Source organism: Blastomonas aquatica (assembly GCF_014639875.1).
GTDB lineage: Bacteria > Pseudomonadota > Alphaproteobacteria > Sphingomonadales > Sphingomonadaceae > Blastomonas > Blastomonas aquatica.
In genome coordinates this window covers 1-225,935 of the sequence record NZ_BMGD01000001.1, presented here as the reverse complement: position 1 = coordinate 225,935, position 225,935 = coordinate 1, and the positions used below count along the sequence as shown (strand labels likewise).

Sequence of the window (225,935 nt, the reverse complement as noted above, 5' to 3'; positions counted from 1 at the left end):
CCTCGCCGCGCCAAGTCTCCCATGCCAGATACAGTAGGTACAGTCCCCCGGCCCAGCGCAGCGCGGTCCAGATCGTCGGGCTGGCCGCGACCAGGGCTGCCAGGCCAGCCGCCGCAGCCACGCCGATCAGCGCCAGGCCTATTGCGACCCCCGCAACCGCTGCCAGCCCAGCCCGGCGCCCCGCGCCCAGCGTCAAGGCTGCCAGATAGGCCATGTTCGGCCCCGGGGTCAGTTCAATCACGAACACCGTCATGACATAGCTTGCCAACATCGTGGCATAGCCTAGGCTGATGTCATGCAAGCGCAATGCGCTGTGTTAAGGGGTTGAACGGATCGATGTTGAAGCGGCAGGAACAGCATGAATTTGCAATACCGGTGGCGCTGGTCGTCGCCTGCTGGACCGACGAGGCGTTCCTGACCTCCATGATGCAGGCGCAGGGTTCACGCGATGTCGCCGTGACGGTTGAGCGGCCCGAGCCGGGGCAGATCCATGTCGCGATCACCCGGCAGGTTCCGGTGAAGGCGCCCGCGCTGATCCGGTCGGTCATCGGATCGTGGCTTGATCTGACCCAGCACGATATCTGGCAACAGCACGCCGATGGCAGCTGGACGGCCAACCGCAACGCCAAGCCCAAGGGGCTGGCAGCCGAGGGCGGGGCGCAGATCACGCTGACCCCGCTGGGTGACGACGCGACGCGGTGCGAGGCACAGATCAGCGTCTCGAGCCGTGCACCGATGGTCGCTGATATGGTCGAGAAGCTGATGCTGGAAGACAGCACCAAGCTGCTAATCGAGGAATTCGCCTGGATCGACACGCACGGTTGAGGCGCGCGGACAGGCTTGCTGGAGGGGAAGTTGCCATGACGATGACCGGGGGGTGCCTGTGCGGCGCGGTGCGCTACACGATCGAGGGTGATCCACTGCTGAGCGCGGTGTGCCACTGCCGCAACTGCCAGAAGCAGGCCGGCAGCGCGATGTCAGTGCTGATCGGGGTGCGCGACACGCAGATGACGATTGTTGGTACGCTCACCACCTATCAGGACTCCGGCGAGAGCGGCGATCCGGTCTATCGCCGGTTTTGTGGGATATGCGGCTCACCGATCCTGTCCGATCTGCCCAGCCAGCAGGGGATGCACTTCGTCAAGGCTGGGACGCTCGACGACGTCAGCGGGCTCGAGCCCAAGATGCACTTCTGGACGGCCAGCGCGCAGCCCTGGGTACGGTATACCGAAGACGCGGTGAAGTTCGACAAGACGCCGGGTTAGGGGAGAGGGCGGACGCCTATCGGCAAGTACGAAAAGTTCTTTCATACATCCGCTCAGCCTGAGGCTGTCTAACGCGTCGCGGCAACGGCAAGATTGAAGCAATGCCGTTCTCCGGCGGAAGCCGGAGGCCAGGAGCGAGGTTTGCGCTGCTGCCGCTCTGGATTCCGGCCTTCGCCGGAAAACGGTCTCTAATTTGAGGTCATTCAGCGTCAGCCCGGCTGCCAACCCGGCTCGGCCATCACGAACCCACTGAACTCAAATCCAGGCGACACCATGCAGCTCACCAGCGCCCAGCCGTCCGTGGCGCGCGCGGCCTGCCAGTGGTGCGGCGGAATGACCAACTGCGGCGATTGGCCAGCGGTAAAATCGGTGCCCAAGGCGTGCCAAGTCACCGGCCCTGTATCGGCAGGCGCGGTGCCCACCTCGAGCGGGTGGCCCGCATGCCAGCACCAGATTTCGGTGGCATCGACGGTGTGCCAGTGTGACGCTTGGCCTTGCTCGAGCAGAAAGTAGATCAGCGTCTCGCTTGCGCGGCCATCGCCATCCGCGCCGCCGCGCCATGTTTCGCGGTACCAGCCGCCTTCGGGATGCGGGCTGAGGTCTAGCCGTTCGATCAGCCGCTGCGGGGTTTCCATCATTCGGCCAGCGCCGCGTCGCGCTGTGCCGCCATCTGCCCGCCCATCGCTGCCAGCGTGTCGAACAGCTTGCGTGGATCGCTGAAGCGCAGTTGCGCGAGCATCTCCTCCATGCCCTCGGCCACCAGGATTTCAGCCTGACCCGCAGCAATTCCGGCCAGGATCTGCGCTGCGCATTCGGCAGGGTCCATGCCGTTGGCGATCGCGCTGTCGGTCTTGCCATGCGCGCTGCCATCGCCGGCGAGCGCATTGGCCGAAACCTGGGTGCGGATCGATCCGGGGAGCACGGTGTGTACCTTCAGGCCGTAATGCACCTCGGTCTCGGCGCGCAGCGCATCGAGATAGCCGATCAGCCCGTGCTTGGCGGCGCAGTACGCGGTGCGCAGCGGTACGCCTGCGCGGCCCGCAACCGATGAGATTCCGACGATCAGCCCCGATTTGCGCGCGGCCATATGCGGCAGCAGCAATTGCGTCAGCCAGATCGGCGCCAGCAGATCGACCGCGATGATCTGGTCATACACCGCCAGCGCACTGTCGATGGCGAGCGCGCGCTGGCTGATCCCGGCGTTGTTGACCAGACCGTCGACATGCCCCTGCCAGGCTATGGCCTGCTCGACTATCGCAGGAAGCGCATCCTTGTCGGTTGTCTCAAACGGGAGCACGAGGCTGGGTGTCGGCAACCGATCGGCGACCGCCTGTAACGCATCGGTGCGGCGTCCCGAAAGGATCAGCAACGCGCCTTGTGCGGCGAGCGCTTCTGCTAGCGCCTCGCCGATGCCCGACGATGCCCCGGTGATCCAGATGACCTTGCCTGTATATTCCATATGCTCGCCTCTCCCGTTCTGGTTGGCGGCCATCAAAGAGCGCACGCGCCCGCACGGCAAGCAAAAATGCGCGATCCGCCACGCCCCTTGCCATCGGCGTGTTGCGGACGTAAGACGCGCACCCGCTCCAGCTATAGCGCAGGACCCTACGGTTTCATGACTTCCGCCTATCCCAATGCCCGCCCGGTGATCTCCTCGACCGGTCTTTTCACGCCTGCAGACAGTATCAGCAACGACGAATTGGTCGTCAGTTTCAACCGCTATGTTGCGCAATATAATCTGCAGCATTCGGACGCGATCGAAGCTGGAGAGGTGACGGCATTGCAGCCATCTTCGGCCGAGTTCATCGAAAGGGCGAGCGGAATAAAGGCGCGAAAGGTGCTGTCCAAGGCATCGATCCTTGATATCGAGGTGATGTGCCCGCGCTTTCCCGAACGACCCGACGAGGAGCTATCGGTGCTCGCCGAAATCGGTGTCGCTGCGGCGCGTGATGCGCTGGCGCGTGCCGGGCGCGACGCCAGAGACGTCGATGCAGTGCTGGTCGCGTGCTCGAATCTGCAGCGCGCCTATCCCGCGATCGCGATTGAGGTGCAGGACGCGCTCGGCATCGAGGGCTTCGGCTTCGACATGAACGTCGCGTGCTCTTCGGCCACCTTCGGCATCCAGACTGCAGCCGATTTCATTCGCGCAGGCAATGCCCGGTCGGTGCTGGTGGTCAGCCCCGAGATCTGCTCGGGCCACCTGAACTGGCGCGATCGCGACAGCCACTTCATCTTTGGCGATGTGGCGACCGCTGTTCTCGTGGAAGACGCAGACCTCGCGCCGCCTTCGCATTGGGACATTCTGGGCACGCAGCTCAAAACTCGGTTTTCGAACAACATCCGCAACAATTTCGGCTTCCTCAACCGTGCCGCGCCCGAAACCCGCGACAGTGCGGATAAGCTGTTCGTCCAGGAAGGCCGCAAGGTGTTCAAGGAAGTCGTGCCGATGGTCGGTGAACTGATCAATGATCATATCGCCCGGCTGGGAATCGCGCCTGCGGACCTGCGCCGCCTTTGGCTGCACCAGGCCAATGCCGGGATGAACCGGCTGATCGCGCAGCGCGTGCTGGGGCATGAGGCGAGCGAGGATGAAAGCCCGACCGTGCTCGACAGCTATGCCAACACCTCGTCAGCCGGATCGATCATCGCATTTCATCTGCACAATGCAGATCTGAAGGCTGGCGACACGGGCCTGATCTGCTCGTTCGGCGCAGGCTATTCGGCAGGATCTGTGGTGGTGCGCAAGGTCGGGTGAGCGTCGCTCGCGCGCGAACGTCCTTCGATGCAAAAGTGGTTATTTCCCCGTCACCCCCGCGCACGCGGGGGTCCCGCTTTTGCGCTACCGTTGCGTCGAAGCGGGATTCCCGCGTTTGCGGGAATGACGGGTAAAGGCTCTTAGCTTTCCTTGGGCAGTTTCACCTTCGGCTTGGTCGCGAACGGCTTGATGCCGAATTCGGGATAGACCTCGCTGGGGTAATAGAAAACGCCATCCTTCGCGACCATGCGGATCGCCTTGATTGCCTTGAGGTCCTTGGTGGGGTCGCCCTGGATCAGGAAGAAGTCGGCATACTTGCCCTTTTCGATGCTGCCAAGCGACTGTTCCTGGTCAAGATATTCGGCCATGTCATAGGTTGCGCGGCGCAGGATCTGGGCAGGCGTCATACCTGCGTTCCGGTAGAGTTCAAGCTCGCGGTGATAGGTGAAGCTGCCGCCCATGTCGGTGCCGGGGATCAGGAAAATCCCAGCATCGTGCATCTTCTTGATGGTGGCGGCCACCTTGTCGAACGCGCCGCGATAATCCTTGTCATCCTGCGCATTGGCGATGTTCGACCACGCCTGCTTGGCGCTCCGCTGCACCCCTGTGGGCATGTGATCGACATAATCGACCATGCCCGGTGACACGGTGCCGTTGCGCGCCAGCAGCAGCGACTCATGGATTGCGAAGGTCGGGTCGATGGTCACCTTGTTGGCCACCATCGCGTTAATCGTCCTATTCACCTTCTCGCTCTCGAGATCGAGGCCCGGCAGCCGCTTGAGCGCAGTCAGACGCAGCAGCGTGCGGGTGTCTTCCTGGGGCTCGAGGACCCAGCCCAGCATCACCTGGTTGATGTGGGTCATCTCGTCATAGCCCGCCGCGATCATCGCATCGGCGTTGGTGAAGGCGGGTACGTGCCCCATCACGTGCAGCCCCAGCGCCTTGGCTTCCTTGACCAGCGCCGGAATCCATTCGGGGTTCATGCTGTTGTAGATCTTGATCGCCTGGAAATCGCGCGCAGCATAGAAGCGCGCGGCATCGATCGCCTCGCGCTCGCTGGTGACCAGCTTCCCGTTGTTCGAGCTGAACGGGCTCTTGCCCTCGATAAAGCCCGACTTGGTGATCCGCGGCCCTGCCAGCACGCCGGTGTCGATGCGCTCGATCAGCCCGTCAAGCACGTCGATCTCGTTGCCCATGTCACGCACCGAGGTGATCCCGGCGAGAATGTTGAGCATAGCGTCTTCCTGGCCGATATGGCCATGCATCTCGTACAGCCCAGGGACCAGGGTGCCGCCATTGCCGTCGATGATCACTTCGCCTTCGGTTGCGGGGCTGTTCACCGGCAGTACGGCCGAGATATGCTTGCCGCTGACGATGACCGTCTTGGGCTCGGTCAGCGCCATGGTGATCGGATCGAACAACCGCACATTGGTGATGCGCACGGGTGCCTTGTAGTTGTTGGCGCCCTTGGCCTGCATCTGGACGAACCGATCGGTGGAATATTTCACCGCCAGATCGCGCAAGCGGATGTCCTCTCCCTCGAAGCCCTTGCGCACGAACACCGCACGCGGAGAGATCGCGGCAAACAGCGCGCCGGTGTCATCGAGCAGGAAATAGCCGGGGTCGAGATCATTGCCCGAGAGTGCATAAGCGGTGACGGTCATTGCACCGCCGGTGCCGGTCACATTGACTTTCTCGAGCTCGGCCAGGCTCAGCGCGCCGCCAGGGAGCGCAGGCAGCGAGCGGTCGTCATCGGCGAGCAGCGCCCGCGCATACAAGCCCGCGGCCCAGGGGCTGCCTTCCTGCGCGACGTAGATCGCGGGGCCCTTGGGCTTGGCGGTGCCGCTGCCGGTCGAATCGGTCCAGCGCGCTGTGCCGCGCTGCATCGCGAAGCTCTCGTTGATCGCATTACCGAAGGTCGAGTTGCCGGTGATCTTCCACGCGACGGGCATGCCCTTGGCATCCAGCTTCAGCTCTTCCTTCATCGTCGGGCCGCGGCCGTTGTTCTTGTAATCGTAGTCGATCTTCACGGTGTCGCCGCTGCGCACGACATCAAGATGCCCAACATTGGTCCCGCCGATGATGACGGTAAAATTTTCTTGGCTATCAGTGCCTTGGGCCTGCGCGCCCAAGACTGGCGCAATCGCAAGCGCGAGCGCGATGGAGCCGTATCTGGTGAGTTTTGATGCACGAGCCGACATGGCTTGTCCTTCCCTGACGATTTTTTGTTGGGAAGACACTGGGCTAGGCAGATGCAGATGGCAAGCAGGCGAACGCGCTAAAATACCAATCAGTATCGGGGAGTTAGCAGCCGATGCGGGCTGGCGAGGGGAAACGGCCCGGCGATCCAGTGGACAACCGTGCAATCTCGCTTCCCCTCCCAACATTCGCTTGCGAACGGTCCCCTCCCCAAGCACGCTCGAAGAGGGGTTTTGAAGCGTTCAGCCGACCGGGTTCCCGGTGGCAATGTTCAACTCGGCCATCAGGGCATTGCGGTCTTCTGCCGCGACCGCGAGCACATGCGCGCGGACTTCGTCAGATTTGCGCGCGATGGCGCTGTTGACCTGCTGCTTGCCCTGCGCGCAACGACCGTTGGTCGAGCCTTCGATCATCTTGGTGGGGACCAAGGTACGAACGACATGACTGCCCTGCCCAGCGGGAGCCTGCAGATGGCGTTCGACCGAGACTTCGGCTTTCCATACGCAGCGAGCAGTGCTCGGACGGTTGGGGGTCATGTTGCCCACCTGGCGATAGCTCACCTGGGTCTTGGGCTGATACACTGCGGTAACCTGACGATCGCCATGGGGAATTTCCACCTGATGGCGGAAGTCCTGGCCATCAGCGGCGAGGGCGGGGGTGGTGAGTCCTGCGACGGACATTGCCGCAATGATTGCGGTCATTTTCGTTTTCATGCTCTTTTTCCTTTCCAATGGATGTGTGCATTGGTCGGGATACGCGGGGGGGTTAAGTAATCGATTGACCGGGCCGAAAGCCCGGGATGGTTGCGCATCCCGTTGCGGTCCGACATCACATGGGCGTAGCCTGCCTTAACATAGCTTGCCGCGCGGCATGTCAGAGGGGCCCGGCCCGCTGATTGCTAGATGATGTCAGTCCGGCGACTTGTCAACCACCGCTGCGGCAAGCCGAAAATGCTGCGCAGCATTTTTCGTCCTCGAACGTCAGATTGGCAGCTGAATAGCCGGTGTCATATCTGCCGGGCGAAGGCCGTGAGTTCGGCGCGCAGGCTTGGGTGGACATCGGCTACCTTGGCGCAGATCGTATCGTACAACGCGGCGTTGTCCTGATCCGTCTTGTCCTTGAAGCCCATCGACCAGTCACCGAACTCGCGACGCTCTATGGCTTTGCGCGCCAGCAAAACCTGGCCGCGATGCCGTGAATCGCGGCTGATCCGATCAAACGTTGCGCCAATAGCGTCGGCGGGGCCTTCGAGGACTTGCAAAAACCGCTTCCCGTTGAACATCAACAGCCCGGTAATGTTGTTGGCGCGGTTGTGGCGTCGCGCCGCTGTCAGGATCGAGCCCAGATCTATCTTTTCATTCGGCGCTACTGTACTGATGTACAGAATTTGCTCAATTGCGGGTCCGTCGCTCATGCTTACGACCCTGCCCGATGTCGGTTAACTGCTGGTAAACGCTGCGTTATACTTGCGACGAATGAAAAGCGAAAGACGTCTTTTCAAAATATCGGGTCGTTGGCACTGCTGTTGTCCTGGTTTCCGGGAAGCGGCGTGACATCGCTATGGATGCCGCATTCGGTCTTGTCCCAACCCTTCCAGCGGCCCGAGCGCGGGTCTTCTCCCGGCGCGACCTTGCTGGTGCACGGCGCGCAGCCGATCGAGGGATATCCTTGCGATTCGAGCGGATGTCGGGGCAGGTCGTGCTCGGCGAAATAGGCGTCGAGCACCGGCTTGGTCCAGCTTGCCAGGGGATTGATCTTGAACCGGCCCTGCGCATCAGAGGTGTCTATCTCGAACCGGGGCAGGCCCTGGCGGGTCGCCGACTGGAAGCCCTTGCGGCCGGTGATCGAGCCATCATAGTTCAAAAGCGCCTTGGCGAGCGGGCGCACCTTGCGGATTTCGCAGCAGCCATCTGGGTCGTACGACCAGCGCAAACCGTTGGAATCCTGCGCGGCAAGCTCATCGGCATCGGGCGAGAGCATGACGAGGTTGGTCAGTCCCAGCCGTTCGACGAGGGTATCGCGATACGCCACGGTCTCGGGAAAATGCTTTTGCGTGTCGAGGAACAGCACCGGAAGCGAAGGGTCGACCTGCGCCACCATATGCAGCAGCACCGCACTTTCCGCGCCGAACGACGAGACGATGGCCAGATCGCCCACCAGGCCGTCCTTGATCACGGTACGCATCATGTCGGCGGTGTCGGTTCCGCGGAACATGTTGTTCAGCCGGATCGCATCGCTTTCGCTGAAACGCGGCTTGGCGTCGATCCGGTCGCGCACACGCCCCGGGGCGGGACGGTCCTGAACCGGCTTCATGATGCCACCTGATGGCGCTTGGCCCAGATCGCGGCGACGCCGTCGCTGGTGTTCTGATAGAATTCGGGGAAGAAGCTCATCGCAGCCTCCACGTCGTCAAGGTTCAGCGGCTTGTCGGGCGCAAAGCTGTCGAAACCGCAACGGCGCAGGAAGACGAGTTGGTCGACCAGCACGTCGCCTGTCGCGCGCAGTTCGCCAGTATAGCCTGCCTCACGCAGGATCTGTGCCGATGAAAAGCCCCGGCCATCGCCGAACGCAGGGAAGTTCACCTCGACGAGGCTGATCTGGCCGAGATGCGACAACAGCGCGCGCACGTCCTCGCCCGGCTCGATGCGAACCGCAGCCGCGTTCGATCCGGCAACGAAATCGCCGAAGCTGGCGGTGGCATCGGTCACCGGGGCATCATCGCGATAGCAGATTTGCACATGTGTCATGATGCTGTCTCCGGCAATTTGGCGATGACCTTCAATTCGAAGTGAAAACCGTAAAGCCAGGTCACGCCGATCCCGGTGAGCGTTGGGTAAGGCGGCTCACCCCAAAACTCGTCGCGAACCTTGAACACAGTGTCGAGCATGTGTTCCGGGTCGACGATGTAGACGGTGAAATCGACGACGTCGTCGAACGTGCAGCCACCAGCAGCGAGAACGTCGTTAAGGTTTTCGAACGCACGCCGAAGTTGCTGTTCGGGATCAGGTTCGGGACTGCCGTCTTCACGGCTGCCAACCTGGCCGGAAACGAAAAGGAATCCGCCCGAGCTGATGGCAGCCGAATATTTGTTGGCCTCGTAAAGGTCTTGCCGACCTGCGGGAAAAATCGCCGTACGATTAGCCATAAAGCGCCTCCTTGAACGGTTCCATGCCGATGCGGCGATAGGTATCGACAAAACGTTCGCCATCCTGCCGTGCGTCAAGATACACATTGGTCACGGTCTCGACGGCGTTGACCACGCCATCCTCGTCGAAGCCGGGACCGACGATCTTGGCGATCGACACGTCTTCGGCCGCCGATCCGCCCAGCAGCAGCTGGAAGTTCTCGACCCCCTTCTTGTCGACGCCCAAGATGCCGATGTGTCCGGCATGGTGGTGGCCACAGGCGTTGATGCAGCCTGAAATCTTGAGTTTCAATTCGCCCAGATCGCGCTGGCGTCCGGTATCGGCAAACCGCTGCGATATCTTCTGCGCCACGGGGATCGAGCGGGCATTGGCGAGGCTGCAATAATCCAGGCCGGGGCAGGCGATCATGTCGCTGATCAGGTCCAGATTGGCGGTGGCCAGGCCAGCGGCGTCGAGCTGCTGCCAGATCGCATAAAGGTCGGCCTTGCGGACATGCGCCAGCACGATGTTCTGCGTGTGGGTGACGCGCAGCTCGTCGAACGCGAAGCGCTCGGCAAGGTCGGCCATCAGGTCGATCTGATCGGCTGTGGCATCACCGGGGATGCCGCCCGTGGGCTTGAGGCTGATGGTGACAGACGCATAGCCCGGCGTCTTGTGCGGGTGCGTGTTCTGGTCGACCCAGACCGCAAAATCGGGATCGGAACGGTCGATCTCGTCGCTCAGGCCCTGCTCGAAGCCGGGGTCGGCGAAATACCCGCTGATCCGCGCGAGCTCGGCGACCGGGGGGTTGAGCCCCAAAGTCTTCATGTGCGCGAATTCTTCCTCGACCTGACGCGTGTATTCTTCGGCACCGATCTCGTGGACCAGGATCTTGATCCGCGCCTTGTACTTGTTGTCGCGGCGGCCATAGCGGTTGTAGACGCGCAGGCAGGCTTCGGCATAGCTGATCAACTCCTCGGCGGGCACGAACTCGCGGATGCATGGCGCGATCATCGGGGTGCGGCCCATGCCGCCACCGACGAAGAACTTGGCGCCCAGCACGCCGTTTGCGTTCTTGACCAGCTCGATGCCGATATCGTGCAGCCGCATCGCGGCGCGATCGGTGGCAGAGGCGATTACCGCGATCTTGAACTTGCGCGGCAGCAGCTGGAACTCGGGGTGGAACGTCGACCATTGCCGCAGCAATTCGGCCCAGGGGCGCGGATCGGCGATCTCGTCGGCGGCGGCGCCCGCGAAATGGTCCGAACTGATGTTGCGGATGCAGTTGCCGCTGGTCTGGATCGCGTGCATCTCGACAGTCGCCAGCTCGGCGAGGATGTCGGGGGTCTGTTCCAGATTGATCCAGTTGTACTGGATGTTCTGCCGGGTGGTGAAATGGCCATAGCCCTTGTCATAGGTGCGCGCGATGTGCGCGAGCATGTGCATCTGCCTGGACGACAGCGTGCCATAGGGGATCGCAACGCGCAGCATGTACGCGTGAAGCTGCAAATACAGCCCGTTCTTCAAACGCAAGTGTTTGAACTCGTCCTCCGACAGGCTGCCATCGAGACGACGGCGGACCTGATCGCGGAACTCCGCAACGCGGGCATCGACCATCGCCTGATCATATTTGTCGTATTGATACATAAGTCAGGCCTTCAGGATCGGGATGCTGGTGTTGATGGCAAGGTCAGGGCGCACGGTGGGGCCGAAGGCGCGGACGCGTTCCTTGATGTGCAGCGGCATCGGGCCCCGATCGGTCAGCTTGCCATCGACGATATAGGGCACGTTGACTCGGCGAGCGGCTTCCTCGCGCGCCAGAATGGCGGCTGCGTCGGTACCGGCATCAACCGTGTCTGCGAGATGGCGCGACCAGCGCGTATCGCCCGCCCACCAGATGACGTCGCCGGTCTTCAGGTCGTTGCCGGTGAGGATTTTCATGCCAAAGACTCCGTCAAAGGTGTTGGCTCCAGATGCTGGGCGAAGAGGGTGGGCAGGCAATCCGTGGCGCGCGCGCGGGTGACGACATCGCCGATGACGATCAGTGCCGGGCTGACCACGGCTTCGCGTGCGATCATCGGGCCAAGGTCGGTGAGCCATGTGCGCAGCGTGCGCATGTCGGCGCGGGTGCCCTTTTCGAGCACCGCAACCGGGGTATCGGGCGACAGGCCGTCGGCGATCAGCTTTTCGGCGATCGCATCGCCGGTGGCGACGCCCATATAGATGACGAGAGTGCGGCCCTTGCCAGCAAGCCCCGACCAATCCTGCTCGGTCAGGCCCTTGCACTGGCCCGCAACGAAGGTGACCGCGCTCGACAGATCGCGGTGAGTCAGCGGAAGCTGCGCGGCTGCGGCGCTGCCGTTGGCGGCGCTGATCCCGGGGACGACCTCGACCGCGACACCGGCGGCCCGGCAGTCATCGACCTCTTCGCCGCCGCGACCGAAAATGAACGGATCGCCGCCCTTCAATCGCACGACATCCTGGCCTGCCTTCGCCTCGGCGATCAGCAGCGCGTTGATGTCGTCCTGTGGCAGGGTATGGCGGGCGCGCTTCTTGGCGACCGAGATCAAACGCGCATCGGGGCTGGCGAGCGCGAGAATGGCATCATCGACCAGACCGTCATGTACGATCAGCGATGCCCGCGCGATGATCCGCGCGGCCTTGACCGTCAGCAGGTCCGGATCTCCAGGACCAGCGCCAACCAGCCAGACGGTGCCGGGCCGAGGCGTGCCAGCAGGGCCTGGAGTGCTTGCGTGTCGATGCGTCATGCCGTTGGTCCTTTCCAACGGTGCATCTGGTCGTTTGGCCGCGTTCATGCAAAGCAGAACGGCTTTGAACGGGCTTAGTTTTGCTTTTGCTCAGGCGAAGAGCGTGAAAAATCAGTCCTGTTTCAAGCCGATACCGATGGTTGCGCGCGGCTGTTCCATCTCGTTGGAGACCACCGGATAGGCGCAATAGTCAGCGGCGTAATAGGCGCTGGCGCGGTGGTTGCCCGACAGCCCGACGCCGCCGAACGGGGCCTTGGATGATGCGCCGTTGGTCGGCCGGTTCCAGTTGACGATGCCAGCCTTGATGTTGGCCCAGAACTGTTTGTAATGCTGCGGACTGCCGCCGACCAACGCGGCAGACAGGCCGAAACGGGTGTTGTTCGCCTCGTTGATCGCCTCTTCGAACGTGCTGACCTTCACCACCTGAAGCAGCGGGCCGAACAGTTCGACATCGGGCCGGTCCTTGATCGCGGTCACATCGATGATCGCAGGGGAGAGCAGCGGTACCTTGTCGTCAAGCCGCACCAGATGCTTGATCACGCGTCCGCCGTTGCTCAGGAAATACAGGAAGCTTTCGGTCAGCCCGTCAGCGGTCTGGTTGTCGATCACCGGGCCCATGAACGGCTGGGGATCATCGAACGGCGCACCGACGATGATCCGGTCGGCGAGCTTCTTGGTTTCGGCGATCACCGCATCGTAGATGGTGTCGCGGATAATCAGGCGGCTGGCGGCCGAGCACCGCTGTCCGGCAGAGGTGAACGCCGACTGGATGATCAGCGTTGCGGCATCGCTGATGCACGGCGTGTCCCACACCACCATCGGGTTGTTGCCACCCATCTCTAGCGCGACGATCTTGTTCGGCTGGCTGGCCAGGCTGCGGTTGATCGCGATCCCGGTTGTGGCAGAGCCGGTAAACAGCACGCCGTCGACATCGTTATGAGCGACCAGCGCCTTGCCCTCGTCCACCGCACCGATCACCAGCCGAACGACCCCCTGGGGGATGCCCGCCTGATGCATGCATTCGACCAGCATTGCGCCTGTCGCAGGGGTCTTTTCCGATGGCTTGAACACCACGGTGTTGCCCGCGATCAGCGCGGGGATGATATGGCCATTGGGCAGATGCGCGGGGAAGTTATAGGGGCCCAGCACCGCCATCACACCGTGCGGCTTGTGGCGCAGCGCCATCGTGCCGCCGAGGGCGCTGTCCAGCTTGCGCTGCGCGGTACGCTCGGCATAGGCGGTGACCGAGATATCGATCTTTGCCACCACCGATTCGACTTCGGTGCGCGCTTCCCACAAAGGCTTGCCGGTCTCCCGCGCTATCAGTTCTGCAAATTCTTCTGACCGGGCACGGACCTGGTTAGCAAAGCGGCGGCACAGTTCGATTCGCTTGGTAACCGCCATCGCGACCCATTCGGGGAAGGCGGCGCGTGCCTTGGCCACTTCTGCATCGACATCGCCGTGCGCACCTGCCCACAGTCGGGCGCCAGTGGCGGGCTCAAAGGAAACAAGTTCAGGCAAAATCACGCTTTCTGGCGATCGTAGGCACCGGGGTATGATCGTCTCGCATCGGGATAGCAAGGATTGGCATCAACTGAAACTATCGAACGTGTTTGTGACAAAATAGAGGCTATTTCTGGGGCTTGATCATTGGCTATCGTCTGCTACCTTCCCACCCGGCTGGTTAATTACCACTCGGCGAGCAGGGTCGCATGAGTTGAAGTATAGCCGGGGGCAACACCCGCCTTGTCATTGAACAAGGAGCGGACCCATGAAAACCTTCCCCAACAACGCTAAAGCGTTGCGATCCACGCTTTTTCTGGCGTCGAGTGCTGCGGCCATTGCTATTGCAAGCCCTGCGCACGCCGATGCGACGGCTCCTTGCAATGTGAATGCTGGGCCGGACGGCATTCCGGGCAATGCGGATGACCCTGCTGAGTCGACCGAATGTGGCGTGGGTTCGGTTGCCAGCGCTCCCGGTTCGACTGCGGTCGGCAATCAAAGCACGGCGAGTGGCAGTTTCAGCACCGCGCTGGGTGCCAGGGCCGTATCGGCAGGCTTTCAGGCCACTGCGGTGGGGGCAGCAGCAAGTGCGTCGGGCAACAATGCGACCGCAGTCGGGAACTTTGCCGTCGCATCGGGTAGTCTCGCACACGCTTTTGGCGACAGTGCGAACGCATCTGGTGCCCAATCGCTGGCTTTGGGCAGCTTCGCCAACGCTTCTGGTGCCAACAGCGTCGCGATTGGAAGGCAGGCGGTATCCCCGACAGACGGCTCGATCGCCATTGGTTTGCAGGCAACCACGGTCACAGTGGGCATGACGCCTTCAGGCGCGGTATCGGAAGGCACTGCGGTCGCAATTGGCAACCTGGCACGAGCCACGCAAGAGGACGCGGTGGCGCTGGGCGACCGCGCCAACGCATCGGGTTTCCATGCGACGGCGATTGGCGGCGAATCGGTTGCCTCGGGTGTCGGCAGCCAGGCCTTTGGCTGGCAGGCCAGGGCATCGGGCCGCACTGCGGTTGCTGTCGGTCACCAGGCCGATGCCTCGGGACTGGAAGCCACTTCGATCGGCAAGAGCGCATTGGCGGGTGGTGCCAATTCGAGCGCGCTGGGCAGCCGCGCCACCGCAGCCGCCGATTTCAGCACCGCAATTGGCAACGCCGCTCAGGCAACCGGGCTTAACTCGGTCGCCTTGGGGTCGGGCTCGATCGCCGATCGCGGGGGCACGGTATCGGTCGGCACGGCGGGCGGTGAACGGCAGATCGTCAACGTTGCGGCCGGCACTTCGCTGACCGACGCGGTGAACCTTGCACAGCTCAATGCGGTCGCATCGACGACCACGGCCAATGCGACGCGGCTCAACTATCTTGCAGTCAACTCCACCCAGGCGGGGGCGACGGCCACCGGTGCCTCGGCGATCGCGTTAGGAGACAATGCAACCGCAGATGGCATCGACGCACTCGCGATCGGCGGTGACGATGCCGGTACCGGCGCGCGTGCGATCGGCAACTCGACCGTCGCCATCGGCGGCGAGGCCGATGCGATCGGTCCGGGGGCAACCTCGATCGGCTGGCGCGCCAACGCCAATGCCGAACGCGCGCACGCTCTGGGCCACCTTGCCAACGCCACCGGCGTCCGCTCGCTGGCGGTGGGTGAGGCAGCCAATGCCGCCGCGCTGACCGCGGTTGCCATCGGCAACCTGGCCAGTGCGACTGATGAAGATGCGGTCGCCGTCGGTGATCTTGCCCTGGCCTCGGGCTTCCACGCTACCGCGGTGGGCGGAGAATCGGTTGCCTCGGGGCGCGGCGCGCAAAGCTTCGGCTGGCAGGCGGTGGCCTCGGGCGAACTCTCGCTGGCATCGGGCCATCAGGCCCAGGCCACAGGCGTGCGCTCGACCGCTGTGGGCAAGAGCGCGGTGGCCTCGGCAATCAACTCGGTTGCGATCGGCAACCAGGCATCGACCAACAGCGCCAATACCACCTCGCTGGGGACTTCGGTCGCGGTTGGCAACCTTGCGGTTGCATCGGACGAAGATGCTGTCGCCGTCGGTGATCAGGCGCTGGCCTCGGGATTCCATGCCACGGCGGTGGGGGGCGAATCGGTTGCGTCGGGCCGGGGGTCGCAGACCTTCGGCTGGCAGGCGCGCGCCACCGGCGAGCTTTCGCTGGCAGTCGGCCATCAGGCGGTGGCAGGCGGGATCCGCTCGCTGGCGCTGGGCAAGAGCGCGATCGCCAGCGGCGATTTCTCGATCGCTATCGGCAACGCGGCATCTACCGGGATGTTCAGCAACTCGATCGTCATCGGCAGCGGATCGGTTGCCACCGCGAACAACCAGTTCGTGCTGGGCGCGGCCAACCACAGCTATCGCTTTGCGGGTCTGGCCGGAATTGTCCCGGCGGGATCGCAATTCTTCCTCACGATCGATTCGGCGGGCAACCTGATCGCGGTGGCGGCAGCGCCCCCGGGATCGGGAATCGGCACCGGGGTCGATAGCACCCAGATCGGCGTCGGCGCGAGCGCTTCTGCTGAAGACTCGACCGCGGTCGGCAACGGCGCGGTGGCCAGCTCTGTCGATGCGACCGCCGTCGGCGAAGGCGCGCAGGCGACCAGTCCGGGCGCCACCGCAGTGGGTGCAGGTGCGATCGCCTCGGGATCGACCGCCGTGGGAGCAGGCGCGCAGGCGACCGGCACCGGGTCGGCGGCTTACGGTTCGAATGCCCGCGCAACCGGCGCACAATCGATCGCGATTGGCGAGGATGGCGGTGATGCCGATGCGCTGGGAGCAGTCGCCTCGGGGGTCGGTTCGATCGCGATCGGCAACGATGCGCTTTCGACCGGGGTCGAATCGGTCGCGATGGGGCTCAGCGCGGTCGCCACGGCGCAATCGAGCACTGCGGTCGGTGGCCGCGCGTTCGCGACCGCCACGGCCGCCACCGCGTTTGGCTGGCGCGCAGAAGCGGTGGCCGAACGCGCCACGGCGCTGGGGCACCTTGCCAACGCCTCGGGCGTACGCTCGACTGCGGTGGGTGAGGCCGCCAACTCCTCGGGCGCATTGAGCGTTGCTGTCGGCAACCTCTCGGTCGCCAGCGGCACCAACGCGATCGCGATCGGCAACACTGCGGTGGCAAGCGGCGGCGACGCCATCGCGATCGGCGGCAACCGGGACGGCACCTCGGGACGCGCAACCCAGGCCACCGGTGCATCGACGACGGCGGTCGGCGGCCAGGCGCTGGCAACCGCCACTGCGGCGACCGCTTATGGCTGGCGTGCCGAAGCCACCGGAGAGCGGGCAACTGCGCTGGGCCACCTCGCGGTGGCATCGGGCGTGCGCTCGGTCTCGGTGGGCGAGGCGGCTGTCGCATCGGGCGCGGGCGCTATCGCGATCGGCAACCAGACGTCGGCGGCCTTCACCAACTCGGTCGCCATCGGCAACGGCGCGGTGGCCAACCGCGCCGGGCAGATCAAGCTCGGCGGCACCGGAAGCTCGGTGACGATCGGCGATCTGGCGGCAAGTACTGCGGCGCAGAGCGGCACAACCTCGATCGTCACAACCGACTCGAGCGGCACCATCGGTGTCGGGGCACCTGTGAACACCTTCGCCTCGAACGCGCAGGTCAACGCGCTGAGCGGACAGGTCAACACGCTGTTCGATCTCACCGACATCAATCGCCGGGCGATCGAGCGGGCGAACGAGGGCGTGGCGATGGCGCTGGCGATGGAATCGCCTGCGCTGCCGCCGGGCACCACCTTTGCGCTGTCGGGCGGTGTTGGCTACTATGAAGACCAGGCATCACTGACCACGGCTATTACCGCTCGTGTCGCCGAAAACGCGTCTGTGTCGGCCGGCATCGGTGTCGGCTTCAACAGCGGTTCGGTCGGCGCGCGCGGCGGTTTCCAAGTCGCCTGGTAAGCTCGGATTATCCGGTCAGGCCGGATCGCTTGGTAAGGAGCGTTATGCGATTACTGAACACTCGGCCGGGGCGTTTTGTCCCGGCCTTTTTGCTTGCCGCGCTGGCCTTTGGCCTGCCGGTGGCCGCCATGGCCCAGGGGCAGCCGCAGGCGGCACAACCGCCGATCTCGGTCGAGCCGGTACCCAGCGAGCTCGAACTCGCCAAGCTGCTCTGGTCGACCATGACTGCGGTGCACCACGCCAATCTGTCGGGCAATTATTCGGTGCTGCGGGACATTTCGTCACCCGGTTTCCAGGTGGTGAACAACGCGGCGCGGCTGGGCGAGGTGTTCGCGAGCATCCGCGAAAGCCGCGTTGATCTGTCGAGCGCGCTGCTGCTCGCGCCGACCTATACCGAGCCGCCATCGGTGGCGGAACCCGGCGTGATCCGGGTGCGGGGCTATTTCGGGCTGAGGCCCACTGCCTTGTTCTTCGATTTCTTCTTTCAGTGGGTCGAGGGTCGCTGGCGGTTGCACGGCGTCTCGATCAGCCCGCAGGCGATCGCATCGCAAGAAGCACCCGAACGCGGGCGCAACTCGACGCGATAGCTGCGTGCCGGCCTCATCGTTGATTCCCACTTTCCCCGCGCCGCACACACGCGCATATAGCGCCCGGTTTTCCATAGCAGCAAACAAGGCTCCCCAATGAAGCGTAACGCCGGACAAGACCCCGCCATCACCAGCCGCTGGCGCCCTGCCACCCGCGCGATCCGGGGCGGCACTGCACGAAGCGAGTTCGGCGAGACCTCCGAGGCGCTGTTCCTCACCTCAGGCTATGCCTATGACTGTGCCGAGGATGCCGCTGCGCGCTTCAACGGCGAGCAATCGGGGATGACCTACAGCCGCCTGCAGAACCCCACGGTCGAAATGCTCGAGAAGCGCATCTCGTTGATGGAAGGAGCCGAGGCGACGCGCTGCATGGCGAGCGGCATGGCCGCGATGACGGCAGCTTTGCTATGCCAGCTGCAGATGGGCGATCATGTCGTTGCCAGCCGCGCATTGTTCGGCTCGTGCCGCTGGCTGACCGACAGCCTGCTGCCCAAATTCGGGATCGAGACGACGATCATCGACGGGCGCGAGCTCGACCAGTGGGAGGCCGCGATCCGGCCCAACACGAAAGTCTTTTTCTTCGAGACCCCCGCCAATCCGACGATGGACATCATCGACATGCAGGCGGTGTGCGACATTGCGCGCGCGCATGGAATCACTTCGGTCGTCGATAACGCGTTTGCCACCAACGTGCTCCAGCGCCCGATGGAGTTCGGTGCGGACGTCGTCGCCTATAGCGCAACCAAGATGATGGACGGGCAGGGCCGCGTGCTGGCTGGCGCGGTGTGCGGCACCGACGATTTCGTCAACAACACATTGCTTCCGTTCATCCGTAACACCGGGCCAACGCTCAGCGCTTTCAACGCCTGGGTGGTGCTCAAGGGGCTCGAGACGCTCGACCTGCGCATCCGCCGTCAGAGCGAGAACGCGCTCAAGGTCGCCAGCTTCCTCGAAGGGCGGATCGAGCGTGTGAACTATCCGGGCCTTGCCAGCCACCCCCAGCACAACCTGGCGATGGCGCAGATGGAAGCGGCCGGACCGATCTTCTCGGTGTATCTAGGCGGTGGCAGGGAGCGGGCGCACGGCCTGCTCAACGGGCTCGAGCTGATCGATATCTCGAACAACATCGGCGATTCGCGCTCGCTGATGACCCATCCCAGCTCGACCACGCACCATGGCCTGGGCGAAGAGGCGCGGCTGGCGGTCGGCATCACTGAGGACATGCTGCGGTTGAATGTCGGGCTTGAGGATGTCGACGACGTGATCGAGGACCTCGACTGGGCGCTGGGCAAGATCGGCCTGTAATCCGCAAGGCCCCGGGCGACGCCTTTTTGCGGCGCTGCGATCTGTCTCACAGCACACACGCGTTCCCGGGTATAGATCGCTCGCATGACGAACCGTTCGACCCTGGCGAAGTTTCGCGATCATCTGGCAGCGCTGCTGGCGGCCCTGGCGTGTGGTCATGTGATCGGTTTGGTCGATGTCTTTGGCGTTCTGCCCGATGCCGTGATGGCGCTGGACCGGCTGTCCGGGCGGCTGATCGACGCTGCGCTGTGCGCTCTGGTGTATGGAATCGTTCTGACGGTGCTGCATCGGCAGCGGGTCGTGTCGGGCCCGCTGTATCGCTGCGGCGAGAGCCGGCCGGTGACCGACTATTCCAGGCGCTTCGAACCCGGTTCGGTCCGTCTGCTCGACGGCTGGCTGTATCGTTGACCGGAAGGCCTGTAGCAATTACCGCTGCTGGCCATGAAAACACCCCATATCCTGCTGATCGTCGGAGGCGGCATTGCGGCCTACAAGGCGTGCGAGCTGATCCGGCTGATCCGCAGGGCGGGGATGACCGTCCGGTGCGTCCTGACTGATGGCGGCGCGCAGTTCATCACCCCGATGACGCTGGCAGCCTTGAGCGAGAACGAGGTGTTCACCACTCTGTGGGATCTCAAGAACGAGACCGAGATGGGGCATATCCAGCTCAGTCGTGAAGCCGACCTGATCGTGGTGTGCCCGGCGACGGCCGATCTGCTCGCCAAGATGGCCGCGGGGATTTCCGACAGCCTGGCGACCACGGTGCTGCTCGCCACCGATACCCCGGTGCTTGCGGTCCCCGCGATGAACGTGCGGATGTGGCAGCACACCGCGACGCAGCGCAACGTCACGCAATTGCGCGCCGACGGGGTGCGCGTGATCGATCCCGATGATGGTGCGATGGCGTGTGGCGAATTCGGCCCGGGCCGGTTGCCCGAGCCTGCCGCGATCATGACGGAGATTCGCGCAGCGCTGTCTTTGCGCGCACGCGAACACCTTCCATTGCAGGGCAAGCGCGTACTGATCACTGCGGGGCCCACGCACGAACCGATCGATCCGGTGCGTTACATCGCCAACCGGTCGAGCGGGAAGCAGGGGTTTGCGATTGCGGCGGCGGCGGCGGAATTGGGCGCCGAGGTGCATCTGATCGCAGGGCCAGTGCAACTGCCGACCCCAACCGGGGTTCATCGCCACAACGTTGAAACCGCGCGCGAGATGGCGGCCGCCGTCGATGCGGCGCTGCCTGCCGATGTCGCAATTCTGGTTGCAGCGGTGGCCGACTGGCGGACGGCCGATTCGGCCCAGCAGAAGATCAAGAAGACCGGCGGAGTGCTGCCTGCGCTCCGGCTGACCGAGAACCCGGACATCCTCGCGGGGTTGGCGACCGATGCACGGCGGCCTGAACTGCTGATCGGCTTCGCTGCAGAAACCGAGAACGTCATCGCGCATGCACAGGCCAAACTGGCGCGAAAAGGCTGCGACTGGATCGTCGCCAACGATGTTTCGGGTCCCAATGGACAAAGCGTGATGGGTGGCAGCGACAACGCGGTGCACATCGTCACCCGTGATGGCGTGGAAAGCTGGGACAGCCTGCCCAAGGATCAGGTCGCGCGCAAACTCATGGAGAAAATCGCCGATGCCGTCCGCTGAACATCCGCTGCCGCCGATCACGATCCGGCTCAAGCGGCTCGAGCATGGTGCAGGATTGCCGGTACCCGCTTATGCGACCCAGGGTGCGGCGGGGATGGATGTGGTGGCTGCCGAAGAGCTCGACCTGATGCCGGGGCAGCGGCATGCGGTCGCCACCGGCTTTACGATGGCGATCCCCGATGGCTATGAAGTGCAGGTGCGCCCGCGCTCGGGCCTGGCGTTCAAGCATGGGATTACCGTGCCCAACACCCCCGGGACGATCGACAGCGATTATCGCGGTGAGCTCAAGGTGCTGCTGATCAACCACGGCGATGCGCCGTTTCCGATCCGGCGCGGAGACCGCATCGCGCAACTGGTGGCGGCCCCGGTGCAGCGCGCGGGCTTTGCCGAGGTCGATGACCTCGACGACACAGCGCGCGGGGCAGGGGGCTTCGGCTCGACGGGGGTGTAGTTCGCTTTTTCCCCTCCCGCAGGCGGGAGGGGAGAGAAGCGCGCCGTTACCGCCGCTGGCGAACCGGCCTGACGGTCTTTTCGCCTTCGGGCGCGATCGAAATGCGTACCGTTTCGCCCGACTGGCCCGGGAAGTCGGTGAAGATCGCCTCGACCAGGTTGGGCACCAGATACTGCAGGTTCTTGCTGCGCGACTGCGCCTCTGCCTTGCCTTCGAACAGGCGGCTGTTATCGGCGACGCGATCGATCTTCAGGTCGATCTCGCTGGTGTAGACGGTGTAGCTGCGCACATTGTTGTTCCAGCCGGGGCCAAAGATGAACGGGTCATAATAGCCGAAGCCGAAGGCACGGCGACCAAAGCCACCACCCCATGGGCCGAAGCCGGGGCCGAAGCCGCCCCAACCGCCGCCAAATCCACCACCGAAGCCATCGGATACGACGCGTTCGCGGCCGTTGTCGACCATATAGGCAAAGCTCACCACCATATCGGCACGCGAGGCATCACTGGCAGGAACATAGCCCAATTGCGTCATCTGGCGGGTAACAATCCCGGCATACTGGCCGAACTCAAGCCCGCCCTGCAGACGCGGATCGGATGCTGTCACGACGAAGCTCTGTCCCTGAGGAGCCGGAAGCGCCTGGAAGCGCGCCACGTCGGCCTTGAATGGGGTCGCACAGGCCGATAGCGCGAGCGCCAGCGCGGGCACTGCGATCAACGCGGCGCGGCGGGTAAAGCGGCTGCGAGCAGTCATGTATTATCTCCATCATGGACCGGCGCGATCCTGCGCGATCCATTTATGAATATAGGAATAACTGATCGCGAATGAACCCCGTTTGAACGTATAATGCGCTCAAACGATGAGTCAGCGCATCAGCCCCAATGCTTCATATGCCCCCTCGAGCGTCGGCTGCGCGACAGCGCGGGCCTTCTCCGCGCCCTTGACGAGGATTGCGTCGAGCGCGGTGTCGTCATCCTTGAGTTCGACAAAGCGTTCGCGAATCGGGCGAAGCGTTTCGACCAGCACGTCTGCCAGCGCAGGCTTGAAAGCACCAAAGCCCTGGCCTGCGAACTGCGCGCACACGGCATCGGGAGTCGTTTCGGTCAGCGTCGCATAGATGCCGACAAGGTTGAGCGCCTCGGGGCGGCCTTCGAGCGCGGATGCCAGCTCGGGCAGCGGCTCGGGGTCGGTCTTGGCCTTGCGGATCTTCTGCGCGATCGCATCGTCGTCATCGGTCAGGCTGATCCGGCTCATCTCGGATGGATCGGACTTGGACATCTTGGCGGTGCCGTCGCGCAAGGACATGATCCGCGCCGATTCCTTGGGGATGTACGGGTCGGGCAGGGTGAACAATTCGACCCCGAAATCGGTGTTGAACTTGGTGGCGATGTCGCGGGTCAGTTCCAGATGCTGCTTCTGGTCCTCGCCCACCGGCACGTGCGTTGCCTGGTACAGCAGAATGTCGGCGGCCTGAAGCACCGGATAGACGAACAGCCCGATGCTGGCGCCTTCGCGGTTCTTGCCCGCCTTGTCCTTGAACTGGGTCATGCGGTTCAGCCAGCCGATCCGCGCGGTGCCGTTGAGCAGCCACGCCATCTCGGCATGCGCGGGCACCCGCGCCTGGTTGAACAGCACGCTGCGATCGGCATCGATGCCGCAGGCGATGAGCGCGGCCGCCATCTCGCGCACGTTGCGGACGCGGGTTTCGCGCTCTTCGGTCACGGTGATCGAGTGCAGATCGGCGAGGAAGAAATAGCACGCGCTGCCTGAAGAATCTGTGGCCGCGTCCATCTCGTCCTGCATCTTCACCCAGTTGCGGATCGCGCCCAGATAGTTGCCCAGATGCAGATTGCCGGTCGGCTGGATACCGGAAAGGACGCGCATGATGTTGTTCTCTTTCGCTGAATGCGGGAAGGTATGTCGCTGCCTCACGCCTTGCGGCGCAGCATCGCCTTGATGTCGCCGAGCCGGTAGGTGCCCAGCGCCAGCGCTGCGAGGCCATACAACGCCGCGCCGCCGCCGCACAAGACGGCAAGTGTCGCGATCCGCTCGATCAGGCGGCCGTCCATGAAGCTGTCTGCCAATCGCGAACCCAGCCACAGCGCCACGCCCATCACGGCCGCTGCGACCAGAATACGCCAGAGCTTGGCGATCAGCCGCGCATCGGGCTTGATGTGGCCGCGCTTGTAGAGCACGCCGAACAGCAGGCCGACATTGACCCAGGCCGAGATCGCGGTCGCCACGCCTACCCCGACATGCCCCAGAGGCCAGATCAGGATAAGGTTGCCGACGAGGTTCACCACCATCGCGATCAACGCCAGCCGCACCGGGGTCTTGGTGTCGGCGCGGGCGTAGAAGCCCGGGGTCAGCACCTTGATCAGCACATAGGCCGGCACCCCGCACGAGAACGCGGCGAGCACGCGTGCGGTAGCAACCGTGTCGGCGGCGGTGAACGCGCCATACTGGAACACGCCATGGATGATCGGAACGGCGGCCACGACGAGCGCCACCGCGGCAGGCAGCGCGAGGAACAATGCGAGTTCGAGCGCGCGGTTCTGGGTGTTGTTGGCAGCCTTCGGGTCACCGCTGCCGATCTGGCGCGAAAGCATCGGCAGGATCGCGGTGCCCACTCCGATTCCGATCAGCCCCAAGGGCAGCTGGTTGAGCCGGTCGGCATAATAGATCCACGACACCGCGCCCTCGCTCAGGTAACGCGCGGCGAGCGAGGTCGAGATCAGCAGGTTGAACTGGATCGCGCCCTGACCGATCGCGGCAGGTGCGATCAGCACCAGCATCGCCTTGACGTCGGGCGAGAGCCGCGGGCGCGAAAGCTTGAGTACGATGCCGTTGGCGCGGCAGGCAAGGATCAGCCACGCCAGCTGCAACACGCCTGCGACCGTCACCGCAATCGCCTGGGTGATGGCGGTGTCGGCCTCGCTCTGCCCGCGAAACACCACCAGCGCTGTGATCATGCAGATGTTGAGCAGGATCGGGGCTGCCGCGTTGACCCAGAACTTATTGATCGAATTGAGGATGCCGCCGAGCAGCGAGACCAGCGAAATCAGCCCGAGATAGGGGAAGGTGATGATCGTCAGATGCCGGGCAAGCGCGAATTTCTCGGGCCCGCCATCGGGAAAGCCGCCGGTCATCGCATAGACGACGGGGCCGGCGGCCAGCATCATGATCGCGGTGAACACGATCAGGAACGGCACCAGCACCGAGAGCACCTGGCCTGCAAACGCGCGCGCGGTGTCCATTCCGGTGCCCGGCTCGGCGGTGTCAGCTTCGGCAAGCTTGCGGTTGAACATCGGCACGAACACCGCGGCAAACGCGCCTTCGGCAAACAGTGCTCGGAACAGGTTGGGCAGCCGCCACGCGATCAGGAAGGCATCGGCGGCCATGCCTGCGCCGACATAGCGCGCCATCAGCATGTCGCGCACCATACCCAGCACCCGGCTGACCAAGGTCAGCCCGCCGATGGTGGATACGGCGCGGAGCAGATTCATGCCAGGCCCGCCCTATCGCGTTTCTGGTTCAGGCGTTGCCTTCAGCCGGCGGCATCGGTGCACCGAAATTGGGGTCCTGGCTCTGCTGTTCGTACAAAGCGGCAAAATCGATCGGCTCGAGCACCAGCGGCGGGAAGCCCGCATCGCGGATGACGTTGCCCAGAATCAGGCGGATGGTCGGAAAGACCATGCGCGGGGTGTCGGCGAACAGGAACCGGCGGACCTGCTCCTCGTCCATCCCGCGGATGCCAACCAGCGCGCCATAAGCCAGCTCGACCAGATAGGCAGTGCCCTGCTCGGCCTTGGCAGCGATGATATAGGTGCAGATCATTTCATGCACTTCGTCGTTCAACTGGCGCGATTCGGCGCGGAACTGGACATCGAACGCGAGCTGGCCCGGCCATTGGAAACTGTCGGGAGCATTGGGGTTCTCGACCGAGAGATCCTTGACATACTGCGAAATCAGGCCTGCCTGCGGGCCGGATGCGCCATTCAGCAGCGGATTTTGCGAGCTTACGGTGCCGTCTTCGGCCATGGATAATCCCTTTCATTGAGTGGCGCAGCCAGCGCCTCTTGCGCGGCGCTCTAATCCCGCTTTCCGCGCGGTGCAAGGCTTCGCGAAAGCACAGGCGGATGCATGTTTTTGTCGGCCAAAGCAATTTGCATATTGGCCAACATTCCCTATGTTGTGCTTTCACGCTGACCTTTTGACAGTATCTTGGTTGAAGCGGGCGGGTATACGGGAAGAATTGTGACGGTAGAAATCATCATCTTGGCCATGGTTGCAGCGTTTTTGGGCCTTCGCCTGTATTCGGTCCTCGGCAAACGCACGGGACATGAGCAGGAACCGCTCACCCGCGGTATGGACAGCCCTGCAGCCAATCGTCCGGCCTCGATCGAGCGCCCGCAGCTCGACGACAAGCCCGCCGCGATGACACCCGGAACGTCGACTGTGTTCGATATCGCCGCTGAGCCTGGCATCCGCCAGATGCTGACCGCCGACCGCAGCTTTGATGTCGCGCGTTTCCGCGAAGGCGCCAAGGCGGCCTATGGCATGATCTTGGAAGCCTTCTGGGCGGGCAACCGCGAAGACCTTCGTAACCTGTGCGACGATGAAGTGTATGAAAGCTTCTCGAGCTCGATCGACCAGCGCACCGAGCGCGGAGAAACGCTCGAAAACCGCCTGGTTCGCATTGACGAAGCACGTATCGTCGATGCCGAATACGATACCCCGACGGCGCGTATCACAGTGCGGTTCGATGCCGATATCGCGGCAGTCGTGCGGGGCCCCGATGGCGAATTGGTTGCAGGTTCGCTGACCGACGCGGTAGAGACGCATGATCTGTGGACATTCGCTCGCGACCTGCGCAGCAATGATCCCAACTGGATTCTGGTCGAAACCGACCAGGCCTGATGCCTTCGCGCAGGGGGAGTGCGGTGCGGCAGCTTGCTGCGGGCCTGGCCCTGCTGAGTCTTACGGCATGCGCGGGCGTCGTCCCCGGCGGAACGGGCAGCGCTCCGCCACCGCGTGCCAATCTTCCCTACGAAAACGTGCCGCCATCGGCTGAGCCGCAGCGCTTGGGTCGGCCTGTGGTTCCATCGCCATCGGCTCCCGCCTCGACTTACACCATTCCCCGGGCCACGCCGCTGCCCGCGATGACCGGTGCCGGAGTGATCGCCAGCACCGATATCACCCAGGCGGCCGGACAGATGTTGCGGCGGGGCCCGGCGATCGCCAGCCTTCCGATCGCGGCTGAGGATGCGCGCACCGCGCTCGCTGCCTTCCGGCTGACCTGCCCGTCGGTGGTCAAGCGGGCCGATGCCAGCGGCCTGACGCGGCCCGAGGACTGGCGCGCACCGTGCGATGCCGCCGCGCGCTGGCCCGATAGCGATGCCGCGCGCTTTTTCGCTGACCAGTTCGAAGCGGTGCAGGTGGGCGAGGGGGCAGGCTTTGCCACCGGCTATTTCGAACCCGAGATCGCCGGATCGCGCACCCGCCGTCCCGGCTTCGAGGTGCCGGTCTATGGTCGTCCCTCTGATCTGATCGATGTCGACCTGTCGCAGTTTTCATCTGATTGGGTGGGCAAGCGCGTGCGCGGCAAGCTCAAGGGCACGGATCTGGTGCCCTATGACGACCGCACCCAGATCGAGCAGGGGTCGCTGGGCAACCGTGCTCCGATCATCGCCTGGGCGGCGGACGAGATCGATTTTTTCTTCTTGCAGGTACAAGGATCCGGCCGTCTTCGCGCGCCCGATGGTTCGGTGGTGCGTATCGGCTATGCCAGCCAAAACGGCCGCGATTACACCGGCATCGGTGCCTTGATGCGGACGCGCGGTCTGCTCGCTCCGGGACAGGCGAGCATGCAGGGCATCGTTGCCTATCTTCGCGCTAACCCCGAAGAGGGCCGCGCCATCATGCGCGAGAACAAGAGCTTCGTCTTCTTCCGCGAACTCACCGGACCCGGCCCGCTGGGTGCGCTGGGTTATCAGGTCGAGGCCGGCAGCAGCGTTGCTTCCGATCCCAAGTTCGTGCCTTTGGGCGCGCCGGTGTTCCTGGCGATGGACCGCGCCGAGCCCAACGGGTTGTGGGTAGCGCAGGATACCGGCGGCGCGATCAAGGGGGCCAACCGTTTCGACACCTTCTGGGGTGCAGGGGAGCAGGCGAAGGTCATCGCCGGCGGCATGTCTGCGCGCGGTCTGGCGCTGATCCTGCTGCCGCGCGGCAGCTATGACCGGCTGGCGCGGCAGGCGCGCTGAGATATGAGCAGGCGGCCGCTTTCTGATGCGGAAGCGGCTCTGTGGAAGCGGGTGATCGCAACCTGCGAGCCGTTCAAGGACAAGGTGCCGTCTTCTCCCCTGCCGCCTGCGGGAGGGGCAGGGATGTCCGGCAAGGCCGGGCAGCCCGGGGGTGGGCCTGTAAAGTCCGGCGTGCCGCTCAGGCCCACCCCCGCCGCAAAGCCTGCGGCTTTGGCCGACCCCTCCCGCCTGCGGGAGGGGAGAGTGATCAAACCCACCCCCTCCTGGACCTTCACCGAGGCGCCGCGACCCTCAGTTGCAGGCAATCTTGACGGGCACTGGGACCGGCGGTTGGCCAAGGGCGGGGTGCAGCCCGATGTCACGATCGATCTGCACGGCCACACCCTCGCCAGCGCCTATGCGCGGCTTGATATGGCGCTGGGGCAGGCCAAGGCGGCGGACATGCGGCTGATGCTGCTGATCACCGGCAAGGCGCGCTCTCCCGAGAGCGGTCGCGGCGCGATCCGCGGGGCGGTGTCCGACTGGCTGCAATCCTCGCGCCATGCAGCCGACATCGCGGCAGTGCGCAATGCCCACCCCCGGCATGGCGGGGATGGGGCGCTGTATATCGTGTTAAGGCGGCGGCGGGGTTAGATGGGGTGCCATCCTATCTAACCCGTTCTCCGGCGAAAGCCGGAGCCCAGAGCGGCTACAGCGTAATCTCGCCCCTGGATTCCGGCTTTCGCCGGAAAACGGGACGCGCGCGGAGCCTTCAATCCTTGTTAGGATCAAACTCTAACGAAGCGCTGTTCATGCAATAACGCAAACCTGCAGGTCCCGGACCATCGGGGAACACATGGCCCAGATGTCCTTCGCAGCGTGCGCAGCGCACCTCGGTGCGGATCATGCCGTGGCTCGAATCGACAATCTCGGTAACCGCCTCGCCTTCGACCGGCGCGGTGAAGCTCGGCCAACCCGATCCGCTGTTGTACTTGGCATCGGATTCGAACAACGGCGCGCCGCAGCCTGCGCAGCGGTACATGCCATCGCCCTTGTGATCGTTATACTTGCCGGTGAACGCCCGCTCGGTGCCGCCTTCACGCAGCACGTGATATTGTTCGGGGCTAAGCTTCGCGCGCCAATCGGCGTCACTTGAGGCGGGACTGATTTTGGTGTCTGCCATGTTTCTCTCCTGGGGAGCTTCAACATGGGCCGACTGGTGAAACAGTCAAGACGCGCGTGCGGCGACCCGGGCGATTTCGAGCAATTCCTGCTCGAGCAGCAGCGCGGGGCCGGGGGTGGCGCGCATCATCGTCTGTTGCAGCATCAGCAATCGTTCGATCAGCCGCGCCATCTGTTGAGGGCGGCCCCAGGCGCGCAGCTGACGGGTCCAGTCCTGCTGGCTGCCTCCGCCCCACAACCGCCTGCTTTGCGTTTCCTGCTTCACCCAGCCGGCGATATCGCGCGCATTGCCCATCCGCTGGGCTGCGGCGGCGAGCTGCATCACCTGCTTTTGCATGACGATCACCAGGCCAACCTCTGACACCGCCTGCTCCCGCATCCGTTTCAGTTCTTCGGGCAGGCGCTTGAGGTCTCCCGACAGCGCAGCCGAAATGATCGGCTGCATCGCATCGTCCTCGGCATCGGCGCGCAACGCGGTGATCGCCTCTCGGGTCACCGCCTTGGGTTCGGCGGGCGACGAATCGAGATAGAGTGAGAGCTTCTCGATCTCCTGCGCTGCAAGCCTGCGGTCGGCTGCGGTGAAGCCCGCGATGACGTGCGCCAGATCCGGCTCGATCGTCAGCCCGGCTTCGCGCCCGAGTTCGGCGACGATCCGGGCCATGTCGTCAGGGCCGGGCAGCTTGGTCTGTACCGCGAGCGCGTTGGATGCGGCGAGCGCCGCCTTGGCGATCCGTGACTTTTCGCTGATGCCGCTTGCCAGCATGATTACCGGGTTGATCGTCTTGGTTGCTGCAAGAAGCGATTCGACTGCGGGCAGGCTCTCCTCGCCGGTGGTGGTGACGCGGATATAGCGGGTGTCGCCGAACAGCGACATCGAGGCGGCTTCGGCAGCGAGCAGCGAGGGGTCCCGCGACAGCTGCGATCCGTCGAGATCGGTGCGCTCGATGCCCTTGCCGAAGCTTTCGGCGATCGTGGCCGCCAGCGCGGCGTTGCCGCCATCATCGGTGCCGAAAATCAGGTACAGACGGATTTCGGCGCGCGGTTTGCGCGCCAGCGCACGGACCGCTGCAGCGTCCGCTTTCATTGCACCGTGCCCGTCATTGGGCGGGAGCGAGCTCGCGCGCGAACAGAGACAGCCGGGTGACGATCTGGTCGGCGATCTCGAGCGACAGATTTTCCAGCGCGCGGTTTTCCCCGGCGATCGTCGCATATTCGCTGCTGACGATATCGATACCGGCGTCCGATGCTGCGGTGGCGTCAAACACGATCTCGCCGGTTGCGTTCTCGATCAATTGATAGCGCGCGCGCAAAGTGCGGCGTTCGCGCGTCACCTGATCGTTGGCGAGCAGGCCGAAGCCGGTGATCTGGTCGTCTAGCACCACCTGCAACTGGAACCGGCTGTTGCCGCCGCCCAGCGCATCGAGCCTGTCGTCGAGCGCGTTCTTGACCAGCCAGCCTGCACGGCCCTGGATCGGTGCGACGGTAACATCGCCCAAAGTGGTCGCGACCGCGCCTTGCGTTCCGGATGAGTACAGCGGTTGCATTCCGCAGGCAGAGAGGGTGAGGGCGAGCAGCGCGAGGGGGAGAAGGAGGCGGGGCATCAAAATCCTCCCCGGAACGGGGAGGGGGACCATCCGCAGGATGGTGGAGGGGAAGCGGTATTGCACATCGTCCCAGGACCATCGCCCAGACGTTTCCCCTCCACCACTTCGTGGTCCCCCTCCCCGTTCCGGGGAGGATTTGCAGAGAAAACGTTCATCACCATCACACCACCAGATTGACCAGCCGGTCAGGCACCACGATCACCTTGCGGATCTCTGCGCCGTCGAGGCTACGCTGCACCTTGTCCGACGCCAGCGCAAGCCGTTCGAGCTCTTCGTTGGGCAGGCCCTTGGCCACGGTCAGCGTATCGCGCAATTTGCCCTTGATCTGCACCGCGATGGTGACCTCGTCCTCGACCAGCAGGGCAGGATCGACCTCGGGCCAAGCGGCATCGGCGATCAGGCCGTGGCCTTCCATCAGCTCCCAGGCCTCTTCGGCCAGATGCGGCACCATCGGCGCGACCAGCCGGGCAAGCGCGCGGATGGCGATATTGCGGCTGGCGGATTTCTCCGCCTTCTCGATCGCGTTGGTCAGTTCGTACAGCCGCGCCACTGCCTTGTTGAAGGCCAGCGCCTCGATATCCTTGCCGATCAGATCGATCGTCTGGTGCAGCTTGCGCTCGAGCGGCTTGTCCTGCCCTTCGGCGGCCTCGACCGAGTTGAACACCCGCCACAGCCGCTGGACGAAACGCCAGCAGCCTTCGATGCCCGCTTCGCTCCACGGCAGATCGCGCTCGGGCGGGCTGTCGGACAGCATGAACCAGCGCACCGCATCGGCGCCGTACTGGTTCACGATCTCGTCGGGATCGACCACGTTCTTCTTGGACTTGGACATCTTCTCGACCCGGCCGGCAATCGCCGCCTCGCCGGTGTCGGTGATGATCCAGTCCTCACCGCGCTTTTCGACCTGGTCGGGGCCCAGCCATTTGCCATGGGTGTCCTGCCAGGTCTGGTGCGTCACCATGCCTTGCGTGAACAGGCTGGCGAACGGTTCGGCGACATCCAGCTTGTCGATCCGGGCCAGCGCACGCGTCCAGAAGCGGGCGTAGAGCAAATGCAGGATCGCATGCTCGACCCCGCCGATATACTGGCCCACGGGCAGCCATTTGGCGATCTCGGCGCGATCGAACGGCTTGTCGGTCGGCTGGCTGGCAAAGCGCAGGAAGTACCAGCTCGAATCGACGAAGGTGTCGAGCGTGTCGGTTTCACGCTGCGCAGGCTTGCCGCATTTCGGGCAATCGACATGCTTCCACGTCGGGTGACGCGCCAGCGGATTGCCGGGGATCTCGAAGCTGACATCCTCTGGCAGCACGACGGGCAGTTGGTCCTTGGGCACCGGAACGACGCCGCACGCTTCGCAATGGATGAACGGGATCGGCGTGCCCCAATAGCGCTGGCGCGAGACGCCCCAATCGCGCAGCCGCCATACGGTGGTGCCTTCGCCCCAGCCTTCGGCCTCGGCGCGTTCGATGACGGCCGCCTTGGCCTCATCGACGCCCATGCCATCAAGGAAGCTGGAATTGATGATCCGCCCGGGGCCGGTATAGGCCTCGGTCTGGATAGCGACGTCCTCGTCACCCTCGGCTGCAACGACACGCGGCACCGGCAGCATGTATTTGCGCGCGAAATCGAGATCGCGCTGATCATGTGCCGGCACGCCCATCACCGCGCCGGTGCCATAGTCCATCAGCACGAAATTGGCAATGAACACGGGCAGTTCCCAGCTGAGGTCGAACGGATGGATCGCACGCAACCCGGTATCGAAGCCCAATTTCTCGGCGGTCTCCAGCTCGGCTGCGGTGGTGCCGCCGGCCTTGCATCGCTCGATGAACGCGGCGGCTTGCGGATTGTCCGCCGCGATGGCTTGCGCAATGGGGTGGTCGGCGGCGATCGCGACAAAGCTCGCGCCAAAGATGGTGTCTGGCCGGGTGGAATAGACCGGGATCGTCTCAGAGCCCGTCACGTTGAAGCTGAACGTGAGCCCCTGCGACTTGCCGATCCAGTTCGCCTGCATCGAGCGGACCTTTTCGGGCCAGTCGCCCAAGGTATCCAGGCCCTCGAGCAGCTCGTCGGCGAAATCGGTAATCTTGAGGAACCACTGGCTAAGCTTGCGCCGTTCGACCTGCGCGCCCGAGCGCCAGCCCTTGCCGTCGATGACCTGTTCGTTGGCGAGCACGGTCTGGTCGACCGGGTCCCAGTTGACCGCGCTTTCCTTACGATAGACAAGGCCAGCGGCATACAGATCGAGGAACAGCGCCTGTTCGTGGCCGTAATATTCGGGCTCGCAGGTGGCCAGCTCTCGGCTCCAGTCTAGCGCGAAGCCCAGCCGTTTGAGCTGCTTGCGCATCGCGGCAATGTTGTCGCGGGTCCAGCCGCCGGGGTGGACGCCCTTTTCCATCGCGGCGTTTTCCGCAGGCATGCCAAAGGCGTCCCAGCCCATCGGGTGCAGCACTTCAAAGCCCTGCATCCGGCGATAGCGCGCGATGACATCGCCCATGGTGTAGTTGCGGACATGGCCGATATGGATGCGTCCCGATGGATAGGGAAACATCTCGAGCACGTACGCCTTTTTCTTGGCGCTGTTGCTGTCCGCCTTGAAGGACTGACGGTCGTCCCACACCGATTGCCAGCGGGAATCGGCGGCCAGCGGATTGAACCGCGTCTTCTCGTTCATTGTATCGCCTCTGGAGGGGTGAGGTTATTCGCGAATAGCAGATTGGCGCAAATCGCGGGCCTTGGTGAGGATGACTTCTTCCAGCTTCTGCACAGTGGCGGCGCGGACCGGGGCATCGACCCACTGGCCGGTCTGGTTAACCTGGCGGCTGGCAGCGACGCGCAGCGCATCGGCGCGCAGATCCTGGTCGAGGATCGAAACGGTGACCTTCATCCGTTCACCCGGGGTCTGCGGGTTGGCATACCAGTCGGTCACGATCACGCCGCCTGCGCTGTCTGCCTGCAACAGCGGCATGAACGACAGGGCGTCAAGCGATGCGCGCCACAGATAGCTGTTGACGCCGATGGTGGTCACCTGGCTGGCGGCAAGGTCTGCCTCAGGCCGTTCCTGGCCGCCGCCACATGCGGAAAGCAGCGTCAGCGTGCCGACAGCACCGATCGCGGCGCGGGCAAAAGGAAGAACAGGCATGACAAAATCCTTACACAACTGACGCGAGAAACAGCGGCCTTCTATAATTGCTTTATAGCCTTGGGCAAGCACAAGCGCACTGCCTCGCGCGTTCATGCACCAGCAAGTTATCGCCCGGTATTCTTGGGTGTAGCGGCTTGTCCGCAGCGTCTGGGGAGGTGGTCCAGAGCGTCGCTTGGCAGTGCCCGCAGGGGCAAGGTCGATCGACATTGTGGATTGTATGCAACGGTCTGAGATTAAATTTTGGTATGCCGGGCATTGGGCATTCAGGAACCTGATTTTGTGGTAACACGTTGATCAGGGACGAAGTGGGGTCGGAATTGAATCATGAACGCGGGTGTGTTTAAAAAATTGGCGATTTCGGGGCTTTTGCTCAGCTCCGCGGCGTTGGTGCCGTCGATTGCGCTGGCATTTTCGTCCGGCTTCGACTCGCGTCCCGTGTCGATTGATGTCCGTGGCGGCATCGGATCGTTCACCCCGGCATCGGTTGACCCCCGGCTTGCCGATAAGCTCAAGTTCTCGGCATTGCGCGGCGACAAGATGTTCCGCTTCACGCCAGCTGCCTCTGCCACCAATGGCACCCGCGCGCTGACCATTGCAGTCCGCGTCCGGCCCGACTCGGCCAAGGCGATCAATATCCGCCCTGACCTGGCCAGCGATGGCGGCCAGGGCACAGGTCTGGTCCAGATCACACCGACGGCCTTCAGCCTCGGCGTGGCCAAGGGCTTCACCAAGTTTGCGCTGCCTGCCAGCATCCGCCAGCAGGACGAGGCTCTGCCCGATATCGACCAGCTTGGCCGCAGCGATTCGGCGCGCAAGAGCCGTTTCACCCCGCGGATCGAACTGGACGACATCCAGGCGCCGACCACCCGTGCGGTTCGTCCGTTCAACGACCAGGGCAGCTACTCGCTTGACGTTGGCGGCGCGTACAAGGTCACCCGCAATCTCGATGTCACCGCTGGCATCCGCCTGCGCAGCGAGCGGGATCGCCTGACCGGCCTGACCAACGAACAGTATGACAGCCAAGCTGTGTACGTCGGAACCGAATTCCGCTTCTGATCCTTCGAGCGTTTCCTAAGCGCTCCATCTCGGTCTCCTGCGAAGGCAGGCGTTCAATCCCTTGCCGTCGCATCCGGTGCCAGTGGCAACAGCGCGGTTGGTCCTTGCGTATTTCAGGTCTTTACGCAAAAGCGGCCTCTCGGCGGGTGACACTATCGCTGGACTGGTCTCACCGACCCCGCTCATAGCTGTATCCAGTTCAAGCCAAGCTCTGAGATACGGAGCTTCAGCCCCAGGGCGTCGAAGCGCATGCAGCAAGGCCGACCCTATAGCGGGCCTTCGCCAAGGTCGGGGCGGCTCGATGGAACATGCCACGATCATCATCGTTCGTTTTTCGAACCCGATCACAAGACGCAAAGTGACTGCCTGCCAGTCTTCTGTCGTCAGTCGCATCCAAATTTGCGATATAATGGTTGCATTAACCTTGCTTTAGACCTGGCCTGATATCTCCATGCTTCGAAAGCAACTGGCATTGTCCGGTCGCTATCGATTTGCGAGCCTTCAGCCATGATGTCCCCCAATCTTGTGCGAAGAATGACGGAGTTGCTCCGTCATACCGACGGCAGTGTCGGGTTGATCGCTGGCCTCAGCCTGCCCGTCGTTCTGGGTGGATTGGGTCTTGCGGTGGACCTTGGCCGCGGCCTTGAGCAGCGCATGGTTACCCAGCGGGTCGCCGATTCAGCGGCGCTGGGCGCTGCCCTTGCTTACCAATCGAGCAACAATCCGGCTAATCTCAGCGCCATTGCGCGCGACCTTGCGGTTGGGAACGGACTACCCGACGCCAATGTAACTGCGCAGCTGGTCAACGACTTTCCCAATTCCGGCGATCTGTCGGTTAAAGTTACAGTGACGGCGCAGTTGCCATTTACTCTTGCACGGGTCGTGGGCGCGCCGGCTTCGTTCACGGTGGGGAGCGAGTCATTCGCCGTCGTTTCTGGCGAGCCACCCTTCGCCACGCCATGCTTTCTTGCATTAAGCAACGGCAGCAATGCCCTGCGCACAGAAGGAGGCGGCACAATCAATGCGCCAGATTGTTCAATCGCTGCGGTGGGGCAGGTGAACAATGCTGGCTCGCTGATGCGTGCGGCTGATATTATTTCGGGCGCAGGACAAATCCTGAATGAATGGGGCACGCTCAACGCAAACAGCCTGCGCTTCGCCACAAGCTTTTCAACCCCGGCGTGGAACAACAACGTTCCGTCTGCGGACAAACGGGTCAACACGTCGACCAGCCTGATCGACCCTTGGGCCGATAATGCCGAACTTGTTACAGCCCGATCGTTGCTCGGCACCTTCACCGCAATACCAAGCCTTGCTAACCCTGCAACGCCCAGCGGCAGCAACTGGGATTTTAACTGGTCGCCGGCCAGCAATGTCGCAGGATTTCGCGTCGGCACCAGCAACACATACAATGTGCCGGCCGGCAACTACACTATCGAACGCCTTACCGTTGCAGGCGGGATCAATGTCAATTTTGCCTCAGGTTCGACGATCACAATCAAGAATGGCTTTGCCAACGGCGGAAGCAGTGTGGTGTTTGGTGACGTCAACCTGTTCGTCAATGGCGGGTTCAACAGTGGTTCGAGCGGTGTTCGCATTGGCAATGGCGCACTCCACATCGGCAGCGGAACAGCTACTTTTACAGGCAGTAACCTGAAGGGCGACGGCGATGTGATCGTCAACGCACCGATCACCATCGGTGGAGGGGCGAGCTTGCAGATGGGGAATGGGCAACACCTGTTCCGCAGTTTCAACATATCCGGCGGCGGTTTCGTGGTCGCTGGCGATGGTGCCTTTCAGGCGAATGAAGGGATCGACATCGGGGGCAACTCCGAGCTTTCCATCGGGAATGGCAGCTTTCTGATCGGTCCGCGAAGCAACGGAACCGCGATCAATTTGCAAGGCAGCGGGCGCATGTTCATGGGCGATGGCCCATTCAGCACCAATGGCCACATTTCAACCGCAGGCGGCAGTCGTATCCGTTTTCCCATAACCGCCAATCACTTCATCAACGGCAACATGACCATTGCTGGATCAGCGTTGTTCGGAGCAGGGCGCTACACCATTGGCGGCAACTTCACCAACGGGACAGGCGGGACAACTTGGCCCTTCACCTCGCCCTACACTGGGATCACTTGGGGGCAGATGATCAATGGAGTATCAGTGAGCGGGTTCGACATGGCAGGGGTCGATGTCACATTCATCACAAGCGGCACGCTCAATTTGGCGGGAGGCGCACGCACAAAGCTGATCGCACCCGACGCGTCTGTACCCGGCGGCCAGATCCGAGACCTGCTGCTCCATTCATTGACGAGTGCCAACACAAACTGGGCCGCTGGCGCACAAAGCATCTTTGTGGGCACCGTACACTTGCCAAATTCCAGCCTCACCATGAGCGGAGGCAGCACCAATCTGTCGGAGGGCCAATGCTTCACTCTGATTGCCAAGACGATTGCAGCGACAGGTGGCGCTGCGGCAGGGTCTGCCTGCCGCACGATGACCGAAGCCTATGGCGGAGGAGGCAGCGGTGGCAAAACCATCCGCTTGGTGCGCTGATATGGCAAATCTATTAAAATCCCTGCGATCCGACAGCAAAGGCAGCGTTGCGGTTGAATTTGCGCTTTGGGTTATGCTGTTTTTCATCACTGCTCTTGGAGCGTTTGATCTGGGCGAGATGATTTTCAATCGCGCGCAAATGGGCTCAGCGGTCTCGGCCGCCAGCCTCCAGGCCTTTGATCAGCGTGACGATGTCAAATTTAATGAACTGACGAGCTACGTGCGAGCGCTCGCCAACGACGATGCGTTGGCGGTGACCATCAGCTGTAACGGCGTGGCGAACAGCTGCACCAACCTAAATCGCACGTGCGCCTGCCTTTCCCACGAAGGCACATTCGTGACCCGGCAATGTGGCGCCCCGTGTTCTGGATCGAACATGACTTCGGGGGTGAATGCTGGGTATTATCTCACGATCACCGCAAGTCAGCCGTTCAGTCCAGCATTGTTGCCCAAGGAAGGCGTTGAATCAAATTTGTCCCAGACCGCAACTGTGAGGCTGCAATGAACCTGCGCAGACTGATGCGTTCCTCCAGCGGAGCTGCTATACTCGAGTTTGCGCTGCTGGCTCCCTTGTTCATCGCGATGCTGTTTGGCCTGATAGAGTTCGGGCGCGCTTACTGGACCCGTCAGACATTGACTGAAGTTGCGTTTCATACCGCTCGCTGCATGGCGCTGGATGAAGCTTGTGGTACCCAGCAGCAGCGGGTCACCTTTGCGGTAGCGCGCGCCCGCGATTACGCCATCACAGTTGCACCAGGGGCGGTGGCGGCCACTTCGGGGGGGACTTGCCGCGGGCAGGTCAATTCGCATGAGGTTGCGATCTCCATCCCATTTTCATCGCCGATTGCCGGTTTTGGAGTCCTCCCGGAGCGACTTCAAGCGAATGCGTGCTTCCCGGTATTTTCTGGAGGCTGAATTTTGGGAGCCAGCATCCGTGCTTGATCAGCAAAGCCTGAGTCGAACGAAACCTTGCAGCGCAGCCGCGGGGTGTGAGGTGAGCGGCGGATTTAATCTGACAGACCGTCGATCGCAGCCCAGCCGTCGATGATCGCACCGACATGCCGCGCCCGTGCCCGCGTCATTCCGCCCAGTGCGATGACCCGGTGCCGCGAAAGCCGTGCGAGGGTGGCGAACCTCGGGACGCCAAGCGTTGCGCCGCCCGGGTGCGTGCGCGTGGCAAACACCGGAGAGATCAGCGCCAGCGACGGGCCGCGGTTCGTGTTGCCGCGCCGCAGCTCGGCCATATCATGCACCGTCACCAGCCGGAGCAATCCGCCAGCAGTGCCGTCACCTGGCGCGCCGTAGCAGCCGTCTGCGCGCCAGCGGCGCGCTGTTGGCCCGTCGCCCGCCAGCACGATCACCCCGCCCCGCGTGCGGATCAGCCGCGCCAGCCGATCGAAGCGCGCGCGGCGTTCATCTGGCGGAAGATGATAATGCCGAAAGATAAGCCCTGCGCCGAGCGGCAACCGCGCGATGGCGCGCTCGAGCCGGGCATCGTTGCGCGCGTCGGTGATCAGCCAAAGTCGGGGGACGACTGATTTTCCGGGCTGGCGGCGGGACATGACCCGGCTTATAGCCCCGGGTCATGACCATGGATAGCCCGTCCCCATCTGCCGCCCCCGCAACCCCGCTCGCCGGCATCCGTGCCGCCATCGCGCAATCGGAAAAGATCGCCAGGCGCCCGGCCGGATCGACGACGCTGATCGCGATCTCCAAGACCAAGCCTGTCGAAGCGATCGAGGAGCTGATCGCGCAAGGCCAGCTAGTGTTCGGCGAAAACCGGGTGCAGGAGGCGCAAGCCAAATTTCCTGCGCTGCGCGAACAGCACCCCGGGCTTGAGCTGCACATGGTCGGCCAGCTGCAATCGAACAAGGCCGATGATGCGGTCGCGCTGTTCGATTGCATCCACTCGGTCGATCGCCCGTCGCTCGCCAAGGCGCTCGCCGATGCAATGGACAAGGCGGGCAGGCGCGTTCCATGCTTCGTTCAGGTCAATATCGGCGAAGAAGATCAGAAGGGCGGCTGCGCGATCGCCGATCTGCCGCAGTTCCTCGACAAGGTCCATGCGCTCGGGCTGCCGATTGTCGGTCTGATGGCGGTCCCGCCTGCCGATGTCGAACCGGCGCCGTATTTCGCGCTGCTCGCCAAGCTGGCGCGCGATGCAGGGCTCGACCAGCTCAGCATCGGCATGTCGGGGGATTTCGAGACCGCTGTGCGGCTCGGCGCGACGCATGTCCGGATCGGCTCTGCATTGTTCGGTGCGCGCTGAGCTGCGGTTCGATATTCGGCGGGCGATGCCGAACAACTTCATCCAGATTGGAGCTATCGCGCGATAATAGCTGGTGCACCGCCCGCGGCCGGGACTATCGTCGTGCCTATTGCGGGGGGCACGCATGCGGACATCCATTTTTCACTTACTTGGCGCGTTTGCGATCCTGGCGCTTGCTGCCGGGCCGGTCTGCGCGCAGGAGCGATCCGCTACGCGGCAGGGGTTCAACCTCCCAGCCCAAAGCGGCAAGAAAATCCTGCTGCTGCGTCCGACGATGCGGGTGGGCGAGCAATCGACCGGCGGCCTGTTCGAACCCAATGCCGACTGGACCGAGCAGGCGCGTGCCAACATCGGTGAGGCGCTTGATGCCTCGCAGCGCAATCTGGGCAACGAGATCATCATCGCACCCGATGCCTATGGTGAGGACGCGCGCGCGCTGAACGAGCACATGGCGCTGTTTGCGGCAGTGTCGCAGGCGGTGATCCAGTACCAGTTCTTCGTCGGCAACCGGCTTCCCACCAAAAAGCGCGACAACAAGGCAGACGTGTTCGACTGGTCGCTTGGCAACAGTGTCGCCAGCCTGCCGGGCGCGGATGGTGCCGACTATGCGCTGTTTATCTACAATCGCGATGTCTACGGCTCGACCGGGCGCAAGATGCTCCAGGTGGTCGGGATGCTCGCAGGCGTAGGGGTCTCGTCCGGCGAGCATGTCGGCTATGCCGGGCTGGTGGACCTGAAGACCGGCGATCTGCTGTGGCTCAACGCCGATGCGCAGATGGGCGGGGATGTCCGCGAAAAGGATGGCGCTGCCAAGCGCGTGCGGCAATTGCTCGAGGATTTTCCCGGAAGCACGATTGCCAAAGCTGACGTCGTGGCCGCCAGCGGGGCTGGGAAATGAGCTTTCGTGCCCGTGGTCTTGCGCTTGGCGCGCTTGCCTTTCTGCTGGGGTCAGACCTTTTGGGGGTGGGCCTGTCGGGGGTGGACCTGTCGAGAATGGCGCATGCTTATGCGCAGCCATCACCGCTCCCACCCTATGCCGGCGCTTACCAGCCACAGGGCGTTGACGAGATCGGCCTGTGGCAGATGATGGACGAGGACGAGCGCGCGATCGCCCAGTCGCCACTGGTGGTCCGCGACGAGGCCCTGAACGCTTACGTCCGGCAGGTGCTGTGCGATACGGTCGGACAGCACCGCTGCAATTCGGTGCGCATTTACATCCTGCAAGTGCCGGTGTTCAACGCGACCATGGCACCCAACCGGACAATGCGGGTGTTTACCGGGCTGTTGCTGCGGGTCCGCAACGAGGCCGAGCTGGGTGCGGTCCTGGCACACGAGTTCGGTCATTTCGAAAGTCGGCATTCGCTCAACAAGTTCAAGGCCGCTCGTTCTGGCACGGACCTGCTCGCCTGGACCGCGGTGCTGGGCAGCCTGGCGCCCCGCTATCAGGTCGCGCGGACCTATCAGAACCTGCAGATATCGGTGCTGGGCAATCTCTTCCGGTTCGGCAGGGACCAGGAACGCGAGGCCGACAGGCTGGGGGTCGCCTATCTCAACGCCAGCCAGTTGCGGCCACAGGCGGCAGCGCAAGTGTGGCAGAACCTGATGCAGGAAATCGATGCCTCGGCGCTGCATCGCGGGCTGAAGAAGCCGAGGTTCGACACCATCGCCTTCACCGCTTCCCATCCCCCCGAGGCCGAGCGTGCAGGCTATCTCGCCGAACTCGCCGATCCCGATGGGCTGCGAAGGGACGATGGCGCGCAGCGCTATCGCGCTACGCTCGCTCCCTGGCTGGGTACGTTCCTCGACGACCAGATCAAGCTCAACGACTTCGGCGCGAGCGAGTACCTAATCCAGTCGCTCGCGCAGGAGGGCTGGACCGCGCAGCTGTGGCATTATCGCGGCGAGCTTTACCGGATGCGCGGCAACCCGCGCGATCTGGTCAACGCTGCGCAATTTTATGGTGAGGCGGTGGCGCTCGACGCGCAGATGGCAGATGCGCATCGCGGGCTGGGCCTGTCATTGCTCAAGACCGGCCAGCCTGGCGCTGGACAGGAGGCCTTGCGCCAGTACCTGGCGTTAAAACCCGATGCACCCGATGCCCGGCTCATCGGCATGATGATCCCCAATCAAGGACCTGGCCAATGACGCTTCCATCGTTGCGTGCGCTCGTCGCCCTGTGGCTGCTGGCGCTGGCCTGCCTCCCGCTCACCGCGCAGGCGCACAAGCTGCGCGAAAGTGGTGTGAGCGTTGCGGTCGACGATTCGCCGCTCACGGTAACGCCTTCGCGAGACTGGAACCGGCTCGACGGCAACATTGGCAAGCATACCGAAAGGTGGACGATCGATGGTGCACAGCTGAATGATGTCACCTTCTACGCCGGTATCGAGCCGGGCAAGCCGCTGGTACGTGAACGCAGCAAGAAACGCGAGCCACTGCCCAAATTCTCTACCGCCACGCTGCTGGTCGAGGTACCCGAACTGCTCGAGACCACCTATCGCACCTACAAGAACAGCGGATCGTTCAAGGTGACGACCATCGAACCGGGGCAGTTTCTAGGGCGCGAGGCGGTGCATTTTACCTATGAATTCGTCGATCAGGACGAGTTGACACGCCAGGGCGAAGCGCGCGCGGCAATCATCGCGGGCAGGCTGTACATGATCAGTTTCGAGGCACCGCGCTTGCATTATTTTGAAGCCGTTATCGCGCAATTCCGCAAACTCGCCGATAGTGCCACGCTGCCCTGAATTGCCGACAGCAAAAGCGCCATGCGCCCTGTTGCTTATCATTATGAGAATCACTTGCAATAGAGATTGGTTGGCCTTAGACCTTGATCCTGTTTCCGGCGCATGGGTTTGCAGCGGAACCGACCGAGGGAGCGAGCGCTGGTGGAGCCTGCGACACAGACACGAAGTTCGGGCGTCCGAAGCGGAATGCCCGCGCGCGACACCATGCTGCGCTGGATCATGGCCGGGCCGCTGGCGCTGGTCGCAGCTGTCGTCACCATGGCATCGATGCCGCTGTGGCTGCCCGTGGGCGCTGCGGGAATCGACAATCTGATCTTCCCGATCCTGCTGTTTCCGGCGCTTTGGGCCGTGTTCTTTCTCTACGCGCTGATCGAGGCGCGGCCGGTGCGCGGAACCGCGATCATCACCGCGATCATCCTGACCAACTCCGCGCTGATCTACAGCCGTTTCTGACAGACATGGACCGACAAGGATACTGCATGATGAGCCCGGCACGATGAGTATGGTCAACCAGGCGACCTCGAAGCGGCTGCTCGCGGTGCATGGCTGGTCGGGCGTGCTGCTCGGGCTGTTTCTCTATGTCGTGATCATCACCGGCACCGTGGCGGTGCTCTCACAGGAGATCGGCGCATGGTCGATCGGCGGCGCGCGGACGCAGGCGCCGTTCAGCCAGCCACTCGACGCAAAGATCAAGCAGCTCGCGCCCACCGTTGATCCCAAATACCGTGAAGACGTGACGATTTACCCCAACGCCTCGGGGACGATGCTGGTGTTTTTCCACACCCATGGCGTCAACGCGGCGGGCGATCCCGATGACGTGGGGGTACGCTTTCTGCTCGAACCCGGAACGCTCGATGTTGTCGCGCGCGATGAAGGCTTTGGCGCGGAACTCCCCGATGACCGCGACAGCGCACTCGATTACTTCATCTCCATCCTGCACATCAGCTTGCATGCACCCAACCCCGTGGGCTTGTATCTCACCGGCCTCGCCGGTTTCGTGATGCTGTTTGCGGTGCTCTCGGGAATCATTCTGCACCGGCACCTGATCAAGGACCTGTTTGTCGCGCCGCGGCTGTCGAGTCGGCTGCTCAACAAACGTGACCGGCATATTCTCGCGGGAAGCTGGAGCCTGCCGTTCGGCTTTCTGCTTGCGTTCACCGGAACATTCTTCAGCTTTGCCGGCGCGATCGGCCTGCCGATCGTCGCGATGGTGGCGTTTGGCGGCGACCAGATGAAGATGACTGAAACCCTGATCGGCGCGCCCGAAAAGGTGAGCGAGCGGCCCGCGGACATGGCCAATCTCGACAGCATGGTCGCCCGGTCGGTCGCGCGCACCGGGACGCAACCGACCTTCATCTCGATCGCGCATTGGGGAACCGCCGATGCCAAGGCGTATCTCTACCACCTTCCAACAGGCAAGGCGGTCGAGGCGAGCACGCATGTCTATGACATGGTCTCGGGCCGGTATCAGGGCGTGAAGCCCGATCTGGGCACCCGGCCTTCGTTGGGAAGCTCGATCTATGCCTGGATGGGCCCGCTGCATTTCGGCCATTTTGCCGGATTACTGTCCAAGCTGATCTGGGTCTCGCTGGGGCTCGCGGCCAGCTATGTCACGCTCACCGGGCTTCGCCTGTGGGTGGAGCGTCGGCCTGATATGGTTTCTGGCAAGTTGCTGGGCATCGCGATCCCGATGGTCGGCTATGGTGTGCCGATCGGTCTTGCAGGTTCGGCGCTGGGTTTCCTTTTGACCTATCGCACCGGTGGCTCCGTGTACGGGACAGCGTTCGGGTTCGTTGCCAGCTGTGCATTTGCCGTGCTGCTGGCCGGCGCGCTGGTCCGGCGAGGCGATGCGAGCGCGATTTTTCTCGCGATTCTGGGCGTTGCGATGGCAGTGCTGCCCATGGTGCGGCTGGCGACGGGCGGGCCAGGCTGGCCGTCATTGATCGACGCGGGTCAAGCAGTGGTGGTGATGATCGACCTGATGCTGCTTGCCGGAGGCGCATTTGCGCTGCACCAGTCGCGGCGCGGGGATAGCATAGGACGCCAGCTGCGCGCCGACCAGCCCGCTGGAACTACGGTACCTGCCGAATGAGCCCGGTTTTCCTGTTTCTGGCCGCTACTGCCGCCAGCCTGCTCGCGGTGGTCTATTTGCTTTACACCGATGCCAAGCGCGCCCGCGTGTTCCGTCTCGACCGCCGCATGGCACTGCCCCGTTCGGCGCGGGCAGGATGGGCGCTCACCTTCGCTCCGGGGGTGGCATTGCTGGCGCTGGGTGAGCTGAGCGCGTTCCTGGTCTGGTGCGGCGCGATCACCGTGCTGGCGTGGCTGGTTGCCGCACGCACACCGATCCGCGACTGATAGCCCGAGGCAAAGCGCGTATTCGGTCGCCGAACGCTGATTGCTGACACCATGAGCGTGTGCGATGGCTTGTTTGGCGAGGTTTCCAGCAAAACCTTCATCTCACCGGAGGATATATGACTGCCGCAATCACCAAGAACTTTCGGTTTGCTCTTGCGATATCGTTGGCTGCAATCGGCGGCTTCTGGTTCAGTATGGAAGGCTATCAGAAGGACCGGTTTGCGACGGTCGTTGTCAGGTCTGCGATAATCATGGTCGATCACGTCGCTGCGCCACACCGGCCAGACGCGTTGCAAGCCCGTTAGTGGCTCGCACCCCCTTAGGGGGTTTCACTATCTCGACGTGCTAGAAAGATCGAGGCTTCAGCATCGGCCTCGGTCCCCGCTGCGGCGCATTATCCAATCCGTCCAGAAGCCCGGTGCCGCGTCCACTTCCGATAGCCCGATCCCGCCCTATTCGGTCACGTCATCCAGCGTGAAATAGCCCTGCTTGAGCGCCCTGAGCACCAACTGGGCCCGGTTCGACACGGCCAGCCTTCGCCTTGCATCGGTGAGGTATTCGCTGACGGTCTGGTCGGAGATGCCCAGCACGCTGGCGATTTCCCAACTGGTCATGCCGCGCGCTACCAGCTTGATGCAGTCGACCTGGCGCGGTGACAGTCGCTCGGCAAGGTCGGCGGCCGCATCCGGGTGGCGCGATTGCCATATCGTGCGGGCCTGCTGCCCTGCTGCGGTGCCCAACAGGATCGCCAGCATGAACGTCTGCGAGGCCAGCGGACCATTGTCGCGGACAACGAAATGGGCAGACACCGTCGGCATGTCGGGCATATGGCTGGCCACCGTGCAACCGGAGGCCAGTCCCAGCCTGCGCGATTCGTCGAGATACTCGCGCTGGATGCGGGTGAGCGGGATGATCGATTCGAGTTCGGTCCAGCGGATCGCTCCACCCCTGCGCTGGCATGCTGCCAGGATCGGGCTTTGCAGGCCGTAGTCGCGCCGGTTGAACAGATCCTGCCAGGCTTGCGGATAGTTGCTCGCAACTTCGGGGCGCATCAGGCCAGATTGCACATGCACATGACGCGCGATAGCAGCGTAAGCGAAACCACACTCATGCGCAGCGTCGATTGTCACGGTCAACAGGTCGGGCAGTGTCGCTGCAGCTTCGATCGCTTTCCAGGCGCGCTCGATATGATCCATATCCGGCATAATATGTCCCGGCTCACCTTGCTGACAGAGGGGATGCGACAAAGGCAAGAGGGCCCTGCCAGTGAATGCTTAATGGCACGCAAGCCATTGAGAGGAAACTATTTGCTACCCGCCGATCAGGCAATCATTATACGGTTACATTGGTCCGGAACGGAGCCATCTGTCGGCTGCAGGCGCGTTTTGAGCCTCAGGCCCCGGGCACGCCCAGCGCCGATGCCGCCTCGCGAACGCGGCGCTGATCGGCAGCCTTGTTCTTGAGCGCTGCGGTCGCATCGCGCAACGCAGCCTGTGCCTTGCCGGTCTCGCCCAGCTGCATCCGGCTGCGCAGCAGCATGATCCAGCCATCGGTATCGCCGGGCTCGCGCTTGAGCCGATCGGCGAGGCCATCGACCATCTGCGCTATCATCATGTCCTGCTGGCCCTCGGGCAGCGCCGCAGCGGCCGCCATTTGATCAGGGCTGGGGCCGGGTATGCCTGCGGTCGCTGCTGCCGCGCCATCGGTCTTGAAGCCACCGGTGGCAGGCGCGAACTTGGCCGAGGCCAGCCGTTTCTCGACCTCGATCCCGCGCTCCTTTCCGACGTTGCGGATCACATCGCGGATGTCCTTGGCATAAGGCGCGTCGGCGGGTGTTTCGGCCAACAGCCCGAACCAGTCCTCGATCGCTGCGGCATGCTGGCCGTCGATATCTTTGGCCGCAGCCAGGAAATAGCGTGCGCGCGCATCCTTGGAGTCAAGTTCGGTGGCGCGCTCGAATGCGGCGCGGGCATCCGCGCTGATCGCCGCGTCGTTGCTGGCCATCACCAGAGCCTCGCCCAGCATCGAATGATATTCCGAGTTTCCGGGTGCAATCTGGATTGCGCGGCGCAGCGCCGTGGCGGATTCGGCAAAGCGTCCGGTCTCGAAATACGACCAGCCCAGCATCCGCCAGCCTTCGGCGTCATCGGGATCGTCCTGCAGCCGGGCCTCGAGCGCGGCAATGACCTGATCGACCGATGCGGGTTCGCCATCGGCATTGACCGGTGCGGCGGGCGCTGCCGTGGCTGGTGCCTGATCGGTGTAGATCTTGTACCCCACCGCGCTCGCCGCAATCAGCGCTGCCGCCAACAACGCGATCCGCGCGGCGCCGAACCCGCCCTGCGGCGTCTCTGCCGGGGCAGCCACCACAGGCTGCGGTGCAAGGTTGTCGGGGGTGGTCTCGGTCATCTGCTTGTCTCTTTGTCGGCGGGGGCTCGCATCGATGCTAGCCGATCGGCCAAGTTTTCCAATTTCTAAGTGGTAAAGATCACATTCTTTGCTAGAAATATCGGCATAGGGTTCGCAACCGAATTTTGGGCAAGTTCTTGCGGCTGCGGGGCAATCTGGCGACGGTGGTACCGATCAGGGAGATATCGGGCTACGCATAACCAGGCTGATCCACCACGGCGATGCAAGCGCAGGCGTTTATGCGTCTGCAAAAGGGGGCGCGAACCTGTGAGCGAGATATTCCGCGTTGCGATCATCGGCTCTGGCCCGGCGGGCAAAAGCGCCGCCGGGCGTGCAGCGAGCCTGGGGATGAGCCACATCCTGCTCGAAAAGACCGATCATCTTTCCGATACGATCTATAAATACCAGAAGGGCAAGCACGTGATGGCGACGCCATCGCAGCTCGTCCTGCGTTCCGACCAGGAGTTCGAGGCGGGCAAGCGCGAGGCGATCCTGGAGAAGTGGAACGCGCGGACCAAGGAGCTGGGCGTCAACGTCAAGTTCAACGCCGAGGCAAAGGCGATTCGCGGCACGGGGCCTGCGATCGAGGGCAGCGTCCATGTCATCGAGATGCGCGCGCGCGACGGCACTGTCACCAAGAAGGAAATCCAGCGCTACGCCCCGCCCTATGAGATCGAGCTGACCAACGGCGAGAAGATCATGGCGGAGAACGTCGTGTTCGCGATCGGCACGCAGGGCAATCCCAACCGCATGCGCTGCCCGGGCGGCGACCTGCCGCATGTGCAGTATCAGCTCGATGACCCCACCGAATATGTCGACGAGCACATCGTCGTAATCGGTGCGGGCGATGCGGGGATCGAGAACGCGCGCGGCCTGGCCGAGGATTCGGCGCAGGGCAATGTCGTCACCGTGGTCAGCCGCGGCCCCGAAGCGACCAGCCCCAAGGAATCGTTTCCGACCGCGAAAGAGGCAAATGCGCTGGCGCTGCTGGGCGATCGCAACGCGGGCAAGCTCAACATCCGCTTCGAGACCGATACCGCCAGCGTCGAGCCGGGCTGGATCACCTTCAGCACCCGCGATGGCGAGGAACGCGTGCGCTGCGACCGGATCATCGCGCGCATCGGCTCCGCCCCGCCGCGTGCGTTCATTGAGGAATGCGGTATCGCGTTTACCAGTGCCGACCGGCTGGCGTTTCCGCAGCTGTCGCCGGTGTTCGAATCGACAGCGCCGGGAATCTTCGTCATCGGCGCGCTGGCGGGCTATCCGCTGATCAAGCACTGCATGAACCAGGGCTATGACGTCATCGAGTTCATCAACGGCAACACCGAGCTCAAGCCGGCGGACGAACCGATCCTCGAAGCCAAGTTCAAGGATCTGCCGGGTCGCAAGTCCGTTGCCGAGTGGCTCGATCTGCTGCGCGAGAATGTGACCATCTTGAACGGCATGAACCCGCTGCAGATGCGCGAATTCATGCTCGATTCCGACGCGAAATTCTATCGCAAGGGCGATGTGATCTTCGAACGCGCGGCGCCTGGATCCTCGCTGTTTGCGATTGCGCAAGGCTCGGTCGCAGTGCAGATCGACCCCAATGATACAAGCAAGACCGTGCCGATCGGGCAGGGCTCGATCTTCGGCGAGGTCGGTCTGATTTCGGGTCGGCGGCGCGGCGCCACTATCGTCGCGGCCGAGGATACGATCTGCGTCGAAATCTCGCGCAACGCCGCATTGAAGCTGCAGAGCCAGGTGCCCACTGCCAAGAAGGCGATCGAGCGGATATCGACCGAGCGCCTGCTGCTCCAGATGTTCGGCTCGGGCCTCAAGCCCGACGACATTGCCGAAGTGGTCCAGACCAGCAAGATCCGTCAGGTCAAACCCGGCGAGGCGATCCTCAAGGAAGGCGACGAAGGAAACGAGATCTATGTGATCCGCGTCGGATCGATGATCGTGGAGAAGGAGATCGGCGGCAAGCCGGTGTTCCTGTCCTATCTGCCCGCAGGATCCTATGTCGGCGAAATGGCGCTGATCGCAGGCGGCCGGCGTACCGCGACGGTGAAGGCGGCGATCAAGTCCGAGGTCATCCAGATCGATGGCGATGCCTTCAAGAAGGTGCTCGAGGCCAACCCCGAGCTATTGAAGCGTGCCAAGCGCGACATGGCCAGCCGGCAGGACATCAACGCGTTCATCGAGGCCAAGAAGGACAGCTTTTCGGGCGTGGTCGACATGTATTCGGGCGTTGCCAACTTTCTTGTCGAAAACGGTATCGGCGAGGCGACAGACGTGCTGCTGATCGACGAAAGCCTGTGCGTCGGCTGTGACAATTGCGAAAAGGCCTGCGCCGACAGCCATGATGGCCTCTCGCGGCTCGATCGCGAGGCGGGGCGCTCCTATGCGCACCTCCACGTTCCGACGAGCTGCCGCCACTGCGAGCACCCGCACTGCATGGCCGATTGCCCGCCCAACGCGATCAACCGTGGTCCCGATGGCGAGGTGTATATCAATGACACCTGCATCGGCTGCGGCAACTGCCAGCGCAACTGCCCCTATGGCGTGATCCGCATGGACAAGGTTCCGCCCAAGAAGCCCAGCCTGCTGTCGTGGCTGTTCTTCGGCTTTGGCCCCGGACCGGGCGAGCCGAGCAAGAAATGGGCGTATGCCAACAGCGACCCCGGTGTCGAAAAGCCCAAAAAGGCGATCAAGTGCGACATGTGCGCCGGGATCGAAGGTGGCCCCAGCTGCGTGCGTGCCTGCCCGACCGGCGCTGCGATCCGTGTCGCTCCCGACGAGTTCCTGACCGTCGCGCGGCTCGAGCAGGAGGAGGCGTAGGCCATGGCCAGCCAAGCCCCTCCCGTCGCGCCTGCCGTCCGCAAGAAGACCATAGGCCGCCAGCGCAATTCGATGCACGACGGCTTTCTGCGGCATCGCAACTTCCGCTGGATGAAGATCGCCACGGTGCTGTCGATCGTCTGTCTGGTCAGCTATTTCCTCGTTGATGTGCAGCCGCGGCACAACGGCGGATCGTGGTACGGCTATACGCTCGGCACGATCGGTGCGCTGCAGATCCTGTGGTTGACCTGCCTGGGCCTACGCAAGCGCGCGATCACGCCAGGGGGCTGGTCGCTCAAGGCGTGGACCAGCGCGCATGTCTATCTGGGGCTCAGCCTGATCGTTATTGGCACATTGCACACGGGCTTCCAGCTTGGCTGGAACGTGCACACGCTTGCCTGGGCGTTGATGATGATTGTGATCATTTCCGGCATCGTCGGCATCTATTTCTACGCGACCTTGCCCGACAACCTGTCGAACAACCGCGCGGACAGCGATGGTGCGGTCACCGAAAAGATGATGATCGAGCAGCTCCGCTCGCTCGACCGGCAGCTGCACGATGCCGCGCAGCCGCTCGATCCCGCGCAGGCCGCTCTCGTGCAGGCCTCGCTCGAGCAGGATCCGTTCGACGGCAACTTCCTTCAGCGGATCGGCAACAGCTATCGCGGCTGCGAGACCCGCGCGGCGATAGCAGAACTGCGGCGGCTGCGCGCCTATCAGCCGCGCATGGGCGATGACCCGCTCGACAAGGTCGACGGGCTTTTGCAGCGCAAGGAATCGACGCTGGCGCGGTTGCGCAAGCATCTGCAGATCAAGTCGATGCTTCAGGTGTGGCTGTTCGTGCACGTGCCGATGACCTTCGCGCTGCTCGCAGCGCTCTCGGCACACATCTTCAGCGTGTTTTTCTACTGGTGACGGGCACACCGGGGGCAAAGTTATCGGGTTTGGGGGCAGTTGAATGATGTTTATCGTCCGCCAGGTTGCCTTGAAGGCAGACGGCAGCGAGATTGTCCGCCAGACCGAAGTGGCGGGCGACGAGATCTTCATCGGTCGCAACGCCGCCAATGGCGTCCATCTGCCCGATCTGGCGGTGAACCCGGTGCACGCGCGAATCGAACGCCGTGGCAACGACCTGGTCATCACCGCGCAATCGCAGCAGCCCTTCGATGTCGATGGTCGCAGTGTCGAATCGGCAACGATCGATCTGGTGCGTGGCGGCGAATTGCGTTTTGGCGGGCATATCATCGTGTTGGGGGTGGAGGGCGAAGCCGTCACGCTCACGGTGCGCCGGGTCGAGGCGGTGTCGGACAGCGCCGAGGACAAGGAAGAGGGCGCGATCTATTCGCTCAAGGGCTTGCTCCCCGGCAAGCGGATGAGCGCCTGGAGCTTTGCCTTGCTGGTGCTGATCGCGTGCCTGGCCTGGCCGATCTACACCTGGTCGAGCTACAAGGATCTGGCCTACAAGGAAAAAGTTTCGCGTCCTGCCGGTTTCCATGCCGATACCGTGTGGTCGTCAGGCAAGCTGAGCCAGGCGCACAAGACGCTCAAGAACGATTGCCAGGCCTGTCATGTCGATGCGTTCGTTTCGGTCCGCGACAATGCCTGCATGACCTGCCACGAAAAGGACGCCAGCCCCCACGCGCCGATGACCCGGCAGCTGACGGCGCGCGGCGACCCCACCGGATTTGCTGCTTTCACCCGATTCGTTGCCGCCAGTTTCAACAAACCAGCAGGACGCTGTGTCGAATGTCACACCGAGCATGAGGGTGCGGGTGCTATGCAGCCTACACAGCAGCGATTCTGTGCTGAATGCCACGACGGGATGGACACGCGCTTGACCAACACCAAGCTCGATAACGCGGCCGACTTCGGCAATGCGCATCCGCAGTTCCAGCCGGCCGTGCTGGTGCGCCCGTTGGCCGGTGACGACACCAAGGCACCGCGCAAGCGCATCTCGCTCGACAAGAAGCCGAAGGAAAACAACGGCCTCAAATTCCCGCACGACCTGCACCTCAACAAGACCGGCGGCGTCGCCCAGATGGGTCGGCGGCTGGCGGGCAAGCATGGTTTTGGCGATGCGCTCGAATGCGCCGATTGCCACGAGGCCGACAAGAACAATGTCGGCTTTGTCGCGGTGGACATGGAGAAGAGTTGTGCGATGTGCCACAGCCTGGCCTTCGACAAGATCGGCGATACCTTCCGCACGCTGCGTCATGGCGAGCCCGAGCAGGTGAAGGCCGATTTGCGCGCGTTCTATCGCTCGACCGCGCCGACCCGGCCGATCAACCTGGGCAGCCTTGCGCGCCAGCGCCCCGGTGTGGTCAATTCGAGGCGGACCGCTGCCGATTACGCCCGTGCGGTAAACTTCCGCGGCGGACGGGCCGACCAGGCGATCCGCCAGGTCTTCAGCCGCGGCGGTGCCTGTTATGATTGCCATGTCGTGGTGCCGCCGTCGTCATCGGGCGGAATGGACTACAAGATCGCCCCGGTCGCCCAGACCAGCCGTTATCTGCAAAAGGGCTGGTTCACGCACGATGCGCACGACAAGGAAGAGTGCACCAGCTGCCACCTTGCCGAAAAATCCAGCCAGGCCAGCGACTTGCTGCTGCCGGGGATCAAGGATTGCCGAACCTGCCATGTGGGTGAAACCGGCGAGTCGCTGATCAAGGTCAAGAAACCGGTCGAATCCACCTGTGCAATGTGCCACGATTACCACGCCGACAAGGGGGCCCCATGGCTGCTTCGCGAGCAAGACAAGAAGAAAAAGCGGCCCGAGATCACGGCGGCAATGGCGCATCCAGCGGGGGCAGCGGCCCGTTTGCGACGATAGCCACGGGAGCCGACCTGACCCACAACCGAGGACCTGCAGCCCGAATGCTGATTGCCCAGATCACCGATATTCATCTGGGGTTCGATCCGGACAATCCGGCCGAGTTCAACCGAAAACGGCTGGATCAGGTCATCGGCATGCTGTGCAATCTCGACCCGCAGCCCGACATGCTGCTGGCCACCGGCGATCTGATCGATCGGGGTGATGAAGACAGCTATCGCAGGCTCAGGAACGCGCTCTCGGTCTGTCCGTTCCCGGTGCACATGTGCGTGGGTAACCATGACCAACGCGATACCTTTCTGGCACAATTCCCTGATGTCCCGACCGTCGACGGATTTGTGCAATATGAGGTCGAAGCAGGGCCGCTACGGTTGCTGGTGCTCGATACGCTCGAGGAAGGCCGCCATGGCGGCGCCTTCTGCGAGGTGCGTGCCAGTTGGCTGCGCGACCGGTTGGCCGAGCAGACCGATCGCCCGACGCTGATCGTCCAGCATCATCCGCCGATCGAGGTGGGGATCGAGTGGATGAACACGCATCCCGAAGAGCCCTGGGTCGAGCGGCTGCGCGACTGTTTTACCGGACACCCCAACATCATCGGACTGGTATGCGGGCATATCCACCGTGCGATCGTCAGCAGCTGGTGCGGTTTTCCGGTCGCGATTTGCCCGTCGAGCGCGCCGCAGGTGGCGCTCGAGCTGGCGCCGATCGACCCCGACACCCCCGATGGCCGCAACATGATCATCGCCGACCCGCCCGCCTTTGCGCTGCACTGGTGGAACGGGCGCGAGTTGATCACCCATTATGAAACCGCCGATGAGCACGTGATGCTCGCCCGCTATGACGAAAAGATGCAGCCGCTGGTGCGCAGCCTGCTCGCGGAACGGCCCGTTTAGCGCATCCGCGCCGCAGCTGAGGCTGGAGTTCCGATCGCGAACGTGCGACCAGAGCGCATCAGCAAGGGTCGTCGCTCAAACGTCATGTCCCCTTGCGACCTTCGCCCGGCTGCCCACATGAGGGATCGAGCGCGGGGTTCGGAACAAAAGGAACATCATGGGTAAGACAATTCTGCTGATGGCAGCATCAGCATTTGCAATCGGCGGAGCGGTGCCCGCACTGGCGCAGCAGCCCGCAGCGGTCGCAACCGACGCGCAGGCCAAGCTGATCTATCAGGACTGGACTGGCCCCTATGAAGGCGTGCCGCCGTGGGACCAGGTTTCGACCGCCGCGTTCCCGATGGCGATCCAGGCCGCGATGGACGAGTTGAAGGCGCAGTACGAAGTGATCGCGACCGACACCAGCGAGCCTACCTTCCAGAACACCAACCTCGCGCTCGAAATGTCGGGTGACCGGATGAACCGCGTGTTCTCGATGTGGGGTGTCTATACCAGCAACCTTGCCGACAAGCAGGTTCGTGCAATGCAGGCCGAATGGGCGCCAAAAATCAGCAAGTTTTATAACGAGCTGACGCTGGACCCGCGCATCCTCAAGCGGATCAAGTCAGTCTATGACCGGCGCGAGACGCTGGGCCTCAACGCCCAGCAGATGCGGCTGGTCGAGCGCGACTATGACGGGCTGGTGCGCGGCGGCGCTCTGCTCGACGACGCCGCCAAGGCTCAGCTGATTACGATCAACGGCGAGCTTGCCGGGCTGTATTCGACCTTCAACGAAAAGCTTCAGGCGGATGAGGAGAAGTACCTCGTCGTGACCGACCAGGCAGAGCTTGCCGGACTTCCCGACAGCTTCGTCGCCTCGCTCAAGTCCGCGGCAGAAGAGCGCAAGGTCGATGGCTGGGTGCTGGTCAACACCCGCTCGGTGATGCAGCCGGTGCTCGAGAACGCCACCGATCGCGCACTGCGTGAGAAGGTGTACCGCTCGTACGTGATGCGCGGCGACAACAACGATGCCAACGACACCAACGCCACGATCGCGCAGATCCTCAAGCTGCGCCAGCAGCGCGCGGAACTGCTGGGTTTCAAGACCCATGCGCATCTGCGGATGGACGACACCATGGCCAAGGACCCCGCAGCCGCGATGGACCTGATGATGAAGGTCTGGCCCGCTGCGGTGGCTCGCGTCAACCAGGAGGTCGCCGACATGCAGGCGGTCGCCGATAGCGAGGGTGCCGGTCTCAAGATCGAGCCCTGGGACTATCGCTTCTATTCCGAGAAGGTCCGCAAGGCGAAGTATGATCTCGATCAGAACGAGATCAAGCCGTACTTCCAGCTGACCAAGATGATCGACGGCATGTTCGATGCCGCAGGCAAGCTGTATGATCTGGAGTTCAAGGAAAACACCGGCGAGGTTCCGGTCTTCCACCCCGATATCACCACTTATGTGGTCACCAACAAGCTGACCGGCGAGAATGTCGGGCTGTTCTACATGGATGCCTATGCCCGCACCGGCAAGCGTTCGGGCGCGTGGGCGACATCGTATCGCGCGCAGCAGCGGCTGGGCGGGGATCGCAACGTGCTGGCGTCGAACAACAACAACTTCGTCAAGCCCGCGCCGGGCGAGCCTGCGCTGATCAGCCTGGACGATGCATCGACCTTGTTCCACGAATTCGGCCATGCGCTCCATTCGCTGCTGACTGATATCGAGTATCCCGGCCTGCGCGGCACGCCGCGCGACTTTGTCGAGTACCCCAGCCAGGTGAACGAGAACTGGCTGCTAACGCCGTACATCCTCGAAAATTACGCGACGCATTACAAGACGGGCGAGCCAATTCCGGCAGAGCTGGTCAAGAAGATCAATGCCAGCGAGACCTTCAACCAGGGCTTCTCTACGGTCGAATATCTGTCTTCGGCGATCGTCGACATGAAGCTGCACAACCGCACCGATCCGGTCACCGATCCGCGCGCGTTCGAAAAGGCGACATTGGCCGAGATCGGCATGCCCTCGGAACTGGTCATGCGTCACCGCCTGCCGCAGTTCGGCCATCTGTTCTCGTCGGACAGCTATTCGGCGGGCTATTACAGCTATCTGTGGTCGGAGACGATGGACGCCGACACCTGGGCCGCGTTCGAGGAATCGGGTGATGTCTGGAATCGCGAGATTGCCGACAAGTTCCGCAAGACGTTGCTTTCGACCGGCAACGAGACCGAACGGGTCGAGGCGTACCGCGCGTTCCGTGGTCGTGATCCCGATGTCAACGCGCTGCTCAAGCGTCGCGGCTTCCCGACCACTACGGCAGCGGCTGCAACCGCAGCACCAGTCGCCGCGGATCGCGATTGACCGAATTGCACCAGCACAAGGTTTGGCGGGGATAATTCCCGTCAAACCTTTGCTAGGGACCGGCCAATAGCAACTGGCTTGCCGCGTCGCGAGCACGCGCTTATCTAGCCAGCATGACAACGACACCCAGCACACTCGACTTGATCGGCAACACCCCGCTCGTCCGTCTTGCCGGCCCCAGCGAGGCTGCCGGCTGCGACATCTTCGGCAAATGCGAATATGCCAACCCCGGCGCGTCGGTGAAGGACCGCGCTGCGCTGTACATCGTGCGTGATGCCGAGGAACGCGGCACTTTGCTGCCCGGCGGGACGATCGTCGAAGGCACGGCGGGCAACACCGGCATCGGTATGGCGCTTGTCGCCAACGCGAAGGGCTACAAGACGATCATCGTCATGCCCGAGACCCAGTCCAAGGAAAAGATGGACACGCTGCGCGCGCTGGGGGCCGAGCTGGTGCTGGTTCCGGCAGCGCCCTATTCGAACCCCGGCCATTTCGTCCACACCTCGCGCCGGTTGGCAGAAGAAACCCCTGGCGCGGTCTGGGCGCAGCAGTTTGACAATATCGCCAACCGCCGCGCGCATATCGAAGGCACGGCAGAAGAAATCTGGGTGCAGATGGAAGGCCGCATCGATGGCTTTACCTGTGCAGCGGGCACTGGCGGTACGATCGCGGGGGTGGGCATGGGCCTCAAGGCGCATGACGAGAACGTGACCATCGCGCTGACCGATCCGCATGGCGCAGCCTTGTTCAATTATTATGCGACTGGCGAGTTGAAGGCCGAAGGCTCTTCGGTCGCAGAAGGCATCGGGCAGGGACGGATCACCGGCAACCTGGAAGATGCGCCGATCGACACCCAGTTCCGCATTTCCGACGAGGTTGGGATGTACTGGGTGCAGCGTCTGCTCAAGGAAGAGGGGCTGTGCCTGGGTCTGTCCTCGGGGATCAATGTCGCAGGCGCGGTCGAGTTGGGACGGACATTGGGCCCAGGTTCGCGGGTCGTGACGATCCTTTGCGACACTGGCTTCCGGTATCTGTCGACGTTGTACAATCCCGAATGGCTTCGGTCGAAGGGATTGCCGGTCTTCCCCTGGCTGGCAGATTGACCTATACCGTGCCTCATGGTCGCTGAGAAAGCCCGCAACATCGCTCGCAATCCAGCCCGCACGGCAGCAGGCAACCCGATCATGCATCGGTTGCAGATCGGCATTGCGGGAATCTTCGCCGTGCTGGTGATGGTTGCGCTTGCCGATATGCTTTTGCAGCGCGCGAGCGGCGAGCCTCCGTTCGATGACATGGTGGCAACTGTCCCCGGCACGCTCGAGCCTGCCGCACCGCCCGTGGTGCAAGCCCCAGCGGCGAGCGAGCCGCTGGTCGATCTGGGTGTGGTCCCCGATCTTCCCGCAGAGGGCAGGCAGCACAGCACGGGTGGGCAGACGCCCGTGGTCGGTGAACTCCAACCTGATCTGCAATCGGGCAATCCTCCCCCTCCCCAGCAATGATCCTTCGCCCGCTGGTTGCGGCTGGTGCCATGTTGCTGATGGTGGCATGTTCGCAGGTGCCGGCCGGTAACGCCGGGACCGAAGACCCCGCATCGCTTGTCCCTTCAACTCCTAGGATGCGGGTCGTGTTGATGAGCAGTCTGCCGCTGGTCCACGGCGATGGCGTCGACCTGACAGCGATGATCGCAGGCAAAAGCAATCCGCATCCGCTGCATGAAGACCTCAAGGCTGCGCACGATCTGGTGGTGGCCGATGCGCTGGACGGTGATGTGCTGGACGGGGCGGACCTAGCGGTCCTGGTGCAGCCGCGCGCCCTGCCTCCGCAAGACCTGGTGGCGCTGGACGATTATGTCCGCGGCGGGGGCAGGCTGTTGCTATTTGCCGATCCTGTGCTCGAATGGGCTGGTGGAAGGGGGCTGGGCGATCCGCAGGGGCCCTTGCGCAGTTCATTGATGTCGCCGCTGCTCAGGCATTGGGGGATCGAGCTGCTCGATCCTGAACTCGGTTCGGTTCGCCTGAAGCCTTCTGGGGCGTTGCTGGTTCATCCGGGGCGATTCGCCCCGCTATCGGGGAAAATCGGGGACGGAAATTGCGAGATCGAAAACCAGGGCCATGTCGCGCGCTGCCGTCGGGGGCGAGGGCGCGCAGTGCTGGTTGCCGATGCCGACCTGATGGATCCTGCCTTGATCAACGAATCTGCCGAGTCGGCGCCCGCCAACAGGCGCTTTGTCGCAACCCTAATTGCTGACCTGATAAGCAAGGATACATCATGACAGTCGGTCGCACGGTAACTTCAATCGGGCCCGAATTTGAAGTAATTGCCCCCTAGTTACCGGTTTCGCCCCAAAAAAACCCTTCCATCCCCAAATCTCCCCTGTTATGGTTAGGCATAATCGGGGTTCAATTCATTTGTCGTGCCTCATCGGCCTGCAGCGCGCGTGCGCGGTGGGCGGCTGATGCTGTTGTCCACGTCCGGGGTGCCGGAACGGTGGTGCAATCGTCAGGCACGTCAACTGAGCACCCCGAACCGATCAGGGAAACGCAACGGCGCGGCACAAGGGGTTCAATTCACAAGTGGCGGAAATCAGTGCCTTTCTCGGTTCTGCACTGACGACCATCGACCCCAAGGGCCGGATGGCCATTCCGGCTAACTTCCGAAACCCCCTGATCTATGCCAGCAAGGGCGAAAGTCTTGCGGTGCTCAGCTTCAATGCCGAAGGCCAGTGCCTGCAGGGCTGCGGCACCACCCGACTCGAATCGCTGCTTCAGCAGATGCAGCAGCGCGAGGAAGCCGCGAACGCACAGGGTGAGGAATTTCGCACCGAGGTTTTCGGCGGATCGCGCTTCAATACTACCTTCCGCATCGCGTTCGATGGCAGTGGCCGTCTGATCCTGCCTAAGCTGCTGGTCGCGATGGCGCGTATCGACAAGCATGTGTTCTTCAGCGGCAATGGCACCGATTTCAGCGTCTGGGGAGTCGAGCACCTGCTGTCGCTCGATGATCCGCGGCTTGCCTCGCAGCAATATGTCGCGCGGTTCATGATGGACGAACTGGGGGGCAAGGCCTGATGGCGCGCCGCGAAACCCCACCGGCTGATGCAGGCCAGGCCCCGCATGTCCCCGTGCTGCTCGCCGAAGTGCTCGACGGCCTCGCGATTGCGCAAGGCGAGGTGCACGTTGATGCGACCTTCGGCGCAGGCGGATACAGCCGCGCGATGCTGGCTGCAGGCGCACAGGTTCATGGGCTGGACCGCGACCCCGATGCCGCGCCCGCAGGCGCAGAGCTGGCGAGCGAAAGCGATGGCCGGTTCGTGTTTCATGCCGCGCGCTTCTCGCAACTCGCCAATGTACTTCGCGATGCAGGCGTGACTGAGGTCAACGGCATCGTCTTCGATATCGGCGTCTCGTCGATGCAGCTCGATCAGGCGGGACGCGGCTTCTCGTTCCAGTCCGATGGCCCGCTCGATATGCGCATGGGTCAGGACGGGCTCAGCGCAGCGGACTTCGTCAACACCGCCGATGAAGCCGATATCGCCGACATCCTCTATCTCTACGGCGAAGAGCGCCAGTCGCGCCGTATCGCCCGCGCGATCGTCGCGGCGCGTCCGCTCGAGCGCACGCTCGAGCTTGCCGCCGTGGTCCGCAAGGCGCTGGGCTATCGCCCCGGCGCGCCCAAGGACCCTGCAACGCGCACCTTCCAGGCGATCCGCATCCATGTGAACGGCGAACTCGACGAGCTGCGCGAGGGGCTGGTTGCGGCCGAGGCGATGCTCGCCCCTGGTGGTCGGCTCGCGGTGGTCAGCTTTCACAGCCTCGAGGACCGCATCGTCAAGCGCTTCATGAAGCTGCGCAGTGGCAGCGAAGGCGCCGGCTCGCGCCACCTGCCCGATGTTTCCAGCCAGCGCCGGACCCCCAGTTTCGAGAAACCCGCCAGGCCGACCCGGGCGGGCGAGGCCGAATGCGCGCGCAACCCCCGCGCGCGTTCGGCCACCTTGCGGGTCGCGGTCCGCAGCGACGCCCCGGCGTGGGGCGCTGCAGATGATGCGGAAAGGCGGGCAGCATGATTCTGGCAGTCAAACGCCTCAAGGCCATCGGCTGGATCGCGCTGATCTTTATCGTGGCGATCGCGTTGTATCCGCTGTCGCTCAGCGTCGCGACACTGCGTAGCGACCTGACCCGGACCGAGCGTGATATCCTGCGCACCCGCGCCGAAATCCGCTATCTTGAAACCGAATTCGCCACCCGCGCCAGCCTGACCCAGCTCGCGATGTGGAACGACCTCGAATATGGCTATGAAGCGCCCAGTGCGGCGCAGTATCTGGATGGCGAGCGCGAGCTTGCCAATCTCGGCGACGAGATGCGCGAACTCGACAAGCCAGTGCGCGTTGCCGCAATGACGATCAAGCCGCAGGCCGAGCCTGCCGCGATCAAGCCATCCGAGCTTGCCGCCACCACCGTCAAGACGCCTGCGCCGCTGTCGGTCGCGGCCAGCATTGCGATCATCAGCCCGGCACGCGCCGCCACCGCAGCGACGACATCGCCCAAGGCTGCGATCCGCGACGCAGCAACGCCCGAGACCAAGACCGAAGGGCGCCGTCTGCTCGATGACCGGCTGCTCGATCGGATCAACAAACAGGCGGATGCCGAATTGAAGAGTACGGGGGGCCAATGACCGCGCTCGCATCCGGCAGCCACAGGGTCCGCCTGGCCAGCAAGCGTCAGCACATGACGCTCACGGCCCAGGTGCGGCTGGTCGCTGTGCTCGCGCTGTTCGGCATCGGTGTCGGCGCGATCCTGCTCCGGCTGACCTTTATCGGCGTATTTGGTGAGCAGGCCCAGGCCGCGACACGCTCGGCGCTGGTCGATCCGGGTCGCGGCGATATCGTCGATCGCAACGGCGTGCCGCTGGCGCGGACGATCAACGGATATGCCATCCGTGTGGTGCCTGAAAGGCTGATCGGAGACCGCAAGGTGCTTGCTGGCAAGCTGGCGCAGATCTTTCCGGACACCAGCGAAGAGCGCTTTCTCAAGCTGCTAAGCCGCACCAAACCCACTTATCTGCGGCACCGCGCGGTGCCCGAAGAGGTCAACCGCGTCCATGCACTGGGCGAGGTCGGCATCGAGTTCCCGCGCGAGAAGGAACGCTTCTATCCGCAGCTGCAATTGGCGGCGCATGTGCTGGGCTATGTCCACCCCGATGGCCATGGCGTCTCGGGCATGGAACGCGCGATGGATGCCGAGCTGATCGATCCAAAGCTCCGCCTGACACCCTCGGCGCTGTCGATCGATATCCGCGTGCAGGCTGCGCTCGAGGACGAGCTTGGCCGTGCAATGAAATCCTATGATGCCAAGGCGGCTGCTGGCGTTGTGCTCGACGTCGAGACCGGCGAGGTCATGGCGATGACATCTTTGCCCAGCTTCAACCCCAACCAGTTCGATGCCAGCAGCGCAGCGTTCGAGGCCAACCAGGTCACCTACCGTTTCTTCGAGCTCGGCTCGACGTTCAAGCCGTTGACCGTGGCCGCCGCAATCGATGCAGGCACCGTCACCGATCTGTCACGGCGTTACGATGCCAGCCGTCCCTTACGCGTTGGCGGCTTCCAGATCCGCGATTCGCACTCGTCGGGCCGCTGGCTCAACGTACCCGAAACGCTGGTGCACAGCTCGAACATCGTCACCGCGCAGATCGCCGATGAACTTGGCCCCGAGCGGCTGCAGGCGGTGATGCGCAAGCTGCATTTCGACCGGCCTGCCGAGATCAACCTGCGCGAAACCGTCAAGCCCTTGTGGCCTGCGAGCTGGGGGCGCCTCACGAACATGACCGTGGGCTATGGCCATGGCATCGCGGTCAGCCCGCTGCATCTGGCCAGCGCCTATGCCGCGATGGTCAATGGCGGGGTGTATCGCCCCGCAACGCTGCTGAAGCTCGCTCCGCGCGATGTTCCGCGCGGCGAACGGGTGTTCAAGGCATCGACCAGTGCGCGGATGAACCAGCTGCTGCGGATGATCGTGCGCGATGGTACCGGCCGCAAGGCGGAAGCCCCGGGCTTCCGCGTCGGCGGCAAGACCGGGTCGGCGGAAAAGCCGGGTGCGGGCGGTTACAAGCGCAGCTCGGTTGTCGCGACCTTCGCTGCGGTTTTCCCGATGGACGCGCCGCGTTTCGTGGTGCTGATCATGATCGATGAACCCGCAGGCAACCAGGCCTCGTCCTTCCAGCGCACGGCAGGCTGGACCGCAGCGCCGGTGGTGGCGCGGCTGGTGCCTCGCATCGGGCCGATGCTCGGCATCATCCCCGACGACCGCCGCGATGTCGACGTGTCCGAATTGATGCCGCTGCTTTGGAAGGCTCCGGTCAAGGCGGCCGCCAAGACCAAGTCGGAGGACCCGGCATAGGTGAACATACATGGGTCCACGCGATGCAGGGGGTTGCATCTGTGAGGGCCAGACATAGAGGAGGCGGGGATTTTCAGGGTCGGTCAAAGGGTAAAGCAATGAAATTGGGTGAACTGGTTCCTGGAATGACGGGCAGTGATGCCGCGCTCACGGTGACCGGATTTGCCATCGATCATCGCAAGGTTGCTCCCGGCACCGTGTTCGGTGCCTTCGCCGGGGCGCGCTTCAACGGCGAAGATTTCATCGCCGATGCTGTCGCTGCAGGCGCGGTCGCCATCGTTGCCGCACCCGGTGCCACCGTTGCCGGTGCAGTCCACATCGCCGACGCCGAGCCCCGCCGTGCCTTTGCGCAGATCGCCGCGCGCTTCTTCACGCCTGTTCCCGCGCACGTTGCGGCCGTCACCGGCACCAACGGCAAGACCTCGACCGCCGAGATGACCCGCCAATTGTGGCGGATGGCGGGGCATAACGCCGCCTCGATCGGCACGCTGGGGGTGACCACATCGGTCGACCAGTCGTCCACCGGCCTCACCACGCCCGATATCGTGACGTTCCTGGGAAACATGTCCGGGCTGGCACGCGAAGGCGTCACCCATGCGATCTTCGAGGCATCGAGCCACGGATTGTCGCAGTTCCGTACCGAGGGCCTGCCAGTGCAGGTCGGGGCCTTCACCAACCTCAGCCGCGATCACCTCGATTACCACGGCACGATGGAGGCCTATTTCGAGGCCAAGATGCGGCTGATCGACGAGGTTGTCGTCGATGGCGGCAGCGTCGTCGTCTGGGCGGATGACGAATATTCGGACCAGGTGATCGACCGCGCCAAGACGCGCGGGCTGACCCTGCTGACCGTCGGTATGGCGGGCGAGGCGATCCGGCTGATCAGCCGCACGCCCACCCAGTTGGGCCAGCAGCTGCTGTTGGCGCATGATGGCAAAGAGGTGAAAGTCACCCTGCCGCTGATCGGCGCGTATCAGGCTGCCAATGCCCTGGTCTCTGCAGGGATCATCATTGCGGCTGGCGGAGACCCCAGGCAGGTGTTCGATCATCTGGGCCGCCTCCAGCCGGTGCGCGGACGGCTCGAGCGCGCGGTGATCACTCGCGCGGGCGCGCCGGTCTATGTGGATTATGCGCACACCCCCGATGGGCTGCAGGCCGCAATCGAGGCGCTGCGTCCGCATGTTACCGGAAGGCTGATCACCTTGTTCGGCGCAGGCGGCGATCGCGACATCGGCAAGCGCCCGCAAATGGGCAAGGTTGCCAGCGACCTGTCCGATGTGGTGATCGTCACCGACGACAATCCGCGGTCGGAAGACCCGGCGGCGATCCGCGCCGCGATTATGGCGGCGGCTGGAGATGCTACCGAGATTGGCGGACGCCGCGAGGCGATTGCCGCTGCGGTGGCTATGGCAGGCGCGAACGATATCGTGCTGCTCGCGGGCAAGGGGCACGAACAGGGCCAGATCGTTGGTGCCGGAGACACTTTGCGCGTGTTGCCGTTCGACGACGTCCAGGTCGCACGCGAGTGCGCAGCGTGAGGGGAGTGTCGCTTCTTTACCCCTCCCCCTTGACGGGGGAGGGCTGCGCAGACTTGGCAGCTTTGCTGCCTAGTCGAAGCCGGGAGAGGGTGAACGCGGCCGGGCGCAACCGTCGGTTCGCGCTCGCTTCCCCCTCTCCAAGACTTGCTAGGCAGCAAGCTGCCAAGCCAAGTCTTTCCTCTCCCGCAAGGGGAGAGGATAAATGAACCTCTGGACATCACAAGAGATCGCGCAAGCGACCGGCGGCTCGGCTAGCGCTGACTTCGCCGTCACCGGCGTCGCTTTCGACTCGCGCGAGATCGTGCCGGGTGATCTGTTCGTCGCGATGCGCGGCGAGGAGACCGACGGCCACCGGTTCATCGACAAGGCCATCGCGGCGGGCGCTGCAGGTGTGATCACCGAACAGCCTATCGATCATCCGCATGTTCGGGTGCCCGATAGCGCCGCTGCGCTAACCGCGCTGGGCCGTGCGGCGCGCGACCGCAGCGCTGCGAAGATCATTGGCGTTACCGGCTCTGCGGGCAAGACCGGAACGAAAGAGGCGCTGTTCCACGCGCTCGACCGGATGGCACCGGGCTGCGCGCACCGATCGGTGAAAAGCTACAACAACCACGTCGGCGTGCCCTTGAGCCTCGCCCGGATGCCGCGTGACGCGCGCTTCGGTGTGTTCGAGATGGGAATGAACCACACCGGCGAACTCGCTGAACTAACCCGCATCGTTCGTCCGCATATCGCGGTCATCACCACCATCGCGCCAGCGCATATCGGCAACTTCGCAAATGGCGAGGAGGGCATCGCCGATGCCAAGGCCGAAATTTTCCAGGGGCTGGAGCCAGGCGGAACCGCCATTCTGCCGCACGATAATCGTCATTTTCCGCGCCTTTACGCCGCATCAAAAGCGTGCACCGATGCCATCGTCCGCTTCGGCACGCAGGACGACAGCGAGGCGCGGCTGATCGACAGCATCGCTGCGATCGAGGGCGGTTCGCTGGTCACCGCGCAGATCGGTGAGGCACGGCTGTGCTTCCGCATTGCAGCCCCCGGCGACCACTGGGTGATGAACGCCCTTGCGGTGATGGCCGCGATCGAGGCTGCAGGCGGAGACCTTGCGGTCGCGGGCCTCGCGCTTGCCAACCTGCCCGGAATGGCCGGGCGCGGTGAGCGACTGACGATCGCGACCCCCGATGGTGGCAGTGCGCTGCTGATCGACGAGGCGTACAACGCCAACCCCGCCTCAATGGCCGCCACGCTCGCGCAACTGGGCCGCGAAACCGCGCCGCGCCGGATCGCGGTGCTTGGCGCGATGAAGGAGATGGGGGAGACCTCGGATCATTATCACGCCGCGCTTGCCGCGCCGGTGATCGCCGCCAACATCGCCTCGCTCGTTCTGGTCGGCGATGAAATGGCACCCCTTGCCGATGCGCTTGCCAAATCGCTTGAGTGGCACGGAACAATCGCGCATGTGCCCGCCGCCGATGCGGCGCTGGCCGCGCTGCAAGCAATATTGGCCGATGGCGACGCCGTGCTCGTCAAGGGGTCCAATTCCGTGGGATTATCTGCGCTGGTGCGCGGGCTGGCACAGATGCCGGCAGGCGGCGCTTTGGCGCAGGAGGGGGTTTGATGCTGTATCTTCTGGCGCAATACATGGATTTCGAGGGGCCGCTGAACCTCATCCGCTATCTGAGCTTCCGCTCGGGCGCGGCGATCATTACCGCACTGATCATCGGCATGCTGATTGGTCCGCGTTTCATCGTGATGTTGCGCACGCGCCAGGGCAAGGGTCAGCCGATCCGCACCGATGGTCCGCAGACCCATCTCGCCAAGCGCGGGACGCCGACCATGGGCGGGCTGATGATCCTGATCTCGCTGACAATCTCTGTATTGCTGTGGATGGACCTGTCGAGCAGCTTCGTCTGGGCCTGCCTCGCTGTGACATTGGGCTTCGGACTGATCGGGTTCCTCGATGATTATGACAAGGTGCGCAAGGCCAGCCACAAGGGCGTCCCGGGCCGGGTGCGGTTGCTGGGCGAGTTCATTATCGCAGGCGTTGCCAGCTGGATCATCCTGCGTGAGACCGGAACGTTGCTGTACGTGCCGTTCATCAACTATCCGCCATTCGACCTCGGACTGTTTTACATTCCCTTCGCCGCGTTCACCATTGTGGCGTTCGGCAACGCGGTGAACCTGACCGATGGCCTCGATGGTCTGGCGACTTTTCCGGTGATCATCGCCAGCCTTGCCTTCTTGGTGATCGTCTATCTGGCCGGCAACGCCAAGTTCGCTGCCTATCTCGGCATTCCCCACGTTCCCGGTGTTGGCGATCTCGCGATCTATTGCGGCTGCATCATCGGTGCTTGCTTGGCATTCCTGTGGTTCAACGCACCGCCAGCTGCAGTGTTCATGGGCGACACCGGATCACTGGCGCTGGGCGGCGCGCTGGGCGCCATCGCCGTGGCGGCGCATCACGAAATCGTGCTGGGGATCGTCGGCGGGCTGTTCGTGGTCGAAGCGATGTCGGTGATCATCCAGGTGTTCTTCTTCAAGCGCACCGGCAAGCGCGTGTTCCGCATGGCGCCGATCCACCACCACTTCGAGCAGCTTGGCTGGCCCGAATCGACCGTTGTCGTGCGCTTCTGGATCATCTCCCTCGTGCTCGCGCTGGCCGGTCTTGCGACGTTGAAGATCCGTTGATCGTTTCCCCCGCCTTTGCCGCGAAACGCTATTGCATCCTGGGGCTCGCACGCTCGGGCCTGGCGACGCTCGATGCTCTGATGGCATCAGGCGCGCAGTGCACGGCGTGGGACAACCGCGAAGAGGCGCGCGAGACCGCGATCGCCAATCACCCCGACGTGACCATCGGCGATCCGATGGAAATCGATCTGGCAGGCTTCGACGGCCTGATCGTCTCGCCAGGCGTGCCGCTGAACCGCCATCCGGTGGCAGACCGTGCGCGGGCCGCCAATGTGCCAATCATCGGCGATATCGAGCTGTTCGCGCTGGCCCGGCCAAGCCTGCCGCCACACCGTGTGGTCGGCATCACCGGGACCAACGGCAAGTCGACCACCACCGCGCTGATCCATCACATCCTGCGCGAGGCAGGCGTGCCGACGATCATGGGCGGCAACATCGGCCTGCCGATCCTGTCGCAGCCGCCGCTGTCACCCAATAGCATCGGCACCGGCGTCTATGTGCTCGAGCTGTCGAGTTACCAGATCGACCTGACCTTCAGCCTGGACTGCGACGTCGCGGTGCTGCTCAACATCACCCCCGACCATCTCGACCGCTATGATGGCTTTACCGGTTATTGCGCCTCCAAGGCGCGGCTGTTCGGCATGCAGAGCGACGCCCATGTTGCGGTGATCGCCACCGATGACGACCAGACCCGCGCCATCGCGGCCACGGTGTCCGCGCCGGTCGAGGTCCACGCCGCTGACATACCCGCAGCAGACCAGATCGCGTGGCCGACTTTGCAGGGGCCGCACAACGCGCAGAACGTCGCGATCGCGCTGGGTGTCGCAAGCGCGCTCGGGCTGGACGAAGCCCAGACCCGCCGCTCGCTGGCCACCTATGCAAGCCTTCCGCACCGGATGGAGCGCACCGCCGAACATCGCGGTGTGCTGTATGTCAACGACAGCAAGGCGACCAACCCCGCCTCGACCGCGCCTGCGCTGGGGGCCTTTGCGCGCATCCACTGGATCGTCGGCGGGTTGCCCAAGGGCGACAGCCTCGACGAATGTGCCCAGCATTTTGATCATGTCGTCCACGCCTATACCATTGGCGAGGCGGGGCCTGTCTTTGCCGATCAGCTCGAAAAGGTCATGCCGGTCACCCGCGCCGAAATGATGGCCAATGCGGTGCGCAGCGCGATGGACAATGCGCAAGCGGGCGATGTCGTTTTGCTGTCGCCGGCCTGCGCCTCGTTTGACCAGTTCCGCGATTTTGAAGCGCGCGGCGATTGCTTCCGCAAGATCGTCGACGCGCTGATCGCCAACGATGACCACCAGCAAGAGGAAGCCGCGCAATGAGCGATCTGGCCGCCCCAGCTCCCGCCGCTGCTCCCACAACAACACCCGGAGGGCCGCGCGCGTACACGCTGCCGCGCAACCTCAGCCGACGGCTGGGGCGCAGCGACCGGTCGCAGCTCGCGATCTGGTTCTGGGAGCTCGACCGCGTTCTACTGTCGCTGATCTTGATGCTGATTGCGATCGGGCTGATCGCGGTGCAGGCGGCATCGCCGGCGACTGCGCGGCGGCTGTCGACCGCGACCGAAATCCTAAGCCCGCTCTACTTCTTCTACCGCCAGCTCGGCTGGGTGATCGTCGGGCTGGGGTTCATGTTCGTCGTGTCGATGCTGCCCAAGCGCGAGGCGCGGCGGCTCGCGATCATCATGGCCAGCGTGTGCCTGGTGCTGTTGATGCTGGTGCCGATCTTTGGCAACACCGTAAACGGCGCCAAGCGCTGGATCGGCTATGGCATCGGCATCCAGCCGTCCGAGTTCCTCAAGCCCGCTTTTGCGGTCACGCTGGCGTGGATCATCTCGCTGCGGATCAAGGACCCGACCTTGCCGGTTCTGCGGCTGTCGGCGCTGCTAACCGGGGTCATTGCGTTTCTGCTGATGCGCCAGCCCGATCTGGGCCAGACGATCATGTTCATCGGCATCTGGTTCACGCTGATGCTGCTCGCGGGCCTGTCGATGCAGGTGGTGGCAGCGGGCGTCGGCGCGGGCGCGTTGGGGATGACCGCAGCGTATTTCTTCTATCCGGTCGCGACCCAGCGGATCAACGGCTGGCTGTTCGGCGGCGGCGAATATGACCAGGTGATGTTCGCGCACAAGACGCTGACCGGCGGCGGGCTGATCGGCACCGGGCCGGGGCTTGGGACCCACAAGTTCAACCTGCCAGAGGCGCATACCGATTACATCTTCTCGGTGATCGGTGAGGAATTCGGGCTGCTCGCGTGCGCGGCGATCGCGCTCGTCTATTTCGCGATCATCGTGCGGGTGTGCATGCGGCTGCTCGATGAGCGCGATCTGTTCACCATCCTGGCGGTCACCGGCCTTACCGCGCAACTGGGCGGGCAGGCGTTCATCAACATCGCGGTGAACCTGCAACTGTTCCCGTCCAAGGGCATGACGCTGCCGTTCATCAGCTATGGCGGATCGTCGATGATAGCGCTCAGCATCGGAGCGGGATTGCTGTTGTCGCTGACCCGGCGTAACCCGTTCGAAGACCGCACTTTGCTCGGTCAGGACTGGAGCCGAGGATGAATGTTTCACGCCATTATGTGCTGGCCGCTGGCGGCACCGGCGGACACCTGATCCCCGCATTCGCGCTCGCGCGCGAGCTGCAGCAGCGTGGGCATCACATCGCCTTGGTGACCGACGAGCGCGGCGCCAAAATCCCCGGGATCTTCGAAGGTGATCAGGTGCACATCCTCCCACCAGGACGGATCGCAGGCGGCCCAGTCGGCTGGGTACGCGGCCTCAAGGGCATCTGGGCCGGCCGCAAGATGGCGCTCAACCTGTTCGAGACCTTCCAGCCGAGTGCCGTGGTCGGCTTTGGCGGCTACCCTGCGCTTCCGACTCTGTTGGCGGCGCAAACCGCAGCGATCCCCACCGTGATCCACGAACAGAACGCTGTGCTGGGCCGGGTCAACCGCTTCATGGCAGGCCGGGTCAACGCGATTGCCACCGCGTACAAGCAGGTGGACCGGCTGAACCCCAAATATTCGGACCGGGTCCATATCGTGGGCAATCCGGTCCGTGCAGAAGTGCTTGAGCTGCGCGGGCAGAATTATCCGCCGCTGCTGGAAGATGGCGTTTTCCGCGTGCTTGTCACCGGGGGAAGCCAGGGCGCACGCGTGCTGTCCGATGTGGTGCCTGATGGCCTTGCGATGCTTCCGGTCAACCTGCGCCGCCGCCTGCAGGTCGTCCAGCAGTGCCGCGAGGAAGACATCGAGGGCGTCCGCGCGAAATATGCCGAGCACGGCATTCCGGCGGAGCTTGCCACCTATATGAATGACCTGCCCGAGAAACTCGGTTGGTCGCATCTGTTCATCGGTCGGGCGGGCGCTTCGACGATTGCCGAACTGACAGCCGCAGGCCGCCCTGCGATCCTGGTGCCGCTGCCCAGTGCGATGGATGATCACCAGACCGCCAATGCGCGCGAAATGGTCAAGGCGGGCGGTGCGCGCTCGATCCGGCAGGAGGCGTTCACCCCCAAGGAGCTGGCCAAACAGATCCAGAAGATGGCGCTGGACCCGCACGCTCTCGAAAACGCCGCGCTGGCTGCGCACAAATGCGGCTATCCGCATGCGGTGCGCGATCTGGCCGATCTGGTGGAAAGTTTTGGCGGTGCACCGCTGGTCGATGTGATCCGGGTGGCGCCTGCCACCAAGGGACACGCGATCGGCGGCGAGGCACTCGCGCGCGATACGGAAAGAGCAGAAGCATGAAGGGCGTCGGAGTCGACATCGGGACCATCCATTTCATCGGTATCGGCGGCATCGGCATGTCCGGTATCGCTGAGGTGATGCACAATCTGGGCTACAAGGTGCAGGGGTCGGACATCGCCGAGGGCTATGTCATCGAGGGTCTGCGCAAGCGCGGCATCAAGGTGATGATCGGCCACAAGGCGGAGAACTTGGGCGATGCCGCGGTGGTGGTCACCTCAACCGCGATCAAGCGCGGCAACCCCGAGGTCGATCTGGCGCTCGAGACCCGCGTTCCCGTGGTGCGCCGTGCCGAAATGCTCGCCGAACTGATGCGGCTGAAGTCCACTGTTGCCGTCGCCGGCACGCACGGCAAGACCACGACGACCTCTATGATTGCCGCGATGCTCGATGCAGGCGGCATCGACCCGACGGTGATCAACGGCGGCATCATCAACAGCTATGGCTCCAACGCTCGTCTGGGCGCCAGCGAGTGGATGGTGGTCGAGGCCGACGAGAGTGACGGCAGCTTCCTGCGGCTTGATGGCACGCTGGCGGTGGTCACCAACATCGATCCGGAACATCTCGACCATTATGGCAGCTTCGACGCGGTCAAGGATGCGTTCGTCGAGTTCGTGCAGAACGTGCCATTCTATGGCGCGGCGATCCTGTGCCTCGACCATCCCGAGGTTCAGGCGATCCTGCCGCGGGTCAAGGACCGCCGGATCGTCACTTATGGCTTCAGCGCGCAGGCCGATATTCGCGGTGACAATGTCGTCTCGATCCCCGGTGGCAACCGCTTCGATGTCACGGTGCGCGAGCGCGATGGATCGACCCGTCAGATCTCGGGAATCGAAATGCCGATGCCGGGCCGCCACAACGTGCAGAACGCCATCGCCGCGATCGCGGTCGGGTTGCAGATGGGGATGGAAGACAGCGACATCATCACCGGCTTTGCCCAGTTCGGCGGAGTCAAAAGGCGCTTCACCAATGTGGGCGTAGTGGATGGCGTGACCATCATCGACGATTACGGCCACCACCCGGTCGAAATCCGCGCGGTGCTGGCCGCCGCGCGTGAGGGCGTGCGCAGCCGCATCATCGCGGTGGTCCAGCCTCATCGCTATTCGCGGCTCGGCGATCTGATGGATGAATTCCAGCAGGCGTTCAACGATGCCGATATCGTCTATGTCGCGCCGGTCTATGCGGCGGGCGAGGATCCGGTCGAGGGTGTCGATGCCGATGCGCTGGCAAGCGGCCTCAAGGCGCGGGGCCACCGCCAGGCGCGCACGATCAGCGGTCCGGACGAGCTGGCCGACCTGCTTGCCGAAGAGGCGCAGGATGGCGACATGGTCGTGTGCCTCGGCGCAGGCGACATCACCAAATGGGCTGCGGGCCTTGCCGAGGCGATCGGCGCGCGGAGGGTGCCTACGTGAACGTCTCCGCGCCTTCTCCTTCTGTACCAGATGCCCCCCATCCGTTTGTCCCGAGCGAAGTCGAGGGACGTAGTGCGCACGTCCCTCGACTTCGCTCGGGACAAACGGGTGAAGGTGTGCGGGGCAAATTGACCCCCAACGCTCCGCTGGCCCCGCTCTTGTGGTTCAAGACCGGAGGCGCGGCCGAGTGGCTGTTTGAGCCCAAGGATGCCGACGATCTCGCTCAGTTCCTGGCAGCCCTCGACCCTTCCGTACCCGTCATGGCGTTGGGACTGGGGTCCAACCTGATCGTGCGCGACGGCGGCGTTCCTGGTGTCGTCGTGCGGCTGGGCAAGGCGTTTGCGCAGGTCGAGCGGACCGGCGACATGATCTTGCGCTGCGGGGCTGGGGCCTCGGGTATCCTCGTTTCGTCCACCGCGCGCGATGCCGGGATCGGCGGTCTCGAATTCCTGCGGTCGATCCCCGGCACGGTCGGCGGTTTCGTTCGGATGAACGGCGGCGCCTATGGCCGCGAGGTCAAGGATGTGCTGATCGACTGCGACGTGGTGTTGCGCGATGGTTCGCGGCGCACGCTGGCGCTGGCGGACCTGCACTACACCTATCGCCATTCCGAGCTGCCTGAAGGCGCGATCGTGATCGCGGCGACCTTTACCGGATCGCCCGCCGAACCCGCCGCGATCCAGGCCGAGATGGACCGCATCGCCGCGTCGCGCGAAGCCAGCCAGCCGCTGCGCAGCAAGACCGGCGGATCGACCTTCAAGAATCCCGAGGGCCACAAGGCCTGGGAGCTGGTCGATCAGGCGGGATGTCGTGGCCTGCAGATCGGCGGCGCGCAGGTCAGCGAAAAGCACACTAATTTCCTCATCAACACCGGCACCGCCACCAGCGCCGATATCGAGGTGCTGGGCGAAGAAGTCCGCGCGCGGGTCAAGGCGCAATCGGGCGTCGCGCTGGAATGGGAAATCCAGCGAATTGGGGACAATAAGCCCTCTCCCGTTGAGCTCCGCTCGCCTGCGGCTCAGGGGAGAGGGTTGGGAGAGGGGAATGTCACCGATGGTTGATCGGGTTACTCCCCCTCTCCCTTCGCCGCTGCGCGGCTCTTCCCTCTCCCCTAAAGGGGAGAGGGCGCGGTTGCACATCGCCGTCCTCATGGGCGGCTGGTCCGCCGAGCGCGAGGTCTCGCTGATGAGTGGCGAGGGTGTCGCCAGGGCGCTGGAATCGCGCGGGCATACCGTCACGCGGGTCGATATGGACCGCAATGTTGCCGCGGTGCTCGCCGGTATCTGCCCCGATGTCGTGTTCAACGCGCTGCACGGGACGCCGGGCGAGGATGGCAGCGTGCAGGGCATGCTCGATCTGATGCAGATTCCGTACACGCACTCGGGCATGGCGACCTCGGTGATCGCGATCGACAAGGTGCTTACCAAACAGGCGCTGCTGCCGCACGGTATCCCGATGCCGGGCGGGCATATCGTGCGCTCCGAAAGCCTGTACACAGGCGATCCGCTGCCGCGCCCCTATGTGCTCAAGCCGGTCAACGAAGGCTCGTCGGTCGGTGTCGCGATCGTCAAGGCCGAGAGCAATTATGGCGACCCGATCAGCCGCGATGCCACCGGCCCGTGGCAGAAGTTCGACGAACTGCTCGCCGAACCTTTCATCAAGGGGCGCGAGCTGACAACGGCAGTGCTCGGCGACCGCGCTTTGGGCGTCACCGAACTGCAGACCAAGTCGGGGTTTTACGACTACGACGCCAAATACACCGACGGCCTGACGCTGCACATTTGCCCGGCCGATATCCCCGAGGATATAGCCGCGATGTGCATGGACCTCGCCTTGCGCGCACATAATATCCTTGGCTGCAGGGGCGCGTCGCGCTCAGATTTCCGCTGGGACGACGAGCTGGGAGTCGACGGTCTTTATCTGCTTGAGGTCAACACCCAACCGGGGATGACACCGCTCAGCCTGGTACCCGAACAGGCAGCACATATCGGCATCAGCTATGCCGATCTGGTCGAGATCATCGTGGAAAGCGCATTGGGGGGCACCCGGCATGACGACACGGATTAAACGCGGATCACCGGGCAAGCGCGCGCCTTCGCGTGCGCGGCCTCGCACCGCGCAACGATCACGCGCCAACGCCGCGCTTGCCCGGCTGCCGTTTACCGAAGCGCAGTTGCAGAAGGCTGCGACCATCGGTGTGCTGGGAGTGCTTGCGCTGGCAGCTGTCATCACTGCGCAGTTCATGGGGTTGCCCGGAATGGTGCAGGAGGAAATGGCGCTCGCTGCTGGGCGTGCCGGGTTCGAGGTCAAGAAGGTCGAGGTGCGCAACGTCGACAAGATGAACGAGCTCAAGGTCTACGAGATCGTGCTGGCGCAGAAGGACCGCTCGATGCCACAGGTCGATCTGGAAGAGCTGCGGCGCGAACTGACCCGGTTCAGCTGGATCGCCGATGCGCGCATCTCGCGTCAGCTGCCCGACACGCTGATCGTCGACATCGTCGAGCGCGAGCCGCTCGCGGTGTGGGAAGATCGCGGCAAGGTGATGCTGGTCGACGCCGAGGGTATCGCACTCGAGCCCAGCCCGGGCCAGATCGATCCCAAGATGCTGCGCATCGTCGGCAAAAGCGCCAATGCCCGGATCGGTGATCTGACCAGCCTGCTCGATGCCGCACCCGCGCTCACGCCGCAGGTCAAAGAGGCCGAATGGGTCGGCAACCGCCGCTGGAACCTGACCTTCCACACCGGTGAGGTGCTGGCGCTGCCCGAGGGCGAGGACCTGTCCGAAGCGGCGCTGATCAACTTCGCGCGGATGGACGGGGTCAACCGGCTGCTGGGCAAGGGCGTGACCTATTTCGATTTGCGCGATCCCGAACGCGCCTACCTGCGCAAGCCGCGCAGTCCCGCTCTGCCCGAAGGCGATGCGATCGCATCGGTCGCGCAATGAGCGGCGGCAAGCCTCGCAAGGGCGGCCCCGCCGTCCCCCGGATCGAAAAGACCTTCGGCGCGCTCGATATCGGGTCGTCCAAGGTCTGCGCGATGATCGTCGGGCGGACCGAGACCGGCGAGCTGCTGGTGCTGGGCACCGGCCAGCGCGCGAGCGATGGCGTCAAGCGCGGCTATATCACCGACATGCAGGCGACCGAACTTGCGGTGCGCGAGGCGGTCGAGCAGGCCGAGCGGATCGCCGGGCTCAACATCGATCACGTCCATGTCAGCTGCACCTCGGGTGGCCTCACCAGCACCATCGCGCGGGTCGAGATCGATCTGGGGGGCGGCCGTATCGATGAGGATGACGTCGATCATCTGCTCGCTGCCGGACGCGAGACGATCCAGCCGGGCGGGCGCATGGTGCTGCACGCACAGCCCGCACTCTACACGCTCGATGGCGCGACCGGGGTCAAGAAGCCGATCGGGCTGCATGCCGAGCGGCTCGGGGTCGATATTCACGTGGTCTTTGCCGACGGCGCGCCGGTGCGCAACATCGACCAGACCGTCGCGGCCGCCTATCTTGGCGTCAGCGGCATCGTCGCCGCGCCGATCGCGGCCGGCACCGCATGTCTGGGCGAGGAAGAGCGCGAGCTTGGCGTCGCGTTGATCGAAATGGGCGCTGCGGTCACCAACATCTCGCTCTACGCTGGCGGCATGCTGGTGGGGCTGTTCACCATCCCCTTTGGCGGCGCGGACATCACCGATGCGATCGCGTCCGCCTTCGGCCTGCGCCGGGCCGAGGCCGAGCGAATCAAGTGCTTCCACGGCGCTGCGACATCCTCACCGCGCGACAACCACGACATGATCGACCTGCGCTTGCCCGAAGAGGACAGCAAGCTGGTCGGCGCAGGCGGACGCGCGCCCGATGACAAGCATTCGATCAGCCGCGCACAATTGGTCTCGGTGATCCGCCAGCCGCTCGATTACCTGATCGGCGAGATCACCAAGGGTTTGAAGGAACTGGGCTTCACCGGAGCGCAGGGCCAGCGCATCGTGCTGACCGGCGGTTGCGCAGAGTTGCGCGGGCTGGCCGATCACATGCAGGTGGCCTTGGGCCGCACGGTGCGGATCGGGCGACCTTCGGGGCTGGCGGGCCTGCCCGATGCACATGCCGGGCCGGCGTTTGCGACGCTGGCCGGGCTTGCGCTGTTCGCAGCGGACGAACCGGTCGATATCCGCAGCATCGCATCGAGCTATCAGCAGGTTCACCGCCATTCGGGCGCGGCCGTGTTGCAGCGCTTGTGGCGGGCATTGGTCGGCAATTTTTGATGATGAGCGGTAGATAGCACGCCGATACGCATGTAGCGGTGGAAAAACCCGATTTTTTACGTGAATTCGCGAATCAATCTGTGCAATGTGCACCCCGTAATTTGCTTCAAATTTATGAAGCGCAGGAGAATTAAGGCATGAGCATCACCATTGGACCGCCCACCGTCGATGAGCTGCGTCCGCGGATCGCTGTCATCGGGATCGGCGGGGCAGGCGGCAACGCCATTGCCAACATGATCGCAGCGCATGTCGAGGGTGTCGATTTCATTGTCGCCAACACCGATGCGCAGGCGCTGAACTCGTCAACCGCCGAACAGCGTATCCAGCTGGGCCCCGATGTGACCCAGGGTCTGGGCGCCGGATCGCGTCCCGAAGTCGGTCGTGCAGCAGCGGAAGAAACTGTCGGCGATATCGAGGCGATCCTCGAAGGCACGCATATGTGCTTCATCGCTGCCGGCATGGGCGGCGGCACCGGAACCGGCGCTGCACCTGTCGTCGCCAAGGCTGCGCGCGATCGCGGCATCCTGACCGTCGGTGTCGTCACCAAGCCGTTCACCTTCGAAGGCACGCGCCGTATGCGCGCTGCCGAAGCCGGCATCGCCGAGCTGCAGAAGAACGTCGACACGCTGATCGTCATTCCCAACCAGAACCTGTTCCTGGTCGCCAACCCCAACACCACCTTCAAGGAAGCCTTCCAGCTTGCCGACGAAGTGCTGCAGCAGGGCGTGCGCTCGATCACCGATCTGATCGTCAATCCCGGCCTGATCAACCTCGACTTTGCCGATATCCGTTCGGTGATGCGCGAGATGGGCAAGGCGATGATGGGCACTGGCGAGGCTGAAGGCGATGGCCGCGCACTCGAAGCTGCCGAGCGCGCGATTGCCAACCCGCTGCTCGACGGCGTGTCGATGAAGGGCGCCAAGGGCGTCATCGTCTCGATCACCGGCGGCGACGACATGCGCCTGATGGAAGTCGATGAAGCCGCCAACCACATCAAGGAACTGGTCGATCCGGATGCCAACATCATCTGGGGCAGCGCGTTCAACCCCGATCTGGAAGGCAAGATCCGCGTCTCGGTGGTCGCCACCGGCATCGACGGCGAAGCGCTGCAGAACACGCAGGACACACGCCCGTTCTCGCTCGCCCAAGGCGGCACGCGCGGCTTTTCTGCGCCCGCGCCCGCGCCGGCACCTGCGCCGGCTCCCTCGTTTGGCGCCGCACCCTCACCGGCGCCTGCTCCGTCTGCAAACTCCGGCGATACGCTTGATCTCGGCGTCGCTGCGCAATCGCTCGACGACAACGAAGATGCATCGGGCGCGGACGAACTGCTGCTGGACAGCTCAAGCGTCGAACAGGCCGCCGTTCCTGCCCCTGCGCCAACGCCGGCCCCTGCGCCTGCGCCCGCAGCCTCTGTAGCACCTGCGGCAGAGCCTGTTGTGACCGCGCCCAAGGCACCACGCGTGACCAGCGGTGGCGGAACGCTGTTCGAGAGGATGTCGAGCCTGTCGCGCGGTGGCGCACGGGGCGAAGAGGAAGATGGCGACGACAGTGCCGATGCTCCGCCGCTCAACATCCCGCGTTTCCTTGGACGGCAGAACAATCAGTGATCGTGCTGGCCCGCCGCTCTTCAAAGAGTGGCGGGCCATTGCGCTATTAAATGGGTTCCCGCAAGCTGTCGAATGGGCGCAACGTTCTGCCGTACGCAGCGTCGCCATGCGCTTGCATTCGGTGGAACAAGCGCCGACTGACGGGATTGACATGGTATTGACCCGTTATTCCCATTCGCGCCGCCTGACCTCCGCCACTGCTTTGCTGGTGGCGATGTCTGTGCTGGCCTTGGTTCCGGCGCAAGCGCAGGAAGAGGGGCCCGATGCCCCCGATACCGTGCAGCCCGGGTATTCCTCACTCAATGTCGCCCAGCCTCGGGGTACGCGCGAGTTGCAGAATGCGCTGCAACGGCTGGCGCTCAATCCCGCCGATATCGACGCATTGATCGATGGTGGCAACGCGGCGCTGCTGCTGGGCGATCCTCAGGCGGCGATCGGTTTCTTCGCACGTGCAGACGAGATGGCACCGGGCAATGGCCGGGTTAAGGCGGGGCTCGGATCGGGCCTATTGCTCAACGAAAACCCTTATGAGGCGCTGCGATTGTTCGAGGAGGCCAAGAGGCTTGGCGTTCCCGAGACCGTGTATGCGGCCGATCGCGGATTGGCTTACGATCTGGTTGGCAACTCCAACGCTGCGCAGGCCGATTATGAACTCGCGCTGCGCCGCGGCAGCGATGACGAGACCATACGCCGCTACGCACTGTCGCTGGGCATCTCGGGGGATCGCGCCGGTGCCGAAGCCCAGCTCGATCCGCTGCTGCGCAAGCGCGATGCCGCCGCGTGGCGCACCCGGGCGTTCGTGCTCGCGGTAACCGGAGACCCCCAGGGCGCGATCGCGATCGCTGATGCGACTATGCCCAAGCGCATGGCTGCCTCGATCGAACCGTTTTTCCGCTTCATGGGAAAGTTGACCCCGGCGCAACAGGCCGCAGCTGCGCATTTCGGACAGTTTCCGCAATCGGCCGCGATCGGCAAGGATGACCCGCGCAACCGCCAATATGCCTCGGCTGGTCCAGTGCGGCTGCGGTCCGGCCGGGCCGATTCCGGGCTGATCCCCGCTGGTGAACCGCTGGGGCCGACGGCAGACAGCAAGACCCGCAAGGTCGCCACGGTCGATAAATCAAACCGGCGCAGGCCCGGCAGGCTTTCGAAGAAGGAGCGCGACGCGATAGCCCTCGCGCAAGTCGAGGCCGCTGCACAGCCGGTGCCGGTGCAGGCGCGTGCGCCCGGTCCGGTGCCACCGTCCGACCTGTTGATTCCGGGCCGCGGCCTGCCGCCTGCCACGGTCCAGCCACTCCCTGGTCAGGTGCAGTCCGCGCGTGCGACGGTGCAGTCGCTTCCTGGGCAGACTCTCCCCAATCCGCAGCCAGCCAATCCTCTGATGGCCAATCAGACTCAGGCCGCTCCTGGAACCATCCAGCCGCTGCCCGGCCAGGGCTCTTCCGCGACGGCCGCCCCGGCGCGCATGGCGCGGGTCTCGAGGACCAGCGGCGGTCAGACCAACTCGGCTCCGCCGACGCAACGTGGGCAGGCCGAGCAAATGGCGTTGGCGAGCGCCGCCCCGGCCACCGCGGCCACCCCCGGCATTGGCGCAGCGGCCGGGGATACTGAACCGACAGCTCGGGAGCGCGAAGTGTCCGCGCCCTCCTCGTCTGCGCAGTTGCCACCCGTGCCCGATAATACCAAGCCGGTGTTGATGGCCGGAATGACGGAGCTTCCCAAACCGGGGTTCAACTCGGTACCGCAGGTGACATCAGCCCAGGCGGCGCCGCAAGCGACACCCCAGCCCCGACCCCAGGGCCAGCCCCAGCCACAAGGTGGACCGGCAGCGACGGGGCAGGCCGTGCAGTCCACCCCGGCATCGTCTGCGGCCACGCCAGGCCAGGGTGGCTTCGACCTTGCTCGGCTCGGTCCACAGGCGACTCCAGGGACCGCCGGAAGTCCGCCGCCTGCAGCAACGCCGGCTTCCGCTCCGGCTGCCGGAAGGAGTGACCTGCTCGATGTTGCCGCCGCGCGCAGCGGGGGCGGGCCTGCAATCGCCCGGATCACCCTGGCCGATGTTGTTGCCGGCATTACCGTGCCGCCGCAGGAGCTCGAGCCCGACGAGAACGCGGTCGACATCATGAAGCTTAAGCCAGCCCCACCCAAGCCTGTAGCGCCCGTTGTCGATCCCAAATTGGCAGAGGCCAAAAAGCTTGAGGCCAAGAAGGCCGAAGAGAAGAAGGCTGCGGCGAAGAAGGCAGCGGCCAAGCCTGCCCCGCCCAAGAATCCCAAGCGTTACTGGGTGCAGGTGGCGGGCGGTGCCAACCGTGCCGATCTGTCCAAGGAATGGAAGCGGCTGGTGGGCGAGGCACCTGCAGTGTTCAAGGGCAAGCAGGGCTGGTGGACCCCGCTCAATGCGACCAACCGGCTGCTGACCGGCCCGTTCTCGGGGCCCAACGAGGCGCAATCGTTCGTCAACACGCTCGCCAAGTCCAAGCTATCAGGCTTTGCCTTCACCAGCCCCGAGGGCCAGGAAGTCACCAAGTTGGGCGGCTGAAAGACGGACGGCTGAATACTGGACGGCTGAACACTGGGTGGCCTACAGCGCGCCGCGGATCAGGCGGTTGACGTTGATGTTGGCCTTTAAGCGGCTGCCCAGCAGGAACACTCCGCCGATTTTGCGCTGGATGAACAGCGTGTCGACCGGGGGGATCTGCCAGAACGTCCGTTCCTTGGCGAAGGCCATGCCCTCGTCACGCAATTCCATCGTGACTTCGTTGGAAGTGAAGTCGAACGGCCCGTCGAGCCGAAGCGGTTCAAAGGCCGTGTCGAACATGCCCAGGACCGCGACCTTGTGGTTCTCCGGTGCATCGGGATGCAGCATCCCCAGCGCCAAACCTGCCTCGCGCATCTGGGCGAGGTCGCGGCTCAGCCCGCCTTGCAGAAGGGTGCGGTAGCTATCGGACACCGCATCGCTCACCACCCGCGTTGCTCCGAAATCGAGCAGCACCAACTGTCCGGTGGCCGGATCGAAACGATAGTTGGCAAAATTGGGGTCGGTCTGCATCAACCGGTAATCGAACAACTCGCGCAGCAGCAGCTCGACCGCGAGCCGAACGATACGGTCGCGGACGTCGGCATCCATCGCGGCGGTGTCTTCGATCGCAATGCTCTCGATATAGTCCATCGCCAGAATGTCGGGCGTGGTGAGGTCAGCATGCAGCGAGGGCACGCGGAAATCGGCGCTGTCAGCGAGCAACTCGCCGAAGCGGGCAAGATGCGCGGCTTCGTGTGCATAGTCGGCCTCTTCGTGCAGTTGCGCCTTGGCATCGGTCAGCATTTGATCGATCTCGATCCCCGAGGGCAGCATGCCGGTAAGCTTGATCAGCGAGGCCACGTTGTCGACATCGCTGTCGATGCTCTGCCGCACGCCGGGATATTGGACCTTGATCGCAAGGTCGCGGCCATCGGTGGTGCGGGCACGGTGGACCTGGCCGATCGATGCGGCGGCGATCGGCTTGAAATCGAAGCTGGCAAAGCGCTTTTCCCAGCCGCGGCCCCAGTTCTGGTTGAGCACGTTGCGCAGCTGCCCTTGCGGCATGTGCTGCGCATCGGCACGCAACCGTCCCATGATGTCGGCAAGCTCGGGCGGAAGGAAGTCGCCGGTGTCCATCGACATCAGCTGCCCCAGCTTCATCGCCGCGCCCCGCATCGTGGCGAGCTTGTCGGCGATCTTGCGCGCATTGGCGGGGGTCAACAGCAGATCGCCGACGCTTGGCCGCTTGCCCTGCGCCCATTGCTTCGCACCATCGACCAGCATCGTGCCCGCGATGCCGCCTGCCATGCTGCTGAATCCGGCAAAACGGGCGATACGTCCGCTGGGAACCGCCTGTCCGGAGGATGGAGCTGGAGTTCGCGTTTTGGGGGGGAGCATGCGGGATAAAAACCTGTGCGTGCGGCGGCCTCGGGATAGAGACCGGTTCTTACTGCTATGTAGGTTCGCGGACCCCTAGCTGCAACTCGCGCCGCCCAGAACGCAGAAACGCGCGCAATGCGGGTGGTTGAGCGAAACGCTGCGCGACGCCTGTGCCAAGGTCGCTCCCAAGTCGAACCCCGGATCATAGGGCAGAAGGGTGCAGGCGGCTACCGTAGGCCGGTCGGCACCCTTGTGCTTCACCACCATCCGGCTGGTCGCGCACATCATCTCATCGGGGCTCTTGCCCAGAATGTCCCAGCATCCGGTGCTTATCTCGGCAATGTCGGCAGTGGCATCCATTTCGGGGAACATCACGAAGCTCTGCGGATCGGTGAGATCGATCGGCAGGCGATGCTGCGCGAACAATCCGGCGAACCCTGCGCGCGCCTCGGCATCGCTTTCATGCGCCAGATGCCGCCCCGCGACCGCAATCGCAAAACCGTTGCCAGCCAGCCATTGCAGCCCGCTGATCGCCCTGTCCCAGCTGTTGCCGCCGCGCTCGGCCTCGTGCACCGCTTGCGAATAATGGTCGAGGCTCACCCGGATCGTCAGTTGGCGGCCGTATTGCGCATTGAGCGCGAGCAGTGCGCCCTCGTGCCGTCGCATCGGGCGCATCGCATTGGAGAGCACCAGGGTGGGAAATCCGCGCGACAGGCTCAGTTCCAGGATCGCGATGATATCCGGGTTCATGAAGGGCTCGCCGCCGGTGAACGCGATCTCGCGGGTGGGCAGCTTGGCGTCGGTGATCTCGTCGAGATAGGCGGTGACCTCGGCGAGGGTCAGATACACCAATGCATCGTTGCGCGGCGAGCTTTCGATATAGCAGCTCTTGCAGGCCAGATTGCAAAGCGTGCCGGTGTTGAACCAGAGCGTCTCGAGCGCGGTCATCGCCACACTGGCGCGCGGCTCGCCCTTCGCGGTGACCTGCGGATCGCGGAACTTGGCGGGATCGAGCGGCGGAGCATCGGCGACCGCAAAGGGGCTGGTGGAATCCATCGGCTATCTATTGCCCTGACGTGGCCGCAGGCAAAGCAAAAACCGTCAGCGGTCCTGGCTTTTTGCCAGCCTGGATGCGAGCGGCGCCGATACGATCAGCTGCAGCTGGTGATAGAGCAAAGCAGGCAGGATCACGAGGCCCGCCTGCGGCCCGGCAAACAGGATCGCGGCGAGCGGTGCGCCGGTGGCGATGCTCTTGTGCGATCCCGCGAACAGCAGGCTGATCCGGTCGGCGCGGGGCAGGGACATCAGCCCGCCCAGAGCCCACGCCGCCAGCATTGCGACCGCCAGCATCCCTGCGATGATCGCGCTCAGCACGCCCAATATGCCCCAGTCGAGCGCCTGCATCTGACCACCGGCGACCGCCGAACTGAAGGCAACGTACACCGCCAGCGCTATCGCTGTGCGATCGAGCACGGTGAGCAGCGGCTTGTGACGGACGGCCCATGGGCCCAGCCATCCTTGCGCGAGCTGGCCCAGCGTGAACGGCAACAGCAGGATGGCGACAATGCGCAGGATCGTATCGCCGCCGATCGCCGCGCCACCATCCGCGCCGATGATCAGCGCAACCAGCAACGGGGTCATCAGGATTCCTGCAAGGTTGAGCAGCGCCGATGCCATCACCGATGCGGCGATGTTGCCGCCCGCCAGCGACGAATAGCTGATCGCCGACTGTACGGTCGATGGCAGGATCCCCAGAAACAGCAGGCCGACCACCAACCCGTCGGGCAGGATGCCCCCTTGAAGGCTGACGCCTGCCAGTCCGACCAGCGGCATGAAGGCGAAGACGAAGGCGAAAATCAGGCTCTGGAGCCGCCAGTTGCGCATGGCGACGAGCACCTCGGCGCGCGGCAGGCGCAGACCATGGAGAAAGAACAGCAGAAATATCGCCACCGAGACCGCATGACCGGCGTAGACCGCTGCTGCACCGGTCACCGGAAGCACCGCTGCGACCGCGACGGTCAGCAACAGCACGAGCACGAACTGGTCGGGAACAAGACGCGAAAAGATCGACATACTCTTGTCCCCTGCTATTTTTTGTGTGCCAGCGCAACGCCTTGCTTGGTGGGCGCTGCAGTGCGACACACGAGGCCGACATCATCATGGGGGCGAGCGATGGATTGGCAGGCGATCACGGCGCGGATCGAGGCAGCGGTGGCGCCGCATATCGGTTCCGGCAAGGTGGCCGATTACATTCCGGCGCTCGCGCGGGTCGATCCCGTCAAATTCGGAATGGCGATCGTCCAGGGCAATGGCGAGATGATCACGTTGGGCGACAGCCACGAGCCGTTCTCGATCCAGTCGATCTCCAAGGTGTTCACGCTGTCGATGGCGCTGCGGCTGTATGGTGAGCAAGTGTGGAGCCGCGTGGGTCGCGAGCCTTCGGGCAGTGCGTTCAACTCGATCGTCCAGCTTGAAAACGAGAAGGGCGTGCCGCGCAACCCGCTGATCAACGCCGGCGCCATCGCGGTGACCGACATGCTGGTCGCAGGCAGCAACCGCGATGCGATGGTCGAGGAACTGCTGACCCGGTTCCACCGGTTATCGGGCGACACCACGATCTGGATCGATGAAGAAGTTGCGCAATCGGAATCCGCCACCGGTTCGCGCAACCGGGCGTTGGCGCACTTCATGGCGGCGTTCGGCAATATGGCCAATCCGGTGGAAGACGCGCTTCACGCCTATTTTCGCCAGTGCGCGATCCGCATGAGCTGCCGCCAGCTGGCGCGCGCGGCGCTGTTCCTGGCGTATGACGGCTGCGACCCGATCAATCGCGATCGGCTCGTCACCCGCGAGGACTGCCGCCGGATCAACGCGGTGATGATGAGCTGCGGCCATTACGACAACAGCGGCGATTTTGCCTATCGCATCGGCCTGCCCGGCAAGAGCGGCGTCGGCGGCGGCATATTGTGCATCGCGCCAGGGCATGGCGCGATCGCGGTCTGGTCGCCGGGGCTGAACGCCTCGGGCACCTCGATGGTCGGCGCGATTGCGCTGGAGGAGCTCGTGGAAGCGACGGGCTGGAGTGTGTTCGGGTGAGGGGTGGTCATAGGCTCAGCAGGGCTTTGATCTTCGCCTGAACCTCTATCAGCGCAGAAACAGGAGCCGTGCCCTTCCGGCTTGCGTTGCGTGCGCGCCAGTCAACGCTCTTGATCTGGTCTGCCAGGACAACGCTGCCTGCCGCATCGCCGATAGCAACTTCAAACGGGTAACCTTTTTGGCGCGAGGTCATAGGGCAGCAGATCATCATGCCACGTTTTCCGTTATAACTCGCCGGTGACAGAACGAGGGCAGGGCGGTGCGCCGCCTGTTCATGTCCTGCCTGCGGGTCAAACTGCAACCACACAATATCACCTGTGTCCGGCACATAGCCAGGCATTACCAGATTTCCTCGCCAACTGGCGGGCCGAAGTCGATTTCGTCAGGAAAGTTCTCGGGTTTCATCGCGGCGAGCAGATCCTCAAGATCGTAGGAAGGAACAGCAACTGGCTCGATAATGATCCTGCCACCCTCTTCACGCATCTCGACCTCTTGATCGATATGCATGTCCGCAGCGGCTAGCACCCGTGCAGGTATGCGGACCGAAGCACTGTTGCCCCACTTCTTGACCTGACTGCGCATGGCGTGACTCCCGTCTAGGTGGGCAGATTTAAAGCGCCAGCCAAAATGTGTCAACATTTGTATATACGAGGAGCGGCGCAACTGCATCCATGACGCTGATGCGCGATCAGGGACTGGTCCGCCGGTCCACTAACCCATCCGCACCGGCGGCGCAGGCGTCTCGCTGAACCTCGGCGCGGGCGCAGGCTGCAACATCCCGTCGACCTCTAGAAACGTACCGCGCTGCTGGTTGTGCGGGTGCTGCGGCGCCTCGGTCAGGCTCAGTACGGGCGCGAAGCAGATGTCGGTGTGTTCCATGATCGCGCACCAGTCGTCGCGGGTCTTGGTCAGGAACAGCGCGGTAAGCTTTTCCTTGAGCGGGCCCCATTGGCGCGGATCCATCTGCGCGTCGAACGCTGGATCGGTGAGGCCTGCCTTCTCGCGGAGCAACGCATAGAATTGCGGTTCGATCGATCCGATCGAGATGTACTTGCCGTCGGCGCAAGCATAGGTGTCATAGAAATGCGCGCCAGTGTCGAGCAGGTTGACCCCGCGCTCGTCGCGCCACTGGCCGTTGGCGAGGAAGGTGTAGGTCATCGCCGAAAGCACCGCTGCGCCATCGGTCATCGCGCAGTCGATCACCTGGCCCTTGCCGGTGCTGCGCGCCGACAGGATGCCCGCCAGCATGCCGAACGCCATCATCATCCCGCCACCACCGAAATCGCCCACAGCGTTCACCGGGGGCGTGGGCTTCTCGCCCGCGCGGCCATAGCTGTGCAGCGCGCCCGACAGCGCGATATAGTTGATGTCGTGTCCTGCCAGCGGTGCATACGGCCCCGTCTGCCCCCAACCGGTCATACGGCCATACACCAGCGCCGGGTTGTCGGCGAGCAGCACATCAGGGCCCAGGCCCAGCCGCTCCATCACCCCGGGGCGGAAGCCTTCGATCAGGCCATCGGCGCTTCGCACCAGATCGCGCACCTGCGCGATGCCCTCGGCGCTCTTGAGATCGACAGCGATCACCTCGCGGTTGCGGTTGAGGATATCGCGGTTTCCGGCATTGCCCACCGCATTGCGGCCCGATGCGCGCTCGACGCGAACGACTCGGGCACCATGATCGGCCAGCATCATCGCTGCAAATGGACCGGGACCGATGCCGGCCAGTTCGATTATCGTTACCCCCGAAAGTGCTCCAGCCATATCACTCACCCGTTTAATTAATCGATTAAAACAGAGCACGCTAACGCCGATCTTGGGTATTGCAAGCGTCGATATGCGCGCATCGCTGCTGCACTGCCGAACGATTGAAGCGCCGCATGCGCCAATCCTCAACTTACCGTAACGTCAAGTGAATGCTGCAGTGCAAAAGCAGCAGAATGCGAGGATTTCTGCCAGTTCGATAGATGTGCAAAAATGACACCACCGCATTAAAAAATTGCAATCAGGCACGGGTTGTGACAATTTTCTGACCGTACCTGGCATCGCCCGAAGAGCGGTGGGGTGCAAAAAGCAAGATATACACATTGCTTGTGGGAGAAGAGGATGCGCACTTCGTGGAAGCCCGTTCTGGGCTTGCTTTGCACTGTCTCAATGACATCTATGGCTTATGCGCAGGACGCGCAGGACCGGGACGCGCCGGAACGGGAGGTGATCATCGTCACCGCCACGCTGCGTGCAGCGGATGTTCAAGACATTCCGATCGCGGTTACGGCGGTCAGTCCGGAACAGCTCGATCGGCAGAACGTCCAAGACATCAAGTCGCTGACATCGATCTCGCCAAGCTTCAACGTCCAGTCCTCGCAGACCGAAAGCCAGGGTACCTCGATCCGCATTCGCGGTGTCGGAACCACCGGCAACAACACGGGCCTTGAAAGCTCGGTCGGCGTCTTCATCGACGGTGTGTATCAGTCGCGCCCCGGTATTGCGCTGGGCGATCTGCTCGATCTCGAACGGCTTGAAATCCTTCGCGGGCCGCAGGGTACGCTGTTCGGACGCAACACATCGGCAGGTGCACTCAACCTGACCACCAAGCGCCCCAACCTCACCAGGGCAGAAGCATTCGGCAACTTCACCTACGGCAATTACGACTTCTTCAACGTGCAGGCCGGGGTCAGCGTTCCGCTGATCAGCGATCAGTTGGGCATGCGCATCTCGGGTGCGTATCGCAAACGCGACGGCTTTTTGAACAGTGTCGGTGTTCCGGGGGCCGAGAGCAGCAACCGCGATCGCTATGTCATTCGCGGCCAGCTGCTGTGGGAACCGTCCCCGGATATCAGCATCCGGTTGATCGGCGATTATGCCAAGGCGAACGAAAACTGCTGCGATGCGGTGATTGTCCGTGAAACCGAACTCCAGCCGTTCTTTGCGTTGAACGGCCTGCCAAACGACGGCGTAGTTGTCTCCGGGCCACAGGCGCTGAAGGATCTGCAGACCAACAGCCAGCAGTTCTTGAACAATACCGAGCAATACGGCTTTTCTGGCGAGCTGAAGTGGGATCTTGGTCCTGCCCAGATGACCTATATCGGATCGTTCCGGCGGTTTGAGGCTGAGTCCGCGCAGGAATCGGACTTTGTCAGCTTGAACCTTTTCAGCACAGGCAGGGGATCGACGGCTGCGCCAGGCTTTCCGAAAACTGGCGGCCCTATCGAGACCATGACGCATGAACTGCGCTTCCAGGGCAGCGCCTTCAATGATGCACTCGATTTCCTCATCGGCGCCTATTATTCCGACGAACAGATAGACGAAGTTCAGTCGATGACCTTGGGTACGGATTATCAGCGCGCGGTAAGCGCAGGCAATTTTGGCTTCATCCCAACACTGGGCCCCAATCCGGCTTTCTTGCTGACATCGTTTGGCAATGGTGGGATTCCGGTGGACGCGGCGGGTAACTTCGCTGTCAACCGCTTCCGGCAGGATGCGCAGAGCTTCTCGATTTTCACCCACAACGTGATCAACTTTACCGACAACCTCAGCTTAACGCTGGGTGCGCGGTATGTTGACGAAAAGAAGCGCGGCAGCTTCGAACAGCTCTCGGCCAACTCGCCGGCCTGCCAGGCGATAACCAATGCCCTGATAAGCGGTGCATTTACCAATGCAGGTATTCCTGCAGCATTGCAGCAAGGTGCGTTGGGTGTGACTTGCTTCCCGTTCGCGACCTCGGTCGGCCTGACGGTTCCGGGTACCGGCGGAACCGTGCTGGCAAGCTCAATCCCTGGACTGCCGTTGCCGCGCGAGTTCGACGAGGTCTTCAAGGATGACGAGCTGACCTATACCGCGCAGGTTGCCTATAACAGCAACAACGGATTTCTGGCCTATGCAGGGTTCAGCCGGGGTTTCAAGTCGGGTGGCTTCAACCTCGATCCGGCAGCGGCAGCCAACGGCAACGACCCCCGGTTCAATTCGGAAAAGGTCAACGCTTATGAGGCCGGGATCAAGACCGAGTTCGCCAATGGACGCATCCGCGCCAATCTCGCTTTGTTCCACATGGACATGTCCGACTTCCAGGTACTGGAATTTACTGGCGTGCAATTCCAGACGTTCAACGTGGCGTCCGCCAAATCGACGGGTGCAGAGCTTGAACTGTTCGGTCAGTTTGATTCTGGCATTTCGGTCAACGTCGCGGTCACCTATGCCGATGCACGTTATCCGGGCAATTGCGCCGATGGCGTGGTTGGCGATCCGCAAACCTTGCAGACCATACGCAGCCTGTGCGGTGCAGATCTGACCAACGCGCCCAAGTTCACGGGCGTGGCGGGCATCACCTATGACAATCAGATCACCGATTCCGGCTGGAAGATGCTCGCCAACTTCAACATCAACTATTCGGACGACCGGCGCACCAGCACATCGCCGCTGGACACCAATGGCCTGCCCATTCCGCTCGACATTCAGGAGAGCTACTTCAAGATGAACGCGCGGCTTGGTTTCACCACTCCCGATGACCGCTACTCGTTCGAATTGTGGGGTACCAACCTCAACAACGAGATCACCCGCGGCATCACCGCCAACACCCCGTTGCGCGGCGGTGCAGGGGCACGATCGCGCATCGGCTTTGTCGAAGAGCCCCGGATGTACGGCATCACCGTGCGTGCCAAGTATTGAATTGAAGAATTGATGGGGGACACTGCCTGACAGTCAGCCCGAAAGGGCGATCCTCTTAGGCGGTGTACATCAGTGAACTGGGGTGATTCCGCTCAGCGGGGTCACCCCTTTTTTCGGCATGCTGCTGGGATGTTTACTGCTTGCCGAACGCGTCCGCGATCGAACAGGCGGCAGGACCCAGGATGACGACGAACAGCGTCGGCAGAATGAACAGGATCAGCGGCACGGTCATGATCGCGGGCAGGCGGGCGGCCTTTTCCTCAGCGCGCATCATCCGCTCATTGCGGAATTCGGCAGACAGCACACGCAGCGCTGAGGCGAGCGGGGTCCCGTACTTCTCAGTCTGGATCATGGTTGTCACCACGCCTCGCACCGAATCGAGCGCAACACGATACGCCAGGTTCTCGAACGCCTGCCGCCTTTCGGTCAGGAACGCGAGTTCGATCGCGGTCAGTGCGAACTCGTCGCCAAGTTCGGGATAGGCGCGGCCCAGTTCCTTGGCGACGCGATTGAACGCGGCATCGACGGTGAGGCCTGCTTCGGCGCAGATCACCAGCAGATCGAGCGCGTCGGGCAACCCCTTGCGGATGGCATCGGTGCGCTTGGTGATCTTGTTCTGAATAAACAGATCAGGCGCTTTGTAGCTGAGCAGCAGAATGGTCGCGAACAAACCGAATTTCTTCATCGGTGTCCAGTCGGGCACCAGCACGCCAAACGCATAGATCAGCAGCGCAGCGCCGCCGCCTAAGACGATCGGCAATACCATCCGTCCGAAAATGATCGCGACCGCGACATCCTTTGACCGTATCCCCGCCTGCGCCAGCTTCTGCTGAGCAGCCTTGAGCTGTTCGTCCTGCAGCACGCGCAGCGATTGCAGCGTGCTGCGCATCTTGTCGGTGGTGTCGCTCTTGTGGACGATCCGCGTGCGCTTCTTGGCGGTGGACGCGGTGATCCCGGCCTTGAGCTGCTCGCGCCGTTCGCTGAGCGCCTTGACCCGCTTGGCCATCGGGTCGCGCACGGTGGTGGCAGCGTAGATCGCGATTAGCACTGCGAGCGTCGCAACCGCTGCGAGCAGCGTCGCGACGAAAATCACGTCGATCCCCATCAGGGTAGGATTGGCTGTGTCAGGCACGGTTTCCTCTTTCCCCGATCAGATTTCGAAGCTGACCATCTTGGCCATGATAAAGACGCCGATGCTCATCCAGACCAGCCCACCAATCCCTGCGATCATCAGGCGATCCTCGGTGAAGAACCCGGCCAAATACTCGGGGTTGACCCACCAGATCATGATGAAGACCAGGAACGGTAGCGAGCCGACGATGTACGCCGACGCCTTGGATTCGGACGACAGCGCACGGATCTTGAGCTTCATCTGGGCGCGTGAGCGCAGCACGGCACCCAGGTTGGACAGGGTTTCAGCCAAGTTGCCACCGGTTTCGCGCTGGATGGCAAGCGTGATGCAGAAGAAGTTGAACTCGGGAGTCTGCAGCCGGTTGGCACTTTCCTGCAGCGCGTCTTCCATCGAACGGCCGATCTTGATCCGCTCGGTGACCAACTTGAACTCCTCGCCTACGGGGCCGGGGATTTCCTTGGCGACCACTTGCAGCGTCTCGGTGACAGGCAGGCCTGAACGCAGGCCGCGTACCAGCAGATCGATCGCGTCAGGGAAATGCTGGGTGAATTTGTTGAGGCGGCGCTTGATGAAGTGGCTGACGACCATATGCGGCAGGCCAAAGCCCAGCGCAGATCCGATAAACACGCTCATCGCCAGCTGGCCCGAGCGCATGTAGACCAGCAATGCCACGGCAAGGCTGACACCGACGACCACCTGAATGAACTGCGCGACCGTCCAGTGCTTGCCGGTCATGGCCAGCCGCCGTCCCAGCATCTGAATCTTGGTCAGCGTCTCGTCGGTCTGGTTGAAGCGTGGCTTGCGGTTGGCGATGGCCTTGCGCATCTGCGCCTCGACCTTGGCAGTGGCGCTATCGCTATGGCGCTCGCGCACCACCAGCATGCGCCGTTGCAGCTCCTTGCGGGAGGATGGACCGGCAAACGCCATCGCGACAAGCGCGATCACGCTCATCAGGCCGCCGGCTACCAGCAATGTCTGCACCATGGTCATGCGCATTCCATCCGCATTTTGGGGCCGCAACTCCCTTTGGGATCAGCGGCGCCGGTTACTTCTTGCCGGGCTTGGCGGGGAGCAGCGACTTGAAGTCACCGAACTTTCCGAGCAGCGATTTCTTCGCACCGCCGGTGTCCTTTTCAGCCGCGACCTCTTCTTCGGCCATGCCCAGGCACCGGTCGGTGAGCGATTTCATCACGGCACCGGCCTTGGTCGATTTGCCCGCTTCGCAGAACGGCTGTCCAAGCTTCGCTGCCTGCGCTGCGGTCTTGGGGTCGGCAGGAATGAGAAAATCGATCTTGCGTTCGATCGTGGTTTCAAAATCGGCCCGGCTGATTTCCAGCGTGGCGGGCTGCACCTTGTTGGCGACCACCAGCACACGCGCGGCAGGCGCATTGCTCTTGAGCCAGGCGAGCAGGCGGATCGCGTCTCGTGCGGAAGCCAGCGTCAATTCGGTCACCAGCACCGCGATGTTGGTTTCAGCGACCAGGTGCGGATAATCGATCAGCATCTGGCGCGGCAGATCGACCACGGTGTTTTCGAATGCATGGCGGAATTCTTCCTGCAGCTGGAAGAAGGCGGAGCCATCAGTGATCAGCGGCGAGCTGATCGGTGCTTCGGCCGACAGGATCGACAATTTGTCGTTGGCCTTGATCATCGCGCGTTCGATGAACAGCCCGTCGATCCGGCTGGGGTTGTCGATGGCGTCGGTGAGGCCGCGTCCCGGCTCGAGATCCATCGTCAGTGCGCCGGTGCCAAAGTGCAGGTCGAGATCGAGCAGCGCCGTGGTGTGTCCGGCATTCTTGCTGAGCTGCCAGGCAAGCGAGGTTGCCACGGTCGATGCGCCGACGCCGCCGCGGGCGCCAATCACCATGATGCCGACATGCGAGCGTTCCGCGGCGGCCTCTCCGGCCTTGGGTGCGTTCAGCATCGCCTGCGCCTGTAAGATGGTATCGCGGATCTGATCGGGGCCGACCGGCTTGAGTAGATAGTCGTGCAGGCCGCTGGCGATCAGGTCGCGGTACAGCCGCACATCGTTGACCTGGCCCATGGCAATCACCACGGTGCCTGGCTCGCACACTTCTGCAAGCGCGTTGATGTCGTTCAGCGGATCACCCGATTCCGACAGATCGACCAGCAGGATGTTGGGACTCGCCGTGATCGAGAGCGATTGCACAGCATTGCGCAGCCCGCCCTTGTTACACTTTTCGGGCGGCCAACCCATGTTGATCGCCATCGCACGGACTATGTCCAGCGTGGGTTCGTCGCAGATATAGGCGGCAAACTGATCGCGGTTTGCGACCATGCCGGGCTTCCAAGGTGCGTTCACTGCGTTCCTCCCTGCTGGGTAGAGCCCTGCTTCAATCCCTGCGCGCCGGTCGGCGGCGCTTCGCGATACTGCTTGATGGCAGTGTCGGAGCGCTGGGTGGCAACTGTACCGCTGCCCGGTTCCCCGCGCACCAGATCTTCCTTGTTGGCGACCATCGCTGCCATGTTGGCATTGACCGCGCAGCCATAATTGCTGCTGGTCGCATTGCGATAGTTCATCTCCAGCTTGCTTTTCCAATCGGGGCAGCCGGGGACTTCCGCCGTCGTGCGGGTGACGACCACGCGTACCGTGCCGGGGGCGACCTCACCATTGGTCACCGGAGCGACATCACCGACCAGCAGCCCGTGGCGCGATGCGGCAGCTTCGACCGCCGACTTGACCACGACATTGCGCCCCGCCGGATCGTCCACCGCAACGCGGTCACCATAGCCCAGGTCCATCGCCTGGAACCATTCGGCCAGCCGCCGCTGTTCCTGCGTGGGCAGCGATCCGCCCTGCGCGTTGAGATCAAGCGTATAGTTGCTCCGCGAGACGACCGGTTGGTGAACGCTCTCCAGCGAACGGTTGCTGGCCATGTTGCCGCAACCCGACAAGGTCAGGACGGCCGCGGCTGCGATGGCTGCATGATAAGCGCGCATTGAAATTCTCCTCAGGGCGGTCGCTGGCCTTACTCGAATGAAAAACCGGGTGCGGCAGCGGCCATCGCGCCGTTCTTGCCATTGTTTGCTGTCGAACCCTTGCCAGACCGCGCATCACGCTGAGGCTTGGCAGGGGATGAAGGCAACGCACGTGGCCGATCGCCGAGCGCGCCAAATTCGGGAGCACCGCTTCCGCCTGCGGGTGGGGCCACGCTGGGCTTGGGACGATCGCCGCCGGAAATGCCGTCCGACTGTTGATGGTTGATCAGTCGCTGCGCCTCATCGGGTGTCTGGAAGGCATCAGTGGGCAGCTTGATATCGTTGGCGTTGACCGGCTTGACTAGATACGGGGTGACCACGATCACCAGTTCGGTCTCTCCCTTGCGGAAGTTCGTCGACTTGAACAGGTTGCCCAGCACCGGCACGTCGCCCAAGCCCGGAGCCTTGTCGACGAGGTTCTGCGAGTTGTTGCTCAACAGTCCTGCAATCATGAAGCTTTCACCCGATCCCAGTTCCACCGTCGTTTCGGCGCGGCGGATCGTGAGCGCAGGCACCTGGAAACCATTGAGCGTCACCGATCCGGCCGATGACAGCTCGGATACCTCGGGGCGCACGCGCATCGAGATCCGGCCGTTGGCAAGCACCGTGGGCGTATAGGCCAGGCTGACACCGAAATTCTTGTATTCGATGGTGGTGGTGCCCAGGCCCTGGTTGATCGGGATCGGGAACTCGCCGCCCGCCAGGAAGTCTGCGGTTTCGCCCGACAGCGCGGTCAGATTGGGCTGTGACAATGTTGTCACCAGACCGACCTGTTCGGCCAGATCGAAGGCGCTGGCAATATCGACACCAAAGAGGCGGCCAGCAGCCTGGATCGCGGTCTTGCCGTCGATCCCATTGATAAAGCCGGTGGTGGTGCCGCCGGTGACAAATTGTCCGGTGGCGGGGTTAAACGGCAGCGACAGCGTGCCAGCCGGTAGGCCGAACTGGCTCGAGGCGTCGATCCGGGGAAGGGTCGTTACATCGAGCGTATTGCCGATGGTCGCGAAGTTGCGACTGGCGCGTGAAACGCCAAACTGGAAGCCTCCGGTCAGATCGCGGGTCAGCAGGTTGGCACCAATTTCCTTGACCAACGAGCGGCTGACCTCGGCGATCCGCACCTGCAGGTTGACCTGCATCGGAGTCGCGGTTGCCAGGCGGCTGATAACCTTGACGCCATCACCGACGAACGCCTGCACCAGGCGCTCGGCCTCGGCGCTGTCGACCGGGGCTCCCACAGTTCCGGTCAGCAGGACCACGCCGTTGAGCGTGCTCACCCGGACCTTGGCGTCGGGCATCGCCAGCGTCAGCATCTGGTCGATCGAATCGAGGTTCGACCCAACCCGCACCGTGGCGGAATAAACCACCTGGCCGGCGGAATTGCTCGCGTACAACGTGGTTTCACCACCTGCCTTGCCGAAGACATACAGCTGGCGCGAGGATTTGACCTGAACGTCTGCCACGCCGGTATCGGCAACGAACAGATCGGTCATCGTCCCGGGAAGCTGGATCAGCTGACCCCGTCCGATCGAGAGCACCAGCGTTTCGGCCGGGCGCTGCATGGCGGACTGGGCATTCGCCGGGCTGGCGCTCATGGGGGTGAGGCCGCCGAGCGCTCCGCCTATCGCGACCACGCCGCACAGCAGTGCACCCTTGAGGATATTGGAAAAACGCATGGTCATTTCCCTCCGACCGGAACAACGGTCACTTCATTTCCACGCGAGACCCGCACCACAGGCCCCATGGGCACCGAAGAAGGGTTGGCGTTCATTGCAGGTGCACCGGCAGGCAACGGCTGGCCGGAATATTCGGGCTGACGGCGATTGCTGGAGCGCGGCGGGACGCTGCTACGCTGAAAGCGCGAGACATCTCCACCGGTGACATAGGTGACGTCGGTATCGACCGGGCGGGTAGCAAGCGCCTTGAGAATCTTGTTCTCGGTCTTGCGATCCGCGCCTTCGGGGAGCTGGACGTCACCTGCGGCCATCGAGCGTTCGAGCTCGGCCTCGTTGTCCGCGATCGAGCGCAGCGACAGGCTGAGCGTGCCGATGGTTTGCGCCACCGCGATCTTCTCGGCCAGCTTGGGGGTGGCTTCCACAGTGACGGTGCTGAAGGCGATGACCTCGGTCTTGCCCTCGGCATCTTCTGCGTTGACGCGCTGGTCGGTGGCGAGCACGCGCAGGTTGCGGATGATCGTTTCGGAAGTCTTGAGCGACGGACCGTCTTCGCCCTCGACCGACTGGGTCAGGACAAGATCGACCCGGTCACCGGGAAACACGAAACCGGCAACGCCGGTGCGGGCCGAAACAGGAACAGTGACCGCGCGCATGCCAGGACCGAGCGCAGCGGCAAGGAAGCCGCGATCGCCCGGCTTGACCAGCGAGCCCTGCGTGACCGGCTGGCCAGCGGTGATCGCGTTGCGCACCACGGTGCCCAGCAGCGTTTCAACCTTGGCACCGTCTTCCAGAAAATAGGCATTGCTGACCAGCTTGGCGGGCCATGGCTGGAAGGCGACGCTGTCAGGCGTGATGATGGTTCCGACGGGCAGCGAGCGATTCGCCACCAGCACGCGCGGGCCGTTGGGCTCGGTCTGCTGAACCGCAGCCGTAACCTGAGGTGCTGCCGAGCCGGTGAAGAGGCTTCGGGCCAGAAATGCGGTGGTGAGCGCGATCAGCAGCGCTCCTACCAGCAGGATGACTTTCCGTTTATCCATGACGTTGATGGCCCCCAAAGTCCTTCAGAATGCTGCTGTTTTCAGGCAAAATGGTTAAAAAACCGTTCGCCAACCGGCCAGAGCGCCGCGATCGCGATGGCAACGCCGTATGGGATCTCGGGCTGGCCCAGTTTGCGGTGCATCTTGTGCTCGGCAACGACGATGATGGTGAGGATGGCACCGACCAGCGACATCAGAATCGCGACCTGCGCCATCACCTGCCAGGGGAACCACAAGGCGAGCGCGCCAAGCAGCTTGACATCGCCGCCACCCATCGCGCCCAGCGCAAACATCAGCGCGAAGAAAACGAACACGCCAGCGCCCAGTGCGATCTGCAGCGCAATATCCGGCCACAGCGAAAGTCCGCATGCCCACCAGAACAACGGGGCGGTAAGCGCGATGCCGGCGTTGAGCCAATCCTCGATCTCTCGCCGTACAATATCAGTATACGCCGCATGCAACAGCGCGATTGCCAACATAGCCAGCAGACCGTAGACGAATGGGATGGTGTCCATGGGATCAGACGTATAGCGACGATGACTTACCAAAAAGTAACCATTGATCGGCGCGCAATTCCTGACGATGCGGTCGAAAGCCGGTGGCTGGCCACCGATGGCTGGCAGCTTCGGCGGATCGACATGATGGCGCAGGGCGCGCCGCGCGGATCGATCCTGTTCATGCCCGGACGCGGCGATATCTACGAGAAATACCTCGAAACGCTGGTCCATTGGCAGTCGCAGGGCTGGAACGTGACGTCTGCGGACTGGCGTGGACAGGGTGGTAGCGGCCGCATGTCCGATCACCAATATGTCGGGCATATTCAGGATTTCGCGCACTGGATCGACGACATCGGCGGTTTCTGGGATGAATGGGGGTCCTCGCGTCCAGGCCCGCACGTCGTGGTCGGCCACTCGATGGGGGGGCACCTGATCGCGCGCGCGATCCAGGAAAAGCGCATAGATCCGGTCGCTGCGGTTCTCAGCGCGCCGATGCTGGGGCTCAAGGGGCTCGGCCTGCCGATGTCGGTCGGGCATCTTGTTACCCGCATCATGCGGGGGCTGGGTGCGCCCGAGCGGCCCGCATGGAAAGTCAGCGAAAAGCCGGCATCGCCGCTTGCGATCCGCCAGACGCTGCTTACCCACGACAACGAGCGCTATGCCGACGAACTGTGGTGGTGGGGACAGCGCCCTGAGCTGGTGATGGGGCCTGCAAGCTGGCATTGGGTCGAGCGTGCGTATGAATCGAACATTCGCCTGAATGCCCCGGGGCAGTGGGAAAAGGTGCGCACCCCGATGCTGCTGATGGGGACCAGCGCGGATCAACTCGTCGACAACAAGGCGACGCTGGCCGCCGCAGCCCGCATTCCAGGGGCCGAACTGCTCGCCTTCGGGCGTGAGGCGCGGCACGAGCTGCTGCGCGAGGTCGACCCGATCCGCGACAAGGTGCTGCAGACGATTGACGATTTTCTGGCGCGCAAGGTGGCCGGAGCAGCGACCGAAAGGGTCGGAGCCGCCGCCTGATGTCAGATTATGACGTGGTCATCATTGGCGCCGGGATCGCCGGGGCAAGCCTGGCTGCGGAAATCGCGCCGCATTGCCGGGTGCTCATCGCCGAGGCCGAAGACCGCCCTGGGTACCATTCCACCGGACGTTCGGCAGCGTTCTGGGCGGAAACCTATGGTGGGCCGCAGGTGCAGCCTCTGACCACCGCATCGGGACCTTGGCTGCATTCACCACCACCCGGCTTTGGCGACCGCAGCTTTCTGGCTCCACGTGGATCGCTGACCCTCGCGGGCGCCGACGAGCTTGCACTGCTCGATGCGTTGGAGGCCGATTTCGCAGGGTCGGGTGTCCGGATGGAGCGCTGGGACCGTGCTGCCCTCGAGACCCTGCTGCCGGGATTGGCCGCCGATATCGTTGCGGGAACCTATGAGGCTGATTGCCAGGATATCGATGTCGGCGGGTTACACCAGGCCTATCTGGCGTTCGCGCGCCGTGCAGGCGCCGCCATCGCGCTGCGTTCTCCGTTGGTCAAAGCGGTGCACGGCACTGGCGGCTGGACGCTGACACTGGGAGACCAGCAGGTGACAGCAGCCCGGCTGGTCAATGCGGCCGGTGCATGGGCCGATCCGGTCGCAGAGCGTTCGGGCGTGCGGCCTTTGGGCGTCCAGCCTTTCCGCCGCACCGTGCTCCAGCTTCGGACCACGCCGGCACCCTTGCCCGATCTGCCACTGACATTGGGTGTGCGCGGCGATTATTACTTCAAGCCCGAGGCCGGGCGGCTGTGGTTGAGCCCGCATGACGAGACGCCGGAGGATCCATCGGACACAGCGCCCGACGAACTGGATATGGCGATCGCCATCGACCGCTTCGCGCACGTCGTCGACTGGAAAATTGATGCGGTCGAACACCGCTGGGCCGGGCAGCGCAGCTTTGCGCCCGACCGACTTCCACTGATCGGCTTTGCGGCGGACAGCGCGGATTTCTTCTGGTTCGCAGGTCAGGGCGGTTTCGGCATCCAGACCGCACCTGCTGCTGCCAAGCTCGCCGCCGCGACCCTGCTTGGAACCAGCCCCGATGTGATGCTGCATGGGGTGAACGGCCATTTGTATAGTCCTGCCCGGCTCGGTTGACCGGGATCGAACTGGTCAAGAAAAAGAGTCCGGCAGCGCTAATTGTGTATCGGGGCTGAGGTGGCCCGGCTGGGTGATTTTCGTTATCCCCGCGAACGCTAAAAAATCCCGCTTGAATCAGCGGCGGCGCAAAAGCGGGACCCAGCCTGCGCAGGGGTGACCTCGCATTTTGTGATGGACCAATCCTGGCTGGTCAGCGCCCGACCGCCATCGCCGCAGCGCTGGCCAACTGATCGGCGCGCTCGTTCTCGGGGTGCCCGGCATGGCCCTTGACCCAGCGCCAGTCGATCTGGTGGCGTGATACCGCTGCGATCAGTTCATGCCACAGATCGGCATTGCGCACCGGTTTCTTCGATGCCGTTTTCCAGCCATTGCGCTGCCAGCCATCGACCCATTTGGTGATGCCATCCTTCACATAGGTGCTGTCGGTATAGAGTACGACCATGCACGGCTCGATCAACATATCGAGCGCGCGGATCGCGGCGGTCATTTCCATCCGGTTGTTGGTCGTGTCCGGCTCCCCACCCGAAAGCTCCTTTTCGTGCTTGCCATAGCGGATGATCGCGCCCCAGCCGCCGGGGCCAGGGTTGCCCTTGCAGGCGCCATCAGTGAAGATTTCGACCGTTTTCATCGTATTTTCAAACCATCAATCACGTTTGTCCCGCAGCATGCCTGCTATGCCGGGCTTCAGGCAAACAGGCCTGCATTGGCAGGGTCGGCATAGAACAGCGCCCGCCGTGCAAACGCCATCGGATCCTTGCGGGTGACCATGGCGTCGGCTGGGGTGTTGATCCAGTCATATGCCCGGCTCAGCGTAAAACGCAACGCCGCGCCGCGTGCCAGCACGGGAAGCGCGGCCTGCTCATCGGGGGTCAGCACCAGACGGTCGCGATAGCCGCGCAGCAGCGCAGCTGACAGGCCTGGATCGAAGCTGGCGCCGTCGCTGCTGAAACACCACGCGCTGTGGGTGACGGCGAGGTCGTACGCGCGGGCATCGGTGCACGAAAAGTAGAAGTCGATCAGCCCACTGACGGTATCGCCCAGCATCAGCACGTTGTCCGGAAACAGATCGGCATGGATCACCGACTGTGGCAGATCGGTCGGCCATTGCGCCTGCAGATACGCAAGCTCGCCGGATACCAACTGCTCGAGCGCGGGGTCGATCTTCTGCCATTGCCCGGCGCAGCGGCTGGCCAGATCATGCCATGAGGCGAGCCCCATGCTGTTGGGCCGGCTACCGTCAAAATCGGCGACGGCAATATGCATTTCGGCCAGCGCCTCGCCCGCTGCAGTTGCCTGCGCCGGGTTGGGCGTACTCAAAGAAATACCTTCGAGAAACTCGATCAGACAGGCACGGCGTCCGGCAAGCTGCTTGATCTGCACGCCCGTTCGGTCGGCGATCGCGCGCGGAACGCGGCAGCCGCGCATCGCCAGATGATCGAGCAGCGCCATGAAGAACGGCAGGTCTGCCGGATCGACGCGCTTTTCGTACAATGTCAGGATAAAGCGATGCCCATCGGCCCCGCCACGGGTTTCGACCAGAAAATTGCTGTTCTCGACACCCTCGGCGATGCCTTTGAAGCTGATCAGTTCGCCGGTGTCATAGTCGTTCAGAAACCGCGCCATCATTTCGGCGCTGACATGGGTGTAGACAGCCATCAGGCGGCATCGGCCTCAGCCGAGAGCGCCCGCGGCAGCTTGAAGGTGATCCGCTCGTCGACGGTCTTCACCCGCTCCTCGGTGACATCGAAATGCCGTCCCAGCAGATCGACGACTTCGCGCACCAGGATTTCCGGTGCCGATGCGCCTGCGGTCAGCCCCAGGGTCTGGACCCCGTCGAACCAGCGCAGCTCGATTTCCTGAGCCCGCTGGATCAGCATGGCACGGGTACCCTCACGCTCGGCAACCTCGACCAGCCGCAGCGAATTCGAGCTGTTGGGCGCACCGATGACGAGCACCAGATCGCAATCGTCGGTCATCACCTTGACCGCCGCCTGGCGGTTGGATGTGGCATAGCAGATATCCTCACCCTTGGGCCCGACGATCGCGGGGAAGCGCTGATGCAATGCGGCGACAATCTCTGCGGTATCATCGACCGAAAGCGTCGTCTGGGTGAGGAACGCCAGCTTGGTCTCGTCGGCTACCTGCAAATTGGTGACATCCTCGACCGTCTCGACCAGCGTCATGTTGCCTTGTTCCACCTGGCCGAAGGTGCCGATCACTTCGGGGTGGCCCTTGTGGCCGACGAAGATGATGTGGCGGCCTGCCTCGACCTGACGCTCGGCCTGGCGATGAACCTTGGAGACCAACGGGCAGGTGGCGTCGAGATAGTTCAGCCCGCGTTCGGCGGCCTTGTGTGGCACCGATTTGGGAACGCCATGCGCGGAGAAGACCACCGGCACGCCATCGGGGACTTCGTCGAGCTCCTCGACGAAGATCGCGCCCTTGGCCTTGAGGCTGTCGACGACGAACTTGTTGTGGACGATCTCGTGCCGGACATACACCGGCGCGCCGTATTTGTGCAGCGAGAGCTCGACGATCTCGATCGCGCGGTCGACGCCGGCGCAAAAGCCTCGCGGAGAGGCGATCTTGATCAGCAGCGGCGGCTTGACCGCGGGCAGGGGGGTGGCGGTTTCTGTCATGTTCAGATTGGCTTTCGTAATTCCATTCCCGTCTTAGGCGAAGCGGGCCACCGTGTGAAGCATGTCCCTGAAGCCAAGGGCATGCCGAGAGCTGGTCCCGGCATTCTGGTGCCGGAATCTGGTCGTTGCGCTGAAACCCAACGCCCGATAAGGAGCGAAGCACTGTGGCCTCGAAGGATTTTTGTTTGAACATGCCCATTTTGCCCATGAAATCGTCTATCGCCGTTCTGGGCTCTGGGCTTGCTTTGCTCAGCCTTTCGGCTTGCGCGGAGAAAAATCAGCTGGTGGTCGATTCCGGTGTTGGTGTGTCATCAACGCTGAGTGCCTGCCCGAACACGGCGATTCCCGCGCACACCGGCGATGTCACGATCTTCAACCCCGCCAACAGCCGCGATGCCAGCGCTATCGATGTGGTCGCAACGATCACCAATGTGCGGCCCACCTGCGATGAAGCCGGCGAGGAAATCTATGCGACCGCCAGCTTCGACGTGTTCGGTCGCCGCAGTGACAACCGCGGCCAGCGCACCGTGACCTTGCCGTATTTCTCGACCGTCATGCGAGGTGGCAACACTGTGGTCGCCAAGCGGCTGGGATCGGTGACGCTCAACTTCGCCGATGGCTCGTATCGTGCCGAGGCCAAGGCATCGGGCGCAGGTTACATTAACAAGGCAGCAGCGACCTTGCCCGAAGATATTCGCGAGCGGATTACGCGTCGCCGTAAATCGGGCGATCCCGATGCGGCGATCGATCCGCTTTCGGTTCCCGAAGTGCGCACCGCGATGCAGCGGACGAGCTTCGAGCTGCTGGTTGGTTTTCAGCTGACCGCGGACCAATTGCAGTACAACGCGACGCGATGAAGCTGCCTTGCCCTTTCCCTTTACGGGAGAGGGACAGCTTCACGCCGTGAAGCAGGGAGAAGGCTGGGAGCACAATTGACTCCTCGGATTCCCCTCTCCAACTTCGACTAGGAGCTCCGCTCCAAGTCTTCGTATCCTCCCCCGCATAGGGGGGAGGAGTGATACGATCAGGGCCAAAATCATGACACTCTACCCCCGTTTCATCCAGCACCTGAACACTGCGCTTGATGCGCTCGAGGCGAGCGGCGTTCTGCCTGCCGGGCTTGATCGCGGCGCGCTGACGGTCGAGCCGCCGCGTGACGCATCGCATGGCGACCTCTCGACCAACGCTGCGATGGTGCTCGCCAAGCCCGCCGGTACCAACCCGCGCGCGCTGGCAGAGGCGATCGGCGCCGAGCTCGAGAAGGTCGATGAGGTGACCGCAGTCGAAATCGCCGGACCCGGTTTCCTCAACCTGCGCCTCGCGCCCTCGGCCTGGATCGACGAATTGCGCTCGATCGCCGCAATGGGCGCGGATTACGGCCGTTCGGACCTGGGCGAGGGTGTTACGGTCAACATCGAATATGTCTCGGCCAACCCGACCGGACCGATGCACATGGGCCATTGCCGCGGCGCGGTGGTCGGCGATGCGCTGGCGACGCTGCTCGAATATTCGGGCCACAAGGTCATCCGAGAATATTACATCAACGATGCAGGTGGCCAGGTCGATGTGCTCGCCCGCTCGGTCCACTGGCGCTATCGCGAGGCGCTGGGGCTTGAGAGCGGCGACATGCCCGAGGGCCTGTATCCCGGCGACTATCTGGTGCCCTTGGCCAAAGAACTGGCGCAGGAGCTGGGCGATGCACAGGCCAATGCTCCCGAAGGCGATTGGCTGGTGATGTTCCGCAAGCGCGCGGTTGCCGCAATGATGGACATGATCCGGGCCGATCTGGTGCTGCTCGGCATCCACCACGACGTGTTCTCGTCCGAGGCGGAGCTGCAGGCCGCAGGCAAGCCCGAAGCGGCCGAAGCCGTGCTGCGCGCGCGCGATCTGGTGTACGACGGCGAACTCGAAGCCCCCAAGGGCAAGGTGATCGAGGACTGGGAGCCGGTCGAGCTGCCGCTGTTCCGCTCGACGAAATTCGGCGACGACCAGGACCGCCCGATCCGCAAGTCGGATGGCAGCTGGACCTATTTCGGCGCGGACCTGGCCTATCACTATCAGAAGGCCGAAAGTGCCGACCAGCTGATCGACATCTGGGGCGCCGACCATGCAGGCACCGTCAAGCGGATAAAGGCGGCGGTGGCAGCGCTGACCGAAGATCGCGAAGGTGGTCCGGCGCGGTTCGATGTGCGGCTGGTGCAGATGGTCAAGCTGATGCGCGGCGGCGAGCCGCTCAAGATGTCCAAGCGCTCGGGCAATTTCGTGACATTGGCCGACGTCGTCAACGAGGTTGGCAAGGATGTCGTGCGCTTCACCATGCTCACCCGCAAGGCCGATGCACAGATGGAGTTCGACTTCGAGAAGGTGGTCGAAGCCTCCAAGGACAATCCGGTGTTCTATGTGCAATATGCGCACGCGCGGATCCATTCGATCATGCGCAAGGCCGAGGCGGAGGGCCTCGCCCCTTCAGCCGAGCATCTCGATCTGCTCGGCGTTGAAGAGCATGCGCTGATTGCGCTGGCGGCGCAGTTCCCGCGCATCGTCGAATCGGCAGCGCTGAACCGCGAGCCGCACCGGATCGCGTTCTACCTCGGCGATCTGGCGGCGGCCTTTCATGCGTTCTTCAACCTTGGCAACGATCGGCCCGACAAGCGTATCGTTATGACCCATGATGCGCAGACCAGCGCCGCGAGGCTTTTCATGGCCCGAAATATCGGGCAAGTCATCGCCAATGGTCTGGCGCTGATGGCGGTGGAGGCGGCTACGCAAATGTAGCCTGCCCGCCTGTCGCAGCAGTCATGGCCATATAAGCGTGTCTGATGGGGCGGAATGAATGAGCAATCGGCTGGATGATGGCGTGGACGATAACCTGAGGGACCACCCGTTGGGGCTGGATACCGATGATGACCGGCTGCCCTGGCTTGAATCGGCTGATGATGCACCTCAGGGGGAAAGCTCTGCAGGCAAGATCATCGGGTTCATGCTGCTGGGGCTGGTTGGCCTGTCGATCGTTCTCGCGGCGATCTATTGGATTGGTGGAAACGGCGGCGGCCCAGAGGGGGATGGCAGCCTGATCGCCGCGCCGCAGGGCGATTACAAGGTTCGCCCCAAGGACAAGCAGGAACAGAAGGTCGAAGGCACCGGCGATGCGAGCTTCGCGGTCAGCCAGGGTGAGGAGCCGCAGGGCCAGCTGGTCGATGCCGCAGGTGCGCCGCCGCCTCCGGGAAGCGCTCTGGTGCAATTGGGCGCTTATACCGATGAGACCAGCGCGCTGGCGGGATGGGCCACGCTCAGCCAGCGGCACGAGGTGCTCAGCGGGCTCAACCGCCGGATCGTTCAGGCGACCGTCGATGGCGGCACGGTATTCCGGTTGAGCGCGGTGCTCGGCAGCCCCGCCGGTGCGGCCTCGGTTTGCGACCAGCTCAAGAAAGCTGGGCAAAACTGCCTGGTGGTGCGTTGATTTCACCGCCGATTTTGGCGACACTGCGACCATGAAACCCGTAATTTTCGGCCTGGCCGGTCTGACGATCGCGCCCGATGAGCGCGCCTTCTTCAAGGACAGCGTTCCGGCAGGATACATCCTGTTCGGCCGCAACATCGACACCCGCGATCAGTTGCGCGCGCTGACTGATGACCTGCGCGCGTTGCACGGCGATGACCGGCTGCCGATCCTGATCGATCAGGAAGGCGGGCGCGTTTCGCGGATGAAGCCGCCGCACTGGCTGTCTTTTCCCGCCGGCGCCGCGTTCGACCGTTTGTATGACGTCGCCCCCGCGAGCGCGATCGAGGCCGCGCGGATCAATGCCGAGGCGCTGGCGCTCGATCTGGCCGAAGTCGGCATCACCGTCGACTGCGTGCCGTTGCTCGATGTCGCGATTCCCGGCGGCACGCCTGCGATCGGCGACCGCGCCCTGGGGCAGGAGCCGATGCGCGTGGCCGCGCTGGGCCGCGCGGTGCTCGACGGATTGAAGCGCGGCGGGGTGCTGGGGACGATCAAGCATATGCCGGGTCACGGCCGCGCGATGGTCGACAGCCATATGGAGCTGCCCCGCGTCACCGCGAACGATGCCGAGCTCGAGCAGGACATCGCCCCGTTCCGCGCGCTCAACAACGCCGAAATCGGGATGACCGGTCACATCCTGTTCGAGGCCTGGGACACCGAGCGCTGCGCGACGCATTCGCCGTGGATCATCGACAATATCATCCGCCAGCGGATCGGGTTTGATGGGCTGCTGCTCAGCGATGATCTCGATATGAAGGCGCTGGCCGGCGAGGTGCCCGACCGTGCCGCACGCGCGGTTGCGGCGGGTTGTGACATCGCGCTCAACTGCTGGGGCAGGATGGACGAGATGATCGGTATCGCCCATGCGCTGCCCGATATTTCGGACGCTTCGCAAGAGCGGCTCGACCGCGCTCGCGCCGCGATCAACCCTGCCACCGATTGGTCGCATCAGGCCGATCTGATCGCGAAACGCGACGCGCTTTTGGCACTCGCGTGATCGAGGGCGCAAGCGGGGGCGCGAGCGAACTCGATTCCGTCGCTAGCATTGCGCCTCCCGACGGCGACTATATCTTCTTCCGCGAGCCTGTATCGCCTGCCACTGCGGCGGCAGAAGCGCTGCTGATCGATGTCGATGGCTGGGAAGGCCCGCTTGACCTTTTGCTCGATCTGGCGCGGCGGCAGAAGGTCGATCTGCGGCAGATTTCGATCCTCGATCTCACCAATCAGTATCTTGGCTTTATCGAGAGCGCGACCAGCCTGAAGCTCGAGCTGGCAGCGGACTATCTGGTGATGGCTGCGTGGCTCGCCTATCTCAAGTCCGCACTGCTGTTGCCCGGCGACCCCGAGGTCGAGCCCTCGCCCGAGGAACTGGCGCTGCGGCTGCAACTGCGGCTGCAACGCTTGGCAGCGATGCGCGAGGCAGCAGCGCGTCTGCTTAGCCGCGACCGGCTGGGCCGCGATGTGTTCGCGCATGGGCAGGGCGAGGGGCTGCGGCTGCTCACCAAGACGCGGCATGATTGCAGTCTGTTCGATCTGCTCACCGCCTACGGCCGGGTAAAGCGACGCAGCGAGCCGGTGGTGCACATGGTCAAGTCGCGCCGCGTGATGACTCTGGAAGACGCGCTTGCACGGCTGTCGTACATGCTGGGCACCGCGCTCGACTGGACCGATCTGCGCAGCTTTCTGCCCGAGGGAGCGCCTGCCGATCTGACCCGATCGGCCACCGCATCGACCTTTCTTGCGCTGCTCGAGCTCGCCCGGCAGGGCCAGGTCGAACTTGCGCAGGAAGAAGCTTTTGCGCCGTTGAAGGTGCGCAGGGCGCGATGAGCGGTCAAGAACCGGACCCCGTGGTGCGCGCGGTCGAGGCGGCGTTGTTTGCGGCGCTCGAACCGCAAAGCGCCGAGGACCTGGCCGCACAGATCGGCAAAGACGCCGATATCGCAGCCGCGCTCGAGGCATTGCGGGCCGACTATGCAGGGCGCGGGGTCGAACTGGTTGAGCGCGGGGGGCGCTGGCATTTCCAGACCGCGCCCGACCTTGCCTGGCTGCTCCGCCGGGAGACCGAACAGACCCGCAAGCTGTCGCGTGCCGCGACCGAGACGCTGGCGATCATCGCCTATCACGAGCCGGTCAGCCGCGCCGAGATCGAGGCGATCCGCGGCGTGCAGGTCAGCAAGGGGACCATTGACGTGCTGATGGAGGAAGGCTGGGTCACCCCGGCGGGCCGCCGCGAGGTCCCCGGCAGGCCGCTGATCTATGCCACTACGCCCGGCTTCCTCACCCATTTCGGCCTCACCAGCCGGCGAGACCTTCCGGGAATTGAAGACTTGCGCGCAGCGGGGCTGCTCGACCCGGTTGATCTTGCCCTCGAAGGGGCTCTGGCGACTGACCAGTCTGGTGCCGAATCTGGCAACGATCCCGACAGCTCGTCCGATGAATCGGATTCATTGCTGGAAAACAGCGACGATCAGGCCTAGGTAGAGGGCGAATTTCAGGAGATTTGCTATGGGATCCTTCTCCCTGATGCACTGGGTTATTGTGCTGATCATCATCGTCCTGCTGTTTGGCGGCGGACGGATTTCTTCGATCATGGGTGATGTCGCCAAGGGCATCAAGAGCTTCAAAAAGGGCATGGCCGAAGATGAAGAGCCGGTGCAGCCCAAGCGACCCGTTGCGCAGATCGAGGCTCCACCTGCGCGCACGATCGATGGCACCGCCACCACCACACCGACCGAAGAGCGCAAGCCGGGTTGATTGCGGGCATTGGACCCTGGCGGGTGCAGTATCGGCCAAGGACGGACAGCGTGAAGGCGTGACCATGTCATGTTAGACATCGGATCAACCGAGCTGCTGATGATCATCATCGTGGCGATCGTCGTGATCGGCCCGAAAGATCTGCCGCGCGCGCTGTACAAGGTCGGCCAAGTTGTCGGCAAGGCCAAGGGCGTCGCCCGTCATTTCCGGACGGGGCTCGACGCCATGGTGCGCGAGGTTGAACTCGAGGAAATGGAAAAGAAGTGGAAGGCGGACAACGAGCGCATAATGCGCGAACACGCCGCGCCTTCGACCGTGGCGACGCCTGCCACAGCCGAGCCAGCAACCAACGCCGGGGATCCGGCGCCTGCCATGCAGCCATTGGCGCAGGCTGAAACCGGTCCAGCGGTGTCCGAAGGCTCGACTGCCGGCGCCGTCACCGTTGCGCCACCTGGCGTCCCGGTTGCGGAAGGCGAGCGATGAGCGAGCCCGAAGACGAGATCGACGCCTCGCGTGCGCCTCTGCTCGATCATCTGATCGAGCTGCGCCAGCGGCTGGTCCGCTGCGTTATCGCGCTGCTGCTGGCCTTTGGCGTGTGCTTCTATTTCTCCGAACAGATTTTCGCGTTCCTGGTCGTCCCGCTCAAGGAAGCGTTTGGCGATGGCAACGGACGTCTGGTGTACACCAAGTTGTACGAGGCGTTCTTCGTGCAGGTGAAGGTGGCGATTTTCGCCGCGTTCTGTCTCTCGTTTCCGATCATCGCCAACCAATTATGGGCGTTCGTTGCGCCGGGACTCTACCGCAAGGAAAAGCGCGCGCTGTTGCCCTTCATCCTGGCGACTCCGCTGCTGTTCACCATTGGTGCCGCGCTCGCTTATTATATCGTGATGCCGACCGCGTTTCATTTCTTCCTTCAGTTTCAGGGGGACTCGGGCGGGCTCGAGGTCGAGGCATTGCCCAGCACGGATGCGTATCTGTCGCTGGTGATGCAGTTCATTCTCGCCTTCGGGATCAGCTTCCTGCTGCCGGTGTTGCTGATGCTGCTCAATCGGGCGGGCATCGTCACGCGCGCGCAACTGGTCAGCTTGCGTCGCTATATGATCGTCGCAGCTTTCGTGGTCGCTGCGGTGTTGACCCCGCCCGATGTGGTGTCCCAGCTGATGCTCGCAATCCCGCTGGTGCTGTTGTACGAGATCAGCATCGTGGCGATCTGGTTTACCGATCGCAAGGCCGCCAAGGCACCGCCGGAAGAGGCGGAAGAGCCGTTGCCCGAAGCTCAGTCAGAGCCCGCAGAGTAATCAACGCTTACCTATTCGCCATGTCGTTCCCCGGACTTGATCCGGGGTCCAGGGGCGAGATTGCGCTGTAACCGCCCTGGATTCCGGCTTTCGCCGGAAAACGATGTGTGTCTCAGCCCTTCGCAGGCACCGGCGGGTCGTTGTCCGCGACCTCGGTCAGCGAACCGCCCATTTTTTCGCATTCGCCCGCTTCAGTGAACTTCCAGGCATTGCCCTGATAATCGACCGACGACGTTCCCGCGCAGCTGGTGCCGGGGCCTGCGGCGCAATCGTTCTGGTTGGCGAGCGCTACGCCATAGCACTTCTCCTGCGCGGCCAGTTCGGACGCTGCCTTATCGATCGCCTCGGCGCTGGTCTCTTCCGGCGGGGCAGGTTTGTCCGATGAGCACGCCGTCAGCGCAGCGGCGGCAATGAGGGCAGAGGCAAACGCGGTGAGCGTGGTTGTCTTGGGCATGAAACAAAGCTCCTGCAGGCCGGATGGTGCAGCTTATCGCTCGCATAGACGACGCGAATCGTCAAACCTTTGCCGATGCGGGCCAAAGCGGCTAGAGCGCGCGGCCATGACGCAAACCGCCCCCAGATTCGCCTTCTCAATCACCGCCCGCGACGGCAAGGCGCGCCAAGGCGAGCTTGCGATGCAGCGCGGTACTATCCGCACGCCTGCATTCATGCCGGTCGGCACCGCAGCGACGGTGAAGGGCATGAAACCCGCCGAGGTTCGCGCGCTCGGCGCGGACATCCTCCTTGGCAACACCTATCACCTGATGCTGCGTCCGGGTGCTGAGCGCATGGCGCGGCTGGGCGGATTGCACAGCTTCATGGACTGGTCCCGTCCGATCCTCACCGACAGCGGCGGCTATCAGGTGATGAGCCTGTCGGCACTGACCAAGACCACCGAAGAGGGTGTCGCCTTCCAGAGCCACCTCGATGGCTCGCGCCATATGCTCAGTCCTGAACGCTCGATGGAAATCCAGCGGCTGCTGGGGTCGGATATCGTGATGGCGTTCGACGAACTGGTTCCTGCGACCGCTAGCCGGGATGTTCAAGCCGCAGCGATGGAACGCTCGATGCGCTGGGCGCGGCGTTCGCGCGAGGGGTTCGACAGCGGTGCCGATCATGCGGAACGCGCTGCGTTGTTTGGTATCCAGCAGGGCTCACTCGACGAAGGGCTGCGCCGTCAGTCGGCCGATGCGCTGCGCGATATCGGTTTTGATGGCTATGCGATCGGCGGGCTTGCGGTGGGCGAGGGGCAGGAGGCAATGTTTGCCGTGCTCGACTACGCACCCGGTCAGTTGCCCGACGATCGTCCGCGCTATCTGATGGGGGTGGGCAAGCCCGATGATCTGGTCGGCGCGGTCGAGCGCGGGGTGGACATGTTCGATTGCGTGCTGCCGACGCGCTCGGGCCGCAACGGACAGGCGTTTACCTGGGACGGGCCGGTCAACATCCGCAACGCCAAGCATGCCGAGGATCTCGCCCCGCTCGATGAGGCTTGCGGTTGCACCGCGTGCACACGCTTCAGTCGCGCCTATCTGCACCATCTGGTCAAATCGGGTGAGATGCTGGGCGCGATGCTGATGACCGAGCACAATCTGCGATTTTATCAGGACCTGATGGCCGCGATGCGTCTGGCCATCGGCGAAGGACGGATGACGGCGTTCGGCCAGGATTTCAGGACGCGGTATTACGCCAAGGGCGCGTGACCGGTCCGCTTGCGCGCGTCACGCCTTGGTTGGTACGAACACCGGCACCGCGATTGCAATGCTCTCGAACGCCGTGTCGCGCTGCAGCGGCGCCCGCAACTGCCGGGCAAGACCGGTCATCACCCGGTCGATGCCATCGGCGAGCATGGCTTCAAGCACCGGGTTCGGTCCCAGCGCCGGAGAGGCGATGCGCAGCGTTATCCGGCTGGGATCATCCACCAGCCGCTTGGCCGAAATCCGCACCGGAGCCTCCGGACGGGTCAGGTGAATGAGCTCGAGGATTTCGGTCAGCAAAAACGCGATCGGAACCCCAACATCCTGGCTGACGTGCAGGTTGTCGATATCGACGATAATGTCAGGGCCAACGCTGGCAGGGCTGTTGCCCGCATGTTCGAAGCTGCCTGCGAGTTCGCCCACCAGCGCGCGCAGGTTGATGCCTTCATTATGCTCGGTGCCCGCAAAATGGTTGCGGTGAACGACCGCGAGCGCATCGACCCGCCGCTGGATCTTGCCATAAGCGAGCTTGGCCTGATCCGAATCGGCGGTGCGGGCATGGAGGTTGATGAGGCTGGCGATGATCTGCAGGTTGTTCTTGACCCTATGATGGACCTCGCGGGTGAGCATGATCTGCTGCTTCAACCCTTCGTCGAGCGCTTCGCGGTCGATCGAGACCTTGTGCGCCAGCGCGGCGAAACCCTGATCGAGTTCCTGTATCTCACTGGCGTTGAACGCGGTGCGTGCCATCGGGATCAGTCGCTCGCCGATCTCGTACTGGCGGACCTTACGCTGCAATTGGGTCAGCGGGGCGATCAGCATGAAATTGACCACCAGCCATCCGATCGCCGCTGCCGCAAGCAACGTGATGAACGGGATGATCTGCGCCAGAAACTCTGGTGGGGTTTGCTTGGGACGGACAAAGCGAAGGTCAAGGTTGAGACCGGCTACATCGCTCTGTGCGGTCATCACCGCGTTCAACCTTCGCTCCCAGTTCGAAGGGATACGGGTAAGCGAAATCGCCTCTGACGCCCCGCGCAGGTCGAACTGCGAAAGCGGCACATCGTCGACCGGATCGGCAAGAGTCAGGAGACTTTCGGCCGGGTAGAAGGCCAGCGCCCGGGCCATCGAAACCCGGCCCTGTGTCGCGAAGATCGCGCCGTTGGCATCCGGCACCAGCGCGCCAGCAGGCATGGCGGCTTCGGAGCCTGCCCGACGCAGGGCTTGGGGGATGGCACCGATCTGGCATGCCGGCGGACTGGTGGTGCTGGCGTACAACAACGCCGCAAACCGGGTTTGCTGGGGTCCCAGCTGTTCACGCAGGCTAAGGCATATCTTGGCCGGATCTTCGCCCAATGCGATCTGCGAGGCTGCGGAGCCCAAGATGGCGAGGTCATTCTGGATCGAGGCGCGAAGTCGCAGTGCGGCGTCATCGACGTTTTTCTGGAGCAGCCGGTTGCGCTCCTCGTTTGCGGTGTCCGCCAGGCTTCGGTTGGCAATCACCGATCCCAACGCCAGCGGCAGCAGGGCCACGGCAAGGATCAGAAACAGCCGGGTGCCGATCGACAGCCTCGCCAGAACGGGAAGGGTAGCCCTTTTGCTATTGGGCATTATTTGAGCTGCTTGAGCAAATCCAGGAAGTCGTCGGGAACGTCTTCTTCCAACGTGCGCTGGTACACGGATTTTAAAGCGTCACCGATCATATGGGTCTTGCCATCGTCACGGGTCGCGTCATCAACATGCGAGTCAGGCGCTGTGTCGCTTTCGTCAGCCAGCGGGCTTTCGGCAATCACGTGCGGCCTGCCGGGCTGGGCGGGCTGATCTTCGCTTGGCTTCTCGTCATTGTTACGATGCACAAGCATCCCATCCCGCCTGTTGAATGTCCGTCCCGAAATGGGGCTTAGCAAGCCGTCCCATACCTGCCAACCCCGCAAAATTCAGCAGGATCGTGCATAAACGTCTCAGAGGAGGAAACAAACTGGGGCGAGGATTGTTCCTTGTCCGAGCCTGTGTTTATCGCCTTGTCGTAAACCGGTGTCATTTTCGCCAGTGTCCCATGGGCTGGCGCCATCAGGTCTACCTGATTTTGACACCGGCCGCCAAAGGCCATAGACGTGGGGAGGATCCGATGAAGGAGTTTCAATACATGTCCCTGGGCCAGACGCTCGCACCCCACCTTCCCTTATTGCGGCGCTACAGCCGGGCACTCGCAGGCGACCAGCATCATGGTGATGCCTATGTAAAGGCGACACTGCAGGCGATCATTGCAGCGCCTGATCAGTTCCCCAGCGACGTTGACGCGCGCCTGGGTCTGTACCGGGTGTTCCAGGTGATCTGGAGCTCGACGCATGATGACCGGCACGAATCGGACAGTTTCGATGCGTATCCCGATGCCGACGACGATGCCCGCCGTTTGCTCGCCGAGCAGCGGCTTGGCCGCATTCCCCCGCTGTCGCGCCAGGCCTTGCTACTGACCGCGATGGAAGGCTTCTCCAACTCGGACACTGCCTATCTGATGGGCCTGGACGATCGCACCGTGTCGGGCTTGGTGTCCGAAGCGCTCAGCGAGATCGACAGCCAGATCAAAGCCAAGGTGCTGATCATCGAGGACGAGCCGATCATTGCTATGGATATCGAGACGATCGTGCGCGATCTGGGCCATGACGTCACAGGGATCGCAGTGACCCGCGATGAAGCGGTCGAACAGGCGCGGCTGCATAAGCCCGGCCTTGTGCTCGCCGACATCCAGCTTGCCGATGACAGCTCCGGAATTGATGCGGTCGCAGACATCCTGCGCGAGATCGAGGTCCCGGTGATCTTCATCACCGCGTTCCCCGAGCGGTTGCTGACCGGCGAGCGGCCTGAACCTGCCTTCCTGATTACCAAGCCGTTCCACCGCAACACGGTGCGCGCGGCTATCAGCCAGGCATTGTTCTTCTTCGATGCTGAAACGGTTTAATAGCGACCCCCTAAATTAGGGGGTATCGCTCTGGCGTATCTAAAAAGGCGGGCTGTCAGCCCGCCTTTTTTGTTGTCATCGGCTCGAAAAGCCTCAAAAACTCATCTGCGGATAAAAACTATACGGTTGCAGAAGGGCGGGGTGTAGCAATGGTATCTTGGGCGCGGAAGGTTTCTGGATCTGTTGCGGTGTTTGCCGCAGTATGTTTGTTGGGTTTGTCGGTCGATGGTTACAGCCAGCCTGCCGGGCCGGATCTGTCAAGGATCATGGGCTCTCGTCCAGAAGTTGAAGATGTCAGCCTTTCTCCCGATGGCACCAAGCTGGCTTATCTGACACCGACCAAGGGGCAGGGTTCGGTGCTGATGGTCGTCGATCTGGCCAACGAGGGTCGACCCTTGAAGGCGGTGTTCCAGGCGGATGGCGAGCCCAACCGGATCAACGCTTGCCACTGGACCGGTAACACCCGCCTGATTTGCACCATCATCGCCTCGATCAAGATTGACGGGCGGGCCGGTTATGCCTCGCGCATGGTTGCAGTGGATACCGCCGGGGGCGCGGCGAAAGTGATCAACGTGCGCCGCGGCACGGGTGAGCGTCTGGGGCTTGCCCTTTATGGCGGCGATGTCATCGACTGGAACCCGGCCGAGGAAGGGCATGTGTTGATGGTCCGCGATTACGTGCCTGAGGTAAGCGTCGGAACCCGGCTTGCTCAACAAAAAGAGGGGCTGGGGGTTGATCTTGTGAACACCCGGACGATGGCGGCCAAGACGGTTGAACAGCCCGACGCCGGAGCAAATGAGTTCATTTCCGATGGCTATGGCAAGGTACGGATAAAGGGCCTGCGTACCGTTCGCGATGGCTATGTGACCGGAAGCACTCGGTATTATTACCGGACAGCCGATAGCAACAGCTGGCTGCCGATGAGCGCAGGCGAATCGGAGCGCTCGGGATTTGATCCCCATGCCGTCGATGCCAAGCGCAACATCGCATATGGGCTCAAGCGGCTCGATGGGCGGTTGGCCGCCTACAGCATGGCCCTTGACGGATCGGGCAAGGAAGAACTGGTCTTCGCGCACCCGCAGGTCGATGTGTCGGGCTTTATCCGTGTGGGGCGTCGCGACCGGGTGATCGGCGTGCGGTATGTGACCGATATGGCGCAGGTGCATTATATCGATCCGGAAATCGCCGCGATGACCAAGGCGCTATCGGGTGCGGTGCCTGATCTGCCGCTGATCCGTGTAATTGATACCTCCGAGGATGAGCGCAAGATGGTGATCTGGGCCGGCAGCGATATCAACCCGGGCAGCTATTTCTTGTTTGACCGCGACGCCAAGACGCTGGGCAACCTGCTGGCGGTGCGAGCCGCGCTGGACAATACCACACTCGCAAAGATGGAACCCGCCCGCTATCAGGCGCGAGACGGCGTCGAAATTCCCGGATACCTGACGTTGCCGCCGGGTAAAACTGATATGAAAGGCCTGCCGGCGATCGTTATGCCGCATGGTGGTCCTGAAGCCCGCGACGAATGGGGCTTCGACTGGCTGGTCCAGTATTTCGCCAAGCGCGGTTATGCGGTGATGCAGCCCAATTTCCGCGGATCGACCGGCTATGGCTCGAACTGGTTTATGCAGAACGGGTATCAGAATTGGGAAACGGCTATCGGCGATGTGAACGATGCCGGGCGCTGGATGGTTGCGAACGGGGCCGACCCCAAGCGTCTGGCGATCTTTGGCTGGTCTTATGGTGGATATGCGGCGTTGCAGGCCAATGTGGTCGAGCCTGATCTGTTCAAGGCCATCATCGCGGTCGCTCCGGTGACAGATCTTGAAAAGCACAAGACGGATCGCCGCGACTGGTCAGATTACGTACTTGTCAGCCAACGCATCGGAGAGGGCCCCCACATCCAGCAAGGGTCACCCGCACGCAACGCCTCGGCCATCAAGGCGCCTGTGTTGATGTTCCACGGCGATATCGACCGCAATGTCGATGTGGGCCATGCACGATTGATGGACTCGCGGCTGCGCAGTGCGGGCAAGTCCTCTGAACTGCACATTTTCGAGGATCGGGACCATTATCTCGAGGACAGCGAAGTCCGCGCAGACATGCTTCGTGCCAGCGCGGCGTTCTTGGAAAAATCGTTCGCGAGCCAGTAGTCCATCCGGAATGGCCCAACCAAAAAAGGCGGACCGCAAGGCCCGCCTTTTTCGTAATGCGTTGGGTTTTTAAACCGATCAGCGCGAATAGAATTCGACGACCAGATTGGGTTCCATCTTCACCGGATACGGCACTTCATCGAGAGTGGGCACGCGGGTGAAGGTAATCTTGTCGGTGCCATCGGGCGCGACGTAATCGGGGATGTCACGCTCGGCGAGGCTCTGTGCTTCGATGACCAGAGCCATTTCCTGCGCCTTCTTGCCCAGCGACACGACGTCGCCCGGCTTGACCTTGCGCGATGCGATGTTGCACTTCACGCCGTTGACGCGGATGTGGCCGTGGCTGACGATCTGACGCGACGAGAAGATCGTCGGTGCGAACTTGGCGCGATAGACAACCATGTCGAGACGCTGTTCCAGCAGACCGATGAGGTTCTGGCTGGTATCGCCCTTCATGCGGCTGGCTTCGGTGTAATTCTTCTTGAACTGCTTTTCGGTGATTTCACCGTAATAGCCCTTGAGCTTCTGCTTGGCGCGCAGCTGCAGACCGAAGTCCGAAACCTTGCCCTTGCGACGCTGGCCGTGCTGGCCGGGGCCATATTCGCGCTTGTTGACGGGAGACTTGGGGCGGCCCCAAATGTTCTCGCCCATGCGGCGATCAAGTTTGTACTTTGAACTGTTACGCTTTGACACGCGTCTTTCTCCAATTTGCTGCCTGTGAAATCAGGCGGGTCCAGCCAGACTGAAGGCCGGATTACTGTCCCGGGTTCGCGCCACGATGCCGAACATGCATCGTGCGGCCGCTGCTTCACCGGGGGTGCAGGGCCAATTGCGAAGCGCGGCCTATGGCGACATGGGGGCAAAGAGTCAACCCGCCGCTCACTGCCTCGACAGGCCGGGCTGGGATGATTATGCGGGATGCATGTCAGACACCATCAAATCGCCCGACGACTGCGAGACCATGATCGACGTCCGCGCCGGCGTCGATGCGCTCGACCGCGAACTCATTGCGCTGCTCGAGACCCGATTCGGCTATATGCGCGCGGCGGCCCGGATCAAGCCCGATCGCGGCCATGTCCGCGACGAACCCCGCAAGGCGCAGGTCATCGCCCAGGCCAAGGCCGCTGCGTTCGAGGCAGGCGTGCCCGTGGGGCTGGTCGCCGATTTCTGGGAACGGCTGGTCGAAGCCTCGATCGCGTATGAGGGCGAGCATTGGGACCTGCTGCGGCGGTAGGGGGCGGGGGCGCACTATCGTCCGCCTCTCCCTTGATGGGAGAGGCAGCGAGACTTGGCAGCTTGCTGCCTTAGTCGCAGCGGTGAGGGTGATGGTGCGGCTGGGTGCTTGTGGCGCGTCAGGGAACCCTTGCGCAATCTGGAGAGATCACCCCCACTCAATAGCCCTCCCCCATCGAGGGGGAGGGCTATTGAGTGTCAGTCGACAGGCTTGCGCTTGTCCTTGGCCAGCGTGCTCAGCACGCCGCGGAAGGTGCGGACCTCGTTGCTGTTCCAGTGCGGCTTGGTCAGCAGGTTGCGCAAGGTGCGGCGTGTCATTGACGCGCGGCCTTCGGGGAAGAAGTAGTTCTTCGCCTCCAGCATGGCGCACAATTGCTCGAACATACCGTCCAATTCTTCCATCGGCGCGGGCGGATCGAGCTCGACCTCGGTGGGTGATGACACCGCATCGCCGCCGCCGGTCTTCGACCATTCATACGCGACCAGGATCACTGCCTGGGCAAGGTTCAAGGATCCGAATTGTGGGTTGATCGGCACGGTCAGGATGGCATGCGCAATCGCGACGTCTTCGGTCTCCAGCCCCGAGCGCTCGGGCCCGAACAGGATCGCGCTGCGTCCGGTTGCGCCGACGATCTGGCTGGCGGCAACCGCAGGCGTTACCACCGGCTTGGTCACGCCGCGCTTGCGCACTGTCGTTGCATAGACGTGGTTGCAGTCGGCGACCGCGTCGGCGACCGTCTCGAACACTTGCGCCTGTTCGAGCACGATGTCCGCGCCCGATGCTGCCGGGCCAGCAGATGGATTGGGCCAGCCATCGCGCGGGGCAACCAGCCGCATTTCGGTAAGCCCGAAGTTGAGCATCGCGCGCGCCGCCTTGCCGATGTTCTCGCCCAATTGCGGGCGCACGAGGATGACGATCGGTTTGCGCAGGTCGCCCGGCATTGCGTCCTTTGCGGACTGCAGGTTGCGCGCCGCCTTGGTCTTGCCCAGCAGCATCTTGCGCGCGCGTTCCGAAAGCGCCGCATAATCCTGCCGGATCAACGCCTCTTTCTTGGCGCGGCTCCAGCCCTTGATCTGCTTGTCGACCGCATTGGCGTTATCGCGCGTCGCGTAGTCCTCGCTCCACACCAGTTCGACCGGCTGGCGCGACTTGGTGTAGCCGGGGACGGTGCCTGTCTGGTGCGCGGCGACATCGGCTTCGAGATCCTCGCCATGGCCGACGAAATAGGATCCGTCGCCGCAGCGCAGGATATAGGTGTAGAAGGGCATCAGGCGGCGCCCCCGCCCCCGCCGACATCTTTCACGGTACTGGCGAATTCCTCGAAATCCTTGGCCTCGCTAAAATCGCGATAGACGGATGCGAAGCGGATATAGGCGACGCTGTCGAGAAGGCGCAGCCCGTCCATCACCATCCCGCCGATGTCGCGCGAATGCACTTCGTTCTCGCCCGAGGTTTCTATCTGGCGCTGGATGCCCGAGACGAGCTGGTCGATCCGGTCCTGATCGATCCCGCGCTTGCGACAGGCGACCGCGACCGATTTTTCTATCTTGGCGCGGTTGAAGGGTTCGCGGCGGTTCTCGCTCTTGACCACCATGATATCGCGCAGCTGGATGCGCTCGAACGTCGTGAAGCGTGCGCCGCAGCTTTCGCACTGGCGGCGACGACGGATAGCCGCCCCGTCTTCGGTGGGGCGGCTATCCTTGACCTGGCTGTTTTCGTGCGCGCAAAACGGACATCTCATCGGTCAGTCGATACGCTCAGGGACGCAGCCGCTTGTAGAGCATATAGCCTGCGCCTGCGAGCAGGCCGATCGGCCAGCTGACCACGGGGAGCACTGCGCCGGCAACCGCGCCGATCGCGCCTGCGGTCAGCACGGGCTTGGTCGAAGGGTGCGCCATGCCCTGCTTGGCCATGCCCACGATTTCTTCGCGCGCATCGCCGATCAGGTCGCCGCTATTCTTGGGATCATCAGGATTTTGCATGGTTCAAAGCTCCGGGTAGATGGGGAAACGGTCGCACAGGGCTTCGACGCGCACGCGCACCGCAGCCTCGACGTCCGGATCGCCATGTTCGCCCTTTTGACGCAAGCCGTCCAGCACATCAGCGATCATGTCGCCGATTTCACGAAATTCGGCGACGCCAAAGCCCCGTGTGGTGCCAGCAGGGCTGCCCACGCGGATGCCGCTGGTCTTGGTCGGTGGCAGCGGGTCGAACGGGATGCCGTTCTTGTTGCAGGTGATGCCAGCGCGCTCAAGCGCTTCATCGGCGTCCTTGCCGGTGACGCCCAAGGGCCGCAGATCGACGAGGGCCAGATGGGTGTCCGTGCCACCTGCAACCAGATCCGCGCCGCGTTCCTGCAGACGGCTGGCCAGCGCCTTGGCGTTGTCGATCACCGCGCGCGAATAGCTCTTGAACTCAGGGGTCAGTGCTTCGCCGAACGCCACCGCCTTGGCCGCGATCACGTGCATCAGCGGGCCGCCCTGGAGGCCGGGGAACACCGCCGAGTTGAACTTCTTGGCGAGTGCCTCGTCATTGGTCAGGATCATCCCGCCGCGTGGACCGCGCAGGGTCTTGTGTGTCGTCGTGGTGGCGACATGCGCGTGCGGGAACGGCGAGGGGTGCACGCCTGCAGCCACCAGGCCGGCAAAGTGCGCCATATCGACCTGGAAGAACGCACCGACCTCATCGGCAATCTCGCGGAACTTGGCGAAATCGATGTGGCGCGGATAGGCCGAGCCGCCCGCGAAGATCAGCTTGGGCTTGTGCTCGAGCGCCAGACGGCGGACCTCGTCATAGTCGATCAGATGGGTGTCGGGCTTCACGCCATACTGGATCGCGTTGAACCACTTGCCCGACATCGCGGCGCGCGCGCCATGAGTCAGATGGCCCCCGGCGTCGAGCGACATGCCCAGGATGGTATCGCCCGGCTTGATCAAGGCGAGCAGCACCGCGCCGTTGGCCTGTGCGCCCGAATGCGGCTGGACGTTGGCATAAGCGCAATCGAACAGCTTGCAGGCGCGCTCGATCGCGAGCTTCTCGACGTCGTCCGAAGGCTCGCAGCCCTGGTAATAGCGCTTGCCTGGATAGCCCTCGGCATATTTGTTGGTGAACACCGAACCCTGCGCCTCGAGCACTGCCTTGGAGACGATGTTTTCCGACGCGATCAGTTCGATCTGTTTCTTCTCGCGGCGCACTTCCTTGGAGATGGCGGCGGCCACCGCAGGATCGGTGACGGCAAGGCCTTCGCTGAAAAAGCCGGAGGATCGGATTTCGTTGGTCGCGGTGTTGGTCGACATTTTAGGCTCCATCGGGGCAGGCCCCATCGCGGGACGGTAAACGGGTGGCTTAGCGCAGGGCTATATCAGGCTGGCGTCAGTTTGGCGACGCGCCGTTCGTGGCGGCCACCTTCGAAGGGCGTGGCGAGGAAGGTCGCGAGGCAATCCTTGGCGGTATCGATCCCGATCAGCCGCGCGCCCATCGCAATGACGTTGGCGTTGTTGTGCTGGCGCGCCAGGCTGGCCGAGAGGTGATCCGATACCAGCGCGCAGCGGCATGCGGGGTTGCGGTTGACCGCAATCGAGATGCCGATGCCGGAGCCGCACAAGGCGACGCCGAACTCTGCTTCGCCTGCTGCAATGTGATCGGCCAGCTTGAAGCCATAATCAGGGTAATCGACGCTTTCGGCGGTGTCTGGCCCCAGATCGGTTACGGTGTGGCCCTGCTCGGTCAGCCATGCGGCCAGTTCGGCCTTCAGGCCGGTGGCCGCATGATCTGATGCGAGGGCGATTGTGTACGAAGAACTGGTCATCGGGCGGTGCGATCCATCGATGTTGGCACAAGCGGGTCGATTCCCGCGTCGCGCGCTATCTAGGCGACCGCGCGGCGCGATGCCACCAGTGATTGTGGTTCGGTGGCAGTTTTATGACGGGGGTGGGGGGCAAGTTCTCTCCACTCCCGCAACCTTTACCGGTCCCCTGCCTTCGCAGGGGAACAGGACGTTGGTGGCTGGCAAACCCTCAAAACAGCCCAGGCACCTCGCGCTGCGCAGGTGTCGGCGCATCAGGCACCAGAAGTTCGCGGTCGGCTGCGATCATGCCGCGTTGCGACTGCCCGGCAACCGTGCCCGAAGAACCGCTCCCCGAAGAACCACTTAGGGCTATCGCGGTGCAGCTTCGCCCGGCGAGGAAATCGAGCGCGCCGCGGATCGAGGCTTCCTGCGGATCGCCCAGGGGCCGGGTTAGGTCGTCGGGCGCTTGGCATGTGACATTGAGCGTGCTGGCAAGGCCATTGAAATAATCGCCCTGGCCACGCGCGTTCACCGAGCGGAAGGCGACCACCCGCACCCGGTCATCACAGGCGCTGCGGTCCAGCGCGATCTGTCCCACCGGCTTGCCAAAGGTGTTGCCGCCGATCAGGGCGAGGTTGCGATTGTAATACGGCGCGAGCCCGTTGATCACGAACTCGCTGGCGCTGGCGGTCGCGCTGGTACCGATAAAGGCGATCCTGACCGGGCTCACCGATTCGGCGCGCGGGTTGAAGAATGTCGATTCATCGTTCGAGGATTTCGATGCCCGGAAGCGCAAGCCCGAAAACAGATCGCCGGTACTGCGGTTGCCGCCGAGCAGGTCGCCCAGCAGTTCTGCGGTCGAAACCAGCCCGCCGCCATTGTAGCGGAAATCGATGACGAACTCGGTGACGCCCGCCGCGCGGAAGCTTCGGAACGCATCGCGCAACGGCGTATCCGCCGCCGAGATGAAGGTGCGCAGGTTGAGATAGCCAATCTGACGGCCGCCATCCTGGATGATCCGCGTGCCATAGCGGCTGGAGATGGCGGGCAGGTCGAAATCGGCCTTGGTCACGCTGACCTCACGCGGTGTGCCATCGCGCGATAGTCGCAGCAGCCGGGTGGTGCCCGCGGTGCTGGGGCCCAGCGCGTTGCTGATCCCGGCAGAGCCTTCCGTCGCGATGATGTCGCTGACGCTGCGCAGGTTCGCGCTGCTCGTGCCGATGGCGAGGATCTCGTCGCCCCGGTCGATCCCGGTGGCAAGCCCCGGCGCACCCTCGAAGCTCTCACTGATCAGCACGCGGCGGGCAGGGGTGTCGATGGCCAGGCGGATACCGATCCCCGCGCTTGCGCCGGTGGTGTTAAAGGCGTTTTCCTCAGCGATCGAGGTGATGAGGGTAAAGAAGCGGTCCTTGCCCTGCGCCCGCGCGGTCGCGGTGAGCGCATCGATATAGCCCTGCACGCTGGCGAAGCTGGCGGGGCTGGCGCTGGTCACCAGCAGTTCGGGGAACAGGTACCATTCATCGAGCACATCGCGCGCGAACGCCTGGCGGTTTTCCAGCGAGCAGGTCGGGCTGGGGGTGGGCGTAGGCGCGGAGCCGGCTTGGGTTACCCCTGGCGTTGGCGAACCGCCGTTGCCGCCGCCGCCGCACGCGCTGAGCAACAGGGCAGTACTGGCCAGCAGGCCGGTGATATGGCGCATGGTTTCCCTGTCTGCACGACCGTTGATCGCGCCGATCCTATGCCCAACCCCCCGATCACGCGACAGGTTTCTGCGCGCCTCGCTGGTTGAGCGCGATGTTTTCGGTCCGGATGCGGATGAACAGGATGCCGGCGTTGAGCGCCGTCCACACGACTGCAATCCAGACATGGCCGAAGATCAGCGGAATGGTGAGGATTTCGAGCGTCACCACCCAGTAATTGGGGTGCCTGACCAGCCGGTAGGGGCCACCCGAGATGCGGGGAAAGTCGGGCGACGAAATGATCCGCGTCGTCCAGTAAGGCCCAAGCGTCGCCAACACCCAGAGCCGCGCCAGCTGCAGGGCGGCGAACACCAGCAGCAGCGGCCACAGCATCGGCGCATCGGGCGCGGTGCTCAGCCACAGCGCCGCGAGAAAGCTGGCGTGGATCGCGACCATCAGCGGGTAATGCGACCTGCCATGTTCGACCGCGCCCCGCGCCATCAGTGCCTTTGTGTTGCGCTGGGCATAAACCAGTTCACCCAGGCGTTGGATCGTCAGCAGCGCCAGCACCACCCAGGCAGCGGCCCAGCCGGGGGTCCAGACATAGGGCGCAAGTTCGGCAGCCTGGATCACCGGTGGAGCACTCCCATTGCGCCGGTAAAGCCCGGACCCAGGGCCGTGAGCAGCAGCGGCCCGCTCTCGTCCTTGGCCAGGATGCGTTCGAGCACGAAGTGGACGGTGGGCGAGGACATGTTGCCATGATCGGCGAGCACATCGCGGGTCGCGGCGAGCCCGTCCGGCAAATGATCGAAATAGGCTTCGAGCGCGTCGATTACCTTGCGCCCGCCGGGGTGGCAGGCAGGCTCGGTCAGATCGGCCTTGGTGAGCCCGGCCTTGTCGAGAAACGTATCGACCACCGGCGCGAACTCGCTCGCCACAAAAGCTGGCAGGTCGCGCGACAGGATCAGCCCCAGCCCCAGGGTGTCGACATCCCACCCCATCATCGCGCGGCTGTCGCCCCAGGTATGCTGTGCGAAATGCCCCAACGCGGGGCCATCACCTTCCGCCGTCAGCACCACCGCGCTGGCCCCATCGGCAAACAGGGTCGAGGCGATGATCGCCTTCTTGGTGAGGTCGCCAAAGCGGAAGGCGAGCGAGCACAATTCCATCGTCAGCAGCAGCACACGGCGTTCAGGGTCGGCACGCACCAGATCGCCCGCAACCTGCAGCCCCAGCACTCCGCCCGCGCAGCCATAGCCGAACAACGGAACGCACATCACATCGGCGCGAAACCCCATGGGGCTCAGCATCTGGCTGGCAATCGATGGCGTCGCGATCCCGGTGGAGGAGACGCAGACGATCGCATCGATCTGCGCTGGTTCGAGGCCGACCTTGGCCAGCGCGGCGCTCGCTACATCCTCGAGCAGTTGCTGTCCGGCGGCGAGGTACAGCGCATTGCGCTCCCCGAAATCAGGTGTTCCCAGATAGGCCTGCGGTTCCTGAACAATCGCCCGGCGGTTGACCCCGGTGGTATCGTAAATCGCAGCGATCCGCGGCGGCAGACCAGCAGGCAGCGCGCTAGCGACAAAATCACGCACTTGATGCTGGGTGATGGCGATGGGCGGCACTGCGGTGGCAATGGTCTGAATGCGGGGAAACATCGGCTTTAGGTGGCCACGCGTCTGGGCCTTGGCAAGCAAATTGAACGGGGTGCATCACAATTGCGCCGGGGCCGAATAATCTTCCTTGGATTCCCCGCGACAAATTGCTTTAGCCTGCCGCCAACTTAATCTTGTGCCGCATGCCGGCCCCGCGCCCCTTGCGGGCGGTGTCGCAGCGTTCCACATCCCGCACTCGTGATTCATCAGAAAGCCAATGCCATGACCACCACCGTCCAGACCCGCATGCTGATCCTGGGATCGGGCCCCGCAGGCCTGTCTGCCGCGATCTATGGCGCGCGCGCTGGCCTCAAGCCGATCGTGGTTCAGGGGCTGCAGCCCGGCGGGCAGCTGACGATTACCACCGATGTCGAGAACTATCCCGGCTTCCGCGACGTCGTGCAGGGCCCCTGGCTGATGCAGGAAATGCAGGCGCAGGCCGAGCATGTCGGCACGCAGATGATCTACGACACCATCGTCTCGGTCGATCTGTCGCGCCGCCCGTTCCGGCTGACCGGCGATGGCGGCACGGTGTATGAGGCGGAGACATTGGTGATTGCCACCGGTGCGCAGGCGAAGTGGCTGGGCGTTCCGGGCGAGCAGGAACTTGGCGGCAAGGGGGTGTCCGCGTGCGCCACTTGCGACGGCTTCTTCTATCGCGGCAAGAAAGTCGCGGTGATCGGCGGCGGCAACACCGCGGTCGAAGAGGCGCTGTACCTCACCAACCATTCGGACAATGTGACGCTGATCCACCGCCGCGATTCGCTGCGCGCGGAAAAGATCCTGCAGGAACGGCTGTTCGCCAACCCCAAGATCAGCGTGCTGTGGAACAAGGGCGTCGAACGCTTCGTCGGCGGCGGCCAGCCGCACGGGTTGGTCGGCATCGATCTGAAGGACACCGTGACCGGCGAGACCTCGCACCTCGCGGTCGACGGCGGCTTCGTCGCGATCGGCCACGCGCCTGCGACCGAACTGTTCAAGGGCCATCTGCCGCTCGACCGCGACGGCTATATCGAAGTGACCCCGGGCACGCCGTTCACATCCGTCCCCGGCGTGTTCGCGTGCGGCGACGTAATGGACAAGGTCTACCGCCAGGCGGTGACCGCGGCCGGCACCGGCTGCATGGCGGCGCTGGATGTCGAGCGATTCCTGGCGGAAGCCGACTTCGAGGCGATTGCGGCGGAGTGATGGGGGCCTGTCAGATGACTGGAATTGGGTGGGAAGGCGAATGGCGGCCTCAGCTTGGGAATGCCTCAGCCACTAGAAGGATAGGCCCCCCAGTGTAGTGACAGTAACCCATTACCATCATTGCGCCGGGCCATTGCGTTTCGCATTGCCCTACACGTCCTACTAACATCGTACGAGTGGGCCGATCAGGTGGTTCGCCGATGCTTTCCCATTGCGCGTAAATTCCGATCCGCTTTCCTCTAAGTCGGGTAGTTGTGTTTGACAGCCGGGTCCTAGCTTCCCTGATTGAACCGAAGAGTGCCCGGCCTGACCAATGCCCTTCTACTGCCACGCACTCACCCAACATACCTTCAGCATCGGTGGCCAAAACCGAAAACGACACGCGCTTCGCAACGGTAAGATTGCAGTCGGCTGGGTTCGACCAGGCGTTTAGGATGAACTCGTCACGAGGCGCATCGTCAGCCGTTTGGGCGGTCGCGCTAGACGCGGCGACAACAACTCCGAAACTTGCAAATGTGGCGACAAATTGACGAAGCATGCTTGTTGCTACCACTGATCCCGGATGACTGAAATGGGGTCGTTTGTTGAAATGCAGCAGTTTTCCAGCAACGTTTGATATCCGTCATCCTGAACTTGTTTCAGGACCCATCATGCCCCAACAGCGGAAGGCGCGTGGTGAGAAATGGGCCCTGAAACGAGTTCAGGGTGACGAATTGGTATGCGGGTCGGCTGGCGCGAGGCCTTCGACAGGCTCGGGCTGAGCGGGGGTGGACACTGCTTTGCCCCGTTCATTCTGCTGTTTTCCGGCGAACGCCGGAATCCAGGGCGGCCAGAGCGCAACCTGACTCCTGGGCTCCGGCTTTCGCCGGAGAACGGATGCTATTTGAGCGCCTCCAAAATCCGCTCCCGCAACCAAGCCTTGTCGTCAGAGCTCGCAAAGCTGTGCGAGCCGCTGGCGAGGCGGGCCATCGTGAGGTTGGGGTTGGCGCGGGCGGGGGTGAAGGGTTCGCTGTCCCAGTGTTCGAGGAACCACATCGCGGTGCGGTCGTGCTCGGCGACGAGCAGTTTGGTCGGCAGCGGCATGCCCGCCAGCGCCTGGCCCAGTCGCGCCGCCAGCCCGGTGACCTCGGTCTTCGCGGTCGCCTGCTTCAGGCCGCGCACCAACTTGCCGATATTGACCCCGCCGCTCGCCAGCCGCGACAGTTCGCGCGGGTCTTTGAGCTTGGCGAGATAGCGGCTGCGGATTGCGCCCGCGGTCATCGTGGCGGCCGCTTCGTCCTCGTCGGCTTCGTCGCTCTCGCTCTCCAGCGTCCACATATTGGCGAGCACCAGCGCGTCGATCCCTGCCGCCGGGCCATAGAGCGCCAGCGAACTCGCCGCATCGCAATTGCCGAACGCGACCAGCCGGGTGAGCGTCGGCACTTCCGCCCGCATTGCTAGCACGGCAGCAGAAATGTCGTCGGCGCTGGAATCAAAACCGGCGTTCTCGCCGGTGCTGTCGCCGATGCCGCGCCGGTCATAACGCATCACAGGATGGCCTGCGACTGCGACCGCCGCTGCCAGCGCCGCCATCCCGGCATGCGCGCCCGAGCGGATTTCGTTGCCGCCGCTGACGATCAGCAGCCCGGTGGAGCCGTCGGCTTCGTCCAGTGTCGCGGCAAGTATCTCGCCTGCGCAAGCGAAGGTGAAATGCCGCCTCATCCGCGCATCCAGGCGGCGATATCCTGCGCCATCGCGGTCGCCATCGCGGGATTATGCGCGGGTTCGGCGCGCAGCCACAAGGGCGCGCCTTTTAGGCGGCCATCGGCGTCAAGCGGATCATCGGCAAAGCGCACCAGCCGGATCGCGCTTCCGTCCGATGGCACCGCGCTGTCGAGCTCGCGGATCATGCAGGGCGACAGGCTGTTGCCCGCCAGTTCTATGCCTTGCGCGCGCGCGGTTTCCATCAGCGCCTCGCTGGTGCTGGTGATACCTGCTTCACGGTCGCTGGCGATGCGGGTGCGCAGCATCGTTCGTAGCAATTGGCCGCCCTTGACCGGGGCCAACCGCCAGCGTTGGCGATCGCCCAGCGCACCGTCGAGCAGCGCGCCGCCGCGCATCGACGCGACATGGGTAACGGGGCCAAGCTGGTCGGAACATGTGATCAGCGCCGCCTGCCACAGGCTGAGGCTGGCGGTATCGAGCGAACGCACGCTTTCGTTGCAGCCGGGCAGATCGGGCAGCAGGCTGGACACGCCGAGTTCCGCCAGCGCCCGCGCGCACTCCACCACCAGATGGCGCACGCGGTTGGCCTCATCGAACAACGGCGGCAGGATCAGTAGCCTGAGCGTGTCATCCGGCCCGAAGCGCAGGCACAGTTCGTCGTTGCCGTCGAACTGATAGGTGATGATCACGCGGCGATCTTGGCCCGTGCAAAATCGACCAGATTGCCGAAATTCTCGAACAGCTCGCCATCGACCTCGTCATCCTCGATCAGGATATCGAGCCGGTCTTCCATCTCGGTGAGCAGCCCTGCGACCGCCATCGAATCCAGTTCGGGCAGCGATCCGAACAGCTCCGTGTCGCGATCGAACCCGGTGACCTGATCGTCTGTCAGGCCCAGTATGTCGCGCAGCACATTGCGTACCACGCGCTCTACGGCATCGTTTTGGCCGTTGGTCTGGATTTCGCTCACATGTCCCTCGCTGGCCGTGCAACCCACGGCTCCCCCAGCCGCTGGTGTGCGGCCTTAGTCCTTCCCAAAACGGGCGGCAAGTCCTGCCATGCGATGCCGCGCCATATAGGGCCAGGCCAAGGGCGCCTTGGGCCAAAGCAGTTCAAGCCGATAGCGCGGGCGGACATCTTCCATCCAGTCGCGCTTGTAGGGGTCGCTGCCGGTGCCGAAATCGACCAGATCGACATGATCGGTGTCGATGGCATGGGCAAACAGCGCATGGGTGAGCAGCGTGCCGGGCGAGGCCTGAAGGTGGCGCTCGTCATGCGCCAGCTTGTGAATATACGCGGTGGCGTTTTCCACCGTCCAGAATTGCGCCGCGACCGCTTGCCCTTCGATGCTCGCGATCCCCATGCGCAACCGCCCGGCTTCGGCCTCGCGCTGCGCCAGCCAGCGCAGGAAATCGGGGTTGCCCTCTTCGGGCTTCCAGCTGCGCGCATAGATCGCCTCGTAATCGGCCCAGCTGGCAGCGTTGAACGTCGTTTCGATCCGCAGATCGACCACGCCCTTGGCACCTTTGCGCTTCACGGTGGAGCGCAGTTGGCCGGGGCGGCTGGCCCAATATTGGGCAAAGCTGCGCCCACCAACATGCAGCACATGGTTCTCGTCGCAGGGTGTGCGGGTGACCAGCCAGCCTTTGGCGGCAAAGGTCTCTGCGATCAGGCTGGCAGAGCCGTCCTCGTCGGGCACCGGCGATACGATCACGCGGTGGGTGTCCTTGGCGAGCTTGCGCGCGGCGGTCTCCAGCAGCGCGCGCTTGGCGATCGCATCGGGGTTGCCGCCGAACACCGGACGCCAGATGAAGCTGTACCAGTTGGCCATGGCAAGCATGCCGGCGCGGCCATTGTCCACCAGATAGAGCTTGACCGCATCGCCCCCATCGGCGGCATAAGCGATGTGCGGCGCCTGCGCTGTCAGGCAATGCCGGTGCAGCCCGTCGAACCACAACGCTCGGTCGAACAGCCCTGTGCGATGGCCGCCATTTCGGGTATCGCCGCCATCAGAAAGCCGGTGCGCCACGCCGGGCTTCGGGTTATCATGATATTCATCATTCAAGGTCATGAACCCCATGATACAGCGTCTTTCTTTGCAACCAGGCCGTTCGTGATTTCTCTCGATCCCACTCCACAACCGCTTGATCATCTCGTGCTGCGCGGCGTCGGCCGGGCCGATGCGCTCGTGCTGCGCGAAGAGACACTTAACTACGACATCCTAAATTTGCGTATCGGTTTGCTTGCGCATTGGTTAACCGCGTTCCGGCTGGCGCATGGCGACCGGATCGCGACCTGGCTGCCCAAGAACGAGACCACCTGCCTGATGCCGCTGGCGGCTGCAAGAGCGGGCGTCGTCCACGTGCCGGTCAATCCTGTGCTCAAGCGTGCGCAGGTGGCGCACATTCTGGGCGATAGCGGCGCGCGGATGCTGATCACCAACCGCACGCGGATGAATTCGCTGCTGCCCGGCGACGTTCCGCAAGACTGCCTGGTGCTCGAGGACGAAGACGCGATGGAGCGCTGGAAGGCGGGCGAACTGAGCGCGCATCCCTCGCACCGCGACCCTGCCGACCTCGCTGCGATCCTCTATACCTCGGGCTCCACCGGCAAGCCCAAGGGGGTGATGCTCAGCCATGCCAACATGTGGCTGGGAGCGCTCAGCGTGGCGCATTATCTGAACCTCAAATTCTCCGACCGTACCTTGTGCGTGCTGCCATTGAGCTTCGATTACGGCCAGAATCAGTTGCTTTCGACCTGGGCGGCGGGCGGCGCTGCGGTGCCTCTCGATTATCTGATGGCGCGCGACGTGATCAAATCGTGCGCCAGGCACGGCATCACCACGCTGGCTGCGGTTCCGCCGCTGTGGACGCAGTTGATCGAGTTTGCATGGCCCGAAGAGGCCGTCGCCAACATGCGCCGCCTGACCAACAGCGGCGGTGCGTTGAGCCCGGCTCTGGTCAAGAGCCTGCGCGGCATTTTCCCGTCGAGCGATATCGTCGCGATGTACGGCCTGACCGAGGCCTTCCGCTCAACCTATCTCGATCCCGACCTGATCGACGACAATCCGACCTCGATCGGCAAGGCGATCCCGTTTGCCGAGATTCTGGTGGTGGGCGATGCAGGCCAGGACGCGGCCGATGGCGAGGAGGGCGAGCTTGTCCACGCCGGGCCGCTGGTCGCACGGGGCTATTGGCAGGACGAGACCCGCACCCGTGAGCGGTTCAAACGCGCACCGGCGTTTTCGACCTATGGCGGCATCGCGGTGTGGTCGGGCGACCGGGTCCGGCGTGATGCTGAAGGCCTGCTCTACTTCGTTGGGCGCCGCGACGCGATGATCAAGTCATCGGGCAACCGCATCAGCCCGGCCGAAATCGAGGACGCGGCGACATCGACCGGTCTGGTGGCAGAAGCCGTGGCTTTGGGCATCCCCGATGCGCAACTGGGTCAGGCGATCCTGCTGCTGGTGCGGCCCGCCGCAGTTCCGCGCCCCGAAACGCAGATCGATGACCTGCTGATTGCGCTGAAAAAGGAACTGCCCGCGTTCATGCTCCCCAAGATCATCGAGCCGCGCCGCACATTCCCCAAGAACCCCAATGGCAAGATCGACCGGGCGCAGCTTGTCGCCGAGATCGAGGAGCGGTTTGCATGAAACCACTGGGTCCCATCCCCGCCGGTTTTTCGAGCGTCAACGGCGAACTTGCGGTGCAGGGTATTGCGGCAAGCGATCTGGTGATGCGCGCAGGCGACACTCCGTGCTTTGTCTATTCCTCCGAGATGCTGCGCGCCCGCGTCGCATCCTTGCGCGCCGCGATGCCCTCGAGCCTGGCGATTCATTATGCGATGAAGGCCAATCCCTTCGCGCCGGTGCTGGCGCTGATGGCCTCGCTCGTCGATGGCATCGACATCGCCTCGGCCGGTGAACTGGTGCTGGCGCAGGCTGCAGGAATGGACCCGGCGCACGTCAGCTTCGCCGGCCCCGGCAAGCGCGACCGCGATCTGGAAGCCGCGATCGTGGCAGGCGTGACGCTCAACCTCGAATCCGAGGGCGAAGCCGATCGCGCATTCGGCATCGGCGACCGGATCGGCGTGCAGCCACGGCTGGCGGTGCGGGTGAACCCGGATTTCGATCTGCGCGGTTCAGGCATGCGTATGGGCGGCGGCGCCAAGCCGTTCGGGATCGATCAGGAACGCGTGCCCGATCTGGTGCGGCACATCATCAGCGCAGGCGCACACTGGCGCGGTTTCCACATTTTCGCCGGATCGCAGGCGCTCGATGCCGATTCGATCATCGAAACCCAGGGCAAGACGCTCGACCTGGCAGCCCAGCTCGCCGAGGCGGTGGGGCATAGCCCTGAGCATCTCAACCTCGGCGGCGGAATGGGCATTCCCTATTTTCCCGGCGACGTACCGGTCGATATCGCGCGGGTCGGCGCGGCGCTGGCCGAACGCTTTGCCAGCCTGCCTCCAGTGTTGGCCGATACGCATTTCGCGATGGAACTCGGGCGCTGGCTGGTGGGCGAGGCGGGCGTGTACCTGACCCGGATCGTCGACAAAAAGACCAGCCACGGCGAACTTTATCTGATCACCGATGGGGGGTTGCATCACCAGCTCGCCGCCAGCGGCAACTTCGGCACCGTTGTCCGCCGCAATTATCCGGTGGCGATCGCGAGCCGCTTCGATGATGCGCCGAAGCAGGAAGCCAACGTCGTCGGCTGCCTGTGCACCCCGCTCGACCGGCTGGCGGACAAGGCGATGCTGCCCGCCGCCGATGTCGGCGATCTGGTCGCGGTGTTCTGCGCCGGGGCCTATGGCGCGACAGCCAGTCCTTCGGATTTCCTGGGCCATGGCAAGGCCCCGGAGATCCTGGTTTAGCCGAGCGAATGCGCGGCTGACGCATTGCGCTGGATCGCGGCCGCGTCAAGCGGGCCTGACGGGATCATCCAACTGCCGCCGACGCACAGCACCGGATCGAGCGCCAGCCAGTTGCCCGCGGTCTCCAGCGTCACGCCGCCGGTGGGGCAGAATTTGCACTGGCCGAACGGAGCGCTGAGCGCCTTCAATGCGGGAATGCCGCCGGCCGCCATCGCCGGGAAGAACTTGAAGTGGGTCAGGCCCATGTCCAGCCCCAGCATGATGTCGCCCGCATTGGCGGTGCCGGGCAGGAACGGGATGCCGCTTGCGATCGCCGCCTTGCCCAGGTTCTGGGTCAGGCCGGGCGAGACGATGAACTCGGAACCGGCCTTCAGCGCGGCATCGAGCGTCTTGGGGTCGATCACCGTGCCAGCACCGACGATCGCGCCTTCGACCTGCTTCATCAGCGCGATGGCTTCGAGCGCGGCGGGGGTGCGCAACGTGACTTCGAGCACCTTCAATCCGCCTGCGACCAGCGCCTGCGCCATCGGAATGGCATCGGCGACATCGTTGATCACGATCACCGGGATGACCGGCGCAGTGCGCATGATGGTCTCGATATCGCGGGCAGCGGTCATGCGGCATTCTCCTGGGCAAAGGCAGCCGCGGCGCCATACAGGCCGGGCTGGGGATGGTCGATCAGCTTGACCGGGATCGTTTCCATCAGCCGCTGAAAGCGACCTTTGGCGAGAAAACGCTCCTCGAAACCCGATTGCGGCAGGCGCACGGCGATCCGGTGGCCAAGCCCGCCGGCGATTACCACCGCGCCTGCGCCCTGCGCCAGCGCAAAATCACCCGCTGCCGCGCCCAGGCTGAGGCAGAAGCGGTCGAACGCTGCGGCGGCGAGGCTATCCTCGCCCGAGAGCGCCAGCTGCCAGAGCGTTTTGTCGTCCATGCTGACGACCGCGCGGCCTTCGATGCTGGCCAGCGTCTCGTAGATGGCTGCAAGGCCGGGGCCCGAGCACACCCGCTCCACCGATACCCTGCGGTGCTGACGGCGCAGGCGGGCGAGGATGGCATCCTCGGTGCTGTCGAGCGGGGCAAAGTCGATGTGCCCACCTTCGGTCTCGACCGCGCGATAGCCATCCGCACCGCGCACGACATAGGCAACGCCCAGCCCGGTGCCGGGGCCGATCACGGTGATCACGCCGGAGTCCGGCAAGTCGCCCGGAGGTCCGCACAGGTGCGAGAAGCTGGCGGAACCGCAATGCTGCACCGCGTGCGCGACGGCGCCGAAATCATTGACCAGCGTGTAGCGATCGACGTGCAGCTTCTCGCAGATCAGCGCCGGACGGATGACCCACGGGTTGTTGGTCATCTTGAGCACGTCGCCGCGGATCGGGGTGGCCAGCGCGATCGCGGCGGCGCGGGGCAACGGCTGCCCGATCTGTGCCCCAAACGCCTCCCATGCGGTCTGCAGGCTGGCAAATTCGGCGCATTTCAGCGTAACCGGCTCGCCTAGGTCGGTGACGCGACCGTCCTCGATGGTCGCGAGCGCAAAGCGCGCATGGGTGCCGCCGATATCGGCGGTGACGATCTGCATTTTCGTTACCTCAGAGAGCCGTTTTCCGGCGAAAGCCGGAATCCAGGGCGGCTTCAGTGGAATTTCGCCCCTGGGCTCCGGCTTTCGCCGGAGAACGGACGAGCGACACCGCCATCATAACCCCGCCATCGCCAGCATCGCCGACGCACCCGCTTCGGCATTGTCGCTTCCGGCGCGCATCATCGCGAACATCTCGCGGCCGGTGCCCATTGGTTGCATAGGCTGGCTGGCAGTCGGGCGGGCTTCCCAGTCGGTGCTGTCCACCACGACGCTGATCGTGCCTGCGACTGCATCGAGCCGGACGATATCGCCATCCTGGATGCGCGCCAGCGGGCCGCCATCGCAGGCTTCGGGCCACAGATGGATCGCGGCGGGCACCTTGCCCGATGCGCCCGACATCCGGCCATCGGTGACCAATGCGACCTTGTGCCCGCGATCCTGAAGCACACCCAGCGATGGGGTGAGCTTGTGCAGCTCGGGCATGCCATTGGCGCGCGGGCCCTGGAAGCGGACCACGACCACGACATCGTGGTCGAGCTCGCCCGCCTTGAACGCGGCGATCACCGCGTCCTGATCATCGAACACGCGCGCAGTCGCTTCGATCACCCAGCGTGACGGATCGACCGCACTCGTTTTCACGACGCCGCGGCCCAGATTGCCTTCGACCAGCCGGATGCCGCCATCGGGCTGGAACGCCTGTGCGACCGGGCGCAACATCCCGTCGTCGCGCGTCTGTTGGGGAGCCGGGTCGAACCGCAGGTTCCCGCCATCGTCGAGCGAGGGCTCGACCGCATAATCGAGCAGCGACTGGCCCGAGACGGTCAGGATATCGGTGTGCAGCAGGCCCGCGCTCGCCAGCTCGCGGATGATGAAGCCGATGCCGCCTGCCGCATGGAAATGGTTCACATCGCCCGATCCGTTGGGATAGACCCGCGCCAGCATCGGCGTGATCGCAGACAGCTCGCTTAGGTCCTGCCAGTCAATATGGATCCCCGCCGCGCGCGCCATCGCAGGCAGGTGGATCGCGTGGTTGGTCGATCCGCCGGTCGCCAGCAGCCCGATGCAGGCGTTGACGATCGCCTTTTCATCGACGCAATGGCCGAACGGGCGGTAATCATCACCATTCCAGCCGATCTGCGTCACCCGGTGGGTCGCGGCTCGGGTCAGCTCCTGGCGCAATTTCGTGCCAGGGTTGACGAAGGCCGATGCGGGCACATGAAGGCCCATCATCTCCATCATCATCTGGTTGGAATTGGCGGTGCCATAGAAAGTGCAGGTGCCCGCGCCGTGGTAGCTCGCGGCTTCCGCCTCGAGCAGTTCCTCGCGGCCAACCTTGCCTTCCGCATACAGTTGGCGGACGCGCTGCTTTTCCTTGTTGGCAAGGCCCGACGGCATCGGCCCTGCGGGGACGAGGATCGTCGGCACATGGCCAAAACGCGCGGCGGCGATGAACAGCCCGGGGACGATCTTGTCGCAGATGCCCAGCAGCAGAGCGCCTTCGAACATCCCGTGGCTCATCGCGATGGCGCTGCCCATCGCGATTGTGTCGCGGCTGAACAGCGATAGCTCCATGCCGAGCTGACCCTGGGTAACGCCGTCGCACATCGCTGGCACGCCGCCCGCGACCTGCGCGGTCGCGCCGACCTCGCGCGCGAAAATCTTGATCTGCTCAGGGTAGCGGCCATAAGGCTGATGCGCCGAAAGCATATCGTTGTACGCGGTCACGATGCCGATGTTCATCGCGGTACCCGAACGGATCACGGGCTTGTCATCGCCCGCAGCGGCAAAGCCGTGCGCCAGGTTGCCGCACGACAGGGTCGGCCGGTGCACGCCCTTGTCGCGTTCGCGCGCGATGAAATCGAGATACGCCTGACGCTTGGGCCGCGACCTTTCGATGATCCGCTGGGTGATCCGTTCGAGCTCGGGGTGCAGGGTCGTCATGGGACTATCGCTTCCAATTGTGTCTTGCCGGCGTTCAGGGTGCCCAGTGGATATCGACGGGCAGTTCGACCGCACTCAGCACCTTGCCGATCGGGTATGCCGATGTGTCCGCTTGGTCGATTGCGGTTTCCAGCACCGTCTTCTTGTCCTCTCCGGTGATGGCGATGATCAACGCACGAGCAGACGCGATCGAGGGCAGCGACAGGGTGACCCGTGCAACGGGTGCGTCCTGCGGCATTGGATCGGGCATTACGCCCAACGCGCGACGATCAGCGGGGGCGTTAAGCGCGTCTTCAAGATCGGGCCCTGGGAAGATCGAGGCGGTGTGTCCGTCGCCTCCCATACCGAGCAGACACAGGTCGAGTGGCCAGTGGAAATCCGAAAGCCTGGCGTTGGCGGCATTGCCGCACGCCTTGTAGTCGCTGGCTGCCTCGCTGATGATCGGGATCACCCGCGCGCCCTTGGGCAGGAAGGTCTTGGCCAGCATCGTCACATTCGACAGCGCATCACCCATCGGCACGATACGGTCATCGGTGGGGATGATCGTGACCTTCTTCCAGTTGATCCTGGCTTCGGCGAGCTTGGCATAGGCCGCCAACGGCGTGCTGCCGCCAGCCAATGCGATCACGGCGCTGCCGCGCGCATCAATCGCGCTTTCGATGATGAAGCCGATGTCGCCAGCCAGCGCGCCCGCCATCTCGGCGGCATCGTCATATTCCCACCATTCAATCTCAGTCATTCCAGCTTACTCCGTCGCGTTCGGTCAGCGCGATGGCCGCACTCGGCCCCCAGCTGCCCGAACCATAGGGTTTGGGTTCGATGGCATTGTCCGCCCAGGTTTTGCGGATGGCATCCACCCAGCGCCACTGCGCTTCCACCTCGTCGCGGCGCACGAACAGGGTCGGCTCGCCATCAATCAGGTCTAGCAACAAACGCTCATAGGCGATGCGGCGTTGCGTCTTGGAGAACGCCGCGGTCAAGGACAGGTCGAGCGGCACCTCGCGCAGGGTGAGGCCACCGCGATCAAGGCCCGGCTCCTTGGCCATCACCAGCAACCGGACATATTCCTCGGGCTGCAGGCGGATCACCAGTCGGTTGGCTGACAATTTGCCGCCGCGCTGGGCAAAGATGTTGTGCGGCACCGGCTTGAACTGGATCACGATCTCGCTGCGCCGTTCGGCCAGCCTCTTGCCGGTGCGCAGATAGAAGGGCACGCCCTGCCAGCGCCAGTTGTCGACATGGGCCTTGATCGCGACGAAAGTCTCGGTGCCCGATGCCTCGCCCAGATCATCGGCGTAGGAATGGACCGCCTTGCCGCTGACCGCGCCTGCGCCATACTGGCCGCGCACCGTCTCAGCCGGCGTGACCGGACGCAGCGAGCGCAGCACCTTGACCTTCTCGTCGCGGATCGAGGTCGCGTCGAACTCGGCAGGGGGCTCCATCGCGATCAGAGCGAGCAGTTGCAGCATATGGTTTTGCACCATGTCGCGCAGTGCGCCGGTGCTGTCGTAGAAGCCGTGACGGCCTTCCAGCCCCACGGTTTCGGACACCGTGATCTGGATGTGCTCGATGCCGTTGGCGTTCCACAACGGCTCGAACATCATGTTGGCAAAGCGCAGCGCCATCAGGTTCTGCACGGTTTCCTTGCCCAGATAATGGTCGATGCGGAAGGTGCGGCTCTCGGGGAAGGCCTCGGCGACAGCGTCGTTGATCGCCTGAGACGAGGCCAGATCGTTGCCCAGCGGCTTTTCAAGGCCGATGCGCACCATCTCGCCTGCAAGCCCCGCCGACTTGAGCCCTCGGATGGTCGGTTTGAACAGAAAAGGCGCGGTCGACAGGAAGATCGACATGCCGCCCGATATATCGCCCAGCCGCTCGGCCAGCGCGTCAAAGCCTTCGACCGTCGAGGCATCGAGCGGCTGGTAGCTTATCCGCTCGAGGAAGCTGGCGATCAGCGCATCGTCCTTGCGCGGTTCAGGCAGAAACTCTGCCAGCGCTTCGCCGACCATCGTCCGGTACGCGCCGTCGTCGAGATCGCTGCGCGCAGTCCCCATGATCTGGACGTCATCTGCAATCAGACCGTCGGCGTGGAGCACGAACAGCGAGGGCAGCAGCATCCGCTTGGACAGATCGCCCGTCGCGCCGAAAAGCAGCAACGTCCGGGATTGCGCATTGGCCATCAGTGTTCCCTATCCTGTCCTATCGGCGGCTACCTTGTGCGGGCCCGTGTTAAGGTTGGCCTGCCTGCCTGTCCACCGCTGTTGCCGATGTCGGACTATGCATTTCAATGCAAACGATTGCAAGAACCGCCTGCGGACCAGTGCCGCTTGGGTTTCCTATGTGAAACCATGCTATCAGCCCAGTGCGCGTTCCAGCGCATCGGCCAGCCGAAGCCCGGCGCGCAGCACTTGCTGGCGGACGATGGGGATCATCGTGTCGATGTCGGCATCATCATGCTGCGCGCGTTCGCCGGGCTTGATCGCGGGGCCGCAGGCAGGCCCGTCCTGGGCGAGGGGATAGGCGGTTTCGCGCGCGATGCTCCAGCTTTCCAGCGCCCAGTCCTCGACCGATCCGGTGAGATACGGGCTGCGCTCTGCCGCGCTGTAGCGCCGTGCCATGGCCTCGCCTTGTGTGATCGCGCGCTCGGCGATCGGAGTGTCCCACAACCGGTGCAGGTTCATCCGGCCCTCGACGATGCCGTATGCCGCGCTGACCCGGTTGCCGCCCAGATCGCCGCGATCGCCGCCGTGCATCGGCTGGTGCATGTCGCCCATGGTGTGCACCAGCCAGGCCAGCGCTTCCAGCCGGATGTGCGCTGGCAGGGATTTGTCGGCGAGCAGCGTTTCGTTGCGTGTCACCTGCGCACCGACGCAGTTTCCGTTGGCGCAGTTGGACTTGATGTCGAACGGCTTGCAGATGTCCATGTTGATGTAATGCCAGGGCCCGGTGTAGCCCCAGCGCACATCGTCGCGGCGGACGCAATCGGCCCAGACGCTGGCATCGCCGATGTTGCGCAGCGGGCAATCAGGTGTCGCGATCAGCTTTTCCGCGGCGAACAGCGCGTTCATCCGGGCTTTTGCTTTGGGCGAGATGTTGGTCTCGGCAATCGACGCGATGGTTTTATGCCCGTATTCGCCCCAGGCCAAAGCGGGCGCGGGGAGGGCGAGAAGAGCAATCAGCAACAGTCTGGCAAGCATGGGGACGATACTCTGTAGCGGTGGGGTGGGGAGCGCACGTCCCTCGACTTCGCTCGGGAACGCAGAAAGGTTGGCACTAGGGTACTTCTAGGGAATTTAACGTATCTGGCACCCAGGTCCGTTTGTCGCGAGCCCTATGAACGGCTGGCAAGCCAGCCGCTCAGGATAAACTGCGTCGAGGGACGTATGCGCGACATCAGCCTTCCATCCAGTCGCGGAAAAATGCGAGATTGCGCTCGCGTAATTCGGAAAGGCTGACGGCCCCACCCTTGCCAAACACAATCGCATCACCGCCGGTCTGGCCGATGATCCGCGCGTTCACGTTCGCATCCTTCGCTGCCGCCAGCACCGCATCGCCATTCGCTGCGGTCACGACATAACGCCCCTGACCTTCACCAAACCAGAAACCTGCATTACGCACATGATCCAGAGCAGCGCCGATGTTCGATGCCAGCGCCATTTCGGCGACCGCAACGGCAAGTCCGCCATCGGCGCAATCGTGCACCGCGCTGACCGAACCATTGGCAATCAGCCCGGCGATGACGCCGCCTGCAGCCAGTTCGGCATCAAGATCGACCTGCGGCGGCGCGCCCTCGCGGCGACCGTGCATCACATCGAGCCACAGCGATTGGCCGAGTTCGTCGGAACCACTGCCACCGATGAGGATGATCGCCTCGCCCGCCGACTTGAACGCCAGCGTCGTCATGGTCGAGAGGTCTTCGATCAGTCCGATGGCACCGATCGCAGGGGTCGGCAGGATGGCGCGGGCGATGCCGTCCGGGCCGGTGGTTTCATTGTAAAGGCTGACATTGCCACTGACGATCGGCATATCGAGCGCCTTGCACGCTTCGCCCATGCCCTCGATGCAGCCGACGAACTGGCCCATGATCTCGGGCCGCTCGGGGTTGCCGAAGTTCATGCAGTCGGTGGTCGCCAATGGCCGCGCGCCGACGCTGATCAGGTTGCGATAGCATTCGGCGATCGCCTGCTTGCCGCCCTCGAACGGATCGGCAAAGCAATAACGCGGGGTGCAATCGGTGGTGATCGCAAGTCCCCGGTTGGTGCCGTGGATGCGAACGACGCCGGCGTCTCCGCCGGGGATCTGCACCGTATCGGCCATCACCATATGGTCGTATTGCTGCCAGATCCAGCTGCGGCTCGCCAGTGCGGGCGATGCCATCAGCGCAGTGAGGTCTGCTGCCAGATCGGCGCTTTCGGGAACATCGGTCAGCGGTGCGGGCAGCGGGGTGGTGACATAGGGTCGGTTGTACGCTGGCGCATCGTCGGCGAGCGGGCCGAGCGGGATGTCGCACACCGTCTCGCCCTTGTGCTTGAGCACCATGTGCCCGGACTCGGTGACATGGCCGATCACCGCGAAATCGAGCTCCCATTTGCGGAAAATGGCTTCGGCAAAATCCTCGCGGCCGGGCTTGAGCACCATCAGCATGCGCTCCTGCGATTCCGACAGCATCATCTCGTACGCGGTCATGTTGGTTTCACGCTGGGGAACGTTGTCGAGGTTCAGTTCGATACCGACCCCGCCCTTGCTCGCCATCTCGACGCTCGATGAGGTGAGGCCCGCAGCGCCCATGTCCTGGATCGCGACGATCGCGTCGGATGCCATCAGCTCGAGGCACGCCTCGATCAGCAGCTTTTCGGTGAACGGGTCGCCGACCTGCACGGTGGGGCGCTTTTCCTCGCTGTCCTCGCCAAATTCGGCCGATGCCATCGTCGCGCCGTGGATGCCGTCGCGGCCGGTTTTGGAGCCGACATAGACGATCGAATTGCCCGCGCCCGAGGCCGCGCTGTAGAAAATCTTGTCCTGCTCGGCGATGCCGACCGCCATCGCGTTGACCAGGATGTTGCCGTCATAGGCCGGGTCGAAATTGGTCTCGCCGCCCACGGTGGGCACACCGACGCAGTTGCCGTATCCGCCGATCCCTGCGACCACGCCCTGCACCAGATGCTTCATCTTGGGGTGATCGGGCCGCCCGAAGCGCAGCGCGTTCATCAGCGCCACGGGCCGGGCGCCCATGGTGAACACATCGCGCAAAATGCCGCCGACCCCGGTCGCCGCGCCCTGATAGGGCTCGATATAGCTGGGATGATTGTGGCTCTCCATCTTGAAGATGGCAGCCAGCGGCTTGCCGTCGGCGCCTGGGCCGATATCGACCACGCCCGCATTCTCGCCAGGGCCGCAGATCACCTGCGGCCCGGTGGTGGGCAGCGTCTTGAGGTGGATGCGCGAGCTTTTGTAGCTGCAATGCTCGGACCACATCACCGAGAAGATGCCGAGTTCCACCAGATTGGGCTCGCGGCCCAGTGCGGCGAGGATGCGCTCGTATTCGTCGGGCTTGAGGCCATGCTCGGCCACGATCTGCGGGGTGATGGTTGCCACGGGTGCTGTCTGGGTGTCGCTCATGGCCCCGCGCTTTACGCGCTGGTGGGCGCATGGGGAAGGGGGAGAATGCTCCTGATGTCACACGGCAGTTTGGGGGTGGCGCAGTGACCTGCACAGCAACCGCCTTGACCGGGCGCGGGCCAGCGGTCAAAGCTGTACCGATGAGTGAAACTGCAGCCATTTCCGCCGATCTGTCGTTCGAAGACGCCCTCAAGGAGCTAGAGGTGATCGTGCGTCAGCTCGAATCGGGTGATGTCCCGCTCGATGCATCGATCAGCCTGTACGAGCGCGGTGACCTGCTGCGCGGGCACTGCCAGAAGCGGCTTGATGTGGCGCAGGCACGGATCGAAAAGATCCGGGTCGGGGCCGATGGACAGGCTGCGGGTACCGTTCCGTTCGATGCAGACTGATATCGGCATCATCATACCAGAGGGTCAAGCCGGCGATACGACCGGGGCAGGGGATTGACGACGATGACGACCGCCACCAGCGACAGCGCGCTAGCCGATGCATTTCGCCAGATCTCCGACGATGTCGACGCGTGCTTCGATGCGCTGCTGACCGTGCCCGATGATCCGCGCGCGGTTTTGTACCAGGCGATGCGCCACGCCGCGATCGGCGGCGGTAAGCGGGTGCGCCCGCTGCTGCTGACCGCCACTGCAGCTATGTTCAATGTCGATCGTGCGCTGGCCGTCAGGGTCGCTTGCGCGGTCGAGGCGATCCATGTCTATTCGCTGATCCATGACGATCTGCCCTGCATGGATGACGACGACATGCGGCGCGGCAAACCCACCGTGCACAAGGCGTTCAACGATGCGGTCGCAGTGCTAGCCGGCGATTCGCTGCACGCGCTGGCGTTCGAGATCCTCGCCGGCAGCCAGTCTCACCCCGATCCGTTCATCCGCGCCGACCTGATCGTCACGCTGGCCGAAGCGAGCGGCCCCAACGGCATGGCCGGCGGCCAGATGATGGATCTTGAGGCGGAAAACGCGAAGTTCGACCTGCCGACGGTGACCAAGCTGCAGCGGCTGAAGACCGGCGCGCTGATCGCGGCCTCGGTCGAAATGGGCGCGATCCTCGCCAACGTTCCGGTCGAGGGGCGCACCGCCTTGCGCGGCTATGCCCGCGATATCGGCCTTGCCTTCCAGATCGCAGATGACATCATGGATGTCGAAGGCGACGAGGCGCTGGCCGGAAAGGCGCTCAACAAGGATGCGGCGGCGGGCAAGGAAACCTTCCTGTCGTTGCTCGGGCTAGAGCGGGCGCGCGAACAGGCGTTCTTCCTGGTCGATCAGGCGATCGGCCATCTGGCGAGCCATGGGCGCGAGGCGGATCTGCTTCGCGCGCTGGCGCGTTACATCGTCGAGCGAGATACCTGATCGCCTGACCTGCTGCCACGACCGGGCTGCTGTGCATCAGGAGTGCATCAGCGCCAATTCTGCAACAAGGAATTCCAGCATGCGTATCGGGGTCTATCCAGGAACATTCGATCCCATCACTTTGGGGCATATGGACATTCTGCGGCGCGGGGCAAAGCTGGTCGATCGGCTGGTGGTCGGCGTGACCACCAATCCGTCCAAGAACCCGATGTTCAGCGTCGACGAGCGCATGGCGATGGTCCGCCGCGAAACCGCCGATATGGGCGCTGCGATCCATGTCGTGTCGTTCAATTCGCTGCTGATGGATTTTGCCGAGCGCGAAGGTGCCAGCATGATTGTGCGCGGCCTGCGCGCGGTCGCCGATTTCGAGTACGAATACCAGATGGCGGGGATGAACCAGCAGCTCAACCACCGCATCGAGACGGTGTTCTTGATGGCCGACGTCTCGCTGCAGCCGATCGCCTCGCGACTGGTCAAGGAGATCGCGAGCTATGGCGGGCAGATCAACCGGTTCGTCACCGATGCGGTGCGGGTCGATGTCGAAAAGCGGGTGCGCGAAATCGGCCTCAAGGGTGATTGACCACACAGCCGCCTGCAACCACGCAGTTCATTCATGACAGGCTCAGATGCTTTGGCTATAGCCGGGCACTGATCGCCGCCGGGTTCCGTTTTATACCCCGCCTGACTGTAACAGGAATGCCTGCCTTTATGCCCAAGATGTTCAAATCGCTTGCTGCCTTGCTGTTCGTGCCGATGCTGCTTTCGCCGCTCGCGTTGCATGCCCAGGGCGCACCAGCCACCGAGCAATCGGCAGAACAGCAGCAGAGAGCCAGCGAAAAGGAAGCGGCGCGGCTGGAAAAGGCACGCCAGAAGGAAGAACGCGCTGCTGAAAAGGCCGCAGCGAAGCAGGCCAAGGCCGATGCAAAGGCTGTCGAGGAAGCCGAAGAGGCGGCAGAGGACGCTGCCGAAGACGCCAAGGATTCCGGGGCTGCAACGGACGCGACATCCGTTACCGCTGCGCTTCCCGTCATCCCTGCGCCCGACAAGGCCGAGCCTGACAACATCCTGTACCTCGATCTTTCGACCGGTGGCCGGGTGTCGATCCAGCTGTACCCTGAGATTGCGCCCAATCATGTCGAGCGGATCAAGACACTGACCCAGCAGGGTTTTTACGATGGCGTCATCTTCCATCGCGTCATCGAAGGGTTCATGGCGCAGACCGGTGACCCCACCGGTACCGGCACCGGCGGATCGGACCTTCCCGACGTTGCAGCCGAGTTTAACAAGTTCCCGCATCTGCGCGGCAGCCTTTCGATGGCCCGCGCACAGGATCCCAACAGCGCCAACAGCCAGTTCTTCATCGTCTTCTATCCCCGCTTCTCGCTCGACAACAGCTACACCAACCTGGGCCGGGTGTTTGCTGGAATGGAGTATGTCGACATCATCCCGCGCGGCGAACCGCCTGTGGCACCCGCCCGCATCTTGCAGGCTTCGCTCAAGACGCAGAACAAGCCCGAGCCGAATTATGCCGCCGCAGCGCAGCCTGCCGAGCGTGCGATCTCGGTTGATGATCTGAACGCGCCGATCAGCAACTGAGCGGCAGGGCTTCGTTGCATTCCATCGTCATTCACGCGAAAGCGGGAGTCCCGCTTGCATCGCAACCATAGTCGTTAAAGCGGGACCCCCGCGTACGCGGGGGCGGAGGGTAAGGCTAAGGCAAACGGCACAATGCGCGTTGATGATTTTGATTTCGAGCTTCCTCCCGAACGCATTGCCTTGCGCCCGGTGCGCCCGCGTGATTCCGCGCGAATGCTCTGCGTACGCGGCGATGGCATGACCGATGCGCATGTCCGCGATCTTCCCGGGCTGCTCAATCCCGGTGACTGCCTGGTGTTCAACGACACCCGCGTAATCCCGGCGCAGCTTGACGGCGTCAAACTGGGCGGGCGGGCGCGGATCGGTGCGACGCTGCACAAGCGGATCGATTTGCGCCGCTGGCAGGCGTTTGTCCGCAACGCGCGGCGGCTGCGGCTGGGCGATGTCATCGATTTCGGCGCGGACGTTTTCGCAGATGTCGAGGCGCGGGGCGCCGATGGCTCGATCACGCTAGCGTTTCAAGGCACCGATCCGGTCGAGCTGCTGCTCGAGCGGGCAGGCACCATGCCCCTGCCGCCTTACATCGCTGCCAAGCGCGCGATCGATGCTGCCGACCGCGAAGACTACCAGACCCGCTTTGCGCAGAAGGACGGCGCGGTCGCAGCGCCGACTGCCTCACTGCACTTCACAGATGACCTGATGGCCGGGCTGGCCGATGCGGGTATCGAACACGCGATGCTGACGCTCCATGTCGGCGCAGGGACGTTTCTTCCGGTCAAGGCCGACGACACCGCCGATCACCAGATGCATGCGGAATGGGGCCGGATCGATGCCGACACCGCAGCAAGGCTCAACGCGGTGCGGGGGCGTGGCAACCGGGTGATCGCGGTGGGCACCACGGTGCTCAGACTGATCGAAAGCGCTGCGCGCGAAAATGGCCAGATCGCGCCGTTCGAGGGCGACACTTCGATCTTCATCACCCCGGGCTATCGTTTTCGGGCGGTCGATGGCCTCATGACCAACTTCCACCTGCCGCGTTCGACACTGTTCATGCTGGTCTCGGCACTGATGGGGCTTGATGTGATGAAAGCGGCTTACGCTTATGCCGTTGAAAACGAATATCGTTTTTATTCCTACGGGGACTCGTCTCTGTTGCTTCCGTAAAAGCCTTTGGAACGTCGGCAGACCCCGGTTGATGCTACTTTGTTGCGTAATCCCCCGGGCGAGCGCCGAAATGCTCCTGCGCGAACGCACGCGCTGCAGTTGCAGTTTTGAACAGCTCTTCCTGCAACAGCGCAGTTACCAGCGGGTAACCCTGGGAGTTGTAACGGGTTGAGCGCACCGTAAGCCGGACATTACCATCGGCATCCTTATTGATAAGGAACGGACGACTGTTTGGATCGGTCATATTTTACCTCCAGTTAACTTAGCTCTGCAGGGAAACGAGGCAGCGGGACCGCATTGGCCACACTGCCTCGTACTCATCAGGCAGCCTGAAGATTCACTGCAGAGGTCTTGCCGCGCTGATCGGTTTCCAGTTCGTAAGAAACGACCTGATCCTTGTCGAGCGTACGCATTCCAGCGCGTTCGACGGCTGAAATGTGCACGAACGCATCATCGCCGCCATCATTTGGCGCAATGAAGCCATAGCCCTTGTCGGCGTTAAAAAATTTCACGGTTCCGGTAGTCATATGGATAATCCTTTATCCCAAGTATGACGGGCATGCACCAACAGCGGCGCATCCCGGCTTCAGTAGTGCTAGAAAGGGATAAGAGGTGGCATAAAGCTGCCGATTATCCGTCGCATGCGACGTAAGCTCATCTGCCTTATCAGATTGTTCAGATTATGAAAGAGAATTCTGAATTTGACGACACCGCGACCCTGAGGTGTTTTGAAACGCGACAAATGGTATCGTTTCGGTAGCCTTCGCGCCATGCCTTTGTTGCAGGCTGCGCGGGGCCGGCAGCTTTTGATCTGGATTTGGGCGCGGTGCCGATCATCGGCCCCTGCGGCGCTGGTCTCAGTTGGCAGCAAACCGCGCAAACGGCCAGCGCGATGCCTTGAGCGCTTCGGTCAGCCCGGTTGCCAGCGCCCGCGTGGTCGATCCTGTGGTTTCCTCCCATTTGGGTCGAAGCAGAGCCGCGATCTGCAGGTTGCGTACGATCAGCATGTCATGAATGAGCGCGCCGGGCTTCGCGCCCAGATCCTGCTTGTAGCCGCTATCGCCAGAGCCCCAGTCGATTTGGCGAACACCCCGCGCGATGCTGTCGTCGGCGGCATGGACCGTGATGATCTGGCCCGGGGAAAACGCGGCAAAGGCCAGATCGTAACTGCTGGCGATGCCGTACTGCAGCGGCCCTGTGGTCAGATCGAGTGAAAAGGCGATCGGCGTGTCACCGACATAAAGGATAGCTGCGGCCAGCATTTCGGCGATGGCCGGATCGGCGACCGCGCTTTGCCAATGTGCCATCATCGCAGGGTTGAGGAACTTTGCGCCGCTGCGGTCGGTGCGTGTGCCGACCCAGCTGTGCGCCTCGATCCGCGCAAGATCGGCAAACACCTGGCGCGACCAGTCGGCACCGCGCACGATGCGCATCGTCACCGGCCCATGGTCCGCCAGCTTTGTAGCAAACCTGCGCATTTTCCTGCGGCGCGAGGCACTGGGCCATGCGGTGGTGCCATCGGCGCTGACGATGTCCTGGATGAAGGTCTGCCCCATCTGACGGACAAGGACGCTCCAGCCCTTCGTCCGCGCCGCTTCGACCATCATCACCGCCAGCGGATCGCTGTCATAGATCGGTCCCAGCCTCAACAGCGGCCCCATTGCGCGCTGCGCAATGGGGTTTTCGAACACGCCAGCAATGTCGTCGACTGTCGTGTCTGTCGCCATGGCAATGCTTCGGAACGGCCAGTAGCTGCCGGCGATCGCGCGCGCGCGCAGCAGCTTGGGCCCGATGGACCGCAGCGGCAGCGCCAGCACCGGGCTGCCATCACACCGTCTTGCGACCAGTGTCGAAAGCGCTCCAGGATCCCCCCGGGAAAACCAGGCCTCGCGCAGGAAATGCAGCGCCTGTGGCGCTTCGGCCGCCAGCGTGTCGACCTCGGGGGGGATGCCGGTGACCAGACGGCAGTCCATGCTGCCCAGCGCCGCCGCGCCCGTCAGCATGTCGTGTCGTCCAATGTGCATCCTGGGCGCCTCCAAGGGTAAATCGAGACCAAGGTTATGCCACCCAGACGATAACCGAAGGTAAATCCGGGGCTTTTTGAAGTGTGCACTTTCTAAAGCAAAAGCGCCCCGTCGGTAAAGACGAAGCGCTCTTGCCGGATTGAAGTGGAGGGATGGCCCGGTCAGTCGTCGATATTGCGGCGGAAGGTTTCGGGCAGGAACAGCAGGCCGATGACCACGGTTGCGGCTGCCACCACCACCGGATACCACAGGCCGTAGTAGATGTTGCCGGTGGCAGCGACCATCGCGAAAGCCGTGGTGGGAAGGAAGCCGCCGAACCAGCCATTGCCGATATGATAGGGCAGCGACATCGAGGTATAGCGGATGCGGCTGGGGAACAGTTCCACCAGCAGCGCGGCGATGGGCCCGTAAACCATCGTCACCAGCATCGCCAAGGCCCACAGTATGGCGACGACCGCCACCTTGTCGATCCGGGCATTGTCGGCCTTGTCGGGATAGCCGACCGCAACCAAGCCAGCCTTCAACTCGCCCTGGAACGCCGCGATCGCGGCCCTCCTGTCGTCGCCCTGCAGGCTGGCAGGATTGGGCGCGGTGAACACCGTGCTACCCACGCTGACCGTGGCGATCGTGCCGGGAGCGGCCTCGACATTGGCATAGCTGACGCCCGCCTTGGCGAGATAGGTCTTGGCGATGTCGCAGCTGGTGCTTTCGAAGGTGTTCTTGCCCACCGGATCGAACTGGAATGAGCACTCGTCAGCGTGCGCAGTGATCGTCACCGGGGCTGCGGCCTGCGCTTCGGCGAGCGCGGGGTTGGCGGCCTGGGTCAGTGCGCCGAACAGCGGGAAGTACAATACCGCCGCCAGTGCGCAGCCGCCCAGGATGATCGGCTTGCGGCCGATCTTGTCCGATAGCCAGCCGAAGAAGACGAAGAACGGCGTGGCGAGGGCAAGCGCGATCGCGATCAGGATATTGGCCGTTGCGCCATCGACCCGCAGCGTCTTTTCGAGGAAGAACAGCGCATAGAACTGGCCAGCGTACCAGACCACCGCCTGGCCCATGACCGCGCCCAGCAGCGCGATGATCACCCAGCGCAGGTTGCCCCATTTGGCAAACGCTTCGGTGAGCGGCGCTTTTGAAGTGGTGCCTTCGTCCTTCATTTTCTGGAAGACCGGGCTTTCGTTGAGCTGCATCCGGATCCACATCGAGACACCCAGCAGCAGGATCGAGATCAGGAACGGTACGCGCCAGCCCCACGCGGCAAACGCCTCTTCGCCCAGCGCATAACGGATGCCGATGACCACCAGCAGCGCCGCGAACAGCCCGAAGGTCGCCGTGGTCTGGATCCAGCTGGTGTAAAGCCCGCGCTTGCCCTCGGGAGCGTGCTCGGCGACATAGGTCGCAGCGCCGCCGTACTCGCCGCCCAGCGCCAGGCCTTGGGCAAGCCGCAGCGCGACCAGGATGATGGGAGCGGCAACCCCGATCGAGGCATAGCTGGGGAGCAGGCCGACCGCGAAGGTCGACAGCCCCATGATCCCCATGGTCACCAGAAACGTGTTCTTGCGGCCGACCATATCGCCGATCCGCCCGAAGACGATCGCACCAAACGGTCGCACCGCAAAGCCTGCAGCGAAAGCTGCGAGCGCGAAGATGAATCCGGTGGTCTCGTTGACGCCCGAGAAGAACTGCACCGAGATATAGGTCGCAAGCAGCCCGTAAAGGTAGAAATCATACCATTCGAACACCGTGCCCAGGGACGAAGCGGCGATGACCATCTTCTCCCCCTGCGTTGCCTTGTGATGCTTTGGCAGTGCATCCACTGGTTGTGTCGCCATCATCCCCACTCCTTGGTTGTTGCTTTAGAAGGTGTATTTCGCTGCCATCTCGACCCGGTCCATCTGCCCTTTCAGGCCACTGACGACTTCCCGTTGAGCGTGGCGATACTCGATGCCGAAATCCAGATTCCTGACCGGAGACCAGAACAGGTTCCCCGCAAAGCTATAGGCTTCGAGGTTGCTCATCCCTGGTATGATGATGCCGGTGGGGTAATCGACATGCTGATACCCCACCATCAAGGTGGAGCGGATCGTCGGGGTCCAGCCGAGCTTGAGCGCGGCAAACCCGGCAAAATTGTTCACGACATGCAGCCGGTTATCGACGGCCGCGTCATAAATGGCGTCAGGAGCGAAACCTACGGTGAAATAGCGGCCCATGCCATGGCCATAAGTGGCCAGAAAGCGCAGGTCGTGCCGCCCCTTTGGCCCGAAGGGGATTTTGCCGCCCGTTGTCACGCCCCAGCCGAACGCGGTGTCGCCCACGCCATTGTTCTGAACCGACAGCTGGCGCACCAGTGCTGCGATATGCACGTCACCGAATGTGCCTTTGTACGCAAGCTTGGTGACGAGGTCGGGGATGCGGTCCTGGTCGTTATCGACCAGCGCGGGAGACAGTCTTGATTCGGTTTCGGTCTGCGGGTTCTCGGCCGCGAGATACAGATCAAGGCCATCGCCAAGCGGCTGCCTGTACTGGATCATCATCTGCCGCACGAAGATCGCGCCGTCCATCGGCCCCACGAAATCGGTGGTTTCAGGCAGGTGGGCCGGGTTCTGAAAGGTGGTCCATTCCTGGCCGATCAGCCAGTTGCCATAATGGATGAAGCCGCGGCGGAAGGTTGGCACATAGGGGTTCGTCGCCCGCTGCGCCCCCAGCGGCGCGGCCGCCAGGGCAAAGTCGAACTCGATCACGCTTTTCAGATCCTTGTCGCCAAGCGGCGTGGAGGCGCTGAATGCCAGCCGGGTCTGGCGGGCGTGGCCGATGATGTCGCGGCTGCTCTGGCCGCCGACCGGGATCTGCTGTGGGAGGTAGAATTCCTTGCCGAGCGATCCGCCGGGGACTTCGCCGTCATCATAACGGGTTGCTATGCCGACCACCTTGACGAACCCACCCAGCTTGAAGGTCGTGCTGCCGACGCGGAAGCCTTCTGCCGGACCGGCGGGCCTGCTTTCCAGCGTGGCGAGCTTGGTGGCGGTCTCTTCGCTGCGTACTGCGGCCTGGCTCGCCGCAACGGCGGTCTGCGCCTGCTCGCTGCGCGTGGCCCCCAGATCGGCGCGTAGCGCGGCCATCTCGGCCTCGAGCTTGAGTAATCGTTCCTCGAGCACCTTTTCGCGGGTGCTCTGGGTGCTCTGGTCCAGCGTGCTTTGGGCAAACGCGGTCTGCGGCGCGACCAGCACGCTGGTTCCCAGCAATATCAGCCATAGCGGGCGTCTGGCCTTTGGCATTGCACCTCTCCTGAAACGCAGGTCCGGGTTGTTCCCGGTTGTCGGTGCAGTGTTTGCTCAAAGCGGATCGCGCGCCATCTGGACCATGGTCTCATGCGTACGACCTTTGTCTAAGGTCCGGCCCTTGTCGCAGAAGGCTAGTATGGTAGCAGCAAAGCGCCCAAGACCTTGCCAACGACAAGCCAGGAGAGAGACGACATGGCCGACAGCATCTATCCCGTGCCCACAGATTGGGCGGACAACGCCCTTGTCACCGCAGCGGTGTATGACGAGCGTTACCGGATGTCGCTCGACGATCCCGATACCTTCTGGCGCGAGGAGGCTGCGCGGCTCGACTGGATCAAGCCGTTTTCCACCGTCAAGGAAACCAGCTTCAACGAGGCGGATTTCGGCATCCGCTGGTTTGGCGATGGCACGCTCAATCTCGCCGCCAACTGCCTCGACCGGCATCTGGCCGAACGTGGCGATACCGTCGCCATCCTGTGGGAGGCGGACGATCCAGCCGAAGCCGGTCGCGCGATCACCTATCGCGAACTCCACGAGCAGGTCTGCCGCTTTGCCAATCTGCTGAAAGCGCATGGCGTCAGGCGCGGCGAGCGGGTGACGCTGTATCTGCCGATGGTGCCAGAAGCCGCCGTGGCAATGCTGGCGTGTGCGCGAATCGGTGCGATCCATTCGGTGGTGTTCGCGGGCTTCTCGCCCGAGGCGCTCGCAGGGCGCATCCAGGATTGCGACAGCCGCATCGTCGTCACGGCAGATGAAGGCTTGCGCGCGGGCAAGCGCGTGCCGCTCAAGGCCAATGTCGATGCCGCGCTTGGCCATCATTGCGAGGCGGTGGACACCGTCATCGTTCTCAAGCGCACCGGCGCAGACGTGGCCATGGTGGAGGGGCGCGACATCGACTGGGCCACCGGCGTCGCTGCGCAATCGGCGGACTGCCCGGCAGAGGAAATGGGCGCGGAGGATCCGCTGTTCATCCTGTATACCTCGGGCTCGACCGGCAAGCCCAAGGGCGTGCTGCACACCACCGGCGGTTACAGCGTCTGGGCGGCGATGACCTTCCAATACGTGTTCGATTACCGCCCCGGCCAGATCTTCTGGTGCGCCGCCGATGTCGGCTGGGTCACCGGGCACAGCTATGTCGTCTATGCCCCGCTGATGATGGGCGCGACCACGGTGATGTTCGAAGGCGTGCCGACCTGGCCCGATCCCTCGCGCTTCTGGCAGGTTGTCGACAAATTCGGCGTCGAGATCTTCTACGGCGCGCCGACGGCGTTGCGCGCGCTGATGCGCGAGGGCGATGACTGGGTAACGAAGACCAGCCGCAAGACGCTGCGCCTGCTGGGATCGGTGGGCGAGCCGATCAATCCCGAGGCCTGGGAGTGGTATCACCGCGTCGTCGGCGAGGGCCGCTGCCCGATCGTGGATACCTGGTGGCAGACCGAGACCGGCGCCTGCATGATGACGCCATTGCCGGGCGCGCACGCGCTCAAGCCCGGCTCGGCCGCGATGCCGATGTTCGGGGTCAAGCCGCTGCTGCTGACCCCCGAAGGCCAGGTGATCGAAGGCGCTGGCGAGGGTTGCCTTGCCATCGCCGACAGTTGGCCCGGCCAGATGCGCACCGTGTGGGGCGATCACGATCGGTTCTTCCAGACCTATTTTACCACCTTCAAGGGGCTGTATTTCACAGGCGACGGCTGCAAGCGCGATACCGACGGCTATTATTGGATCACCGGGCGGATCGATGATGTCATCAACGTCTCGGGCCACCGCATGGGCACCGCCGAGATCGAGAGCGCGCTGGTCGCGCATCCCAAGGTGGCAGAGGCTGCCGTTGTCGGAATGCCGCACGATGTGAAGGGGCAGGGCATCTATGCCTTCGTCACCACCAATGTCGAGGTGGAGCCTGACGAGGCGCTGCGCCGCGAGCTGGTGCAATGGGTGCGCCGCGAAATCGGCCCGATTGCAACGCCCGATATCATCCAGTTCACCCCCGCGCTGCCCAAGACCCGCTCGGGCAAGATCATGCGCCGCATCCTGCGCAAGATCGGCGAGAACGACCTCACCAATCTGGGCGATACATCGACGCTTGCCGATCCTGCGGTTGTCGATCATCTTTTGAGCGAAAGACCGCAACCGGCAGACGCAAAATAGAAACGATCCTGATCGCGGATGACCACCCGCTGTTTCGGCAGGCGCTCGTGCTTGCCGTGACCCGGGTGGCACCGCAGGCCCAGATTCTGGAATGCGGCACGCTCGCTGCCGCTGCCCGCGCGGCGGCTGCAGCAGATGGGCTGCGCCTGATCCTGCTCGATCTCAAGATGCCCGGCGCGATCGGCTATTCCGGCATCGCGCTGCTGCATGCCGAAAGGCCCGAGGTGCCGATTCTGGTCGTCTCGAGCGCTGAAGGGGCAGGCGTCGCCGATGAAGCGCGGCAACTGGGGGCGATCGGGTTCCTTTCCAAGGACAGCGACCTCGACACCATCGAGCAGGCCATAGCGCGGGCACTCGGAGGACGTGCCACAAAGCCCGCGCCAAGCGGCCCGCACGAAGCGGTGCAGCAGGAGATCGCCTCGCTCACCCCGACTCAGCTCAGGGTGCTGCTCGAGGTGCTCGACGGCAAGCTCAACAAGCAGATCGCGCACGACCTGGGAATGAGCGAGGCGACGGTGAAGGCGCACATGACCGTGATCATGCGCAAGCTGGGGGTGCAAAACCGTACCCAGGCGGCCTTGGTCGCGCGCTCGCTGGGGCTAAACCTCAGGCATTGATGTCAGGGCGGGACCGCAGCTTCTGCCAGAAATCCCTCGATGTCGGCCGCCGCCGCCGGTTTTGCGATCACCGGCACCCTCAATGCACCGGCGCGCCGGACCAGTTCGGGCGAGCCTTGCGCGGTGACCAGCGCTGCAGGCAGGCCCGGGTGCTGCAGCCGCAGCGCCGCGATCAGCGCCAGCCCGTCGGTCGCGGTGCCGAGATGGAAATCGATCAGCGCCGCATCGAACGGCCCGGCAGCCGCCAGCGCCTGTACCGGATCGGCAGCGCCGGTCGTGCGATGGCCCAGGCTCGCCAGCATCGACAGCGTGCCCTCGACGATCATCGGGTCGTTGTCGACCACCAGCACATGCAGCGCGCGCGTGGGCGACGTTGTGGGGACCGCGCGGGCAAGCGCTGCTGCTGCGATCTGCGGCGCGCCCAGCGGCAGCGACAGGCTGAACCGGCTACCCTTTCCAGGTACCGATTGCACCGAGATCGCCCCGCCCAGCAGCCGCGCGATCCGTTCGGCGAGCGCGAGGCCCAGTCCCAGCCCATCGGCCTCGACCTCGCCCAGCCGGGTGAATTCGGTAAAGATGTCATGGATCTGCTCGGGCGCGATGCCGACGCCGGTGTCGTAGACATCGATCCGCACCCGGTCCCCGCGACGACGGCTGCCGATCAGCACGCCGCCGTGCTGCGTATAGCGCAGCGCATTGGAGAGGAAGTTCTGCACGACAGAGCGCAGTAGGCCGGGGTCGGTGTGAACATCGCCGGGCAGCGCGCCGATCCGCAAGGCCAAGCCCTTGGCATCGGCCATCGGCATGAAGCTTTGCGCCAGATCGGTCAGGAACGGCGCGAGTGCGACCGGCTCGGGGCTGGGTTCCACCCCGCCTGCATCCAGCCGGCTAATATCGAGCAGTGCGCGGATCAGGCCATCGGCGGCGCTGATCGCGCTGTCGACCCGGCCTGCGAGCATCTGGGTGTTCGGCTCGGCATCGCGCGACAATGCTGCGGTGAACAGCCGCGCGGCATGCAGTGGCTGCAGCAGATCGTGGCTGGCGGCGGCGAGGAACCGCGTCTTGTCACGCGTCGCCTCAGCCAGCTGGCGGTTGGCGGCGCTCAATTCGCCGGTGCGTTCGGCGACGCGCTGTTCGAGCTGCGCCAGCGTACGTTCGAGCTCGTCGCGGGTACGCGCCTCGTCGCTGATGTCGGTGAAGCTGGTGACATAGCCGCCGCCGGGCATCGGGCCACCGACGGTCTTGATCACCCGGCCGTCCTTGCGCTGCCGCTCGAAGCTGTGCGGCTGCCCGCGCCGCATGTGGTTCAAGCGCTTGCGGACATGATGCTCGACACCCTCCGACCCGAAATCGCCCAGCCGCGCATTGTAGCGGATCAGATCGGCGATCGGCGTACCGACGCGGACCAGCACGGCTGGATAGCCGAAGATGTTGAGATACTGGCTGTTCCACGCGACGAGGTTCATCTCGGAATCGACCACGCTGATCCCGGCATCGACATGCTCGAAGGTCGCAGCCAGCAGCTCGCGCGAGAAACGCAGCGACTGGCCGCGCTCGCCTAGCAATCTAGTCACATCGGCCAGGCTCATCTGGCTGCCTGCGAGTGCCGAGGCGACCAGTGCGCGCGCCGAGGAAGCCCCGACCACGCGCGCGATCAGGTCGCGCGCACGCTGCGCCGCCGCGCGGGTGATCGGAACACCGGGGGCGGCATCGGGAAACTCGGCATGCGCACGCTCCTGCCCGACAAAGCTTGCGGTGAGCCGGGCGAGGTCATCGAGATCGCTGATCTTTTGCTGCCCGCGCAGTGTCCACAGCAGTGGTGGTGTCTGCACCTTGCGCGCGGCGACGACGCTGTAGGCGAGCAGATTGCACCCCAGGCTCCACGCGACGCCGTGCACCAGGGGCGAGGCATTGCCGATACCGAACAGCCGCAGCGGATCGAGCAGGCTGCCCGCCAGCGCCTCGGCCCATGCGGGAGGCAATATCGGCGGAAGCGCCAGCGTGTAGAGCCACAGCGCGAACCCGATGCTCAGGCTGACTCGCGCCGCCAGCGCATCGCGCCCGTTGGCGCGCGTCGCCAGGATCAAGTGCGGGGTGAACTGCGCCATCGCGGCAAAGGCGACGAGGCCGATCGACGCCAGCGTGTTCTGCGCCGGGATCAGCAGCGCCCAGGCGAGCGCGGCGATCACGATGCCCAGGATCGACAGCCGCCGGACCTGCAGCATCCGCTTGCCCAGCGCGCCTTCGGCGCCATCGGGCTGGCGGGTGCGGAGCAGGGCGGGGAAGATCAGATCGTTGGAGACCATGGTCGCCAGCGCGGTCGAATCGACGATCACCATCGATGCCGCCGCGCTGATCCCTCCGATCAGCGCGAGTGCGAGCACCGCGCTGCTGCCGCCCAGCGCGGGCACCTGAAGCACATACAGGTCCGCGCCTGCGCCATCAGCGCCCGTCTGCATCAGGCTGGCCCCGGCGAGCGCGATCGGCAGTGCCATCAGCGCCATGACCGCCAGATACGCCGCGAGGCCAAAGCGCGCGCGGTCGAGCGATCCGGGCTCCTGCGCCTCGACCAGCCCCATATAGAACTGCCGCGGCAGCGCGATGATCGCCATGATCGAGATCAGGAAGATGACGCCGAAATCGACCGACAGCCGCTCGGGCTGGAAATTGGCGGCAAGCAGCGTCATGCCATCGCTGACTGCTGCTGCATCGGCCTTGATCAGCAGGCTTACCGCGACTCCTGCCACCGCGGTGAGCGCAACGATCTTGATCACCGATTCAAGCCCGATGGCATAGACCAGTCCCTCGCTGCGCCCGGCCAGCTCGTACCGGCGCGCGCCGAACAGGATTGCGAACAGCGCCAGCAGCGCCGCCGCGCCGATCATTGTCGCCTCGGAAATCGGGCGGCCCGAGGCAAAGGCCAGCGCCCCGCCGATCGAGCGGAACTGCAGCGCGACATAGGGAATGGTGCCAACCAGTGCGATCAGCGTGACCAGCCGCGCAACCCCGCCATCGTGGCCAAAGCGCGCGGCGATGAAATCGGACACCGTGGTCGCCTGCTCTTCGGCCACCGCATGCGCCAGCCGCCGCAAAAAGCGCGGCGCGCCCAGCAACAGGCAGATCGGGGCAAGATAGATCGGCAGATACTGCCAGCCATCGCGCACGATGCTGCCCACCGCGCCATAGAAGGTCCAGCTCGAGCAATAGACGCCCAGCGCCAGCGTATACGCGCCATGCCGCAGCCAGGGCCGCCGCACCGCCAGCCCCGCACGCCCCTCGACCACCGCCGCCACCGCAAACAGCAGCGCGATCATCGCAAGCCCGAACAATGCCGCCGACGGCAAGCTCATGCTGGTGTGTCCATCCCCCCAAAGGCGCGAGCGCCGTGGCTCAGAGGTTAGGGGAGGGGGCGGGAGAGGTGCAACTTATTCCTGTGGGGGGCGTCAGGCCACGAAGCGATTAGCTTATTGGGTATGACATGCATTGCAGCAATGATAACATCCATTTGACTGGTTGTAGGTCCTCTTGGCCTCCGTTACTGCACCATGACAACTCGTGTGAATCCCCAAATCCTTTTGGTTGGCTGCGGCTGGCATGTACGAACATCCTGTTGTCTTGTTGTGCACCTCGTGGTCGCCGTTCGACTGGACCTGCGTGTTGACGATAAACTGGGGCATTGATCACTCTCCTGTTGATTGGGCAGCCTAGCAAAGGGCGGCGGCACACTCAGAAAAGGCTGGTCCGAATCGGTCTTAAACGCGCGCGCGCGACGCATTTCCGGCAAGAATGAAACCGAAATGGTGCATGGGTCGGCGAGCTGAAAGTTTCAGGCCGCTGCTTGCTTTGGCCGGGTCTGGTCTCCGCGCCCAGCGAGCAGGCCAGCGATGGAAATGTCTTCGTCCAGTTCTTCCCAATGAAGGCCTGCGCGGCTGAGAAAACAATTCTCGCGCTGCTTTGGCGTTGCGTGCAGCAACCGAGGGAACCAGGCCAGCGGAATACCCAAAGTCCGGCCGTCTTCCAGATCGATCCACATCGAATCCTCATCGAAGCGCACGGCCAGCGGTTCAGGAGAAAAAGTCATTCCATGCCCTTTCGATCTGCCCGCGCCTGCCTTCGATGATCATCGACAGCTCGCGCAACGTAGCAGGAGAGAAGCCGAGATTATACGCCAGTGCGACTTCGGGCCAAAGCCAGAACTTCGCATTGTCGCGGCCTCTGCGAACATGGACATGCACTGGCTCGCGAGGATTGCCCTCGTTGGCGAAGAAGTGGAAGTGAAAGCCATTGTAGCGAAAGACGACTGGCATGGCGAGGCCCTTAAACGTTTATTGGACCGAGAACGCCAGTCGATTTCACTCTTCTACCAACCCCGGCTTTGCGCGCCGATGTACAGCAGAAGGCAATGTAAACGCATACCTCAAAAAATTCTCGATAAAATTTCGTAATTCTTCTGCTTCAGATATGGTGAAAGGCTCGTCATCATGCGCTGCATCGTTGCCACCTAAGCGTACTTCATGGGCCCATTTACCCATGTCTTCAGTCAGTGCGCCTTTAGCAACAAGAGCTTCTATACGACTGTATAATGACTTAGAGGTGGATTCAGGACTTAGCAACTTTGTTGCCGATTCTAAACATTTTCGAAACATCATAGCTGCAGCATCGAAGTGTCCGTTTATCAGGCTAGCGGTAGCTTGCTCAAAATATCTTGAGGTAGTTGGTGGTGTATCGGCAGGTGCGGCTCCAGAGGCCTCATCAGGCCATTGCCTCAACAAAGTTATGCGATGTGAGCTTATATGGCCATTGTACCCACAGGGGTCAGCACCCCCACTCCATTCCCAAATAACGCCTTCTGAACAAGCACCGCAGATAAAAAGTGCTCTGTTTCCATCATTCTCAGATTTCCAAGATGACTTTGCAGTGAACGCTACATCTTGCGTTCTACAATAAGGACAGTTTCTTTTAGCAACTACGCCCACAATGCCTCACTCCGCAGCGATCCCCGCCTGCTTGAACATGTCCTCGCTGTCGTCGATCACCGCGACCTCGTTGGCCGCGCCCTTCTTCTGGCGCTTGTCGAAGGCGCTCCAGACGTCGTTCCAGTTGCCGCGCGTGGCGCCCTTGGAATATTCGGTGGAGCGGGTCTCGAAGAAGTTGGCGTGCTCGACGCCATTGAGCAGCGGGGCGAGCCAGGGGAGCGGGTGGTCCTCGATCATGTACACCGGCTGGAAGCCCAGCTGGCCCAGGCGCCAGTCGGCGATGTAGCGGATGTAGCGCTTGATCTCCTTGGCGGTCATGCCGTGGACGGGGCCGTCCTGGAACGCCAGATCGATGAACGCATCTTCCAGCCGCACGGTCTTCTGGCAGCAGTCGATGATGTCCTCTTTCACCGCCTTGGTCAGGCATCCGCGCTCGGCGCAGAACGCGTGGAACAGCTTGGTGATGCCCTCGCAGTGCAGGCTTTCGTCGCGCACCGACCAGCTGACGATCTGCCCCATGCCCTTCATCTTGTTGAAGCGCGGGAAGTTCATCAGCATCGCGAACGAGGCGAACAGCTGCAGGCCTTCAGTGAAGCCGCCGAACATCGCGAGCGTGCGCGCGATGTCCTCGTCATTGTCGACGCCGAACTCGGCGAGGTAATCGTGCTTGGCCTTCATCTCCTCATATTCGAGGAACATGCCGTACTCGCTTTCGGGCATGCCGATGGTGTCGAGCAGATGGCTGTAGGCGGCGATGTGCACGGTTTCCATGTTCGAAAACGCGGTCAGCATCATCTTGACCTCGGTCGGCTTGAACACGCGGCCGTATTTGTCGTGATAGCAGTTCTGCACCTCGACATCGGCCTGGGTGAAGAAGCGGAAGATCTGCGTGAGCAAGGTGCGCTCATGCTCGGTCAGCTTCTGCGCCCAGTCGCGGCAATCCTCGCCCAGAGGCACTTCCTCGGGCATCCAGTGGATCTGCTGCTGGCGCTTCCAGAAATCATAGGCCCAGGGGTATTCGAAAGGCTTGTACTGGGTGCGGGCTTCGAGAAGGGACATGTGCGGTTACTCCTTGGTCCCTCTCGCGATGGGAGAGGGAGGGATGCGCGGCGGCATCCATTGTGCGTTAAAAACTCAAATCAGGTACGAAATGCGGATGCAGTGCAATCTCGCCCTGGACCCCGGATCACGTCCGGGGAACGGGGAGGGGATTGCGTCACTGACAGGCCAGGCATTCGTCGTAATCCGTCGTCTCGCCCAGTTCGAACTTGGGCGCCTCGATGGTGTTGTCGGCCTCGACGCCGCCGGCAAAGCCTGCGCGCTGGACGCTCTTGGAACGCAGGTAATAGAGCGACTTGATGCCCAGCTCCCATGCACGGAAGTGCAGCATCAGCAGGTCCCATTTGTCGACGTCGGCGGGGATGAACAGGTTCAGCGACTGCGCCTGGTCGATATAGGGCGTGCGGTCGGCTGCCAGTTCGAGCAGCCACCTTTGGTCGATCTCGAAGCTGGTCTTGAAAGTGTCCTTTTCTTCCTGGCTCAGGAAGTCGAGATGCTGGACGCTGCCGCCCTTCTCGAGGATCGTGTTCCACACATTGGTCGAATCCTTCGACTTTTCGCGCAGCACCTTTTCCAGATACGGGTTCTTGACCACGAAGCTGCCCGAGAGCGTCTTGTGGGTGTAGATGTTCGCCGGGATCGGCTCGATGCACGCCGAGGTGCCGCCGCAGATGATGCTGATCGACGCGGTCGGCGCGATCGCCATCTTGCAGCTGAAGCGTTCCATCACGCCCTGATCGGCGGCATCGGGGCAGGGGCCGCGTTCCTTGGCGAGCATCATCGAGGCTTCGGATGCCTTGGCGGCGATGTGCTTGAAGATCTTCATGTTCCACGACTTGGCGAGCGCGGATTCAAAGCCCAGACCGCGCGCCTGCAGGAACGAATGGAAGCCCATCACGCCCATGCCGACCGAGCGTTCGCGCATCGCGCTGTAGCGGGCGCGCGCCATTTCGGGCGGGGCGCGGTCGATATAATCTTGCAGCACGTTGTCGAGGAAACGCATGATGTCCTCGATGAACAATTTGTCGTCGTGCCACTGGTCCCAGGTCTCGATGTTGAGCGACGACAGGCAGCACACCGCGGTGCGGTCGTTGCCCAGGTGATCGCGGCCCGTGGGAAGCGTGATCTCGCTGCACAGGTTCGAGGTCGAGACCTTGAGGCCGAGCTCGCGGTGATGCCGGGGCATCATCCGGTTCACGGTGTCGTTGAACACGATGTACGGCTCGCCGGTGGCAAGGCGGGTTTCAACGAGCTTCTGGAACAGAGCGCGCGCGTTCACCGTGTTGCGAACGCTGCCGTCCTTGGGGCTGACCAAGTCGAAATCGGCGCCATCGCGCACCGCTTCCATGAACTTGTCGGTCAGCAATACGCCATGGTGCAGGTTCAGCGCCTTGCGGTTGAAGTCGCCGGAGGCCTTCCGGATTTCAAGGAACTCCTCGATCTCGGGGTGCGAGACATCGAGATAGCACGCCGCCGAACCACGCCGCAGCGAGCCCTGAGAGATCGCCAGCGTCAGCGAATCCATCACGCGGACGAACGGAATGATTCCGCTGGTCTTGCCGTTGAGGCCGACCGGTTCGCCGATGCCGCGGACATTGCCCCAATAGGTGCCGATGCCGCCGCCGCGCGAGGCCAGCCAGACGTTCTCGTTCCAGGTGTTGACGATGCCTTCGAGGCTGTCATCGACGCTGTTGAGATAGCACGAGATCGGAAGACCCCGGCCCGTGCCGCCGTTCGACAGCACCGGGGTCGCGGGCATGAACCACAGCTTGGAGATATAGTCATACAATCGCTGGGCATGCGCCTGATCGTCGGCATAGGCATCGGCGACGCGCGCGAACAGGTCCTGATAGTTCTCGCCGGGCAGCAGGTAGCGGTCTTCGAGCGTTTCCTTGCCGAAATCGGTGAGCAGCGCATCACGGCTGTTGTCGGTTTGAATCGTGAAGCGACGCTCTTCGACGGTCTTGCTGTCGCGCACATCGGCGGGCAGCGCGGCGGCAGCCTGAGTCGCGGCCATCGCGATCAGTGCCAGCTCGTCAGCGCTGGATTCGCCCGACGCAAGGCCTGCGCCTGAGGACGCGCCTGTCGCGGTTGCAATTCCTGCCTTTTCGGCTGCGTCCAGTACATCTGATTCACCCATATCGCCTGCGTTGCCTTTGACCGTATCTCTGAAATCCATGACGTCCCCGTAACCTGTTGGGCGGATGTTTGTTCCGCTAATGTTCGACTCGGAGCGCAAGCGTTCCGTATAGCATCTTGTAGGGTTGAGCGGGGGAAAACTTATCCCCAACAGTTAGCCGGAAAAGGGCCAAAACCCCCTTGACGCGCGATCACATCGCTGTGCCCGCGTTAACCGTTACCCACTGTTATTGGTATGCCCCGCCCTTATCTTCCACCACCTATAGTGGCCCATCCTGAATTTGGCGCAAGGGGGTAAATGATTAACCATGCCAACGCTTCGTCGTATCGGGGATTCGTTTCGTCGCTGACGACGCAGCGTGACAGGGCGCGACGCGCGCTCAAAAGCCGGGCCGCAAAAGCGCAAGTGGGCATTTGGTCATGACGCAAATATTTCCTGTCCACAGGTTGGTGCACAGGTGACCTTGCGATGACGGCGACGCGGATGAGAATCATCTGCCTGCCACCACCGCCACTTTCGTCAAACGCATTCCATCGGGGCCCACCTTGCGATAGCATCGATGCCGCAATAGAGACGGTCGCACTTTATCCGCTTGGCGCCATCGGCGCGCATCCAGTATCCGGGGGAAATGCCATGACCGTGACCATTCGCGCAGCCGATCTGATCGAGAGCGTCGCCGACGCGCTGCAGTTCATCAGCTACTATCACCCGATGGATTACATCCGCGCGCTGGGCGAGGCGTATGAGGCCGAGCAGTCGCCCGCCGCCAAGGATGCGATCGCGCAGATCCTCACCAACAGCCGGATGTGCGCCGAAGGCCACCGGCCGATCTGCCAGGACACCGGCATCGTCAACGTCTTCGTCAAATGGGGCATGGACTGCCGGATGGACGACACGGCCAGGTCGCTGCAGGAGATCGTCGATGAAGGCGTCCGCCGCGCCTATCTGCACCCGGATAACAAATTGCGCGCGTCGGTATTGGCAGACCCGGCGTTCACCCGCCGCAACACCAAGGACAACACCCCGTGCGTGCTGCACGTCGAGATGGTGCCGGGACACCATGTCCATGTCGATGTCGCGGCCAAGGGCGGCGGCAGCGAGAACAAGTCCAAGTTCAAGATGATGAACCCCAGCGACAACATCGTCGACTGGGTGCTGGAGATGATCCCGCAGATGGGCGCGGGCTGGTGCCCGCCCGGCATGCTGGGCATCGGCATCGGCGGCACGGCGGAACATGCGGTGCTGCTTGCCAAGAAGGCGTTGATGGACCCGATCGACATGGGGCCGTTGAAGGCGCGCGGGCCGCAGAGCGACATTGAGGCGATGCGGATCGAGATTTTCGACAAGGTCAATGCGCTGGGCATCGGCGCGCAGGGGCTGGGGGGCTTGTCGACCATCCTCGACGTCAAGATCATGGACGCGCCGTGCCATGCCGCGGGCAAGCCGGTGGCGATGATCCCCAACTGCGCCGCCACCCGCCACGCGCATTTCTCGTTGGACGGCTCGGGCCCCGCGTATCTCGAAGCGCCCAAGCTCAGCGAATGGCCCGACGTCAACTGGACCCCCGACAAGGCCGCGATCCGCGTCGATCTCGATAACCTGACGCCTGAGGTGGTGCAGAGCTGGAAGCAAGGCGACCGTCTGCTCTTGAACGGCAAGATGCTCACCGGGCGCGACGCGGCGCACAAGCGCATTCAGGATATGCTGGCCAAAGGCGAGCCGCTGCCCGTCGAGTTCCGTGGCCGCGTGATCTATTATGTCGGCCCGGTCGACCCGGTGGGCGAGGAAATCGTCGGTCCAGCCGGCCCCACCACCGCCACCCGGATGGACAAGTTCACCCGGATGATGCTCGAGCAGGGCCTGCTCGCGATGGTCGGCAAGGCCGAACGCGGCCCCGCCGCAGTCGAGGCGATCCGCGATCACAAGAGCGCCTACCTGATGGCGGTCGGCGGCGCGGCGTATCTGGTCGCCCGCGCGATCAAGGGCTCGGAGGTCGTCGGCTTCCACGATCTGGGGATGGAAGCGATCTACGAGTTCGAGGTCAGCGACTTCCCGGTCACCGTCGCGGTCGACAGCGAAGGCAACAACGTCCACAAGCTCGCACCTTTGGTGTGGAAGGAGCGGATTGCGAAGGAAGGGTTGTTGGCTGGGGTGTGAGGGTAGCCGGGGTCGAGAATCACGCCTTTGCGCGATGCACCCCACCTCCGCTGAGCCTAAGCCTGTCGAAGGCCACGCTCTAACCGATGGCAGGATAATGCTACGTCGTTCTCCGGCGAAAGCCGGAGCCCAGGGGCGGGATGGCACTGCGTGCGCTCTGGATTCCGGCTTTCGCCGGAAAACGGTGTTGCATTGAAGGGCACCAAAGGCGCGGAGCCTTCGACGGGCTCAGGCTGGGTGGACCTTTTGATGCCCGCCGCAGATCGCCTCAGTACGCACCCACCGGCATGCAGTTCACCCCCGGTGCCGCCGGCACGATCGGCGTCACCGGCACCACCACAGGTCCGCCCGTGCCTGGATTGACGAACGGCAGATCGCCATCGGGATAGGCGTTGCGACCGCGCAGCGCATCGATTTCCGCCTGGCGTCGCTTGAGATAGAAATCGCGCGCGTCGATGTACGGGTCGTTGCTCTGGTTGCGCAGCGCGTTCAATTGTTCGTCGATCTGGATACGCCCCTGCAGCGCGCTCAAGGTTGCGGCGGGCAGGGTGAATTTGATGTCGTTGAACGGCGCGCCGACCACGGTGGGCAGCAGCAGTCCATCGACCGTCCCGCCGACCAGGTCGCGGATTGTGGTCGGGCCGATTAGCGGCAGGAACAGATACGCGCCCGGCTCGACGCCGTAATAGCCCAATGTGTTGGCAAAGCCATTGCGCCGATAGGGCAGCTTGATCGGGTCGCGCTTGGCGACATCGAACAGTCCGCCAATACCAATGGTGGTATTGACCGCGAACCGTCCGACGGTCTCTGCCGCCTTGCCCGGCTTCAGCTGGAGCAGGAAATTGAGTGCGACGATCGGTTCGGTCAGATTGCGCAGGAAATTGCGCAGGCCATGGCGGATCGGCTTAGGAATCGCGTCCTTGTAGGCCATGGCGACCGGCCCGACGAGCGCCTCGTCGACATCTTGCACGACCTCGTAGGAGTCCGCGTTGAGCTGAAGCATGGGGTCGCCCGGCTCCGAATCTGGGCGCGCGGTGACGACGATCGCGTTCTGTTCTGCGGGTGCAGGGGCGGGCGCAGGCTCGCCTGGCGCAGGCGGCGTGGAGGGCAATGCGGCGCCTGCGGGGCATGGCGGCAGTGTGGCGGGCTGCAACGTGGCGGGCTGCGGCGCGGCGGGCGCAGTGGTGGGGCTGCCGGCCTGTTCGGCGGCAATGATGGTCTGTGGAAGGTCTGCGCTGGCAGCAACCAGCGGCGATCCTGAGAGGGCGAGCGCCAGCGAAAAACTCGCCAGACTCACAGGGGCATTCCGATCGGTGCAAGGAGAGGGTACGTCATCATGTTCGCGCAGTCATCCTTGGCACGTGTCGCCCCTATTTCGGCAGCTATGGGCGGATTGATGACAAGTCAATGACAACTACGTGGAATTCGTTTGACACCCCCGTTTCCTGATAACGGCGCTAGTGCCAAAAAGCAGTTCCCACCTGTGCCCTGTATGTTCTAAAGCAGCGGCCATGCTGCTGTCGCTTGCCATTCGTGACCTGGTGCTGATCGAGGCGCTCGACCTTGATTTTCACGGCGGGCTGGGCGTGCTGACCGGGGAGACCGGCGCGGGAAAATCCATTCTGCTCGATGCTTTGGGCCTTGCCATGGGCGCGCGCGCCGACAGCGGGCTGGTGCGGCAGGGGGCCGACCGCGCGTTGGTGATCGCCGGGTTCGATATGGCGGGCCATGCGGCGGTGACGGCGGTCTTGGCTGAAAACGATATCGCGCAGGAACCGGGCGAGCCGTTGCTGATCCGCCGCCAGGTGCGCGCCGACGGCGGCAGTCGCGCGTTCGTCAACGACCAGCCGGTCTCGGCCGGGCTGCTGCGCGACCTCGGCGTGCAACTGGTCGAGATCCACGGCCAGCACGATGATCGTGGGCTGATCAACCCCAGAGGCCATCGCGACTTGCTCGACAGCTTCGGGCGCTGCGATGTCGCAGGCGTGGCTGCGGCGTGGCGTAGCTGGCAGGCCGCCGAGCGGGCCTTTGCCGACGCCAACGCCGCGATCGACACCGCGCTGCGCGACCGCGATCTGCTCGAGCACAATCTTGCAGAACTCACCGCCTTCATGCCGCAGCCGGGCGAAGAGGCAGAACTCGCGGGCGATCGCGCCGCGATGCAGAAGGGCGAGCGGCTGTCGGGCGACATCGCCGATCTGTTCGCCACGTTCGAAGGATCGAAAGGCGCGCTGGCGCAGTTGCGCGGGGCGGCGCGCAAGCTCGACCGGATCGCCGAAGAGCATCCGTTGTTGAATGAGGCGCTGGAAGCGCTCGACCGCTCGGTGATCGAGGCCGACGATGCCGAGGCCAAGTTGCGCGCGGCGTCCGAGGCGCTGACCTATGATTCGGTACGGCTCGACGAGATGGAACGCCGCCTGTTCGATCTGCGCGCGCTCGCGCGCAAGCATAACGTCGCAGGCGATGCGCTGCCCGATCTGCTCGCGCAGATGCAGGCCGACTGGGCCGCGCTCGAATCGGGCGGGGCGAACCTGTCGGCGCTCGACAAGGCACGCCATGCCGCGAAGGCTGCGTACGTGTCCGCCGCCGAGGCGCTGAGCGCGGCGCGGGCCAAGGCGGGCAAGGCGCTGGATAGCGCTGTGCAGGGCGAACTGATCCCGCTCAAGCTCGATGCCGCGCGCTTCCGCACTTTGGTCGATCCCTTGGACGAGACGCGCTGGGGGCCATCGGGAATGGATCATGTCGAATTCCTGATCTCGACCAACCCCGGCAGCGATTTTGCGCCGCTGATGAAGATCGCCTCGGGCGGGGAACTCTCGCGCTTCATCCTCGCATTGAAGGTCGCGCTGGCCGAGCAGGGCGGCGCGGAGACGATGATCTTCGACGAGATCGACCGCGGCGTGGGCGGCGCGGTGGCCTCGGCGATCGGCGAGCGGCTGGCGCGGCTGGCGCGCACCACGCAATTGCTGGTCGTCACCCACTCGCCCCAGGTCGCCGCACGCGGCGCGCACCACTTGCTGATCGCCAAGACCAGTGACGGCACCGTCGCGCGCACCGGCGTCCGCCTGCTCGATGACGCCGACCGCAAGGAAGAGATCGCGCGGATGCTCTCGGGCGCAGAGATCACGCCCGAGGCCAGAGCGCAGGCGGACCGGTTGCTGGAGCGGGTGTGATGAAGGACGTATCGGCGCTCTCCGAAGCCGAAGTTGCGATCGAGTTGCAGCGGCTTGCGAAGAAGATCGCGCACCATAACCGGCGTTATCATGCCGAGGATTCGCCGGAGATTTCCGATGCGGATTACGACGCTCTGGTGCGGCGGAACAATGAGCTCGAGGCGGCCTTTCCGCATCTGATCCGCGCCGACAGCCCGAGCCGGATGGTGGGGGCGGCGGTGGAGACTTCTCCGCTGGCCAAGGTGCGGCACGAGCAAAGGATGATGAGCCTCGACAACGGTTTTTCGGACGAGGACATCGCCGAGTTCGTTGGCCGGGTGCGGCGCTATCTGGCACTGCCCGAAGGCGAGATGCTGGCGCTGACCGCCGAGGACAAGATCGATGGGCTGTCGCTCTCGCTGCGCTATGAGCAGGGCGTGCTGGTGCGCGCAGCGACGCGCGGCGATGGCGAAGTGGGCGAGGATGTCACCGCCAATGTTCGCATGATCGGGGATATTCCGGAAACGCTCACCGGAAACGCTCCCGAAATCTTGGAAGTCCGCGGCGAAGTCTACATGTCCAAGGCGGACTTCACCGCGCTCAATGCCGCGCAGGCAGAGCGCGGGGAGAAGCTGTTCGCCAATCCGCGCAATGCCGCCGCCGGGTCGCTGCGGCAGAAGGATGCCAAGGTCACTGCTGCGCGTCCCTTGCGCTTCCTGGCGCATGGCTGGGGCGTCGCGAGCGACGTTCCGGGCGATACGCAGCATGCAGTGATGCAGGCGATTGCCGCAATGGGCGTGCCGGTCTCGCCGCTGCTCCGCCGGATCGAGAGCTTGGAAGACCTGCTCGCGCATTATCGCGAGATCGAACGCATCCGCGCGGACCTGCCCTATGATATCGACGGCGTGGTCTACAAGGTCGACCGGCTCGACTGGCAGGCGCGGCTGGGCTTTGTCGCCAAGGCCCCGCGCTGGGCATTGGCGCACAAGTTCCCCGCCGAGCGCGCGGAAACGACCTTGCAGGCGATCGACATCCAGGTCGGGCGTACCGGCAAGCTGACCCCGGTGGGCAGGCTGACCCCGGTGACTGTCGGCGGCGTCGTCGTCTCCAACGTCACGCTGCACAACCGCGACGAGATCGCGCGGCTGGGGGTGCGTCCCGGTGACCGCGTCGTCGTCCAGCGCGCGGGCGATGTCATCCCGCAGGTGGTCGAGAATCTGACGCGCGAGGAACCGCGCGACCCCTATGCCTTCCCCGATCATTGCCCGGTATGCGCCAGTGAGGCGGTCGCCGAGGAGGGCGAGGTCGATGTGCGCTGCACCGGCGGGCTGGTCTGCGCCGCGCAGAAGCTTGAGCGGCTGCGCCATTTCGTCAGCCGCGCCGCGCTCGATATCGATGGCCTGGGCGAACGCACGATCGCCGAGTTTCTCGACGCCGGGCTGATCGACCGACCCGGCGACATCTTCCGGCTGAAGAAGCACCGCAGTGCGATCCTCGCGCGCGAGGGCTGGCAGGAACGGTCGGTCGACAACCTGCTCGCGAGCATAGAGGCGCGGCGCGGCTCGGACCCGGGACGCTTCCTGTTTGCGCTGGGCATCCGCCATGTCGGTTCAGTGACGGCGAAGGATCTGGTCAAGGCGTTCGGTAGCGTCGAGGCGGTGGGAGCCATCGGCCACCGGCTTGCGGCGGGCGATGCCGATGCGGTGGCCGAGGTCACCGGAATCGACGGCATCGGCCCGGCAGTCGCCGAGGCGCTGGGCGATTTCTTCCATGAGCCGCACAATGCGCAGGTGTTCGACGATCTGGTAACCGAGGGGCGCCCCGCTGCATTCGTCTCGACCGCGCGCGAGACCGAGTGGAGCGGCAAGACCATCGTGTTCACCGGCAAGCTCGAGACGATGAGCCGCGACGAGGCCAAGGCGCAGGCCGAACGCCTCGGGGCCAAGGCGGCAGGGTCGATTTCGGCCAAGACCGATCTGCTGGTTGCAGGGCCCGGCGCGGGATCGAAGCTCAAGAAAGCGGCGGAAATGGGCGTGCGCGTGGTCGATGAGGCCGAATGGGCCGAGATCATGCGCTTGGCTTAACGTTCCGCTTCAGGAAACCAGCGCATGACATGGTGCTCCGCCGGGGTCCACGCGCCGACCCGCACACCGATCGCGCGCAGGTGATCCCCGGTCCATACGTTGCAGCTGTTGAGCAGCGAATAGCGGCCGCGCCCCGGATAGAAGACATCATCGCCGCCATAGCCGTGGATCGGCTTGAGCTGTCCTGATTCGGGGAGCGCAACCGCCTGCATCAGCCGAGCAGCAAGCTTGCGATAGGCATCATGGCTGATCACCAGCCGCCGCGCGAAATAGCCCTCTTGCGGGCGGCGCATATGGTAGATGTGGATCAGCGTCGCATCGCTGCCGATCGCGGCGCGCGCCATGGTTGCCGGGTCGATGTCCTGCCAGCGCGGGGTGCCCAGATAGAATTCGCGCTCGCCCCAGCTGATCGCTACATGATCGGTCGCCCCGGTGGCGTGATAGCGCGGATCGGCAAGGTCGGTGGGCGGGAACAGCGCGTGCCAGTCGATCCCCTCGGCCTGTGCAGGCAGGATGAACCCGGTGTGGAAGCCGTTGGTCTCGACGTAGATCGTCACGCCATCGTCGGGCGCCCGCCAGTCGCGGTTGGTGCCGATGAGCCCGCCGGTCTCGCCGGCGAGGAAGGCGAGGCCCGCCAGCAGCATCAGCCAGCCGAGGATACGCGTCACTTGACGCCTCATACAGCCGTTTTCCGGCGCACGCCGGAATCCAGGGCGATGTCACGCAAGGCCGCCCCTGGACTCCGGCTTTCGCCGGAGAACGGGAATGGCCTCAGGCCTTGCCCGACCATCGCGCGCCCCGCTTGCGCAGGCGCAGCACGGTCCAATCGCCGAGGTCGAGCCGTTCGGCGAGGCGGAAGCCGACCATCCGATAGGCGCGGGCGACCGCGTCGGCCTGCGTGCCCAGCAGCCCGGACAGCACCGCCTGCCCCTGCGACGATGTCACCGCGGCGATGTCGCCTGCCAGATCGATCAAAGGGCCCGCCAGAATGTTGGCGATGACAAGATCATAGGGCGCGCGGCGCTGCAGATCGGCGTCCTCCAGCCCTTCGGCGATAAACATCGCAAGCTGGCCGGGGCGCTGGCCGAGCGCAATGCCGTTGGTTTCTGCATTTTCGGCAACCGCCGGGCCGCAGACGGGATCGATATCGCTCGCGGTCGCATAAGCGCGCGGCCACAGCTTCATCGCGGCAAAGGCGAGCAGCCCGGTGCCGGTGCCGATGTCGATATGGCTGCGCACCAGATTACCGCGGCGCTTCATCGCATCGAGCATCATCAGGCAGCCGCGCGTGGTGTTGTGGTGGCCGGTGCCGAACGCCAGGCTTGCCGGGATGCAGAAATTGGTGATGCCTGCTTCAGTCGCGGCGGGCATTTCAGGGGTGTGGACGCAAAACCGGCCCGCGCGGATCGGCTCGAGCCCGGACTGGCTCATCGTCACCCAATCGTCATCGGGCAGCCGCTCGGGCTTGAGCTTCAGGCCATCGGCGCTGGGCACCAGATCGCGCAGCCGGCGAACCCAGCGGGCATCGGGCTTCTGCGTGAAATAGCCATGGATCGCCCAGCTTCCGGGCTCTTGCGGGTCGGCATAGGCATCGACCTCGCTCGCTACCAGGCTGGGGCTGCCGAACGCGGCCTCGTCGATATCCTCTCGCTCGGTAACCGCCTGCGCCTCGGCCAATGTGCAGGGAATGGTGACTTTCCAGTTGTCCAACTTTAAGGTCCTTGTCGTCGCTTCGCGGTCTTTAGCCTAGGTGATTTGGTGACCTAAAGCGACTGACCAAAAAACACCACCTACGTCATTCCCGCGAACGCGGGAATCCCGCTATTGCGCTGATCTGGCAAGAAAGCGGGACCCCCGAGTGCGCGGGGGTGACGATAATGGATAGGCTAAGATGTGATCTAGGCGTTGATGAGGGGCGTCAGGTCCAGCCACTCCGGATTGGCTTCCTCAATCAGGTCGATTTTCTACTGACGCCGCCATTTCTTAATCGCCTTTTCCTGCTCGATCGCTGAAGTGATCTCGTCATACCACTCGGTATAGACGAGGCGCGAGAGCCCGTAACGCTTCACAAATCGCGATCCACCTTCGCTACGATGTTGCTCTATCCGGCGACCAATATTTGCAGTGACTCCGGTGTAGATGGTCCCACGATAGCGATCCGCCATCATGTAGACCCACCCACCCATCACCGCTTGCCCATCCTATCGCACGTAACTCGCGCCGTTCACATCGAGTACCGCGCCGGTCATCGAGGGCGGGGCGTCAAGGGCGCAGAAGGCGGCCATGGTGGCGATCTCGTCGGGCATCGCGACGCGGCCTAGCGGAATGTCGGCGAGCAATTTGTCACCGCCGCGGCTTTCGAGATAATCCTCCGCCATCCCGGTCATCGTGAAGCCCGGGCAGATCGCAAAGGCGTAGATGCCCTGCGCGGCATAGGCGCGGGCGATCGACTTGGTCATCGCGACCATGCCGCCCTTGGAGGCGGCGTAGTGCCAGTGCGCAGGGCTGTCGCCGCGATAGGCGGCGCGGCTGGCGATGTTGACGATTCGCCCTTCCTGTCCGTTCGCCTGGAAATGCTGCACCGCCAGCCTGCACAATTGGGCGCTCGCGGTGAGGTTGATCGTCATTGTCTCGTCCCAGGCCGCGAGCCATTCGGCATCGCCTACGTCGATCGGATTGGCAGCGAAGATCCCTGCGTTGTTGATCAGCACATCGATCCGCCCGTCGAGAAGCTCGAGCGCTTCGGACCACAGGCTGCCCGGCCCGCGAAAGTCGCCGAAATCGGCATCGACCATATCCCATGCCGGGGCATCCGGGCTGTCATCGGGGAACGGCTTGCTGGCGTGGCCGACGACGCGATGGCCAGCTTCGTGGAGCGTGTCGGCGATGGCGCGGCCAATGCCGCGGCTGGAGCCGGTGACGAGGATGTTCTGTTCGACCTGGATCATGGCCACCGGCATAGCCCGACCGAAGCGCGCGGTCCATATTGGGCCCGATCAATCTTTCGGGAGGCGTGAGGCCGGTCAGGCGCTCTTGGCCAAACCGATCTCGTCGGCAAAGGTGTTGGAGCGCTGCTTCAACTTGACAAGCTGCGACTGCAGATGGCTGAAGCCCGCTCCGACCTTGTCCATCTCGCTGGCGAGCCCCTCTGTATCCATGCGAATGGTGCCGATGGTGTTCGACATCGAATCGGCGGCCAGTGCGGTTTCGTCAACGGCCGCAGTGATGATGGTGACGGTCTGAGCCTGCACCTCCATCGCCTGCCGGATCCTGTCCGCCGACGTCTGAACCTCACTGACCGTGGCGCGGACCGAATCGTTCGATGAAACGGTGTCGCGGGTCGCCAGCTGGATTGCGGTAATCTTGTGCGCGATATCATCGGTGGCGCGCGCGGTCTGGTTGGCGAGGCTCTTCACTTCCTGCGCCACAACGGCAAAGCCGCGACCGGCATCGCCTGCGCGCGCAGCCTCGATCGTGGCATTGAGCGCGAGCAGGTTGGTTTGCCCTGCAATGTCGCGGATCAGGCTGAGGATCGATTCGATTGACTCTGCGTGAGTCGACAGCGTCTGGGTGCTGGCAACCGCGTGGCCCGCCTCGCGCGAGGCGCGTTCGGCGACGTCGGCGGCGACTTCCACTTCGCAGCGGGCTTCTTCGATCGCGCGGATCAGGCCGGCGGCGGTCTGCGCTGCTTCGCGCATCGCGATGGCCGATTGTTCGGCGGCGGCGGCAACTTCGGATGAGCGGCCCAGCATCTGCCGGGCGGATTCGGACGCAGCAACCACCTGGCTTTGCAGGCCGGTTCCCAGATGCGATGCTTGCTGGAGTTCACCATCGACGGTCTGTTTGAAGCTGGCCGTCTGGGCAATCCGGATCCCCTGGGCGTCCTGCTGAATGATCGCGTTCACCGCAAACGACATGATTTCGGCCTCGATGACCATCACCTGCGCGGTCGCTCGCGCGATCTGCTGAAACTGCTCATAATCGTCCGTGAGCTTGGCCGAAATCAGTTTCAGGGCGAAGTCGTGGGTGTAAGCCTGTGCTGCGAGAACCTGCCAAAGCGGAATGCCCAGCTTGCGGGCGTTCAGCGTGTTGTAGAAAGCCTGTTCGACCCAGACCTGGCTATCCAGGTTGCGGAATTTCTCTTCGGTATAGCTGCGCACGGAATCGATCGTGCGGTGCCGCACCGTTTCGATATCGTCGACCCTGGCGGCGATATCCGAGTTTGCGACGTAATGTTCCCAAAACGCTTCCGCGATGGCTTGTTCGTGCCCTTTGAGAAGCTCTATCCCCTTGCGGGTCAGCCGCGGAAGGCTCCCACTGGCGTCGAACGCTGCCAGCCGCTGGGTGATCGACAGCTCGTGCATGACCGCTTCGTACAGCGCCTTGGCTGCCGAGCGACCTGGTTGTTGGGTGCTGTTAAATGCCATGCCATCCTCGTGCGAACCAATCGTGCGTATGCACCGGCATAAGCGCCCATGGTTAACGCGGGGTTATTGTCACAGACGGTGTCGACACCCTGCGTGCGCGCGGCGAAACAACGGTCCCGCAATCAGCAATTGCATCAGCCGGGCAATCGGCTAAACAGGCGCGGGACGCATTTCAGGCGTTATTTAGATCGCATTCACGGGGGATACCATGGCGAAACCATCGGGCAGGCCGTTGTCGCCTCACCTGTCAATCTGGCGCTGGGGACCGGCTATGCTGATCTCCATCCTGCACCGCGCAACCGGCGACGGCATGGCCGTCCTCGGCGGTATTCTGCTGGTCGGCTGGCTTTTGGCACTGGCCAGCGGCCCCGAAGGCTATGCTTGGTATGTCGGCTGGGCCACCAGCCCGATCGGCTATCTGCTGATGATCGGCCTGAGCTGGGCATTCTTCCAGCACATGTGCTCGGGCCTTCGGCATTTCGTGCTGGATATCGGCGCGGGTTATGAAGTTGACGGAAACAATCGCTGGTCGGCACTTCTGCCGGTTGTAGCGATCGCTTTGACCGCCATATTGTGGTCGATCATCTTTTTCGTCTGATCGAATTTTATAGTTTTAACGCAGCGCCGGCCCTGGTTGCCCGCGCGGGGGAGCGACCATGGGAAGTGGCACCAGAATTGGCAAAGTACGCGGGCTGGGATCAGCCAAAACCGGGACCCATCACTGGGCCATGGTGCGCGTCACAGCTGTCAGCAACCTGATCCTGATGATCTGGTTCATCGCGTCTTTGGTCAGCCTTCCCGCGCTCGATCACGCCACGGTGACCGCGTGGTTGTCGACGCCGCTGACGGCGACCGCGATGATTTTGCTGCTCATCACCGTGTTCTATCACTTGCGGCTGGGGCTGCAGGTGCTGGTCGAAGATTATGTGCATGATCATGGCACCAAGTTCGGTGTGATCCTGCTGCTCAATTTCTATGCCATCGCCGGGGCTGCCCTCGGCATTTTCTCTGTTGCACGCATTGCTTTTGCCGGAGCCGCAAGCTGATGTCTGAAGCTTACAAGATCATCGACCATGTATACGACACGGTTGTCGTCGGCGCGGGCGGTTCGGGCCTGCGCGCCACCATGGGCAGCGCCGAAGCGGGCCTGAAAACCGCGTGCATCACCAAAGTTTTCCCCACCCGCAGCCACACGGTGGCAGCCCAAGGCGGTATTGCCGCTAGCCTGGGCAACAACTCGCCCGATCACTGGTCGTGGCACATGTACGATACCGTCAAGGGTTCGGACTGGCTGGGTGATCAGGACGCGATCGAATACATGGTGCGCGAGGCGCCAGCTGCGGTGTACGAGCTCGAGCACGCAGGCGTGCCGTTCAGCCGCAACGACAATGGCACCATCTATCAGCGACCGTTCGGCGGGCACATGCAGAACATGGGTGAAGGCCCGCCAGTACAGCGCACCGCTGCTGCTGCCGACCGCACCGGCCATGCCATGCTGCACGCATTGTATCAGCAGTCGCTGAAGTACGATTCGGACTTCTTTGTCGAATATTTTGCGATCGACCTGATCATGGAAGAGGGCGTGTGCCGCGGCGTGATCGCCCTGTGCATGGATGATGGATCGATTCACCGTTTCCGCAGCCATGCCGTGGTGCTGGCAACGGGCGGATCGGGCCGCTGCTATTTCTCTGCCACCTCGGCGCACACCTGCACCGGCGATGGCGGCGCGATGGTGCTGCGTGCAGGCCTGCCGCTGCAGGACATGGAATTTGTCCAGTTCCACCCGACCGGCATCTATGGTGCTGGTGTGCTGATCACCGAAGGCGCACGCGGCGAGGGCGGTTACCTCACCAACTCCGAGGGCGAGCGTTTTATGGAACGCTACGCCCCGTCGGCCAAGGATCTCGCCAGCCGCGACGTCGTCAGCCGCTCGATGGCGGCCGAAATCCGTGAAGGTCGCGGCGTCGGCAAGGAAAACGACCATATCTTCCTGCATCTCGATCACATCGACGAGAAGGTGCTGGCCGAGCGTCTTCCCGGGATCACCGAAACCGGCAAGATCTTCGCCAATGTCGACCTGACCCGTCAGCCTTTGCCGGTGGTGCCGACGGTGCACTACAACATGGGCGGAATTCCCTGCAATTATCACGGCCAGGTCGTCACCATCAAGGATGGCGATCCCGATACCGTGGTCCCTGGCCTGTATGCGGTGGGTGAAGCGGCCTGCGTTTCGGTGCATGGCGCCAACCGTCTGGGTTCGAACTCGCTGATCGATCTGGTCGTGTTCGGCCGGGCAACTGGCCATCACCTGCGCGATACCATCAAGCCGGGCAGTGCGCATAAGGAGCTGCCCAAGGATTCGGCAGACCTGTCGCTGGCGCGTCTCGACCATTTCCGCCACGCCAAGGGCGGATCGCCGACCGCGGAAATCCGCTCGAACATGCAAAAGACGATGCAGAAGCACGCCGCGGTGTTCCGCGACACGCAGCTGCTGTCCGAAGGAACCGCGCTTATGCAGGCAGTCAACCAGCGGATGCAGGACGTCCACGTTTCGGATCGCTCGCTGATCTGGAACACCGACCTCATCGAAACGCTCGAGCTCGACAACCTGCTCAGCCAGGCCGTGTGCACCATCGAAAGCGCAGCAAACCGCAAGGAAAGCCGCGGCGCGCACATGCACGAAGATTACCCAGAGCGCGACGATGCCAACTTCATGAAGCACACCGTCAGCTGGTTCGAAGGCTGGGGCGGCAAGGGCGGCAAGGTCACCCTCGACTATCGCCCGGTGCACGAATACACGCTGAGCGAGGACATCGAGTACATCAAGCCGAAGAAGCGGGTGTATTGATCGGCTGAAATTGCCATCTGGCAATGGTTTAAGGTCGGGGGCGGGATCATGCTGAAAAGGCGTTATCCCGCCCCCGGTTTGAATCGGCTTGCCGGATTAAAGGTGGCGGTCAACATCCATGCGTTCGTGCAGGACGCGGATGACCTGCACTGTGCGCTCGTCGATCGTGTAGAAAACCAGATGGTGCCCGCTCGATAGCTTGCGGAATTCATGCCCGTCGCTGCTGCGATAGAGTGCATGACGCGTCGGAAAACTAGCCAGTGACTCAATATCGATGCGGAGTGCAGCGACATAGCGCTTAGCCTGTCGCACGCCCCATTGTTGTTTCGTGTAGGTGGCTATGGCTTCCAAGTCGCCGGCGGCAGCTGGACGTATTACGACCTTATGCGTCACCATTACTGCCGAAATGCCGACCCATGAATTCATCCCAATCGAACGGTTGAGCTGGCCCGCTCTCCAGGCCTTCCTTCAAGGCTGCATTCAGCGCATTTCGCCGTTCATCCTCCGCAATGAAGCGCCGCATGGCTTCGCGCACAACTTCACTGGTTGAGCCGAATTCTCCGGATTCTACCTTGCGACGGGCGAAGTCCTGAAAGGGCGCACCAAGCGCTATTGATGTGTTCTTGCTCATGTCCGAACATTACCAGATTTTGGTAGCGCACTCCAGCATCGCATCCCCATAAAAAACCGGCCGGAAGCGTGATGCTTCCAGCCGGTCTTTGTCGCGCTACGGGCTAACCCGCAATGCTAGCAGCGAACTGTTAGTCTCAGTTGTCGCCGGTGATGAAGTCGGGCAGGCCGGCGTCACCACCGGTGTTGCCGCCTTCGCCGCCTTCTGCGCGGCCGCGACCACGGCCACCGCCGGTGCGCTCGCCACCGCGATCACCGCCGCCGGAACGTTCGCCGCCACGACCACCGTCGCGACCACGTCCGCCATCGCCATCACGGCGGGGGCGACGGTCGCCGCGATCACCACGGTCGCCACGATCACCGCGCTCGCGCGGTTCACGGGCAGGGCGGGTGTCTTCGAGCTCTTCACCGGTTTCCTGATCGACGACGCGCATCGACAGGCGAACCTTGCCGCGCGGATCGATCTCGAGCACCTTGACCTTGACTTCCTGACCTTCGGTGAGGACGTCGGCGACCTTTTCGACCCGCTCGTTGCGGATTTCCGAAACGTGGACCAGACCGTCCTTGCCGCCCATGAAGTTCACGAACGCGCCGAAATCGACCATGTTGACGACCTTGCCGTCATAGACCTTGCCGACTTCCGCTTCCTGGGTGATGCCCAGGATCCACTTGCGTGCGGCTTCAATCTGGCTGACGTCGGACGAGCTGATCTTGATCAGGCCTTCGTCGTCGATGTCGACCTTGGCGCCGGTTTCAGCGACGATCTCGCGGATCACCTTGCCGCCGGTGCCGATGACTTCACGGATCTTCGACTTGTCGATCTGCAGCGTCTCGATACGCGGAGCATGCGCCGATAGCTCGGTGCGGGTGCTGTCGAGCGCCTTGGCCATTTCGCCCAGGATGTGCGCACGGCCTTCCTTGGCCTGTTCCAGGGCCTTGGCCATGATCTCGCGGGTGATGCCGGCGATCTTGATGTCCATCTGCATCGTGGTGATGCCTTCGGATGTGCCAGCCACCTTGAAGTCCATGTCGCCGAGGTGATCTTCATCGCCCAGGATGTCCGACAGGACAGCGAACTCGCTGCCTTCGAGGATCAGGCCCATCGCGATGCCCGACACCGGACGCTTGAGCGGAACGCCTGCATCCATCATCGAGAGCGAACCGCCGCAGACCGTTGCCATCGACGAGGAGCCGTTGGATTCGGTGATGTCGGACAGAACGCGGATCGTATAGGGGAACTCGTCCTTGGTCGGCAGCACGGGGTGTAGCGCACGCCATGCCAGCTTGCCATGACCCACTTCACGACGGCCCGGCGCGCCGAAGCGGCCGACTTCACCGACCGAATAGGGCGGGAAGTTGTAGTGCAGCATGAAGTTTTCGTAACTAAGCCCGGTCAGGCCGTCGATCATCTGCTCGCTGTCCTTGGTGCCCAAGGTGGTGGTGCAGATCGACTGCGTTTCACCGCGCGTGAACAGCGCCGAACCATGGGTGCGGGGCAGGAAGCCGACCATCGCTTCGATCGGACGGATCTGCGTGGTGGTGCGACCATCGATGCGGCTGCCGTCCTTGAGGATGGCACCGCGGACGATTTCCGCTTCCAGCTTCTTCATCAGCTTGTTCGCGGCCATTTGGTCCTGCGGGCTTGCGTCGGCAAATGCTGCCTTGGCCTTGGCGCGGGCTTCGTTGAGCGCGTTCGAGCGGGCCGACTTGTCGGTCAGCTTGTAGGCAGCGGCAATGTCGTCACCGATCAGACCGCGCAGCTTTTGCTTGGCAGCCGAGAGATCGGCCTGAGCGGCCATTTCCCAAGGTTCCTTGGCAGCCTGCTCGGCCAGCTTGATGATCGCGCCGACGATGTCGCGGCATGCATCATGCGCGAACTCGACGGCGCCGAGCATGATTTCCTCGGAAAGCTCCTTGGCTTCCGATTCGACCATCATCACCGCATCGTTGGTGGCCGCGACGACGAGATCGAGCTCGCCCGCCTTGACCTGCTCCATCGACGGGTTGAGCTGGTACTCGCCTTCGGCATAGCCGACGCGGACCGCGCCGATCGGGCCCATGAACGGCACGCCCGACAGCGTCAGCGCAGCCGATGCTGCGACCATCGCCACCATATCGGGCTCGGATTCGCCGTCAAACGACAGAACCTGACAAATCACGTTGATTTCGTTGTAGAAACCTTCGGGGAACAGCGGGCGGACAGGGCGGTCGATCAGGCGGCTGGTCAGCGTTTCCTTTTCGGTCGCGCCGCGCTCACGCTTGAAGAAGCCACCGGGGATGCGGCCTGCTGCGGAGAATTTTTCCTGATAGTGAACGGTCAGCGGGAAGAAATCCTGGCCTTCCTTCACCGATTTTGCGGCGGTCACGGCGCACAGCACCACGGTTTCGCCATAGGTGGCCAGCACAGCGCCGTCCGCCTGACGGGCGATACGGCCCGTTTCGAGCTTGAGGGTCTTTCCGCCCAACTCGATTTCTACAGTCTTTACGTCAAACATGGTATTTCCTTATCGAACCCGGTGCGCCCTATTGCGGACCGGGGCCTCTTGGTGTTGCCAGGCTGACCGGCCTGGCGCGGTTCGGGGCGCGTTTCGTGCCCCGGCTGAACCTTCCTGCCTCATTGCGGGAAAGGTCCGTTTGCTGCGCCCGGTTTTGCAGGGCGCAGATAAACGAACGGCCCCGCTGGGGGGCCGTTCGAGAATGCTTACTTGCGCAAACCCAGCTTGGCGATCAGGTCGCTGTAGCGGGTTGTGTCCTTCTTCTTCAGATAGTCCAGCAGCGAGCGCCGCTTGTTCACCATCATCAGCAGGCCACGACGCGAATGGTTGTCCTTGTGGTGCGCCTTGAAGTGGTCGGTCAGGTTGTTGATGCGCTCGGTCAGGATTGCAACCTGTACCTCGGGCGAACCGGTATCACCGGCTTCGCGCGCATGTTCCTTGATCACTTCTTCTTTGCGCTCTGCACTAATCGTCATAAATTCATGTGTCCTTCGAACATCTATCCAAGGTTGAAGCCGCGCACCACCCGAACCTCATGGTCCGAAAGCGAAACAAGAGCGAGCGGAGTGCCATCACTCCCCCGCGCCCAATATCGCCCATCGTGTGCGGCTATCCCGGTCACGACCTGCCCCCTTTGGAGCCGCCTTGCCTGATCGGGGGTGAGGTCTAGAGCCGGGATGTCGTCCAGCCCTGCCTCGAATGGCAAGATTATGTCTTCTGGGGCCGCGCCATGGCGGATTTGCTCCAGATTGTCCAGCGAAATCGCCCCTGCGAGCGTGAACGGCCCGGCCTGTGTGCGGCGCAGCATGGTGACATGGCCGACGGTTCCCAGCGCCTGCGCGATGTCGCGCGCGAGGCTGCGGATGTATGTGCCTTTGGAGACGGAAGCGGTGAGGGTGATGGCATTCAAATCCTCCCCGGCACGGGGAGGGGGACCATCCGCAGGATGGTGGAGGGGCAGCGGGGTAGAGCCCAAGCTCAGCTCGTTTGCACCCGCTTCCCCTCCACCGCTTCGCGGTCCCCCTCCCCGTGCCGGGGAGGATTTAAGCGCATGGATCGTAACCGCCCTTGACGCCAGTTCCACCTCCTCGCCGGCCCGCGCCAGATCATACGCGCGCTTGCCGTCCACCTTGAGCGCCGAGAACGCGGGCGGCACCTGCTCGATTGGCCCGGTAAAGCGTCCTAGCACCGTCTCGATCTGCTCCAGCGTTGGCCGCACGTCGCTGTGCGCCACCGGCTTGCCCTCGACGTCGAGCGTGTCGGTCTGCACCCCAAACGCAATCGTGAAGTCATAGGTCTTGTCGCCGTTGAGCATCTGGCCGGTGAGCTTGGTCGCCTCGCCCAGCGCGATCGGCAGCACGCCGGTCGCCAGCGGATCGAGCGTACCGCCATGGCCGACCTTGACCTTGCCGTGGCCACCAGCGCGAAACGCGCGCTTGACCGCGGTCACCGCGTCGGTTGATCCCATGCCATAGGGCTTGTCCAAAATGATCCATCCGTGCATCGTCAGCGCCGTTAGCAGCCTTGTGCCGCTTAACCAAATGCCAACGCGGCTTTGCTAGTGCTGAGGCCATGACCAACCGTCAGATCCTGTCGCTCGAACTCAACGAACTGTGCGCGCCCTTGCTGGACCGCTGGATGGCGGATGGATCGCTGCCCAATTTCCGCAGGCTGCACGGACAATCCCATGTGTTCGAGACGCAGGCCGATACGTATAGCCCCGACCAGCTGGAGCCGTGGATTCAGTGGTATTCGATCCACACGGGGCTGGCGTTCGATCAGCATCACGTCTTCCGGCTGACCGATGGGCGCGGCGCGGAGCATCGCGATATCTGGCAGGTGGTCGGTGAGGCGGGCAGTCCGGTGATGAACTTCGCCAGCATGAACGCGCGGCCATTCGCCAAGCCCGGATCGCTCTATGTCGGCGATCCTTGGAGCGAGCAAGGTGATGCCTTTCCACCCGAGCTCAATATCTACAACCGGTTCGTCGGGCACAACGTGCGCGAATATTCGAACGCCGACAACCGGCTGTCGGCAAACGATTACGCCGCGTTCCTGCGCTTTGCGCTGACCCACGGTCTGTCGGCGGCGACGGCGATGCGCATTACCTCGCAGCTCGCGGGCGAAAAGCTCGGCAAGACCGGCAGCCATGCCCGAGTCGCGATACTCGACGCGCTGCAGTACGACGTGTTCGCGCATTATTACCGCCGCATCCGTCCGCGCTTTGCCAGCTTCTTTGCCAATTCGGTGGCGCACCTGCAGCACAGCTATTGGCGGCATATGGACCCGTCCGCCTTCACGGTGAAACCGGAGGCGGGCGAAACCGCGCGTTATGGCAGTGCGATCTATGACGGCTATGTCGCGATGGATGCGATGGTCGGGCGGTTCCTCGATCTGGCGGCAAAGCACGATGCGCTGATCGTGTTCCAGACCGCGCTCAGCCAGCAGCCGTTTGCGCGGTACGAGAACCAGGGCGGCCAGCACTTCTTGCGGCTGCGCGATCACAAGGCGTTTCTGGCACAATGCGGGATCGTTTGCCGTTCGGCTGATCCGACGATGACCCATCAGTACATGCTGCGGTTCAACAGCGCTGCCGATCGCGCCGCTGCAAAGGCCCGGCTTGAGGCATTCACGCTTGCTGATGGCTATCAGGTCTTCGCTACCCGCGATGATGGCGATGCAGATGCGCTCTATTTCGGCTGCCAGGTCAGCTGGCAGATCGATGATGATACGCCGATGACCGACACCGCGAAAGGCAGAACGCTGACCATCGGATCGCTGCTGTATGCGATGGAAGGCGTCAAAAGCGGCTGCCACAGCCCGTCGGGATCGCTGTGGATCGCGACCGGCGAGCATGTGAAACATGGTGCGCCGGTGTCGATTCTCGATATCTACCCCACGATGCTCGACCTGATGGGGCTGCCAGCACCCGAAGCCGACCATCGCGGGCACAGTCTGGCAGCGTTGCTGAGCACACGCGCGGCGGCCTAACCGCGCGCTTCGGGCCAATCTTCGCGTAGCAGGCCGAATACGCAGGTATCGCGGACATAGCCTGTCCAAGTGATGCGGTTGCGCCGCAGCGTGCCTTCATGCACAGCGCCGAGCTTGAGTACTGCGGCCTGGCTGCGCTGGTTGCGGGTGTCGACGCGGAACTCGATCCGGGTAAAGCCGCAGGCGAAGGCGCGGTTTATCATCAGCCGCTTGACCACGGTATTGACCCCCGCAGCGCCCCGCGCCGATGGCTCGATATAGGTGCCGCCGATCTCGACGACGTGGTTGCGTTCGTCGGGCGCGATGTAGCAGCTCATCCCGACAAGCGTGCCGTTATGGATGACGGCAAACCGAACCCAATTGCTAGTGGCGTGGAACTCTTCCATCGCGCGGTCGAAATGTTCACCCAGCATCGAGACCGGATATATCTCCCAGATATCCGGGTCGCGCGCGCACGCTGCACGCAGGGGCTCGATATGGAGGTCGGCCAGCGGTTCAAGCCTGACGTCGCCATCGACCATCTCGATGCCCAAGGCGCTCATGCCATCTTCGCCATGAAATGCTTGCGGCACAGCGCGATGTATCGATCATTGCCGCCGATTTCGGTCTGCGCGCCTGTCTTCACCGCTTGGCCGGTCTCATCGACGCGCAGGTTCATCGTCGCCTTGGCGCCACATTCGCACACCGCTTTGAGCTCGACCAGATGATCGGCGATCGCGAGCAATTGCGCGCTGCCGGGGAAGAGCTCGGCCTGGAAATCGGTGCGAAGGCCATAGCATAGGACCGGGATCTTGAGCTCGTCGCTGATCCGCGCGCACTGGAACACCTGCGCCTTGGTGAGGAACTGTGCCTCGTCCACCAGTACGCAATCAAGCGGCGCGGAGGCGAGATCGAGCGCGACGGCGGCAAAGATATCGGTCTGCGCCTCGAACAGATATGCTGGCGCATTGAGCCCGATCCGCGATGTGATCTGTCCGGTACCGAACCGATCGTCATGCGCCGCGGTCCACAGCATCGCGCGCATCCCCCGCTCTACGTAGTTGAACGCCGCCTGCAGCAGTGTCGAGGATTTACCCGCGTTCATCGAGGCGTAGTAGAAATAGAGCTTGGCCATCAGCGTGCCAGCTCGACTGTCACCGGTGCATGCGTTCCCGCCTGTGCCTCCAACTTTTTGTCAAATGTCGCAAACCGCTCAGCACCCATCGAATAAGCAAGGTGCAGCAGATCGGCCAGATCGGAGGCGGCTTCGGCATGCCGATTGAGAGCCCATCGAACCTCCGGTTCATTAGCGACACGTATGGTCTGAAGATCCAGCACCCCTGAAATCGCTTCTGAAATCGCACGCCGGTCGAGCCGGTAGATGGATTGAAGTGCCCAGGCTACTTCGACAAGCACAGTAGCAGGAATATAGGCGGGATGGTTCATCAACTCGCGGGCCACAGCAGCCTGATCGGGATCGTCTTCCATGATGGCCCGAAGAACTATATTCGTATCGAGGGCTCTCATTCAGCTTGCGGCTTACCGTATTTTTCTTTGATGGCACGTTCAATGCCCTCTCGAATTTCCTCGTCGGAAACATACGGACCATCATAGTGAACCGCCGCGCGAACGCGCGCCCAGGCTTCTTCCGCCGTTGCAGCCTTTTGTATTTTCGGGCGCTTCAACAATACGCCTTCAGGCGTCTCGACCATCTCCACCACCGCGCCGTTCACAAAGCGGTACCGTTCACGAACATCCTTGGGGATGACGATCTGACCTTTGGCCGAGAATTTGACGTTCGCGTTCATTGCATGAACATACGTCTTACCCGGTAAGACGTCAATCTGCGGCGTCGTCCTTGCCCAGATCCTGCGCCACTTTGGGTGCGCTCAGCAGCTTGTCGATATGGCTGCCGGTGTCGAAGCTGTCATCGGCGAGGAACTTGAGCTTGGCCGCATATTTGGTGCGGATCCGCGCTGCGACTTCCTTCTGGAAAAACGCGGTGTTGGTGCGCAACGCCTTGAGCACCGCCTCCTCGTCCCGCCCCAGCAGGGGTTTGACGAACACCGTGGCGTGGCGCAGGTCGGGTGACATGCGTACCTCGGTGATCGAGATGGTGGTCGCGGTCAGCACCTTGTCGTGCACTTCGTCGCGCGCGAGCAGCTCGGACAGCACGTGCCGCACCTGCTCGCCCACGCGGAGCACGCGGACCGAACGCCCTTCGGGGCTGATATCGTTATGCTTGGCCATAATGTCCTTTCACGACGCCCCACCATCCGTGATCGTAAAGATCAGCGGACGGCGGGGGTCACGAATTACAAGGTCCGGTCGCGCATTTCGACGTCGAACGTTTCCAGAATATCGCCCGGCTTGATGTCGTTCGTATCCTGCAACACCACGCCACATTCCAGACCGGTGCGCACTTCGGCGACATCGTCCTTGAACCGGCGCAGCGAGGCGATGACCGTCTTGCTGACGATGACATCGTCGCGCGTGATACGGGCATGCAGCCCCTTGCGCATGATGCCGTCGGTGACGAGCAGACCTGCTGCCTTGTCCTTCTTGCCCGCCGGGAAGATTTCCTTGATCTCGGCGCGGCCGACGATGGTTTCGATGCGCTCGGGGCCAAGGACCCCTGCCATCTCGCCGCGGATATCGTCGAGCAGATCGTAGATGATGTCGAAGTACTTGAACCGCACACCATCGCGCGTCGCCAGTGCCCGTGCCTGCGCGTTGGCGCGGACATTGAAGCCGATGATCGGCGCATTCGATGCCTTGGCCAAAGTCACGTCGGACTCGGTGATCGCACCCACGCCAGCGTGCAGCACGCGGGCCTTGATGTCATCGGTCGAGATCTTGTTGAGCGCGGTGACGATCGCTTCGACCGAACCCTGCACATCGCCCTTGACCAACACCGGATATTCCTTGGCGCGGTTGGCGGCGAGCGACGAGAACATCGTGTCGATGTTGGTCGGTGCCATCGTCGTGCGCTTTTCGAGCGCCTTCTGGCGGCGATAGTCGGCGACTTCACGCGCACGCTGCTCGTTCTCGACCACGGTGAGCTTGTCGCCCGCAGACGGCACGCCGGTGAGGCCCAGAACTTCGACAGGCTCGGAGGGACCAGCAGAGGGAACCTGCTTGCCCTTGTCGTTGATCAGCGCACGCACCTTGCCCGATTGCTCGCCCACGACGAAGATGTCGCCGCGCTTGAGCGTTCCGCGCTGCACCAGCACTGTTGCAACAGGGCCGCGGCCCTTGTCGAGCTTGGCCTCGATTACGACCGCCTCGGCGGCGCGATCGGGGTTAGCCTTCAATTCGAGAAGTTCAGCCTGCAGCAGGATCTTGTCGACCAGGCCTTCGAGGTTGATCTTCTTGAGCGCGGAGACTTCCACGTCCTGCACGTCGCCAGACATCGCTTCCACGATGACCTCGTGCTCGAGCAGGCGTTCGCGGATCTTCTGCGGGTTGGCCCCGTCCTTGTCGACCTTGTTGATCGCCACGATCATCGGCACGCCTGCTGCCTTGGTGTGGTTGATCGCCTCGATCGTCTGCGGCATCAGGCCGTCATCGGCCGCCACCACCAGGATGACGATATCGGTGACATTGGCACCACGTGCGCGCATTTCGGTAAAGGCCGAGTGGCCCGGGGTGTCGAGGAACGTGATCTTGTCACCCGATGCCACCTTCACCTGATAGGCTCCGATATGCTGGGTAATCCCGCCGGCTTCGCCCGCAACCACATCGGTGCCACGCAGGGCATCAAGCAGGCTGGTCTTGCCGTGATCGACATGGCCCATGATCGTCACCACCGGCGCGCGGGGCGACTGGGTTTCATCGGCATCGACATCAGCATCGTGATCGATTTCGATATCGGAATCGGACACGCGGGTGATCTTGTGGCCGAATTCCTCAACCAGCAGCTCTGCGGTATCCTGATCGATTGCCTCGTTGATGGTGACCATCATGCCCAGCTTGAACAGCGACTTGACCAGATCGGAACCCTTTTCGGCCATGCGATTGGCCAGTTCCTGGATCGTGATCACTTCCGGCACGACGACATCACGGACCTGCTTGGGCTGAGCCTCGCGGCTCTGGCCCGACATATGCGAACGACGTTCCTTGTCGCGCGCGCGTTTGAGCGCGGCGAGGCTGCGCGCACGCGCACCGCCATCACCTTCGTTGAGTGCCTTGCTGACGGTCAGCTTGCCCGACTGGCGACGGTTGTCGACAACCTTGGCGCCGGCGGTCTTCTTGGGCTTGATTTCGGGGCGCGGGGGCGATGCCACCGGCGTGAAGCGGCGCGGAGGAGGAACCACTGCAGGCTTGGCTTCTTCGGGGGCAGCGGCTTCAGTTGCAGCTGGCTCAGCCTTGGCTTCGACAGGTGCGCCTTCCGGCGGGGTGCTGGCAGCGACTGGCGCAGCAGGCGCGGCGTCGGCTGCTGGGGCAGGCGCAGGAGCTGGAACAGCAACTGGCTCGCTTTCGGCCTTCTTAACATCTTCGGCGCGACGGCGCGCCTCTTCGGCAGCGCGCTGCTTTTCCTCGGTTTCGCGGCGACGCGCTTCCTCGAGCGATGACAGGCGGGCTTCCTCGGCTTCGCGTAGGAGCTTTTCTTGCAGCTCGCGGCGGCTCAGCATCGATGACTGGGGCGGACGCGGGGGCGGCGGGGCTGCCGCCGGCGCAGGAGTGGGGGCAGGGGCCGGGGCGGGCGCGGGAGCAGGTGCGGCAACAGGCGCTTCGCCCGGCTTGCCGACCAGCTTGCGGCGCTTCACTTCGACCACGACCTTGTTGGTGCGACCGTGGCTGAAAGTCTGCTTGACTTCGCCAGCCTCGACAGAACGCTTTAGCCCCAGAGGCTTGCGACCCAGTGTCGGCTTGTTTTCGGTATCTTCACTCATCGAACAGACTCAATCCTCAATAAATACGTCACGTCGGGCGATGGGTTCAGCATCGCCGGTTCGCGTGGGGCGATCCACGCACGCCAATACGCGCTAGATCGTCATTCCGGGGGCAGGTTCGGCCCCCTCCCCTTTGAAATGCAGCAATCGGCCAAGAAACTGGTCAATGCGCGCGGCGGCGCGATGATCGGTCAGCGCAACGTGTACCGCGTTATCGCGCCCCAATGCCACAGACAGGCGGGTGCGGTCTACAGGCAATACTATGCCGCGTTCCCCGCTTCCCTCGGTTTCGTTGCCCACGCGCCAGGCTTGATCAAGCTTGCCGTTTCCGTCGGCTGCGGCATCGCTGGCGTGCAGCAGCATCATCACTTTGCCACGGCGTGCGGTCTCGGCAATCCGGTCGGATCCTGTCAAAAGCGTACCAGAACGTGCTTCGAGGCCCAGGCGATCGAGCAGCGCGCGAGTCAGCGCTTCCTCGATCGCTTGCGGAAGGTCGTCGGGGATGGTGATCGGTCCGGTCTTGAAAGCGCGGGCGAGGGCGCCTTTCAGCTTGCCCTTGACGATCGCCTCTTCAAGGCCGGTGCGGTCGACGCCAATCCAAGCGCCGCGCCCTGGTGCCTTGGCACGTACGTCGGGCGCGACTACGCCATCAGGGCTGATCGCCAGCCGTATCAGATGCGTGCGCTCATCCCGTTCGCCGCTGAGGATACAGCGGCGGATGGGACCTTCTGCGGTGTCGGCAGAGGGGGTAGGCGCGTCGGCTGCTAGATCAGCAACCGTGTCATTGGGAGGTTTCCGCATTCGCGTCCTCCCCAGCTTCTGGTGCAGCTTCAGCCGTGTCTTCGTCCTCGAACCAGTGCGCGCGCGCGGCCATGATGATCTCGTTGCCCTGCTCTTCGTTCAGACCATAGGTCGCCAGCACGCCGCCCTTGTCTTCGGGGCGCTTGTTCGACGGCGCCGAATTGTCACGGCGACGCTGCTCGACGCGCTTCTTGGCGATCAGCTCGTCGGTGGCCAGATCTGCCAGATCGTCGAGCGTTTTGATGCCGGCCTTGCCCAGCGTCACCAGCATAGCTTCGGTGAGGTGCGGCAGCTCGGCCAGCGCATCTTCGACACCCAGGCCGCGACGTTCCTCGCGCGACGCTTCTTCGCGACGATCGAGCGCTTCCTGCGCGCGGTTCTGCAGTTCGGCAGCCAACTCGTCGTCAAAGCCTTCGATGCTCGAAAGCTCGTCGGGCGACACATAAGCCACTTCCTCCAGCTCGCTGAAGCCTTCGGCGACCAGCAGCTGCGACAGCGTTTCATCGACGTCGAGTTCGTTCTGGAACAGCTCGGAGCGCTCGGTGAATTCCTTCTGGCGCTTCTCGCTGGATTCGGCCTCGGTCATGATGTCGATGGCCGAGCCGGTGAGCTGGCTGGCCAGACGCACGTTCTGGCCGCGACGACCGATGGCGAGCGACAACTGATCGTCGGGAACGACGACTTCGATGCGGCTTTCTTCCTCGTCGATCACCACGCGGCTGACGGTGGCGGGCTGGAGCGCGTTGACCACGAACGTCGCGGTGTCTTCGGACCAAGGGATGATGTCGATCTTTTCGCCCTGCATTTCCTGCACGACGGCCTGAACGCGGCTGCCCTTCATGCCGACGCAGGCGCCGACGGGGTCGATCGAGCTGTCATAGCTGATCACGCCGATCTTGGCGCGGCTGCCCGGATCGCGCGCAGCGGCCTTGATCTGGATGATGCCATCGTAGATTTCTGGCACTTCGAGTTCGAACAGCTTGCGCATGAAATCGGGGTGCGCGCGGCTGAGGAAAATCTGCGGCCCACGGTTTTCACGGCGGACGTTGAGGATGATCGCGCGGATGCGATCACCGACGCGGGCGACTTCGCGCGGGATCTGCTGTTCGCGGCGAATGACGCCTTCGGCGCGGCCCAGGTTGACGATGACATGGCCGAACTCGACCGACTTGACGACACCGGTGATGATCTCGCCGACGCGGTCCTTGAACTCTTCATGCTGGCGCTCGCGCTCGGCGTCGCGGACCTTCTGAAAGATCACCTGCTTGGCGGCCTGCGCATCGATGCGGCCCAGATCCACGGCAGGAAGCGGATCGACGATGAAATCGCCGACGACCGCGCCGTCCTGCAGCTTCTGCGCGGCCTTGACGTCGACCTGCTTGAAATAATCCTCGACCGTCTCGACCACCTCGACGACGCGCCACAGGCGAAGATCGCCGGTGTTGCCGTCAAGCTTGGCACGGATGTCGTTCTCGGCGCCATAACGGGCCCGGGCAGCGCGCTGGATCGCCTCTTCCATCGCTTCCAGCACGATGGATTTGTCGATCATCTTTTCGGTTGCCACCGAATTGGCGATGGCGAGAAGTTCAGCCTTGTTGGCGGAAATGGCGCTGGCCATGATCAGTCTTCCTGTTCTTCGAGAGATTCAGTTTCCGGGGTTTCGTCGAATTCTTCGATGTCATCCGCGCCGCTGGTATCGAGCGGGCGGGTCGCGGCAATCAATTTGTTGGTCAGCATCAATTTGGCGCTGATGACATTCGAATGCGGCACGGTGACCGCGCCGGTCTTCTTGTCCTGCACGGTGATCTGATCGCCTTCGAGGCTCAGCAGATCGCCGGTGAGTTGCTTGCGGCCCAGCGCGGGTTCATGCAGCACCAGCCGTGCTTCATGCCCCAGCCAGTTGCCGAAATCCTTGAGCCGGGTCAGAGGGCGGTCGATGCCGGGCGAGCTGACCTCGAGCCGGTAGGAACCGGGGACCGGGTCCTTGCCGGCTTCTTCGAGCGCATCGAACACTTCGGAGATGCGGCGCGACAGGCTGGCGCAATCGTCGATGTTGAGCTGGCCGGTGTCGGGCCGTTCGGCCATGATTTGCAGTGTCCGCTCGTCGCCCGCACCAAACAGATGCACGCGCACAAGATCAAAGCCGAGCGCGTTGGCTTCGGGTTCGATCAGGGCAGACACGGCAGGAAGGTCGGTCAAAAGCGAGGTCTCACAAATTGCTGGCACGGGTACAAATATCGTTCTGGCGGCAAAAGCGGTGTGGTGCCGGCCCCCAGCGGCGCCAGCCCGTCAAGCTTCAACAACCATGTCGGGATGGATCGCCATATAAGCGTGTGCACGTGCATTGGCAAGAATTATGTCGCCCGGCGCAGCACCCGCGCGGCATGGGCAATGGCGCCATCTGCCGCGTTAACCCGCCGGGCCTGCACCGTCCCGCCAGGGGACGGGCCCAAGCGGGCGCTGGCGATTCGGGGCCTTCGTGCGTAGGATCATTTCAACGCCGCACCCCTGCGGTGAATCGGCATCGACGAAGGACGCGACCATGGCAGCATACTGGCCCAAGGCAAGGCACCTCGCAGGCGCCGGGATGCTGGCATCGGCCGCATTGCTGGTCACCGCCGTGGTTACCAGCGCGCCGAGTGATGCGGCGATCAAGCCCGCCAGCGTGGCTGCGATCCCCGGTGCCGATGGCGCTGAAGGGCAGGTACCCGAAACCCGCACGCTGACCAAGGCAGAGGCTGCGGCGACCAGCCCCGAACAGATCGGCTATCCGATCAAAAGCGTGATGACCATCGATGGTCCGCTGGGCCATGGCAATTATTACTGGGACGAAAGCCGCGCGCCCGCCACCGGACCGATGCTGATCACGGTCGATCTGGAAGCGCAGACGCTCTCGGTGTTCCGCGACGGACACGAGATCGGCGTTGCGGTGATCCTGTATGGCACGCCGGAAAAGCCGACGCCGCTGGGCGCGTTCCCGATCACGCAAAAGAACGCCGATCACGTCTCGAACCTCTATGATGCGCCGATGCCATTCATGCTGCGGCTGACAAATGATGGCGTGGCGGTGCACGGTAGCGATGTCGAATGGGGCTATGGCACGCGCGGCTGCATCGGGGTTCCGACCGCATTCGCCCAGAAGCTGTTCGATCAGGTCAAGCTGGGCGATATCGTCATCATCACTGACGGTCAGCGCATCAACGTGGGCGATGCGGTGAGCGGTGTTTGAGCCTGATCCATCGGCATCTGTTCGCTGATGTTACCCCCGGGCGAATGCGCTTGACCTGACACGCTGTATTATGGCAGTGAGGCAGTGATGGCAGACAACAGCAAACCCGTATATCTCAAGTTGCGCGATATCATTGCAGCATCGATCCTTGATGGCGTTTATGCGGAGGGCGACATGCTTCCTTCGGTTCGCGCGTTCGCCGCCGAGCAGCAGGCCAACCCGCTGACCGTCGCTAAGGCCTATCAGATGTTTCAGGACCAGGGTCTGGTCGAAGTGCAGCGCGGGGTCGGCATGTATGTCGCCGATGGCGCGACCGAGAAACTGCGCACCATGGAGCGTGACGATTTCCTCGAGCACATCTGGCCCCCGGTGCTGCGGCAGATGCAGCGCATCGGCCTGTCACCAGCCACCTTGCTGGCTGACGAAAAGGCTTAAGGCCAAAGGCTTAGGGCCAGACGCTTAAGGCCAAACGCTTAGGGCCAAACGCTTAGGGCCAAACGCTTAGGGCCAAACGCTTAGGGATCGACCGCCCCTTCGGGCAGGTCCTCGACACGAGGCAGCAGACCTGCAAGCGCCGCATCGAACTGCTCCTTGTCGAGCCGTCCTTCCCATTTCGATACCACCACCGTCGCCACCGCATTGCCGATGAAGTTGGTCAGGCTGCGGCATTCGGACATGAACCGGTCGATCCCCAGGATCAGCGCCATTCCCGCCACCGGTACCGCAGGCACGATCGACAGCGTCGCGGCCAGCGTGATGAAGCCCGCGCCGGTCACGCCCGCCGCGCCCTTGGACGAGATCATCGCCACGCCCAGCAACAGCAATTGCTCGCCGAGCGACAACTCGACATTGCACGCCTGTGCGATGAACAGCGCCGCCAGCGTCATGTAGATGTTGGTGCCATCCAGGTTGAAGCTATAGCCGGTGGGAACGACAAGGCCCACGACCGTCTTGGGGCATCCGGCGCGCTCCATCTTCTCGATCAGCGAGGGCAATGCGCTTTCGGAGGACGACGTGCCCAGCACCAGCAGCAATTCGGCCTTGAGATAGCTGATCAGCTTGAGAATCGAAAAACCGCAGAACCGCGCGACAGCACCCAGCACCACCAGCACGAACAACAATGAGGTTGCATAGAAGGTCGCGACCAGTGCGGCGAGATTGGCGAGCGTGCCGATGCCATACTCGCCGATGGTGAACGCCATCGCGCCGAATGCGCCGATGGGCGCGGCCTTCATCACGATGCCGACCAGCTTGAAGAACGCGGTCGAGGCCTCTTCGAGCAGATCGAGCAATCGCGCGCCCTTTTCGCCGATCATCGCCAGCGAGACGCCGAACAGGATCGAGACAAACAGCACCTGGAGCAGGTTGCCCTCGCTGAGCGAAGACAGGAAGGTATCGGGAACGATCGATGTCAGAAACCCGGTAATGCTGGTGTCCTGCGCCTTGGCCGCAAATTCCTCGACCTTGCTGGTGTCGAGTGTGGCAGGGTCGATGTTCAGGCCATCCCCCGGGCGCACGACATTGGCGACGATCATCCCAATGAACAGGGCGAGCGTCGAAAAGAACAGGAAATAGGCAAACGCCTTGCCCGCCACGCGGCCGACGCTGGCGAGATCGCGCATCCCCGCAATCCCGGTGACGATGGTCAGGAAGATCACCGGCGCGATGACCATCTTGACGAGCTTGATGAACACATCGCCAAAGGGCTTCATCGCCGCGCCGGTCTCGGGCACGAAATGCCCCAAGGCCACGCCTGCGATGATTGCGACAAGCACCTGCAGGTAAAGCTGGGCATACCAGGCCTTGCGTGGAGGCGGCGATGTGGTGAGCGGTTCTGAGGGGTTGACTGAGATGATCATCGCGATGGCCTATCACCGTCGCGCGCCTGCTCCAACGGCGATAGTCCAAAAGCCCGCTTACCCAAAAGGCGCGTCGATCGCGACCTGCGGCTGGGTGAACCAGCGGGGGCCGTGTTCGGCCATGTAGAAGTGGTCCTCCAACCGTACGCCGAAGCGGTCGGGAATGACGATCATCGGTTCGTTGGAGAAGCACATTCCTGTGGCAAGCGGGGTCGTGTCACCACGCACTAGATAGCAAGGCTCGTGGATCGACAGGCCGATGCCATGCCCGGTGCGATGCGGCAGGCCGGGAAGGGCATAATCCGGGCCGAGGCCTGCGGCTTCGAGGGCATCACGGGCAGCCTGATCGACGGTTTCGCACGGGCGACCGGGCTGCGCGGCAGCAAAGGCTGCGGCCTGTGCTGCCTTTTCGAGGTCCCAGATCCGACGTTGCTCGTCGTTGGGCGTGCCAAAGACATAGCTGCGAGTGATATCCGAGTGATAGCCCTGCACCGTGGTTCCGGTGTCGATCAGCACCATGTCGCCCTCGCGCAGTTCGGGGTCACCGGGGACGCCATGTGGAAACGCGGTGCCGTGACCGAACTGGACCATGCAGAAGGTGCTGCCCGCGCCGCCGCCATTGATCGCGCGGTGCGCCTGGTCGATGAAGCGGATCACTTCGCTGGCGCGCATACCTTCGCGCAGCGTCAGCGCGGCGCGGCGGTGGACCTCGAGCGTCATCGATTTGGCCTGCTGCATCAGCGCGATTTCAGCAGGCGACTTAGTCATCCGGCAGCCATCGACCGCAGCTGCACCGCTGACCAGCGCAAGGCCGGGCGCATCAAGGGCAATCCGATCGACGAACAGGAAGGGCAGCGCCGGGTCGATCGCGAGCGTGGTTGCGCCCCGCGCCTTGCACGCATCGGCGACCAGCGCGGTGGGCGATTGATCCTCCTGCCACAGCCGGAATTCCGCCTTGATCTGCATTTCGGCCTCGAGCGAGCCCAGCTCGAAATACGGCGCGATGAGCACCGGGTCGCCGGTCACCGGGATCAGCAGCGCCACCAGCCGCTCGGTCGCCCCCCATGGTACGCCCGCGAAATAGCGCAGCGATGTGCCGGCACCGATGATCAGCGCATCGGCGCCACTGTCGCGGGTCAGCTGCCGCGCCTTTTCGATCCGCGCCAGACGTTCGTCGGTGCTGATCGGCGCGGCGATGTCGGTCCAGGGAGTGATCGCGGCCAATTGCTGCGCGGGGTTCGATCCGCCAATGCCTGTCATGTCGTGTCTCCAAATCGTGCCGGGTCGAAGGGGGTGAGATCGGCCACGGGTGGCCTGCCTGTGGCGAGCGCGGCAATCGCCTCGCCGGTGACTGCCGCCAATGTCATCCCCAGATGCTGATGTCCAAACGCGTATAGCAGATTGGCCGCGCGTCTGCTGCGTCCGATCGCAGGAAGGTAATCGGGCAGGGTGGGCCGCGCGCCGATCCATTCGCTTGCCGGTGCCTCGAATGGCAGGCCAAGCGCTGCGACATGCGCGCGCAACTTGCGCCATTTGCCCGGATCGGGCGGCGCATCGTGCGCGGAAAACTCGATGAAGCTTGCTGCGCGCAGGCCACCTGCAAAGCGGGTGACGATCATCGATCGGTCCTCGAACGCCACGGGGGGCATATCTTCGGGCCAACGACTATCCGGCGACTGGATGTGATAGCCGCGCTCGGCGATCAGCGGGATGCGTGCTCCCATCGGGCGCAAAAGGTCTGCCGACGCCGCGCCTGCGCTCAATACGATGTGGTCCGCGGTAAGCCGCTCGCTGCCGACCCTGCCGAATGCCGCGCCGCCCTCGATGTGCAGGCCTTCGATCTTCGCATGGCGAACCGTGCCGCCTGCATCCAACAGACCCTGGCGCATCGCTTGGGCAAGCGCGCCAAGGTCGGTGATCTGCCCTGATCCGCCAAAGCGCACCGCGCCGGCGATCCCGCTTTTGGGGGCAAGTGCGCGGATCGCGGCCAGTTCATCATAGGTCGCATCGCGAACAGTGGCGGTCCCGATGTCGGTCGACAGCCAGTGCGCACGGCCCTTGGCGGCGGTGGCCTCGCTTTCCCATGCGACGAAGTGTCCGTCCTGCCGCAACAGCAACGCTGTACCGGTCAGGTCGCACACCCGCTGCCACGCGGGCATGGCCTGGGCCAGCAGCGCGGACAGTGCCGTCGTCCCCGCGACAAAACGGGCAGGGGCACTCGCGCGCAGCAGCTTGAGCGCAAACGGGCCCCAGCTGCCGATCTGGCTGACTGGCAGCGCCAGCGCGCCATGCGGATACAACCGGCCGAGCGCACCTGCGATCATCGCCCGAGAGGCGAGCGGCTGAACCTGCTCGACCGCGATATGGCCCGCGTTGCCCCAGGATGCGCCTTGCGGCTTTTCTTGCGGCTCCAACACTGTCACACTCAACCCCGAACGTTGCAGGTGCAGCGCACACGAGAGGCCGACAAGGCCCCCGCCGATCACCAGTGCGGTCTGAGCAGAAGAGGATGAGCCGTTTTTCATCTTGTGAGCCAAATGATATACGGTATACGATATTGACCGCAACCGGAGTTTTCGTGTGACCAGCACTGCAACCAAGACACTGTGGCAGGGTGTCTATCCCGCCGCCACAACCCAGTTCACCGAATCGCTTGCGATCGATCACGATGCTACCCAGCGGGTGCAGACGGCTCTGGTCGACGATGGCGTCGATGGCCTGATCGTCCTGGGCACCTGCGGCGAGAACAACTCGCTCGAGGCTGATGAGAAGCTCGCGGTGCTGAAAGGCGCGGTCGAGGCGGTGGGCAACCGGGTGCCGCTGGTCGCAGGGGTATCCGAATTCACCACCGACCGCGCAATCAGATATGCGCAAGCTGCCGAAGCGATCGGCATCGACGCGCTGATGCTGCTGCCTGCGATGGTCTATGTGCCCAATCTCAACGAGCTCTACACCCATTTCCGCACGGTGGCAGAGGCGACCAGCCTGCCCATCATGCTCTACAACAACCCGCCGGCCTATCGCGTCAACGTCGATTTCGACACGCTGGCGCGGCTCGAGGAGGTGCCCAACATCGTCGCAATCAAGGAAAGCGCGCCCGATCCGCGCCGCTTCACCGATCTGTATAACCAGTTCGGCGATCGCTACACCTTGATGGCCGGGCTCGACGATGTCGCGCTGGAAGGCCTGATGCTGGGCGCGTCGGGCTGGGTTTCGGGGCTGACCAGCGCGTTTCCGCAGGAATCGGTGGCGCTAGTCGCGGCGCAGCGGCGCGGCGATTATGCCGAGGCGCTGCGGATCTATCGCTGGTTCATGCCGCTGCTCCACCTCGACGCCGAGCATGACCTGGTCCAGTCGATCAAGCTGGCCGAGCAGATCATGGGGCGCGGATCGGAGCGAGTGCGGATGCCGCGCATGCCGCTGTCGGGCCAGCGCCGCGCCGATGTCATTGCATGGGTGGAAGCATGCGCCGCCACCCGGCCGCTGACTGACATCGCCGACGCGGCCTGACGGCGCGCTCCCGCTGATGCGCCACACTTTCTTCTGCATCGACGGGCACACGGCGGGCAATCCGGTGCGCCTCGTGGTCGGCGGCGCGCCTCTGGTGCGCGGGTCTTCGATGGCCGAGCGGCGGATCGATTTCATCGAGCGGTTCGACTGGATCCGCACCGGACTGTGCTTCGAGCCGCGCGGGCACGACATGATGTCGGGCGGGTTCCTGTATCCGCCGACCAGACCCGAAAACGATATCGGCATATTGTTCATCGAGACATCGGGCTGTTTGCCGATGTGTGGCCATGGCACGATCGGCATCATCACCTTCGGGCTCGAGCATGGCTTGATCCAGCCGCAGGTCCCCGGACATTTGAAGGTCGAAGTACCCGCAGGCGAAATCGCCATAGATTACGAGCGCGAGGGCGACCGGGTGACATCGGTGCGAATCCGCAACGTTGCCTCGTTCGTCTCGGCGCAGGGCGTAGAGATCGACGTGCCAGGCCTGGGACCGCTCAGCATCGATATCGCCTATGGCGGCAATTTCTACGCGATCATCGAGCCGCAGCCGGGCTATCCGGGGCTCGACGCACTGGGCGCGGCGCGGTTGGTCGAGCTGTCGCGGACGATCCGCGCGCTGCTGCGCGAGCAGATAGAGCCGGTGCACCCGCTCGACGACCGCATCCGCGGTGTCAGCCACGTGCTCTGGGCCGATGTGCCCAAGGCCGCGGGTGTCGACGGGCGCAACGCGGTCTTCTACGGCGAGCGCGCGATCGACCGCTCTCCCTGCGGCACGGGAACGTCCGCACGGCTGGCGCATCTGGCGCACACCGGGCGCTTGCAGGTGGGCGAGAGCTTCGTCCACGAAAGCTATATCGGCAGCCGCTTCATCGGCCGCGTGGAAGAACGGATCGATCTGGGCGGGCATCCTGCGATCATTCCCTCGATCGAGGGCTCGGCGATCGCCACCGGATTCAACACCATCTGGATCGATGACAAAGACCCCTTCTGGCAGGGCTTCTGTGTGATATGAGGCTGTTATGACCATCATTATCCGCAATCTGTCCGAGCAATTGGTTGATCTTGTCCGCGAACGCATCCTCACCGGAGACGTATCCCCGGATCGCCCGATCCGGCAGGATGCGCTGGCGGCGGAATTCGGGGTCAGCAAAATCCCGCTGCGCGAGGCGCTGGCACGGCTTGAACAGGAAGGGCTGCTCGCCTCTCAGGCCAATCGCGGCTTTACCGTGCGCCCGCTCAACGCGCGCGAGGCCGAGGAGGTCTTCGCCTTGAGGCTGAAGCTCGAGCCCGACATGATCGCCCTGGCCGCCCGGACCGCCACTGCCGTCGATCAGCGCGCAGCTCTTGAGACGTTCGACAGGTTGCACCCGATGACGGATTCGCGCGGCGAAGGTGTCGGCGCATTCAACCGCGCGTTTCATCTCGCGCTGCTGCGGCCCGCCGCGCAGCCTGTGACGCTGACGATTCTGGAGCGATTGCATGTGCTGTCCGAGCGCTATGTCCGCAAGCACCTGGAACCTTTGGGCCGCGACGCGCGCGCCAAGGAAGAGCATCGCGAGATACTCGATGTCTGGATGGCGCGCGACGAACGTAGGATCGCGGCGTTGACCGTGGTGCACATCGGCAAGACGCTCGACGATCTGAGGGTTCAACTCAATGTCGAGCTGAACTGACTGCTGATGTCAGGGGCCAACGGGTTAAGCACCTGATAAAAAGCAACAAAGGGCGGGTGATATGGGGATATTGGGGCCGATAAAGCCTATCGTTCAGGCGGCCGACGCGCCTGCGGGTAGCAGGCTCAAGCCGACATTGTCGTGGCCGCATCTGATTGCGCTGGGTGTCGGCGCGATCGTCGGCACAGGGATTTATACGCTGACGGGTGTCGGGGCAGAGCGCGCGGGGCCTGCGGTGATCCTGGCGTTCGCGATTGCGGGCGCCGTCTGTGCCTGCGCGGCATTGGCCTATGCCGAACTCGCCACGATGATCCCGACAGCGGGCTCGGCCTACACCTACACCTATTCGGTCGTCGGCGAGACGCTCGCATGGATGGTCGGGTGGAGCCTGATCCTCGAATACTCGCTCGCGTGCTCGACCGTCGCGGTCGGCTGGTCGGGCTATCTGGTGGGATGGCTGCAATCGGCCGGCGTTTCGCTGCCCGAGATGCTGCTCGCCGGGCCGCATGCAGGCGGGATCATCAACCTGCCTGCGGTGATCGTCTCGCTGGCAATCGCCGGCATGCTGATGGCAGGCACCCGCGAAAGCGCGACGCTCAACATCATTCTGGTGATCATCAAGCTGGCCGCGCTAACCGCGTTCATCGCGCTGGCCGCGCCCGCGTTCGATGCCGACAACCTGACCCCGTTCATGCCATATGGCTTTGGAAGCACGGTGCAGGATGGGTCGACCCGCGGGGTGATGGCGGCCGCCGCGATCGTGTTCTTCGCCTTCTATGGTTTCGACGCGGTGGCGACATCGGCCGAAGAGGCGCGCAATCCGGGGCGCGATCTGACCATCGGGATCATCGGATCAATGGCGGTGTGCACGATCATCTACATGGCGGTGGCTCTCTCGGCGATCGGCGCGATGTCCTATCTCGATCTTGGTAATTCGCCCGAGCCGCTGGCGCTTGTGCTTAGAACGCTTGGGCACCCGACCGCATCGTATCTGGTCGCGCTGGCTGCGTTGATTGCGCTGCCGTCGGTGATCCTGGTGATGATGTACGGGCAGAGCCGCGTCTTCTTCGTGATGGCGCGCGACGGGCTGTTGCCGCCGGTGCTGTCGCGGGTGTCCGCCAAGACTGGCGCGCCGGTACTGGTGACGGGCATCACCGGCGTCTTCGTGGCCGCGGTCGCGGGCTTCTTCCGGCTCGACGAAATCGCTGAACTCGCCAATGCAGGCACGCTGCTCGCGTTCATCGCGGTGGGTGGTTGCCTGATGGTGCTGCGCAAGCGCGCGCCCGAACTCAAGCGCGTGTTCAGGTGTCCGCAGCCCTATCTTGTGGGCACGCTGGCGATACTGGGCTGCCTGTACCTGATGATCAGCCTGCCCTCGCAGACTTTGGTGCGCTTTGCTTTATGGAACGTTGCGGGCCTTACCTTCTACTTCCTTTACAGCCGTTCGCGTAGCCAGGCGCTGCAGGACCAGACGGCAGCAGGGGCCTGACATCGACATCAAGGGAATAAGGGGAGCAAGGATCATGCGGATTGGGCGGACACTTCTGGGCGTGGCATCGGGGTTGGCGTTGGCCAGCGGGGTATCGACGCCGCTGCAGGCTCAGGCCTTGGGGCAGGCGCAGGCGCGCGAGGTGGCGGATCCCATCCCGCCGCGCACACTGGGCGAGGGGCCATGGGCCCGCACCGTGCTGCGCAACGCGATCTATGTCGATGGCACCGGCGCGCCCGCCCAGGGGCCCGTGGACATCGTCATCGAGAACGACCGGATCACCCGAATCGTCGCGATCGGTTCGCCCGGCGCGATCGAGGAAGCCCGGCGTCCTCCGCGCGGCGATCACGAGATCGATCTCACCGGACATTACGTGCTCCCCGGCTTCGTTGACGCGCACGTCCATCTGCACACGCTGAGCGACGGGCAGGGCGTGCCGTCCGACTATGTGCTCAAGCTCTGGCTTGCGCATGGCATCACCACCGCGCGCAATGTCGGATCGTCGGAGATGTCGATCGAAGAACAGGTCGCGATCAAGGGACGGCTGGCGCGCAACGAGATCGTCGGCCCTCGGCTCGATATCTATCCGATGTTCCAGCAGATCGGCCTGCCGATCCGCACCGCCGAAGAGGGACGACTGGCGGTTCGCGACGCCAAGCGGCGCGGGGCGGACGGAATCAAGTTCATCGGTGGAAGCGAGGCGGCACTGATCGCCGCAATCGAAGAGACCAAGAAGCTGGGCATGCATTCGACGATGCATCATGCGCAGGGTGTCGTCGCTTATGCCAACGTGCTGCGCACCAGCGAGGCTGGCCTTGAATCGATGGAGCACTGGTACGGCCTGCCCGAGGCGATGTTCACCGGCCAGAAGTTGCAGGACTGGCCCGCTGATTTCATCAACACCGACGAGCAGATGCGCTTTGGCGAAGCGGGCAGGCTGTGGAAGCAGACCGCAAAGCCGGGTTCGGACAAATGGAACGAGGTGATGGAGACGCTGCTCGAGCGCGGTTTCACGCTCGATCCCACCTTCACCGCATATCTTGCCAGCCGCGATCTGATGCGGATGAACCGCGCCTTCTGGCACAATGAATACACGATGCCCGCGCTTTGGGACTGGTACCGCCCCAGCAGGATCAACCACGGATCGTACTGGTTCGACTGGACCACCGAGCGCGAGATGGACTGGAAGGAAAATTACCGGCTGTGGATGAGCTTCGTCAACGAATACAAGAATCGCGGCGGCCGGGTCACCGTAGGTTCAGACGCGGGCTATATTTATAACACCTACGGATTTGGTTATATCCAGGAGATGGAGCTGCTACGCGAGGCCGGGTTCAGCCCGCTCGAGGTGATCAACTCCGCCACGCAACAGGGTGCGCGGCTGCTGGGGCATGATGCCGATATCGGCACGATTGAACCCGGCAAGAAGGCCGATCTTGTGATCGTGAAGGGCAATCCGATCGCCAATCTCAAGCTGCTCTTCGCGACCGGAACGCTCAAGCTCGATGATGCGACGGGTAAGGCGCAGCGGGTCGGCGGCATCGCCTGGACGGTGAAAGACGGCATCTTCTACGATGGCAAGGCGTTGAGAGCAGATATCCGCGCCATAGTCGCGCGATCGAAGGCCGAGCGCGGACTGCCGCCTGGCTACATGACAATCGAACAGGAAGATTTGACGCAATGACCAACGCCGCAACCCTCACGGGCAAGTTTTTCATCGCAGGCGAACGGCGCGGCAGCGGCGAAGTGTTCCATGCCTATGATCCTGCCGCCGGCGCCAGCATCGACGACATCGGCTTTTTCAGCGCCAGCGACGAGCACCTCAATGAGGCCTGCGCGGCAGCCGAGGCTGCCGCCATCGCTTACGCTGATCTGCCGCTAGAGACCCGCGCAGCATTTCTCGACGCGATCGCCGCCAACATCGAGGGCCTGGGCGATACTGTGATCGAACGCGCAGCGCGCGAATCCGGGCTTCCTGTTGCGCGCATCACCGGCGAGCGCGGACGCACCTGCGGCCAGCTGCGGCTGTTTGCCAGCGAAGTGCGCGATGGCCAGTGGCTCAAGCTGCGCATCGACCATGCCGATCCTGCGCGGACCCCGCCCAAGCCCGACCTGCGGTTGCGTATGGTCCCGCTGGGCCCGGTCGCAGTGTTCGGCGCGTCCAATTTTCCGCTCGCATTCTCGACCGCAGGCGGCGACACCGCCTCAGCGCTCGCCGCCGGATGCCCGGTGGTCGTCAAGGGTCACCCCGCGCATCCCGGAACGTCCGAGCTTATCGCAGGCGCCATCATGCAAGCCGCATCTGATACTGGTGTTCCCGCAGGCGTTTTCAGCCTGCTGAGCGGCACCGGACACAGTATCGGCGCGGCTTTGGTTGCCGATCCCCGCATCCAGGCAGTGGGCTTCACCGGCTCGCGCACCGGCGGCGAGGCGCTGATGCGGATTGCTGCGGCGCGGATCCAGCCAATTCCGGTGTTTGCCGAAATGTCCGCGATCAACCCCGTCATCCTGTTACCAGCAGCACTTTCGGCGCGCGGCAAGGCCTTGGCGGCAGGCTTTATCGGATCGCTGACCGTGGGATCGGGGCAGTTCTGCACCAATCCGGGGCTGTTGCTCGCGATCGAAGGGCCCGAGCTCGATGCGTTTCTGGCCGAAGCGGGCCAGGCGGTCGAAGCCCAGGCACCTCAGACGATGCTGACCGCCGGAATCCATGCAGCCTACGAGAAGGGCAGCGCCGCGCTCGCCGCAACCGCAGAGGTCAAAACCATCGCGCGCGGCGTCCACCCAACCGGCCCGCACGAAGGCCGCGCGGTCCTGTTCAGCGTGGGCGCGCAGGACTGGCTCTCCAACGGGGAGCTTCGTCATGAAGTGTTCGGCGCGGCATCGATCGTGGTGCGCTGCGCAGATCGCGCCGAGATGCTCGACGTGCTTGCCCGGCTCGAAGGTCAGTTGACCGCGACGCTGCACATGGATGATGCCGATCTGGATGATGCCCGCGCTTTGCTGCCGGTGCTCGAGCGCCGGGTCGGACGCATTCTGGCCAATGGCTGGCCAACCGGGGTCGAGGTGGGCCATGCGATCAACCATGGCGGGCCGTACCCCGCGACCTCCGATGGCCGGACGACCTCTGTCGGCACGCTGGCGATCGATCGGTTCCTGCGCCCCGTCAGCTATCAGGATCTGCCGTCCGCGCTGTTGCCCGCAGTGCTGCGCGAAGGCGGCCAGACGGGCACCGTGACACGGATTGACGGAGTTTGGACGTCTTGATCCATCTGTCGCGCGAGATTGCCGATTACGTCCTGCAAGGTTGCTCGGTGCGGACCGAGGCGGCGGTGATGGATCGGTTTGGCATCAGCTACAACACGCTGCGCAAGATCGAGCGGGGCGAGCCGATTCGCGCCTCGGTGGCGCAGCGTCTGCTCGCCCGGATCGAGGACGAACGCGTCGCCTGATCGGGGCTTATGGCCGGTTCGGGCTGAAATTGGTTGCAATTTACAACGCTGTCAGCATGGTATAGCTTGCCCTTAACGTAAAAGAGCCGCGCATCAGCGGCCTGTCATTGGAGAGCATTGCCATGAAGCACGAAAAGCCATCCGACCTCAAAGCTGCAACCCATCTCGACGTGCTGATCATCGGCGCAGGGATTTCCGGCATCGGCATGGCGGTGCATCTCAAGGAAAAATGCCCCGGGCGCAGCTTTGCGATCCTCGATCAGCGCAGCGACATCGGCGGGACCTGGAACCTGTTCCAGTACCCTGGCATCCGATCGGACAGTGACATGCATACGCTGGGTTTCGAATTCGAGCCTTGGCGCGAGCAGAAGGCGATCGCCGATGGCCCGTCGATCCTCAATTATCTGCGCCGCATCAAGGACGAGCGCGGGCTCAATGACCATATCCGTCTGGGCCACAAGGTGCTGTCGGCAAGTTGGTCGAGCAGCGAGGCACGCTGGACGATCGCGGCCGAGGTCGAAGGGCAGGGCGTCTGCCACCTGACCGCCGGATACCTGTTCATGGGCACGGGCTATTATGATTACGATCAGGGCTATGACCCTGCATTCGAGGGCCGCGAGAGCTTTGGGGGGCAGATCATCCATCCGCAGTTCTGGCCCAAGGATTTCGATTATGCGGGCAAGCGCGTTGTCGTGATCGGATCGGGCGCGACTGCTGTGACGATCGTGCCCTCGATGACCGACAAGGCCGCGCACGTCACCATGCTCCAGCGCACGCCGACCTGGTACTGGAGCCGCCCGGCCAAGGACTGGCTGGCCAATTCGCTGCGCAGCATCATGCCCGACACCTGGGCCTATCGCTTCATCCGCTTCAAGAACGTGCGGATGCAGCAGATGTCGTTCAAGCGCGCGCGCGAAAACCCCAAAAAGGTCGGCGACTATCTGCTCAAGCGGATCCGCAAGATCATGGGCACCAAGATGAACGAGCCCGATTTCCAGCCGCCTTACGGCCCCTGGGAACAGCGGCTGTGTCTCGTCCCCGATGGTGACATGTTCAAGGCGATCCGCGATGGCAAGGCCGATATCGTCACCGATCATATTGCGAAGTTCACGCCCACCGGGATCGATCTGAAATCAGGTCGGCATCTTGACGCCGATGTCATCATCACCGCCACCGGGCTCAAGCTGGCGATGGCGGGCAAGGTCGATTTCTCGGTCGATGGCCAGCCGATCGATTTCACCCAGCATTTCTACTACAAGGGCTGCATGTTTAGCGACGTGCCGAACATGGCGATCGTGTTTGGCTACCTCAACGCATCGTGGACGCTCAAGGTCGATATCGTCGCCGATTTCGTCTGCCGCACGCTCAACCACATGGCTGAGACGGGCAGCGAAGTTGCGGTGCCCGTGCTGGGCAGCGATGGCCCAGTCAACGAGGAGAACATCTTCGATTTCTCCTCGGGCTATGTCCAGCGCGCGCTCGATATCCTTCCCAAGCAGGGCGACCGCATGCCCTGGCGGCTCAACCAGGATTACCTGTTCGATCGCAAGGTGCTGCGTGAGGACGCGGTGGCCGATGGTGTGCTCGCCTTCCGCAAGGCAGATGTCATAGTTCAAGATGAAACCGCGATCGCTGCCGAATGAACAGGTCTAGCGTTCGCTGGCGATGAACGCACTTCGGTATTCGGATTTAACCTTGTCCAGCGTCGCTGTGGGAATGGCAATGCTGTTCTCGTAGGCGCCCTCGACATAGGGGCCGGCCACATAGGGTGCGGCAATGAACATGATCCGGTCGAACCCGCTGTCACCGCCCGCATATGGCACCAGCACCAGGTCCGAAAATGGCGGGCAGGCGTTGAAGATGTCATCAGCCTCGGCGACAAACTCACCGCGCCGTTCGCGGCGATCGGCATTCAGTGCGTCGCAATAGTCCTGACGCATCGGTTCGAGCGCTGCTGCCAGATCGGTAAATATTGCCTCAAGTGCGACCCGGCGGTTGCCCAATTTGTCCCAGATCAGCGCCTCATAGCCGGTGTTGCCATGCGCGCCGCCCGAATAGCTGCTGATCTCCGCCACCATCGCCAGCAGGACGTCGTTCTCTCCGGTGACCCTCCAGGTCACCCCCAGCATATGCGGGTTGAACGGATAGCCGTTGTCCGAAGCATCCTTCTGCGCTTCTGCCGTCTGCGTATCGAGATCGGACAATGCCTTGTCCCGCTCGGCATCGAGCATTGCCGCAAGCCCGGGTAGCGCTGCTGCCTGCGCGGGATAGGCATAAGTAAACGCAAAGCTCTTGGTTTCGCGCTCGAAGCTGACCGGCGCAGGTTGTGCGACCTTAGGGGCGGCAGCATCGGCCGTGTCCGGCACTGGCGCGGCTTGCTGGCACGCAGCGATGCCAGGCAAGGCGAGCGCTGCTAGCGCAAGGACAAGCATTGGCGCTGGTGTGCGAACGACCATATTTCTAACTCGCCCCCTGGCTGAAAAATGCTCTATGCACCGACCATGATAGATTTGTCCCACCTCGTCCAGCCAGACATTGGCCAGCCTGCCCGCCTGCTCCATCTCATCGACAAGGCGGGGTTGGCAGAATGGTTGGGATCGGCACCGCCGCGCATCCGCAACCACCTCACCGCGATGCGCTTTACCGCACGTCCGCACGAACTGGTCGTGGTTCCAGGCGATAATGCTGATGACTGGGCGGTGGTGCTGGGGGTCGCGGATGTCGCCAACATCCGCCCATGGTGCCTCGCCAAGGCGCCCGAGGTTCTGGCAGGTGGCACGTACCGGCTCGCAGGCGATGCGCGCCCCGGTGATGCCATTATCGGCTGGGCGTTGGCGCAGCACCGGCTCACCGCCTACAAAAAGCCCGACGAAAATCCGCAAGGACCCCGTGTGCTGCTGACAGGTGATCCGGCACGCCTTCCCGACCGCATCGCCGAGGCGGAGGGCACCGCGTGGGTGCGCGATCTGGTCAACACGCCCGCCGAAGACATGGGCCCGGGAAATCTGGAAGCTGCAGCCGAGGCGCTGGCCAAGCGCTATGGCGCAACGATCGAGGTGACTCGCGGCGATGCGCTCGCCAGCGGCTATCCGATGATTCACGCGGTCGGCAGAGCTGCCGCGCGCAGCCATGCACCGCGGCTGATCGAGCTGCATTGGGGACGCGAGGAGCATCCCCGCGTGGCGATCGTCGGCAAGGGCGTATGCTTCGACAGCGGCGGGCTGGACATCAAGTCGTCGACCGGGATGCTGTTGATGAAGAAGGACATGGGCGGCGCGGCGCATGCGCTGGCACTGGCGCAGCTGATCATGCGGTCAGGCCTGCCGGTGCGGCTGCATATGCTGGTCGGCGCAGTGGAAAATGCGATTTCCGGGAATGCCTTTCGTCCCGGTGACGTGCTCAAGAGCCGCAAGGGCATCACCGTCGAAATCGGCAACACCGATGCCGAAGGGAGGCTGGTGCTGGGCGATTGCCTGACCAGAGCCAGCGAGACTTCGCCCGATGTGATGATCGATTTCGCCACGCTCACCGGTGCCGCGCGGGTCGCGGTGGGGCCCGATCTGCCCGCTGTCTTCGCCAACAGCGATCCACTCGCCGATGGCCTTCTTGCGAGTGGCCAGACGGTGGGCGATCCGTGTTGGCGGCTGCCGTTGTGGGCGGGGTATGAGGACATGTATGTCAGCGATATCGCCGATGTGGGCAATAGCGGAGGCTCTTTTGCCGGTGCGATCACCGCGGCGCTGTTCCTGCAGCGCTTCGTCGGTGAGGGCTTGTCCTGGGCGCATTTCGATACCTATGCGTGGCGACCCGCTGCCCGGCCCGGCCAGCCCAAGGGTGGCGAGGCATTGGGCCTGCGCGCATCGTGGCATTATCTTCGTGGCCGCTACGGCGCGGCTGTCTGATTGAGCCGGGTTTGCATGGCAGCTTTACCCATATTGCGCCGGATCACCGGCAGTTTGGACAAATGATCGCAACTCGGCTATCTGCGCCGCCAGCCCGATGCCATGGACGGGCGGCACATCATGTCGTGGCACAGCTTTACGCGGGGGACCGGGTTTTTTGACACATTCGACACGTTCTTCGGCTGACTTGCTGGCGGGCGAACCGGCGGCGGGCCTGGCGGGCGGACCCGATAGCGTGGCTGCGCCGGTGCGGCAGTTCGTGCTGACCGGGCCGGTGGCCGATTACGACCCGCGCGTTACCCCGATCCGGGGTGATCTGGCGGATATCGCGCTGGCCGGCCGGTTTTTTGCGCCGCATTACGTTGCACCGCAGAATCACCGTGCCGCTTTCAGCGGTGCGATGCTGCGCAAGGCTCCGTCTGGCGATGCCGAAGCTGTCAGCCAGCTGTTGCCGGGCGAAGCGTTCGCGCTGCTCGATAGCACCGGCGAATGGGGCTGGGGATACAGCCTGCATGATGGCTATTGCGGCTATGCGCTGCTGAGCGAGATCGCGCCCGAAGGCGCCGAGCCAACCCATGTCGTACAGGTCCGGCGCGCGCTGGTGTTCGCCGAGCCCTCGATCAAGACGCCGATGATCGCGGCCTATCCGATGGGCGCGCAGATTGTCGTCGATGCTGCGAGCGAATGCGGCAAGTTCCTGTCTGTCGCAGGAGGATGGATGTCGGTGCGCCACGCGGTCGCGCTGGCCGAGCGGACCTGCGACCCCGTCGGCCGCGCGCTTCAGCTTGTTGGTGCACCCTATCTTTGGGGCGGGCGTGGTGGCGATGCGCTCGATTGCTCGGGCCTTGTTCAGCTCGTCCTGGGACTGGCGGGCATATCCGTGCCGCGTGACAGTGACCAGCAGATGGCCGCACTTGGCCGGGTGCTGGCAGACAATGAATCGCTGCAGCGCGGCGATCTGGTGTTCTTCCCAGGCCATGTCGGTCTGATGGCCGATGCCGAGACCCTGGTGCACGCCAATGCGCACTGGATGCAGGTGGTCGCAGAGCCGCTTGCCGATGTCATCGCTCGCTTTCCCGAAACCACACCCCAGCCGGTGCTGGCCCGCAAACGGATAATCTGATGCCCACGCTTTTCATCGATGGCGCCGCCGGAACCACTGGCCTTGAAATTGCCGAGCGGATGGCGGGGCGCGAAGAGTTCCGGATGATCACGCTCAGCGATGCCGACCGCAAGCAGGTTGCTGCGCGCGCTGCTGCGATCTGTGATGCCGATTTCGTCATCCTGTGCCTGCCTGATGCCGCCTCGCGTGAGGCTGTCGCGCTGGGCGAGGGCGCATCCACCCGGTTCATCGATGCCTCGAGCGCGCACCGTGTCGCCGATGGCTGGACCTATGGCTTTGCCGAATTGCGTGCAGGCCAGCGTGACGCGATCCGCAGTGCACGCGCGGTGAGCAATCCGGGGTGCTATCCCACCGGCTTCCTCGCGCTTGTCGCGCCGCTGGTGGCCGAAGCACTGCTGCCTGCCGACCATGGCTTTATCGTCAATGCGGTCAGCGGCTATTCGGGTGGCGGCAAGGAATTGATCGCGCGGATGCAGGTCGATGCGCCCGATATCGGCTTTCGCGCTTATGGCCTGAACCTCGAACACAAGCATCTGCCCGAGATGCAGGTGCATGCAGGGCTCAGCCGGTCGCCGCTGTTCGCGCCCGCCGTTGTCCGCGCGTTTCGCGGCATGCTGGTCGATGTGCCCTTGTTCCTCGATCCCGAGCTGGGCTTTGCCGATGCCAAGGCGCTACACGCGGCGCTGGCCGATCAGTACGCAGGCGAGGCCTTGGTCAATGTTGCGCCGATCGGTACTGCGCCCGGCGAATTGCTGTTGTCCGAGGGCGATACGCCCAGCGACTGCCTGAAGCTTTACGTGCTCCCCAGCGCAGACGGGTCGCAGGTGCGGCTGATTGCGATGCTCGATAATCTGGGCAAGGGCGCAAGCGGTGCTGCGGTGCAGAACCTCAACATCATGGCCGGCCTCGACGAATTGGCGGGGCTGCGCGCCTGAGGGCGCCAGCGGCCTGGCGGGGTTGGCGCCCTCAGGCGACCTACTGACCCGTCAGCGCGCGCGCTTGGCGACATACAGCGCCTGATCAGCGCGCAGGAACATGTCTTCGGCGTCGTAGGAAATGGCGTTCGGTGCCAGCGCCACGCCATGGCTGGCACCGGCTTCGAGCAGATGGCCGTTCCACGCCACCGGCATCCGCAGCAGTGCGATGGTCCCGGTAATCCTGCTTGCGAGCTGCTGAAGGTTGCGGTTGCTGGGCAGCAGAACCGCAAATTCATCGCCGCCGATCCGCGCAACCAGCAGCGCATCCGGGAAGGATTGGCAGATGCGCTGGCCGAACTGCACCAGACAGGCATCGCCCGCCGCATGACCATAATGATCGTTGATCTGCTTGAAGCCATCGACATCGAACAGCACCAGCGCGCCCAGCGGTCGGAACCCCAAGGTCGAGTGCGAGGAATCGAGAAAACGGCTCTGGAACACCGCACGGTTGGCAAGGCCGGTCAGGCCATCCTGCTCGGCAGACTGTTGCAGTGCGTCGCGTTCGAGGCGCTGGCGGGTGATGTCGATCTTGGTGCCGATCAGCCGCGCCGCGCGGCCACGTTCGCTCTCGACCTTCGCGACGATCTGGACCCAGCGGTCCCCCCCATCTGGGCGGGTGATCCGCGCATCGAGCGTGAACCCAGACTTGTGCGCGATCGCACGGCTACGCAACCGTGTCAGCGTCTCGCGCGATTCCTCGTCGTAAAGCGTAACGATCTCCTCGCGATGCGGCACAGAGGTGCGATCGATCCCGAAGATGTCGTAAACGTTGCGCGTCCATAGCAATGCTTCAGACCGCAGATCGCACTCGAACACGCCGATCCCAGCATGCGCTACGGCGCGCGCGATGCACTGGGTATCCGGCTCGGTCCGTGCGCGAGCCGGACCGACGAGCACAGGAAGGTCTGGTAGATCGAAATCATGCAATGCGCCCCCCATGCCGTGTTCCCATGCTCCCCAAAAGTGACAGAAGGACACGCTATGGGAGCCCAGTTAACGGCCCGTTACATTTCGTCAGGAGCGATGTTAAAATATCAGAAACGTTCAGAAAAACGCCTGGATGCCCGTTTGCGCGCGGCCCAGGATCAGCGCATGGACATCGTGCGCGCCTTCATAGGTGTTCACCGTTTCCAGGTTCACCATGTGGCGCATCACCTGATATTCCTCGCTGATGCCGTTGCCGCCGTGCATGTCACGTGCGGCACGGGCGATATCGAGCGCCTTGCCGCAGTTGTTGCGCTTGACGATCGAGATCATCTCGGGCGCGAACCGGCCCTCGTCCATCAGCCGCCCGACGCGCAAGCTCGCCTGCAACCCGAGAGCGATCTCGGTCTGCATGTCGGCGAGCTTCTTCTGGAACAGCTGGGTTGCAGCCAGGGGCTTGCCGAACTGGACCCGGTCCAGGCCGTATTGGCGCGCGGCGTGCCAGCAGAACTCTGCAGCCCCCATCGCGCCCCATGAAATGCCATAGCGGGCGCGGTTGAGGCATCCAAACGGACCCTTGAGCCCTTCGACATTGGGGAGCAGGTTCTCTTCGGGAACCTCCACCTCATCCATCTGGATCATGCCGGTGGTCGAGGCGCGCAGGCTAAGCTTGCCCTTGATCTTGGGCGCGGCGAGGCCTTTCATCCCCTTTTCGAGGATGAAGCCACGGATGGCGCCATCATGCGCGTCGGACTTGGCCCAGATGACGAACACATCGGCAAACGGGCTGTTCGAGATCCACGTCTTTGCACCCGAGATCACGTAACCGCCATCGACCTTCTTCGCGCGAGTCTTCATGCCGGCAGGGTCCGATCCGGCGTCGGGCTCGGTAAGGCCAAAGCAGCCGATCAGCGTGCCTGCGGTGAGGCCGGGCAGGTACTTGCGGCGCTGCTCATCGCTGCCATAAGCGTTGATCGGGTGGATCACGAGCGAGCTTTGCACCGACATCATCGAGCGATAGCCGCTGTCGACCCGTTCGACCTCGCGCGCAATCAGGCCATAGGCGACATAGCTTGCTTCCGCGCCGCCGAAATCCTCAGGCAATGTCGCACCAAGCAGGCCGGCTTCGCCCATCATCGGAAACAGTTCGGGAGCGTCGATCTCCTCGCGGAACGCATCGATCACGCGGGGTTGCAATACGTCCTGCGCAAAGCCGCGCGCGCTGGTCTGGATCAGCCGTTCCTCTTCGGTCAGCTGCTCGTCGATCAGAAAGGGGTCGTCCCAGGTGAAGGGGATCGTTTCGGCTTTGCGGATGGTGTCATGCTTCATGGCTGGCAGGTCTAGCGCAGCTTGAGGTCCGATCAAAACCGAAATTCGCGCTTCGGCTCGACGTTTGCGACAGGCGCAACAAACCAGCCTATGTCCGGTTCTGGTACAGCAGCAGGTTAACCATCATTCGCCGTGTCCAATGGTTAAAAATCCGTTAACATCCTTGGCATGCAGCGATTGACCTCCCTTTCCGTGCCGGCCCGACCCAACAGCTTCCGGGGCAGCCTTCCACCGCGTATTCTGGCGGCAACCCCGGTCGACGAGCCCGAGGTGCTGGCCAAGCGCAAGAAGGCGCATCGCAACGAGGAAATCCGGCTGTTCCTGCTCAGTTTCTCCGCGTTCTTCGTCGCGATCACCTCGTTTATCTGGTGAGCGTTTCAAGGAAGCGGGCAGCATCCGCGCGGATCGCTGCCTTGTCCTTGTCATCGCGCTTCGACCAATTGCGATAGACCATCGACAGCCGCTGGTTCTTGCCCAGCACCGGCTCGTTGCGGTCGAGAAAGTCCCAATAGAGCAGGTTGAACGGACAGGCCTTGGACCCGGTCTTGGCGTTGACGTCGTACCGGCAATGGCCGCAATAATCCGACATCTTGTTGATGTAGTTGCCGCTCGACGCATAGGGCTTGCTGGCGAGCAATCCGCCGTCGGCAAACTGGCTCATCCCCAACGTGTTGGGCAATTCGACCCATTCATAGGCATCGGCGTACACCTCAAGATACCATTGATGCACCGCGTGGGGATCGATTCCGGCGACCAGCGCGAAGTTGCCGGTGATCATCAGCCGCTGGATGTGGTGGGCATAGGCGTGTTCCATCGTCTGGCCGATCGCCTGCGCCATGCAGTGCATGTCGGTCTGGCCATCATAATAGAAGCCGGGCAGCGGGCGCTTGGCGTCCAGCGCGTTGCGCTGCGCGTATTCGGGCCCTTCGCGCCAGTAGATGCCGCGCACATATTCCCGCCAGCCGATGATCTGGCGGATAAACCCTTCGGCGGCGTTGATCGGCACCTTGCCCTTGCGGAACATCGCCTCGACCTCCTGGCACAAGGCCAGCGGGTCGAGCAGGCCGCAGTTGAGATAGGGCGAGAGAATCGAATGCCATAGAAACGGCTGCCCGGTGAGCATCGCGTCCTGATAATCACCGAAGCGTGCGAGCGCGTGTTTGATGAAATGCGCCTGTTGCGCCAACGCATCGTCGGCTCGGGTCGCGAAGGCGAAGTTCTCCAGGCTGCCGGGGTGGTCGGCAAAGCGCTTGGCGACCAGATCGAGTACCTCGCGGGTGATCGCATCGGGCTTGAAGACGAGCGGTTGCGGAATCAATAGCGGCTCGTTCGGCGGCGGCTTGCGGTTTTCGCTGTCGAAGTTCCATTCGCCGCCCTCGGGCTTGCCGTGCTCGTCGAGCAACAGGGCGGTCTTGCGGCGCATGTCGCGGTAGAAGAACTCCATCCGCAACTGCTTGCGCCCTGCGGCCCAGGTGTCGAATTCGGCATGGGTGCACACGAACCGGCTGTCCTCGCGCAGATCGATGGGTACATCGAACTTGTCGGCCCAGCCCTGCATAGCCGAAAGAACCCGCCATTCGCCCGGCTCGGTTGCAACAATGCAATCGGGGCAGTGACGTTCGATCGCACGGGCGACCTCGCCGGTGAACGAGCCGCTGTTGTCGGGATCGTCCAGCGTGACGTAATCGACCGTCCAGCCTTTTGCGCGCAGATCCGCGGCATGGTGCCGCATCGCGGAAAGGATGAAGGCGATCTTGGCTTTGTGGTGACGGACGTAGGTGGTTTCCTCGTCCACCTCCATCATCAGCAGGATGCAGGCTTCGGGATCGGCGCCATCCAGAGCGGAAAGATCGTGGCTGAGCTGGTCGCCCAGTATCGGGATAAGGGTTTTCATGGGGGTATTGTGTCCTGGACGGTGCAAGCCCCTATGATGGGGTGCGATGTCGCGTGTTCAATGTGCGCCGGGCCATGCGGGCATTAAGCTATGACATTGTCGGCCCCGATGCCTATCTGGGATAGGTGAGGGCCCCATTGTCCTTGTTCCAGGAAAGACCTGCCATGCCCGACTCAGCCAGCCCCGCTCCGATAGCGCCCCAAGAGGGAAACCAGAGCGCCGTTCAGGTGGCACTGCGCGGCATGCGCAACCATTGCCCGCGCTGCGACCACAAGCCGCTGTTCGCACGGTATCTGAAGCCGGTCGAACGCTGCGCGTGTTGCGGGCAGGACTGGACTTTGCACCAGGCGGATGATTTTCCGGCGTACATCTCGATCTTCGTCAGCGGGCACCTGCTCGCCCCGGTGCTGATTGCCGTCGGCAGCCGCGAGTTGCTGCCGATGGGCGTGCTGGCCGTTATCGCGATCGTGGGAGCGCTGCTGCTGACGATCGCGCTGCTGCAACCGGCCAAGGGCGCGGTGATCGCGCTGCAGTATCACTGGGGGATGCACGGTTTTGCCCCGGTGGTCGCACCGCGTGGCGGCCAGCCGGACTGACCGGCTGGTTTAGACCTGTCAGAGCTTGCGCCATACCTGCGACTTGCACAGCAGTCCGCCCAGAATGCAGCCGCTGATCTTGATGCGGTTGGCATCGAGTTGCCGGATCGTCGAATAATAGGTTTCACCCAGATCGGGAACGAAGACGTTGCCTTTCCAGTGGCCGGGCTTGGTTTCGCGATAGTTCCGCAGCAGGCTAGTGCCGATGAGCTGCGGAGTGCCTCCATCGGCAGCATCTTTTTTGGCGAGGTCGCTCGCCCAGCTAACCTTACCGCACAATTCGGTGCCACACGACTGGGTGACGACGCGGACGTCGCCGGTGGGGTTTTCCCATGTGCCGTGGATCGGCTCTGACGTCGCTGCCACAGCCGCAAAGCCTGTTGGCCCCAGCAAGGCCAGCGCAAGTCCTAATCCACGTAATGCCCCCAGATGCATCTGCATAAACCTTTTGCGACCTCTTATTGGCTTACCCTTGCCCCCGTTGTTTCGTTCCCCGGGCCGTCCGATAGTGCATGATCACTGGCCCAAGTCGAGCGACATTCGCGCAGGCCCCACCCATTTTGTCGCAAAAAGGGTTCGAACGCGGTCGGTGCATTTCCTTCACCGCTTGCTCACAAATATCGGTTAAGGGTCAGCCACCATGCCCAGCCCGTCAGCCACTCCGCATGATCCTTGCCCGCCAAGCGCCGTCAGCCATGGCGCAGGGCTGATCGGGCTTGTCGGGCTGTTCGGCTGGGTGGTTCTGGCACGGCAGAACGGCTGGAGCGGTCCCAATGCGGCATTGGTGTGCTGCGTCGCCACCGGCCTGCCGATGGTGCTCTGGTCGCTGTTGGTCGACAAGGTTCATCTGAGACCCAGCACCGGCCTGAACTGGTCCAATCCGCGCCCGGTCAAGGATGTTATCGATACCAGCCTGATCAAGCTGACTGGGCTGTGGATGACGTGGGCCGTGATCGCGGCAATCTATGCGACCGCGCGCTGGTACTGGACGGGCAACTACCAGTTCGCGATGAACGTGTTCATCTATGCTGCTCCGTTCCTGTTCTTTCTGTCGATCCCCTATGTGATCTGGGTCGAGCGCTATCTGAAAGACCAGCACGATGGGGCCTGGCACTTGGGCGCGATGATCTCGGGCCAGCCCGGCTGGGAGCGCGAGGCTATCTATCACCATCTGCGCGCCTGGGCGGTGAAGGGTTTCTTTCTCGCCTTCATGCTGTCGATCGTTCCCGGCGGCTATGCGCAGATCATCAACGCCAACGTCGCCGAAATCGCGACCAACCCGGTGTGGATCGCCAACTGGCTGATCATCACGATGTTCCTGGTCGACGTACAGTTCGCCACAGTCGGCTATGCGCTGACCTTGAAGCCGCTCGATTCGCACATCCGCACCGCCAACCCCTATATGGCGGGCTGGGCTGCGGCGCTGATCTGCTACCCGCCGTTCATTTTGATGGGGGACAACGGCCCGCTGAATTATCACATCAACACCGCCGATTGGGTCTACTGGTTTGAGGGCAACACGCCGCTGCTGGTCGCATGGGGCGCGTGGTTGGTGGTGTTGACGGGGATCTACGCGTGGGCGACCGTTGCCTTCGGCATCCGCTTTTCCAACCTCACCCATCGCGGGATCCTGACCCACGGGCCATATCGATGGACCAAACACCCCGCCTATCTTTCCAAGAATATCTATTGGTGGTTCGCAACAATGCCATTTCTGGTCACCAGCGGATCGTGGGTGGATGGCGTGCGCAATGCGGCTATCCTCGCCTGCGTGTCGGGCGTGTATTATTGGCGCGCGCGCACCGAGGAGCGGCATCTGATGGCCGACCCTGATTACGCCGCCTACGCGGCCTGGATGGACCGCCATGGGCCGGTGCCGCGTCTGATCGCGCTGATCACCGGACGCCGCGCGCACACCGCGCCGGTTCCCACCCCGGCGGAGTAATGCTGGCACCCTCTGCGTGTCGCGCGCTCAAGCGCTTGTAGTTTAAAGCCGCCGCACCGACTGGAAAAGGCCGTTGCATGGTCCCATATCCGCGCAACGCACGACGTTGCCCCGTTGGGCTCTGGGAGATCATATAGGTGAAAAAGTTTGTGGACGACCGCACGCTGACGATGGCGATGACAGGTTCCTTGCTGGCCAGCGCGTTGCTGACAGCAATGCCGGCCATGGCACAGGGCACAGCGGCGGCTGCCGGCGATCCCGTGCGCGGCGCGAAGGTCTATGCCAGCAACTGCACCGGTTGCCATGCCGCGGACACCAACGGCGTCGGCCCCGCGCATCGCGGCGTGTTCGGTCGCAAGGCTGGGGCCGCGCCCGGTTTTGCCTATTCGCCCGGGCTCAAGGCAGCCAAGTTTGCCTGGGATGCCGACAGGCTCGACAAATGGCTGACCAACCCGCAAGCCTTCATTCCCGGAGCCAGGATGGGGTTCCGGCTGGGCGATGCCCAGCGCCGTGCCGATGTGATCGCGTACCTCAAGAAAGAAAGCGCAAAGTAGAATTCCGCAGCGGCGGGCAAGGTATTTATCCTATGCCCCCTTTCGCCGGACCGCTGGACAAGGCATATTGCGAGCATGGACCAATTTTCAGACAGCATGGACCGGTTCTTTTCCCACAGTGCCACCAGCCATGGCATCACGGTGCGAGTCGCGGTCAGCTTTCTCCCCGACAGGTCGCGCGCCGACAGCGCCCGCTGGTTCTGGTCATATCACATCCGGATCGAGAACAATTCGGAAAGCCCCGTACAGCTGCTGACCCGCCACTGGGTGATCACCGATGGCCGCGGCGGGGTGCATCAGGTCGATGGCGAGGGTGTGGTCGGCGAACAGCCGGTAATCCTGCCCGGCAAGGCGCATGATTATGTCTCGGGATGCCCGCTCGATACGCCCACCGGTCGGATGGAAGGGATGTACCGGATGATGCGCAACGATGACGAGCTGATCGCGGTGGAAATCCCGCGTTTTGCGCTGGTCGCACCGGCCGTTGCCGATTAATCAACGTTTCGTATGAAACGGACCCATCTCCCGCTCAATGGTCTGCGCGTGCTCGATGCAGCGGCGCGGCACCTCAGCTTCACCCGCGCTGCCGATGAGCTCGCGGTAACGCCTGCTGCCGTAGGCCAGCAGATCCGCGCATTGGAGGATATGCTGGGCGTGGTGCTGTTCCGCCGCACCCCCAAGGGGCTTGAGCTGACCGATGAGGCCGGCGCCGGGCTCGATGCGCTGCGCGGCGGGTTCCTGCAGTTCGAGGAAGCCGTGCGCGCGATGCAGCAGGGCCAGTCGAGCTTCCGCCTGACCATTGCGGTGCCGCGCGACTTTGCCGCCAAATGGTTGCACCACCGGCTGATCGGCTATGCCGCCGCCAACCCGGAAATTCGCTACACGCTGGTATCGGGCGACAACGATATCGATTTTACCGAAGCCAACCTCGATTGCGCGATCCGGCTCGCCGACGGCCCGGCAGAGCTAGAAGGCGCGGTGATCGGCCCGGCGCAGTTCGTCACCGTGGCGGCGCCGGGCTATCAGGGCGATCGCCGGATCGAATGGCCCGGTTGCACGCGCGGCAAGGACGACACCGTTGCCGATGATAGCACGGTGATGCAGGTCGCCGATGCCGGGTTGGGGCTGGATGCTGCGATCGCGGGCTTTGGCAGCGTGACCGTGCCCTATCTGCTCGCCGAACGGGACCTGACCGAGGGCAGGCTGGTCGCCATCGACGAGGTTCGTCCCTCTCGCCGTGCCTATTGGGTCGTCGCACCGACCCCGCAATGGCGGCAGAAGAAGGTCCGCGCACTGGTCGAGGCACTGACGGCGGCATGACCACCGCGCCGATGCCCTTGCTGAAGAGCGAGCGACTGGTGCTACGCCAGATCCGCACCGATGATGCCGAGGCGCTGTTTGAAGTCCTGTCCGATGATGGTCTGATGACCTGGTGGTCATCCGGCCCGCACCGGTCGATCGAGGAAACCCGCGCCTATCTTGAACCCGCAGCAGTCGGCGAGTGGCGCAGCTGGGCGATCACGCGCGCAGGCGATGACATGGCGCTGGGCTGGGTCAACGCGCATGACCGGCGCGAGAATGTGTGCGAGCTGGGCTATATCCTCGCGCGGTCGTGCTGGGGGCAGGGAATTGCGCGCGAAGCGGTGGCGATGGTGCTCGATCAGCTGCTGATCACCGAAGGCCAGCGGCGGGTGTTTGCCGATGCCGATCCGGAGAACCTGCATTCGATATCGCTGCTGACCTCGATGGGGTTCGTTCAGGAGGGCCATCTGCGCGCCGAATGGGAAACCCATATCGGTGTGCGCGACAGCCTGATCTTCGGGTTGCTCAAGGACGAGTGGACGGCGCGTCGCGCGCTGTCAGCAGATCCAGCAGCCGTGCCATCAGTTGGATGAACCCCGGCTGATCGATGTCAGCGGCGGGATTGTTGACCACGGCAGACACGATGTAACGGTCGTTCTGCCGAGAACGGGCGAGGAAGCTCATCGCCATGATCCCCGGCTCCGATCCGCCCTTGTAGCCAAGATAAGCCCAGCGCGCCGCGTTGACCGGCGCAATGCCCGGATTGATCTTGAGGATCGCGCGGGTGGCTGGGTCTCCGTCGTCCTCGAGCATTGCCAGCAGCCTCGCGATGTCCTGCGGGCTGGCGAACCATTCGACCGTATCGATCTGGTTGGGGCCGGCGGTGTAGACCGACAGGTCGAGCCGGGGCAGCGTCAGCGCGTCGCCGACGTCTGCCAAAATCCGCGTCTGCCCGGCATCGTCGGCTGCAAGGAAGCGATCGCGCAGCGCTGCGTTGGCGGGCATCTTCAGGCCGGTCACCGCTTGCGTCGAGAGCAGCGGGATCATGTCCGACGGGCGCGCATGGCCGCTCGCGCGGATGATGGCCTCTAGCTTCTCTTGGCCGATCGCAGCGATCAGCGTATCGGTGGCGCTGTTGTCGCTGATCGAGATCATCAGCGTTGCCAGCGTCTGCAGCGTCATCGGAGCATTGTCCGGCCAATCCTGGGTAATCCCAGAGGGATGCGATTTTTGAGCGAGCGGCAGTACGTCACTCCATGTGCGCTCGCCGGCGCGCACAGCGCGGTCGATCTCGGTAAGCACATAGAGCTTGAACACCGAGGCGATGGCAAAGCGCTGGTCGGCGTTGTGGCTCGCGATTGTTTCTGAACCTTTGCCGGTCAGCCGTTGGACGATCAGCCCGCTGCGCCCGGGCAGCGCGGCGATATCGGTAGTAACCTGCTCCAGCGTATCGCCTTGCGTGCGCGATCCGGTGACGAACAGCCCCGACAACTTGCCGTCGAGCACGCCGATTGTGAACGTCACCACCGCCTTGTCGAAGCGGACATCGACCTTCGCAGATCGCACGTCCATCGGCTGGATTGCATCGATCGCGAGCGGCGCGCCGAACTGGTCGCGCAAGCCGCTGATCACCGCCGCCAGTTGGTCGGGCGGGACGGCGGTGAGGAAAGAAGGGGTGAAGATGCTTGCGGGCTCGGCGGTGCTTTGCAGCAGGGCGAGTACATCAAGCGCGGGCTTGTCGAAGGTGTTTTGCATTGCGGGGGCGGGGGGCGGCGTATCAGTCTGTGCGATGGCCTGGCTGCCAAAAGCGATCAACAAGATTGCCATCGCCCGATGAACCGTTTTCCGGCGAACGCCGGAATCCAGGGCGATGTTACGCAATCCAGCCCGGGATTCCGGCTTTCGCCGGAAAACAATATGCTCCATGAGCTTTCCCAGGCGAGTCCACCAAACCATGCCATTTTCGTCACCCCCGCGCAGGCGGGGGTCCCGCTTTCCCTTCTGGCCTTCCCGCGGAAGCGGGATTCCCGCCTTCGCGGGAATGACGGGAGGGGAGAGCGCGGCGCTAAGCGTCGATCGCTTCACGATCGACCTGCGCGGCGTGGTTCTGGATGAAGTTGAAGCGGTGCTCGGGGTTCTTGCCCATCAGCTCGCCGACCAGTTCCTTGACCGCCGAATACTGCTCGTAATTGGGTGGAAGGGTGACGCGCAGCAGCGAGCGCGATGTCCGGCTCATCGTCGTTTCGCGCAGCTGTCCGGGGTTCATCTCGCCCAGCCCCTTGAAGCGGCTGACCTCGACCTTCTTGCCCTTGAGGATCGTCCTTTCGAGCTCGGCACGATGGGCGTCATCGCGCGCGTACCAGCTCTTGGCGCCAACCACGAGCCGGTAGAGTGGCGGCTGCGCGAGATACAGGTGCCCCGCCTTCACGATCTCGGTCATTTCCTGGAAGAAGAACGTCATCAGCAGCGTCGCGATATGCGCGCCGTCGACATCGGCGTCGGTCATGATGATGATCCGGTCGTAGCGCAGCTGGCCCGGATCGCAGTGCTTGCCGGTGCCGCAACCCAGCGCCAGCGCCAGATCGGCGATTTCCTGGTTGGCACCGATCTTGGCGGTGTTGGCCGAGGCGACATTCAAAATCTTGCCGCGGATCGGCAGGATCGCCTGGGTCTTGCGGTCACGCGCCTGCTTGGCGGAACCACCCGCGCTGTCGCCCTCGACGATGAAGATCTCGGTCTCTGCGCCCTCCACCCCGGTGCCGTCGTTGCTGCAATCGGTCAGCTTGCCCGGCAGCCGCAGCTTGCGCGCGCTGGTCGCGGTCTTGCGCTTGACCTCGCGTTCGGCCTTGCGCTTGAGCCGTTCGTCCAGCCGCTCGAGCACCAGCCCGAGCAGCGCCTTGCCGCGCTCCATGTTGTCGGTCAGGAAATGGTCGACGTGATCGCGCACGGCGTTCTCGACCAACCGCGCCGCTTCGGGCGAGGTCAGCCGGTCCTTGGTCTGGCTTTGAAACTGCGGATCGCGGATGAACACCGAGAGCATCAGTTCGCTGCCGGTCATCACGTCCTCTGCGGTCAGCCCCGCTGCCTTCTTGTTGCCGATCAGCTCGCCAAAGCCGCGCAGCCCCTTGAGGATCGCGGCGCGAAGGCCCGCCTCGTGCGTGCCGCCATCGGGGGTGGGGATGGTGTTGCAATAATAGCTATAGCTGCCGTCGCTCCACAGCGGCCAGGCGACCGCCCATTCAACCCGGCCCTTGCCATCAGGGAAGTCCTGCCGCCCCGCAAAGAAGTCGGATGTCGCGCATTCACGCCCGCCCAGCTGCTCGCGCAGATGATCGGCGAGGCCACCGGGGAACTGGAACACCGCCTCTTGCGGAACCTTGTCGTCGGACAGTTCGGCATCGCATTTCCAGCGGATTTCGACCCCGGCATAGAGATACGCCTTGGACCGGGCGAGCGCGAACAGCCGTGCGGGCTTGAACTTCGCGCCTGCGCCGAAGATCTCGTCATCGGGAACGAAGCTTATCGTAGTGCCGCGCCGGTTGGGGGCTGCGCCAACCTTCTCGAGCGGACCCAGCGGCGCGCCGCGCGAATAATGTTGCGCGTACAATTCCTTGTTGCGCGCCACTTCGACCAGCAGTTCGCTCGACAGCGCATTGACCACCGACACGCCGACGCCGTGCAGACCGCCGCTGGTGGCATAGGCCTTGTCGGAGAACTTGCCGCCCGAGTGCAGCGTGGTGAGGATCACCTCGAGCGCCGACTTGCCCGGAAACTTGGGGTGTGGATCGACCGGGATGCCACGGCCGTTGTCGCTGATCGTCAGGTGGTTGCCGGGGCGCAAGGTCACCTCGATCCGGCTGGCATGGCCGGCGACGGCCTCGTCCATGCTGTTGTCGAGCACTTCGGCGGCCAGATGATGCAGCGCGCGCTCGTCGGTGCCGCCGATATACATTCCCGGCCTGCGCCGCACCGGCTCAAGCCCCTCGAGCACCTCGATCGCCGAGGCATCATAGGTTTCAACAGGGGTTTGCGATTTTGCGAACAGATCGTCGGACATGCCGCCTGCTATAGGGCGCAAAGCACCCGTCCGGCAAGCATGCCGCCCGACTTATCCGCCGCTATCCTCGGCTATCAGCGGACGCGAGGTCCGCCAAACGGCATCGGCGGGGGAGGGCGACGCGTGCCGCGCGGCAGCTGCGCCTGATAGGCCCGGCCGCAATGCTCGACGCAATATGGGAAGCCCGGATTGACCTGCTGCCCGCAGAAGTGGAAATCAGGCTCGCCCGGGTGACCCATCGGCCAGCGGCAGATGCGGTCGGTCAGATCGAGCAGCGTGGTCTTGTCGGCGATCTCCGCGCTAGGGCGGGCAGGGACCAGACGCCGCGGCGGAGCCGGCGGGATCGGGGCCTGCTGATCGCCGGGGCCCTGGCGCAGGAAGCCGCCGGGACCGACCGATACGATCCGTGGCTGCGGTTTAAGCTCGGGTGCTGCAACGACATCTGCGCTGTCGGCTACATCATTATCGTCATCATCCGCCACTGCGGCGGCTTCAACCGGGCGGGGGGCAGGTTGCGGAGCGGGCGTGGGCGCAGGCGCAGCGCGCAAGGGCTTGGCAGGCGCATCGGCCTTGAACGGCGGTGCGTCGGCGTCAGATTCGGACTCAACCTCGGCCTCGGGTTTCCTGGCCGGTTTGGGAGCATCAGCCTTTTTGGCGACCTTGGGCTTGGCTTCGCCTGCCTTGACCGGAGACGGGCGCGACTTCAGGCCAAGGCGATGCGCCTTGCCGATGACCGCATTGCGGCTGACCCCGCCCAGCTCTTCAGCGATCTGGCTGGCGGTGAGGCCCTTTTCCCACATGGTTTTGAGCTGATCGATCCGCTCGTCGGTCCATGACATGAACAGCAATTCCTTCTTGACCAATTGGGGCTTGCCCGGTCTGGTGTCCGCCGATAGGCGCAACCACCATGAACGATCAAGCACCAAATCCCCCCGTAGCCGTCGCGGCGCCGGGCAATAGACCCGAAATCGGAACCGGCCCTGCCTTTGCAGAGCCCGGCACCGTCCGGATCGGTGCGATCAACTGGGGAGGGTTGAAAGCCCTCTATATGAAAGAGGTGCGCCGGTTCTTCAAGGTCCAGTTGCAAACCATCTGGGCGCCGGCAATCACCACGATGCTGTATCTGGTGATTTTCACCGTCGCCTTGGGGCGCTCGGGCCGCACCGTTCTCGACGTGCCGTTTGCCGATTTCCTCGCGCCAGGCCTCATTGTGATGGCGATGATGCAGAACAGCTTTGCCAATTCCAGCTTCTCGCTGCTGGTTGGCAAGATCCAGGGGACGATCATCGATTATCTGATGCCGCCGCTGTCCGAACTCGAGGTGCTGGTGTCGCTGACGATTGCCGCGGTCACCCGCTCGATTCTCGTCGGCGCTGCTGTCTGGTTGGCAATGCTGCTGTGGCCGGGGATCGACGTAACGCCGCGCCATCCGCTGGCGATCCTCTGGTTCGGGCTGATGGGCGCGATGATGCTGGCGTTCATGGGCGTGCTGACATCGGTCTGGGCGGAAAAGTTCGATCATGCCGCCGCGATCACCAACTTCGTCGTGGCACCGCTGGCGCTGCTGTCGGGCACGTTCTACTCGGTCCAGGCGATGGCGCCCGCGTTCCGCACGCTCAGCCACGCCAACCCGTTCTTCTACGTGATCTCGGGTTTCCGCTATGGGTTCATCGGTTCCACCGATTCGCCGCTGTTGCTGGGCGCAGGTCTGCTGCTCGCGATCAATGTCGCGCTCGGCTTTGCCTGCTACGCATTGCTGCGCTCGGGATGGAAACTGCGCTCCTGATAAAACCCTGCCCGCGCCGAGTCCCCGGCGCAGCGCTCAGTGCCCGCGCGCAGCGCTTAGTGCCCGCGCGCAGCGCTTAGTGCATCGTGCGCAGACGATAGCGCCCGTCGCTGAATGGTCCGAATAGCTGCGGCACGGCAGGGTGATCGACCGGCTCGCCACTGTCATCGCCAACCAGATTCTGCTGGCTGACATAAGCGATATAACTGTTTTCCGCGTTCTCGGCGAACAGGTGATAGAACGGCTGGTCCTTGGCCGGGCGCAGTTCCTCGGGGATCGATTCGTACCAGTCGTCGCTGTTGGCGAAAACGGGATCGATATCGAACACCACACCGCGGAAATCGAAGATGCGGTGCCGCACGATATCGCCAATCGTGTAGCGCGCGCGCGAAACCCGCGGCATGATAACGCTGCTGGTGGAATCGGTGCCGGCTGCCTGGGTGCTACCCGCCGCATCGTCGTTGCCGCGTCGGAAGGAATTGTTGCTCATTGAACCAACTTAGTGTGTTGCAACGCAGCATACAAGCTTTCCGCCAACTGGCCGCAGGTTTCTGCTTGGCAAGTCGCAAAGCCTGCGCTAATGGCCCGCCTTCCCGCAGATCGACCACATCTTTCTGCGCTGCGGGAACCAGTTTGGGTCGCCGGGCATCGCCCTGGCCCCGCTAGGCCGGAGAGGTGGCAGAGTGGTCGAATGTACCGCACTCGAAATGCGGCGTGGGCGCGAGCTCACCGTGGGTTCGAATCCCACCCTCTCCGCCAGGTACTAATCCCACAAAATCCCTGATCAGCTCCGAAAGTCCAGCTTCCCTGAGGGGTTCGCTGGTGATTCGGATCCCTGAGTGTCCCACGTCGTCCAGACCGACATTTTTGCAAATGTGGGAATAAATTTTATGATCAGCTCCATGGAAACGACTTCGAACACCGGCCCGAAGACCAAGCCTCAGTCCAGCCGTCGTATCAGTTTTGGCGACGGCCTTTTTCGCTATGAGAGACCGGGAGGAACCAGCAGCTGGGTCTGCCGGGTACAGCACAAAGGCAACCGGAGAGATTTCGGCCTGGGCAGCTGCAAGACAGTGGGCCTGGATGAGGCTCGCGAGCGGGCGCAGGTCGTGCGCCGTCAGGTAGAGCAAGGCTACGACCCGCAGTTCGAGCGGCGCAAGGTCGAAGCTGTGCCCAACTTCAAGGACGCGGCACAGAAGGTCTTCGACATTCACTCGAAGACATGGCGCAACGGCAAGCATCATGGCCAGTGGATGCGCACCATGGAGATGTACGCCTTCCCGCAGCTGGGCAAGATGCGGGTTGATCGGATCACCGGCCCGATGATCCGCGACGTGCTGATGGAAATCTGGCTGGCCAAGCCCGAGACTGCGCGCCGGGTGCGCCAGCGGATCGGGATGGTGCTCGATTGGGCCTATGCGTCTGGCTACCGCGAGAACGAAGCCCCGATGCGGGCGATCACCAAGGGCCTGCCGCGTCAGCCGCGCCGTGATGGTCACTACCCGGCTATGCCTTACGAAAAGGTGCCGAAGTTCATCCAGAGGCTGCGCGCGCGGGAATCCTTCAGTCGCCTTGCTCTCGAATTTGCCATTTACACCGCCGCCAGATCGGGCGAGGTGCGTGGCATGACCTGGGATGAGGTTGACCTTGAAAGCGGCCTCTGGACGCTTCCCAAGGCGCGTATGAAGGCATTTCGCGAGCATGTGGTCCCGCTCAGCCCGCGACCGCTGCGGATCATCCGTCGCTGTGCCCAGCTGCGCCTTCGGGAATCGCCCTACGTGTTTCCCGGCTTCAAGAACAACAGGCCTCTGTCCGACATGACGCTGTCCAAGCTGATGAAGGAGATGCTTCAGCCCTATACCCCGCACGGGTTCCGATCATCGTTCCGCGACTGGGTGAGCGAAGAGACGAACCACCCCAGCGATGTGGCGGAAGCTGCCCTCGCCCATATGGTCGCCAACAAAACCGAAGCGGCCTACCGGCGCGGCAATCTATTGGAGAAACGCCGGGTGATGATGGCCGAATGGGCCGCATATTGCGACCGGGACAGTTGAGGAGCCCAGCCTGTGGCGCGCAGAGCGCAGTTGCTTGGCCGATATTCTTTCATGGACTTGACTAAGCAAGGCATCGCCCTAGCCGCAGCTCTCGCGCCTGCATGATCCGTTCGACCCGATTCAGGTCGCAGGAGATCCCATCGGCGAGCTGCGGGCACTGTAGGTCCGGCTCCTACAACATGGCTAGTTATGATCCTGGCGTCGGTCACCTCTTCGTCCGGGAAGCGCTGCGACGACGCACGGGAAAGCAAGGTATAAAAACCGGTTCGCGAGACACCGCGCGCCCCGCACCTCAATGCCACCGGCCAGATCCTTCGATGCTTCGCGATGAAGGCGAACCTCATATCGGCTCGTTCGCGATTCAGGCGACGGCTTCCTAAGAAACAGCCATATCAGGCTCCCTTGGGATTTCGTGAAGGGTGAAGCCGAAAGCCT

211 protein-coding genes, 1 tRNA gene and 1 pseudogene (1 of these 213 running past the window's edge) are annotated in these 225,935 nt (G+C 63.4%); 105 read left to right on the top strand and 108 right to left on the bottom strand.

What is annotated here, in order from left to right; all coding sequences use genetic code 11:
* On the bottom strand, positions 1-301 hold the 5' end (the start) of the coding sequence (locus tag IEW00_RS01060; protein ID WP_229736738.1) for a LysE family translocator. It extends 350 nt beyond the left edge of the window; the window shows 301 of its 651 coding nt (coding positions 1-301); it begins with the start codon at positions 299-301; the stop codon falls past the left edge of the window.
* A gap of 5 nt (positions 302-306) precedes the next feature.
* On the opposite strand from IEW00_RS01060, the gene IEW00_RS01055 reads away from it, so the two are divergent.
* Together IEW00_RS01055 and IEW00_RS01050 are read left to right on the top strand one after the other, a co-directional pair.
* Entirely contained in the window at positions 307-825 is a 519-nt protein-coding gene (locus IEW00_RS01055) for a DUF2505 domain-containing protein (RefSeq protein WP_308419300.1), read from the top strand.
* Between the two features lie 35 nt (positions 826-860).
* Positions 861-1,265, top strand: coding sequence for a GFA family protein (locus IEW00_RS01050; protein ID WP_188512515.1), 405 nt, complete (start codon positions 861-863; stop codon positions 1,263-1,265).
* A 209-nt stretch (positions 1,266-1,474) separates the two neighbouring features.
* Here IEW00_RS01050 and IEW00_RS01045 read toward each other — a convergent pair whose 3' ends face one another.
* Positions 1,475-1,900, bottom strand: coding sequence for a cupin domain-containing protein (locus IEW00_RS01045; RefSeq protein WP_188513042.1), 426 nt, complete (start codon positions 1,898-1,900; stop codon positions 1,475-1,477).
* Positions 1,900-2,724, bottom strand: a complete 825-nt coding sequence (locus IEW00_RS01040; protein WP_188512514.1) for an SDR family NAD(P)-dependent oxidoreductase — start codon at positions 2,722-2,724, stop codon at positions 1,900-1,902. Before IEW00_RS01040 ends, IEW00_RS01045 begins: the two co-directional genes overlap by 1 nt.
* Before the next feature lie 156 nt (positions 2,725-2,880).
* Between IEW00_RS01040 and IEW00_RS01035 the strand changes: the two genes are divergently transcribed.
* Positions 2,881-4,020, top strand: coding sequence for a beta-ketoacyl-ACP synthase III (locus IEW00_RS01035; RefSeq protein WP_188512513.1), 1,140 nt, complete (start codon positions 2,881-2,883; stop codon positions 4,018-4,020).
* 140 nt (positions 4,021-4,160) lie between these two features.
* Here IEW00_RS01035 and IEW00_RS01030 read toward each other — a convergent pair whose 3' ends face one another.
* The 10 genes from IEW00_RS01030 to astD all read right to left on the bottom strand — a co-directional run bounded on the left by IEW00_RS01030 (position 4,161) and on the right by astD (position 13,636).
* Positions 4,161-6,221, bottom strand: a complete 2,061-nt coding sequence (locus tag IEW00_RS01030; RefSeq protein WP_188512512.1) for an amidohydrolase family protein — start codon at positions 6,219-6,221, stop codon at positions 4,161-4,163.
* Between the two features lie 240 nt (positions 6,222-6,461).
* Complete coding sequence (locus tag IEW00_RS01025) at positions 6,462-6,932, bottom strand: hypothetical protein (RefSeq protein WP_188512511.1); 471 nt, start codon at positions 6,930-6,932, stop codon at positions 6,462-6,464.
* Positions 6,933-7,225: 293 nt separating this feature from the next.
* Complete coding sequence (locus tag IEW00_RS01020; RefSeq protein WP_188512510.1) at positions 7,226-7,633, bottom strand: BLUF domain-containing protein; 408 nt, start codon at positions 7,631-7,633, stop codon at positions 7,226-7,228.
* A gap of 83 nt (positions 7,634-7,716) precedes the next feature.
* Positions 7,717-8,532, bottom strand: a complete 816-nt coding sequence (locus IEW00_RS01015) for a phosphoadenylyl-sulfate reductase (protein WP_188512509.1) — start codon at positions 8,530-8,532, stop codon at positions 7,717-7,719.
* Complete coding sequence (locus IEW00_RS01010; RefSeq protein ID WP_188512508.1) at positions 8,529-8,966, bottom strand: DUF934 domain-containing protein; 438 nt, start codon at positions 8,964-8,966, stop codon at positions 8,529-8,531. Before IEW00_RS01010 ends, IEW00_RS01015 begins: the two co-directional genes overlap by 4 nt.
* Positions 8,963-9,364, bottom strand: a complete 402-nt coding sequence (locus IEW00_RS01005; RefSeq protein WP_188512507.1) for a RidA family protein — start codon at positions 9,362-9,364, stop codon at positions 8,963-8,965. The genes IEW00_RS01010 and IEW00_RS01005 overlap by 4 nt, the downstream gene beginning before the upstream one ends.
* Positions 9,357-10,991, bottom strand: coding sequence for a nitrite/sulfite reductase (locus IEW00_RS01000; protein WP_188512506.1), 1,635 nt, complete (start codon positions 10,989-10,991; stop codon positions 9,357-9,359). The genes IEW00_RS01005 and IEW00_RS01000 overlap by 8 nt, the downstream gene beginning before the upstream one ends.
* A 3-nt stretch (positions 10,992-10,994) precedes the next feature.
* On the bottom strand, positions 10,995-11,285 hold the full coding sequence (locus IEW00_RS00995; protein WP_188512505.1) for a DUF2849 domain-containing protein: 291 nt from the start codon (positions 11,283-11,285) through the stop codon (positions 10,995-10,997).
* Positions 11,282-12,112 (bottom strand): uroporphyrinogen-III C-methyltransferase, encoded by an 831-nt coding sequence (cobA, locus tag IEW00_RS00990; RefSeq protein WP_188512504.1) that lies wholly within the window; start codon positions 12,110-12,112, stop codon positions 11,282-11,284. Before cobA ends, IEW00_RS00995 begins: the two co-directional genes overlap by 4 nt.
* Before the next feature lie 111 nt (positions 12,113-12,223).
* Positions 12,224-13,636 (bottom strand): succinylglutamate-semialdehyde dehydrogenase, encoded by a 1,413-nt coding sequence (gene astD, locus IEW00_RS00985; protein ID WP_188513041.1) that lies wholly within the window; start codon positions 13,634-13,636, stop codon positions 12,224-12,226.
* A gap of 247 nt (positions 13,637-13,883) precedes the next feature.
* On the opposite strand from astD, the gene IEW00_RS00980 reads away from it, so the two are divergent.
* The 6 genes from IEW00_RS00980 to dut all read left to right on the top strand — a co-directional run bounded on the left by IEW00_RS00980 (position 13,884) and on the right by dut (position 21,518).
* A complete protein-coding gene (locus IEW00_RS00980) occupies positions 13,884-17,525 on the top strand; it encodes a YadA-like family protein (protein WP_188512503.1) in 3,642 nt (1,213 codons plus the stop codon).
* 44 nt (positions 17,526-17,569) lie between these two features.
* Positions 17,570-18,112, top strand: a complete 543-nt coding sequence (locus IEW00_RS00975) for a hypothetical protein (RefSeq protein ID WP_188512502.1) — start codon at positions 17,570-17,572, stop codon at positions 18,110-18,112.
* 96 nt (positions 18,113-18,208) lie between these two features.
* A complete protein-coding gene (locus IEW00_RS00970) occupies positions 18,209-19,417 on the top strand; it encodes a trans-sulfuration enzyme family protein (protein ID WP_188512501.1) in 1,209 nt (402 codons plus the stop codon).
* 84 nt (positions 19,418-19,501) lie between these two features.
* Entirely contained in the window at positions 19,502-19,825 is a 324-nt protein-coding gene (locus IEW00_RS00965; RefSeq protein ID WP_188512500.1) for a hypothetical protein, read from the top strand.
* Positions 19,826-19,858: 33 nt separating this feature from the next.
* Positions 19,859-21,067, top strand: coding sequence for a bifunctional phosphopantothenoylcysteine decarboxylase/phosphopantothenate--cysteine ligase CoaBC (gene coaBC / locus IEW00_RS00960; RefSeq protein WP_188512499.1), 1,209 nt, complete (start codon positions 19,859-19,861; stop codon positions 21,065-21,067).
* A complete protein-coding gene (dut, locus tag IEW00_RS00955) occupies positions 21,054-21,518 on the top strand; it encodes a dUTP diphosphatase (protein ID WP_188512498.1) in 465 nt (154 codons plus the stop codon). The genes coaBC and dut overlap by 14 nt, the downstream gene beginning before the upstream one ends.
* A gap of 46 nt (positions 21,519-21,564) precedes the next feature.
* Here dut and IEW00_RS00950 read toward each other — a convergent pair whose 3' ends face one another.
* The 4 genes from IEW00_RS00950 to secB all read right to left on the bottom strand — a co-directional run bounded on the left by IEW00_RS00950 (position 21,565) and on the right by secB (position 25,557).
* The gene (locus IEW00_RS00950; protein WP_188512497.1) at positions 21,565-22,269 is read right to left on the bottom strand and encodes a DUF4136 domain-containing protein; all 705 of its coding nucleotides are present in this window, start codon (positions 22,267-22,269) and stop codon (positions 21,565-21,567) included.
* Positions 22,270-22,380: 111 nt separating this feature from the next.
* A complete protein-coding gene (gene trpS, locus IEW00_RS00945) occupies positions 22,381-23,400 on the bottom strand; it encodes a tryptophan--tRNA ligase (protein WP_188512496.1) in 1,020 nt (339 codons plus the stop codon).
* Positions 23,401-23,444: 44 nt separating this feature from the next.
* Entirely contained in the window at positions 23,445-25,022 is a 1,578-nt protein-coding gene (gene murJ, locus IEW00_RS00940) for a murein biosynthesis integral membrane protein MurJ (RefSeq protein ID WP_188512495.1), read from the bottom strand.
* A gap of 28 nt (positions 25,023-25,050) precedes the next feature.
* Positions 25,051-25,557 (bottom strand): protein-export chaperone SecB, encoded by a 507-nt coding sequence (secB, locus tag IEW00_RS00935; RefSeq protein ID WP_188512494.1) that lies wholly within the window; start codon positions 25,555-25,557, stop codon positions 25,051-25,053.
* Between the two features lie 216 nt (positions 25,558-25,773).
* On the opposite strand from secB, the gene IEW00_RS00930 reads away from it, so the two are divergent.
* From IEW00_RS00930 to IEW00_RS17620, 3 genes are all read left to right on the top strand, one after another.
* Positions 25,774-26,436 (top strand): Tim44/TimA family putative adaptor protein, encoded by a 663-nt coding sequence (locus IEW00_RS00930; protein ID WP_188512493.1) that lies wholly within the window; start codon positions 25,774-25,776, stop codon positions 26,434-26,436.
* Complete coding sequence (gene mltA, locus IEW00_RS00925) at positions 26,436-27,779, top strand: murein transglycosylase A (RefSeq protein WP_188512492.1); 1,344 nt, start codon at positions 26,436-26,438, stop codon at positions 27,777-27,779. Before IEW00_RS00930 ends, mltA begins: the two co-directional genes overlap by 1 nt.
* 243 nt (positions 27,780-28,022) lie before the next feature.
* Positions 28,023-28,412 carry a Smr/MutS family protein gene (locus tag IEW00_RS17620; RefSeq protein WP_308419299.1) on the top strand — a complete coding sequence of 130 codons (390 nt, stop codon included), beginning with the start codon at positions 28,023-28,025 and terminating at the stop codon, positions 28,410-28,412.
* A gap of 118 nt (positions 28,413-28,530) precedes the next feature.
* Here the strand turns inward: IEW00_RS17620 and msrB are convergent, their stop codons facing one another.
* From msrB to IEW00_RS00895, 5 genes are all read right to left on the bottom strand, one after another.
* Complete coding sequence (msrB, locus tag IEW00_RS00915; RefSeq protein ID WP_188512490.1) at positions 28,531-28,941, bottom strand: peptide-methionine (R)-S-oxide reductase MsrB; 411 nt, start codon at positions 28,939-28,941, stop codon at positions 28,531-28,533.
* 45 nt (positions 28,942-28,986) lie between these two features.
* Complete coding sequence (gene holA, locus IEW00_RS00910; RefSeq protein WP_188512489.1) at positions 28,987-30,024, bottom strand: DNA polymerase III subunit delta; 1,038 nt, start codon at positions 30,022-30,024, stop codon at positions 28,987-28,989.
* A 13-nt stretch (positions 30,025-30,037) separates the two neighbouring features.
* On the bottom strand, positions 30,038-30,541 hold the full coding sequence (gene lptE, locus IEW00_RS00905; protein WP_188512488.1) for an LPS assembly lipoprotein LptE: 504 nt from the start codon (positions 30,539-30,541) through the stop codon (positions 30,038-30,040).
* A 163-nt stretch (positions 30,542-30,704) separates the two neighbouring features.
* On the bottom strand, positions 30,705-33,215 hold the full coding sequence (gene leuS / locus IEW00_RS00900) for a leucine--tRNA ligase (RefSeq protein WP_188512487.1): 2,511 nt from the start codon (positions 33,213-33,215) through the stop codon (positions 30,705-30,707).
* Between the two features lie 24 nt (positions 33,216-33,239).
* Positions 33,240-33,683, bottom strand: a complete 444-nt coding sequence (locus tag IEW00_RS00895; RefSeq protein ID WP_188512486.1) for a DUF3576 domain-containing protein — start codon at positions 33,681-33,683, stop codon at positions 33,240-33,242.
* 327 nt (positions 33,684-34,010) lie between these two features.
* Here IEW00_RS00895 and IEW00_RS00890 point away from each other — a divergent pair, with 327 nt between their 5' ends.
* The 4 genes from IEW00_RS00890 (at position 34,011) to IEW00_RS00875 (ending at position 38,213) form a co-directional block, all read left to right on the top strand.
* Entirely contained in the window at positions 34,011-34,742 is a 732-nt protein-coding gene (locus IEW00_RS00890; RefSeq protein WP_229736735.1) for a hypothetical protein, read from the top strand.
* A gap of 507 nt (positions 34,743-35,249) precedes the next feature.
* Entirely contained in the window at positions 35,250-37,298 is a 2,049-nt protein-coding gene (locus IEW00_RS00885) for a Tad domain-containing protein (RefSeq protein ID WP_188512484.1), read from the top strand.
* Positions 37,270-37,803, top strand: a complete 534-nt coding sequence (locus IEW00_RS00880) for a TadE/TadG family type IV pilus assembly protein (protein ID WP_188512483.1) — start codon at positions 37,270-37,272, stop codon at positions 37,801-37,803. The genes IEW00_RS00885 and IEW00_RS00880 overlap by 29 nt, the downstream gene beginning before the upstream one ends.
* Positions 37,800-38,213 carry a TadE/TadG family type IV pilus assembly protein gene (locus tag IEW00_RS00875; RefSeq protein WP_188512482.1) on the top strand — a complete coding sequence of 138 codons (414 nt, stop codon included), beginning with the start codon at positions 37,800-37,802 and terminating at the stop codon, positions 38,211-38,213. The genes IEW00_RS00880 and IEW00_RS00875 overlap by 4 nt, the downstream gene beginning before the upstream one ends.
* Positions 38,214-38,305: 92 nt before the next feature.
* Here the strand turns inward: IEW00_RS00875 and IEW00_RS00870 are convergent, their stop codons facing one another.
* Positions 38,306-38,860, bottom strand: a complete 555-nt coding sequence (locus IEW00_RS00870; protein WP_188512481.1) for a thiamine phosphate synthase — start codon at positions 38,858-38,860, stop codon at positions 38,306-38,308.
* A gap of 23 nt (positions 38,861-38,883) precedes the next feature.
* Here IEW00_RS00870 and IEW00_RS00865 point away from each other — a divergent pair, with 23 nt between their 5' ends.
* The 7 genes from IEW00_RS00865 to IEW00_RS00835 all read left to right on the top strand — a co-directional run bounded on the left by IEW00_RS00865 (position 38,884) and on the right by IEW00_RS00835 (position 44,669).
* Positions 38,884-39,567 carry a YggS family pyridoxal phosphate-dependent enzyme gene (locus IEW00_RS00865; protein WP_188512480.1) on the top strand — a complete coding sequence of 228 codons (684 nt, stop codon included), beginning with the start codon at positions 38,884-38,886 and terminating at the stop codon, positions 39,565-39,567.
* A gap of 124 nt (positions 39,568-39,691) precedes the next feature.
* Positions 39,692-40,465 carry a hypothetical protein gene (locus IEW00_RS00860; protein ID WP_188512479.1) on the top strand — a complete coding sequence of 258 codons (774 nt, stop codon included), beginning with the start codon at positions 39,692-39,694 and terminating at the stop codon, positions 40,463-40,465.
* Positions 40,462-41,712, top strand: a complete 1,251-nt coding sequence (locus IEW00_RS00855) for a M48 family metallopeptidase (RefSeq protein ID WP_229736734.1) — start codon at positions 40,462-40,464, stop codon at positions 41,710-41,712. The genes IEW00_RS00860 and IEW00_RS00855 overlap by 4 nt, the downstream gene beginning before the upstream one ends.
* Positions 41,709-42,311, top strand: coding sequence for a hypothetical protein (locus tag IEW00_RS00850; RefSeq protein ID WP_188512478.1), 603 nt, complete (start codon positions 41,709-41,711; stop codon positions 42,309-42,311). The genes IEW00_RS00855 and IEW00_RS00850 overlap by 4 nt, the downstream gene beginning before the upstream one ends.
* Positions 42,312-42,497: 186 nt before the next feature.
* Positions 42,498-42,764, top strand: coding sequence for a hypothetical protein (locus tag IEW00_RS00845; RefSeq protein WP_188512477.1), 267 nt, complete (start codon positions 42,498-42,500; stop codon positions 42,762-42,764).
* Positions 42,765-42,807: 43 nt separating this feature from the next.
* Positions 42,808-44,403, top strand: a complete 1,596-nt coding sequence (locus tag IEW00_RS00840; protein WP_188512476.1) for a PepSY-associated TM helix domain-containing protein — start codon at positions 42,808-42,810, stop codon at positions 44,401-44,403.
* Positions 44,400-44,669 carry a hypothetical protein gene (locus tag IEW00_RS00835; RefSeq protein WP_188512475.1) on the top strand — a complete coding sequence of 90 codons (270 nt, stop codon included), beginning with the start codon at positions 44,400-44,402 and terminating at the stop codon, positions 44,667-44,669. Before IEW00_RS00840 ends, IEW00_RS00835 begins: the two co-directional genes overlap by 4 nt.
* Before the next feature lie 452 nt (positions 44,670-45,121).
* On the opposite strand, the gene IEW00_RS00830 is transcribed toward IEW00_RS00835, so the two are convergent.
* Both IEW00_RS00830 and IEW00_RS00825 read right to left on the bottom strand, forming a co-directional pair.
* A complete protein-coding gene (locus tag IEW00_RS00830) occupies positions 45,122-45,874 on the bottom strand; it encodes a helix-turn-helix transcriptional regulator (protein WP_188512474.1) in 753 nt (250 codons plus the stop codon).
* Positions 45,875-46,061: 187 nt separating this feature from the next.
* Positions 46,062-47,078 carry a tetratricopeptide repeat protein gene (locus IEW00_RS00825; RefSeq protein ID WP_188512473.1) on the bottom strand — a complete coding sequence of 339 codons (1,017 nt, stop codon included), beginning with the start codon at positions 47,076-47,078 and terminating at the stop codon, positions 46,062-46,064.
* A 267-nt stretch (positions 47,079-47,345) separates the two neighbouring features.
* Between IEW00_RS00825 and IEW00_RS00820 the strand changes: the two genes are divergently transcribed.
* The 25 genes from IEW00_RS00820 to IEW00_RS00700 all read left to right on the top strand — a co-directional run bounded on the left by IEW00_RS00820 (position 47,346) and on the right by IEW00_RS00700 (position 80,157).
* Positions 47,346-49,901 carry a cyclic nucleotide-binding domain-containing protein gene (locus tag IEW00_RS00820; protein ID WP_188512472.1) on the top strand — a complete coding sequence of 852 codons (2,556 nt, stop codon included), beginning with the start codon at positions 47,346-47,348 and terminating at the stop codon, positions 49,899-49,901.
* A 3-nt stretch (positions 49,902-49,904) separates the two neighbouring features.
* Positions 49,905-50,816 carry a hypothetical protein gene (locus IEW00_RS00815; RefSeq protein WP_229736733.1) on the top strand — a complete coding sequence of 304 codons (912 nt, stop codon included), beginning with the start codon at positions 49,905-49,907 and terminating at the stop codon, positions 50,814-50,816.
* A gap of 43 nt (positions 50,817-50,859) precedes the next feature.
* Positions 50,860-52,731, top strand: a complete 1,872-nt coding sequence (locus IEW00_RS00810; RefSeq protein WP_188512471.1) for a cytochrome c3 family protein — start codon at positions 50,860-50,862, stop codon at positions 52,729-52,731.
* A gap of 44 nt (positions 52,732-52,775) precedes the next feature.
* Positions 52,776-53,624 (top strand): phosphodiesterase, encoded by an 849-nt coding sequence (locus IEW00_RS00805; protein ID WP_188512470.1) that lies wholly within the window; start codon positions 52,776-52,778, stop codon positions 53,622-53,624.
* Between the two features lie 157 nt (positions 53,625-53,781).
* Complete coding sequence (locus IEW00_RS00800; RefSeq protein ID WP_188512469.1) at positions 53,782-55,962, top strand: M3 family metallopeptidase; 2,181 nt, start codon at positions 53,782-53,784, stop codon at positions 55,960-55,962.
* Positions 55,963-56,075: 113 nt separating this feature from the next.
* Complete coding sequence (locus IEW00_RS00795; protein ID WP_188512468.1) at positions 56,076-57,065, top strand: cysteine synthase A; 990 nt, start codon at positions 56,076-56,078, stop codon at positions 57,063-57,065.
* A gap of 15 nt (positions 57,066-57,080) precedes the next feature.
* Positions 57,081-57,461 carry a hypothetical protein gene (locus tag IEW00_RS00790; RefSeq protein ID WP_188512467.1) on the top strand — a complete coding sequence of 127 codons (381 nt, stop codon included), beginning with the start codon at positions 57,081-57,083 and terminating at the stop codon, positions 57,459-57,461.
* Between the two features lie 131 nt (positions 57,462-57,592).
* A complete protein-coding gene (locus IEW00_RS00785; RefSeq protein WP_188512466.1) occupies positions 57,593-58,234 on the top strand; it encodes a Gldg family protein in 642 nt (213 codons plus the stop codon).
* Positions 58,235-58,535: 301 nt separating this feature from the next.
* The gene (locus tag IEW00_RS00780) at positions 58,536-59,030 is read left to right on the top strand and encodes a division/cell wall cluster transcriptional repressor MraZ (RefSeq protein WP_188512465.1); all 495 of its coding nucleotides are present in this window, start codon (positions 58,536-58,538) and stop codon (positions 59,028-59,030) included.
* Positions 59,030-60,025 carry a 16S rRNA (cytosine(1402)-N(4))-methyltransferase RsmH gene (gene rsmH, locus IEW00_RS00775; protein WP_188512464.1) on the top strand — a complete coding sequence of 332 codons (996 nt, stop codon included), beginning with the start codon at positions 59,030-59,032 and terminating at the stop codon, positions 60,023-60,025. Before IEW00_RS00780 ends, rsmH begins: the two co-directional genes overlap by 1 nt.
* Positions 60,022-60,633, top strand: coding sequence for a hypothetical protein (locus IEW00_RS00770; protein ID WP_188512463.1), 612 nt, complete (start codon positions 60,022-60,024; stop codon positions 60,631-60,633). Before rsmH ends, IEW00_RS00770 begins: the two co-directional genes overlap by 4 nt.
* The gene (locus IEW00_RS00765; RefSeq protein ID WP_188512462.1) at positions 60,630-62,354 is read left to right on the top strand and encodes a peptidoglycan D,D-transpeptidase FtsI family protein; all 1,725 of its coding nucleotides are present in this window, start codon (positions 60,630-60,632) and stop codon (positions 62,352-62,354) included. The genes IEW00_RS00770 and IEW00_RS00765 overlap by 4 nt, the downstream gene beginning before the upstream one ends.
* Before the next feature lie 98 nt (positions 62,355-62,452).
* Entirely contained in the window at positions 62,453-63,892 is a 1,440-nt protein-coding gene (locus IEW00_RS00760; RefSeq protein ID WP_188512461.1) for a UDP-N-acetylmuramoyl-L-alanyl-D-glutamate--2,6-diaminopimelate ligase, read from the top strand.
* Between the two features lie 202 nt (positions 63,893-64,094).
* Complete coding sequence (locus IEW00_RS00755) at positions 64,095-65,513, top strand: UDP-N-acetylmuramoyl-tripeptide--D-alanyl-D-alanine ligase (protein ID WP_188512460.1); 1,419 nt, start codon at positions 64,095-64,097, stop codon at positions 65,511-65,513.
* The gene (mraY, locus tag IEW00_RS00750) at positions 65,513-66,583 is read left to right on the top strand and encodes a phospho-N-acetylmuramoyl-pentapeptide-transferase (protein WP_188512459.1); all 1,071 of its coding nucleotides are present in this window, start codon (positions 65,513-65,515) and stop codon (positions 66,581-66,583) included. Before IEW00_RS00755 ends, mraY begins: the two co-directional genes overlap by 1 nt.
* Complete coding sequence (gene murD / locus IEW00_RS00745; RefSeq protein WP_188512458.1) at positions 66,580-67,917, top strand: UDP-N-acetylmuramoyl-L-alanine--D-glutamate ligase; 1,338 nt, start codon at positions 66,580-66,582, stop codon at positions 67,915-67,917. Before mraY ends, murD begins: the two co-directional genes overlap by 4 nt.
* Positions 67,914-69,158 (top strand): FtsW/RodA/SpoVE family cell cycle protein, encoded by a 1,245-nt coding sequence (locus tag IEW00_RS00740; protein ID WP_188512457.1) that lies wholly within the window; start codon positions 67,914-67,916, stop codon positions 69,156-69,158. Before murD ends, IEW00_RS00740 begins: the two co-directional genes overlap by 4 nt.
* A complete protein-coding gene (gene murG / locus IEW00_RS00735) occupies positions 69,155-70,345 on the top strand; it encodes an undecaprenyldiphospho-muramoylpentapeptide beta-N-acetylglucosaminyltransferase (protein WP_188512456.1) in 1,191 nt (396 codons plus the stop codon). The genes IEW00_RS00740 and murG overlap by 4 nt, the downstream gene beginning before the upstream one ends.
* Positions 70,342-71,754, top strand: a complete 1,413-nt coding sequence (gene murC, locus IEW00_RS00730; protein WP_188512455.1) for a UDP-N-acetylmuramate--L-alanine ligase — start codon at positions 70,342-70,344, stop codon at positions 71,752-71,754. The genes murG and murC overlap by 4 nt, the downstream gene beginning before the upstream one ends.
* A 116-nt stretch (positions 71,755-71,870) precedes the next feature.
* The gene (murB, locus tag IEW00_RS00725; protein WP_268235773.1) at positions 71,871-72,815 is read left to right on the top strand and encodes a UDP-N-acetylmuramate dehydrogenase; all 945 of its coding nucleotides are present in this window, start codon (positions 71,871-71,873) and stop codon (positions 72,813-72,815) included.
* A 28-nt stretch (positions 72,816-72,843) separates the two neighbouring features.
* Positions 72,844-73,821 (top strand): D-alanine--D-alanine ligase, encoded by a 978-nt coding sequence (locus tag IEW00_RS00720; RefSeq protein WP_373282572.1) that lies wholly within the window; start codon positions 72,844-72,846, stop codon positions 73,819-73,821.
* Positions 73,805-74,698, top strand: a complete 894-nt coding sequence (locus IEW00_RS00715) for a cell division protein FtsQ/DivIB (RefSeq protein WP_188512453.1) — start codon at positions 73,805-73,807, stop codon at positions 74,696-74,698. Before IEW00_RS00720 ends, IEW00_RS00715 begins: the two co-directional genes overlap by 17 nt.
* Positions 74,695-76,011: a cell division protein FtsA gene (ftsA, locus tag IEW00_RS00710; RefSeq protein ID WP_188512452.1), complete on the top strand. Its 1,317-nt coding sequence runs from the start codon at positions 74,695-74,697 to the stop codon at positions 76,009-76,011. The genes IEW00_RS00715 and ftsA overlap by 4 nt, the downstream gene beginning before the upstream one ends.
* A 137-nt stretch (positions 76,012-76,148) precedes the next feature.
* Positions 76,149-77,618 carry a cell division protein FtsZ gene (gene ftsZ / locus IEW00_RS00705; protein WP_188512451.1) on the top strand — a complete coding sequence of 490 codons (1,470 nt, stop codon included), beginning with the start codon at positions 76,149-76,151 and terminating at the stop codon, positions 77,616-77,618.
* A gap of 157 nt (positions 77,619-77,775) precedes the next feature.
* Positions 77,776-80,157, top strand: a complete 2,382-nt coding sequence (locus IEW00_RS00700; RefSeq protein ID WP_188512450.1) for an SPOR domain-containing protein — start codon at positions 77,776-77,778, stop codon at positions 80,155-80,157.
* Between the two features lie 42 nt (positions 80,158-80,199).
* Here IEW00_RS00700 and IEW00_RS00695 read toward each other — a convergent pair whose 3' ends face one another.
* The 3 genes from IEW00_RS00695 to IEW00_RS00685 form a co-directional block, all read right to left on the bottom strand.
* A complete protein-coding gene (locus tag IEW00_RS00695; protein WP_229736731.1) occupies positions 80,200-81,444 on the bottom strand; it encodes an ABC1 kinase family protein in 1,245 nt (414 codons plus the stop codon).
* Between the two features lie 165 nt (positions 81,445-81,609).
* Positions 81,610-82,572: a radical SAM protein gene (locus IEW00_RS00690; protein ID WP_188512448.1), complete on the bottom strand. Its 963-nt coding sequence runs from the start codon at positions 82,570-82,572 to the stop codon at positions 81,610-81,612.
* A 45-nt stretch (positions 82,573-82,617) separates the two neighbouring features.
* Complete coding sequence (locus tag IEW00_RS00685) at positions 82,618-83,589, bottom strand: bile acid:sodium symporter family protein (RefSeq protein WP_188512447.1); 972 nt, start codon at positions 83,587-83,589, stop codon at positions 82,618-82,620.
* Positions 83,590-83,688: 99 nt separating this feature from the next.
* Between IEW00_RS00685 and IEW00_RS00680 the strand changes: the two genes are divergently transcribed.
* Entirely contained in the window at positions 83,689-84,612 is a 924-nt protein-coding gene (locus IEW00_RS00680; RefSeq protein WP_188512446.1) for a glutaminase, read from the top strand.
* Positions 84,613-84,619: 7 nt separating this feature from the next.
* Here IEW00_RS00680 and mazF read toward each other — a convergent pair whose 3' ends face one another.
* The 3 genes from mazF to IEW00_RS00665 form a co-directional block, all read right to left on the bottom strand.
* Positions 84,620-84,952 carry an endoribonuclease MazF gene (gene mazF, locus IEW00_RS00675; protein WP_188512445.1) on the bottom strand — a complete coding sequence of 111 codons (333 nt, stop codon included), beginning with the start codon at positions 84,950-84,952 and terminating at the stop codon, positions 84,620-84,622.
* Complete coding sequence (locus IEW00_RS00670; protein WP_188512444.1) at positions 84,952-85,194, bottom strand: AbrB/MazE/SpoVT family DNA-binding domain-containing protein; 243 nt, start codon at positions 85,192-85,194, stop codon at positions 84,952-84,954. The genes mazF and IEW00_RS00670 overlap by 1 nt, the downstream gene beginning before the upstream one ends.
* Positions 85,195-85,323: 129 nt before the next feature.
* Complete coding sequence (locus IEW00_RS00665; protein WP_188512443.1) at positions 85,324-86,373, bottom strand: CaiB/BaiF CoA transferase family protein; 1,050 nt, start codon at positions 86,371-86,373, stop codon at positions 85,324-85,326.
* A gap of 390 nt (positions 86,374-86,763) precedes the next feature.
* Between IEW00_RS00665 and IEW00_RS00660 the strand changes: the two genes are divergently transcribed.
* Positions 86,764-89,274 (top strand): TonB-dependent receptor, encoded by a 2,511-nt coding sequence (locus tag IEW00_RS00660; protein WP_188512442.1) that lies wholly within the window; start codon positions 86,764-86,766, stop codon positions 89,272-89,274.
* A gap of 133 nt (positions 89,275-89,407) precedes the next feature.
* Here the strand turns inward: IEW00_RS00660 and IEW00_RS00655 are convergent, their stop codons facing one another.
* The 7 genes from IEW00_RS00655 to IEW00_RS00625 are packed head-to-tail and all read right to left on the bottom strand — an operon-like array spanning position 89,408 to position 96,631.
* Positions 89,408-90,379: a type II secretion system F family protein gene (locus IEW00_RS00655; protein ID WP_188513038.1), complete on the bottom strand. Its 972-nt coding sequence runs from the start codon at positions 90,377-90,379 to the stop codon at positions 89,408-89,410.
* A gap of 45 nt (positions 90,380-90,424) precedes the next feature.
* Entirely contained in the window at positions 90,425-91,396 is a 972-nt protein-coding gene (locus IEW00_RS00650; RefSeq protein ID WP_188512441.1) for a type II secretion system F family protein, read from the bottom strand.
* Between the two features lie 55 nt (positions 91,397-91,451).
* Complete coding sequence (locus IEW00_RS00645) at positions 91,452-92,729, bottom strand: CpaE/TadZ family protein (protein WP_188512440.1); 1,278 nt, start codon at positions 92,727-92,729, stop codon at positions 91,452-91,454.
* Complete coding sequence (locus tag IEW00_RS00640; RefSeq protein WP_188512439.1) at positions 92,726-93,367, bottom strand: CpaD family pilus assembly protein; 642 nt, start codon at positions 93,365-93,367, stop codon at positions 92,726-92,728. Before IEW00_RS00640 ends, IEW00_RS00645 begins: the two co-directional genes overlap by 4 nt.
* Positions 93,368-93,396: 29 nt before the next feature.
* Positions 93,397-95,085 carry a type II and III secretion system protein family protein gene (locus IEW00_RS00635; protein ID WP_188512438.1) on the bottom strand — a complete coding sequence of 563 codons (1,689 nt, stop codon included), beginning with the start codon at positions 95,083-95,085 and terminating at the stop codon, positions 93,397-93,399.
* A complete protein-coding gene (gene cpaB / locus IEW00_RS00630) occupies positions 95,082-96,116 on the bottom strand; it encodes a Flp pilus assembly protein CpaB (RefSeq protein ID WP_188512437.1) in 1,035 nt (344 codons plus the stop codon). The genes IEW00_RS00635 and cpaB overlap by 4 nt, the downstream gene beginning before the upstream one ends.
* A 41-nt stretch (positions 96,117-96,157) precedes the next feature.
* Positions 96,158-96,631: an A24 family peptidase gene (locus tag IEW00_RS00625; protein WP_188512436.1), complete on the bottom strand. Its 474-nt coding sequence runs from the start codon at positions 96,629-96,631 to the stop codon at positions 96,158-96,160.
* A gap of 21 nt (positions 96,632-96,652) precedes the next feature.
* Between IEW00_RS00625 and IEW00_RS00620 the strand changes: the two genes are divergently transcribed.
* Positions 96,653-97,636: an alpha/beta fold hydrolase gene (locus IEW00_RS00620; RefSeq protein ID WP_188512435.1), complete on the top strand. Its 984-nt coding sequence runs from the start codon at positions 96,653-96,655 to the stop codon at positions 97,634-97,636.
* Complete coding sequence (locus IEW00_RS00615) at positions 97,636-98,748, top strand: NAD(P)/FAD-dependent oxidoreductase (RefSeq protein ID WP_188512434.1); 1,113 nt, start codon at positions 97,636-97,638, stop codon at positions 98,746-98,748. Before IEW00_RS00620 ends, IEW00_RS00615 begins: the two co-directional genes overlap by 1 nt.
* Before the next feature lie 193 nt (positions 98,749-98,941).
* Here IEW00_RS00615 and rnhA read toward each other — a convergent pair whose 3' ends face one another.
* Genes rnhA through ispH form a run of 3 tightly spaced genes read right to left on the bottom strand, consistent with a single transcriptional unit; the run spans position 98,942 to position 101,390 of the window.
* Positions 98,942-99,379, bottom strand: a complete 438-nt coding sequence (gene rnhA / locus IEW00_RS00610; protein WP_188512433.1) for a ribonuclease HI — start codon at positions 99,377-99,379, stop codon at positions 98,942-98,944.
* Between the two features lie 56 nt (positions 99,380-99,435).
* On the bottom strand, positions 99,436-100,407 hold the full coding sequence (gene thrB / locus IEW00_RS00605; RefSeq protein WP_188512432.1) for a homoserine kinase: 972 nt from the start codon (positions 100,405-100,407) through the stop codon (positions 99,436-99,438).
* Complete coding sequence (gene ispH, locus IEW00_RS00600; RefSeq protein ID WP_188512431.1) at positions 100,407-101,390, bottom strand: 4-hydroxy-3-methylbut-2-enyl diphosphate reductase; 984 nt, start codon at positions 101,388-101,390, stop codon at positions 100,407-100,409. The genes thrB and ispH overlap by 1 nt, the downstream gene beginning before the upstream one ends.
* A gap of 206 nt (positions 101,391-101,596) precedes the next feature.
* Here ispH and IEW00_RS00595 point away from each other — a divergent pair, with 206 nt between their 5' ends.
* The 9 genes from IEW00_RS00595 (at position 101,597) to tatC (ending at position 108,944) form a co-directional block, all read left to right on the top strand.
* The gene (locus tag IEW00_RS00595; RefSeq protein ID WP_229736730.1) at positions 101,597-102,247 is read left to right on the top strand and encodes a hypothetical protein; all 651 of its coding nucleotides are present in this window, start codon (positions 101,597-101,599) and stop codon (positions 102,245-102,247) included.
* A 181-nt stretch (positions 102,248-102,428) separates the two neighbouring features.
* A complete protein-coding gene (argS, locus tag IEW00_RS00590; RefSeq protein WP_188512429.1) occupies positions 102,429-104,165 on the top strand; it encodes an arginine--tRNA ligase in 1,737 nt (578 codons plus the stop codon).
* 58 nt (positions 104,166-104,223) lie between these two features.
* Complete coding sequence (locus IEW00_RS00585) at positions 104,224-104,850, top strand: SPOR domain-containing protein (protein WP_188512428.1); 627 nt, start codon at positions 104,224-104,226, stop codon at positions 104,848-104,850.
* Between the two features lie 31 nt (positions 104,851-104,881).
* Positions 104,882-105,889, top strand: coding sequence for a beta-N-acetylhexosaminidase (gene nagZ, locus IEW00_RS00580; protein ID WP_188512427.1), 1,008 nt, complete (start codon positions 104,882-104,884; stop codon positions 105,887-105,889).
* 71 nt (positions 105,890-105,960) lie between these two features.
* Positions 105,961-106,719, top strand: coding sequence for a segregation and condensation protein A (locus IEW00_RS00575; RefSeq protein WP_229736797.1), 759 nt, complete (start codon positions 105,961-105,963; stop codon positions 106,717-106,719).
* A complete protein-coding gene (gene scpB / locus IEW00_RS00570) occupies positions 106,716-107,369 on the top strand; it encodes an SMC-Scp complex subunit ScpB (RefSeq protein ID WP_188512425.1) in 654 nt (217 codons plus the stop codon). The genes IEW00_RS00575 and scpB overlap by 4 nt, the downstream gene beginning before the upstream one ends.
* Before the next feature lie 28 nt (positions 107,370-107,397).
* Complete coding sequence (locus IEW00_RS00565; protein ID WP_188512424.1) at positions 107,398-107,646, top strand: twin-arginine translocase TatA/TatE family subunit; 249 nt, start codon at positions 107,398-107,400, stop codon at positions 107,644-107,646.
* 69 nt (positions 107,647-107,715) lie between these two features.
* Positions 107,716-108,129: a Sec-independent protein translocase protein TatB gene (gene tatB / locus IEW00_RS00560; protein WP_188512423.1), complete on the top strand. Its 414-nt coding sequence runs from the start codon at positions 107,716-107,718 to the stop codon at positions 108,127-108,129.
* Positions 108,126-108,944 (top strand): twin-arginine translocase subunit TatC, encoded by an 819-nt coding sequence (gene tatC, locus IEW00_RS00555; protein ID WP_188512422.1) that lies wholly within the window; start codon positions 108,126-108,128, stop codon positions 108,942-108,944. The genes tatB and tatC overlap by 4 nt, the downstream gene beginning before the upstream one ends.
* Before the next feature lie 112 nt (positions 108,945-109,056).
* Here tatC and IEW00_RS00550 read toward each other — a convergent pair whose 3' ends face one another.
* Positions 109,057-109,398, bottom strand: a complete 342-nt coding sequence (locus IEW00_RS00550) for a BufA1 family periplasmic bufferin-type metallophore (RefSeq protein ID WP_188512421.1) — start codon at positions 109,396-109,398, stop codon at positions 109,057-109,059.
* A 106-nt stretch (positions 109,399-109,504) separates the two neighbouring features.
* On the opposite strand from IEW00_RS00550, the gene tgt reads away from it, so the two are divergent.
* Entirely contained in the window at positions 109,505-110,647 is a 1,143-nt protein-coding gene (gene tgt / locus IEW00_RS00545; RefSeq protein WP_188512420.1) for a tRNA guanosine(34) transglycosylase Tgt, read from the top strand.
* A gap of 18 nt (positions 110,648-110,665) precedes the next feature.
* Here the strand turns inward: tgt and IEW00_RS17615 are convergent, their stop codons facing one another.
* On the bottom strand, positions 110,666-112,252 hold the full coding sequence (locus IEW00_RS17615) for a sensor histidine kinase (protein ID WP_308419297.1): 1,587 nt from the start codon (positions 112,250-112,252) through the stop codon (positions 110,666-110,668).
* On the bottom strand, positions 112,252-112,503 hold the full coding sequence (locus IEW00_RS17435; RefSeq protein WP_229736729.1) for a NepR family anti-sigma factor: 252 nt from the start codon (positions 112,501-112,503) through the stop codon (positions 112,252-112,254). The genes IEW00_RS17615 and IEW00_RS17435 overlap by 1 nt, the downstream gene beginning before the upstream one ends.
* Before the next feature lie 284 nt (positions 112,504-112,787).
* Here IEW00_RS17435 and IEW00_RS00530 point away from each other — a divergent pair, with 284 nt between their 5' ends.
* Together IEW00_RS00530 and IEW00_RS00525 are read left to right on the top strand one after the other, a co-directional pair.
* Positions 112,788-113,600, top strand: a complete 813-nt coding sequence (locus tag IEW00_RS00530; RefSeq protein WP_188512419.1) for a response regulator — start codon at positions 112,788-112,790, stop codon at positions 113,598-113,600.
* A gap of 266 nt (positions 113,601-113,866) precedes the next feature.
* Complete coding sequence (locus IEW00_RS00525; protein ID WP_188512418.1) at positions 113,867-115,753, top strand: alpha/beta hydrolase family protein; 1,887 nt, start codon at positions 113,867-113,869, stop codon at positions 115,751-115,753.
* Between the two features lie 78 nt (positions 115,754-115,831).
* On the opposite strand, the gene rpsD is transcribed toward IEW00_RS00525, so the two are convergent.
* Positions 115,832-116,446: a 30S ribosomal protein S4 gene (rpsD, locus tag IEW00_RS00520; protein ID WP_188512417.1), complete on the bottom strand. Its 615-nt coding sequence runs from the start codon at positions 116,444-116,446 to the stop codon at positions 115,832-115,834.
* A 229-nt stretch (positions 116,447-116,675) separates the two neighbouring features.
* Here rpsD and IEW00_RS00515 point away from each other — a divergent pair, with 229 nt between their 5' ends.
* The gene (locus tag IEW00_RS00515) at positions 116,676-116,987 is read left to right on the top strand and encodes a chorismate mutase (protein ID WP_188512416.1); all 312 of its coding nucleotides are present in this window, start codon (positions 116,676-116,678) and stop codon (positions 116,985-116,987) included.
* Between the two features lie 197 nt (positions 116,988-117,184).
* Here the strand turns inward: IEW00_RS00515 and IEW00_RS00510 are convergent, their stop codons facing one another.
* The 8 genes from IEW00_RS00510 to IEW00_RS00475 form a co-directional block, all read right to left on the bottom strand.
* The gene (locus IEW00_RS00510) at positions 117,185-118,255 is read right to left on the bottom strand and encodes a TrmH family RNA methyltransferase (RefSeq protein WP_188512415.1); all 1,071 of its coding nucleotides are present in this window, start codon (positions 118,253-118,255) and stop codon (positions 117,185-117,187) included.
* On the bottom strand, positions 118,255-118,728 hold the full coding sequence (gene nrdR / locus IEW00_RS00505; protein ID WP_188512414.1) for a transcriptional regulator NrdR: 474 nt from the start codon (positions 118,726-118,728) through the stop codon (positions 118,255-118,257). Before nrdR ends, IEW00_RS00510 begins: the two co-directional genes overlap by 1 nt.
* 16 nt (positions 118,729-118,744) lie before the next feature.
* Positions 118,745-118,969, bottom strand: a complete 225-nt coding sequence (locus tag IEW00_RS00500) for a hypothetical protein (protein WP_188512413.1) — start codon at positions 118,967-118,969, stop codon at positions 118,745-118,747.
* 3 nt (positions 118,970-118,972) lie between these two features.
* Positions 118,973-120,283: a serine hydroxymethyltransferase gene (glyA, locus tag IEW00_RS00495; protein ID WP_188512412.1), complete on the bottom strand. Its 1,311-nt coding sequence runs from the start codon at positions 120,281-120,283 to the stop codon at positions 118,973-118,975.
* 65 nt (positions 120,284-120,348) lie between these two features.
* Positions 120,349-120,795 (bottom strand): ribose 5-phosphate isomerase B, encoded by a 447-nt coding sequence (rpiB, locus tag IEW00_RS00490; protein ID WP_188512411.1) that lies wholly within the window; start codon positions 120,793-120,795, stop codon positions 120,349-120,351.
* Between the two features lie 208 nt (positions 120,796-121,003).
* A complete protein-coding gene (locus IEW00_RS00485; protein ID WP_188512410.1) occupies positions 121,004-122,473 on the bottom strand; it encodes a S41 family peptidase in 1,470 nt (489 codons plus the stop codon).
* 55 nt (positions 122,474-122,528) lie between these two features.
* Positions 122,529-123,086 carry an isoprenylcysteine carboxyl methyltransferase family protein gene (locus IEW00_RS00480; protein ID WP_188512409.1) on the bottom strand — a complete coding sequence of 186 codons (558 nt, stop codon included), beginning with the start codon at positions 123,084-123,086 and terminating at the stop codon, positions 122,529-122,531.
* Positions 123,083-124,114 carry a type III polyketide synthase gene (locus IEW00_RS00475; protein WP_188512408.1) on the bottom strand — a complete coding sequence of 344 codons (1,032 nt, stop codon included), beginning with the start codon at positions 124,112-124,114 and terminating at the stop codon, positions 123,083-123,085. The genes IEW00_RS00480 and IEW00_RS00475 overlap by 4 nt, the downstream gene beginning before the upstream one ends.
* A 219-nt stretch (positions 124,115-124,333) precedes the next feature.
* On the opposite strand from IEW00_RS00475, the gene trxB reads away from it, so the two are divergent.
* Positions 124,334-125,299, top strand: a complete 966-nt coding sequence (gene trxB, locus IEW00_RS00470; protein ID WP_188512407.1) for a thioredoxin-disulfide reductase — start codon at positions 124,334-124,336, stop codon at positions 125,297-125,299.
* A gap of 879 nt (positions 125,300-126,178) precedes the next feature.
* On the opposite strand, the gene IEW00_RS00465 is transcribed toward trxB, so the two are convergent.
* From IEW00_RS00465 to IEW00_RS00450, 4 genes are read right to left on the bottom strand one after another with little or no spacing between them, the layout of a single operon-like run.
* Positions 126,179-127,000: a hydrolase 1, exosortase A system-associated gene (locus tag IEW00_RS00465; protein WP_188512406.1), complete on the bottom strand. Its 822-nt coding sequence runs from the start codon at positions 126,998-127,000 to the stop codon at positions 126,179-126,181.
* Positions 126,997-127,692 (bottom strand): alpha/beta hydrolase family protein, encoded by a 696-nt coding sequence (locus tag IEW00_RS00460; protein ID WP_188512405.1) that lies wholly within the window; start codon positions 127,690-127,692, stop codon positions 126,997-126,999. Before IEW00_RS00460 ends, IEW00_RS00465 begins: the two co-directional genes overlap by 4 nt.
* Complete coding sequence (locus IEW00_RS00455) at positions 127,689-127,973, bottom strand: acyl carrier protein (RefSeq protein WP_188512404.1); 285 nt, start codon at positions 127,971-127,973, stop codon at positions 127,689-127,691. The genes IEW00_RS00460 and IEW00_RS00455 overlap by 4 nt, the downstream gene beginning before the upstream one ends.
* 54 nt (positions 127,974-128,027) lie before the next feature.
* Positions 128,028-129,074: a GNAT family N-acetyltransferase gene (locus IEW00_RS00450; RefSeq protein ID WP_229736728.1), complete on the bottom strand. Its 1,047-nt coding sequence runs from the start codon at positions 129,072-129,074 to the stop codon at positions 128,028-128,030.
* Between the two features lie 42 nt (positions 129,075-129,116).
* On the opposite strand from IEW00_RS00450, the gene IEW00_RS00445 reads away from it, so the two are divergent.
* A complete protein-coding gene (locus IEW00_RS00445; RefSeq protein ID WP_229736727.1) occupies positions 129,117-130,655 on the top strand; it encodes an acyl-CoA ligase (AMP-forming), exosortase A system-associated in 1,539 nt (512 codons plus the stop codon).
* On the top strand, positions 130,652-131,878 hold the full coding sequence (locus IEW00_RS00440) for a pyridoxal-dependent decarboxylase, exosortase A system-associated (RefSeq protein ID WP_188512402.1): 1,227 nt from the start codon (positions 130,652-130,654) through the stop codon (positions 131,876-131,878). Before IEW00_RS00445 ends, IEW00_RS00440 begins: the two co-directional genes overlap by 4 nt.
* Here the strand turns inward: IEW00_RS00440 and eda are convergent.
* The 7 genes from eda to purL all read right to left on the bottom strand — a co-directional run bounded on the left by eda (position 131,875) and on the right by purL (position 141,020).
* The gene (gene eda, locus IEW00_RS00435) at positions 131,875-132,495 is read right to left on the bottom strand and encodes a bifunctional 4-hydroxy-2-oxoglutarate aldolase/2-dehydro-3-deoxy-phosphogluconate aldolase (protein ID WP_188512401.1); all 621 of its coding nucleotides are present in this window, start codon (positions 132,493-132,495) and stop codon (positions 131,875-131,877) included. The genes IEW00_RS00440 and eda overlap by 4 nt on opposite strands.
* Complete coding sequence (glk, locus tag IEW00_RS00430) at positions 132,492-133,460, bottom strand: glucokinase (RefSeq protein WP_188512400.1); 969 nt, start codon at positions 133,458-133,460, stop codon at positions 132,492-132,494. The genes eda and glk overlap by 4 nt, the downstream gene beginning before the upstream one ends.
* Positions 133,461-133,574: 114 nt before the next feature.
* Positions 133,575-135,401, bottom strand: a complete 1,827-nt coding sequence (edd, locus tag IEW00_RS00425) for a phosphogluconate dehydratase (RefSeq protein WP_188512399.1) — start codon at positions 135,399-135,401, stop codon at positions 133,575-133,577.
* A gap of 34 nt (positions 135,402-135,435) precedes the next feature.
* Positions 135,436-136,140, bottom strand: a complete 705-nt coding sequence (gene pgl, locus IEW00_RS00420; protein WP_188512398.1) for a 6-phosphogluconolactonase — start codon at positions 136,138-136,140, stop codon at positions 135,436-135,438.
* Positions 136,133-137,581, bottom strand: coding sequence for a glucose-6-phosphate dehydrogenase (gene zwf / locus IEW00_RS00415; RefSeq protein WP_188512397.1), 1,449 nt, complete (start codon positions 137,579-137,581; stop codon positions 136,133-136,135). The genes pgl and zwf overlap by 8 nt, the downstream gene beginning before the upstream one ends.
* A 174-nt stretch (positions 137,582-137,755) precedes the next feature.
* Positions 137,756-138,583 carry a S1/P1 nuclease gene (locus IEW00_RS00410; RefSeq protein WP_229736726.1) on the bottom strand — a complete coding sequence of 276 codons (828 nt, stop codon included), beginning with the start codon at positions 138,581-138,583 and terminating at the stop codon, positions 137,756-137,758.
* A gap of 211 nt (positions 138,584-138,794) precedes the next feature.
* The gene (gene purL, locus IEW00_RS00405) at positions 138,795-141,020 is read right to left on the bottom strand and encodes a phosphoribosylformylglycinamidine synthase subunit PurL (protein WP_188512395.1); all 2,226 of its coding nucleotides are present in this window, start codon (positions 141,018-141,020) and stop codon (positions 138,795-138,797) included.
* Positions 141,021-141,160: 140 nt separating this feature from the next.
* On the opposite strand from purL, the gene IEW00_RS00400 reads away from it, so the two are divergent.
* The 5 genes from IEW00_RS00400 (at position 141,161) to queA (ending at position 145,138) form a co-directional block, all read left to right on the top strand.
* A complete protein-coding gene (locus tag IEW00_RS00400; protein WP_188512394.1) occupies positions 141,161-141,409 on the top strand; it encodes an exodeoxyribonuclease VII small subunit in 249 nt (82 codons plus the stop codon).
* A 63-nt stretch (positions 141,410-141,472) separates the two neighbouring features.
* Positions 141,473-142,378, top strand: a complete 906-nt coding sequence (locus IEW00_RS00395) for a polyprenyl synthetase family protein (RefSeq protein ID WP_188512393.1) — start codon at positions 141,473-141,475, stop codon at positions 142,376-142,378.
* Between the two features lie 79 nt (positions 142,379-142,457).
* Complete coding sequence (gene coaD, locus IEW00_RS00390) at positions 142,458-142,958, top strand: pantetheine-phosphate adenylyltransferase (RefSeq protein WP_188512392.1); 501 nt, start codon at positions 142,458-142,460, stop codon at positions 142,956-142,958.
* Between the two features lie 449 nt (positions 142,959-143,407).
* Entirely contained in the window at positions 143,408-143,974 is a 567-nt protein-coding gene (locus IEW00_RS17650; protein WP_229736795.1) for a peptidylprolyl isomerase, read from the top strand.
* Positions 143,975-144,106: 132 nt separating this feature from the next.
* Positions 144,107-145,138 (top strand): tRNA preQ1(34) S-adenosylmethionine ribosyltransferase-isomerase QueA, encoded by a 1,032-nt coding sequence (gene queA, locus IEW00_RS00380; protein WP_188512391.1) that lies wholly within the window; start codon positions 144,107-144,109, stop codon positions 145,136-145,138.
* A gap of 34 nt (positions 145,139-145,172) precedes the next feature.
* Here queA and IEW00_RS00375 read toward each other — a convergent pair whose 3' ends face one another.
* From IEW00_RS00375 to IEW00_RS00355, 5 genes are all read right to left on the bottom strand, one after another.
* Positions 145,173-145,382 (bottom strand): hypothetical protein, encoded by a 210-nt coding sequence (locus IEW00_RS00375; RefSeq protein ID WP_188512390.1) that lies wholly within the window; start codon positions 145,380-145,382, stop codon positions 145,173-145,175.
* 76 nt (positions 145,383-145,458) lie between these two features.
* Entirely contained in the window at positions 145,459-145,665 is a 207-nt protein-coding gene (locus tag IEW00_RS00370) for a cold-shock protein (protein ID WP_188512389.1), read from the bottom strand.
* 330 nt (positions 145,666-145,995) lie between these two features.
* A complete protein-coding gene (locus tag IEW00_RS00365; RefSeq protein WP_188512388.1) occupies positions 145,996-147,162 on the bottom strand; it encodes a GNAT family N-acetyltransferase in 1,167 nt (388 codons plus the stop codon).
* Between the two features lie 161 nt (positions 147,163-147,323).
* A complete protein-coding gene (locus tag IEW00_RS00360; RefSeq protein WP_188513033.1) occupies positions 147,324-148,994 on the bottom strand; it encodes an MFS transporter in 1,671 nt (556 codons plus the stop codon).
* Between the two features lie 24 nt (positions 148,995-149,018).
* On the bottom strand, positions 149,019-150,437 hold the full coding sequence (locus tag IEW00_RS00355; protein ID WP_229736725.1) for a DcaP family trimeric outer membrane transporter: 1,419 nt from the start codon (positions 150,435-150,437) through the stop codon (positions 149,019-149,021).
* A 198-nt stretch (positions 150,438-150,635) separates the two neighbouring features.
* Here IEW00_RS00355 and acs point away from each other — a divergent pair, with 198 nt between their 5' ends.
* Together acs and IEW00_RS00345 are read left to right on the top strand one after the other, a co-directional pair.
* Positions 150,636-152,591, top strand: a complete 1,956-nt coding sequence (acs, locus tag IEW00_RS00350) for an acetate--CoA ligase (protein ID WP_188512387.1) — start codon at positions 150,636-150,638, stop codon at positions 152,589-152,591.
* Positions 152,588-153,208: a response regulator transcription factor gene (locus IEW00_RS00345; protein ID WP_188513031.1), complete on the top strand. Its 621-nt coding sequence runs from the start codon at positions 152,588-152,590 to the stop codon at positions 153,206-153,208. The genes acs and IEW00_RS00345 overlap by 4 nt, the downstream gene beginning before the upstream one ends.
* 2 nt (positions 153,209-153,210) lie before the next feature.
* Here the strand turns inward: IEW00_RS00345 and IEW00_RS00340 are convergent, their stop codons facing one another.
* The 6 genes from IEW00_RS00340 to IEW00_RS00315 form a co-directional block, all read right to left on the bottom strand.
* Positions 153,211-156,558, bottom strand: coding sequence for a PAS-domain containing protein (locus IEW00_RS00340; RefSeq protein WP_188512386.1), 3,348 nt, complete (start codon positions 156,556-156,558; stop codon positions 153,211-153,213).
* Between the two features lie 476 nt (positions 156,559-157,034).
* Positions 157,035-157,289 carry a DUF2442 domain-containing protein gene (locus tag IEW00_RS00335; protein WP_188512385.1) on the bottom strand — a complete coding sequence of 85 codons (255 nt, stop codon included), beginning with the start codon at positions 157,287-157,289 and terminating at the stop codon, positions 157,035-157,037.
* Positions 157,273-157,515: a DUF4160 domain-containing protein gene (locus IEW00_RS00330; RefSeq protein ID WP_188512384.1), complete on the bottom strand. Its 243-nt coding sequence runs from the start codon at positions 157,513-157,515 to the stop codon at positions 157,273-157,275. The genes IEW00_RS00335 and IEW00_RS00330 overlap by 17 nt, the downstream gene beginning before the upstream one ends.
* 45 nt (positions 157,516-157,560) lie before the next feature.
* Positions 157,561-158,184 (bottom strand): DUF4145 domain-containing protein, encoded by a 624-nt coding sequence (locus IEW00_RS00325; RefSeq protein WP_188512383.1) that lies wholly within the window; start codon positions 158,182-158,184, stop codon positions 157,561-157,563.
* Positions 158,185-158,190: 6 nt separating this feature from the next.
* On the bottom strand, positions 158,191-159,243 hold the full coding sequence (locus tag IEW00_RS00320; RefSeq protein WP_188512382.1) for a ribonucleotide-diphosphate reductase subunit beta: 1,053 nt from the start codon (positions 159,241-159,243) through the stop codon (positions 158,191-158,193).
* A 157-nt stretch (positions 159,244-159,400) separates the two neighbouring features.
* On the bottom strand, positions 159,401-161,422 hold the full coding sequence (locus IEW00_RS00315) for a ribonucleoside-diphosphate reductase subunit alpha (protein WP_373282542.1): 2,022 nt from the start codon (positions 161,420-161,422) through the stop codon (positions 159,401-159,403).
* Between the two features lie 594 nt (positions 161,423-162,016).
* On the opposite strand from IEW00_RS00315, the gene IEW00_RS00310 reads away from it, so the two are divergent.
* Positions 162,017-163,540, top strand: coding sequence for a fumarate hydratase (locus IEW00_RS00310; protein ID WP_188512381.1), 1,524 nt, complete (start codon positions 162,017-162,019; stop codon positions 163,538-163,540).
* 268 nt (positions 163,541-163,808) lie between these two features.
* Here the strand turns inward: IEW00_RS00310 and IEW00_RS00305 are convergent, their stop codons facing one another.
* The gene (locus tag IEW00_RS00305) at positions 163,809-164,837 is read right to left on the bottom strand and encodes an MlaA family lipoprotein (protein WP_229736723.1); all 1,029 of its coding nucleotides are present in this window, start codon (positions 164,835-164,837) and stop codon (positions 163,809-163,811) included.
* A gap of 214 nt (positions 164,838-165,051) precedes the next feature.
* On the opposite strand from IEW00_RS00305, the gene recN reads away from it, so the two are divergent.
* Both recN and ligA read left to right on the top strand, forming a co-directional pair.
* Positions 165,052-166,713 carry a DNA repair protein RecN gene (gene recN, locus IEW00_RS00300; protein ID WP_188512380.1) on the top strand — a complete coding sequence of 554 codons (1,662 nt, stop codon included), beginning with the start codon at positions 165,052-165,054 and terminating at the stop codon, positions 166,711-166,713.
* The gene (ligA, locus tag IEW00_RS00295) at positions 166,713-168,776 is read left to right on the top strand and encodes an NAD-dependent DNA ligase LigA (RefSeq protein WP_188512379.1); all 2,064 of its coding nucleotides are present in this window, start codon (positions 166,713-166,715) and stop codon (positions 168,774-168,776) included. The genes recN and ligA overlap by 1 nt, the downstream gene beginning before the upstream one ends.
* Here the strand turns inward: ligA and IEW00_RS00290 are convergent.
* The 5 genes from IEW00_RS00290 to IEW00_RS00270 form a co-directional block, all read right to left on the bottom strand.
* Complete coding sequence (locus IEW00_RS00290; protein ID WP_229736722.1) at positions 168,773-169,444, bottom strand: DUF2459 domain-containing protein; 672 nt, start codon at positions 169,442-169,444, stop codon at positions 168,773-168,775. The two genes, ligA and IEW00_RS00290, sit on opposite strands and share 4 nt — an antisense overlap.
* A gap of 103 nt (positions 169,445-169,547) precedes the next feature.
* Entirely contained in the window at positions 169,548-170,486 is a 939-nt protein-coding gene (locus IEW00_RS00285; RefSeq protein ID WP_188512378.1) for a 50S ribosomal protein L11 methyltransferase, read from the bottom strand.
* Between the two features lie 254 nt (positions 170,487-170,740).
* Positions 170,741-170,944, bottom strand: coding sequence for a GIY-YIG nuclease family protein (locus IEW00_RS00280; protein ID WP_308419294.1), 204 nt, complete (start codon positions 170,942-170,944; stop codon positions 170,741-170,743).
* A gap of 33 nt (positions 170,945-170,977) precedes the next feature.
* Positions 170,978-171,724: an SDR family NAD(P)-dependent oxidoreductase gene (locus tag IEW00_RS00275; RefSeq protein WP_188512376.1), complete on the bottom strand. Its 747-nt coding sequence runs from the start codon at positions 171,722-171,724 to the stop codon at positions 170,978-170,980.
* 75 nt (positions 171,725-171,799) lie between these two features.
* On the bottom strand, positions 171,800-173,203 hold the full coding sequence (locus IEW00_RS00270) for a methyl-accepting chemotaxis protein (protein WP_195812460.1): 1,404 nt from the start codon (positions 173,201-173,203) through the stop codon (positions 171,800-171,802).
* Between the two features lie 208 nt (positions 173,204-173,411).
* On the opposite strand from IEW00_RS00270, the gene sdhC reads away from it, so the two are divergent.
* The 3 genes from sdhC to sdhA are packed head-to-tail and all read left to right on the top strand — an operon-like array spanning position 173,412 to position 176,051.
* The gene (gene sdhC / locus IEW00_RS00265; protein WP_188512375.1) at positions 173,412-173,801 is read left to right on the top strand and encodes a succinate dehydrogenase, cytochrome b556 subunit; all 390 of its coding nucleotides are present in this window, start codon (positions 173,412-173,414) and stop codon (positions 173,799-173,801) included.
* A gap of 58 nt (positions 173,802-173,859) precedes the next feature.
* The gene (sdhD, locus tag IEW00_RS00260; protein WP_188512374.1) at positions 173,860-174,249 is read left to right on the top strand and encodes a succinate dehydrogenase, hydrophobic membrane anchor protein; all 390 of its coding nucleotides are present in this window, start codon (positions 173,860-173,862) and stop codon (positions 174,247-174,249) included.
* Positions 174,249-176,051, top strand: coding sequence for a succinate dehydrogenase flavoprotein subunit (gene sdhA / locus IEW00_RS00255; RefSeq protein ID WP_188512373.1), 1,803 nt, complete (start codon positions 174,249-174,251; stop codon positions 176,049-176,051). The genes sdhD and sdhA overlap by 1 nt, the downstream gene beginning before the upstream one ends.
* Positions 176,052-176,147: 96 nt before the next feature.
* Here the strand turns inward: sdhA and IEW00_RS00250 are convergent, their stop codons facing one another.
* From IEW00_RS00250 to truB, 5 genes are all read right to left on the bottom strand, one after another.
* Positions 176,148-176,447, bottom strand: coding sequence for a type II toxin-antitoxin system RelE/ParE family toxin (locus IEW00_RS00250; RefSeq protein ID WP_188512372.1), 300 nt, complete (start codon positions 176,445-176,447; stop codon positions 176,148-176,150).
* Positions 176,434-176,682 (bottom strand): type II toxin-antitoxin system ParD family antitoxin, encoded by a 249-nt coding sequence (locus tag IEW00_RS00245; RefSeq protein ID WP_188512371.1) that lies wholly within the window; start codon positions 176,680-176,682, stop codon positions 176,434-176,436. The genes IEW00_RS00250 and IEW00_RS00245 overlap by 14 nt, the downstream gene beginning before the upstream one ends.
* 136 nt (positions 176,683-176,818) lie before the next feature.
* A complete protein-coding gene (gene pnp, locus IEW00_RS00240) occupies positions 176,819-179,176 on the bottom strand; it encodes a polyribonucleotide nucleotidyltransferase (protein WP_188512370.1) in 2,358 nt (785 codons plus the stop codon).
* Positions 179,177-179,382: 206 nt separating this feature from the next.
* A complete protein-coding gene (gene rpsO, locus IEW00_RS00235; RefSeq protein WP_188512369.1) occupies positions 179,383-179,652 on the bottom strand; it encodes a 30S ribosomal protein S15 in 270 nt (89 codons plus the stop codon).
* A gap of 23 nt (positions 179,653-179,675) precedes the next feature.
* A complete protein-coding gene (gene truB / locus IEW00_RS00230) occupies positions 179,676-180,680 on the bottom strand; it encodes a tRNA pseudouridine(55) synthase TruB (RefSeq protein WP_188512368.1) in 1,005 nt (334 codons plus the stop codon).
* A 68-nt stretch (positions 180,681-180,748) separates the two neighbouring features.
* On the opposite strand from truB, the gene IEW00_RS00225 reads away from it, so the two are divergent.
* Positions 180,749-182,167, top strand: a complete 1,419-nt coding sequence (locus IEW00_RS00225) for a hypothetical protein (protein WP_188512367.1) — start codon at positions 180,749-180,751, stop codon at positions 182,165-182,167.
* Here IEW00_RS00225 and IEW00_RS00220 read toward each other — a convergent pair.
* From IEW00_RS00220 to rimP, 9 genes are all read right to left on the bottom strand, one after another.
* Positions 182,164-182,709: a GNAT family N-acetyltransferase gene (locus IEW00_RS00220; protein WP_188512366.1), complete on the bottom strand. Its 546-nt coding sequence runs from the start codon at positions 182,707-182,709 to the stop codon at positions 182,164-182,166. The genes IEW00_RS00225 and IEW00_RS00220 overlap by 4 nt on opposite strands.
* Entirely contained in the window at positions 182,706-183,281 is a 576-nt protein-coding gene (locus tag IEW00_RS00215) for a thymidine kinase (RefSeq protein WP_188512365.1), read from the bottom strand. Before IEW00_RS00215 ends, IEW00_RS00220 begins: the two co-directional genes overlap by 4 nt.
* On the bottom strand, positions 183,281-183,673 hold the full coding sequence (locus IEW00_RS00210; protein ID WP_268235771.1) for a type II toxin-antitoxin system VapC family toxin: 393 nt from the start codon (positions 183,671-183,673) through the stop codon (positions 183,281-183,283). The genes IEW00_RS00215 and IEW00_RS00210 overlap by 1 nt, the downstream gene beginning before the upstream one ends.
* Positions 183,670-183,954, bottom strand: coding sequence for an AbrB/MazE/SpoVT family DNA-binding domain-containing protein (locus tag IEW00_RS00205; protein ID WP_188512363.1), 285 nt, complete (start codon positions 183,952-183,954; stop codon positions 183,670-183,672). The genes IEW00_RS00210 and IEW00_RS00205 overlap by 4 nt, the downstream gene beginning before the upstream one ends.
* A 31-nt stretch (positions 183,955-183,985) precedes the next feature.
* Entirely contained in the window at positions 183,986-184,396 is a 411-nt protein-coding gene (gene rbfA / locus IEW00_RS00200; RefSeq protein WP_188512362.1) for a 30S ribosome-binding factor RbfA, read from the bottom strand.
* A 65-nt stretch (positions 184,397-184,461) separates the two neighbouring features.
* A complete protein-coding gene (gene infB, locus IEW00_RS00195) occupies positions 184,462-187,041 on the bottom strand; it encodes a translation initiation factor IF-2 (RefSeq protein ID WP_188512361.1) in 2,580 nt (859 codons plus the stop codon).
* Between the two features lie 93 nt (positions 187,042-187,134).
* Positions 187,135-187,842, bottom strand: a complete 708-nt coding sequence (locus IEW00_RS00190) for a DUF448 domain-containing protein (RefSeq protein WP_188512360.1) — start codon at positions 187,840-187,842, stop codon at positions 187,135-187,137.
* Complete coding sequence (nusA, locus tag IEW00_RS00185; RefSeq protein ID WP_188512359.1) at positions 187,823-189,460, bottom strand: transcription termination factor NusA; 1,638 nt, start codon at positions 189,458-189,460, stop codon at positions 187,823-187,825. The genes IEW00_RS00190 and nusA overlap by 20 nt, the downstream gene beginning before the upstream one ends.
* Positions 189,461-189,462: 2 nt before the next feature.
* Complete coding sequence (rimP, locus tag IEW00_RS00180; protein WP_188512358.1) at positions 189,463-190,041, bottom strand: ribosome maturation protein RimP; 579 nt, start codon at positions 190,039-190,041, stop codon at positions 189,463-189,465.
* A gap of 343 nt (positions 190,042-190,384) precedes the next feature.
* Here rimP and IEW00_RS00175 point away from each other — a divergent pair, with 343 nt between their 5' ends.
* The gene (locus tag IEW00_RS00175) at positions 190,385-191,071 is read left to right on the top strand and encodes a L,D-transpeptidase family protein (protein WP_229736721.1); all 687 of its coding nucleotides are present in this window, start codon (positions 190,385-190,387) and stop codon (positions 191,069-191,071) included.
* An 87-nt stretch (positions 191,072-191,158) separates the two neighbouring features.
* A complete protein-coding gene (locus tag IEW00_RS00170; protein WP_188512357.1) occupies positions 191,159-191,506 on the top strand; it encodes a GntR family transcriptional regulator in 348 nt (115 codons plus the stop codon).
* 80 nt (positions 191,507-191,586) lie between these two features.
* On the opposite strand, the gene IEW00_RS00165 is transcribed toward IEW00_RS00170, so the two are convergent.
* From IEW00_RS00165 to IEW00_RS00155, 3 genes are read right to left on the bottom strand one after another with little or no spacing between them, the layout of a single operon-like run.
* Positions 191,587-192,930, bottom strand: a complete 1,344-nt coding sequence (locus tag IEW00_RS00165) for a dicarboxylate/amino acid:cation symporter (RefSeq protein ID WP_188512356.1) — start codon at positions 192,928-192,930, stop codon at positions 191,587-191,589.
* 57 nt (positions 192,931-192,987) lie between these two features.
* Positions 192,988-194,190 carry a M24 family metallopeptidase gene (locus IEW00_RS00160; RefSeq protein ID WP_188512355.1) on the bottom strand — a complete coding sequence of 401 codons (1,203 nt, stop codon included), beginning with the start codon at positions 194,188-194,190 and terminating at the stop codon, positions 192,988-192,990.
* Positions 194,187-195,455 (bottom strand): NAD(P)/FAD-dependent oxidoreductase, encoded by a 1,269-nt coding sequence (locus tag IEW00_RS00155; RefSeq protein ID WP_188512354.1) that lies wholly within the window; start codon positions 195,453-195,455, stop codon positions 194,187-194,189. Before IEW00_RS00155 ends, IEW00_RS00160 begins: the two co-directional genes overlap by 4 nt.
* A 55-nt stretch (positions 195,456-195,510) precedes the next feature.
* Here IEW00_RS00155 and IEW00_RS00150 point away from each other — a divergent pair, with 55 nt between their 5' ends.
* The 8 genes from IEW00_RS00150 (at position 195,511) to IEW00_RS00115 (ending at position 204,700) form a co-directional block, all read left to right on the top strand.
* On the top strand, positions 195,511-196,440 hold the full coding sequence (locus IEW00_RS00150) for a dihydrodipicolinate synthase family protein (protein ID WP_188512353.1): 930 nt from the start codon (positions 195,511-195,513) through the stop codon (positions 196,438-196,440).
* A 16-nt stretch (positions 196,441-196,456) separates the two neighbouring features.
* Entirely contained in the window at positions 196,457-197,455 is a 999-nt protein-coding gene (locus IEW00_RS00145) for a 4-hydroxyproline epimerase (RefSeq protein ID WP_188512352.1), read from the top strand.
* 7 nt (positions 197,456-197,462) lie between these two features.
* Positions 197,463-198,116, top strand: a complete 654-nt coding sequence (locus IEW00_RS00140) for a GntR family transcriptional regulator (RefSeq protein WP_188512351.1) — start codon at positions 197,463-197,465, stop codon at positions 198,114-198,116.
* A gap of 61 nt (positions 198,117-198,177) precedes the next feature.
* Positions 198,178-199,605: an amino acid permease gene (locus IEW00_RS00135; protein WP_188512350.1), complete on the top strand. Its 1,428-nt coding sequence runs from the start codon at positions 198,178-198,180 to the stop codon at positions 199,603-199,605.
* A 34-nt stretch (positions 199,606-199,639) separates the two neighbouring features.
* On the top strand, positions 199,640-201,289 hold the full coding sequence (locus IEW00_RS00130) for an amidohydrolase family protein (protein ID WP_188512349.1): 1,650 nt from the start codon (positions 199,640-199,642) through the stop codon (positions 201,287-201,289).
* Positions 201,286-202,872, top strand: coding sequence for an aldehyde dehydrogenase (NADP(+)) (locus IEW00_RS00125; protein WP_188512348.1), 1,587 nt, complete (start codon positions 201,286-201,288; stop codon positions 202,870-202,872). Before IEW00_RS00130 ends, IEW00_RS00125 begins: the two co-directional genes overlap by 4 nt.
* Positions 202,869-203,057, top strand: a complete 189-nt coding sequence (locus tag IEW00_RS00120) for a hypothetical protein (RefSeq protein ID WP_229736720.1) — start codon at positions 202,869-202,871, stop codon at positions 203,055-203,057. Before IEW00_RS00125 ends, IEW00_RS00120 begins: the two co-directional genes overlap by 4 nt.
* A gap of 122 nt (positions 203,058-203,179) precedes the next feature.
* A complete protein-coding gene (locus IEW00_RS00115; RefSeq protein ID WP_188512347.1) occupies positions 203,180-204,700 on the top strand; it encodes a flavin-containing monooxygenase in 1,521 nt (506 codons plus the stop codon).
* Between the two features lie 6 nt (positions 204,701-204,706).
* Here IEW00_RS00115 and IEW00_RS00110 read toward each other — a convergent pair whose 3' ends face one another.
* Entirely contained in the window at positions 204,707-205,423 is a 717-nt protein-coding gene (locus IEW00_RS00110) for a DUF4163 domain-containing protein (protein WP_188512346.1), read from the bottom strand.
* A 135-nt stretch (positions 205,424-205,558) separates the two neighbouring features.
* Between IEW00_RS00110 and IEW00_RS00105 the strand changes: the two genes are divergently transcribed.
* From IEW00_RS00105 to argC, 3 genes are all read left to right on the top strand, one after another.
* The gene (locus tag IEW00_RS00105; RefSeq protein ID WP_188512345.1) at positions 205,559-206,959 is read left to right on the top strand and encodes a leucyl aminopeptidase family protein; all 1,401 of its coding nucleotides are present in this window, start codon (positions 205,559-205,561) and stop codon (positions 206,957-206,959) included.
* A 157-nt stretch (positions 206,960-207,116) separates the two neighbouring features.
* Complete coding sequence (locus IEW00_RS00100; protein ID WP_229736719.1) at positions 207,117-208,082, top strand: C40 family peptidase; 966 nt, start codon at positions 207,117-207,119, stop codon at positions 208,080-208,082.
* On the top strand, positions 208,079-209,017 hold the full coding sequence (gene argC, locus IEW00_RS00095; protein ID WP_188513024.1) for an N-acetyl-gamma-glutamyl-phosphate reductase: 939 nt from the start codon (positions 208,079-208,081) through the stop codon (positions 209,015-209,017). The genes IEW00_RS00100 and argC overlap by 4 nt, the downstream gene beginning before the upstream one ends.
* Positions 209,018-209,068: 51 nt before the next feature.
* Here the strand turns inward: argC and IEW00_RS00090 are convergent, their stop codons facing one another.
* Together IEW00_RS00090 and IEW00_RS00085 are read right to left on the bottom strand one after the other, a co-directional pair.
* On the bottom strand, positions 209,069-209,998 hold the full coding sequence (locus tag IEW00_RS00090) for a sensor domain-containing diguanylate cyclase (protein ID WP_188512343.1): 930 nt from the start codon (positions 209,996-209,998) through the stop codon (positions 209,069-209,071).
* Between the two features lie 105 nt (positions 209,999-210,103).
* On the bottom strand, positions 210,104-211,312 hold the full coding sequence (locus tag IEW00_RS00085) for an acyl-CoA dehydrogenase (RefSeq protein ID WP_188512342.1): 1,209 nt from the start codon (positions 211,310-211,312) through the stop codon (positions 210,104-210,106).
* Between the two features lie 192 nt (positions 211,313-211,504).
* On the opposite strand from IEW00_RS00085, the gene IEW00_RS00080 reads away from it, so the two are divergent.
* Positions 211,505-211,684, top strand: a complete 180-nt coding sequence (locus IEW00_RS00080) for a hypothetical protein (protein ID WP_188512341.1) — start codon at positions 211,505-211,507, stop codon at positions 211,682-211,684.
* On the opposite strand, the gene IEW00_RS00075 is transcribed toward IEW00_RS00080, so the two are convergent.
* Positions 211,674-213,206: a cryptochrome/photolyase family protein gene (locus IEW00_RS00075; protein ID WP_188512340.1), complete on the bottom strand. Its 1,533-nt coding sequence runs from the start codon at positions 213,204-213,206 to the stop codon at positions 211,674-211,676. The two genes, IEW00_RS00080 and IEW00_RS00075, sit on opposite strands and share 11 nt — an antisense overlap.
* A gap of 164 nt (positions 213,207-213,370) precedes the next feature.
* Between IEW00_RS00075 and IEW00_RS00070 the strand changes: the two genes are divergently transcribed.
* Entirely contained in the window at positions 213,371-213,802 is a 432-nt protein-coding gene (locus IEW00_RS00070) for a DUF983 domain-containing protein (RefSeq protein WP_188512339.1), read from the top strand.
* A gap of 18 nt (positions 213,803-213,820) precedes the next feature.
* On the opposite strand, the gene IEW00_RS00065 is transcribed toward IEW00_RS00070, so the two are convergent.
* Complete coding sequence (locus tag IEW00_RS00065; RefSeq protein ID WP_229736718.1) at positions 213,821-214,243, bottom strand: DUF2147 domain-containing protein; 423 nt, start codon at positions 214,241-214,243, stop codon at positions 213,821-213,823.
* 199 nt (positions 214,244-214,442) lie between these two features.
* On the opposite strand from IEW00_RS00065, the gene IEW00_RS00060 reads away from it, so the two are divergent.
* The 5 genes from IEW00_RS00060 (at position 214,443) to IEW00_RS00040 (ending at position 218,196) form a co-directional block, all read left to right on the top strand.
* Positions 214,443-215,747: a methyltransferase family protein gene (locus IEW00_RS00060; protein ID WP_188512337.1), complete on the top strand. Its 1,305-nt coding sequence runs from the start codon at positions 214,443-214,445 to the stop codon at positions 215,745-215,747.
* 137 nt (positions 215,748-215,884) lie between these two features.
* Positions 215,885-216,301, top strand: a complete 417-nt coding sequence (locus IEW00_RS00055) for a c-type cytochrome (protein WP_229736717.1) — start codon at positions 215,885-215,887, stop codon at positions 216,299-216,301.
* Positions 216,302-216,397: 96 nt separating this feature from the next.
* Positions 216,398-216,796 carry a Co2+/Mg2+ efflux facilitator ApaG/CorD gene (gene apaG, locus IEW00_RS00050; RefSeq protein ID WP_188513022.1) on the top strand — a complete coding sequence of 133 codons (399 nt, stop codon included), beginning with the start codon at positions 216,398-216,400 and terminating at the stop codon, positions 216,794-216,796.
* A 12-nt stretch (positions 216,797-216,808) separates the two neighbouring features.
* Complete coding sequence (locus IEW00_RS00045; protein WP_188512336.1) at positions 216,809-217,621, top strand: LysR family transcriptional regulator; 813 nt, start codon at positions 216,809-216,811, stop codon at positions 217,619-217,621.
* On the top strand, positions 217,618-218,196 hold the full coding sequence (locus tag IEW00_RS00040) for a GNAT family N-acetyltransferase (RefSeq protein WP_229736715.1): 579 nt from the start codon (positions 217,618-217,620) through the stop codon (positions 218,194-218,196). The genes IEW00_RS00045 and IEW00_RS00040 overlap by 4 nt, the downstream gene beginning before the upstream one ends.
* Here IEW00_RS00040 and IEW00_RS00035 read toward each other — a convergent pair.
* The 3 genes from IEW00_RS00035 to IEW00_RS00025 form a co-directional block, all read right to left on the bottom strand.
* The gene (locus tag IEW00_RS00035; RefSeq protein ID WP_188512335.1) at positions 218,129-219,358 is read right to left on the bottom strand and encodes a serine hydrolase; all 1,230 of its coding nucleotides are present in this window, start codon (positions 219,356-219,358) and stop codon (positions 218,129-218,131) included. The genes IEW00_RS00040 and IEW00_RS00035 overlap by 68 nt on opposite strands.
* A 310-nt stretch (positions 219,359-219,668) precedes the next feature.
* A complete protein-coding gene (gene parE, locus IEW00_RS00030) occupies positions 219,669-221,660 on the bottom strand; it encodes a DNA topoisomerase IV subunit B (RefSeq protein ID WP_188512334.1) in 1,992 nt (663 codons plus the stop codon).
* Positions 221,661-221,734: 74 nt separating this feature from the next.
* Positions 221,735-222,499 (bottom strand): GcrA family cell cycle regulator, encoded by a 765-nt coding sequence (locus IEW00_RS00025; RefSeq protein ID WP_188512333.1) that lies wholly within the window; start codon positions 222,497-222,499, stop codon positions 221,735-221,737.
* A 68-nt stretch (positions 222,500-222,567) separates the two neighbouring features.
* On the opposite strand from IEW00_RS00025, the gene IEW00_RS00020 reads away from it, so the two are divergent.
* Complete coding sequence (locus IEW00_RS00020) at positions 222,568-223,446, top strand: ABC transporter permease (RefSeq protein WP_229736714.1); 879 nt, start codon at positions 222,568-222,570, stop codon at positions 223,444-223,446.
* A gap of 76 nt (positions 223,447-223,522) precedes the next feature.
* Here IEW00_RS00020 and hspQ read toward each other — a convergent pair whose 3' ends face one another.
* Positions 223,523-223,849, bottom strand: coding sequence for a heat shock protein HspQ (gene hspQ / locus IEW00_RS00015; protein WP_229736793.1), 327 nt, complete (start codon positions 223,847-223,849; stop codon positions 223,523-223,525).
* Between the two features lie 266 nt (positions 223,850-224,115).
* Here hspQ and IEW00_RS00010 point away from each other — a divergent pair.
* Both IEW00_RS00010 and IEW00_RS00005 read left to right on the top strand, forming a co-directional pair.
* Positions 224,116-224,205, top strand: a tRNA-Ser gene (locus IEW00_RS00010).
* 143 nt (positions 224,206-224,348) lie between these two features.
* Positions 224,349-225,500: a tyrosine-type recombinase/integrase gene (locus IEW00_RS00005; protein WP_188513019.1), complete on the top strand. Its 1,152-nt coding sequence runs from the start codon at positions 224,349-224,351 to the stop codon at positions 225,498-225,500.
* A 244-nt stretch (positions 225,501-225,744) separates the two neighbouring features.
* Here the strand turns inward: IEW00_RS00005 and IEW00_RS17430 are convergent.
* Positions 225,745-225,874, bottom strand: a pseudogene (locus IEW00_RS17430) (IS3 family transposase); the annotation flags it as partial.
* Positions 225,875-225,935 lie beyond the last annotated feature (61 nt).

What these genes read in the sequence shown, in the direction of transcription:
- IEW00_RS01055 (WP_308419300.1), top strand. Translation starts at nt 307, where the DNA reads ATGCGCTGTGTTAAGGGGTTGAACGGATCGATGTTGAAGCGGCAGGAA.
- IEW00_RS01050 (WP_188512515.1), top strand. Translation starts at nt 861, where the DNA reads ATGACGATGACCGGGGGGTGCCTGTGCGGCGCGGTGCGCTACACGATC.
- IEW00_RS01045 (WP_188513042.1), bottom strand. Translation starts at nt 1,900, where the DNA reads ATGGAAACCCCGCAGCGGCTGATCGAACGGCTAGACCTCAGCCCGCAT.
- IEW00_RS01040 (WP_188512514.1), bottom strand. Translation starts at nt 2,724, where the DNA reads ATGGAATATACAGGCAAGGTCATCTGGATCACCGGGGCATCGTCGGGC.
- IEW00_RS01035 (WP_188512513.1), top strand. Translation starts at nt 2,881, where the DNA reads ATGACTTCCGCCTATCCCAATGCCCGCCCGGTGATCTCCTCGACCGGT.
- IEW00_RS01030 (WP_188512512.1), bottom strand. Translation starts at nt 6,221, where the DNA reads ATGTCGGCTCGTGCATCAAAACTCACCAGATACGGCTCCATCGCGCTC.
- IEW00_RS01025 (WP_188512511.1), bottom strand. Translation starts at nt 6,932, where the DNA reads ATGAAAACGAAAATGACCGCAATCATTGCGGCAATGTCCGTCGCAGGA.
- IEW00_RS01020 (WP_188512510.1), bottom strand. Translation starts at nt 7,633, where the DNA reads ATGAGCGACGGACCCGCAATTGAGCAAATTCTGTACATCAGTACAGTA.
- IEW00_RS01015 (WP_188512509.1), bottom strand. Translation starts at nt 8,532, where the DNA reads ATGAAGCCGGTTCAGGACCGTCCCGCCCCGGGGCGTGTGCGCGACCGG.
- IEW00_RS01010 (WP_188512508.1), bottom strand. Translation starts at nt 8,966, where the DNA reads ATGACACATGTGCAAATCTGCTATCGCGATGATGCCCCGGTGACCGAT.
- IEW00_RS01005 (WP_188512507.1), bottom strand. Translation starts at nt 9,364, where the DNA reads ATGGCTAATCGTACGGCGATTTTTCCCGCAGGTCGGCAAGACCTTTAC.
- IEW00_RS01000 (WP_188512506.1), bottom strand. Translation starts at nt 10,991, where the DNA reads ATGTATCAATACGACAAATATGATCAGGCGATGGTCGATGCCCGCGTT.
- IEW00_RS00995 (WP_188512505.1), bottom strand. Translation starts at nt 11,285, where the DNA reads ATGAAAATCCTCACCGGCAACGACCTGAAGACCGGCGACGTCATCTGG.
- cobA (WP_188512504.1), bottom strand. Translation starts at nt 12,112, where the DNA reads ATGACGCATCGACACGCAAGCACTCCAGGCCCTGCTGGCACGCCTCGG.
- IEW00_RS00980 (WP_188512503.1), top strand. Translation starts at nt 13,884, where the DNA reads ATGAAAACCTTCCCCAACAACGCTAAAGCGTTGCGATCCACGCTTTTT.
- IEW00_RS00975 (WP_188512502.1), top strand. Translation starts at nt 17,570, where the DNA reads ATGCGATTACTGAACACTCGGCCGGGGCGTTTTGTCCCGGCCTTTTTG.
- IEW00_RS00970 (WP_188512501.1), top strand. Translation starts at nt 18,209, where the DNA reads ATGAAGCGTAACGCCGGACAAGACCCCGCCATCACCAGCCGCTGGCGC.
- IEW00_RS00965 (WP_188512500.1), top strand. Translation starts at nt 19,502, where the DNA reads ATGACGAACCGTTCGACCCTGGCGAAGTTTCGCGATCATCTGGCAGCG.
- coaBC (WP_188512499.1), top strand. Translation starts at nt 19,859, where the DNA reads ATGAAAACACCCCATATCCTGCTGATCGTCGGAGGCGGCATTGCGGCC.
- dut (WP_188512498.1), top strand. Translation starts at nt 21,054, where the DNA reads ATGCCGTCCGCTGAACATCCGCTGCCGCCGATCACGATCCGGCTCAAG.
- IEW00_RS00950 (WP_188512497.1), bottom strand. Translation starts at nt 22,269, where the DNA reads ATGACTGCTCGCAGCCGCTTTACCCGCCGCGCCGCGTTGATCGCAGTG.
- trpS (WP_188512496.1), bottom strand. Translation starts at nt 23,400, where the DNA reads ATGCGCGTCCTTTCCGGTATCCAGCCGACCGGCAATCTGCATCTGGGC.
- murJ (WP_188512495.1), bottom strand. Translation starts at nt 25,022, where the DNA reads ATGAATCTGCTCCGCGCCGTATCCACCATCGGCGGGCTGACCTTGGTC.
- secB (WP_188512494.1), bottom strand. Translation starts at nt 25,557, where the DNA reads ATGGCCGAAGACGGCACCGTAAGCTCGCAAAATCCGCTGCTGAATGGC.
- mltA (WP_188512492.1), top strand. Translation starts at nt 26,436, where the DNA reads ATGCCTTCGCGCAGGGGGAGTGCGGTGCGGCAGCTTGCTGCGGGCCTG.
- msrB (WP_188512490.1), bottom strand. Translation starts at nt 28,941, where the DNA reads ATGGCAGACACCAAAATCAGTCCCGCCTCAAGTGACGCCGATTGGCGC.
- holA (WP_188512489.1), bottom strand. Translation starts at nt 30,024, where the DNA reads ATGAAAGCGGACGCTGCAGCGGTCCGTGCGCTGGCGCGCAAACCGCGC.
- lptE (WP_188512488.1), bottom strand. Translation starts at nt 30,541, where the DNA reads ATGCCCCGCCTCCTTCTCCCCCTCGCGCTGCTCGCCCTCACCCTCTCT.
- leuS (WP_188512487.1), bottom strand. Translation starts at nt 33,215, where the DNA reads ATGAACGAGAAGACGCGGTTCAATCCGCTGGCCGCCGATTCCCGCTGG.
- IEW00_RS00895 (WP_188512486.1), bottom strand. Translation starts at nt 33,683, where the DNA reads ATGCCTGTTCTTCCTTTTGCCCGCGCCGCGATCGGTGCTGTCGGCACG.
- IEW00_RS00890 (WP_229736735.1), top strand. Translation starts at nt 34,011, where the DNA reads ATGAACGCGGGTGTGTTTAAAAAATTGGCGATTTCGGGGCTTTTGCTC.
- IEW00_RS00885 (WP_188512484.1), top strand. Translation starts at nt 35,250, where the DNA reads ATGATGTCCCCCAATCTTGTGCGAAGAATGACGGAGTTGCTCCGTCAT.
- IEW00_RS00875 (WP_188512482.1), top strand. Translation starts at nt 37,800, where the DNA reads ATGAACCTGCGCAGACTGATGCGTTCCTCCAGCGGAGCTGCTATACTC.
- IEW00_RS00870 (WP_188512481.1), bottom strand. Translation starts at nt 38,860, where the DNA reads ATGTCCCGCCGCCAGCCCGGAAAATCAGTCGTCCCCCGACTTTGGCTG.
- IEW00_RS00865 (WP_188512480.1), top strand. Translation starts at nt 38,884, where the DNA reads ATGACCATGGATAGCCCGTCCCCATCTGCCGCCCCCGCAACCCCGCTC.
- IEW00_RS00860 (WP_188512479.1), top strand. Translation starts at nt 39,692, where the DNA reads ATGCGGACATCCATTTTTCACTTACTTGGCGCGTTTGCGATCCTGGCG.
- IEW00_RS00855 (WP_229736734.1), top strand. Translation starts at nt 40,462, where the DNA reads ATGAGCTTTCGTGCCCGTGGTCTTGCGCTTGGCGCGCTTGCCTTTCTG.
- IEW00_RS00850 (WP_188512478.1), top strand. Translation starts at nt 41,709, where the DNA reads ATGACGCTTCCATCGTTGCGTGCGCTCGTCGCCCTGTGGCTGCTGGCG.
- IEW00_RS00845 (WP_188512477.1), top strand. Translation starts at nt 42,498, where the DNA reads ATGCCCGCGCGCGACACCATGCTGCGCTGGATCATGGCCGGGCCGCTG.
- IEW00_RS00840 (WP_188512476.1), top strand. Translation starts at nt 42,808, where the DNA reads ATGAGTATGGTCAACCAGGCGACCTCGAAGCGGCTGCTCGCGGTGCAT.
- IEW00_RS00835 (WP_188512475.1), top strand. Translation starts at nt 44,400, where the DNA reads ATGAGCCCGGTTTTCCTGTTTCTGGCCGCTACTGCCGCCAGCCTGCTC.
- IEW00_RS00830 (WP_188512474.1), bottom strand. Translation starts at nt 45,874, where the DNA reads ATGCCGGATATGGATCATATCGAGCGCGCCTGGAAAGCGATCGAAGCT.
- IEW00_RS00825 (WP_188512473.1), bottom strand. Translation starts at nt 47,078, where the DNA reads ATGACCGAGACCACCCCCGACAACCTTGCACCGCAGCCTGTGGTGGCT.
- IEW00_RS00815 (WP_229736733.1), top strand. Translation starts at nt 49,905, where the DNA reads ATGGCCAGCCAAGCCCCTCCCGTCGCGCCTGCCGTCCGCAAGAAGACC.
- IEW00_RS00810 (WP_188512471.1), top strand. Translation starts at nt 50,860, where the DNA reads ATGATGTTTATCGTCCGCCAGGTTGCCTTGAAGGCAGACGGCAGCGAG.
- IEW00_RS00805 (WP_188512470.1), top strand. Translation starts at nt 52,776, where the DNA reads ATGCTGATTGCCCAGATCACCGATATTCATCTGGGGTTCGATCCGGAC.
- IEW00_RS00800 (WP_188512469.1), top strand. Translation starts at nt 53,782, where the DNA reads ATGGGTAAGACAATTCTGCTGATGGCAGCATCAGCATTTGCAATCGGC.
- IEW00_RS00795 (WP_188512468.1), top strand. Translation starts at nt 56,076, where the DNA reads ATGACAACGACACCCAGCACACTCGACTTGATCGGCAACACCCCGCTC.
- IEW00_RS00790 (WP_188512467.1), top strand. Translation starts at nt 57,081, where the DNA reads ATGGTCGCTGAGAAAGCCCGCAACATCGCTCGCAATCCAGCCCGCACG.
- IEW00_RS00785 (WP_188512466.1), top strand. Translation starts at nt 57,593, where the DNA reads ATGAGCAGTCTGCCGCTGGTCCACGGCGATGGCGTCGACCTGACAGCG.
- rsmH (WP_188512464.1), top strand. Translation starts at nt 59,030, where the DNA reads ATGGCGCGCCGCGAAACCCCACCGGCTGATGCAGGCCAGGCCCCGCAT.
- IEW00_RS00770 (WP_188512463.1), top strand. Translation starts at nt 60,022, where the DNA reads ATGATTCTGGCAGTCAAACGCCTCAAGGCCATCGGCTGGATCGCGCTG.
- IEW00_RS00765 (WP_188512462.1), top strand. Translation starts at nt 60,630, where the DNA reads ATGACCGCGCTCGCATCCGGCAGCCACAGGGTCCGCCTGGCCAGCAAG.
- IEW00_RS00760 (WP_188512461.1), top strand. Translation starts at nt 62,453, where the DNA reads ATGAAATTGGGTGAACTGGTTCCTGGAATGACGGGCAGTGATGCCGCG.
- IEW00_RS00755 (WP_188512460.1), top strand. Translation starts at nt 64,095, where the DNA reads ATGAACCTCTGGACATCACAAGAGATCGCGCAAGCGACCGGCGGCTCG.
- mraY (WP_188512459.1), top strand. Translation starts at nt 65,513, where the DNA reads ATGCTGTATCTTCTGGCGCAATACATGGATTTCGAGGGGCCGCTGAAC.
- IEW00_RS00740 (WP_188512457.1), top strand. Translation starts at nt 67,914, where the DNA reads ATGAGCGATCTGGCCGCCCCAGCTCCCGCCGCTGCTCCCACAACAACA.
- murG (WP_188512456.1), top strand. Translation starts at nt 69,155, where the DNA reads ATGAATGTTTCACGCCATTATGTGCTGGCCGCTGGCGGCACCGGCGGA.
- murC (WP_188512455.1), top strand. Translation starts at nt 70,342, where the DNA reads ATGAAGGGCGTCGGAGTCGACATCGGGACCATCCATTTCATCGGTATC.
- IEW00_RS00715 (WP_188512453.1), top strand. Translation starts at nt 73,805, where the DNA reads ATGACGACACGGATTAAACGCGGATCACCGGGCAAGCGCGCGCCTTCG.
- ftsA (WP_188512452.1), top strand. Translation starts at nt 74,695, where the DNA reads ATGAGCGGCGGCAAGCCTCGCAAGGGCGGCCCCGCCGTCCCCCGGATC.
- ftsZ (WP_188512451.1), top strand. Translation starts at nt 76,149, where the DNA reads ATGAGCATCACCATTGGACCGCCCACCGTCGATGAGCTGCGTCCGCGG.
- IEW00_RS00695 (WP_229736731.1), bottom strand. Translation starts at nt 81,444, where the DNA reads ATGGCAGGCGGCATCGCGGGCACGATGCTGGTCGATGGTGCGAAGCAA.
- IEW00_RS00690 (WP_188512448.1), bottom strand. Translation starts at nt 82,572, where the DNA reads ATGGATTCCACCAGCCCCTTTGCGGTCGCCGATGCTCCGCCGCTCGAT.
- IEW00_RS00685 (WP_188512447.1), bottom strand. Translation starts at nt 83,589, where the DNA reads ATGTCGATCTTTTCGCGTCTTGTTCCCGACCAGTTCGTGCTCGTGCTG.
- IEW00_RS00680 (WP_188512446.1), top strand. Translation starts at nt 83,689, where the DNA reads ATGGATTGGCAGGCGATCACGGCGCGGATCGAGGCAGCGGTGGCGCCG.
- mazF (WP_188512445.1), bottom strand. Translation starts at nt 84,952, where the DNA reads ATGCCTGGCTATGTGCCGGACACAGGTGATATTGTGTGGTTGCAGTTT.
- IEW00_RS00670 (WP_188512444.1), bottom strand. Translation starts at nt 85,194, where the DNA reads ATGCGCAGTCAGGTCAAGAAGTGGGGCAACAGTGCTTCGGTCCGCATA.
- IEW00_RS00665 (WP_188512443.1), bottom strand. Translation starts at nt 86,373, where the DNA reads ATGGCTGGAGCACTTTCGGGGGTAACGATAATCGAACTGGCCGGCATC.
- IEW00_RS00660 (WP_188512442.1), top strand. Translation starts at nt 86,764, where the DNA reads ATGACATCTATGGCTTATGCGCAGGACGCGCAGGACCGGGACGCGCCG.
- IEW00_RS00655 (WP_188513038.1), bottom strand. Translation starts at nt 90,379, where the DNA reads ATGGGGATCGACGTGATTTTCGTCGCGACGCTGCTCGCAGCGGTTGCG.
- IEW00_RS00650 (WP_188512441.1), bottom strand. Translation starts at nt 91,396, where the DNA reads ATGACCATGGTGCAGACATTGCTGGTAGCCGGCGGCCTGATGAGCGTG.
- IEW00_RS00640 (WP_188512439.1), bottom strand. Translation starts at nt 93,367, where the DNA reads ATGCGCGCTTATCATGCAGCCATCGCAGCCGCGGCCGTCCTGACCTTG.
- IEW00_RS00635 (WP_188512438.1), bottom strand. Translation starts at nt 95,085, where the DNA reads ATGACCATGCGTTTTTCCAATATCCTCAAGGGTGCACTGCTGTGCGGC.
- cpaB (WP_188512437.1), bottom strand. Translation starts at nt 96,116, where the DNA reads ATGGATAAACGGAAAGTCATCCTGCTGGTAGGAGCGCTGCTGATCGCG.
- IEW00_RS00625 (WP_188512436.1), bottom strand. Translation starts at nt 96,631, where the DNA reads ATGGACACCATCCCATTCGTCTACGGTCTGCTGGCTATGTTGGCAATC.
- IEW00_RS00620 (WP_188512435.1), top strand. Translation starts at nt 96,653, where the DNA reads ATGACTTACCAAAAAGTAACCATTGATCGGCGCGCAATTCCTGACGAT.
- IEW00_RS00615 (WP_188512434.1), top strand. Translation starts at nt 97,636, where the DNA reads ATGTCAGATTATGACGTGGTCATCATTGGCGCCGGGATCGCCGGGGCA.
- rnhA (WP_188512433.1), bottom strand. Translation starts at nt 99,379, where the DNA reads ATGAAAACGGTCGAAATCTTCACTGATGGCGCCTGCAAGGGCAACCCT.
- thrB (WP_188512432.1), bottom strand. Translation starts at nt 100,407, where the DNA reads ATGGCTGTCTACACCCATGTCAGCGCCGAAATGATGGCGCGGTTTCTG.
- ispH (WP_188512431.1), bottom strand. Translation starts at nt 101,390, where the DNA reads ATGACAGAAACCGCCACCCCCCTGCCCGCGGTCAAGCCGCCGCTGCTG.
- IEW00_RS00595 (WP_229736730.1), top strand. Translation starts at nt 101,597, where the DNA reads ATGAAATCGTCTATCGCCGTTCTGGGCTCTGGGCTTGCTTTGCTCAGC.
- argS (WP_188512429.1), top strand. Translation starts at nt 102,429, where the DNA reads ATGACACTCTACCCCCGTTTCATCCAGCACCTGAACACTGCGCTTGAT.
- IEW00_RS00585 (WP_188512428.1), top strand. Translation starts at nt 104,224, where the DNA reads ATGAGCAATCGGCTGGATGATGGCGTGGACGATAACCTGAGGGACCAC.
- nagZ (WP_188512427.1), top strand. Translation starts at nt 104,882, where the DNA reads ATGAAACCCGTAATTTTCGGCCTGGCCGGTCTGACGATCGCGCCCGAT.
- scpB (WP_188512425.1), top strand. Translation starts at nt 106,716, where the DNA reads ATGAGCGGTCAAGAACCGGACCCCGTGGTGCGCGCGGTCGAGGCGGCG.
- IEW00_RS00565 (WP_188512424.1), top strand. Translation starts at nt 107,398, where the DNA reads ATGGGATCCTTCTCCCTGATGCACTGGGTTATTGTGCTGATCATCATC.
- tatB (WP_188512423.1), top strand. Translation starts at nt 107,716, where the DNA reads ATGTTAGACATCGGATCAACCGAGCTGCTGATGATCATCATCGTGGCG.
- tatC (WP_188512422.1), top strand. Translation starts at nt 108,126, where the DNA reads ATGAGCGAGCCCGAAGACGAGATCGACGCCTCGCGTGCGCCTCTGCTC.
- IEW00_RS00550 (WP_188512421.1), bottom strand. Translation starts at nt 109,398, where the DNA reads ATGCCCAAGACAACCACGCTCACCGCGTTTGCCTCTGCCCTCATTGCC.
- tgt (WP_188512420.1), top strand. Translation starts at nt 109,505, where the DNA reads ATGACGCAAACCGCCCCCAGATTCGCCTTCTCAATCACCGCCCGCGAC.
- IEW00_RS17615 (WP_308419297.1), bottom strand. Translation starts at nt 112,252, where the DNA reads ATGCCCAATAGCAAAAGGGCTACCCTTCCCGTTCTGGCGAGGCTGTCG.
- IEW00_RS17435 (WP_229736729.1), bottom strand. Translation starts at nt 112,503, where the DNA reads ATGCTTGTGCATCGTAACAATGACGAGAAGCCAAGCGAAGATCAGCCC.
- IEW00_RS00530 (WP_188512419.1), top strand. Translation starts at nt 112,788, where the DNA reads ATGTCCCTGGGCCAGACGCTCGCACCCCACCTTCCCTTATTGCGGCGC.
- IEW00_RS00525 (WP_188512418.1), top strand. Translation starts at nt 113,867, where the DNA reads ATGGGCTCTCGTCCAGAAGTTGAAGATGTCAGCCTTTCTCCCGATGGC.
- IEW00_RS00515 (WP_188512416.1), top strand. Translation starts at nt 116,676, where the DNA reads ATGTCAGACACCATCAAATCGCCCGACGACTGCGAGACCATGATCGAC.
- IEW00_RS00510 (WP_188512415.1), bottom strand. Translation starts at nt 118,255, where the DNA reads ATGCCCTTCTACACCTATATCCTGCGCTGCGGCGACGGATCCTATTTC.
- nrdR (WP_188512414.1), bottom strand. Translation starts at nt 118,728, where the DNA reads ATGAGATGTCCGTTTTGCGCGCACGAAAACAGCCAGGTCAAGGATAGC.
- IEW00_RS00500 (WP_188512413.1), bottom strand. Translation starts at nt 118,969, where the DNA reads ATGCAAAATCCTGATGATCCCAAGAATAGCGGCGACCTGATCGGCGAT.
- glyA (WP_188512412.1), bottom strand. Translation starts at nt 120,283, where the DNA reads ATGTCGACCAACACCGCGACCAACGAAATCCGATCCTCCGGCTTTTTC.
- rpiB (WP_188512411.1), bottom strand. Translation starts at nt 120,795, where the DNA reads ATGACCAGTTCTTCGTACACAATCGCCCTCGCATCAGATCATGCGGCC.
- IEW00_RS00485 (WP_188512410.1), bottom strand. Translation starts at nt 122,473, where the DNA reads ATGCGCCATATCACCGGCCTGCTGGCCAGTACTGCCCTGTTGCTCAGC.
- IEW00_RS00475 (WP_188512408.1), bottom strand. Translation starts at nt 124,114, where the DNA reads ATGTTTCCCCGCATTCAGACCATTGCCACCGCAGTGCCGCCCATCGCC.
- trxB (WP_188512407.1), top strand. Translation starts at nt 124,334, where the DNA reads ATGACCACCACCGTCCAGACCCGCATGCTGATCCTGGGATCGGGCCCC.
- IEW00_RS00465 (WP_188512406.1), bottom strand. Translation starts at nt 127,000, where the DNA reads ATGAGGCGGCATTTCACCTTCGCTTGCGCAGGCGAGATACTTGCCGCG.
- IEW00_RS00450 (WP_229736728.1), bottom strand. Translation starts at nt 129,074, where the DNA reads ATGACCTTGAATGATGAATATCATGATAACCCGAAGCCCGGCGTGGCG.
- IEW00_RS00440 (WP_188512402.1), top strand. Translation starts at nt 130,652, where the DNA reads ATGAAACCACTGGGTCCCATCCCCGCCGGTTTTTCGAGCGTCAACGGC.
- eda (WP_188512401.1), bottom strand. Translation starts at nt 132,495, where the DNA reads ATGACCGCTGCCCGCGATATCGAGACCATCATGCGCACTGCGCCGGTC.
- glk (WP_188512400.1), bottom strand. Translation starts at nt 133,460, where the DNA reads ATGCAGATCGTCACCGCCGATATCGGCGGCACCCATGCGCGCTTTGCG.
- edd (WP_188512399.1), bottom strand. Translation starts at nt 135,401, where the DNA reads ATGACGACCCTGCACCCCGAGCTCGAACGGATCACCCAGCGGATCATC.
- pgl (WP_188512398.1), bottom strand. Translation starts at nt 136,140, where the DNA reads ATGACTGAGATTGAATGGTGGGAATATGACGATGCCGCCGAGATGGCG.
- zwf (WP_188512397.1), bottom strand. Translation starts at nt 137,581, where the DNA reads ATGGCCAATGCGCAATCCCGGACGTTGCTGCTTTTCGGCGCGACGGGC.
- purL (WP_188512395.1), bottom strand. Translation starts at nt 141,020, where the DNA reads ATGAGCGACACCCAGACAGCACCCGTGGCAACCATCACCCCGCAGATC.
- IEW00_RS00400 (WP_188512394.1), top strand. Translation starts at nt 141,161, where the DNA reads ATGAGTGAAACTGCAGCCATTTCCGCCGATCTGTCGTTCGAAGACGCC.
- IEW00_RS00395 (WP_188512393.1), top strand. Translation starts at nt 141,473, where the DNA reads ATGACGACCGCCACCAGCGACAGCGCGCTAGCCGATGCATTTCGCCAG.
- coaD (WP_188512392.1), top strand. Translation starts at nt 142,458, where the DNA reads ATGCGTATCGGGGTCTATCCAGGAACATTCGATCCCATCACTTTGGGG.
- queA (WP_188512391.1), top strand. Translation starts at nt 144,107, where the DNA reads ATGCGCGTTGATGATTTTGATTTCGAGCTTCCTCCCGAACGCATTGCC.
- IEW00_RS00375 (WP_188512390.1), bottom strand. Translation starts at nt 145,382, where the DNA reads ATGACCGATCCAAACAGTCGTCCGTTCCTTATCAATAAGGATGCCGAT.
- IEW00_RS00370 (WP_188512389.1), bottom strand. Translation starts at nt 145,665, where the DNA reads ATGACTACCGGAACCGTGAAATTTTTTAACGCCGACAAGGGCTATGGC.
- IEW00_RS00365 (WP_188512388.1), bottom strand. Translation starts at nt 147,162, where the DNA reads ATGCACATTGGACGACACGACATGCTGACGGGCGCGGCGGCGCTGGGC.
- IEW00_RS00360 (WP_188513033.1), bottom strand. Translation starts at nt 148,994, where the DNA reads ATGGCGACACAACCAGTGGATGCACTGCCAAAGCATCACAAGGCAACG.
- IEW00_RS00355 (WP_229736725.1), bottom strand. Translation starts at nt 150,437, where the DNA reads ATGCCAAAGGCCAGACGCCCGCTATGGCTGATATTGCTGGGAACCAGC.
- acs (WP_188512387.1), top strand. Translation starts at nt 150,636, where the DNA reads ATGGCCGACAGCATCTATCCCGTGCCCACAGATTGGGCGGACAACGCC.
- IEW00_RS00340 (WP_188512386.1), bottom strand. Translation starts at nt 156,558, where the DNA reads ATGAGCTTGCCGTCGGCGGCATTGTTCGGGCTTGCGATGATCGCGCTG.
- IEW00_RS00335 (WP_188512385.1), bottom strand. Translation starts at nt 157,289, where the DNA reads ATGACTTTTTCTCCTGAACCGCTGGCCGTGCGCTTCGATGAGGATTCG.
- IEW00_RS00330 (WP_188512384.1), bottom strand. Translation starts at nt 157,515, where the DNA reads ATGCCAGTCGTCTTTCGCTACAATGGCTTTCACTTCCACTTCTTCGCC.
- IEW00_RS00320 (WP_188512382.1), bottom strand. Translation starts at nt 159,243, where the DNA reads ATGTCCCTTCTCGAAGCCCGCACCCAGTACAAGCCTTTCGAATACCCC.
- IEW00_RS00315 (WP_373282542.1), bottom strand. Translation starts at nt 161,422, where the DNA reads ATGGATTTCAGAGATACGGTCAAAGGCAACGCAGGCGATATGGGTGAA.
- IEW00_RS00310 (WP_188512381.1), top strand. Translation starts at nt 162,017, where the DNA reads ATGACCGTGACCATTCGCGCAGCCGATCTGATCGAGAGCGTCGCCGAC.
- recN (WP_188512380.1), top strand. Translation starts at nt 165,052, where the DNA reads ATGCTGCTGTCGCTTGCCATTCGTGACCTGGTGCTGATCGAGGCGCTC.
- ligA (WP_188512379.1), top strand. Translation starts at nt 166,713, where the DNA reads ATGAAGGACGTATCGGCGCTCTCCGAAGCCGAAGTTGCGATCGAGTTG.
- IEW00_RS00280 (WP_308419294.1), bottom strand. Translation starts at nt 170,944, where the DNA reads ATGATGGCGGATCGCTATCGTGGGACCATCTACACCGGAGTCACTGCA.
- IEW00_RS00275 (WP_188512376.1), bottom strand. Translation starts at nt 171,724, where the DNA reads ATGATCCAGGTCGAACAGAACATCCTCGTCACCGGCTCCAGCCGCGGC.
- IEW00_RS00270 (WP_195812460.1), bottom strand. Translation starts at nt 173,203, where the DNA reads ATGGCATTTAACAGCACCCAACAACCAGGTCGCTCGGCAGCCAAGGCG.
- sdhC (WP_188512375.1), top strand. Translation starts at nt 173,412, where the DNA reads ATGGCGAAACCATCGGGCAGGCCGTTGTCGCCTCACCTGTCAATCTGG.
- sdhD (WP_188512374.1), top strand. Translation starts at nt 173,860, where the DNA reads ATGGGAAGTGGCACCAGAATTGGCAAAGTACGCGGGCTGGGATCAGCC.
- sdhA (WP_188512373.1), top strand. Translation starts at nt 174,249, where the DNA reads ATGTCTGAAGCTTACAAGATCATCGACCATGTATACGACACGGTTGTC.
- IEW00_RS00250 (WP_188512372.1), bottom strand. Translation starts at nt 176,447, where the DNA reads ATGGTGACGCATAAGGTCGTAATACGTCCAGCTGCCGCCGGCGACTTG.
- IEW00_RS00245 (WP_188512371.1), bottom strand. Translation starts at nt 176,682, where the DNA reads ATGAGCAAGAACACATCAATAGCGCTTGGTGCGCCCTTTCAGGACTTC.
- pnp (WP_188512370.1), bottom strand. Translation starts at nt 179,176, where the DNA reads ATGTTTGACGTAAAGACTGTAGAAATCGAGTTGGGCGGAAAGACCCTC.
- rpsO (WP_188512369.1), bottom strand. Translation starts at nt 179,652, where the DNA reads ATGACGATTAGTGCAGAGCGCAAAGAAGAAGTGATCAAGGAACATGCG.
- truB (WP_188512368.1), bottom strand. Translation starts at nt 180,680, where the DNA reads ATGCACGGATGGATCATTTTGGACAAGCCCTATGGCATGGGATCAACC.
- IEW00_RS00225 (WP_188512367.1), top strand. Translation starts at nt 180,749, where the DNA reads ATGACCAACCGTCAGATCCTGTCGCTCGAACTCAACGAACTGTGCGCG.
- IEW00_RS00220 (WP_188512366.1), bottom strand. Translation starts at nt 182,709, where the DNA reads ATGAGCGCCTTGGGCATCGAGATGGTCGATGGCGACGTCAGGCTTGAA.
- IEW00_RS00215 (WP_188512365.1), bottom strand. Translation starts at nt 183,281, where the DNA reads ATGGCCAAGCTCTATTTCTACTACGCCTCGATGAACGCGGGTAAATCC.
- IEW00_RS00210 (WP_268235771.1), bottom strand. Translation starts at nt 183,673, where the DNA reads ATGAGAGCCCTCGATACGAATATAGTTCTTCGGGCCATCATGGAAGAC.
- IEW00_RS00205 (WP_188512363.1), bottom strand. Translation starts at nt 183,954, where the DNA reads ATGAACGCGAACGTCAAATTCTCGGCCAAAGGTCAGATCGTCATCCCC.
- rbfA (WP_188512362.1), bottom strand. Translation starts at nt 184,396, where the DNA reads ATGGCCAAGCATAACGATATCAGCCCCGAAGGGCGTTCGGTCCGCGTG.
- infB (WP_188512361.1), bottom strand. Translation starts at nt 187,041, where the DNA reads ATGAGTGAAGATACCGAAAACAAGCCGACACTGGGTCGCAAGCCTCTG.
- IEW00_RS00190 (WP_188512360.1), bottom strand. Translation starts at nt 187,842, where the DNA reads ATGCGGAAACCTCCCAATGACACGGTTGCTGATCTAGCAGCCGACGCG.
- nusA (WP_188512359.1), bottom strand. Translation starts at nt 189,460, where the DNA reads ATGGCCAGCGCCATTTCCGCCAACAAGGCTGAACTTCTCGCCATCGCC.
- IEW00_RS00175 (WP_229736721.1), top strand. Translation starts at nt 190,385, where the DNA reads ATGGCAGCATACTGGCCCAAGGCAAGGCACCTCGCAGGCGCCGGGATG.
- IEW00_RS00170 (WP_188512357.1), top strand. Translation starts at nt 191,159, where the DNA reads ATGGCAGACAACAGCAAACCCGTATATCTCAAGTTGCGCGATATCATT.
- IEW00_RS00165 (WP_188512356.1), bottom strand. Translation starts at nt 192,930, where the DNA reads ATGATCATCTCAGTCAACCCCTCAGAACCGCTCACCACATCGCCGCCT.
- IEW00_RS00160 (WP_188512355.1), bottom strand. Translation starts at nt 194,190, where the DNA reads ATGACAGGCATTGGCGGATCGAACCCCGCGCAGCAATTGGCCGCGATC.
- IEW00_RS00155 (WP_188512354.1), bottom strand. Translation starts at nt 195,455, where the DNA reads ATGAAAAACGGCTCATCCTCTTCTGCTCAGACCGCACTGGTGATCGGC.
- IEW00_RS00145 (WP_188512352.1), top strand. Translation starts at nt 196,457, where the DNA reads ATGCGCCACACTTTCTTCTGCATCGACGGGCACACGGCGGGCAATCCG.
- IEW00_RS00140 (WP_188512351.1), top strand. Translation starts at nt 197,463, where the DNA reads ATGACCATCATTATCCGCAATCTGTCCGAGCAATTGGTTGATCTTGTC.
- IEW00_RS00135 (WP_188512350.1), top strand. Translation starts at nt 198,178, where the DNA reads ATGGGGATATTGGGGCCGATAAAGCCTATCGTTCAGGCGGCCGACGCG.
- IEW00_RS00130 (WP_188512349.1), top strand. Translation starts at nt 199,640, where the DNA reads ATGCGGATTGGGCGGACACTTCTGGGCGTGGCATCGGGGTTGGCGTTG.
- IEW00_RS00125 (WP_188512348.1), top strand. Translation starts at nt 201,286, where the DNA reads ATGACCAACGCCGCAACCCTCACGGGCAAGTTTTTCATCGCAGGCGAA.
- IEW00_RS00115 (WP_188512347.1), top strand. Translation starts at nt 203,180, where the DNA reads ATGAAGCACGAAAAGCCATCCGACCTCAAAGCTGCAACCCATCTCGAC.
- IEW00_RS00105 (WP_188512345.1), top strand. Translation starts at nt 205,559, where the DNA reads ATGATAGATTTGTCCCACCTCGTCCAGCCAGACATTGGCCAGCCTGCC.
- IEW00_RS00090 (WP_188512343.1), bottom strand. Translation starts at nt 209,998, where the DNA reads ATGGGGGGCGCATTGCATGATTTCGATCTACCAGACCTTCCTGTGCTC.
- IEW00_RS00085 (WP_188512342.1), bottom strand. Translation starts at nt 211,312, where the DNA reads ATGAAGCATGACACCATCCGCAAAGCCGAAACGATCCCCTTCACCTGG.
- IEW00_RS00075 (WP_188512340.1), bottom strand. Translation starts at nt 213,206, where the DNA reads ATGAAAACCCTTATCCCGATACTGGGCGACCAGCTCAGCCACGATCTT.
- IEW00_RS00070 (WP_188512339.1), top strand. Translation starts at nt 213,371, where the DNA reads ATGCCCGACTCAGCCAGCCCCGCTCCGATAGCGCCCCAAGAGGGAAAC.
- IEW00_RS00065 (WP_229736718.1), bottom strand. Translation starts at nt 214,243, where the DNA reads ATGCAGATGCATCTGGGGGCATTACGTGGATTAGGACTTGCGCTGGCC.
- IEW00_RS00060 (WP_188512337.1), top strand. Translation starts at nt 214,443, where the DNA reads ATGCCCAGCCCGTCAGCCACTCCGCATGATCCTTGCCCGCCAAGCGCC.
- apaG (WP_188513022.1), top strand. Translation starts at nt 216,398, where the DNA reads ATGGACCGGTTCTTTTCCCACAGTGCCACCAGCCATGGCATCACGGTG.
- IEW00_RS00045 (WP_188512336.1), top strand. Translation starts at nt 216,809, where the DNA reads ATGAAACGGACCCATCTCCCGCTCAATGGTCTGCGCGTGCTCGATGCA.
- IEW00_RS00040 (WP_229736715.1), top strand. Translation starts at nt 217,618, where the DNA reads ATGACCACCGCGCCGATGCCCTTGCTGAAGAGCGAGCGACTGGTGCTA.
- IEW00_RS00035 (WP_188512335.1), bottom strand. Translation starts at nt 219,358, where the DNA reads ATGCAAAACACCTTCGACAAGCCCGCGCTTGATGTACTCGCCCTGCTG.
- parE (WP_188512334.1), bottom strand. Translation starts at nt 221,660, where the DNA reads ATGTCCGACGATCTGTTCGCAAAATCGCAAACCCCTGTTGAAACCTAT.
- IEW00_RS00025 (WP_188512333.1), bottom strand. Translation starts at nt 222,499, where the DNA reads ATGTCATGGACCGACGAGCGGATCGATCAGCTCAAAACCATGTGGGAA.
- IEW00_RS00020 (WP_229736714.1), top strand. Translation starts at nt 222,568, where the DNA reads ATGAACGATCAAGCACCAAATCCCCCCGTAGCCGTCGCGGCGCCGGGC.
- hspQ (WP_229736793.1), bottom strand. Translation starts at nt 223,849, where the DNA reads ATGCCGCGGGTTTCGCGCGCGCGCTACACGATTGGCGATATCGTGCGG.
- IEW00_RS00005 (WP_188513019.1), top strand. Translation starts at nt 224,349, where the DNA reads ATGGAAACGACTTCGAACACCGGCCCGAAGACCAAGCCTCAGTCCAGC.